At 67.1% G+C, this 224289-nt stretch carries 209 protein-coding genes, 3 tRNA genes, 2 pseudogenes and 1 riboswitch (1 of these 215 cut by a window edge); of the genes and pseudogenes, 88 read left to right on the top strand and 126 right to left on the bottom strand.

Going from position 1 to position 224289, the window contains the following annotated elements:
* The 5 genes from AB4Y68_RS01580 to AB4Y68_RS01560 form a co-directional block, all read left to right on the top strand.
* Nucleotides 1-215, top strand: partial view of a TatD family hydrolase gene (locus AB4Y68_RS01580; protein WP_441453447.1) — the 3' end only. It extends 571 nt beyond the left edge of the window; only the last 215 of its 786 coding nucleotides appear in the window; its start codon lies off the left edge, out of view; the stop codon is at nt 213-215.
* Nucleotides 212-1021, top strand: coding sequence for an MBL fold metallo-hydrolase (locus AB4Y68_RS01575; RefSeq protein ID WP_441453445.1), 810 nt, complete (start codon nt 212-214; stop codon nt 1019-1021). Before AB4Y68_RS01580 ends, AB4Y68_RS01575 begins: the two co-directional genes overlap by 4 nt.
* Before the next feature lie 89 nt (nt 1022-1110).
* Nucleotides 1111-1506, top strand: a complete 396-nt coding sequence (locus tag AB4Y68_RS01570) for a cupredoxin domain-containing protein (RefSeq protein WP_441453443.1) — start codon at nt 1111-1113, stop codon at nt 1504-1506.
* 131 nt (nt 1507-1637) lie between these two features.
* A complete protein-coding gene (locus AB4Y68_RS01565) occupies nt 1638-2555 on the top strand; it encodes a type III polyketide synthase (protein ID WP_441453441.1) in 918 nt (305 codons plus the stop codon).
* Nucleotides 2552-3043 carry an isoprenylcysteine carboxyl methyltransferase family protein gene (locus AB4Y68_RS01560; protein ID WP_441453439.1) on the top strand — a complete coding sequence of 164 codons (492 nt, stop codon included), beginning with the start codon at nt 2552-2554 and terminating at the stop codon, nt 3041-3043. Before AB4Y68_RS01565 ends, AB4Y68_RS01560 begins: the two co-directional genes overlap by 4 nt.
* Nucleotide 3044: 1 nt before the next feature.
* On the opposite strand, the gene AB4Y68_RS01555 is transcribed toward AB4Y68_RS01560, so the two are convergent.
* Both AB4Y68_RS01555 and AB4Y68_RS01550 read right to left on the bottom strand, forming a co-directional pair.
* Nucleotides 3045-3749, bottom strand: coding sequence for a TetR/AcrR family transcriptional regulator (locus AB4Y68_RS01555; RefSeq protein ID WP_441453437.1), 705 nt, complete (start codon nt 3747-3749; stop codon nt 3045-3047).
* A complete protein-coding gene (locus AB4Y68_RS01550; protein WP_441453435.1) occupies nt 3746-5269 on the bottom strand; it encodes a carboxylesterase/lipase family protein in 1524 nt (507 codons plus the stop codon). Before AB4Y68_RS01550 ends, AB4Y68_RS01555 begins: the two co-directional genes overlap by 4 nt.
* A 197-nt stretch (nt 5270-5466) precedes the next feature.
* Between AB4Y68_RS01550 and AB4Y68_RS01545 the strand changes: the two genes are divergently transcribed.
* Entirely contained in the window at nt 5467-7704 is a 2238-nt protein-coding gene (locus AB4Y68_RS01545; protein ID WP_441453433.1) for a TonB-dependent receptor, read from the top strand.
* Nucleotides 7705-7787: 83 nt separating this feature from the next.
* On the opposite strand, the gene AB4Y68_RS01540 is transcribed toward AB4Y68_RS01545, so the two are convergent.
* Nucleotides 7788-8195: a hypothetical protein gene (locus AB4Y68_RS01540; protein WP_441453432.1), complete on the bottom strand. Its 408-nt coding sequence runs from the start codon at nt 8193-8195 to the stop codon at nt 7788-7790.
* Between the two features lie 175 nt (nt 8196-8370).
* On the opposite strand from AB4Y68_RS01540, the gene AB4Y68_RS01535 reads away from it, so the two are divergent.
* The 7 genes from AB4Y68_RS01535 (at nt 8371) to AB4Y68_RS01505 (ending at nt 19869) form a co-directional block, all read left to right on the top strand.
* Nucleotides 8371-8658, top strand: coding sequence for a hypothetical protein (locus AB4Y68_RS01535; protein ID WP_441453430.1), 288 nt, complete (start codon nt 8371-8373; stop codon nt 8656-8658).
* A gap of 730 nt (nt 8659-9388) precedes the next feature.
* Complete coding sequence (locus AB4Y68_RS01530; protein ID WP_441453428.1) at nt 9389-9940, top strand: RNA polymerase sigma factor; 552 nt, start codon at nt 9389-9391, stop codon at nt 9938-9940.
* A complete protein-coding gene (locus tag AB4Y68_RS01525) occupies nt 9937-10962 on the top strand; it encodes a FecR family protein (protein WP_441453426.1) in 1026 nt (341 codons plus the stop codon). The genes AB4Y68_RS01530 and AB4Y68_RS01525 overlap by 4 nt, the downstream gene beginning before the upstream one ends.
* 127 nt (nt 10963-11089) lie before the next feature.
* The gene (locus tag AB4Y68_RS01520; protein ID WP_441453424.1) at nt 11090-13924 is read left to right on the top strand and encodes a TonB-dependent receptor; all 2835 of its coding nucleotides are present in this window, start codon (nt 11090-11092) and stop codon (nt 13922-13924) included.
* A gap of 26 nt (nt 13925-13950) precedes the next feature.
* Nucleotides 13951-15519: an alkaline phosphatase D family protein gene (locus tag AB4Y68_RS01515; protein ID WP_441453422.1), complete on the top strand. Its 1569-nt coding sequence runs from the start codon at nt 13951-13953 to the stop codon at nt 15517-15519.
* Between the two features lie 71 nt (nt 15520-15590).
* Complete coding sequence (locus tag AB4Y68_RS01510) at nt 15591-18314, top strand: TonB-dependent receptor (RefSeq protein WP_441453421.1); 2724 nt, start codon at nt 15591-15593, stop codon at nt 18312-18314.
* Nucleotides 18315-18330: 16 nt separating this feature from the next.
* Nucleotides 18331-19869, top strand: a complete 1539-nt coding sequence (locus AB4Y68_RS01505; protein WP_441453420.1) for an alkaline phosphatase D family protein — start codon at nt 18331-18333, stop codon at nt 19867-19869.
* A 253-nt stretch (nt 19870-20122) separates the two neighbouring features.
* Here AB4Y68_RS01505 and AB4Y68_RS01500 read toward each other — a convergent pair whose 3' ends face one another.
* Both AB4Y68_RS01500 and AB4Y68_RS01495 read right to left on the bottom strand, forming a co-directional pair.
* Entirely contained in the window at nt 20123-22090 is a 1968-nt protein-coding gene (locus tag AB4Y68_RS01500) for a TonB-dependent receptor plug domain-containing protein (RefSeq protein WP_441453418.1), read from the bottom strand.
* A gap of 136 nt (nt 22091-22226) precedes the next feature.
* A riboswitch (cobalamin riboswitch) is annotated at nt 22227-22436 on the bottom strand.
* Between the two features lie 45 nt (nt 22437-22481).
* Nucleotides 22482-23084, bottom strand: a complete 603-nt coding sequence (locus tag AB4Y68_RS01495) for an NAD(P)H-dependent oxidoreductase (RefSeq protein ID WP_441453416.1) — start codon at nt 23082-23084, stop codon at nt 22482-22484.
* Between the two features lie 318 nt (nt 23085-23402).
* On the opposite strand from AB4Y68_RS01495, the gene AB4Y68_RS01490 reads away from it, so the two are divergent.
* From AB4Y68_RS01490 to AB4Y68_RS01480, 3 genes are read left to right on the top strand one after another with little or no spacing between them, the layout of a single operon-like run.
* Nucleotides 23403-24059 carry an ImuA family protein gene (locus tag AB4Y68_RS01490; RefSeq protein ID WP_441453414.1) on the top strand — a complete coding sequence of 219 codons (657 nt, stop codon included), beginning with the start codon at nt 23403-23405 and terminating at the stop codon, nt 24057-24059.
* The gene (locus AB4Y68_RS01485) at nt 23974-25509 is read left to right on the top strand and encodes a Y-family DNA polymerase (protein ID WP_441453806.1); all 1536 of its coding nucleotides are present in this window, start codon (nt 23974-23976) and stop codon (nt 25507-25509) included. Before AB4Y68_RS01490 ends, AB4Y68_RS01485 begins: the two co-directional genes overlap by 86 nt.
* Nucleotides 25506-28895 carry an error-prone DNA polymerase gene (locus tag AB4Y68_RS01480; RefSeq protein WP_441453412.1) on the top strand — a complete coding sequence of 1130 codons (3390 nt, stop codon included), beginning with the start codon at nt 25506-25508 and terminating at the stop codon, nt 28893-28895. Before AB4Y68_RS01485 ends, AB4Y68_RS01480 begins: the two co-directional genes overlap by 4 nt.
* Before the next feature lie 5 nt (nt 28896-28900).
* On the opposite strand, the gene gcvA is transcribed toward AB4Y68_RS01480, so the two are convergent.
* The 16 genes from gcvA to lipA form a co-directional block, all read right to left on the bottom strand.
* Nucleotides 28901-29851, bottom strand: a complete 951-nt coding sequence (gene gcvA / locus AB4Y68_RS01475; protein WP_441453410.1) for a transcriptional regulator GcvA — start codon at nt 29849-29851, stop codon at nt 28901-28903.
* Nucleotides 29848-30852 (bottom strand): cysteine synthase A, encoded by a 1005-nt coding sequence (locus tag AB4Y68_RS01470; protein ID WP_441453408.1) that lies wholly within the window; start codon nt 30850-30852, stop codon nt 29848-29850. The genes gcvA and AB4Y68_RS01470 overlap by 4 nt, the downstream gene beginning before the upstream one ends.
* 67 nt (nt 30853-30919) lie before the next feature.
* The gene (lpdA, locus tag AB4Y68_RS01465) at nt 30920-32326 is read right to left on the bottom strand and encodes a dihydrolipoyl dehydrogenase (RefSeq protein WP_441453407.1); all 1407 of its coding nucleotides are present in this window, start codon (nt 32324-32326) and stop codon (nt 30920-30922) included.
* 2 nt (nt 32327-32328) lie between these two features.
* Complete coding sequence (locus tag AB4Y68_RS01460; protein ID WP_441453405.1) at nt 32329-32808, bottom strand: glutathione peroxidase; 480 nt, start codon at nt 32806-32808, stop codon at nt 32329-32331.
* 15 nt (nt 32809-32823) lie between these two features.
* Complete coding sequence (locus tag AB4Y68_RS01455) at nt 32824-34095, bottom strand: pyruvate dehydrogenase complex dihydrolipoamide acetyltransferase (protein ID WP_441453404.1); 1272 nt, start codon at nt 34093-34095, stop codon at nt 32824-32826.
* Nucleotides 34092-34400: a DUF5076 domain-containing protein gene (locus AB4Y68_RS01450; protein ID WP_441453402.1), complete on the bottom strand. Its 309-nt coding sequence runs from the start codon at nt 34398-34400 to the stop codon at nt 34092-34094. Before AB4Y68_RS01450 ends, AB4Y68_RS01455 begins: the two co-directional genes overlap by 4 nt.
* Nucleotides 34400-34717, bottom strand: coding sequence for a DUF5076 domain-containing protein (locus tag AB4Y68_RS01445; RefSeq protein WP_441453401.1), 318 nt, complete (start codon nt 34715-34717; stop codon nt 34400-34402). Before AB4Y68_RS01445 ends, AB4Y68_RS01450 begins: the two co-directional genes overlap by 1 nt.
* The gene (locus tag AB4Y68_RS01440) at nt 34714-36054 is read right to left on the bottom strand and encodes a pyruvate dehydrogenase complex E1 component subunit beta (RefSeq protein ID WP_441453400.1); all 1341 of its coding nucleotides are present in this window, start codon (nt 36052-36054) and stop codon (nt 34714-34716) included. Before AB4Y68_RS01440 ends, AB4Y68_RS01445 begins: the two co-directional genes overlap by 4 nt.
* A 3-nt stretch (nt 36055-36057) precedes the next feature.
* Nucleotides 36058-37089, bottom strand: coding sequence for a pyruvate dehydrogenase (acetyl-transferring) E1 component subunit alpha (pdhA, locus tag AB4Y68_RS01435; protein ID WP_441453398.1), 1032 nt, complete (start codon nt 37087-37089; stop codon nt 36058-36060).
* 114 nt (nt 37090-37203) lie between these two features.
* The gene (locus AB4Y68_RS01430) at nt 37204-37524 is read right to left on the bottom strand and encodes an FtsB family cell division protein (RefSeq protein ID WP_441453804.1); all 321 of its coding nucleotides are present in this window, start codon (nt 37522-37524) and stop codon (nt 37204-37206) included.
* 149 nt (nt 37525-37673) lie between these two features.
* Nucleotides 37674-38951: a phosphopyruvate hydratase gene (eno, locus tag AB4Y68_RS01425; protein WP_441453396.1), complete on the bottom strand. Its 1278-nt coding sequence runs from the start codon at nt 38949-38951 to the stop codon at nt 37674-37676.
* Between the two features lie 67 nt (nt 38952-39018).
* The gene (locus tag AB4Y68_RS01420) at nt 39019-39585 is read right to left on the bottom strand and encodes a hypothetical protein (protein ID WP_441453394.1); all 567 of its coding nucleotides are present in this window, start codon (nt 39583-39585) and stop codon (nt 39019-39021) included.
* Between the two features lie 112 nt (nt 39586-39697).
* Nucleotides 39698-39880, bottom strand: coding sequence for a 50S ribosomal protein L32 (gene rpmF, locus AB4Y68_RS01415; RefSeq protein ID WP_441453392.1), 183 nt, complete (start codon nt 39878-39880; stop codon nt 39698-39700).
* A gap of 374 nt (nt 39881-40254) precedes the next feature.
* A complete protein-coding gene (locus tag AB4Y68_RS01410) occupies nt 40255-41373 on the bottom strand; it encodes an NAD(P)/FAD-dependent oxidoreductase (RefSeq protein WP_441453391.1) in 1119 nt (372 codons plus the stop codon).
* Between the two features lie 5 nt (nt 41374-41378).
* Nucleotides 41379-41831 carry a type II toxin-antitoxin system RatA family toxin gene (locus AB4Y68_RS01405; RefSeq protein ID WP_441453389.1) on the bottom strand — a complete coding sequence of 151 codons (453 nt, stop codon included), beginning with the start codon at nt 41829-41831 and terminating at the stop codon, nt 41379-41381.
* A 7-nt stretch (nt 41832-41838) separates the two neighbouring features.
* On the bottom strand, nt 41839-42810 hold the full coding sequence (gene lipA, locus AB4Y68_RS01400) for a lipoyl synthase (RefSeq protein WP_441453387.1): 972 nt from the start codon (nt 42808-42810) through the stop codon (nt 41839-41841).
* A 198-nt stretch (nt 42811-43008) separates the two neighbouring features.
* On the opposite strand from lipA, the gene AB4Y68_RS01395 reads away from it, so the two are divergent.
* Both AB4Y68_RS01395 and AB4Y68_RS01390 read left to right on the top strand, forming a co-directional pair.
* Nucleotides 43009-44565: an AMP-binding protein gene (locus tag AB4Y68_RS01395; RefSeq protein WP_441453385.1), complete on the top strand. Its 1557-nt coding sequence runs from the start codon at nt 43009-43011 to the stop codon at nt 44563-44565.
* A 106-nt stretch (nt 44566-44671) separates the two neighbouring features.
* Nucleotides 44672-45082: a DoxX family protein gene (locus tag AB4Y68_RS01390; RefSeq protein ID WP_441453383.1), complete on the top strand. Its 411-nt coding sequence runs from the start codon at nt 44672-44674 to the stop codon at nt 45080-45082.
* Between the two features lie 33 nt (nt 45083-45115).
* On the opposite strand, the gene ygiD is transcribed toward AB4Y68_RS01390, so the two are convergent.
* From ygiD to AB4Y68_RS01375, 3 genes are read right to left on the bottom strand one after another with little or no spacing between them, the layout of a single operon-like run.
* Nucleotides 45116-45871, bottom strand: a complete 756-nt coding sequence (gene ygiD, locus AB4Y68_RS01385) for a 4,5-DOPA dioxygenase extradiol (protein ID WP_441453381.1) — start codon at nt 45869-45871, stop codon at nt 45116-45118.
* 51 nt (nt 45872-45922) lie between these two features.
* Nucleotides 45923-46414, bottom strand: a complete 492-nt coding sequence (locus AB4Y68_RS01380; RefSeq protein ID WP_441453380.1) for a hypothetical protein — start codon at nt 46412-46414, stop codon at nt 45923-45925.
* Nucleotides 46389-47354 (bottom strand): D-alanyl-D-alanine carboxypeptidase family protein, encoded by a 966-nt coding sequence (locus AB4Y68_RS01375; protein ID WP_441453378.1) that lies wholly within the window; start codon nt 47352-47354, stop codon nt 46389-46391. Before AB4Y68_RS01375 ends, AB4Y68_RS01380 begins: the two co-directional genes overlap by 26 nt.
* 13 nt (nt 47355-47367) lie before the next feature.
* On the opposite strand from AB4Y68_RS01375, the gene AB4Y68_RS01370 reads away from it, so the two are divergent.
* From AB4Y68_RS01370 to AB4Y68_RS01360, 3 genes are read left to right on the top strand one after another with little or no spacing between them, the layout of a single operon-like run.
* Nucleotides 47368-48732: an MFS transporter gene (locus AB4Y68_RS01370; protein WP_441453376.1), complete on the top strand. Its 1365-nt coding sequence runs from the start codon at nt 47368-47370 to the stop codon at nt 48730-48732.
* Nucleotides 48733-49521 carry a nucleoside triphosphate pyrophosphohydrolase gene (mazG, locus tag AB4Y68_RS01365; protein ID WP_441453374.1) on the top strand — a complete coding sequence of 263 codons (789 nt, stop codon included), beginning with the start codon at nt 48733-48735 and terminating at the stop codon, nt 49519-49521.
* A gap of 2 nt (nt 49522-49523) precedes the next feature.
* The gene (locus AB4Y68_RS01360; RefSeq protein WP_441453372.1) at nt 49524-50183 is read left to right on the top strand and encodes an HAD family hydrolase; all 660 of its coding nucleotides are present in this window, start codon (nt 49524-49526) and stop codon (nt 50181-50183) included.
* Here AB4Y68_RS01360 and AB4Y68_RS01355 read toward each other — a convergent pair.
* The 7 genes from AB4Y68_RS01355 to dusB all read right to left on the bottom strand — a co-directional run bounded on the left by AB4Y68_RS01355 (nt 50180) and on the right by dusB (nt 59066).
* Nucleotides 50180-51808 carry a Na+/H+ antiporter gene (locus AB4Y68_RS01355; RefSeq protein WP_441453370.1) on the bottom strand — a complete coding sequence of 543 codons (1629 nt, stop codon included), beginning with the start codon at nt 51806-51808 and terminating at the stop codon, nt 50180-50182. The two genes, AB4Y68_RS01360 and AB4Y68_RS01355, sit on opposite strands and share 4 nt — an antisense overlap.
* Nucleotides 51809-51812: 4 nt before the next feature.
* The gene (gene hflX, locus AB4Y68_RS01350) at nt 51813-53126 is read right to left on the bottom strand and encodes a GTPase HflX (RefSeq protein ID WP_441453368.1); all 1314 of its coding nucleotides are present in this window, start codon (nt 53124-53126) and stop codon (nt 51813-51815) included.
* Nucleotides 53127-53372, bottom strand: coding sequence for an RNA chaperone Hfq (gene hfq, locus AB4Y68_RS01345; protein WP_003164861.1), 246 nt, complete (start codon nt 53370-53372; stop codon nt 53127-53129).
* 107 nt (nt 53373-53479) lie between these two features.
* A complete protein-coding gene (locus AB4Y68_RS01340; protein ID WP_441453366.1) occupies nt 53480-54340 on the bottom strand; it encodes a D-amino-acid transaminase in 861 nt (286 codons plus the stop codon).
* The gene (ntrX, locus tag AB4Y68_RS01335) at nt 54340-55749 is read right to left on the bottom strand and encodes a nitrogen assimilation response regulator NtrX (RefSeq protein WP_441453365.1); all 1410 of its coding nucleotides are present in this window, start codon (nt 55747-55749) and stop codon (nt 54340-54342) included. The genes AB4Y68_RS01340 and ntrX overlap by 1 nt, the downstream gene beginning before the upstream one ends.
* Before the next feature lie 9 nt (nt 55750-55758).
* The gene (locus AB4Y68_RS01330; RefSeq protein WP_441453363.1) at nt 55759-58011 is read right to left on the bottom strand and encodes an ATP-binding protein; all 2253 of its coding nucleotides are present in this window, start codon (nt 58009-58011) and stop codon (nt 55759-55761) included.
* Nucleotides 58011-59066, bottom strand: coding sequence for a tRNA dihydrouridine synthase DusB (dusB, locus tag AB4Y68_RS01325; protein ID WP_441453361.1), 1056 nt, complete (start codon nt 59064-59066; stop codon nt 58011-58013). Before dusB ends, AB4Y68_RS01330 begins: the two co-directional genes overlap by 1 nt.
* 64 nt (nt 59067-59130) lie before the next feature.
* On the opposite strand from dusB, the gene AB4Y68_RS01320 reads away from it, so the two are divergent.
* Nucleotides 59131-60267, top strand: a complete 1137-nt coding sequence (locus tag AB4Y68_RS01320) for a bifunctional 2-C-methyl-D-erythritol 4-phosphate cytidylyltransferase/2-C-methyl-D-erythritol 2,4-cyclodiphosphate synthase (RefSeq protein ID WP_441453360.1) — start codon at nt 59131-59133, stop codon at nt 60265-60267.
* On the opposite strand, the gene AB4Y68_RS01315 is transcribed toward AB4Y68_RS01320, so the two are convergent.
* A complete protein-coding gene (locus tag AB4Y68_RS01315; RefSeq protein ID WP_441453358.1) occupies nt 60264-61568 on the bottom strand; it encodes a diguanylate cyclase domain-containing protein in 1305 nt (434 codons plus the stop codon). The genes AB4Y68_RS01320 and AB4Y68_RS01315 overlap by 4 nt on opposite strands.
* 275 nt (nt 61569-61843) lie before the next feature.
* Between AB4Y68_RS01315 and AB4Y68_RS01310 the strand changes: the two genes are divergently transcribed.
* Nucleotides 61844-62674: a YihY/virulence factor BrkB family protein gene (locus AB4Y68_RS01310; RefSeq protein ID WP_441453356.1), complete on the top strand. Its 831-nt coding sequence runs from the start codon at nt 61844-61846 to the stop codon at nt 62672-62674.
* Here the strand turns inward: AB4Y68_RS01310 and AB4Y68_RS01305 are convergent.
* Both AB4Y68_RS01305 and AB4Y68_RS01300 read right to left on the bottom strand, forming a co-directional pair.
* Nucleotides 62640-62882, bottom strand: a complete 243-nt coding sequence (locus AB4Y68_RS01305; protein ID WP_441453355.1) for a sulfurtransferase TusA family protein — start codon at nt 62880-62882, stop codon at nt 62640-62642. The two genes, AB4Y68_RS01310 and AB4Y68_RS01305, sit on opposite strands and share 35 nt — an antisense overlap.
* The gene (locus AB4Y68_RS01300) at nt 62879-63373 is read right to left on the bottom strand and encodes a CinA family protein (RefSeq protein WP_441453353.1); all 495 of its coding nucleotides are present in this window, start codon (nt 63371-63373) and stop codon (nt 62879-62881) included. Before AB4Y68_RS01300 ends, AB4Y68_RS01305 begins: the two co-directional genes overlap by 4 nt.
* A gap of 85 nt (nt 63374-63458) precedes the next feature.
* Between AB4Y68_RS01300 and AB4Y68_RS01295 the strand changes: the two genes are divergently transcribed.
* A complete protein-coding gene (locus AB4Y68_RS01295) occupies nt 63459-65735 on the top strand; it encodes a fused MFS/spermidine synthase (RefSeq protein WP_441453351.1) in 2277 nt (758 codons plus the stop codon).
* Between the two features lie 166 nt (nt 65736-65901).
* Here the strand turns inward: AB4Y68_RS01295 and mfd are convergent, their stop codons facing one another.
* Both mfd and AB4Y68_RS01285 read right to left on the bottom strand, forming a co-directional pair.
* Complete coding sequence (gene mfd / locus AB4Y68_RS01290; RefSeq protein WP_441453349.1) at nt 65902-69363, bottom strand: transcription-repair coupling factor; 3462 nt, start codon at nt 69361-69363, stop codon at nt 65902-65904.
* Nucleotides 69363-69680 (bottom strand): FAD assembly factor SdhE, encoded by a 318-nt coding sequence (locus AB4Y68_RS01285; protein ID WP_441453347.1) that lies wholly within the window; start codon nt 69678-69680, stop codon nt 69363-69365. Before AB4Y68_RS01285 ends, mfd begins: the two co-directional genes overlap by 1 nt.
* Nucleotides 69681-69763: 83 nt before the next feature.
* On the opposite strand from AB4Y68_RS01285, the gene recG reads away from it, so the two are divergent.
* Nucleotides 69764-71854: an ATP-dependent DNA helicase RecG gene (gene recG / locus AB4Y68_RS01280; RefSeq protein WP_441453345.1), complete on the top strand. Its 2091-nt coding sequence runs from the start codon at nt 69764-69766 to the stop codon at nt 71852-71854.
* On the opposite strand, the gene AB4Y68_RS01275 is transcribed toward recG, so the two are convergent.
* Genes AB4Y68_RS01275 through kdsA form a run of 4 tightly spaced genes read right to left on the bottom strand, consistent with a single transcriptional unit; the run spans nt 71851 to nt 76330 of the window.
* Nucleotides 71851-72954 carry a DUF3089 domain-containing protein gene (locus AB4Y68_RS01275; protein WP_441453344.1) on the bottom strand — a complete coding sequence of 368 codons (1104 nt, stop codon included), beginning with the start codon at nt 72952-72954 and terminating at the stop codon, nt 71851-71853. The genes recG and AB4Y68_RS01275 overlap by 4 nt on opposite strands.
* A complete protein-coding gene (rfaD, locus tag AB4Y68_RS01270; protein ID WP_441453342.1) occupies nt 72951-73952 on the bottom strand; it encodes an ADP-glyceromanno-heptose 6-epimerase in 1002 nt (333 codons plus the stop codon). Before rfaD ends, AB4Y68_RS01275 begins: the two co-directional genes overlap by 4 nt.
* Nucleotides 73949-75409 carry a D-glycero-beta-D-manno-heptose 1-phosphate adenylyltransferase gene (gene rfaE2 / locus AB4Y68_RS01265; RefSeq protein ID WP_441453340.1) on the bottom strand — a complete coding sequence of 487 codons (1461 nt, stop codon included), beginning with the start codon at nt 75407-75409 and terminating at the stop codon, nt 73949-73951. Before rfaE2 ends, rfaD begins: the two co-directional genes overlap by 4 nt.
* Before the next feature lie 18 nt (nt 75410-75427).
* A complete protein-coding gene (gene kdsA, locus AB4Y68_RS01260; protein ID WP_441453802.1) occupies nt 75428-76330 on the bottom strand; it encodes a 3-deoxy-8-phosphooctulonate synthase in 903 nt (300 codons plus the stop codon).
* A gap of 127 nt (nt 76331-76457) precedes the next feature.
* On the opposite strand from kdsA, the gene sseA reads away from it, so the two are divergent.
* Nucleotides 76458-77300 carry a 3-mercaptopyruvate sulfurtransferase gene (gene sseA, locus AB4Y68_RS01255; RefSeq protein ID WP_441453338.1) on the top strand — a complete coding sequence of 281 codons (843 nt, stop codon included), beginning with the start codon at nt 76458-76460 and terminating at the stop codon, nt 77298-77300.
* Between the two features lie 90 nt (nt 77301-77390).
* On the opposite strand, the gene AB4Y68_RS01250 is transcribed toward sseA, so the two are convergent.
* Nucleotides 77391-78494, bottom strand: a complete 1104-nt coding sequence (locus AB4Y68_RS01250; protein ID WP_441453337.1) for an amino acid ABC transporter substrate-binding protein — start codon at nt 78492-78494, stop codon at nt 77391-77393.
* A gap of 78 nt (nt 78495-78572) precedes the next feature.
* On the opposite strand from AB4Y68_RS01250, the gene metC reads away from it, so the two are divergent.
* On the top strand, nt 78573-79766 hold the full coding sequence (metC, locus tag AB4Y68_RS01245) for a cystathionine beta-lyase (protein ID WP_441453801.1): 1194 nt from the start codon (nt 78573-78575) through the stop codon (nt 79764-79766).
* On the opposite strand, the gene AB4Y68_RS01240 is transcribed toward metC, so the two are convergent.
* The 4 genes and pseudogenes from AB4Y68_RS01240 to AB4Y68_RS01225 form a co-directional block, all read right to left on the bottom strand.
* Nucleotides 79725-79801, bottom strand: a tRNA-Arg gene (locus AB4Y68_RS01240). The two genes, metC and AB4Y68_RS01240, sit on opposite strands and share 42 nt — an antisense overlap.
* A 31-nt stretch (nt 79802-79832) precedes the next feature.
* Nucleotides 79833-80138: an ETC complex I subunit gene (locus tag AB4Y68_RS01235; RefSeq protein ID WP_441453336.1), complete on the bottom strand. Its 306-nt coding sequence runs from the start codon at nt 80136-80138 to the stop codon at nt 79833-79835.
* Nucleotides 80139-80221: 83 nt separating this feature from the next.
* A complete protein-coding gene (locus AB4Y68_RS01230) occupies nt 80222-80524 on the bottom strand; it encodes a sel1 repeat family protein (RefSeq protein ID WP_441453334.1) in 303 nt (100 codons plus the stop codon).
* A gap of 78 nt (nt 80525-80602) precedes the next feature.
* A pseudogene (locus AB4Y68_RS01225) lies at nt 80603-81323 on the bottom strand (glutathione S-transferase N-terminal domain-containing protein).
* A 178-nt stretch (nt 81324-81501) separates the two neighbouring features.
* Between AB4Y68_RS01225 and AB4Y68_RS01220 the strand changes: the two are divergent.
* Together AB4Y68_RS01220 and AB4Y68_RS01215 are read left to right on the top strand one after the other, a co-directional pair.
* Complete coding sequence (locus tag AB4Y68_RS01220; protein WP_441453332.1) at nt 81502-81978, top strand: RcnB family protein; 477 nt, start codon at nt 81502-81504, stop codon at nt 81976-81978.
* A gap of 159 nt (nt 81979-82137) precedes the next feature.
* On the top strand, nt 82138-83106 hold the full coding sequence (locus AB4Y68_RS01215; protein WP_441453330.1) for an RcnB family protein: 969 nt from the start codon (nt 82138-82140) through the stop codon (nt 83104-83106).
* Nucleotides 83107-83300: 194 nt separating this feature from the next.
* On the opposite strand, the gene gatB is transcribed toward AB4Y68_RS01215, so the two are convergent.
* The 3 genes from gatB to gatC are packed head-to-tail and all read right to left on the bottom strand — an operon-like array spanning nt 83301 to nt 86566.
* Nucleotides 83301-84794 (bottom strand): Asp-tRNA(Asn)/Glu-tRNA(Gln) amidotransferase subunit GatB, encoded by a 1494-nt coding sequence (gene gatB / locus AB4Y68_RS01210; protein WP_441453329.1) that lies wholly within the window; start codon nt 84792-84794, stop codon nt 83301-83303.
* A 2-nt stretch (nt 84795-84796) separates the two neighbouring features.
* Nucleotides 84797-86275, bottom strand: coding sequence for an Asp-tRNA(Asn)/Glu-tRNA(Gln) amidotransferase subunit GatA (gene gatA, locus AB4Y68_RS01205; protein WP_441453327.1), 1479 nt, complete (start codon nt 86273-86275; stop codon nt 84797-84799).
* Nucleotides 86276-86278: 3 nt separating this feature from the next.
* Complete coding sequence (gene gatC, locus AB4Y68_RS01200; protein ID WP_441453325.1) at nt 86279-86566, bottom strand: Asp-tRNA(Asn)/Glu-tRNA(Gln) amidotransferase subunit GatC; 288 nt, start codon at nt 86564-86566, stop codon at nt 86279-86281.
* A 120-nt stretch (nt 86567-86686) separates the two neighbouring features.
* Here gatC and ruvX point away from each other — a divergent pair, with 120 nt between their 5' ends.
* The 7 genes and pseudogenes from ruvX to dprA all read left to right on the top strand — a co-directional run bounded on the left by ruvX (nt 86687) and on the right by dprA (nt 92128).
* On the top strand, nt 86687-87154 hold the full coding sequence (gene ruvX / locus AB4Y68_RS01195) for a Holliday junction resolvase RuvX (protein WP_441453323.1): 468 nt from the start codon (nt 86687-86689) through the stop codon (nt 87152-87154).
* Nucleotides 87154-88077, top strand: coding sequence for an AEC family transporter (locus AB4Y68_RS01190; protein WP_441453321.1), 924 nt, complete (start codon nt 87154-87156; stop codon nt 88075-88077). The genes ruvX and AB4Y68_RS01190 overlap by 1 nt, the downstream gene beginning before the upstream one ends.
* 40 nt (nt 88078-88117) lie before the next feature.
* Nucleotides 88118-89101: an aspartate carbamoyltransferase catalytic subunit gene (locus AB4Y68_RS01185; protein WP_441453320.1), complete on the top strand. Its 984-nt coding sequence runs from the start codon at nt 88118-88120 to the stop codon at nt 89099-89101.
* On the top strand, nt 89098-90396 hold the full coding sequence (gene pyrC, locus AB4Y68_RS01180) for a dihydroorotase (RefSeq protein WP_441453318.1): 1299 nt from the start codon (nt 89098-89100) through the stop codon (nt 90394-90396). Before AB4Y68_RS01185 ends, pyrC begins: the two co-directional genes overlap by 4 nt.
* A gap of 15 nt (nt 90397-90411) precedes the next feature.
* Nucleotides 90412-91047 carry a glycerol-3-phosphate 1-O-acyltransferase PlsY gene (gene plsY, locus AB4Y68_RS01175; RefSeq protein ID WP_441453317.1) on the top strand — a complete coding sequence of 212 codons (636 nt, stop codon included), beginning with the start codon at nt 90412-90414 and terminating at the stop codon, nt 91045-91047.
* Nucleotides 91044-91189, top strand: a pseudogene (locus AB4Y68_RS01170) (DNA-processing protein DprA); the annotation flags it as partial. The gene plsY and the pseudogene AB4Y68_RS01170, both read left to right, overlap by 4 nt.
* A 114-nt stretch (nt 91190-91303) precedes the next feature.
* Nucleotides 91304-92128, top strand: coding sequence for a DNA-processing protein DprA (gene dprA / locus AB4Y68_RS01165; RefSeq protein ID WP_441453799.1), 825 nt, complete (start codon nt 91304-91306; stop codon nt 92126-92128).
* On the opposite strand, the gene AB4Y68_RS01160 is transcribed toward dprA, so the two are convergent.
* Nucleotides 92125-92340 carry a hypothetical protein gene (locus tag AB4Y68_RS01160; protein WP_441453315.1) on the bottom strand — a complete coding sequence of 72 codons (216 nt, stop codon included), beginning with the start codon at nt 92338-92340 and terminating at the stop codon, nt 92125-92127. The genes dprA and AB4Y68_RS01160 overlap by 4 nt on opposite strands.
* 153 nt (nt 92341-92493) lie before the next feature.
* On the opposite strand from AB4Y68_RS01160, the gene topA reads away from it, so the two are divergent.
* Complete coding sequence (gene topA / locus AB4Y68_RS01155) at nt 92494-95154, top strand: type I DNA topoisomerase (protein WP_441453313.1); 2661 nt, start codon at nt 92494-92496, stop codon at nt 95152-95154.
* Nucleotides 95155-95197: 43 nt separating this feature from the next.
* Here the strand turns inward: topA and AB4Y68_RS01150 are convergent, their stop codons facing one another.
* A complete protein-coding gene (locus AB4Y68_RS01150) occupies nt 95198-95554 on the bottom strand; it encodes a hypothetical protein (protein WP_441453312.1) in 357 nt (118 codons plus the stop codon).
* 217 nt (nt 95555-95771) lie between these two features.
* On the opposite strand from AB4Y68_RS01150, the gene AB4Y68_RS01145 reads away from it, so the two are divergent.
* The 3 genes from AB4Y68_RS01145 (at nt 95772) to AB4Y68_RS01135 (ending at nt 99316) form a co-directional block, all read left to right on the top strand.
* A complete protein-coding gene (locus AB4Y68_RS01145; RefSeq protein WP_441453310.1) occupies nt 95772-97340 on the top strand; it encodes a DEAD/DEAH box helicase in 1569 nt (522 codons plus the stop codon).
* Nucleotides 97341-97434: 94 nt separating this feature from the next.
* Nucleotides 97435-98493 (top strand): GGDEF domain-containing protein, encoded by a 1059-nt coding sequence (locus tag AB4Y68_RS01140; protein ID WP_441453308.1) that lies wholly within the window; start codon nt 97435-97437, stop codon nt 98491-98493.
* Nucleotides 98494-98533: 40 nt separating this feature from the next.
* Entirely contained in the window at nt 98534-99316 is a 783-nt protein-coding gene (locus tag AB4Y68_RS01135) for a lysophospholipid acyltransferase family protein (RefSeq protein ID WP_441453306.1), read from the top strand.
* On the opposite strand, the gene AB4Y68_RS01130 is transcribed toward AB4Y68_RS01135, so the two are convergent.
* The 12 genes from AB4Y68_RS01130 to AB4Y68_RS01075 are packed head-to-tail and all read right to left on the bottom strand — an operon-like array spanning nt 99313 to nt 108883.
* On the bottom strand, nt 99313-100116 hold the full coding sequence (locus tag AB4Y68_RS01130; protein ID WP_441453304.1) for a MetQ/NlpA family ABC transporter substrate-binding protein: 804 nt from the start codon (nt 100114-100116) through the stop codon (nt 99313-99315). The genes AB4Y68_RS01135 and AB4Y68_RS01130 overlap by 4 nt on opposite strands.
* A gap of 15 nt (nt 100117-100131) precedes the next feature.
* Nucleotides 100132-100788, bottom strand: coding sequence for a methionine ABC transporter permease (locus AB4Y68_RS01125; protein WP_441453302.1), 657 nt, complete (start codon nt 100786-100788; stop codon nt 100132-100134).
* Nucleotides 100788-101777, bottom strand: coding sequence for a methionine ABC transporter ATP-binding protein (locus AB4Y68_RS01120; protein WP_441453300.1), 990 nt, complete (start codon nt 101775-101777; stop codon nt 100788-100790). Before AB4Y68_RS01120 ends, AB4Y68_RS01125 begins: the two co-directional genes overlap by 1 nt.
* A gap of 1 nt (nt 101778) precedes the next feature.
* Entirely contained in the window at nt 101779-102177 is a 399-nt protein-coding gene (locus tag AB4Y68_RS01115; protein WP_441453298.1) for a HesB/IscA family protein, read from the bottom strand.
* 10 nt (nt 102178-102187) lie between these two features.
* On the bottom strand, nt 102188-102586 hold the full coding sequence (locus AB4Y68_RS01110; RefSeq protein ID WP_114816506.1) for an SUF system Fe-S cluster assembly protein: 399 nt from the start codon (nt 102584-102586) through the stop codon (nt 102188-102190).
* 5 nt (nt 102587-102591) lie between these two features.
* Nucleotides 102592-103830, bottom strand: coding sequence for an aminotransferase class V-fold PLP-dependent enzyme (locus tag AB4Y68_RS01105; RefSeq protein WP_441453295.1), 1239 nt, complete (start codon nt 103828-103830; stop codon nt 102592-102594).
* Nucleotides 103809-104828, bottom strand: a complete 1020-nt coding sequence (gene sufD / locus AB4Y68_RS01100; protein WP_441453294.1) for a Fe-S cluster assembly protein SufD — start codon at nt 104826-104828, stop codon at nt 103809-103811. Before sufD ends, AB4Y68_RS01105 begins: the two co-directional genes overlap by 22 nt.
* Nucleotides 104825-105574, bottom strand: a complete 750-nt coding sequence (sufC, locus tag AB4Y68_RS01095) for a Fe-S cluster assembly ATPase SufC (protein ID WP_441453292.1) — start codon at nt 105572-105574, stop codon at nt 104825-104827. The genes sufD and sufC overlap by 4 nt, the downstream gene beginning before the upstream one ends.
* A gap of 5 nt (nt 105575-105579) precedes the next feature.
* Nucleotides 105580-105813 carry a hypothetical protein gene (locus tag AB4Y68_RS01090; protein WP_441453290.1) on the bottom strand — a complete coding sequence of 78 codons (234 nt, stop codon included), beginning with the start codon at nt 105811-105813 and terminating at the stop codon, nt 105580-105582.
* Nucleotides 105810-107276 carry a Fe-S cluster assembly protein SufB gene (sufB, locus tag AB4Y68_RS01085; RefSeq protein ID WP_441453288.1) on the bottom strand — a complete coding sequence of 489 codons (1467 nt, stop codon included), beginning with the start codon at nt 107274-107276 and terminating at the stop codon, nt 105810-105812. Before sufB ends, AB4Y68_RS01090 begins: the two co-directional genes overlap by 4 nt.
* 3 nt (nt 107277-107279) lie before the next feature.
* Nucleotides 107280-108416, bottom strand: a complete 1137-nt coding sequence (locus tag AB4Y68_RS01080) for a cysteine desulfurase family protein (protein ID WP_441453286.1) — start codon at nt 108414-108416, stop codon at nt 107280-107282.
* A complete protein-coding gene (locus tag AB4Y68_RS01075) occupies nt 108413-108883 on the bottom strand; it encodes an Rrf2 family transcriptional regulator (protein ID WP_441453284.1) in 471 nt (156 codons plus the stop codon). The genes AB4Y68_RS01080 and AB4Y68_RS01075 overlap by 4 nt, the downstream gene beginning before the upstream one ends.
* 161 nt (nt 108884-109044) lie before the next feature.
* Here AB4Y68_RS01075 and AB4Y68_RS01070 point away from each other — a divergent pair, with 161 nt between their 5' ends.
* Complete coding sequence (locus AB4Y68_RS01070) at nt 109045-109695, top strand: alpha/beta hydrolase (protein WP_441453282.1); 651 nt, start codon at nt 109045-109047, stop codon at nt 109693-109695.
* A 69-nt stretch (nt 109696-109764) separates the two neighbouring features.
* Here the strand turns inward: AB4Y68_RS01070 and AB4Y68_RS01065 are convergent, their stop codons facing one another.
* Nucleotides 109765-110724, bottom strand: coding sequence for a DMT family transporter (locus AB4Y68_RS01065; protein ID WP_441453280.1), 960 nt, complete (start codon nt 110722-110724; stop codon nt 109765-109767).
* On the bottom strand, nt 110721-111860 hold the full coding sequence (locus AB4Y68_RS01060) for an anhydro-N-acetylmuramic acid kinase (RefSeq protein WP_441453278.1): 1140 nt from the start codon (nt 111858-111860) through the stop codon (nt 110721-110723). The genes AB4Y68_RS01065 and AB4Y68_RS01060 overlap by 4 nt, the downstream gene beginning before the upstream one ends.
* Before the next feature lie 183 nt (nt 111861-112043).
* Between AB4Y68_RS01060 and tyrS the strand changes: the two genes are divergently transcribed.
* The 3 genes from tyrS (at nt 112044) to AB4Y68_RS01045 (ending at nt 114565) form a co-directional block, all read left to right on the top strand.
* Complete coding sequence (gene tyrS, locus AB4Y68_RS01055; RefSeq protein WP_441453276.1) at nt 112044-113300, top strand: tyrosine--tRNA ligase; 1257 nt, start codon at nt 112044-112046, stop codon at nt 113298-113300.
* A gap of 140 nt (nt 113301-113440) precedes the next feature.
* On the top strand, nt 113441-113902 hold the full coding sequence (locus AB4Y68_RS01050; RefSeq protein ID WP_441453274.1) for a peroxiredoxin: 462 nt from the start codon (nt 113441-113443) through the stop codon (nt 113900-113902).
* Between the two features lie 114 nt (nt 113903-114016).
* A complete protein-coding gene (locus tag AB4Y68_RS01045) occupies nt 114017-114565 on the top strand; it encodes a bactofilin family protein (protein ID WP_441453272.1) in 549 nt (182 codons plus the stop codon).
* Nucleotides 114566-114618: 53 nt separating this feature from the next.
* Here the strand turns inward: AB4Y68_RS01045 and prfB are convergent.
* The 4 genes from prfB to dapA all read right to left on the bottom strand — a co-directional run bounded on the left by prfB (nt 114619) and on the right by dapA (nt 119720).
* Nucleotides 114619-115735, bottom strand: a protein-coding gene (gene prfB, locus AB4Y68_RS01040; protein WP_441453271.1) for a peptide chain release factor 2 whose coding sequence is annotated in 2 segments (ribosomal slippage) — nt 114619-115665 and nt 115667-115735 — 1116 coding nt in all. Because the reading frame shifts where the segments join, the coding sequence is not laid out codon by codon here.
* Nucleotides 115736-115863: 128 nt separating this feature from the next.
* Complete coding sequence (locus tag AB4Y68_RS01035; protein WP_441453797.1) at nt 115864-118248, bottom strand: penicillin-binding protein 1A; 2385 nt, start codon at nt 118246-118248, stop codon at nt 115864-115866.
* Between the two features lie 120 nt (nt 118249-118368).
* Nucleotides 118369-118836 (bottom strand): SsrA-binding protein SmpB, encoded by a 468-nt coding sequence (smpB, locus tag AB4Y68_RS01030; protein ID WP_331033467.1) that lies wholly within the window; start codon nt 118834-118836, stop codon nt 118369-118371.
* Entirely contained in the window at nt 118836-119720 is an 885-nt protein-coding gene (gene dapA, locus AB4Y68_RS01025; protein ID WP_441453269.1) for a 4-hydroxy-tetrahydrodipicolinate synthase, read from the bottom strand. Before dapA ends, smpB begins: the two co-directional genes overlap by 1 nt.
* A 116-nt stretch (nt 119721-119836) precedes the next feature.
* Here dapA and AB4Y68_RS01020 point away from each other — a divergent pair, with 116 nt between their 5' ends.
* The gene (locus tag AB4Y68_RS01020) at nt 119837-121864 is read left to right on the top strand and encodes a transglycosylase SLT domain-containing protein (protein ID WP_441453267.1); all 2028 of its coding nucleotides are present in this window, start codon (nt 119837-119839) and stop codon (nt 121862-121864) included.
* Between the two features lie 446 nt (nt 121865-122310).
* Here AB4Y68_RS01020 and AB4Y68_RS01015 read toward each other — a convergent pair whose 3' ends face one another.
* The 4 genes from AB4Y68_RS01015 to AB4Y68_RS01000 are packed head-to-tail and all read right to left on the bottom strand — an operon-like array spanning nt 122311 to nt 125484.
* Nucleotides 122311-123078 (bottom strand): ABC transporter ATP-binding protein, encoded by a 768-nt coding sequence (locus AB4Y68_RS01015; RefSeq protein ID WP_441453265.1) that lies wholly within the window; start codon nt 123076-123078, stop codon nt 122311-122313.
* On the bottom strand, nt 123075-124064 hold the full coding sequence (locus AB4Y68_RS01010; protein WP_441453263.1) for a FecCD family ABC transporter permease: 990 nt from the start codon (nt 124062-124064) through the stop codon (nt 123075-123077). The genes AB4Y68_RS01015 and AB4Y68_RS01010 overlap by 4 nt, the downstream gene beginning before the upstream one ends.
* Nucleotides 124061-124804, bottom strand: coding sequence for an ABC transporter substrate-binding protein (locus AB4Y68_RS01005; RefSeq protein ID WP_441453261.1), 744 nt, complete (start codon nt 124802-124804; stop codon nt 124061-124063). Before AB4Y68_RS01005 ends, AB4Y68_RS01010 begins: the two co-directional genes overlap by 4 nt.
* A 47-nt stretch (nt 124805-124851) precedes the next feature.
* Nucleotides 124852-125484: a TetR/AcrR family transcriptional regulator gene (locus AB4Y68_RS01000; RefSeq protein ID WP_441453259.1), complete on the bottom strand. Its 633-nt coding sequence runs from the start codon at nt 125482-125484 to the stop codon at nt 124852-124854.
* A 122-nt stretch (nt 125485-125606) separates the two neighbouring features.
* On the opposite strand from AB4Y68_RS01000, the gene AB4Y68_RS00995 reads away from it, so the two are divergent.
* The 3 genes from AB4Y68_RS00995 to AB4Y68_RS00985 are packed head-to-tail and all read left to right on the top strand — an operon-like array spanning nt 125607 to nt 128738.
* On the top strand, nt 125607-127013 hold the full coding sequence (locus tag AB4Y68_RS00995; protein WP_441453258.1) for a glycosyltransferase family 2 protein: 1407 nt from the start codon (nt 125607-125609) through the stop codon (nt 127011-127013).
* Between the two features lie 16 nt (nt 127014-127029).
* Nucleotides 127030-127926 carry a class I SAM-dependent methyltransferase gene (locus tag AB4Y68_RS00990; protein ID WP_441453256.1) on the top strand — a complete coding sequence of 299 codons (897 nt, stop codon included), beginning with the start codon at nt 127030-127032 and terminating at the stop codon, nt 127924-127926.
* Nucleotides 127926-128738 (top strand): TrmH family RNA methyltransferase, encoded by an 813-nt coding sequence (locus tag AB4Y68_RS00985; protein ID WP_441453254.1) that lies wholly within the window; start codon nt 127926-127928, stop codon nt 128736-128738. The genes AB4Y68_RS00990 and AB4Y68_RS00985 overlap by 1 nt, the downstream gene beginning before the upstream one ends.
* A gap of 142 nt (nt 128739-128880) precedes the next feature.
* Here AB4Y68_RS00985 and AB4Y68_RS00980 read toward each other — a convergent pair whose 3' ends face one another.
* Nucleotides 128881-130170 (bottom strand): MFS transporter, encoded by a 1290-nt coding sequence (locus tag AB4Y68_RS00980; RefSeq protein ID WP_441453252.1) that lies wholly within the window; start codon nt 130168-130170, stop codon nt 128881-128883.
* A 63-nt stretch (nt 130171-130233) separates the two neighbouring features.
* The gene (hrpB, locus tag AB4Y68_RS00975) at nt 130234-132684 is read right to left on the bottom strand and encodes an ATP-dependent helicase HrpB (RefSeq protein ID WP_441453250.1); all 2451 of its coding nucleotides are present in this window, start codon (nt 132682-132684) and stop codon (nt 130234-130236) included.
* 159 nt (nt 132685-132843) lie between these two features.
* Here hrpB and AB4Y68_RS00970 point away from each other — a divergent pair, with 159 nt between their 5' ends.
* On the top strand, nt 132844-134502 hold the full coding sequence (locus AB4Y68_RS00970; protein WP_441453248.1) for an amino acid permease: 1659 nt from the start codon (nt 132844-132846) through the stop codon (nt 134500-134502).
* Nucleotides 134503-134659: 157 nt separating this feature from the next.
* Nucleotides 134660-134744 (top strand) — tRNA-Leu (locus AB4Y68_RS00965).
* A 5-nt stretch (nt 134745-134749) separates the two neighbouring features.
* Here AB4Y68_RS00965 and AB4Y68_RS00960 read toward each other — a convergent pair.
* Nucleotides 134750-135574 (bottom strand): NAD(P)H-hydrate dehydratase, encoded by an 825-nt coding sequence (locus tag AB4Y68_RS00960; RefSeq protein ID WP_441453246.1) that lies wholly within the window; start codon nt 135572-135574, stop codon nt 134750-134752.
* Nucleotides 135575-135693: 119 nt separating this feature from the next.
* Here AB4Y68_RS00960 and AB4Y68_RS00955 point away from each other — a divergent pair, with 119 nt between their 5' ends.
* From AB4Y68_RS00955 to AB4Y68_RS00940, 4 genes are all read left to right on the top strand, one after another.
* Nucleotides 135694-136032 carry a P-II family nitrogen regulator gene (locus AB4Y68_RS00955; protein ID WP_184268136.1) on the top strand — a complete coding sequence of 113 codons (339 nt, stop codon included), beginning with the start codon at nt 135694-135696 and terminating at the stop codon, nt 136030-136032.
* Between the two features lie 74 nt (nt 136033-136106).
* A complete protein-coding gene (glnA, locus tag AB4Y68_RS00950; protein ID WP_441453244.1) occupies nt 136107-137516 on the top strand; it encodes a type I glutamate--ammonia ligase in 1410 nt (469 codons plus the stop codon).
* 133 nt (nt 137517-137649) lie between these two features.
* A complete protein-coding gene (locus tag AB4Y68_RS00945; RefSeq protein WP_441453242.1) occupies nt 137650-137895 on the top strand; it encodes a hypothetical protein in 246 nt (81 codons plus the stop codon).
* 51 nt (nt 137896-137946) lie between these two features.
* On the top strand, nt 137947-138348 hold the full coding sequence (locus AB4Y68_RS00940; protein WP_441453240.1) for a hypothetical protein: 402 nt from the start codon (nt 137947-137949) through the stop codon (nt 138346-138348).
* 9 nt (nt 138349-138357) lie between these two features.
* Here AB4Y68_RS00940 and tatC read toward each other — a convergent pair whose 3' ends face one another.
* From tatC to AB4Y68_RS00925, 3 genes are read right to left on the bottom strand one after another with little or no spacing between them, the layout of a single operon-like run.
* Complete coding sequence (tatC, locus tag AB4Y68_RS00935) at nt 138358-139239, bottom strand: twin-arginine translocase subunit TatC (protein ID WP_441453239.1); 882 nt, start codon at nt 139237-139239, stop codon at nt 138358-138360.
* A complete protein-coding gene (gene tatB / locus AB4Y68_RS00930; RefSeq protein ID WP_441453237.1) occupies nt 139236-139793 on the bottom strand; it encodes a Sec-independent protein translocase protein TatB in 558 nt (185 codons plus the stop codon). The genes tatC and tatB overlap by 4 nt, the downstream gene beginning before the upstream one ends.
* 26 nt (nt 139794-139819) lie before the next feature.
* Entirely contained in the window at nt 139820-140038 is a 219-nt protein-coding gene (locus AB4Y68_RS00925; RefSeq protein WP_441453235.1) for a twin-arginine translocase TatA/TatE family subunit, read from the bottom strand.
* Between the two features lie 110 nt (nt 140039-140148).
* Here AB4Y68_RS00925 and rnhA point away from each other — a divergent pair, with 110 nt between their 5' ends.
* The gene (rnhA, locus tag AB4Y68_RS00920) at nt 140149-140601 is read left to right on the top strand and encodes a ribonuclease HI (RefSeq protein WP_441453233.1); all 453 of its coding nucleotides are present in this window, start codon (nt 140149-140151) and stop codon (nt 140599-140601) included.
* A 2-nt stretch (nt 140602-140603) separates the two neighbouring features.
* On the opposite strand, the gene AB4Y68_RS00915 is transcribed toward rnhA, so the two are convergent.
* The 3 genes from AB4Y68_RS00915 to AB4Y68_RS00905 are packed head-to-tail and all read right to left on the bottom strand — an operon-like array spanning nt 140604 to nt 142593.
* On the bottom strand, nt 140604-141062 hold the full coding sequence (locus AB4Y68_RS00915) for an NfeD family protein (protein ID WP_441453231.1): 459 nt from the start codon (nt 141060-141062) through the stop codon (nt 140604-140606).
* A 3-nt stretch (nt 141063-141065) separates the two neighbouring features.
* The gene (locus AB4Y68_RS00910; protein ID WP_441453229.1) at nt 141066-142103 is read right to left on the bottom strand and encodes an SPFH domain-containing protein; all 1038 of its coding nucleotides are present in this window, start codon (nt 142101-142103) and stop codon (nt 141066-141068) included.
* A gap of 25 nt (nt 142104-142128) precedes the next feature.
* Entirely contained in the window at nt 142129-142593 is a 465-nt protein-coding gene (locus AB4Y68_RS00905; protein WP_441453227.1) for an NUDIX hydrolase, read from the bottom strand.
* A 77-nt stretch (nt 142594-142670) separates the two neighbouring features.
* On the opposite strand from AB4Y68_RS00905, the gene AB4Y68_RS00900 reads away from it, so the two are divergent.
* From AB4Y68_RS00900 to AB4Y68_RS00890, 3 genes are all read left to right on the top strand, one after another.
* Nucleotides 142671-144074 carry an FAD-binding oxidoreductase gene (locus AB4Y68_RS00900; RefSeq protein ID WP_441453226.1) on the top strand — a complete coding sequence of 468 codons (1404 nt, stop codon included), beginning with the start codon at nt 142671-142673 and terminating at the stop codon, nt 144072-144074.
* Nucleotides 144075-144166: 92 nt separating this feature from the next.
* Nucleotides 144167-144940: a peroxide stress protein YaaA gene (yaaA, locus tag AB4Y68_RS00895; protein ID WP_441453224.1), complete on the top strand. Its 774-nt coding sequence runs from the start codon at nt 144167-144169 to the stop codon at nt 144938-144940.
* Between the two features lie 64 nt (nt 144941-145004).
* Nucleotides 145005-145802 (top strand): 3-hydroxybutyrate dehydrogenase, encoded by a 798-nt coding sequence (locus tag AB4Y68_RS00890; protein ID WP_441453222.1) that lies wholly within the window; start codon nt 145005-145007, stop codon nt 145800-145802.
* 504 nt (nt 145803-146306) lie between these two features.
* On the opposite strand, the gene AB4Y68_RS00885 is transcribed toward AB4Y68_RS00890, so the two are convergent.
* Nucleotides 146307-147227: an L-threonylcarbamoyladenylate synthase gene (locus AB4Y68_RS00885; RefSeq protein ID WP_441453221.1), complete on the bottom strand. Its 921-nt coding sequence runs from the start codon at nt 147225-147227 to the stop codon at nt 146307-146309.
* Nucleotides 147224-147775: a cytochrome b gene (locus AB4Y68_RS00880; protein WP_441453219.1), complete on the bottom strand. Its 552-nt coding sequence runs from the start codon at nt 147773-147775 to the stop codon at nt 147224-147226. Before AB4Y68_RS00880 ends, AB4Y68_RS00885 begins: the two co-directional genes overlap by 4 nt.
* A 121-nt stretch (nt 147776-147896) precedes the next feature.
* Between AB4Y68_RS00880 and AB4Y68_RS00875 the strand changes: the two genes are divergently transcribed.
* Nucleotides 147897-149681: an acyl-CoA dehydrogenase gene (locus AB4Y68_RS00875; RefSeq protein ID WP_441453218.1), complete on the top strand. Its 1785-nt coding sequence runs from the start codon at nt 147897-147899 to the stop codon at nt 149679-149681.
* An 88-nt stretch (nt 149682-149769) separates the two neighbouring features.
* Here AB4Y68_RS00875 and AB4Y68_RS00870 read toward each other — a convergent pair whose 3' ends face one another.
* Nucleotides 149770-150570 (bottom strand): trypsin-like serine peptidase, encoded by an 801-nt coding sequence (locus tag AB4Y68_RS00870; RefSeq protein ID WP_441453216.1) that lies wholly within the window; start codon nt 150568-150570, stop codon nt 149770-149772.
* Nucleotides 150571-150636: 66 nt separating this feature from the next.
* Here AB4Y68_RS00870 and AB4Y68_RS00865 point away from each other — a divergent pair, with 66 nt between their 5' ends.
* The 3 genes from AB4Y68_RS00865 to AB4Y68_RS00855 all read left to right on the top strand — a co-directional run bounded on the left by AB4Y68_RS00865 (nt 150637) and on the right by AB4Y68_RS00855 (nt 153574).
* Nucleotides 150637-152859, top strand: coding sequence for a S9 family peptidase (locus AB4Y68_RS00865; protein ID WP_441453214.1), 2223 nt, complete (start codon nt 150637-150639; stop codon nt 152857-152859).
* Nucleotides 152856-153398, top strand: coding sequence for a GNAT family N-acetyltransferase (locus AB4Y68_RS00860; protein ID WP_441453212.1), 543 nt, complete (start codon nt 152856-152858; stop codon nt 153396-153398). The genes AB4Y68_RS00865 and AB4Y68_RS00860 overlap by 4 nt, the downstream gene beginning before the upstream one ends.
* Before the next feature lie 99 nt (nt 153399-153497).
* Nucleotides 153498-153574: transfer RNA gene (locus tag AB4Y68_RS00855), tRNA-Asp, on the top strand.
* A 114-nt stretch (nt 153575-153688) separates the two neighbouring features.
* Here the strand turns inward: AB4Y68_RS00855 and AB4Y68_RS00850 are convergent.
* Nucleotides 153689-154939: a glycosyltransferase gene (locus AB4Y68_RS00850; RefSeq protein WP_441453211.1), complete on the bottom strand. Its 1251-nt coding sequence runs from the start codon at nt 154937-154939 to the stop codon at nt 153689-153691.
* Between the two features lie 303 nt (nt 154940-155242).
* Between AB4Y68_RS00850 and AB4Y68_RS00845 the strand changes: the two genes are divergently transcribed.
* Nucleotides 155243-158530, top strand: coding sequence for an autotransporter domain-containing protein (locus AB4Y68_RS00845; RefSeq protein WP_441453210.1), 3288 nt, complete (start codon nt 155243-155245; stop codon nt 158528-158530).
* Between the two features lie 337 nt (nt 158531-158867).
* Here the strand turns inward: AB4Y68_RS00845 and AB4Y68_RS00840 are convergent, their stop codons facing one another.
* Complete coding sequence (locus AB4Y68_RS00840) at nt 158868-159218, bottom strand: RusA family crossover junction endodeoxyribonuclease (protein ID WP_441453208.1); 351 nt, start codon at nt 159216-159218, stop codon at nt 158868-158870.
* Between the two features lie 103 nt (nt 159219-159321).
* Here AB4Y68_RS00840 and fumC point away from each other — a divergent pair, with 103 nt between their 5' ends.
* On the top strand, nt 159322-160713 hold the full coding sequence (fumC, locus tag AB4Y68_RS00835; RefSeq protein ID WP_441453206.1) for a class II fumarate hydratase: 1392 nt from the start codon (nt 159322-159324) through the stop codon (nt 160711-160713).
* A gap of 188 nt (nt 160714-160901) precedes the next feature.
* Here fumC and AB4Y68_RS00830 read toward each other — a convergent pair whose 3' ends face one another.
* Both AB4Y68_RS00830 and AB4Y68_RS00825 read right to left on the bottom strand, forming a co-directional pair.
* Nucleotides 160902-161297, bottom strand: coding sequence for a YccF domain-containing protein (locus AB4Y68_RS00830; RefSeq protein ID WP_441453205.1), 396 nt, complete (start codon nt 161295-161297; stop codon nt 160902-160904).
* A 97-nt stretch (nt 161298-161394) separates the two neighbouring features.
* Entirely contained in the window at nt 161395-161628 is a 234-nt protein-coding gene (locus AB4Y68_RS00825) for a DUF2171 domain-containing protein (RefSeq protein WP_441453204.1), read from the bottom strand.
* Nucleotides 161629-161713: 85 nt separating this feature from the next.
* Between AB4Y68_RS00825 and AB4Y68_RS00820 the strand changes: the two genes are divergently transcribed.
* Together AB4Y68_RS00820 and AB4Y68_RS00815 are read left to right on the top strand one after the other, a co-directional pair.
* On the top strand, nt 161714-162307 hold the full coding sequence (locus AB4Y68_RS00820; protein WP_441453202.1) for a glutathione S-transferase family protein: 594 nt from the start codon (nt 161714-161716) through the stop codon (nt 162305-162307).
* Entirely contained in the window at nt 162307-162492 is a 186-nt protein-coding gene (locus AB4Y68_RS00815) for a DUF4169 family protein (RefSeq protein WP_441453200.1), read from the top strand. The genes AB4Y68_RS00820 and AB4Y68_RS00815 overlap by 1 nt, the downstream gene beginning before the upstream one ends.
* A 128-nt stretch (nt 162493-162620) precedes the next feature.
* Here the strand turns inward: AB4Y68_RS00815 and AB4Y68_RS00810 are convergent, their stop codons facing one another.
* Nucleotides 162621-163517 carry a DMT family transporter gene (locus AB4Y68_RS00810; protein WP_441453198.1) on the bottom strand — a complete coding sequence of 299 codons (897 nt, stop codon included), beginning with the start codon at nt 163515-163517 and terminating at the stop codon, nt 162621-162623.
* A gap of 216 nt (nt 163518-163733) precedes the next feature.
* On the opposite strand from AB4Y68_RS00810, the gene AB4Y68_RS00805 reads away from it, so the two are divergent.
* Nucleotides 163734-163970 carry a ribbon-helix-helix domain-containing protein gene (locus AB4Y68_RS00805; RefSeq protein WP_441453196.1) on the top strand — a complete coding sequence of 79 codons (237 nt, stop codon included), beginning with the start codon at nt 163734-163736 and terminating at the stop codon, nt 163968-163970.
* Entirely contained in the window at nt 163967-164686 is a 720-nt protein-coding gene (locus AB4Y68_RS00800; protein WP_441453194.1) for an SIMPL domain-containing protein, read from the top strand. The genes AB4Y68_RS00805 and AB4Y68_RS00800 overlap by 4 nt, the downstream gene beginning before the upstream one ends.
* A 56-nt stretch (nt 164687-164742) precedes the next feature.
* Here the strand turns inward: AB4Y68_RS00800 and AB4Y68_RS00795 are convergent, their stop codons facing one another.
* The 3 genes from AB4Y68_RS00795 to AB4Y68_RS00785 are packed head-to-tail and all read right to left on the bottom strand — an operon-like array spanning nt 164743 to nt 165632.
* Nucleotides 164743-165084, bottom strand: a complete 342-nt coding sequence (locus tag AB4Y68_RS00795) for a DUF488 domain-containing protein (protein ID WP_441453192.1) — start codon at nt 165082-165084, stop codon at nt 164743-164745.
* A gap of 20 nt (nt 165085-165104) precedes the next feature.
* Nucleotides 165105-165434, bottom strand: a complete 330-nt coding sequence (locus AB4Y68_RS00790; RefSeq protein WP_441453191.1) for a hypothetical protein — start codon at nt 165432-165434, stop codon at nt 165105-165107.
* Between the two features lie 12 nt (nt 165435-165446).
* Nucleotides 165447-165632, bottom strand: coding sequence for a hypothetical protein (locus AB4Y68_RS00785; protein ID WP_441453189.1), 186 nt, complete (start codon nt 165630-165632; stop codon nt 165447-165449).
* Between the two features lie 149 nt (nt 165633-165781).
* Here AB4Y68_RS00785 and AB4Y68_RS00780 point away from each other — a divergent pair, with 149 nt between their 5' ends.
* Nucleotides 165782-168127, top strand: coding sequence for an ATP-dependent helicase (locus tag AB4Y68_RS00780; RefSeq protein ID WP_441453187.1), 2346 nt, complete (start codon nt 165782-165784; stop codon nt 168125-168127).
* 108 nt (nt 168128-168235) lie between these two features.
* Nucleotides 168236-170341 (top strand): DNA topoisomerase IV subunit B, encoded by a 2106-nt coding sequence (locus tag AB4Y68_RS00775; protein ID WP_441453185.1) that lies wholly within the window; start codon nt 168236-168238, stop codon nt 170339-170341.
* Between the two features lie 187 nt (nt 170342-170528).
* On the opposite strand, the gene AB4Y68_RS00770 is transcribed toward AB4Y68_RS00775, so the two are convergent.
* The 10 genes from AB4Y68_RS00770 to AB4Y68_RS00725 all read right to left on the bottom strand — a co-directional run bounded on the left by AB4Y68_RS00770 (nt 170529) and on the right by AB4Y68_RS00725 (nt 178593).
* Nucleotides 170529-170957 (bottom strand): molecular chaperone DnaJ, encoded by a 429-nt coding sequence (locus AB4Y68_RS00770; RefSeq protein ID WP_441453183.1) that lies wholly within the window; start codon nt 170955-170957, stop codon nt 170529-170531.
* A 7-nt stretch (nt 170958-170964) separates the two neighbouring features.
* Complete coding sequence (locus AB4Y68_RS00765) at nt 170965-171810, bottom strand: division plane positioning ATPase MipZ (protein ID WP_441453181.1); 846 nt, start codon at nt 171808-171810, stop codon at nt 170965-170967.
* 96 nt (nt 171811-171906) lie between these two features.
* On the bottom strand, nt 171907-172548 hold the full coding sequence (locus AB4Y68_RS00760; RefSeq protein WP_441453179.1) for an SPOR domain-containing protein: 642 nt from the start codon (nt 172546-172548) through the stop codon (nt 171907-171909).
* Between the two features lie 69 nt (nt 172549-172617).
* Nucleotides 172618-173379, bottom strand: a complete 762-nt coding sequence (locus AB4Y68_RS00755) for a chorismate mutase (protein ID WP_441453178.1) — start codon at nt 173377-173379, stop codon at nt 172618-172620.
* Between the two features lie 283 nt (nt 173380-173662).
* Complete coding sequence (locus AB4Y68_RS00750; RefSeq protein ID WP_441453176.1) at nt 173663-174235, bottom strand: prephenate dehydratase domain-containing protein; 573 nt, start codon at nt 174233-174235, stop codon at nt 173663-173665.
* Entirely contained in the window at nt 174232-175602 is a 1371-nt protein-coding gene (locus AB4Y68_RS00745) for a class II 3-deoxy-7-phosphoheptulonate synthase (RefSeq protein ID WP_441453174.1), read from the bottom strand. The genes AB4Y68_RS00750 and AB4Y68_RS00745 overlap by 4 nt, the downstream gene beginning before the upstream one ends.
* Nucleotides 175603-175661: 59 nt before the next feature.
* On the bottom strand, nt 175662-176714 hold the full coding sequence (locus AB4Y68_RS00740; RefSeq protein ID WP_441453172.1) for an enoyl-CoA hydratase/isomerase family protein: 1053 nt from the start codon (nt 176712-176714) through the stop codon (nt 175662-175664).
* A gap of 13 nt (nt 176715-176727) precedes the next feature.
* The gene (locus tag AB4Y68_RS00735) at nt 176728-177141 is read right to left on the bottom strand and encodes a type II toxin-antitoxin system VapC family toxin (protein WP_441453170.1); all 414 of its coding nucleotides are present in this window, start codon (nt 177139-177141) and stop codon (nt 176728-176730) included.
* On the bottom strand, nt 177122-177400 hold the full coding sequence (locus tag AB4Y68_RS00730; protein WP_441453168.1) for a type II toxin-antitoxin system Phd/YefM family antitoxin: 279 nt from the start codon (nt 177398-177400) through the stop codon (nt 177122-177124). The genes AB4Y68_RS00735 and AB4Y68_RS00730 overlap by 20 nt, the downstream gene beginning before the upstream one ends.
* Before the next feature lie 53 nt (nt 177401-177453).
* Nucleotides 177454-178593 carry an isobutyryl-CoA dehydrogenase gene (locus AB4Y68_RS00725; protein WP_441453166.1) on the bottom strand — a complete coding sequence of 380 codons (1140 nt, stop codon included), beginning with the start codon at nt 178591-178593 and terminating at the stop codon, nt 177454-177456.
* 380 nt (nt 178594-178973) lie between these two features.
* Here AB4Y68_RS00725 and hemB point away from each other — a divergent pair, with 380 nt between their 5' ends.
* Nucleotides 178974-179975, top strand: a complete 1002-nt coding sequence (hemB, locus tag AB4Y68_RS00720; protein ID WP_441453165.1) for a porphobilinogen synthase — start codon at nt 178974-178976, stop codon at nt 179973-179975.
* A gap of 157 nt (nt 179976-180132) precedes the next feature.
* Here hemB and AB4Y68_RS00715 read toward each other — a convergent pair whose 3' ends face one another.
* Nucleotides 180133-180633: a flavin reductase family protein gene (locus tag AB4Y68_RS00715; protein ID WP_441453163.1), complete on the bottom strand. Its 501-nt coding sequence runs from the start codon at nt 180631-180633 to the stop codon at nt 180133-180135.
* 126 nt (nt 180634-180759) lie between these two features.
* Here AB4Y68_RS00715 and AB4Y68_RS00710 point away from each other — a divergent pair, with 126 nt between their 5' ends.
* Together AB4Y68_RS00710 and AB4Y68_RS00705 are read left to right on the top strand one after the other, a co-directional pair.
* Entirely contained in the window at nt 180760-181659 is a 900-nt protein-coding gene (locus tag AB4Y68_RS00710) for a flagellar motor protein MotB (RefSeq protein WP_441453162.1), read from the top strand.
* Between the two features lie 111 nt (nt 181660-181770).
* Entirely contained in the window at nt 181771-182502 is a 732-nt protein-coding gene (locus AB4Y68_RS00705; protein WP_441453161.1) for an arginyltransferase, read from the top strand.
* Nucleotides 182503-182651: 149 nt separating this feature from the next.
* Here the strand turns inward: AB4Y68_RS00705 and AB4Y68_RS00700 are convergent, their stop codons facing one another.
* The 3 genes from AB4Y68_RS00700 to parC all read right to left on the bottom strand — a co-directional run bounded on the left by AB4Y68_RS00700 (nt 182652) and on the right by parC (nt 186535).
* Entirely contained in the window at nt 182652-183680 is a 1029-nt protein-coding gene (locus tag AB4Y68_RS00700) for a M48 family metallopeptidase (RefSeq protein ID WP_441453159.1), read from the bottom strand.
* A 6-nt stretch (nt 183681-183686) separates the two neighbouring features.
* Complete coding sequence (locus AB4Y68_RS00695) at nt 183687-184256, bottom strand: LemA family protein (protein WP_441453157.1); 570 nt, start codon at nt 184254-184256, stop codon at nt 183687-183689.
* A gap of 77 nt (nt 184257-184333) precedes the next feature.
* On the bottom strand, nt 184334-186535 hold the full coding sequence (gene parC / locus AB4Y68_RS00690) for a DNA topoisomerase IV subunit A (RefSeq protein WP_441453155.1): 2202 nt from the start codon (nt 186533-186535) through the stop codon (nt 184334-184336).
* A gap of 148 nt (nt 186536-186683) precedes the next feature.
* Between parC and AB4Y68_RS00685 the strand changes: the two genes are divergently transcribed.
* Complete coding sequence (locus tag AB4Y68_RS00685) at nt 186684-188414, top strand: cytochrome c biogenesis protein DipZ (protein ID WP_441453154.1); 1731 nt, start codon at nt 186684-186686, stop codon at nt 188412-188414.
* A 6-nt stretch (nt 188415-188420) separates the two neighbouring features.
* Here AB4Y68_RS00685 and recO read toward each other — a convergent pair whose 3' ends face one another.
* Nucleotides 188421-189152: a DNA repair protein RecO gene (gene recO / locus AB4Y68_RS00680; RefSeq protein ID WP_441453152.1), complete on the bottom strand. Its 732-nt coding sequence runs from the start codon at nt 189150-189152 to the stop codon at nt 188421-188423.
* Nucleotides 189152-189631, bottom strand: a complete 480-nt coding sequence (locus AB4Y68_RS00675) for a nuclear transport factor 2 family protein (RefSeq protein WP_441453150.1) — start codon at nt 189629-189631, stop codon at nt 189152-189154. The genes recO and AB4Y68_RS00675 overlap by 1 nt, the downstream gene beginning before the upstream one ends.
* Nucleotides 189632-190761: 1130 nt before the next feature.
* Here AB4Y68_RS00675 and AB4Y68_RS00670 point away from each other — a divergent pair.
* Entirely contained in the window at nt 190762-191202 is a 441-nt protein-coding gene (locus tag AB4Y68_RS00670) for a VOC family protein (protein ID WP_441453149.1), read from the top strand.
* A gap of 113 nt (nt 191203-191315) precedes the next feature.
* Entirely contained in the window at nt 191316-192824 is a 1509-nt protein-coding gene (locus AB4Y68_RS00665) for an acetyl-CoA hydrolase/transferase family protein (RefSeq protein ID WP_441453147.1), read from the top strand.
* 147 nt (nt 192825-192971) lie between these two features.
* On the opposite strand, the gene AB4Y68_RS00660 is transcribed toward AB4Y68_RS00665, so the two are convergent.
* From AB4Y68_RS00660 to folK, 11 genes are all read right to left on the bottom strand, one after another.
* The gene (locus AB4Y68_RS00660) at nt 192972-194162 is read right to left on the bottom strand and encodes a serine hydrolase domain-containing protein (RefSeq protein WP_441453145.1); all 1191 of its coding nucleotides are present in this window, start codon (nt 194160-194162) and stop codon (nt 192972-192974) included.
* A gap of 69 nt (nt 194163-194231) precedes the next feature.
* On the bottom strand, nt 194232-195185 hold the full coding sequence (gene era, locus AB4Y68_RS00655) for a GTPase Era (RefSeq protein ID WP_441453144.1): 954 nt from the start codon (nt 195183-195185) through the stop codon (nt 194232-194234).
* Nucleotides 195182-195895 (bottom strand): ribonuclease III, encoded by a 714-nt coding sequence (gene rnc / locus AB4Y68_RS00650; RefSeq protein WP_441453142.1) that lies wholly within the window; start codon nt 195893-195895, stop codon nt 195182-195184. The genes era and rnc overlap by 4 nt, the downstream gene beginning before the upstream one ends.
* Nucleotides 195895-196821: a signal peptidase I gene (gene lepB / locus AB4Y68_RS00645; RefSeq protein ID WP_441453140.1), complete on the bottom strand. Its 927-nt coding sequence runs from the start codon at nt 196819-196821 to the stop codon at nt 195895-195897. Before lepB ends, rnc begins: the two co-directional genes overlap by 1 nt.
* Before the next feature lie 58 nt (nt 196822-196879).
* Nucleotides 196880-197281: a holo-ACP synthase gene (gene acpS / locus AB4Y68_RS00640; protein WP_441453138.1), complete on the bottom strand. Its 402-nt coding sequence runs from the start codon at nt 197279-197281 to the stop codon at nt 196880-196882.
* A complete protein-coding gene (locus tag AB4Y68_RS00635) occupies nt 197278-198036 on the bottom strand; it encodes a pyridoxine 5'-phosphate synthase (protein ID WP_441453136.1) in 759 nt (252 codons plus the stop codon). The genes acpS and AB4Y68_RS00635 overlap by 4 nt, the downstream gene beginning before the upstream one ends.
* Nucleotides 198037-198046: 10 nt before the next feature.
* Entirely contained in the window at nt 198047-198631 is a 585-nt protein-coding gene (gene pyrE / locus AB4Y68_RS00630; RefSeq protein WP_441453134.1) for an orotate phosphoribosyltransferase, read from the bottom strand.
* 43 nt (nt 198632-198674) lie between these two features.
* Entirely contained in the window at nt 198675-199454 is a 780-nt protein-coding gene (locus AB4Y68_RS00625) for a TIGR00730 family Rossman fold protein (RefSeq protein WP_441453133.1), read from the bottom strand.
* 27 nt (nt 199455-199481) lie between these two features.
* Nucleotides 199482-201548, bottom strand: coding sequence for a RelA/SpoT family protein (locus tag AB4Y68_RS00620; protein WP_441453795.1), 2067 nt, complete (start codon nt 201546-201548; stop codon nt 199482-199484).
* 269 nt (nt 201549-201817) lie between these two features.
* Nucleotides 201818-202177: a DNA-directed RNA polymerase subunit omega gene (gene rpoZ, locus AB4Y68_RS00615; protein ID WP_441453131.1), complete on the bottom strand. Its 360-nt coding sequence runs from the start codon at nt 202175-202177 to the stop codon at nt 201818-201820.
* Between the two features lie 93 nt (nt 202178-202270).
* Complete coding sequence (gene folK, locus AB4Y68_RS00610; protein ID WP_441453129.1) at nt 202271-202825, bottom strand: 2-amino-4-hydroxy-6-hydroxymethyldihydropteridine diphosphokinase; 555 nt, start codon at nt 202823-202825, stop codon at nt 202271-202273.
* Between the two features lie 18 nt (nt 202826-202843).
* Between folK and AB4Y68_RS00605 the strand changes: the two genes are divergently transcribed.
* Both AB4Y68_RS00605 and AB4Y68_RS00600 read left to right on the top strand, forming a co-directional pair.
* Complete coding sequence (locus AB4Y68_RS00605) at nt 202844-203425, top strand: LabA-like NYN domain-containing protein (protein WP_441453127.1); 582 nt, start codon at nt 202844-202846, stop codon at nt 203423-203425.
* A complete protein-coding gene (locus tag AB4Y68_RS00600; protein WP_441453125.1) occupies nt 203422-204066 on the top strand; it encodes a uracil-DNA glycosylase in 645 nt (214 codons plus the stop codon). Before AB4Y68_RS00605 ends, AB4Y68_RS00600 begins: the two co-directional genes overlap by 4 nt.
* Nucleotide 204067: 1 nt before the next feature.
* Here the strand turns inward: AB4Y68_RS00600 and AB4Y68_RS00595 are convergent, their stop codons facing one another.
* Nucleotides 204068-205282, bottom strand: a complete 1215-nt coding sequence (locus AB4Y68_RS00595) for an N-acetylmuramoyl-L-alanine amidase family protein (RefSeq protein ID WP_441453123.1) — start codon at nt 205280-205282, stop codon at nt 204068-204070.
* 452 nt (nt 205283-205734) lie between these two features.
* Here AB4Y68_RS00595 and AB4Y68_RS00590 point away from each other — a divergent pair, with 452 nt between their 5' ends.
* From AB4Y68_RS00590 to AB4Y68_RS00580, 3 genes are read left to right on the top strand one after another with little or no spacing between them, the layout of a single operon-like run.
* On the top strand, nt 205735-208464 hold the full coding sequence (locus tag AB4Y68_RS00590) for an Rne/Rng family ribonuclease (RefSeq protein ID WP_441453122.1): 2730 nt from the start codon (nt 205735-205737) through the stop codon (nt 208462-208464).
* A 54-nt stretch (nt 208465-208518) separates the two neighbouring features.
* Entirely contained in the window at nt 208519-209931 is a 1413-nt protein-coding gene (locus AB4Y68_RS00585) for a M48 family metalloprotease (protein WP_441453120.1), read from the top strand.
* 31 nt (nt 209932-209962) lie between these two features.
* Entirely contained in the window at nt 209963-210763 is an 801-nt protein-coding gene (locus tag AB4Y68_RS00580; RefSeq protein ID WP_441453119.1) for a thioredoxin domain-containing protein, read from the top strand.
* Here the strand turns inward: AB4Y68_RS00580 and AB4Y68_RS00575 are convergent.
* From AB4Y68_RS00575 to thiS, 3 genes are all read right to left on the bottom strand, one after another.
* Entirely contained in the window at nt 210760-212454 is a 1695-nt protein-coding gene (locus tag AB4Y68_RS00575) for a tetratricopeptide repeat protein (RefSeq protein ID WP_441453117.1), read from the bottom strand. The genes AB4Y68_RS00580 and AB4Y68_RS00575 overlap by 4 nt on opposite strands.
* Nucleotides 212455-212544: 90 nt before the next feature.
* Nucleotides 212545-213333: a thiazole synthase gene (locus AB4Y68_RS00570; RefSeq protein ID WP_441453115.1), complete on the bottom strand. Its 789-nt coding sequence runs from the start codon at nt 213331-213333 to the stop codon at nt 212545-212547.
* Nucleotides 213334-213560: 227 nt separating this feature from the next.
* Nucleotides 213561-213758, bottom strand: a complete 198-nt coding sequence (gene thiS / locus AB4Y68_RS00565) for a sulfur carrier protein ThiS (protein ID WP_441453113.1) — start codon at nt 213756-213758, stop codon at nt 213561-213563.
* 104 nt (nt 213759-213862) lie between these two features.
* Between thiS and aroQ the strand changes: the two genes are divergently transcribed.
* From aroQ to aat, 4 genes are read left to right on the top strand one after another with little or no spacing between them, the layout of a single operon-like run.
* Nucleotides 213863-214336: a type II 3-dehydroquinate dehydratase gene (gene aroQ / locus AB4Y68_RS00560; protein ID WP_441453111.1), complete on the top strand. Its 474-nt coding sequence runs from the start codon at nt 213863-213865 to the stop codon at nt 214334-214336.
* Between the two features lie 13 nt (nt 214337-214349).
* Nucleotides 214350-214844, top strand: coding sequence for an acetyl-CoA carboxylase biotin carboxyl carrier protein (gene accB / locus AB4Y68_RS00555; RefSeq protein ID WP_441453109.1), 495 nt, complete (start codon nt 214350-214352; stop codon nt 214842-214844).
* An 8-nt stretch (nt 214845-214852) separates the two neighbouring features.
* Nucleotides 214853-216205, top strand: coding sequence for an acetyl-CoA carboxylase biotin carboxylase subunit (accC, locus tag AB4Y68_RS00550; RefSeq protein WP_441453107.1), 1353 nt, complete (start codon nt 214853-214855; stop codon nt 216203-216205).
* Nucleotides 216206-216211: 6 nt separating this feature from the next.
* Nucleotides 216212-216907 (top strand): leucyl/phenylalanyl-tRNA--protein transferase, encoded by a 696-nt coding sequence (gene aat, locus AB4Y68_RS00545; RefSeq protein WP_441453105.1) that lies wholly within the window; start codon nt 216212-216214, stop codon nt 216905-216907.
* Here aat and AB4Y68_RS00540 read toward each other — a convergent pair.
* Both AB4Y68_RS00540 and AB4Y68_RS00535 read right to left on the bottom strand, forming a co-directional pair.
* Nucleotides 216874-217557 (bottom strand): DUF2155 domain-containing protein, encoded by a 684-nt coding sequence (locus AB4Y68_RS00540; RefSeq protein ID WP_441453103.1) that lies wholly within the window; start codon nt 217555-217557, stop codon nt 216874-216876. The genes aat and AB4Y68_RS00540 overlap by 34 nt on opposite strands.
* Nucleotides 217554-217946 carry an NADH:ubiquinone oxidoreductase subunit NDUFA12 gene (locus tag AB4Y68_RS00535; RefSeq protein WP_441453102.1) on the bottom strand — a complete coding sequence of 131 codons (393 nt, stop codon included), beginning with the start codon at nt 217944-217946 and terminating at the stop codon, nt 217554-217556. Before AB4Y68_RS00535 ends, AB4Y68_RS00540 begins: the two co-directional genes overlap by 4 nt.
* Before the next feature lie 207 nt (nt 217947-218153).
* Between AB4Y68_RS00535 and AB4Y68_RS00530 the strand changes: the two genes are divergently transcribed.
* From AB4Y68_RS00530 to AB4Y68_RS00520, 3 genes are all read left to right on the top strand, one after another.
* Nucleotides 218154-220844, top strand: coding sequence for a TSCPD domain-containing protein (locus tag AB4Y68_RS00530; protein WP_441453100.1), 2691 nt, complete (start codon nt 218154-218156; stop codon nt 220842-220844).
* A 57-nt stretch (nt 220845-220901) separates the two neighbouring features.
* Complete coding sequence (locus AB4Y68_RS00525) at nt 220902-221393, top strand: pentapeptide repeat-containing protein (protein ID WP_441453098.1); 492 nt, start codon at nt 220902-220904, stop codon at nt 221391-221393.
* 65 nt (nt 221394-221458) lie between these two features.
* Nucleotides 221459-222358: a pentapeptide repeat-containing protein gene (locus AB4Y68_RS00520; RefSeq protein WP_441453096.1), complete on the top strand. Its 900-nt coding sequence runs from the start codon at nt 221459-221461 to the stop codon at nt 222356-222358.
* Nucleotides 222359-222423: 65 nt separating this feature from the next.
* Here AB4Y68_RS00520 and aspS read toward each other — a convergent pair whose 3' ends face one another.
* A complete protein-coding gene (gene aspS / locus AB4Y68_RS00515; RefSeq protein ID WP_441453094.1) occupies nt 222424-224256 on the bottom strand; it encodes an aspartate--tRNA ligase in 1833 nt (610 codons plus the stop codon).
* Between the last annotated feature and the right edge of the window lie 33 nt (nt 224257-224289).

Raw genomic sequence — 224289 nt, 5'->3', positions numbered from 1 at the left:
TTCGCCGAATGCCAGAAGACCGAATCATCGTCGAAACGGATTGCCCCTATCTGGCGCCGATCCCTCATCGCGGACGGCGCAACGAACCGGCCTATGTCGGTCTGGTCCTGCAAAAGCTGGCCGAGATCCGGGGCTGGACGCCCGAGGAGGCCGAGCAGCGCACGACCGACGCCTTCTTCGCCCTGTTCGACCGCATACCCCGGCCAGCGGAATGACCGAGGCGGGCGAACTGGAGATCGTCATCCTCGGTTGCGGCTCGTCCGGCGGCGTACCGCGCGGCGACGGCGACTGGGGCGACTGCGATCCCAATGTGCCCGAAAACCAGCGCACCCGTTGTTCCATGCTGGCACGCCGTCATGGACCCAATGGGACCACCAACGTCCTGATCGACACCTCGCCCGACTTGCGTCAGCAAGCGCTGGCCGCCGGGATTCGCCACGTCGATGCGGTCCTCTACACCCATGATCATGCGGATCAGACCCACGGCATCGATGATCTTCGCGTCTTCGCCATTCATGCGCGGCGGCGGCTTCAGGCTTGGATGGACCCGGCCACGCACCACGCGCTGACGACGCGGTTCGACTATATCTTCGAGAGCCATCACGGCTATCCGGCCATTCTGGAGGCCCGGCGGATCCCGCCCCATGGTGAGGCCTGGAGCGTCGACGGCGCGGGCGGCCAAATCCCGGTCGTCACCTTCGATCAGGCGCACGGGCCGATCCGCTCGGTCGGCTATCGCCTGGGGCCTGTCGCCTATTCCAGCGACGTGTCCGATCTGAACGAGGCGGCGCTGGAGGCGGTGCGCGGCGCCGACCTGTGGATTCTCGACGCCCTGCGCTACACGCCCCATCCGACCCACGCCCATGTCGACAAGGCGTTGGACTGGATTGCGCGGGCCGACGTCGGCCGAGCCGTTCTGACCAACCTGCATATTGATTTGGATTACAGGAAGTTGTCGGCCTCTCTTCCCGATAATGTCGAGGTCGCATTCGATGGCTGGAGCCGCCGCTTCGGTCTCTGATCGGGCGGCGCGCGCGGCCATCGCACGACGGGATTGAACCGGCATCAGCAAGCGGCGTTGCATTGCTTTCCGGATGAAGGATCGACGCCATGCTCCACACGGGCCTCACGATCGCCGCCGCAGCCACCGCCTTAACCCTGACCGCGGCGTATTCTCCCGCCCCGCAAGCCGGCCCCTCCGTCATCGAGGTTCAGCTCAAGAACTATCAATTCGTCCCGTCGACTCTGCATCTGCAACGCGGCGTTCCCGTCGTGCTGCGACTGATCGACGCCCGCGGCTCCCACAGCTTCTCGGCGCCCGAACTGTTCGCGGCCTCGACGCTGGACCCGGCGACCGCTCAACTGGTTCGCAATGGAAAGGTCGAGGTCGGCGAGGGGGGCGTCGAACTGCGTCTGACGCCGAACACGCCAGGCACCTATGCCTTTCACTGCACCCATTTCATGCATTCAGCGTTCGGCATGAAGGGCACGGCGGTCGTCGATTAGTGCCGCCCCCCGTCGCCTTGCTGGCGCTGTCTACGGCGTCGCCGCCGAACATCCTACGTCAGGATGACGCCGCCGCGGCCGCTCGTTCATTGCTCCAGGACCGCTTCCCAGGTTTCGACCGGATGGCCCCGGTGTTCAGCACGGCAGGCATCGACACGCGCCAATCCGCGATGCCGATTGAATGGTTCTTCGAGGCGCGCGGCTGGCCCGAGCGGACGGAGGTCTATCTGAGGGTTGCTATCGACCTGTTCGTTGAGGCGGCGCATCGGGCGCTGGACGAGGCGGGCCTGACGGGACGCGAGGTCGACACCATCGTTACCGTGTCCTCGACCGGCATCGCCACGCCCAGTCTGGAGGCGTGCGCGATGGAGCGTATGGGGTTTCGCCCCGACGCCGCCCGCATTCCGGTCTTCGGCCTGGGCTGCGCAGGCGGGACGACGGGGCTGGGGCTGGCGAGCAAGCTGGCGCGGGCGACGCCGGGCAGCGTGGTCCTTCTGGTCGTGGTCGAGCTTTGCACCCTGTCGTTCCGGATGGACAACCTCAGCAAGGCCGACATCGTGGCCACCGCCCTGTTCGGCGACGGCGCGGCGGCCTGCGTGCTGCGGACAGGCGAGGGCGGTTTCGCCGGCATCGAGGGCGCGGCGGAACACACCTGGCCGGACACGCTGAACATCATGGGCTGGCGGGTCGGAGACACCGGATTCGGCGTCATTTTCGACCGGGCGATCCCGCCTTTCGCCAAAAACCATCTGCGGCCGGCGATGGATGAAATGCTGGCGGTGCAGGGGCTCAGCGTCGCGGGAGTGGACCGCTTCATCTGTCATCCGGGCGGGATGAAGGTCATCGACGCGCTGGAAAGCGCGCTGTCGCTCGAACCTGGACGGCTGGATCACGAGCGCGCTGTCCTGGCCGAGCATGGGAATATGTCGGCGCCGACCGTCCTCTATGTGCTGGACCGAGCCAGGCGGGCCGGTCTGCCGACGAAATCGGTCCTGGTCGCTCTGGGGCCGGGCTTCACCGCCAGCACCGTGAGCCTGAGCGCGACGTGATCCTGTCCGTCGTCATTCTGAGCCTCGTCACGGCGCAGCGTATCGGCGAACTGGTCCTGGCCCGGGAAAACACGCGGCGGCTGCTGGCGCGCGGGGCAGTCGAGACCGGCGCCGGCCACTATCCCTTCATTGTCGTACTTCACGCCGCCTGGCTGATCGGCCTATGGCTTCTGGCCTGGGATCGATCGCTGAACCTCTGGCTCCTGGCCCTCTTCATCGGCCTTCAGGCCGCGCGGGTCTGGGTCATTGCGACGCTGGGCGATCGCTGGACGACGCGGATCATAACCCTGCCGGGCGAGGCGCTGGTGCGGCGAGGGCCTTACCGCTTCGTGTCGCACCCGAACTATCTGGTGGTAGCGGTTGAAATTCTTGTCCTCCCGCTGGCCTTCGGGTTGGTGTGGTTCGCCCTGATTTTCAGTCTTCTCAACGTCGCGATGATGGCGGTCAGGATCAGCAGCGAGGCGCAGGCGCTGAGGGCTTCACATTAGGCTATCCTCGGCGGATGGCCTCGAACCCGCCGGTGAAGACAGCCTCCATGGCGTCGCAGATGGCCGCCATTTCCGAGGACCTGCACAGGCCGCCGGACAGGACGTCGATGCGACCGGTCTGGGCCAGCGACAGAGTCAGCGACCCCGACAGCAGATGGTAAAACCAGTAGATCTGGCGTTCGGGCGTTTCCGGCGCGATCCGCTTCAGCACGCCGATGAAGCGTTCGATCACCGGGTCGAAATGCTGGTGCATGGTGTCGCCGCCCCAGACCGGGGTGTTGTTCACCTGGGCCACAAGCGCCGCATAGTTCAACCAACTGGCGTCGCCGTTCTCGAACAGGACGAACAGGGGGCGCAGGAAGGCGTCGATGGCGCCGCGCACGGTCATGGCGTCGCCGTGCTCGGCCTCGTAGCGGTCCAGGCTGTCGAGACGCAGCCGGTTCACCACCTCGGCGCGGCGGCCGAAGACCGTCGAGAACAGCCGGTTCTTGTCGTCGAAATAATAGTGCAGCAGGGCCGTATCGACGCCCGCCTCCTTGGCCACGGCCTTCAGGGTAACGCCGTGGAGCCCGTCGCGCGCGAACAGGGCCTCGGCCACGTCGAGGATGCGGGTTGTCGTCTCCTCGCGGCGCTGGGCCTTGGGCTTGGGCGGGGCCTTGGCTTTGGCCGTCGCCTTGGGACGGGGCTTGGTCTCGGTGGCGGTCATCGACGCAGTCTAGCCGAGAACAACTGTTGCAGGCGATCCCGCGCCCGCAGCAGCAGGATCAGCAGCTTGCCCTTGCGCGCGTGGTGGTCCAACGCCGCCTTCCACCAGCCACGCCGCACCTCGCCGCCGGGTCGGTCGCCGAACACCATCCAGGCGTCGTCGGCGGCGACATAGGCGGGCCAGTCGGCGCCGGGCGCGCCGGTCCGGGCGAAATCGACCCAGCGGGCGTGCATGGCGGCGCTGACCGCGCGGTCGTCCTCGGTCGCGGGTGGGGCGTTGTCGGGGCGCTGGTCCAGGGTCTCGAAGACGTGGAAGATTTCGGCGGCGTGGGCGGCGCCCAGCATGGTTTCGCGCCGCGCCTCCTCGACATAGTCGAAGGCGTAGAGCCAGGCCTTAGAGCGGCGCGGCCTGGACGCAACCCAGCGCGCCGGCGCGGCGAAGGCGAAGTCGCGGAAGCCGAGGCGGATCAGTTGTTCCTCGTCGCCGTTCGCCTGCGGATAGAGACGAGCCAGCTTGGCGTTCGGCTTGATCAACTGGCCGAAGCGCTTCAGCCCGCCGCCGTAGTTGAGCAGGGAATCCTCGCCGCTGTTGACCCCGATCATCAACGGCACGTCGGCGAAGTCGCCGCGCGCGAAGGCGTTGATCGGATCACGGTCCAGCAGCCGGCCATCGATGACCGGGCCGAAGGCGCCCTCGATCGCCGTCAACCGCTCGGGCGCGACGGCGCGCAGGGCAGCGGCGTCGGGAGCAGTCAGACCCAGTGCCGTCGCCGCCGCAACGCCGCGTTCCTCGGCCATTTTCAACGGCGTGGCCGGCAGCCAGCCGCCGCCAGACTGGACGACGGCCTTGTGGAACAGGCCGCGCGCGAGCTTGGCCGTCATCAGGGCCAGGATGTCGAGGCCGCCGGCGGATTCTCCGAACAGGGTGACGTTGGCGGGATCGCCGCCGAAGGCCCCCACATGGTCGCGCACCCATTCCAGCGCCGCGATCTGATCCAGCAGGGCCTGGTTGCCCAGCGCCTCGTCGGGCGCGCCCTCGGCGCTCAGCGCCGGGTGGGCGAAGAAGCCGAGTTGGCCCAGGCGATAGTTGACGCTGATCAGCACCACGCCGTCTCGCGCAAAGGTCGCGCCGTCATAGAAGGGCAGGGAGCCGGCTCCCATCCGGTTCGATCCGCCATGCAGCCAGACCATGACTGGCGCCGGACTGGCGGTCTCGGCGGGCGCCCAGATGTTCAGCGTCAGACAGTCTTCGCCGGTCGGCTCGGGCGCGCCGCCGATGGAGACGATGTCGGTCACGTCGGCAGGGCCGGCCTGGGGCGCGGACGGCCCGAAATCCGCCGCTTCACGTATGTCGCTCCACGCGGGGAGGGGCTGCGGCGCGCGCCAGCGCAGGTCGCCTATGGGCGCGGCAGCGTAGGGGACGCCGCGAAACACGTTCGCCGGGCCTTCGCGACGACCGCGCAGGTCGCCACGCAGGGTGTGCGCGACGGGATGCGTCGTGGCTTTGGTGATTTGATCCATGTTTCGTCCCTTCGCCGCGATCTTCGTCGCGCTCGTTCATTCGAGGATGAAGAAGGCTTGGAGCTCTGTCGAGCCGCTTCGTGAAACATCATTCATGCAAGAATGAATGATGTTGACAGCGGGGCCGTTCGCGGACCACCGTCAGGTCAACACAGATCAGCGGCGACCAAACGACCGCGCGTGGAGAGGAAACGAGAATGCGAACGACAGGACAGTTGCGTCTGGCGCTGATGACCAGCGCCTTCATCACGGCCTCGCTCTGCGCGGCTCCGACGCTGGCGCAGCAGGCGACCGCATCCGGCGAACAGGCCTCCAGCGTCGATGACATCGTCGTCACCGCACGCCGTCGTGAAGAGTCGCTGAAGGATGTGCCGGTCGCCGTGTCGGCCATCAGCAGCGAGCGTCTGGAACAGACCGGCGCCGCCGACATCACCAGCCTGCAGCAGCAGACCCCGAACGCGACGGTCCAGGTGGCGCGCGGCACCAACTCGACCCTGACCAGCTTCATTCGCGGCGTCGGCCAGCAGGACCCGCTGTGGGGCTTCGAGCCCGGCGTCGGCCTCTATGTCGACGACGTCTATGTGGCTCGCCCGCAGGGCGCGGTTCTGGATATCTTCGACATCGAGCGGCTGGAAGTCCTGCGCGGACCGCAGGGCACGCTGTATGGCCGCAACACCATCGGCGGCGCGATCAAATACGTCACCAAGCGCCTGAGCCAGGACCCGGAACTGACGCTGAAGGGCGCCTACGGCAGCTACAACCAGATCGACTTGATCGCCTCGGGTTCGGCCCCGGTCACCGACACCCTGCGCGTCGGCGGCGCGGTCGCCCGCTACACCCGCGACGGCTTCGGCACGAACCTGAACACCGGCGCCGAGCACTATAACAAGGATGTCACCGCCGCCCGTCTGAGTGTCGAATGGACGCCGACCGAGGACCTGTTCTTCCGTTTGGCGAGCGATATCACCCAGGACGATTCCAATGCCCGTCACGGCTACCGCCTGAAGGCGCCCAGTCCGGACAGCGTCTATGATACTCGCGCCGGGATCGGCGACGAGGGCGACGTGCGGACGCGCGGCCTGTCCTTCACCGGCGAATGGGCGGCCAACGACACCCTGACCTTCAAGTCGATCACCGCCTGGCGCGACGGCGACACCAAGGGTTCGGGAATCGACTTCGACGGCCTGCCGCAACCGATCCTCGACATCCCCGGCTACTACGCCGACAGCCAGTTCACCCAGGAGTTTCAGGCTCTGTTCGAAGGCGAGCGTTGGCAGGGCGTGGCGGGCGTCTTCTACATGGACGCCTCGGCCGAAGGCGCGTTCGACACCGTCATCGGCCTGTATCCTCTGGTGCCGCCCGGCTTCAAACCCGGCCTGACGACCTTCACCGGCGGCAAGGTGGACACCCAGAGCTTCGCTGTCTTCGCCGACTTCAGCTACGACCTGACCGACCAGCTATCGCTGTCGGTTGGCGGCCGCTGGACTCAGGACAAGAAGAGCGTTCATCAACTGCGTCAGAACTATCTGGGGATCAAGAGCCCCTTCTTCGGCAACAGCTCCGCCATCGCGGCGGGCCCGCCCTCGACCAACTACAGCAACTCGGACACTTATGCCGAGTTCACGCCGCGGGTCAGCGCCAGCTACAAGTTCACGCCTGATCTGACCGGCTACGCCTCCTATGGGCGCGGCTTCAAGTCAGGCGGATTCGACATGCGCGGCGACGCCTCCCTCTATCCCGAGACGATCAACGGCTATCAGCCGGAACTGGTCGACACATATGAGATCGGACTGAAGGGCTCGCTGCTGGACCGCCGGATCAACTTCGCCACGGCGCTGTTCAAGTCGGACTACACCGACCAGCAGATCACCTCGCAGTTCTTCATCCCCCCGGCCTCGGTCGTCAGCTTCGTCGACAACGCCGGGTCCAGCGAGATCTGGGGTTGGGAGCTGGAGGCCAGCGCGCGGGTCACCGACAGCTTTATCCCGCGTCTGACGCTGGGTTACCTGGACGCAAAGTTTAACGACTTCGTCACCTTTAACCCGCTGACCGGCAAGCGCGAAAACCTGGCCGACCAGCGTCATTTCCAGAACACGCCCGACTGGACCGCCAATATCGCGCTGCCCTACAGCGTCGATCTGGGTGATCGCGGCTCGCTGATCTTCACGCCGATGGCCTCGTATCGTGGTGCGACGCAGATGTTCGAGACGCCGATCCCTCTGCTCGATCAGGGCTCTTACTGGCTCTATGACGCCACCCTGATGTGGACGGCGCCGGACGCTCGCTATCGCGTCAGCCTGGCTGGGCGGAATCTGTCGGACGAACGCTATCGCGCTGGCGGTTACAACTTCCCGGGCGCGCTGACGGGAGATTCCGTCATCGGCTTCTATGGCGCGCCGCGCACGGTGACGCTGAGTGTGACGGCGAACTTCTAAGCTGCACTCCAGGTGACTGCCGCCCCTCCCGCAAGAACGCAGGTTCGGGGGGAGGGGACGACAATCGTCTGGTCGAGAAGGATCTAGTCGTCGTCTTCGTCAGACCCATCAACCGCGCTGGCGACCAGGTCGCGCCAGGTCGGATCAGTGTCGTCCACCAGGTCGACATCGTCCATCAGCGCCACTGCCGCGCCGCCGTCGGGCAGGATCAGACCCAGAACCTCCATGGTCTCGCCGTCAGACCCGACGTGCGCTTCCGCCTGCACGGCCACCGCCGCCTGTTCGCCGTCATCCTCCCACCAGATCAGCGGCTGGGGCAGGTCCATGTCGATCGTCTTGGCGTCTTCCGTATCGCCTAGCGCGAAGACCGCCTTGCGGGACTGCACGTCGTCCAGGGTCGCTACCGCGCCGGTAAAGGCCTTCAGCCGCGACCAGTCGTCGACATCGAAGCCGCCGCCGTCTTCCTCGTGGTCGTCACAGTCCTGGCTCATGCGCCGCTCCTCGATGCGAGGGGCGTTCTCTAGCGCCGGCGGCTCCGAAAGTAACGGCCGCTGATCGCAAACCTTGCGAGTGGGGGGGCTAGCCGCAGTGGTTGAAACCTTATTTGAGCGTGAGTTGTTGTCCCGTCATCGGGGCGACGCATCAAGACAAAAAACGGAGCGACCAATGCGCATGCTGTTGAAGGTTCAGATGGAGGTTGAGGCCGCCAATCGTGCGATCAAGGACGGGAGCCTGCCAAAGATAATCCAGGGCTTCACAGAAGCGGCCAAACCCGAAGGGGTCTGGTTCACCGCTCTAGGCGGTAAGCGTACCATGGTCGCCGTGTTCGATCTGGCCTCGTCCGCCCAGATTCCACCGCTGGCTGAACCCTTCTTCACCGGGCTAAACGCTACTTTTGAGCTAAGCCCTGCCATGGATGTGGCCGACCTGCAGGCAGGCCTTTCGAAGCTCTGATCCGAAAGCGACGGATACAGGTTTCATGAATCGCATAAGATATATTATGCGAAGGGAACACCAGTTCGATAGTGTTGCTGTCAAAGTTCCTCATTCCTGAGACTCCGGCCTAAACCGGCCTAAATTGGCTATTTGGTTCCTGATTGATGAGATTCCCGAGCGCGACTTGACGCGTGAAAGGACAATGGCAGGTCTAGCCGCTGCGCGTGCACGAGGCAGAAGGGGCGGGCGTCCCCCTGCCCTATCTCCGAAACAACTGACACAAGCGCGCCATCTGATGCAGCATCGATCAAACAATGGCTGAGATCGCTGCCACCTTGGGCGTATCCCGTAGTACTCTATATCGGTCGCTCCGCTCTACAAGATCATAGAGCCTACGACGGGCTACTGCGCCCTGGACGATGGTTTTGTTTGAAGGCCGTAATCTGGCGCTGAAGCTGGACACGTGCTCGGTGTTCAAATCGTTTTGTGCGACCACCTAGGCGCGGACAAGGTCGTACTGGATCAGTGCGTCTGCCCTGGCAGGCCGCCCAAGCCCCGACGTTCGACTGCCTGATCTTGGCCGCTCACAAATGGTCGCCCTCGCCGCTCTTGATGGTGGCGGAGCAATACTTGCAGCCAGGGGCCTGCGGGAAATGCGCCAACCGGATATGAGGATTTCCAGATCAGCGACGTTCCTGTTCGTAATGGGCGCGTCGTCCGAGTTTGAAGGCCGATTGGAGTGGAAACCTTGGTCGCCATTAAGGAGCCGGACGAGGCGTCGCCTGGCCGGTCCGACCATCACCAGGAACTGGCTGCGCTTGCAAAGCGATCCCGGTCGGCGCTCCTCCGCTATTTCGCGCGTCGAGGCCTGATCCGCGAGGAAGCGGAGGACGCCTTTCAGGAAGTGTTCCTGCGCCTGTCGCGCCATCCCGCCTTCGCGAGTCTGGAGAGCGCCGAGGGATATCTGTTCGAGACGGCAGCCTCTGTCGCGGTCGACCACTTCCGGCGCGCCCGTGCCCGCAGTGCTGATCGGCACGCCCCCTATGACGAAGCGCTGCACGCCCGGCCGGACTTGGCGGCGGACCGGATCGTCGAAGGACGACAGGAACTGGCGCTCGTCATGGCGGCCTTGCGCGAAATGCCCGAGCGCACGCGTCATGTCGTCGTCCTGGCCCGGCTCGAACGGATGCGCCATGCGGAGATCGCCCGGCGTCTGGGCATATCGGTCAGCGCTGTCGAGAAGCATCTCGTCAGGGGGCTTGCCCGCCTAGCCGAACGCATCGGGAGGGCGCACCCATGACGCGCCGCTCTCACATGCAAGGCGCAGAAGCCGCCGCCCAGTGGCTTCTGCTTCAGGAGGCCGGCTCGGGGCCTTCCGACGACCGGCGTCTGGCTGCCTGGCTGGACGAGGACGACGATCACATCCGTGAACTGGCTGCGGTCAGGAACGCCTGTGACGCACTCGACCGGCACGGCGGCGAAGACGAACTGTTGGCCATGCGTCAGGCAGCGCTGGCGGCTCGTGCGGAGCGCCGGCCCTATACCCACGGCTGGGTGCGATTGGCGGCCGGAATCGGCGTTCTGGCCATTGGCGGAGCACTGGCATGGGGAGCCATGACCACCTTCTCGCCTAGCAGGGCGATCTCGTCCGGGAGCATCAGCGCTCAAGCCGTCCGATATGCGACGGCCGTGGGCGAACGCTCGACCGCGACCCTTCCCGACGGCTCCGTCGTCGCCCTGAATACGGCCACTGTGCTTGAAGTGGACTACAGCGACCGTGAACGCGCGGTCCGCCTGTTGGCTGGACAGGCGCAGTTCGATGTGGCGCATGGATCGCCCCTGCCCTTCCGCGTCTACGCCCAGGGACAGGTGATCACCGCCACCGGCACCCTGTTCGATGTTTTCGTAAAGCCCGACGAGGTTCGGGTGGCCCTGATCGAAGGGCGGGTGCTGGTGAAGAACGAACGCCCGCAGGGTCGATCCGCCTCCACGCCGGAGGTTCTGGCGCCAGGAGAGGTCCTTGTGGCGCAGGTCGGCGCACCCGTCAGCGTTCGCCCCGGCGACGTCCGTCAACTCTCGCAATGGCGCGAAGGGTTGGTCGCCTTCAATGACACACCGCTGTCGGAGGCGGTCGCGGAAATCAACCGCTACACGAACCGACCCATCCAGCTGGCCGATCCGGAGGTCGGGCGTCTGCGTGTCAGCGGCTCGTTCCGCGTTGCCGAGCCTGAACGGTTCGCGCACACCATGGCCGAAGTGTTTCTTTTAGATGTAAACAGTTCAGACATCGGACTTGTTTTGTCTTCCAAGACAAAAATGTAGTGAAATCTTCACGTATAAAGAATTGAGGTTTCACCTCTCCTGACCGTTCCTGATCTCGTGTCCGTCCCAAGGTGGGCCGAACAGGGGGTCAAGCGTGAAGATTCTCGGCAGAGTCCGATTCAGAGCCTTGCTGCAAGCGAGCTGCGCCGTCCTGGCCGGCGCGGCTGCGGCGACGCCTGCTTCGGCCCTGGCTGAAGTCGCCCGCCCCGCCGTCATCACCATCGCTCCGCAACCCCTGGGCTCCGCCCTGGTGGAACTGGGACGATTAACCGGACGCGAGATCATCGCGCCTGCCGATCTGGTGCGTCCCTATCGATCACAGGAGGTCAGGGGCACCGCCTCCGTTGAAGCGGGGCTCGCCCTCTTGCTGCGCGGAACTGGTCTGACGTGGCGGATGAATGCGTCCGGCACCTACCTGATCGAGCGCCGAACCGCAGCAGCAGCAGCGCCCCTCCCGTTCGAAGTCTCCGAAGTCGTCGTGACCGGAACCCGCCTTCAGGCGCGTGAGGAAATCGCCAACCGCCGTCAGTCGATCACGGTCGTCGACACCCTCAGCCAGGACGACACAGGCGACCTGGCCGACCAGTCGCTGGCGGAGGCCCTCCGTCGCATCCCCGGCGTCTCGACGCTGTATGATGAGGATGAAGGCTCCCTGGTCACCATTCGCGGCATCCAGCCGGACTGGAACCATGTGACGGTGGACGGCCTGACGCTAGCCTCGGTCGGCACCGGCGGCGGCGGGCGCCGCCAGGTCGATCTGGCGCTGATCCCCAGTTCGTCGTCGCGCAAGTCCGAGGTCTTCAAGACCTTCACCGCCGACCTGGACGCGGCGGCGGTGGGCGGCGTCCTGAACATCGTTCCGCGCAGCGCCTATGATCGAAGGCGCCGCCTCTTCCTGGTCGACGTCTACGCCAACGACTTCACCTACAATGCGGTGCCCGGCGACAACAGTATGGGCGGGTCCAAGGACTCTCCCTGGGGCGGCGGATTCAACTTCACCTATGCGGACCGGTTCGGCGCGAGCGATCAGTTCGGCCTGGTGCTCACCGCCGGCTTTCAGCGCAAGCAGCGCGACCAGACCAATCTCAACGTTCCGCGCCGCGCCTACTATAACGCCGCCGGGCTGGAGACGACGCCCGACAGCCCCGACTGGAACGGCTTTTCCGCCCCCGGTCAGTTCGTCGCCTACAACCTGACCAACGCCATCGAAAACGCCGGCGGCTCGGTTCGCTTCGAGTACCGTCCGACCGATGCCCTCTATGGCGCGCTGACCCTGTTTCAGTACACCCAAGGCGAATCCGAAACCCGCAACACCAACAACTTCTCGGCGCTGGATCGCCCGCTGAACCAGACGGCGGAAACGGGCAACCTGCGCGTCAGGGACTACAGGGTCGCCTACCGCCACCACACCTATGATCGCGCGACGCGCGGTGCCCAGTTCCGCACCAGATGGCGGCCCGATGCCGGGTCCAGCCTGGATTTCGGCATCGGCTATTCACGTTCTTCGTATGAAGACCTGATCCCGGACGTCTCTTACGCCTATGCGCCCAACCTGCGGCTCTACTACACGGGGGGCGCCTATCATCCGAGGTTCACGCTCGACGATCCCGCGAGTTATCGCGACCCGAGCCGGTTCACGCTTCGGGCGGCCAGCCTGGCGCATGAAGACGTCGTAGGCGAATTGACGGACGCTCGGCTGGACTATGCGCGTAACGCAGCGTTCGAGGACCGCGGCTGGGGGTTCAAGGCCGGCGCGAGTTTGCGGCGCTTCGCCCTGCGCCGTGACAACACCTACCTAAACTACTTGAGCGACGGCTCCGCCCTGACGGGACTGGAATACGCACCGGACTTCACGCCTCTCGACTGGCCCTATCCGGTTCTGTGGATGAACGGTCGCCGCTTCTTCGAGATCAAGGTGCCGACCCTAGCCGTCAACTCCGACGTTTCCGCTCGGAACTCCGTCGCCGAAGACTACAAGTATCGCGAGACCATCGGCGCCGGCTACGCCATGGCGACCTTCTCCACCGATCGCCTGAAGCTAGCGGGCGGGGTCCGTTACGATCGTTCCGAGAGCGACGCCTATATTCCGCGCACGGTGAACGGCGTCACCGCCTTCGCCGCCAACGGCAGCGGCTACGATCAACTGCTGCCGTCTGCCAGTCTCGCCTGGCTCCCGCGCGACGATCTGCGCGTCAAGGCCAGCTTCAGCCAGACGATAGGCCGCCCCAACCCTCGCGATCTGGCTCGCCCCGAAACCCGCGACGATCAGGAACTGACGATCACGCGCGGCAATCCGGGCATCCGCCCGCGCCGCGCCGACAACTACGATCTGGCGGTCGAGAAATACTTCAACGGGAGCAGCGGCATGATGGCCCTGACCCTGTTCGACAAGGAGGTGGCCGACGACATCCTCGTGCTGACCACCCAGCAAATGATCGATGGGGTCGCCTATGCGGTCAGGCAGCCGCTGAACGCCGAGCGCTCGTCCGAACGTGGCGTAGAGTTCAGCTTCGTCAACGAACGGATCGCCCTGCCCGGCCCGCTGAAGGACAAGGTCGGCGTCTCGCTTAACGCCACGCGCCTGTGGGGCGAGACGACCTATCCGGTCGACGGCCGGATCGTGACGGCAAACAGGCTTCCGTTTCAATCCGACTGGCTGGCCAATGCGGCCGTCTTCTACGCCTTGCCGCGCGGCGGCGAGGCCCGGATCGCGGTCAACTACCAGAGCGAATATGTCGACGACTTCGGCGCCCAGTCCTGGCTGCGCGAGGGCTGGGCCGACTACCTGACCTGGGACCTGATGATCCGTCATCAGGTCACCGACCGGCTTCTGATCAAGTTCCAGGCGCGCAACATCGGCGACGCCAACCGTATCGGTCTGCTGGGCCGGGATTTCGAGTTCAAGCGACGCGAACTCGAGTTCGGCCGGTCTTTCTACCTCCACCTCATCTGCAAACTCTGATCGCCATGTCCGGCGGGGAGATACCCATGCGTTCCATGCCTCTTGATCGTCGCGACCTGCTGGCCGTCGGCGGAGGTCTTCTCCTGGGGGGCGGCGCGACGCCGTCGCCGCTCTGGGCCCAGGCGCGGCTCGCCGATGATCCCTTCACCCAGGGCGTGGCGTCGGGCGATCCCGCCCCCGACGGCTTCGTCATCTGGACCCGGCTGGCGCCGCGTCCAGCGGAAGAGCACGGCGGCATGCCCATGCGGACCGTCCTGGTTCGCTGGGAAGTGGCCGAAGACGACGCCTTCTCCCGCATCGTCCGCACCGGCGACGCCCCGGCCTATCCCGAGCTGGGCCACAGCGTGCACGTCGAACTGGACGGGCTGAAGCCGAGCCGGCCCTACTGGTATCGTTTCCAGATCGACACGGCCCGAAGCCCCGTCGGCATGGTCCGCACGGCCCCTGCCCTGGACGCCCTGCCTCAACGCCTTCGCATCGGCTTGGCCGGCTGCCAGCAGTACGAAGTCGGCTTCTACGGCGCCTACGGCTATCTGGCGCAGGAGCCGGACCTGGATTTCATCTACCACTACGGCGATTACATCTATGAGGGGCCAGGCGGACGCGGCGGCAAGCTCAGCGGCCGCAACGAGCGGTTCCTGGCGCGACCGCTGACCGGCGACCTTCTCTACAGCCTGGACGACTATCGTCGCCGCTACGCCCAATACAAGACTGACCCCGACCTTCAGGCCGCCCACGCCGCCGCCGCCTTCATCGTCTCCTATGACGACGGCGACGTGGCCAATGACTTCGTCGGCGACCTCGACCCGCGAGGCAGCCCGCCCGAGGTCTTCGCCCTGCGCCGGGCCGCGGCCATGCAGGCCTGGTACGAGAACATGCCCGTTCGCCGCGCCCAGTTCCCCAAGGCCGGCGGGCCGACGGTCTATCGCCGCCTCGAGTTCGGCCAGTTGATGCGGATGCACGTGCTCGACACGCGCGCCTATCGCAGCCACCGTGCCTGCGTTAAGCCGAACGACAAGCTCTGCGGGCCCTCGCCCGACGGCACGGTCAGCATGCTGGGCGGTGCTCAGGAGGCCTGGCTGGACAGCGGCCTGTCCCGGACCCATCGCTGGAACTTCATCGGTCAACAGGTCCTGGTCATGCCGATGAGCGGCGAGGCCGACGGCGAGGGCCTGCTGACCGGATGGAACGCCTATCCCGAGGCGCGCGCTCGTCTGGGGCAGACCATCGCCGAACAGGGCCTGACCAACGTCGTCATCGCCTCGGGCGGCGGTCACCAGCACTTCATAGGCAACGTCCCGCTGGACCCGACGGCGCCCGATCGGAACCCCGTGGCGGCCGAGTTCCACGGCACCTCCATCACCTCCGCCGGCGACGGCGAGCCGCACCGCGCTGAATCCGCAGGGCTGCTGGCCGGGTCCCCCAACCTAGCCTTCATCAACGCCCAGCGCGGCTATCAGGTCTTCGACGTCACGCCGGACGCCTGGAAGACGACCGTCAAGGTCATCGACCGCGTGCAGACGCGAGGCGGCGCCCTGAGCACCGTCGCCGAGTTCCATGTCCGCCCCGACGCCCCTGGCGCGATGAGAGCCTGACGCCCGACCAAGCGGCCGAAGAAGCCGCATCGACCTCCTCCCCAAAACCGGATCATCGAGAGTCCACTGCAATGAACACGACCCCCGTTTGCGGGCGCCGTTCGCGCGCGCATCTGAAAATCACCGCCTCCACGTCCACCCTGGCGCTGTTCGCCGCCATCCTCGGCGCGTCGGGCGCCCATGCTCAAGCCGCCGCCGACGGACCGATCAGCACCACGGAGGTCGATGCCATCGAGGTCGTCGGCTTCCGTCAGTCGCTGAACCAGAGCAGCGCCGACAAGCGGCGCGCCGATCAGGTCGTCGATGTCATCACCGCCGAAGAGTTCGGCAAGTTCCCGGATCAGAACATCGCGGAGGCCATCCAGCGCATCCCCGGCATCTCGATGGAGCGGACCGACGGCGAGGGCGATCGGATCACCATCCGCGGGCTTGAGCCCGATCTGACGCGCGTGGAGATCAACGGCCGCTCCACCCTGGTGATGGGCAATGTCGAGTCTCCCGTCATGGGCTCGTCCCTGGCGATCTTTGGTTCCGACCAGTTCTCCAAGATCGAGGTGGTGAAGACCGCCCAGGCCAAGGACAACGAAGGCGGCGTGGGCGGCATCGTGCGGCTGATCACCGCCAAACCGTTCGACATCGACGGCTTCGCCGCGCGCTTCTCGGCGCAGGGGCGCTACAACGCCTACAGCGGCGAGACCGATCCGGTCATCAGCATCATGGCGTCCAACCGCTTCCTGAACGACACGCTCGGCCTGCTGGTGGCGGCCTCCTATGACGACCGCACCCGCCGCAGCGACCAGACCCGCAGCATCGATGGCTGGCTGCCGGCTCCGACCAGCCAGACCGGCCGTCCTGCGGCCCTGTCGCTCCGCGGCCAGACCTACGCCACCCAATTCGACCAGCAATTCCGCTTCGGCAGCCTGCCGCGCACCAACCTCGACCTGACGGCGCAGTATCGCCCCATCACCGCGTTCGAACTCTACCTGAACGCCAACTACGCCCATGAACAGCGACAGGAGAGCATCAGCCGGGTCGCGATCAACACCGCGCGCAATCGCCCCTTCATCGAAGGGCATGCGAACGAGGCCGGCACGATCGACTACGTCCTGGTCGACCAGGGCCAGTTCACCTTCCAGAACCGAGGCCTCAATCGCGAGACCGACTCCTATGGTCTGACGATCAAGCCGAAGTGGGAAAACGACAACTGGATCGTTTCGGGGCGCCTCGACTACAGCCTCGGCCAGCAGATCGGCTATGACCGCCGCATCCGCAGCCGCATGAATCGTAACATCGGTTACGATCTGCGCTCCGATCCGAAGTCGCCTGTCCTGATCGTTCCGGGTCTGGACCTGACCAATCTGTCGGCCTTCAAGATCGACAAAAACCTGAACGAATACGGCAAGGCGCGCTCTTCGGAGTTCGCCTATCAGGGCGACGTCACGCGCAAGCTAAACGGCTTCTTCACCGAAGTGCGGGCCGGCTTCAAAATCAGGGACAACCGCGTCAGCGCGGCTCAGGGGCCGGCCGAGGGGCCGACGAACTTCACCTTCGCCGACGCCGTCAGCCCGTTCCCGCTGAACGACTTCTTCAAGGGACACGGCAGCGCAGACTTCCTGCGCATCTGGCCCTACGTCGATGCCCAGTCGTTCGTGGACAAGTACGGCCCCAACGAAGCCGACGCCAGGGCCGCCATCGACCCGGCGCTGGCCTATGAAGTGCGCTACGACGTGATCGCGGCCTACGCCCAGACCTCGTTCGAAGGCCAGATGCCGTGGGCCGACGTGCGGGGCAACGCCGGCGTCCGGGTGGTGCAAACGGATCATTCGGGCAGCGGCTGGGAGAATTTCCTCATCAACGGCAAGAAGAGCGTTCGCGCCGTCGAAAGCTCAAACTCCTTCAGCAATGTCCTGCCGAACATCAATGTGGCCTTCGAGCCGACGGCGGTGGACGGCCTGATCGTGCGTCTGGGCGCCGGGCGGGTGATGACCCATCCGCGCTTCACGCAGATCAACCCCACGGCGACGATTTCGGAAGATGACCTGACCCTGGTGCGGGGCAACCCGGACCTGAAACCGTTTGAAGCCAACTACTATGACGCCGGCTTGGAGTATTACTTCGGCAACGGAAACCTGGTCTCGGTGGCGTTCTTCCACAAGGACATCGACAACTTCGTCGAGCCCGTCAGCTACGTCGAGGCCTACCTCTTCCCCGGCGCGACCACGCCGGAAGACGTGCGGACCACCACCTATAGCAACGGCGGCGAGGGCAAGGTCAGCGGCGTCGAGTTCAGCCTGCAGATGCCGTTCACCTTCCTGCCCGCGCCGCTCGACGGCTTCGGCGGCATCTTCAACTACACCCGGCTGGACTCCTCGCGCGCGCTGGCGACAGGCCAGGACGTCGAGATCCCCGGCAACTCGCCGCATACGGCGAACGCCACGCTCTATTACGAGAAGGGCGGCTTCTCGGCGCGGGTGGCCTACAACTACCGCGACACCTTCCTAAAGGAGCAGTTCGGCCCCGCCAACAACCCGGTCTATGTCGAAGGCCAGGGGCGGATCGACCTGTCGGCGGGCTACCGGCTCGAGAACGGCCTGAGCCTGACCGCCACAGTCGCCATCTCACCAAAGAGAACCGCTACGAATACTCGGGCCAGCCGGACCGGGTCATGCTGTACCAACTCGAGGACCGGACGATCACCGTCGGCCTCGGCTACACCTTCTGATGCGGTGAACGCGGCGGCGGCGGGCCCGGCCGCCGCCGCCCTTCCCCCATATTCACGCCACCGGGCCGCCTGACATCCAGGACCATGACATGCTGATCACCGACCGCCGACAACTGCTTCACGGCGCCTCCCTTCTGGCCGGAGCCTCCCTGCTGCCCATCGATCGCGCCTTCGCCGCGCCGCTACGGTTCGGGACCTCGCCCTTCACCCTGGGCGTCGCCTCGGGCGATCCGGACCCGACCAGCGTCGTCCTGTGGACTCGCTTGGCCCCCGATCCGATGGCCATCGACTTCGGCATGCCCCAGGTCCCGGCGACGGTGCGCTGGGAAATGGCCGAGGATGAGGAGTTCCGTCGCATGGTGCAGACGGGCGTGTCGGAGGCTCACCCTGACGCTGCGCATTCGGTGCATGTCGTGGTCGAGGGCCTGGAGCCCGATCGACCCTACTTCTACCGGTTCCATGCGGGGGACGCCTCCAGCCCGGTCGGTCGCACCCGCACCACACCGGCGCGCGACGCCCAGCCCCAGGCCCTGCGCTACATCTTCGCCGCCTGTCAGCGCTACGAGAACGGCTACTACGCCGCCTGGCGCCATGCGGCGGCCGACAACCCCGACCTGATCCTCTTCCTGGGGGACTACATCTATGAGGCCGGGCCCCGCGAGGGACTGCCGCGTCGCCACCCCGACGAGGCGGCCGCCGACCTCGCCTCGTATCGGCGCCGCTACGGCCTCTACAAGATGGACGCCGATCTGCAGGCGGCCCATGCCGCCGCGCCCTGGATGGTGATCTGGGACGACCACGAGGTGGTCAACAACTACAAGGCCGAGCGCTCGCCTTCGATGGAGGATCGCGAGGCGTTCAGGCTCCGACGCGCGGCCGCCTTCCGGGTCTGGTACGAGCATATGCCGGTGCGCATGACGCCGAGCGGCGCCGACATGAAGATCTATCGCGCCCTCGACTGGGGCCGGCTGGCCCGGTTCCACATGCTCGACGCCCGCCAGTACGCCACCTGGACCGACTGGCCCCGGAAGGAAGGCGAGCAAGCCCATATTCTGGACAGCGAGCTGAGACGCGATCACCGCCGCAGTCTTCTCGGCGCTGAACAGGAAGCGTGGCTCCAACAAAGCCTTACGCAAAGCCCCGCGACGTGGAACGTCCTGGCCCAGCAGTTCGCCATGGCCGAGTTACGGCGGCCCGATGAGCAGACGGGCGTCATGGGCTATGGCAATGACGGTTGGGACGGCTTCCCCGCCACGCGCCAGCGCGTCGTCGAAATGCTGAGCCAGGCATCCAATCCCATGGTCGTCGGCGGCGACATGCACAGCTTCGCGGCGTCAAACTTGCGGCAGACGCCCGACGGCCCCGTCGTCGCTCCCGCCTTTGTCGCCGGCGCCATCAGTTCGCCCAGCGCCGGCGGCTATCCCAAGATGCAGCGCCTGATGGCCGACAATCCGGACTTCTACTACGCCGACAATCGCGTGAACGGCTACAGCCGCGCCGACGTGACCTCAGAGGAAACGATCATCACCATGCGCGGTGTCGATGACGTCAGCCGCGCTGCGTCCGGCGCCCACGACCTCGCCCGCTTTGTTCTGGAGGATGGAAAGCCCGGCGCGACGATGGCGTGACCCTTGCGGCCACGCCCCCCCCGACCAGCGGTCACCATCGACTTTTGCAGAACGAAGACATACCGCCCTCAGGTCATGGATTCCGAGAAATCGGGAACCGGTAGCTCTCAAAAATCCAATCACTTAGAGTCCAGGGATCTAGGAGCGCTCACATCATGGATCCGATATAGATGACGGCCCGCCCGATCGGACCTTCGGCGACGCCTTGGGTGGACCGGGCGGGCTGAAGCCCTGGGATCAAAAGGCCTTGGGATCAGAAGCGGACGCGCACGCCGCCGAACACGCCCTGACCGGCAGTTCCGTAGTTCTGGACCGTTTGATAGGTCTCGTCGAAAGCGTTCTCGATCCGACCGTACAGTTCCAGATTATCGTTGATGGGATAGGAGGCCCGGACGTCCACCAAGGTGTAGGCGTCCAGAACCGAGGTGTTGGCTTCATTGCTGAACGCCTCGCCGACATAGCGGACCGATACGCCCGTTTTCAGGCCGAACGGCCAGGCATAGTCCGCCGCCAGATTGCCCATGTGCTCGGGCCGGCGCGTCAACTGCTTGCCGTCGTTGACGCCCGAGGCGTTCTGGGCGTCGGTCCAGGTGTAGTTGCCGCTGAGGTTCAGACGCTTGGTCACGTCGATGCGGCCGACCAGTTCTACGCCCTGCGCCTTGGTTTTCTGGACGTTCTTGTAGTAGCCCCAGCGGCCCACGCCGTTGACGGTGCACAGCGGATCGGTCGTGCCGAAGTCGCAGCCGTTGTAACGGATCTCGTTGTCGGCCTGACGGTTAAAATAGGTCGCCGAAACCACGGCGCGGTTGAACAGGCGCTGCTCGACGCCGACTTCCCAGCTGTTGAACTCTTCCGGTTGAAGCGTCAGATTGCCGTACTCGCTGTAGAGTTCATACAGGCCCGGCGCCCGGAAGCCCTGGCCCCAGCTGGCGCGGATGACGGTGTCGCCTTCGTTCAGCGCCCAGGCCGCCGCGACCTGACCCAGCACCTGATCGCCGTACTGCTGATGGTCGTCGTAGCGCAGACCCCCGGTCAGGGTCAGACCGTTCAGCCCCCGTCCCATCAAGGTCCACTGCGCCTGACCATAGACGCTGTCGATGCCGGCCTCGCCCTTGCCGAAGGCGGGGTTCAGATCCCAGGCCGACGGCGAGCGGGTCTTCATCTCGGCGCGCTCGCTCTCGATGCCAAAGGTCGTGTTCAGCGTCTCGGTGACGGCGAACGTGCCCTGATATTCCCAGCGGCGGTTCTGGCCCTTGGCGTCGAAGGTCAGCGGCTGGACCAGGGTGTCGGGGTTGTAGTTCTGACGGTCGGTGTCGGTCCAGGCGTAGCCGATCCGGTTGCGCAAGCGCCCGGCCAGCAGGTCGAAGTTCAGACCGGCGTAGGCGACCAGTTCGCGGGTGTTGCCATAGTCGCGGCTGTCGCCGTTCCAGGCGTCGAAATCGGCCCGTCCGTCCGACCAGACCGAGCGCAGGTCCAGCGACACCGCGTCCGTCAGCTTGAGGTTCAGACGCCCCGACAGGCCCGTGTTGGCGTAGCCGTCGTCCTCGGTCCCGGTCGCATAGGCCGAGAAGCCGTCGGTCGAATAGCGGCTGGCCGCCAGACGCCAGCTGAGGCGATCACCAGCCCCGCCGATCCCGCCCCGGAAATAGGTCGTGCCGCGCGCGCCAGCTTCGGCGTCGAGCGAGCCTTGCAGGGCTTCGGTCGGCTCGGCGGTGACGATGTTGACCACGCCGCCGATGGCCTGGCTGCCCCACAGGGTCGACTGGGCGCCGCGCAGGACTTCGATCCGGGTCGTGTCGCCGACCAGCAGATTGCCGAAGTTATAGCCGCCCTGGGTCGAGGACGGGTCGTTCAGCTTGACCCCATCGATCAGGACGACGGTGTGATGGCCCTCGGCACCGCGGATGTTCAGGCTGCTGGCGGCGCCGATCCCGCCGTTGCGCGTGTAGCTGACACCCGGCGTCTGGGCCAGAAGCTCGGCCACGGCGGGGTTCTGGCGCGCCTCAATGGCGGCTTGGGTCAGGACGGTAACCGAGGCGCCGACGCGCTGGGCCGGCTGGGCCGAGCGGTTGGCGGTGACGATGACGTCGGCGACCTGACTGGCGGCGGCGCGACCGGCCACGTCAGGGGCGGCAGCCTTCTGATCGACCTCATCGGCGACGGCGGGGAATGCGGCCAGCAGGCTGGCGGCGGCGAGAGAGGCGTAGGCGATCCGGTTCATCCGGGGCTCCATTGACGACGCCGCCCCACGCCTCTCCCAAGCGTCGATCGGACGCGCGGAAGGGGCCGCGGACGCGGCAGGTTTCCACTTGTCGTCACACGAGTCACCTCGACCGCTCGGCACATCCCGACCGCGCGGAGAACGACGGCGACAGGCAGGTCTCCTGGCTCACGGATCAAGGCCGGTGCACGTCGCCTTCCCAGAGGTCTTTCGGGCTTGAGGCCGTCCAGATCGCCAGTGGCTAATGACGCGCGGGCTAGCCGCTTACAGTTGCGGGAACAGCCGGAGCATCAAACTCCGTTCCCTTTTGATCCCCTTGCGGGGAACCTGACGCGACCGTGGCAGTAGGGCCGCGCGCCGGTCAGGTCAACTGGAGAGCCCCCTGCCGCGCTCAAGACTGGAAGGTCCGCATGATCCGCCGCGCCTGTTCCGCTACGCTCGCGGCGTGACGTTCGACAGCGTCTTCCCGCACGCCGCTGTGGACGCCGCCGATATTGTAGTGACCGATCACTTCCAGCCCGGTCACGGCGGCGAAATGGTCGTCGAAATGCTTGCGCATGGCGTCCCAGGCGCCCGAGCGTTCGACCCAGTGCTGCGGGGCGCCTGAACTGGAGAAGCTGGCCAGCTTTCGTCCGCCCAGCAGCGGTCGGTTTCCGTCGCGTCCGAAAGACGAATAGCCGAACCCCATGCCGAACACCCTTTCGACATAGCCCTTGAGCATCGCCGGCGGCGCGTTGAACCAAAGCGGATAGAAGAAGACGAACACATCCGCGTCGCCGATGGCCGAACGCTCGCTGACCACGTCGGCGCGCGGCGCGAATCCGTCGTGATCCGGCATCTCGCCGGGATGCAGCAAGGGATCGAAATCCATCCTGTAGAGATCGCGAAGATCGACTTCGGCACCCTCCTCCCGGGCGGCCGCGCCATAGGCTTCGGCCATGGCCATGGTGAAGCTGTGAACGCGGGGATGGACGACAATCAGCACCTGTTTCATCGCAACCTCTTCAGAGCGAGGATCAGCGTCCGGCTGTGGTCGGCCGCCGCCGCACGTCTTCAGCACTGCCAACAAACGCGCGAGCCGTTTCGTTGCGCGCCGCGTCGCCGGGCGACAGTGCGATTTGTTTTCGGCCGCGCTTGACACCAGAAGGGCTTGTGGCGGCATATAGAACAAATGAAGAACATCAGTTCACGCGATGGTCGTCTGATCGCTCTCAAGGGGCGGTTGCAGACGCTCGACAAATTCTCCGGCCGTAGGCCACGCATGCCCCTCGGCGCTTCTGAGGCATTTCCTGTCGAAGTTGCGCCTCAAGCCTTGCACGACCTTTATGCCGCTACGCCGGCTGACGCCGTGGCGGTCAATGCTTTCGGACTGGGGCTGGCGCTGAAGGCGGCGGCGGGGCGGCCGATCGTCTGGGGGCTGCACGAGATGATGGGACAGGAATCCGGGCGACCGCACGGGCCGGGACTGCACGAGATGGGATTGTCGCCAGGCGATCTTCTGCTGGTGCGGGCGCGCGACGTCCAGACCCTGTTGGCCGTGGGCGAAGAGGCCCTGCGCAGTCCCGCCGTCGGAGCCGTGCTGCTGAGCGCATGGGGCGAGGCCAAGGCCTTCAGCCTGACGGCTAGTCGACGGTTGGCGCTGGCGGCGGAAACCGGCGGCGCGACCCTGTTCCTGGCGCGGGCGGGGGCCGCCCCCTGCCCCAGTGCGGCTGAGACCCGCTGGTCGATCACATCTTGCGCCTCGGAACCTCTGGAAGGCGGGGCGCCGGGCCGACCGTCTTTTTCCGCGACCCTGCTGCGGCGGCGCGGCGGCGGGGCGACCGGAACCTGGATCATGGAGTGGGATCGTGAGCAGCGATCATTCCGCCCGCCGACGCCGCTATCTGGCGGTCTGGTTCCCCTGGCTGCCCAGCGACCGGCTGTGGCGTCAGGAAAGGGGTCAGAAGCAGGACGCCGTCACGCCGCCTGAGGACGCGCCGCCTGTCGTTCTGGTCGAGAAGATCAAGGGCGCGCTGCGCCTGGCGGCCGTCGATCCGGCGGCGGCGCGGGCGGGACTGACGCCCGGCCTGACCCTGGCCGACGCGCGGGCGCGGACGCCAACCTTACGCACCGTCGCCCACCGGCCCGACGTCGACGCCGCCTTGCTGGCGCGCGTGCTTGAGGATTTCGGCCGCTTCACCCCGATGATCGCTCTGGACCCGCCCCATGGCCTGATGCTGGACGTGACCGGCTGCGCCCACCTGTTCGGCGGCGAGGCGGGACTGATGAGGACGGCGCAGGCCCGGGCGAACCGCATCGGCCTGCAGGTCCGCAGCGCCCTGTCTGGAACGCCCCAGAACGCGCGAGCGCTGGCGCGTTTCGGCCCTGGTGGGATCTTCGCGGAAGGCGAGGATCGCGCCGCCGCGCGCCGTCTGCCGGTCGCCGCCCTGGAACTGTCTGACAAAGAGGAACAGGCCCTGCGTCGCGCCGGGCTGAAACGTCTGGCCGATCTGGACGACCGGCCCTGCGCGCCCCTGGCCGCCCGCTTCGGCGCCGACTTTCCCGCCCGGCTGGCGCGCATTCTGGGCGACGAGGACGTGCGCATCACCCCGCATCGCCCGCCCGCCCCCGTGGTCGTCGACCGCGTCTTCTTCGAGCCGGTCTCGGCCCCCGAGGACATCGAGCGCGTCCTGTCCGACCTGCTGGTCGAGACCATGGACCGGCTGGATCTGGCCGGTCAGGGCGGGCGCGCCTTCGAGGCCGGCTTCTATCGCGTGGACGGCGAAGTGCGCCGCATCGTCGTCCGCACCGGCCGCCCGACGCGCGACGCGCCCGCGACCTTGCGGCTGTTTCGCGAGCGGATGGCGGCCCTGTCCAACCCGCTGGACCCCGGCTTCGGCTTCGACCAGATGCGGATGTCGGTCCCCTGGACCCAGACCCTGACGCCGACCCAGCAGGGGCTGGAACGCGAGACGCCCGGCGAGGAGGCCTTCAGCCGCCTGATCGACCGGCTGACGGCCCGTCTGGGACCGGAGGCGGTGCTGCGTTTCGAGCCCTTCGCCTCGCATATCCCTGAGCGCGCGGCGCGGCTGGTCCCCGCGTCGGCGCGACCAGGCGGCGAGACCTGGCCCGACCTCGATCCCGACGATCCGCCCTTACGTCCGCTACAGATGTTCGATCCGCCCCAGCCGGTCGAGGCTCTGGCCGAAGTGCCCGACGGCTCGCCCCTGCGCTTCCGCTGGCGCCGGGTCCTGCATGAAGTCGTGCGCGCCGAGGGGCCGGAACGGATCGGCGGCGAATGGTGGCGGGCGCCGGATCAGCGCACCCGCGACTACTACCGGATCGAGGATCAGGACGGTCGCCGCTTCTGGCTGTTCCGTCAGGGCCTCTATGGCGAGACGTCCGAACCGCGCTGGTTCATCCACGGCCTGTTCGCATGAGCGGCCTGCCTCCCATGGGCGACTACGCCGAGTTGGCCGCGACCAGCAACTTCTCCTTCCTGCGCGGCGCCTCCCACCCCAAGGACTTGGTGCTGACGGGACTCCTGCGCGGCCACGCGGGTCTGGGGCTGGCCGATCGCAACACGGTGGCGGGCGTGGTCCGGGCGTGGAGCGCGCTAAGGGAACTGCGGGCTGTGGGTCTGAACCCGCCGGAGAAGGCGCGCGAGGGCAGCGGTCCCGGCGAGTTCGCCTTCATGGACGATCCGCTGAACGACTTGGCCGTTTCGGAAGAAGTGAAGCGCCGCGCGGCGGACTTCCGCCTGCTGACCGGCGCGCGACTGGTCTTCAACGACGGCACGCCTGACATCATCGCCTATCCCGAAACGCGCGCGGGCTGGGGCCGGCTGACCCGGCTGCTGACCCTGGGCAATCGCCGGGCGAAGAAGGGCGAGTGCGAGATCGGCCTGAGCGACCTGCTGGCTGATCCTGAAGGTCTGCTGCTGATCGTCGTTCCGCCCGATCAGTTGGCTGGATTAGAGACTGTGCTGGCGCGCGGGGCCAAGGCCGCGCCCGGCGCGGTCTGGTTGGCCGCCGCCATGTTGAGACGCGGCGATGATCGTCGGCGGCTGGCTCGGCTGAAGATGCTGGCGGCGAACACGAACACGCCGCTGCTGGCCGTCAACGACGTCCTCTATCATTCCCCGTCAGAGCGCGACCTGCAGGATGTCCTGACCTGTATCCGCGAGGGCGTAACCATCGAGAGCGCCGGCCGCCGTCTGCAGACCAACGCCGAACGCTGGCTGAAATCCCCCGACGAAATGGCCCGCCTGTTCCGCGACGCGCCCGAGGCGATAGCAGAGACGACCGCCTTCCTGTCGCGCGTCGATTTCGACCTGAAGGACCTGAAGTACGAATACCCTGAAGAACCCATTCCGCCCGGCTGGACGCCGCAGGGCTGGCTGAAAGAACTGGTCCGCCGCCGCACGCCGATCCGCTACGAGGACGGCGCGCCGCCCAAGGTCCAAGCCCTGCTTGACAAGGAACTGGCCTTCATCGCCGAGCGCAACCTGGCGCCCTACTTCCTGACCATCCACGACATCGTCCGCACCGCCGAGAACAAGGGCATCCTGTGTCAGGGGCGGGGTTCCGCCGCTAACTCCGCCGTCTGCTACGTGCTGGGCATCACCAGCGTCGACCCGGCCTGCCACGACCTGTTGTTCGAACGCTTCCTGTCGTCCAACCGCGACGAGCCGCCCGACATCGACGTCGATTTCGAGCACGAGCGGCGCGAGGAGATCATCCAGTACATCTATGATCGCTATGGCCGTCAGCGCGCCGGCATCGCCGCCACCGTCATCCGCTATCGTCCCAAGAGCGCCATTCGCGAGGTCGGCAAGGTTCTGGGCCTGACCGAGGACGTCACCGCCCGCCTGGCCTCCAGCCAGTGGGGCAGTTGGGGCGACGAGATCAGCGACGGCCACGTGGCCCAAGCCGGGCTGGACACGACCAATCCGATGATCCGCCGCGCCGTCGGCATGGCGATGCGCCTGCTCAGCTTCCCCCGCCACCTGTCCCAGCACGTCGGCGGCTTCGTCCTGACCCAGGGGCGGCTGGACGAGACGGTCCCCATCGGCAACGCGGCCATGGCCAATCGCACCTTCATCGAATGGGACAAGGACGACATCGACGAACTCGGCCTGATGAAGGTCGATGTCCTGGCGCTGGGCATGCTGACCTGCATCCGAAAGGCGTTCGACCTGCTCAAGACCCATGAAGGCGTCGAACATGACCTCGCCTCCGTCCCGGCGGAACGGCCCGAGGTCTACGACATGCTGTGCCGGGGTCACTCCATCGGTGTCTTTCAGGTCGAGAGCCGCGCCCAGATCAACATGCTGCCGCGCCTGAAGCCCCGGAAATTCTACGACCTAGTCATCCAGGTCGCCATCGTCCGGCCCGGCCCGATCCAGGGCGACATGGTCCATCCCTATCTGCGACGACGCAACGGGATCGAGGCGGTTCATTACCCCCCGCCCTCGCCCGACCACGGCCCGCCCGACGAGCTGAGGCAGGTGCTGCACCGGACCCTCGGCGTCCCCCTGTTTCAGGAACAGGCGATGAAGGTCGCCATGGTCGCCGCCAAGTTCACCGACGCCGAGGCCAACGGACTGCGAAAGGCCATGGGCACATTCCGCGGCGACGGGACCCTGCACACCTATGAAGACCGGATGGTCGGCATGATGATCGCGCGCGGCTACGACCCCGACTTCGCCCAGCGCTGCTTCGAACAGATCAAGGGCTTCGGCTCCTATGGCTTCCCGGAAAGCCACGCGGCTAGCTTCGCCCGGCTGGTCTACGTTTCGTCGTGGATCAAATGCTTCCACCCGGCGGCCTTCGCCTGCGCACTGTTGAACAGCCAGCCTATGGGCTTCTACGCCCCGGCCCAGATCGTGCGCGAGGCGCAGGACATCGGCCGCGTCGAGGTGCGGCCCATCGACGTCTCGCACAGCGATTGGGACAACAGCCTGGAGCCGACGTCGTGCGAACCGGCTCTGCGCCTGGGCCTGCGCCAAATCGACGGCTTCAAGAAGGACTGGGCCGACAGCCTGTCGGCAGCGCGGGCGGAGCAGCCCTTCGCCGACATCGAGACCCTGGCCCGGCGCGCTGAACTGCCCGGTGCAGCGATGCGCAAGCTGGCCGACGCCGACGCCTTCCGTTCGCTGGGCCAGGACCGACGCGAGGCACTGTGGGCGGTGCGGCGCCTGCCCGACGATGATCCCCTGCCCCTGTTCGCCGCCGCCGAGGCGCGCGAGCGCGGCGCCCGCGAGTTGGGCTCCGAGCCGGACGCACAACTCCCCTTGATGCCGCTGGGCGAGCACGTCGCCGCCGACTACCAGACCGTGCGTCTGTCGCTGAAGGCCCACCCGATGAGCATTCTTCGCCCCGTCTTCGCCGCCGACCGGGTGCTGACCTGCGCCGAAACCGAGGCCAAACGCGGCGGCTCGGTTGTGCGGGTCGCGGGGGTAGTTTTGGTGCGTCAGCGGCCGGGCAAGGGCAACGCGGTCTTCATCACCCTGGAGGATGAGACCGGCATCACCAACATCGTCCTGTGGGCGCGGATGCTGGAACAGTTTCGCCGCGAGGTCATGGCCGCCCGGCTGATGCAGGTCGAAGGCGTGGTCGAGAAAAGCCCCGAAGGCGTCGTCCACGTCGTCGCCCGCCGCGTCGTCGATCGCACCGCCGACTTGGCTCGCCTGTCAGAGGACCATGTCGCCGACGTCCAGTTGGCCCGCGTCGACATCGTCGCCCACCCGCAGCCGCCGCGTCAGCCGCCCCATCGTCATCCGCGCGACGTGCGCATCCTGCCCAGTTCGCGGGATTTCCACTGATCCGGCTAGAGGTCGTCCGCGCGCTGTTCAGCAGCTTGAATCTCAGTCTTCATCCATCGCACGAAGGCGCGGGCGGGCTCGGACACGCCGCTACGCCGTGTCAGCACGTGATAGGCCAACTCGGTAGAGAGCGCGCCGTCGGCGAAGGGCGCGACCAGACGGCCCGACGCCAGATCGTCAGCGACGAAGGCGTAGGGCGCCAAGGCGACCCCCTGACCGTGGGCCGCTGCTTCGATCGCCAGCGCGGTCTGATCGAACCGGGGGCCGGCCGAGGCGTCGATCTGATTCAGTTTGCGGGCGGCCAGCCAGGTCGGCCAATCCGGTCGTGGTTCTTCCAGTTCGCCCGGACGCAAATGGATCAGGACATGATGCGCCAGATCCGCCGGCCGCTTCAGCGGATGCGCCCCGGTGAGCAAGGCCGGACTGCAGACGGGGGTCACATCGGCGGACAACAGGCGCTCGGACCGCACGCCGGCATAGTCGCCCCGGCCGTAACGCACCGCCACGTCGACGCGGCCGCCGCCGACGTCGGCCAGACGCATGTCCGCCGACATCCAGACCTCCACCTCGGGGTGAGCCGCCGAGAACCGAGCGATGCGCGGCGCCAGCCATTTGGCGGCGAAGGACGGCGGCACGCTGATCGCCAGGGCGTGACGGCGGTTGGGGCGGTACAGAAGGTCCCCTGCCCGTTTCAGATAGTCGAACCCGTCGTGCAGCAGCGGATAGAGCTCGGTGCCCAGTTCAGTCAGGGCGATCTGGCGTCCCTCGCGGTGGAATAGCGGCGCGCCCGCGTGCTGCTCCAGAATGCGGATCTGCTGACTGATGGCGCCGGGCGTGACCGACAGCTCTTCGGCGGCGCGGGTGATGTTCAGGCGGCGCGCGGCGGCCTCGAACGCCTTCAGAGCGTTCAGCGGCGGAATGCGGCTGTCGACGGGCGCGTCCTTCTTGCGGCTCATCGGCTCAGCCACTCCGGCGTCGGCAGGCCGCGCGCGGTCAGGAAGGCCGGGTCATAGACCTTGCTGGCGTAACGCTGCCCGGCGTCGCACAGAACGGTGACGATGGTTTTGCCCGGCCCCAGGTCGCGCGCCATGCGAATGGCCCCGGCGATATTCACCCCGCTGGACGGCCCCAGCGACAGGCCCTCATGCTTCACCAGATCGAACAGGATGGGCAGGAATTCTGCGTCTTCGATCCGATAGGGATGATCGACCGTCAGCCCCTCCAGATTGCCGGTGATGCGGTTGACGCCGATGCCCTCGGTGATCGAGGAGCCCTCGCCGGTCAGCTTGCCCTCGGTGAACCAGCTGTAGAGCGCAGCCCCCGGCACGTCGGCCAGGCCGATCTGCACGTCCGGCTTCTGTTCGCGCAGATAGGCGGCGCATCCGGCCAGCGTCCCGCCCGAACCGACGGCGCAGATGAAGCCGTCAATCTCGCCGTCCGTCTGTTTCCAGATTTCAGGCGCGGTGCCTTCATAGTGGGCTTGGCGATTGGCCAGGTTGTCGAACTGATCGGCGTAGAAGGCGCCGTTCGGTTCGCTCTCGTTCAGTTCCTCGGCCAGGCGGCGGGAATAGGCGACGAAATGGTTGGGGCTGGCGAAGGGCGCCGGATCGACCTCGATCAGACGGGCGCCGTGCAGACGAACCGCACTCTTCTTCTCGTCCGTCTGGCTGCGCGGCATGACGATGACAACCGGGTGGCCCAGCGCCGCGCCGACCAGGGCCAGGCCGATGCCGGTATTGCCCGCCGTACCCTCGACGATGACGCCGCCGGGCTTGAGCGCGCCCGACGCCCGCGCCTTACGAATGATGCTGAGCGCTGCACGATCCTTGATCGAGCCGCCCACGTTCATGAACTCGGCCTTGCCGAGAATCTCGCAGCCGGTCAGCTCCGACGCGCGCTTCAGGCGCACCATAGGCGTGTTGCCGATCAGGCCGAGAACATCAGGCGCGACGATCATGGAACTTCCGAACCGTGGAGAAGAGGGCGATCCTCTTAGCCACAGTTCAGAAATTCTAACAACCGGATCAGATGTGGATCACGCGGCCATAGGCGTCGAGTGCGGCCTCGTGCATGGCCTCGGACATGGTCGGGTGCGGATAGACGATGCCGTGGATGTCTTCCTCGGTCGCTTCCATGGTGATGGCGGTGACGTAGCCTTGGATCATCTCGGTCACTTCGTGGCCGATCATGTGGGCGCCGATCAGGGCGCCGGTCTTGGCGTCGAAGATGACCTTGACGAAGCCGTCGACCTCGCCCGCCGCCACGGCCTTGCCGTTCACGCGGAACGGGAAGCGGCCGATCTTGACCTCGCGCTTCTCGGCGCGCGCGCCCTGCTCGGTGATCCCAACGGAGGCGACCTGCGGCTGGGCGTAGGTGCAGCCGGCGATGGGCGAATGGACGTTCGGCGTCTTGTAGGCCGCGATGTGCTCGGCGGCGTGGATGCCTTCGTGCGATGCCTTGTGCGCCAGCCAGGGCGCGCCGGCGCAGTCGCCGATGGCGTAGAGGCCCTTGACGTTGGTCTGGCAGTGGCTGTCGGTCTTGATATGGCCGCGGTCCAGTTCGACGCCCAGCGCCTCCAGGCCGATGCCGTCGGTGTTGGCGGTGATGCCGACAGCCGAGATACAGACCTCGGCCTCCAGGGTTTCGGCCTTGCCGTTCACTTCAACAGTGACCTTCACGCCCTTGGAATCCTTGGACACCTTCGTGACCTTGGCGCCGACCTTGAACTTGATGCCGCGCTTCTCGAAGGACTTCTGCGCGGCCTTGGACACTTCCTCGTCCTCGACCGGCATGATGCGGTCGACGGCTTCAACGACCGTCACCTCGGCGCCGAGGGCGCGATAGAAGCTGGCGAACTCGATGCCGATGGCGCCCGAGCCGATGACGACGAAAGTCTTGGGCAGCTTCTTCGGCGCCAGGGCGTCGCGATAGGCCCAGATCTTGTCGCCGTCCGCTTCCAGACCAATCTGCGGCAGGGCGCGGGCGCGGGCGCCGACGGCCAGCATGACGGTTTTGGCCTCGATGGCGCGCGTGCCGCCGGCCTTCAGGGCGACGACGACCTTGGGCGCAGCGGCGCCCTTTTCGAGCGTGGCCGAGCCTTCGATCACCTCGATCTTGTTCTTCTTCATCAGGAAGCCGATGCCCTTGTTCATCGTCGCCGCGACCCCGCGCGAGCGCTGGATGATGGCGTCGAAGTCAAAGGAGGCGCCCGAAGCCGACAGGCCGTATTCCTTCAGGTGCGACAGGCTCTCGAACTTCTCGCCCGACTTGAGCAGGGCCTTGGTCGGGATGCAGCCCCAGTTCAGGCAGATGCCGCCCAGGTTCTCGCGCTCGACGATGGCGACCTTCAGGCCCAGTTGGCTGGCGCGGATCGCCGCGACGTAACCGCCGGGGCCCGAACCGATGACGACGAGATCGAATTCAGCAGCCATGGTCAGATCAACTTCTCGATATCGGCCTTGATGGCCTCGGGTTCAGTCTGGGGCGAATAGCGCGCGACGACGCGGCCTTCGCGGTCGGTCAGGAATTTGGTGAAATTCCACTTGATGGCCTGGGAGCCCAGGAAGCCGCGCTTCTGTTTGGTCAGCCAGGCATAGAGCGGGTGCCGGTTCGGCCCGTTGACCTCCACCTTGTCGAACAGGGGGAAGGTCACGTCGAAGCTGGTGGCGCAGAAGGCGGCGATTTCCGCCGCCCTGCCCGGCTCCTGCGCGCCGAACTGGTTGCAAGGAAAACCCAGAACCTCGAACGGCGCATCGGCGAAGTCCCGGTGCAGCTTCTCCAGCCCGTCATACTGACCGGTGAAGCCGCACTTGGACGCCGTATTGACGATCAGCAGCGCTTTCCCGCGAAAGCGGTCCAGCGCTACGTCCGTGCCGTCGATGGCGCGGGCGGAGAAGTCATAGACCGAGGTCATGACCTCACCCTCCCCTTAGGCCAGCATCGCCACGGGATCTTCGATCAGCGGCTTGAACGCTTGCAGGAAGCGAGCGCCCGTTGCGCCGTCGACCACGCGGTGATCGCAGGTCAGCGTCACGGTCATGACGGTGGCGACCGCCAGTTGCCCGTCCTTGACGACCGGACGTTGCTCGCCGGCGCCCACGCTCATGATGCAGCCCTGCGGCTCATTGATGATCGAGGTGAACTGCTTGATGCCGAACATGCCCAGGTTGGACACCGAGAAGGTGCCGCCCTGGAACTCTTCGGGCTTCAGCTTGCGTTCGCGGGCGCGCTTGGCCAGGTCCTTGGACTCGGTCGCGATCTGCGCCAGACCCTTGGTTTCGGCCTTCTTGATGATCGGCGTGATCAGCCCGCCTTCAATCGCCACCGCCATCGAGACGTCGGCGTTGTGGTGCATGGCGATGCCTTCGGGGGTGTAGGAAGCGTTCGCCTCCGGCACCAGTTTCAGCGCCAGGGCCGCGGCCTTGATGACGAAGTCATTGACCGACACCTTGATGCCTTGCGGCTCCAGCATCTTGTTCACCTTCGCGCGGACGGCCATCAGCTGGTCGATCTCGACGTCGATGAAGAGCGGGAAGTGTGGGACGTTCTGGATGCTGTCGACCATGCGACGCGCGACGGCCTTCTTCATCCCGTCCAGCGGGATCAGGTCGTAGCTGCCGTCCGGGATGCCCATCTGGGCCAGCGACTGAGCCTGACGCGGGGCGATGCCCGAGGTCGCGGCGGCGGTCGCCGTCGAGGCGACCGGTTGAGCCGCGCCCTTCGGCGCGCCCTCGACATCGCGCTTGACGATACGGCCGTGCGGGCCGGTGCCTTTGACGGACTTCAGCTCGATCCCGGCCTGGGCGGCCAGACGACGGGCCAGGGGCGAGGCGAAGATGCGCTCGCCGCTGTCCGACTTCGCTGCAGCCGGAGCCGGCGTTGCAGAAGCAGCAGCCTTGGGCGCTTCGGCCTTGGCCGGGGCGGCTTCAGCCTTGGCGGCGGGCTTGGGCGCAGCAGCGCCGCCCTCGTCCTTGAGGCGGGCGATCGGAGTGTTGACCTTCACGCCCTCCGTGCCTTCGGGGACCAGGATGTCGGTGACTTCGCCCTCGTCCACGGCCTCGACTTCCATCGTGGCCTTGTCGGTTTCGATCTCGGCGATCACGTCGCCGGCGGAGACGACGTCCCCGACCTTGACGTGCCATTTGGCCAGAACGCCCTCTTCCATCGTCGGAGACAGGGCCGGCATCAGGATGTCGGTCATTGTGCGGACTCCGGTTGAGCGACCTCGGCGGCCTTGGCGTGCGCCGCGTCCCAGCTGTCGCAGATGGCCTTGAACGCCGTGGCCTGGTCGAAGCCGTGGTGCTCGGCGTAGGCGTGGGAATAGTGCCAGGCCAGTTCAGCCAGGACGACGCCGATATTGCCCGGCTCGGCCAGAGCCGGACGGATGTTCATGATCGGACCGGCGCCGTTCCACCAGACGCGGGCCAGTTCGATGATCTGGTCCTCGGGGGCGTTCAGGCCTTCAGGGATCGGCAGGGAACGTTGTTCCAGAGCGGCGGCGTCCATCAGGCGTTCCCCTTCGCTTGGACCGCAGGCTCAGCCACGGTCTGCACATTGTCCGCCTTCACGACATCGGTAAGGCCCTGAAGGATGCGGTTGTAGGCTTCACGCTCGTTGTGGCCATGACGTACGGCGTAGCCGTGCGCCATGTGACGCGCGGCATAGGCCAGCAGCTCGCCGAACTTGATCGGATCGTTGAAGGCAGGCTTCACCGACATGACAGGCTCGTTCTTCGACCACCACATCCGCAGGACCTCAATCGCTTGAGGGTCGGCGGCGACGCTGTCCGGCGTCGTCAGTTGGAACTCTGACGCCTCGCTCACGCCATCACCTGCTTCACGGCGGCGATGATCTTGTCCACGCCCGGCAGCGACAGAACTTCCAGGTTGGCGGCGTAAGGCAGCGGCACGTCTTCCTGGTGAACGCGCAGCGGCGGGGCGTCCAGGTAGTCGAAGGCGTGTTCGATCACGCGGGCCACCACCTCGGCGCCGACGCCCATCGGACCCCAGCCTTCTTCGGCCGAGACCAGGCGGCTGGTCTTCTTGACACTTTCGACGATGGTTTCGTGGTCCAGAGGACGCAGGGTGCGCAGGTCGATGACCTCGGCCTCGATGCCTTCCAGGGCCAGCTTCTCAGCGGCCTGCAGGGCGAACCCGACCATGCGGGCGTGCGCCGTGATGGTGATGTCCTTGCCCTCACGACGAATCTTGGCCTTGCCGATCGGCAGGACATAGTCGTCGCCTTCCGGCACGTCGAACTCGGTGCCGTACAGCATTTCGTGTTCGAGGAAGACGACCGGGTTCGGGTCGCGGATGGCGGCTTTCAGCAGGCCCTTGGCGTCAGCCGCGTCGTAAGGCGCGATGACCTTCAAACCCGGGATCTGGGCGTACCAGGCCGAATAGTCCTGGCTGTGCTGGGCGCCGACGCGGCTGGCCGCGCCGTTCGGGCCGCGGAAGACGATGTCGGCGCGGATCTGACCACCCGACATGTACAGGGTCTTGGCGGCCGAGTTGATGATGTGGTCGATCGCCTGCATGGCGAAGTTGAACGTCATGAACTCGACGATCGGCTTCAGGCCCGCCATGGCGGCGCCGACGCCGAGACCGGCGAAACCGTGCTCGGTGATCGGGGTGTCGATGACGCGGCGTTCACCGAACTCCTGCAGCAGGTCCCGGCTGACCTTGTAGGCGCCCTGGTATTGGGCGACTTCCTCGCCGATCAGGAAGACGCGGTCGTCGCGACGCATTTCCTCGGCCATGGCGTCGCGCAGGGCGTCGCGCACGGTCGTCTTGACCATCTTGGCGTCCGCTGGGATTTCCGGGTCGCGCAGTTCGACCTTGGGCGTAGCCGGAGCGGCAGCGGCGACCGGAGCAGCCTCGGCCTTCGGCGCTTCAGCCTTGGGCGCGGGCGCAGGCGCGCTGTCTTCGCCAGCCAGACGCGCGATCGGCGTGTTGACCTTCACGTTCTCGGAGCCTTCCGGCACCAGGATTTCCAGCACTTCGCCTTCATCGACGGCTTCGACTTCCATCGTCGCCTTGTCGGTTTCGATCTCGGCGATCACCTGGCCGGCAGACACGGTGTCGCCTGCCTTGATGTGCCACTTGGTCAGCGTGCCCTCTTCCATCGTGGGGGACAGCGCCGGCATCAGAATGTCGGTCACGGATCAGGCCTCCACGTAGACGTCAGTATAGAGCTCGGACGGGTCCGGCTCAGGGCTTTCCTGTGCGAACTGCACGGCTTCGGCGACGATGGCTTTCACCTCGTTGTCGATGGCCTTCAGCTCTTCCTCGGTCGCCTTGGCGGCGGCGAGCAGCATTTTCAGATGGTCGATCGGGTCGCGGGTCTTCTTGACCTCGTCGACCTCTTCCTTGGTCCGGTACTTGGCCGGGTCCGACATGGAGTGGCCGCGATAGCGGTAGGTCTTCACTTCCAGGATGTAGGGGCCGCCGCCTTCACGGGCGCGCTTCACGGCGCGGGCCGTGGCGTCGCGGACCGCCAGCACGTCCATGCCGTCGACCTGCTCGCCCGGGATGCCGAAGCTGGCGCCGCGCATATAGAGCTCGGTCGTGGACGACGAGCGTTCGATGCTCGTTCCCATGGCGTACTGGTTGTTCTCGATGATGTAGATGGCCGGCAGCTTCCACAGCTGGGCCATGTTGAAGCTCTCGTACACCTGCCCCTGGTTCGAGGCGCCGTCGCCAAAATAGACAAACGAGACGCTGTCATCGCCACGGTACTTGCCAGCGAAAGCCAGGCCGGTGCCCAGCGCCACCTGGGCGCCGACGATGCCGTGACCGCCGTAGAAGCCGGTAGCGGTGTCGAACATGTGCATCGAACCGCCCTTGCCCTTGGACGAGCCGCCGATACGGCCGGTCAGCTCGGCCATGACAGCGTTCGGGTCCATGCCGGCGGCCAGCATATGGCCGTGGTCACGGTAGCCGGTGATGATCTTGTCGTGGCCCTGCCTGACGCTCTCTTGAACGCCCACCGCCACGGCCTCCTGGCCGATGTACAGGTGGCAGAAGCCGCCGATCAGGCCCATGCCGTAAAGCTGGCCCGCGCGCTCCTCGAAGCGGCGGATGAGAACCATCTCGCGGTAGAAGCGCAGCAGGTCTTCCTTGGAAGCCTGAGGCGTGTTCGGAATCTTGGTGTCGTCCGCGCTGGACGAGGATTTCTGAGCGGCGGCTTTCGCCATCCGGCATCTCCCGGCTGCGCCCCCACTTTCAGGGACTCTTATCGTTACGGAAAGGGGCTTTAGCAGCCTTCGTTCCCGAAACGCAAAGCGCGCCAGCCTGGCTGTAACAATAGTTCAGGAGGTTTGCGTCGCGCCAGGGTTGTGCGCGACAGGGGCGCTTAGCCGTACGACGTAGTCGCGCGGATCGGCAAAGCCCAGCACCGCCCTCGCCCGCTCTTCCAGTAGGTCCTTGGAGAGACTCTCGGTCCGCAGATATCGGACACGAACTTCTAGATCTCGGCGCTGTTCCGTCAGGCGCGCCAACTGCGCCTCGCGCTTGGCGAGAAGGGCATCGCGCTCGGCTCCGCTCAACAGGCCGCGCTGCCCGGTCAGGGCCTGAACGCCCAGATAGACGATCAAGAACAACAGGAACACGGACGGCAGGTAGGGCTTCATCTGCTCGGGCACGACTGACGCTCCTTCTGAGCGCAAACACGGTTTCCTATCCCTGACCGAAAATGCCTAACGAACCGTAGCTTGGCCGTAATTGCGAACGCCGCCCCCGAGGTCGGAGGCGGCGTCCTGCACATCTTTGTGAGAGGCGCTTACTTCAGCAGCATACCGTCGCCGAAATAGGCGGCCTGGTCGCCGAGCATCTCTTCAATGCGCAGCAGTTGGTTGTACTTGGCCGTGCGGTCCGAGCGGGCCAGCGAGCCGGTCTTGATCTGTCCGCAGTTGGTGGCGACGGCCAGGTCGGCGATGACCGAATCCTCGGTCTCGCCCGAACGGTGGCTCATCACCGAGGTGTAGCCGGCGCGGTGCGCCATATCCACGGCGTCGAGGGTCTCGGACAGGGTGCCGATCTGGTTGACCTTGATCAGGATGGAGTTGGCCAGACCTTCGCCGATGCCTGCGGCCAGACGGCGCGGGTTGGTCACGAACAAGTCATCGCCGACCAGCTGAACGCGGTCGCCCAGACGGTCCGTCAGCAGCTTCCAGCCGTCGAAATCGTCCTCGGCGCAACCGTCTTCGATCGAAACGATCGGGAAGCGTTCGACCAGATCGGCCAGATAGCCGACCATGCCATCGGCATCGAAGCTCTTGCCCTCGCCCGTCAGGTTGTACTTGCCGTTCTTGAAGAACTCGGTCGAGGCGACATCGAGGCCGAGGTGGAAGTCCTCGCCCGCCAGATAGCCGGCCGCCTGACCCGCCTTGGTGATGAAGGCCAGGGCCTCTTCGGCCGAGGCCAGGTTTGGAGCGAAGCCGCCCTCGTCGCCGACGTTGGTGTTGTGACCGGCGTCCTTCAGCGCCTTCTTCAGGGCATGGAAGATCTCGGCGCCCATGCGCAAGGCGTCCGAGAAGGTGTCGGCGCCGGTCGGCAGGATCATGAACTCCTGAATGTCGATCGGATTGTCGGCGTGGGCGCCGCCGTTGATGATGTTCATCATCGGGGTCGGCAGGACGCGGGCCGAGACGCCGCCGATGTAGCGGTGCAGAGGCAGGTTCGAACTGATGGCGCTGGCCTTGGCCGCCGCCAGCGACACGCCCAAGATGGCGTTGGCGCCCAGGCGGGCCTTATTCTCGGTGCCGTCCAGCTCGATCAGGGCTTCGTCCAGACGGCGCTGGTCCTCGGCGTCCATGCCCGACAGGGCGTCAAAAATCTCGCCGTTGACGGCGTCGACCGCCTTCTGGACGCCCTTGCCGCCCCACATGTCCATGTCGCCGTCACGCAGCTCGACAGCTTCGTGTGCGCCGGTCGAGGCGCCCGACGGCACGGAGGCGCGGCCAAAGCTGCCGTCCTCCAGGGTGACGTCCACCTCGACCGTCGGATTGCCCCGGCTGTCGAGAATCTGGCGGGCGACGATGTCGGCGATGTCGGTCATGGAAGGCGCTCTATCAGGAGAGTGAGATCAAGCCTCCGGTTTAGACCGCGCCTGCCGAATCGCCAACCTAGCCGCAGCTTTCAACCAGTTGGATCGACGGGCCGCCGCCGTGGACGGCCTTCACCTTTCCGTTCGCACCGACGTCATAGCGAACCCCGCGCGCCGCCGCCTCGGTGACATAGGCCTCGCCCCTCGGGCCGCCGCTCCAGACGGTGATGTATTCCGATGGCGCTGATTCGTATTTGTGCGGGGAAAGCTGCGCGGCGGCGCCGTAAACGCGCTTCACCTCGGCGGCGGGGGCTCCCAGGCCTAGGGCGCGGTCGGTCGTGACCGACGCGCCGTCGCGCAGAGTCACGCGGCTGACCTTGCCCTCTTCGGTCATAACCCAGACGCCTTCCGGCGCGCGAGCGGGGTGGAAAACGTTGCACCCGTTGGGATCAACGATGGGTTTGGCCGGCGCGCCATAGGCCTGCTCGACCTCGGCCAGGGTCTGACCAACGCGAATGGCGCCGAACCCTTCGGTCGTCAGTTGATCCGCCGCCGGAGCTTCGGCCGCTGCAGGTTTTTCGGCGGGCCCCTTGCATCCCGCCAGGGCGAGGACTGCGACAGAGCCAAGGACGGCGAAACGGGTCATGCGGATCGCTCCAGGTTCAGCTTCGCAGTACAAAACGCACGAAAACGGCGCGCGATGACATCGCGCGCCGCTAAAATCTATCGTCCGACCGAAGCCGGAGCCTTAGTGAAGACTACTCTTCCTTCGGCGTAATGACCTGACGGCCACGATACGTGCCGGTCTTCAGGTCGATGTGGTGCGGGCGCTTCAGCTCGCCCGTGTCCTTGTCCTCGACATAGGCGTTGGTGCCCAGGGCGTCGTGGGCGCGGCGCATGTTGCGACGCGAGGGTGATACTTTGCGCTTCGGAACGGCCATGTCCGTCTCAATCTCTAAGTCGGTGCGCCGTAAAGACGCGAAAACATACAGCAGCGGCCCCCCGATAAGAGCCGCCACGCGAGGGCGGGCTTATGCATGAAGATGCTACCGATTTCAAGGGCGTCAGTCGGATGACAGCCGCTTGATGATCTTGGCCCGGTTCTGACACCCACGACAGCGGCGCTTTCCACGCCGAAACGCCGCTTCTTCGCGTCCAGCGGGTGTTCAATCATCGGCCGCCGGAACCATTTCATTGATCAGGCGAGGCGTTTCTCGCGACCTGGCTCCCGATTGATTCGCCTACCGCTCGCGCTCGCGGCGAATCGCCCGGGTCGTACTTCAGGCCGCGAGCATCTCCGCGCATTCGGCCCTCCTCATGGCCTGGTCAGCGCCTCCGCCACGGCCTCGCCGATGGCCAGTGAACTGGTCAGGCCCGGGCTCTCGATCCCGAACAGGGCCATCAGGCCGTCCATGCCGTGATGCTCGCGGCCATGCAGTTGGAAGTCCGGCTGCGGTTCGCCCGGCCCGTGCAGCTTGGGCCGGATACCGGCGTAGTCGGGCGTCAGCCGCTCGACCGTCACGCCCTGCCAGAAGCGGCGGATATAGAGCGCGAACTCCTCGGCCTTGGCCGGATTGACCGAATAGTCCTCGACCTCGACATAGGCCAGATCGGGACCGAACACCCCCTGCCCGCCCAGATCCTTGCGGTAGTGGGTGCCGAGCGCGCCCGCGATGGGCGGCGGGTAGATCAGTCGATTGAACGGCGCTGGCCCCTTCAGACGGAAATAGACGCCCTTGCCCAGATGCCGTGTCGGGATGTCGCTGGCGGGATAGGTGTCGATGCGAGCGGCCACAGCCTGGGCCGACAGGCCGGGCGCCGTGACCAGCAGCCGGGTCGTCAGCACCGCCCCGCCCTCTCCACCCGCCGTAATACGGAAGCCGCCGCCCGGCAGGGGCTCGGCGCGCTCGAACGGCGTGGAGACCACGACTGAGCCGCCCGCATCCTCAATCTCGCCTTCCAGGGCCAGCATATAGCCATGACTGTCGAACAGGCCGCTCTCGGGCGACAGGATGGCGGCGTGGGCGTTCAACTGGGGCTCCAGCGCCCGCGCCTGGGCCCCGGTCAGATGCGCCAGCCCCTCGACGCCGTTGGCCGTCGCCTGTTCGAAGATGGCCTCGATGCGTGAGACCTCGGCCTCCTCAGTCGCCACGACCAGCTTGCCGCATTTCCAGTGATCGATCTTGTGGCTGGTCAGGAAGTCATAGAGCGCCCGCCGGCCCTCGACGCAGAACCGGGCCTTCAGCGAGCCGGTCGGGTAATAGAGGCCGCCGTGAATGACCTCGGAGTTGCGCGAGGAGACGCCCTGGCCGATGTAGGCCTCTTTTTCCAGCACCAACACCGACTGGCCGCGCTTCGCCAGCGCCCGCCCGCAGGCCAGCCCCACAGCCCCCGCGCCCACGACCGTCGCATCGAAGTCGAAAGGCGCGCCCATGGGTCCTACCTCTTGCCGTAGAGGGCCTTGGCGCGGCCCTCGAAACACTGGATCAGCTTGTCGACCGCGCGGTCGAAGTTCGCCTGGAGCATCATGTCCAGCATGCGCGACTTGAAGGCGAAGTCGATAAAGAACTCCAGCCGCGTGCCCTCGGGATGGGGATGGAACTCCCAGCGGTTCTTCAGGTGCTTGAACGGACCCCGGATCAGGCCGACCTCGACCTTGGGCGCGTGAATGTCATGTCGCACCCAGGTCGAAAACTTCTCGGACAGGAAGGCGAAGCCCACGCCCGCCTCGGCGTCCAGCAGACGGACGCCCGCCGCCTCATCGCGCTGGTTCCAGACGCGCATCGAGGTGATCCACGGCACGAAGGCCGGATAGGACTCTACGTCCGCGATCAGGCTCGCCAATTGCTCGGGCGCATACGGAAGGATGCGTGTAACGCGATGAACCGCCATTTGGGGCTTAGCGGGCCGAGCGGCCTGCCTGCGCCAGACGCGCGGCCTTCAGACGAGCGAAGTCGTCCCCGGCATGGTGCGACGACCGCGTCAGCGGCGACGACGACACCATCAGGAAGCCCTTGGCGCGAGCGATGGCTTCATAGGCCTTGAACTCTTCCGGGGTCACGAAGCGGTCGATGGCGGCGTGCTTGCGCGTCGGCTGCAGGTACTGGCCGATGGTGATGAAATCCACGCCAGCGGACCGCATGTCGTCCATCACCTGCATGACCTCTTCCTTGGTCTCGCCCAGACCGACCATGATGCCGGACTTGGTGAACTGGTTCGGGTCGCGCTCCTTGACCATCTGCAGCAGGCGCAAGCTGTGGAAGTAGCGGGCGCCGGGGCGGATCTTCAGATAGAGGCGCGGAACGGTCTCGAGGTTGTGATTGAAGACGTCGGGCGTGGCGTCGATCATCACCTCTGCCGCGCCGTCCTTGCGCAGGAAGTCGGGCGTCAGAATCTCGATGGTGGTGTTCGGCGCCTGCAGGCGGATCTGGCGCACCACTTCGGCGAAGTGGGCGGCGCCGCCGTCCGACACGTCATCGCGGTCCACCGAAGTGATGACGACGTGGTTCAGGCCCATCTGTTGGACGGCCATACCGACCTTGGCCGGCTCTTCCGGGTCCAGGGCCTGCGGCAGACCGGTCTTGACGTTGCAGAACGCGCAGGCGCGCGTGCAGGTGTCGCCCATGATCATCAGGGTGGCGTGCTTCTGGCTCCAGCACTCGCCGATGTTCGGGCAGGCTGCCTCTTCGCAGACGGTGACCAGACCCTTAGAGCGAACAATCTCCTTGGTCGCATTATACTGGCCCGAGCCGGGCGCCTTGACGCGCAGCCAGTCAGGCTTCTTCAGCACCGCCGATTCCGGGCGGTTCTGTTTTTCCGGGTGACGCAGCTCAGCTGGCTTCTTCGTCAGGGTATCGATCAGCGTGACCATAGCCGGCGGTCTGGCTCCTGTGCAGAAGGGCGGTATGTCGGCTTTCCGACCGGCAATGGCAAGCCACAGTCGGCTTCAGATGCGTCGGTGCGACGCTCACGCCACGTTACGCATCTTTTCAAGCTGACCTTGGGTCACTAGGTTCCGGCCTCTTGTAACCGAGAGGGCCGCGTCAGAGCTCTCCGAAGGAGGACGTGCTTGCGGGCTGCCCTGGACCCTAAGGTCTATGATGAATCCCTGTTCGACGCGCTGATCGATGCGCGCGCCCGCTATGGCGACAAGGAGATCCTGGAAGACCAGGATCGTCATCCCCTGACCTACACCGGCCTGATCCGCGCCGCCTTCGTTCTAGGCCGCAAGATCGCGAAGATGACGAAGCCCGGCGAGCGCGTCGGCGTCCTGCTGCCGTCCAGCGCGGGCGTGGTCGTGACCTTCTTTGGGCTGCACGCCTTCGGTCGCGTGCCGGTCATGCTGAACTTCACCTCGGGCGAGGCCAATCTGAAGGCGGCGCTAAAGACGGCGGGCGTCACCAAGATTCTGTCGGCCAAGCGGTTCGTCACCCAGGCCAAGCTGGACGACCTGATGACCGCTCTCGGCGATGTGGCCGAGATCGTCTGGCTGGACGACGTGCGCAAAACCATCGGCCTGGCCGACAAGCTCTACGGCCTGAGCGCCGGCCTGGCCCCGCGTCGTTTCCGCGTGAAGACCGATCCGGATTCGCCGGGCGTGGTCCTGTTCACCTCGGGCAGTTTCGGCGCGCCCAAGGGCGTGGTCCTGAGCCAGAGAAACCTGGTCGCCAATGCCCGACAGGTCGCGGCCCATATCGACCTGGATCCCGACTGGGTCATGTTCAACCCGCTGCCGACCTTCCATTGCTTCGGCCTGACCGGCGGGGTCATCCTGCCGCTGCTGCAGGGGCTGAAGGCATTTGAGTATCCCTCGCCGCTTCACGCGAAGCAGATCACCGACCTGCTGCCAAAGGTGAAGGCGTCGATCCTGTTCGCCACCGACACCTTCCTGAACCAGTACGCCCGCGTGGCCGCGCCGGGCGACTTCGCCACACTGAAATTCGCGGTGGCCGGGGCAGAAAAGGTGCGCGAGGAAACGCGTGCCGCCTTCGACGCCAAGTTCGGCGGCTTGACCCTGCTGGAAGGCTACGGCGCGACCGAGGCCGCGCCCGTCGTGGCCGTGAACCACCCGGACCGCAACCGCCCAGGAACCGTGGGCCAGATCTTGCCGGGCATGGATTACCGGATCGAGCCGGTCGAGGGCATCGACTTCGGCGGCCGCCTGTTCCTGCGCGGGCCGAACGTCATGGAAGGCTACATCTCGCCGAACGACCCGGCCGGCCTGGAGCCTCTGGACGATGACTGGCTCGACACCGGCGATATCGTCGACATCGACGCCGAGGGCTACATCACCATTCTCGGGCGGGCCAAGCGCTTCGCCAAGATCGGCGGCGAGATGGTCTCCCTTACGGCGGTCGAGGGCATGGCCGGCGCGGTCTGGCCGACCGGCCACCACGCCGTCGTCGCCGTGCCCGACAGCAAGAAGGGCGAGCGCCTGGTGCTGGTCACCGATTACGAGGCCGCCGAAACGGCGCGACTGTCGGAATGGGCGCGCGGCAACGGCGCACCGGAACTGGCTGTCCCGAAGAAGATTTTCAAGATCGCCGCGATCCCGGTTCTCGGCACAGGCAAGACCGACTACGTCGCCATTCAGAATCTGGTCGAGGATCTATTGAGGGCAGCCTAACAGGATGGCTTGCGGCGGCCGCGACTTCGCCTAACCTCCTCTGCTGCGCCTTGCGTCGATCCGGCCCTCCGGACCCGGCGGTCGCGCGTCATCGGGAGGAAAATGAATGGCGAGTTCAACGACTCTTTCGGGCTGGGCCCCGCGCGTCCAAAGCATTCTGAGGATCGTGGCCGGTCTGCTGATCCTGCAGCACGGCTGCCAGAAGATTCTGGGCTTCCCGCCCGGCGGTAACGGCGGCGGCCTCGACCTGACGAGCGCCGCGGGCTGGTCCGGCCCGATCGAACTGGTCGGCGGCGCCTTGATGGTGCTGGGCCTGTTCAGCCGCCCGACCGCGTTCATCCTGTCGGGCTTCACCGCCGTGGCCTACTGGATGGTGCATGCGCCGCAGAGCCCCTATCCGATCAACAACGGCGGCGAGCTCGCGGTGCTCTACTGCTTCGTCTTCCTGTACCTGTTCTTCGCCGGTCCTGGCCCGTGGGCGCTGGACAGCATGATACGCGGCGGTCGCCGCCGCTAACCAACCAGAACAGACCCTAGAGCGGCGCCTGGATCAGCCGATCCGGGCGCCGGTCATCGAGATAGAACCGCCCTCGATGGCGTCAGTGAAGAAGCGCACCGCCTCGCCCGGCGCCTGCTGGGCCGCGACGTAGAGCAGGGGCAGATAGTGCTCGTCGGTCGGCACGCTGAGTTGCGCCTGTTCCGCCAGATGAACCCAGTCGATCAGGGCGTCGTGGTCGCCGGTCGACAGGGCGTGTTTCACCGCCTCGTTGAAATGAATGGCCCAGTCGTAAGGCTCGCCGCCGGCGCGCTTCCACGTCCGCAGATTGTGCACGAAGTCGCCCGAACCGGCGATCAGGACGCCTTCGTCCCGCAGCGGCTGAAGACGCTTGGCCAACTCATAGTGGCCGCGCGCATCAATGGTGCGGTCTAGCGACAGTTGCACGACCGGCACGTCGGCGTCGGGCCAGACGTGGGCCAGCACCGACCATGTACCGTGATCCAGCCCCCATTGCGTCGTCTGATGCGCGCCCGTCAGCTCCGCCACTCGGGTCGCCAGCGAAGGCGAGCCGGGCGCAGGATACTGCATAGCGTGAAGTTCCGGCGGGAAACCTCCGAAATCATGGATGGTTTCCGGCCTTTCCTGCGCCGTTACGCCCAACCCGCGGGTTTCCCAATGGGCCGAGACCATGACGACGCCCTTGGGCTTGCCGATCTCCTCTCCCAACGCGCGCCAAGCGTCCGCATAGGGACTACCTAGAGCGTTCATCGGAGAACCGTGTCCGAAGAAGATGGCGGGCTGTCTCATGGCTTGACCGTTCCTGCGACGCTGACTGCGCCAATGACTGTTACAGATGATCTAGTGCAGTCCGTCGTTCCCGCAAGGGGCTACCATACGCCCGTCCAGCGGGCAGACGCGATCATAGAAGGCCTGATCGGCAGGAACCCGCCCGCCGCGCGACAGGACGAAACGATGTTCGACCACCATGGCCTGCTGCTCGATGTTCAGAACGCTCCAGTCGCAACGATCGTCCAGCGGATAGGCATAGGCGGCGGGGCTGTCCCCCGCCCGCAGCTTTTCCGTCAGCAGGTTCACCCCGTTTTGCGCCTGCCAGACGTGGGCCAGTTCGTGAATAAAGACGGCCTGGGTCCGTAGCGGCGCGCGCGACAGATCCAGCTCCAGCGTCTTCTTCGGCCAGACGATCCAGTCCCGTCCGAACCAGCTTCCCGCTACGAAGGCCCGATCGAACGGCCAGGGCGAGGCGAGGAAGCGAACCGCGTCCAGCCTCAGCGCCGCGCCGAACACCTCGCGCGCCAGCGCTGCCTCACCGTCCGCCAGCGGCCGTATCATCGCCTATCCACTCCCAGTGCCAAGGCTCGAAGACATAGGGCGTGAACCCGAAACGGGAAGCATTGGCGACCAGCCAGCGATAAGCCGGCCCCTGCGCCATATGGCGGCGGCTCATCGGATCGGTCGAGTCCACGCCCATCCCGGCGACGTGGCCAACGTGGATGTCGATGGCGGTTCCGGTCCGGTGCGGCGAACAGGCGGCGCGCCGCACACCGTCGCAGTTGCCCAGGGCGGCGCAGCGCGCGGCGTCCGCCTCCGGGTCACGGAAGCCCGAGAAGATCTGCATCAGTTCGGGATCGGCGGCGATGGCCGGGACCTCGGCGCGGGCGGCGGCGGCCATGCGGCGATAGGCGTCCAGCACGTCGCGGCGCAGCAGGCGTGTCATCCGCTCGGCGTGCTCCTCCTGCGGAGACAAATAACCCAGCAGGCTGATCGGCGGCGGCTCGGGACATTCCCCCCTCACCCGCGCCATGACGAAGGGGCGCCGCTCCTGCCACAGGCCGCGAAACACCTGAAACGTCGCCTGATCGAACTGGCCCGTTCCGACCAGTCCATAGCGCGCCTGAAACCCGGCCAAGGCCTCGGCGAAGGCGGGTGACGCCGGATCGCAGGGCGAACCGATCTCGCGCTGGATCAGCGGGGTATAGGTCTCCCATCCCCATTCCGCCGATCCGAACGGCGACCATTCCAGAGTGTAGAGCGAAATCCCGTTGGCCTGAGCCGCGTTGTCCCAGGCGTTGGTCGGCCGGTCGCAGATCTGGGCGTCCTGGGCCTGGACCGCTCCGGCGGCGCCGAGAACTGCGGCAAAGGCTGTGGCGAGGATCGCAAATCGCACTGACATGGGATCAGCAGGCCCCAGCTTGCCCGGAACCGCAAGGCCGTCTTCGCCTGTTCGTAGAAAACCGGCATGGTGAAGCTGCGGCCGACTCAGGCCGACCATGTTCGGACGCCTGATGTCATCGACTGTCGCCGCAGACGCTCCCCGCCGCTCCAACGCCGTTCTGGCCGCCTTTTCCGGCCCCTGCCTGCCGCTGGCGGCCTTCGGCGTCGCCCTGCCCGTCACCCTGCCCGAGTTCTACGCCACCCATGTCGGGATGGAGTTGGGCGTCGTGGCCGGGGTCTTCATGGCCGTGCGGCTGATCGATATCCTGTTCGACCCCTTCATCGGCTGGGGCATGGACAAGACCAAGACCAAGTTCGGCCGCTATCGCCCATGGATGGTGCTGTCGACGCCCATCCTGATGCTGTCGGCGCTGATGATGTTCGTGGTGGTCCAGCCCGGCGCCGGTCCCGCCTATCTGTTCGCCTGGCTGCTGGTCCTCTACCTCGGCTTCTCGATCGGCACCCTGAGCCAACTGGGCTGGGCGGCGGTTCTGGCGCCTCAGTACGACCAGCGCAGCCGGGTCTATGGCTGGTGGCAGGTGTTCAACATCATCGGCGTCATCCTGATCCTGATCCTGCCGACCGTGGTAGTGAAGACGGGCATCGGGACCTATGCCGACGGCGTGCGGATCATGGGCTGGGCCATCCTGATCGCCCTGCCCCTCACCATCGGCCTGGCCATGGTCGCCGTGCCGGAACCGATGACCGTCGGCGCCCCGCCCCACGGCGGACCTAAGGCCTATCTAGCCCTGTTCGGCATGAAGACGGTGCGCAAGCTGCTGATCGCCGACCTGCTGCTGGGCGTGGCGCCCGGCATCACCGGCGCGCTGCTGTTCTTCTTCTTCGGCCAGATCAAGGGCTACGACCACACCCAGGCGTCGCTCTTCATGCTGTTCTATTTCGTGGCGGGACTGGTCGGGGCGCCCATCTGGGCCTGGCTGGCCACCAAGATCGGCAAGGACAGGGCCCTGGCGGTCGCCAGCCTGATCTTTGCGGGTCTCTATATCGCCGCGACCCTGGTTCCCGGCGGCAACTTCGCCCTGACCGCCGTGGTCATGTTCATCGCCGGCCTGCCCTATGCGGCGGGTCTGTTCCTGCTGCGGGCCATGATGGCCGACGCAGGCGACGAGGTGCGGCTGGAGACGGGCGTGGACCGCACAGGCCTGATGTTCTCCATCCTGTCGGCCACGACCAAGATCGGTCACGTCGTGGCGCTGATCCCCTACCTCATCCTGCAATGGGTGGGCTTCAAGGCGCTGCCGGGCCCTGAGGGCAACAGCGAGTTTTCGCTGCTGGCGCTGCAAATCCTGTTCATCGCCGTGCCGGGCCTGCTACTGGCGGCGGCCGCCTGGGTGCTGAAGGGCTATCCTCTGACGCCCCAGCGCCATGATGAAATCCGCGAGGCGCTTGCGCTGCGCGACGCCGGGACCGCCTGAATGACCCACTCCGTCGACCGCCTGAAAGAGATCATGGTTCGCCTGCGCGATCCGGACGGCGGCTGCCCCTGGGACGTCGAGCAGACCTTCGCCAGCATCGCTCCCTATACGATCGAGGAGGCCTACGAGGTCGCCGACGCCATCGAGCGCGCCGACATGGAGGAGTTGAAGGTCGAACTGGGCGACCTGCTGTTCCAGGTCGTCTTCCACGCCCGCATGGCCGAGGAGGCCGGGCATTTCGTCTTCGACGACGTGGCCGACGCCATGGCCGACAAGCTGATCCGTCGCCATCCGCACGTCTTCGGCGAGGAAGCCGCCAAGGTCAGCGGCTCGGCCCAGAAGGTGCGCTGGGAGGACATCAAGGCCGCAGAGCGCAAGGCCAAGGCACAGCACGGCGTGCTGGACGACGTGCCGGTCGGCCTGCCCGCCCTGACCCGCGCCGCCAAACTGACCAAGCGCGCCGGCCGCGTCGGCTTCGACTGGCCCTCGACCGACGAGGTCTTCGACAAGCTGGCCGAGGAGGTCGAGGAACTGCGCGTCGAGATCGCCGCCGGCGACAAGGAAAAGGCCCGCGAGGAACTGGGCGACCTGCTGTTCGTCGTCGCCAACCTGGCCCGCAAGCTGGAGGTCGAACCCGAAGACGCCCTGCGCGCCGCCAACGCCAAATTCATCCGCCGCTTCGGCTTCATCGAAGCCGAACTGGCCAAGGACGGCCGCACGCCGGAGCAGTCGAACCTGGCCGAAATGGACGCACTGTGGAACGCGGCCAAGGCGGCAGAACGGACCTGACGTTGGCGGCCTATGACCTGATCATTTTTGATTTTGACGGGGTTGTCGCCGACAGCGAGGTGTTGAACAACGCCATCCTCGCGGACCTTCTGAGCGAAGCCGGGATGCCCACGACGCTGGACGAGGCTCTGGCGGCCTATGTGGGCCGGCGCTGGTTGGATTGCCGCACCCTGATCGAGGCGCGATTCGGGTCCTGCCCCGAAGATCTCCACGACCAATGGACCGGGCGATGTCACGCCCGGGCGCCGACCGAGCTCAAGCCTGTCACGGGCGCGCTCGACTTTATAGCCTCGCGAGGCGAGCGTCGCTGCATCGCCTCGTCCAGCCCGCTGGACTGGATTCACATGGGCCTGAACCGCTTCGGTCTAACCTCGACCTTCGGCGGGCCGATCTTCAGCGCGACCGTTCATGTCACGCGCGGCAAGCCTCACCCCGACTTGTTCCTGCACGCCGCGGCCGAGATGCAGGTCGATCCCGCCAGAACCCTGGTGATCGAGGACAGCACCAGCGGCGTGGCGGCAGGACGCGCCGCTGGGATGACCGTCGTGGGGCTCTGTGCGGGTGGCCACATGCGCGATGGCGACGGTGATCGTCTGCAGGATGCCGGCGCCCATTATGTCGTCGACGACTATGCAGCGATCGGCGCGATACTCACGGTCTAGATGTAGCGGAGTTCCTGCAGGTCGACTTCGCGGATCAGGCGGCGCGCCGTCTCGTTATCGACCAGGCGCTGCCGACTAAGACGGATCAGTTCCTCGCGTTCCGCTGCCAGACCGGCCAGCCGCAACTGACGCTCGATCTCGTCGCCGCGTCGGGTGCGCGACAGGTCGTCGCCCTCGCCATGGCTGCGGCTTTCGATGCGACGACGATAGACCTCCATCAACCGGGCGGCGGTCTCGGCGTAGAGGTCGGGATCCGCCTTGCCCTCGGCCATGGCGTGCTGGCGATCTTCAATGGCGCGCATGGCCGCCGACGCGGCCGCGACGCGCGAGCGATCCGCATCCTCGAGGTGAGACGGCTCGGGCGGCAGTTCGACGCCCTTCAGCAGGCGCGGCAAGGCGATGGTCGCCAACAACAGCGAAACGATGATCACCCCCGCCGCCAGGAAGATGGCCAGGTTGCGCGCCGGCATGGGCGAACCGTCGCCCAGAACGAACGGCAGGGTCAGGATGCCGGCCAGAGTGATGGCGCCGCGCACGCCCGCCAGGGACATGACGGCCACCAGCCGCAGCCCCACTTTCGGCGGCGCGCGGCGTCCTCGCTTACGGAACAGGGTGAGCTTCAGCGACGTCCACACCCAGACAAAGCGCAGCGTCGCCAACGCCGCTACGATGGCGAGGACATAGACCCCCAGCCACCAGACCTCGCGGTGCTGTGTCGTTTGGATGACCTCGGCCGCGCGCGCCATGATCGACGGCATCTGTTCGCCCAGAATGACGAAGATCAGGCCATTGGCGACGAACTGGACCGTGTCCCAGACGACGGCGCGTCGGATTCGCGTCGCCGCCAGGGCCGAGCCCTGACGCTCGGTGAAGCTCATGGTCACGCCCGCCGCGACGGCGGCCAGAATGCCCGAGCCGTGCACCGCTTCGGCCGCCAGATAGGCGGCGAAGGGGATCAGCAGGCTGATCAGGATCTGCCCGCCCACGTCCTCGCCCCAGCGCCGGCTGATCCAGCCCTTGATCACGCCGATGGCCAGGGTCACGACGATCCCGACCGCGATCCCTGAGACGGCCAGCCAGGCGAAGGTCCCGATCGCGTTCGTCAGCGAGAACACGCCCGTCGTCGCCGCGATCACCGCGATCCGCATGCAGGTCAGGCCGGTCGCATCGTTGAGCAACGACTCGCCTTCCAGGATGTGCATCAGCCGCTTGGGGATCGGCGCGCGAGCAGCCACCGCCGACACCGCGATAGGATCGGTCGGCGACAGGATGGCCGCCAGGGCGAAGGCCACCGCCAGGGGCATGGCCGGGATCATCCAGTGGATCAGGAAGCCCAGCCCCACGACGGTGAAGACTACCAGCCCCAGCGCCAGCTCCAGGATCACCACCCGGTCGCGATAGAGAGCCTCGTTGGGAATGCGCCAGCCGTCCACGAACAGCAGCGGCGGCAGGAACAGTAGGAAAAAGATGTCCGGCTTCAGATCGACCGCTTCGCCTGTGATCAACACCACTGCCGCGCCGAGACCGATCTGCACCAGCGGCAGGGCTATCCGCGTGATCCGCGCCACCCAGCCGGACAGCACCACGGCCAGAAGCAGGAACAGAATGGTCTCGATCAGGTGCATGGGACTAGTCGATGATGTCGGGGTACAGCCGCTCCAGCCGCCCCAGCGCGGAAGGATGCAGCCGCACGACCAGATGGGTCCGGCCATCGGAATCCGTGTCGCGGAAGGTCACCCGTCCGTTCTCATACAGCCAGGCCAGGGCCTCGCCCTGGTGGGCCTGCAGCGTCAGGTGGGTTTCGGGGTCGTCGTCGATCAGGGCGGCGATGGTCTCGCGCAGAGGTTCGATCCCCTCGCCCGTCCAGGCCGACACCGCGACCGCCTTGCCCTCGCGCGCCAGACGTTCGGCCTGACCCAGAACGCCTTCGCGCACGTCGGCGTCCAGCAGGTCGATCTTGTTCCAGACTTCCAGGATGCGGCGCGTCTTGCCTTCCGGTGTCGGGATCTGCTCCAGCACCGCCTCGACGTCCTTGGCCTGGGCGTCGCTGTCTGTGGAGGCGATGTCGCGGACGTGCAGGATCAGGTCGGCCTCGCCCACCTCTTCCAGCGTGGCGCGGAAGCTCTCGACCAGTTCGTGCGGCAGGTCCGAGATGAAGCCCACGGTGTCGGCGATGATGGCCGGACGGCCCTGCGGCAGGCGGATGGTGCGCTGGGTCGTGTCCAGGGTGGCGAACAGCAGGTCCTTGGCGAAGACCTCAGACCCCGTCAGCCGGTTGAACAGCGTCGACTTGCCCGCATTGGTGTAGCCGACCAGGGCCACTGATGGGAAAGGCACCTTCTTGCGGGCCTTACGGTGCAGACCGCGCGTGCGGCGCACCTCTTCCAGTTCCACTTTCAGGCGAACGATCCGGTCGGCGATCAGACGCCGGTCCAGTTCGATCTGGGTTTCGCCCGGACCGCCCGTCGAGCCGGTGCCCCCGCGCTGACGCTCCAGGTGGGTCCAGGTGCGGACCAGACGCGAGCGCTCGTATTCCAGCCGCGCCAGTTCGACCTGCAGTCGGCCTTCCTTGGTCCGCGCGCGGCGGCCGAAAATTTCGAGGATCAGGCCGGTGCGGTCGATGACCTTCACCTCCCACGCCTTCTCCAGATTGCGCTGCTGGACCGGAGACAAGTCGTCGTCGATGACCACGGCCTCGACGTCGGCGGCGCGGATGAGGGCGGCCAATTCCTCGACCTTGCCCGAACCGAACAGGGTGGCGGGCGTGGTTCCGCGCAGGCGCACGATCTCTTCGGCGCGCACGTCGAGGTCCAGCGCACGGGCCAGGCCCGCGGCTTCCTCAAGACGTTCGGACGCCAGCCGCGGGCTGTCCGAGCGGCGGTCGGGGTGGATGACGACCGCCCGGATCAGCGGGACGGTGTGGTCTATGTGTTTGGAGGTCAATCAGTCTTCTTCGGCATCCGGCTCGTACAGTTGCACGGGCGCGGACGGCATGATGGTCGAGATGGCGTGCTTGTAGACGAGCTGCGACTGGCCATCGCGACGCAGCAGCACACAGAAGTTGTCGAACCAGGTCACGATTCCCTGCAGCTTGACGCCATTTACCAGGAAGATGGTCAGCGGGGTCTTGGTCTTGCGAACGCTGTTGAGGAAGGTGTCTTGAAGGTTTTGTCGTTTGTCTTGCGACATGGCAGGTTGGTCCTGTTCTTGGTTCTTTTTCGCCGGCCGGTTCAGCCAGTGCGGACTCGTCGGTCCGCACCTGACTTTAGACGCGCCTTCGCAGTCGCGGCAACGCCCTAAATGGCCTCGCGGCGCGCCTGTTCCAGATAAACCTCGCGCAGCCGAGTCGCGATAGGACCGGGCTTGCCGTCCGCGATCTTCGATCCATCCAGCGACACGATAGGCATGACGAAGGAACTGGCGGCGGTGACGAAAATCTCTTTGGCCCGCTTGGCTTCGTCCACGCTGAACGGGCGTTCGTCCAGTTCGATGCCCTCGACCTCGGCCAGTTTCAGGATGGCCGTGCGGGTGATGCCGCGCAGGATATTGGCCTGGGCGTCGCGGGTGCGCAGCTTGCCGTCTTCGTCGACGATCCAGGCGTTGGTGGACGACCCTTCGGTCACCAGCCCCATGTCGTCGACCATCAGACACTCATAGGCGCCCTTCTCGCGCGCCGCCTGCTTCGCCAGGACGTTGGGCAGAAGCCCCACGGTCTTGATGTCGCAACGGCCCCAGCGGATGTCGGGCATGGTCACGCCCGCCGCGCCCTTGGCGGCCAGGGCCTCGCCCTTGGCCAGGTCGATCGTCTTGGAGGTGACGATCACGCTTGGCGGCGTGTCCTTCGGGAAGGCGTGATCGCGCGGCGACGTTCCCCGCGTGACTTGCAGATAGACGATGCCGTTGCGGACCCGGTTGCGCCGGATGGTTTCCTTGAGCACGCGCTCCAAAGCCTGAGCGGTCATCGGGATGGGGATGCGAAGCTCAGTCAGGCTGCGGGCCAGACGCGTCATGTGGCCTTGGAAGTCGGCCAGCTTGCCGTCGAACACCGACCAGACCTCATAGACCCCGTCAGCGAACTGGAAGCCGCGATCCTCGATATGAACCGTCGCGCCGCTATGCGGCTGATAGGTCCCGTTGACATAGGCGATCCTGGACATCAGGCGCCCTCTCCTTCTTCGTCTTCGCCGCCGCGAGCGGGCGAAACGCCCAGCGACTTCAGTTTGCGATGCAGTGCGGATCGTTCCATGCCGATGAAGGCGGCCGTGCGCGAGATGTTTCCACCGAAACGCATGATCTGGGCCGCCAGATAATCGCGCTCGAACACCTCGCGCGCCTCGCGCAGCGGCAAGGCGATGATACGGTCAGAGCCCAACGAGGAGCCGCCGCTGGAGGAGGCCACCTCCTGCGGCAGCATGTCGGCGGTGATCGGTTCATCGGCCGCCCCGGTGGCGAGGATCAGCAGGCGCTCCACGTTGTTGCGCAGCTGGCGCACGTTGCCCGGCCACGGATGGACCTGCAGGACGGCCAGGGCGTCCTCGGCGATGCGACGGCGCGGAAGGCCTTGAGACGCCGCCAGGCTCTCGACGAAATATTCGATCAGTTCGCTGATGTCCTCGCGACGCTCGGACAGCGGCGGGACGCGGATCGGCACCACGTTCAGGCGGTGGAACAGATCCTCGCGGAAGCGGCCTTCGGTGATCTCGACCCTCAGGTCGCGGGCGGTGGAGGTGACGACGCGGACATCGACCTGAACATCCTGTTCGCCGCCGACTCGACGGAAACGCTGCTCCACCAGCACCCGCAGGATGCGACTCTGGCTCTCGCGAGGCATGTCGCCGACGTCGTCCAGGTAGAGGGTGCCGTTATGGGCGCGCTCGAAGACGCCGATCTTGCGGGGCCGTCCGTCGCCGCCCTCCTCGCCGAACAGTTCGACGTCCAGCCGCTCCGGCGTCATGCCTGCGGCCGAAATGGCGACGAACTCGGACTTGGCGCGCGGGCTGGCGTCGTGGATCTGGCGCGCGACCAGTTCCTTGCCCGAGCCCGGAGGACCGGAGATCAGCACACGGCTGTTGGCGGGGGCCACCTTGGCGATCGTCCCGCGCAGCAGCTGCGCCGCCGCCGACTTCCCGATCAATCCGGTCAGCGCCATGGTCTGCGTCCGCAGACGACGGTTCTCGCGCTTCAGCGACGCCGCTTCCAGAGCGCGCTCGACCACCACCACCAGACGGTCGGACTTGAACGGCTTTTCGATGAAGTCATAGGCGCCGCGCTTCAGGGCGCTGACGGCGGTTTCGATATTGCCGTGCCCGGAGATCATGACGACCGGCAGGTCCTCGTCCAGCCCCTTGACCACGTCCAGCAGCTCCAGTCCGTCCAGACCGCCGCCCTGCATCCAGATATCCAGCACCGCCAGCGACGGCTTGCGCGCCCGGATCGCGGCCAGGGCCTCGTCCGAGTTGGCGGCCACGCGAACGGAATGGCCCTCGTCCTCGAGCAGGCCTGAGACCAGTTCGCGGATGTCGGCCTCGTCGTCGACGACCAGAATGTCGGCACCGGTATTGCGCATGACGCCTCTCTACTCCGCCGCTCGCGCCGCGCCGGGGGCACGGTGAGCGACCTTGCTGTCTTGGGTCAGGGGGAAGATCAGGCACACGCGAGCGCCTGATAATGTCTCGGCGTCGGCCAGCTTCAGCTCTCCGCCATGGTCTTCACAGATACGCTTGACGATGGCCAGGCCCAGGCCCGTCCCCTTCTCGCGCGTCGTGACATAGGGTTCTGTCAGCCGGTCGCGATTCTTGGCGGGCAGGCCGATGCCGTCGTCCTCGATGACGAAGGTGGCGATCCCGCCCTCGACCGCCAGGCGAGAGATGATGCCCGTGGTTCCCGACGGAACCGAGCCGTCGGCGCGGCGTGCGGCCACGGCTTCGCCGGCGTTCTTCAGGATGTTGGCCAGCGCCTGCCCGACCATTCGGCCATCGCACTGCAGGACCACGTCAGGTAACGGCTCGACCAGGTCGATGCCGATGTCGGCCGCCGCGACGCGCTGGGCGAAGACCGCCTCGCGCAGCATCTCGGCTGGATTCTCGCGGGTGAAGCGCGGCGCCGGCATGCGGGCGAAGGACGAGAACTCGTCCACCATCCGGCCGATGTCGCCCACCTGGCGAATGATAGTCTCGGTGCAACGATCGAACACCTCGACGTCGTCGCCGACTTGAGAGCGGTACTTGCGCCGCAGCCGCTCGGCCGACAGCTGGATCGGCGTCAGGGGGTTCTTGATCTCATGGGCGATGCGGCGCGCCACGTCGCGCCAGGCGGCGTTGCGCTGGGCCGTGACCAGCCGGGTGATGTCGTCGAAGGTCAGAACCATCTCACCGCCCTGCCCGCCCTCGATGCGGACCCGCAGACGCCGCGTCTCGCCATGACGGCTGACGTCTATGTCTTCCTCGATGTGGGCTTCCGCCCGTTCGGACAGTTCGCTCAGTTCGGGCGCGACTTCGGCCAGCAGACGCCCCTGAACATCGGTTTCGCTGATCGCCAGAAGCTGGCTGGCGCTGTCGTTGATGGCCGAGATGCGCCCCCGCCGATCCAGGCCGATCACCCCCGCGCTGACGCCGGACAGCACCGTTTCGATGAATCGGCTGCGGCCCTGGGCGTCGTCGCTGGCGGTCTTCAGCGCCGCCTGTTGGGTCATGATGTCCCCGGTCATCCGGTTAAAGGCCTCGGACAGGACGACCAGTTCGGCCGGCGCTCCGGCATTGTCGACCCGCGCGCTCAGGTCCCCCCCCGCCACCTGATCCGCCGCCTTCACCAGCCGCCCGATAGGCGCAGAGATCGAACTGGCCGCCGACATGGCCAGCCAGACCGCGCCGACCAGCACGAGCAAGGCCGTTTCAAGGTAGCTGAGGGCGAAGGCCGCCTGGATGCGCGCCCGGCTTTCCTCGGCGGAGCGATAGGCGGCGATGGACTCCTCGCCGTTGCGCATCCTCTGGATCAGACCCGGCGCCAGCGGCCGCACGACATAGAGATAGGCGTGGCCATAGTCGGGCAGCGGATAGAGGGCCCGCACCATGTCGGGGTTCTCGGTCACGGTCGTCGGTGCGACTTCGCCCGCCGCCACCGTCTCGAACGCCTCGCGCGGAGGGGCGACATAGGGCGGCGCGCCCGGCTGTTCGCCGCTGGCCAGCACCTCGCCGTCGCTGTCCAGGATGTAGAGCGCCGGATAGCCGAAGAACTCGCCGATCTGAGCCAGGGCGCGCGAAAACTGGATGCGATTGTCGAACAGGCTGCGTACGCCGCCCAGTTCGGTGCTCATGGTCTCCAGGTCCCTCTCGAGCCCGGCGCCGATGTCGGCGACATAGGCCCGGCCGATCTCGGCGCCGTTCTCGACCGCCGAGCGGACGTTGGTGCTGAACCACTGATCCACGCCCCGGTTGACCAGCACGCCGAACACCAGGGCGATCAACACCGCCGGCACCACGGCCACCAGCGAGAACAGGGTCACGAACCGCAGATGAAGCCGCGCGCCGGGATTGTCGCGATTCCGCATCAAGCGCAGCACCCGTCCGCCGATCACCGCCGCCAGGCCGCCGATCAGGATCAGATTGGCGAGAAGGATATACAGGACCGCACGACTGGCCGCCGTGCGCGCATCGCCGCCCGCCGTCGCGCCGGGCGCGATCGCCACCAGCCAGATCGCTGCCGCCGTGATCAGGAAGGCGATGGCGTAGGCCGTGCCGAACAAGGCCCTCACCCGGCTGCCGGAAAGGCGCCCCCAGAGCGATCGCTCGGAGCCGTGACCTTCAACCTGCGCAGCGGGGGAGTCCGTCATCACCGCGCAGCTTCGACCAGCTGTGGCAGGTTTTCAACACCAGAGTTGCTGAATTGATCCACCGGACGCGACCAAAGCGCGGAAAGCGCCTGTTCGACCTCGTTCGGGGTCTCCAATCGGCAGAGCCGCGCCTTGGCGACGCGCCGCTCGGCCGGGTCTTCCGGCCATGGCGCCTGTTCAACATACCAGCCCAGATGTTTGCGGAACATCTTCAGCCCCAAGGGCAGGCCATAGAAGGCAACCGAGCCGCGCAAATGCTCGATGACGATGGCCAGCCGTTCTTCCCGGCCCGGCTCCTGCAGCCGGGTTCCATCGGCCAGCGCCCGCTCCAGATGCGCCGCCAGCCAGGGGCGGCCATAGACGCCGCGCCCCAGCATGAGGGCGTCCGCGCCGGATTGGGCCAGAGCCTCGCGCGCCTGTTCCGCCGTGATGATGTCGCCGTTGACGATGACTGGGATGCTGGACACCGCCGCCTTGACCTCGCCCACCGCGCTCCAGTCCGCCTGGCCGGTGTAGAACTGTTTGCGGGTGCGACCGTGAACCGTAACGGCCTGGACGCCCAAGCCCTCGGCGCGACGCGCCAGTTCGGCGGCGTTGCGGTTGTCGTCGTCCCAGCCCAGGCGCATCTTGACCGTCACCGGGCGGCTTACGGCCTTGACTGCCGCCTCCATCAGACGACAGGCTAGATCTGGCGTCCGCATTAGCGCCGAGCCGCAGGCCGAGCCGGTTACTTCCTTGGCCGGACAGCCGAAATTCAGATCGATGATGTCCGCGCCCGCCGCCTCGGCCATGCGCGCGCCCTCGGCCATGATCTCGGGATCACGCCCGACCAACTGGATCACGGTTAGCGGCAGACCGCCCCCGACCGCCGCCCGGCGCACCACGTCAGGCCGCCCGCGCGCCAGTTCGGCCGAAGCCACCATCTCGGTCGCCACATAGGCCGCGCCCAGCTTCGAGGCGAGCAGCCGAAACGGCAGGTCGGTGATCCCGGTCATCGGGGCCATCAGCACCCGCCCGGCGATCCGCACGTCTCCGATTTGCAATCCTGCGCTCATGCCGCCCTTACCGCCGACTGTTGAGCCTCTCGTCAAGCGCAACTGGGGCGCTTAGAAGGCCGACATGGCATTCTCAGCAATCGTGGTGGCCGCCGGTTCAGGGTCCAGGGCCGGTGGAGACAAGCAGTGGCGGGCTGTCGGCGGCCGGCCGATGGTCCGCTGGTCCGTCGAAGCGTTGCTTGCGGCGGGGGCCGATTCGGTCGTTGTCGTGGTCGCGCCCGGCGCCGAGCCGCGCGCCGAAGAGGCCCTGGCCGGTCTGACAGGCTGGCGCGCGGTCGCGGGCGGCGCCACGCGGGCCGCCTCGGTGCGCGCCGGCCTCGCAGCGCTCGACTGCGCCGACGATTCGCCGGTTTTGATCCACGACGCCGCTCGGCCCTTCCTGAGCCCGGCCGTGATCGACCGCCTGCTGGAGGCGCTGAAAGACGCCGACGGCGCCCTGCCCGCCCTGCCCGTGGCCGACAGCTTGCGTCGCGGGCTGGACGGTCTGGTTGTCGGCGGGGTCGAGCGCGACGGCCTGTGGCGCGCCCAGACGCCGCAAGCCTTCCGCCTCAGGACGATCCGCGGCGCCTACGCCGCCTGGACCGCCCCTGACGCCCCCACGGACGAAGCCGCCGTGCTCGAACGCGCCGGCGGACGCGTGCGTCTGGTCGAAGGCGAGGCCCGCCTGATGAAGCTCACCTATCCCGAGGATTTCGCCATGGCCGAGGCCCTGTCTCCCAAGACCATTCGCATCGGCCAAGGCTATGACGTGCATCGCTGGGGACCGGGAACCTCGGTCTGGCTGTGCGGCGTCGAGATTCCGCACGATCAGACCCTGATCGGTCATTCCGACGCGGACGCGGGCCTTCACGCCCTGACCGACGCCATCCTGGGAGCCCTCGCCGACGGCGATATCGGCGACCACTTCCCGCCCAGCGATCCGCAGTGGAAGGGGGCCTCGTCCGACCGTTTCCTGGTCTATGCGGCCGAACGCGTGGCCGCGCGCGGAGGCCGGATCGTCAACGTCGATGTGACCCTGATCTGCGAGCAGCCCAAGGTGAAGCCGCATCGCCAGGCCATGCGCGAGCGTCTCGCCGACCTGCTGAGCCTTCCGCTCGACGCGGTCAGCGTCAAGGCGACGACGACCGAGGGCCTGGGCTTCACCGGTCGCGGCGAAGGCCTGGCGGCTCAGGCCGTCGCCCTGGTGGAACTGCCCGCCTAGGCGTTCGCCAGATCGGCCGACGCTCGTTCCAGAACCGCGGCGGGCGTTTCGCCGTCCTGCATCTCGGCCACGCCGACGTCGAACTCGACCACGAAGGGCGAGCGGTCCTGACCGGCGTCGAAAGCGGTGCAGGCGATCACCGCCGCGATACGTTCAGCAGCCCTCCTCGCCTCCGATTCCGCCGTCGCGGGCAGGACCAGGGCGAATATCTCCGGCCCTAGGCGCGCCGCAGTATCCTCGACCCGCACCAACCGCGACACCATGGCGCCGATCTGCGGCATGGCGCGATCCAGCCAGCCGCCGCTCCGCGCCTGAACGACCGGTTCGTGCTCCGCCACCCGCAGGACACAGACCGACAGCGCCCGGTCACGCAGGCGCGCGCCCTCCGCCACCCGCGCCAGATGGGCGGCGAACAGGTCGCGCGTGAACAGGCCCGTCGCCGCGTCCATCAGGTCGGAACCGCGCACCGAATCAAGCGCGCGACGGATAGCCTGACGACGGCGGTGGTTACGAGCCAAGGCCAGGACCCGCTCCGCAGTTTCATCCTCGGGGGTGTCGGCCGCCGCCACGTCGGCGAAGCCCCGGCTGAAGAGCTCGGCCAATTCAACGTCGGCCGAGCCCCGCAAATAGAGTGTCAGCGGGATATGATAGAGGCGCGTGTTCCGCTTCATGCCCGAGGCGATGGACAGCGCTGGTGCATGACCCTGCCCGCCCCAAAGCACGGCGGCGTCAAAGGCGCGCTCATGCAGATAATCGAAGGCGGTATAGGGCGTCGGCGCAGCCACGACTTCGGCGCCCGCTTCCGACAGCGCATTGGACATGGCGAGGAAACGACGGTCGGCCGCCCCCGCGGTCAAAATCTGCAGCGGAGTCTCGCCGACCTCGGGCGCGTTCAGCGTCACGCCATGCGCGGCGAAGGTCGCCTGGCGCAGTGCGAACTCCTCTTCGGCGATCCCGGCGCGTGTCAGTTGATCCAGCCGCAAGGCGGCCTGCGCCGGATGCGGCGGCGATGACATCGTCAGGTCGACGCCCTCACGATCAGCAGGTCCCGGTGCGCCGATCGCCAGGATCGGCAGATAGCGAGGCGCCGCGGCCTGGCGCAATCGGGCGACAAATCCCTCGGCTTCCGCCCGAGCATCGACGATGGCTGCATCCAGCGAAAGGTCGTGCAGCGTGAGGATTGCGGCGTCCAGCGTGCGCGCCGTCACCGTGGGCCAGCCCAGTTGGTCCAGTCCCTCGCACAGGGGGCCGATCAGGGCGTCATCAGCGGCGACGACCAGTAAACGCGGATCGGAATCCAAACAGTTCTCTCCATGAGCCTGAGCGGCTCGCCCCCGACGCCGACACCTCAAGCCATCGGATGATACCGAGCCGCCCCCCTGTGTAGCAATGGACGGATCAGCAAAATCCGTCCCGCGCCCCTAAGGGTTTCGTCGCAAGCCAAATGAGGTTAATCGGTCGCTTTGACGACTGCCCGAGGTCAGGCTTGAACCCTCCTATTCGTTTGATAGCCCAACCCCTGCTCTGGGGAAGGTTGGCAGTCCGCGCCTTCGCCCGAAGCTGGGGGCGCGACGTCATGCTTTACACCGGGGGCGTGTCCTTCTTCGCCCTGCTGGCGGTGTTTCCGGCCATCGCCATCCTTATCGGTTTCTACAAGGTCGTCCTGTCCATCGGACAGGTCAGCGAACAGGCCGCAGCACTGGCGGATGTCGTGCCGCACGCCGCGCGCGCCATCTTCCTAAACGAGATTGACCGGCTGGCGAACGCCTCCGCGCGCACGGTTTCGGCCCAGAGCGCGCTTGCGTTGCTGATCGGCGCCTATGCCGCGCACCGTGGGTTCAAAGCCTTGCTGGCGGGTCTTAACCTGATCCACGACGAAACCGAGCCGCACGGCTTCTTCAAATTCAACATGCTGGCCTTCCTCGTCGCCCTCGCCGCCTTCGTCCTGTTCACCATCGTGTCGGGCGCGGTCGTGACTTCGCGGCTGATGGAGCACGCCCACGCCCAGGACCCTGTGGCCTGGCTGGTTCAGCCGCTCGACGGCCTGTGGCCAGCCCTGGGCCTATGGCTAGGCCTGACCATGCTCTACCGCTACGCCATGTCCCATGCGACGCGCGTGGCGTGGAAGGCTGCGGTCATGGGCGGACTGATCGCCACGGTCATGTCCAGCTTCTTCTCATGGTTGTGCGCCATCTATGTCGAACAGATCGCCCAACTCGGCGCCACCTACGGCTCGGTCGGCGCGGTGGTGGTGCTGCTGATCTGGCTGTCGTGGAACGTCAACGCCATCTTCTACGGCGGCGCCTTCGCCACCGAACTGGAGATCGCCTGGAAGCCGGAAGAGCCGGAAATCGAAACCAGGGGCTCGGTCGTCAACCTGTCGGAGCGGCGCCAGTCTCGACAGTGATGCGCAGGACGCCGTCCTGTTCCTCCACCCCGCACACGGTCCCGCTCAAATCGGTCATCAGATAGGGCACGTCGATCCGGGCCATGGGGTCGGTCGCCAGCAGGATCAGCCGGACGCCTGGCGCCAGCCCCTCCATCGCCTTGCGCAGCCGCAAACTGGGCACCGGGCAGCGGTGGCCCCGCGCGTCGACCAGAATCGGCTCGCTCACGCCGTCACCGCATCCAGCAGCAGACCCAGCGCCACGCGGACGCTTTCCAGCCGAACCCCCTCGCGCCCGATGTCGCCGAAGCGGCGCTCGACATGAACCACGCCGCCGCGCGGGCCGACGGCGGCGAAATGCACCAAGCCGACGGGTTTGTCCGCTGAACCGCCTCCAGGCCCGGCGACGCCGGTGATGGAAACCGTCGCCGAGGCGCGCGACCGTTCGACTGCACCCAAAGCCATCGCCCGCGCCACGGGCTCCGACACCGCGCCAAACTGCGCCAGCAGGTCGTCCGAGACGCCCAGCATCTCGCCCTTGGCCTCATTGCTGTAGGTGACGAAGCTCCGGTCCAGCACCGCGGACGACCCCGCCACCGCTGTCAGCACGCCTGACACCAGGCCGCCGGTGCAACTCTCCGCCGTGGCGACCATGACGTTTGCCTTGATCGCCGCCTGGATCACGGCGGCGGCCGAGGCCTCAATATCTTGCGGGAACATGGCTATGCGCTCCGTCTGCGAGTCGGTCTAAACCTGCTGAACAGGGGGCGGGTCAGACGACCACGCCGAAGCCAGCGGATCGCGAATGACCGATTCCACCATGACCACGGCCTTTCGCAAGGCCGATGCGATAACACCCGCATTGTTCGCCGTCGCCATCTTCACGTCGGCGTCGCTGGTTTTTGTCGTCCAGCCCATGGTGACCAAGCTGGTCCTGCCCATGCTGGGGGGATCGCCGTCGGTGTGGAACACCTCGATGGTCTTCTTCCAGACGGCGCTGCTGGTCGGCTACGGCTACGCCCACCTGCTGCAACGGGTTCGGTCGCTGAAGTGGCAGGCGGCGATACATCTCAGCCTGTTGCTGGCGGCGGCGCTCTTCCTGCCGCTGCAGATCAACGGTCTGCTGGGCGAGCCGAACCCTTCCGCGCCCACCGCCTGGCTGCTGGCGACCCTGGCCTTGTCGGTCGGGGCGCCGTTCGCCGTCCTGTCGGCCACCGCGCCCCTGCTGCAAGCTTGGTACGCAAGGGTGCGCGCCGGCCATGCCGACGGCCAGAACCCTTATGTCCTCTATGCCGCCTCCAACCTCGGCAGTTTCCTGGCCCTGCTCGCCTACCCCGCCCTGATCGAGCCGCTGATGTCCCTGTCAGGGCAGAGAACGGGATGGACCGGGGGTTACGGCCTGTTCGTCGTGCTGGTGGTCGGTCTGGCCGCCCTGGTCTGGCGGCGGCGAATTCAGGATGCGCCCGAGCCGGCGCCCCTGGCCGTCAGCGCGCTGATCCCCTGGCGCGAGAAAGGCGTTCTGGTCCTGCTGGCCGCCGCCCCGTCCAGCCTGATGCTGGGCGTCACGGCCCACCTGTCGACCGACGTGGCCTCAGCCCCCTTCCTCTGGGTCGCGCCCCTGGCGCTCTACCTGCTGACCTTCGTCATCGCCTTCCAGGCCAAACCCTTGGTCAGACTGTCCACGACCCTGGTGCTACAGGCGGCCCTGGGCGTCATCGTCGTCAGCATGGTCGGCATGAACACTGGCCAATGGGTGATGCTGCTGCTGGCGCACTTGGGCGCCTTCTTCATTACCGCTCTGATGTGCCACCAGAGACTGGCCGCGCGGCGGCCGGCGCCTGACCGGCTGACGGAGTTCTACCTGCTGCTGTCGCTGGGCGGCGTCGTCGGCGGGGCATTCAACGCCCTCATCGCCCCCACGATTTTCAACGTGGTGTGGGAATATCCTCTAGTCATGGTGCTGGTCGGCCTGGCGCGGCCCTGGGGCGAAGGCGCGCTGTCGCGCCGCGAGATCATTATCCTCCTGCTGGGCGTCGGCATCGCCATCGCTCCGCCGGTAATCCTGGAGTTCATGCGCTACAACCCCGACTTCAGGGCGCTGCTCAGCGATCAGGCGCGGCTTCAGGTGGTGCAGTTCATTCTGGGCGGCGCCGCCATATGCGCCTTCCTGGTGCGGGACCGCGCCGTGCTGTTCACGATCATCATCGCCGTCATCACCCTGTCGGCGCACCACGTCGGCCGCGGCTATGACTGGAGCCTGAGCGAGCGCAGCTTCTTCGGCGTCATGCGGATCGCCATCACCCAGGATCCGGGCATGGGCGGCGACGTCCATGTGCTGATGCATGGCACCACCCTGCACGGCGCCCAGGCTCGCGCGCCCGACTTCGCCTGTGGCCCGACGATGTATTACGCGACCGCCACGCCTCTGGGCCAGGCGGCGCAGCGTATTCAGGCGCGCAGCCCGGCGGTAAAGATCGGCGTTGTGGGCCAGGGCTCGGGCGCCATGGCGGCCTATAAGCGGGCCGAGGACGAACTGACCTTCTTCGAGATCGACCCCATGGTGAACCGTGTGTCGCGCGATCCGTCCTGGTTCACCTATATCTCGAACTGCGCCCACGGCCCGATCCGCACGGTTCTGGGCGACGCCCGGCTGACCATGGCCAAGGAAGCGCCCGGCACCTACGACCTGCTGGTCATCGATGCCTTCTCGTCGGACGCCGTGCCGACCCACCTGCTGACGGTCGAGGCCATCCAAGGCTATCTGCACCTGCTCAAGCCTGACGGCGTGGTGGTGCTGCACCTGTCCAACCGCAACCTCGAGATCACCATGCCGGCGGTCGCCGCCGCCCGCCAGCTAGGCGCAGCGGACCTGCATCAGATCTACATCGAACAGCCCAACGCCCCGGAAATGGCCGAGGCCTCGACCGAGGCCCTCGCCCTCTCGCCTACCGCCGAAGGCCTGGCCGACTTCAAGGGCGACGGGCGCTGGCGCAAGCTGGCCCCGACCGATGTGCGGCCGTGGACCGACGACTACGTCAACCTGTTCGGCGCCCTGATCCGCCAGATGAAGGGGCGCGGCTAGGAAGGTTTCGCTTGCATTTACGGCGTCATCCCGGAAGCGGCGCAGCCGCTATCCGGGACCGCAAGAGACGCGGCGCTCAGGTCGTTGCAACCCAAACCGTCGCGCCCAGGGCGGTCCCGGCCTAGGGCGGTCCCGGCTCTTCGGCCGGGATGACGGTCACAGATGACTAGGCCGCCCCCACCACCCGCGCCAGGTCGGTCGTGATCCGCTCGGCGACCTTCAGGCGGTCGCTGGGGGTGGGCCAGTCGCCCTTGACCACGATCTTCTGATCCGGCCGAAGCTTCCAGAAGGCCTGGTTCTTCTGGATCAGGCCGACCAGCCCCATTGGATTGGGGAAGCTGTTGTTGCGCAGGGTCAGCACCGCCCCCTTGGGCCCGATGTCGATGCGTTCGATCGAGGCCGTGCGGCAATTCGCCTTGATGCCCACGATCCGCAGAAGCTGCTGCGCCTCGTCCGGCAACGGGCCGAACCGGTCGATCAGTTCGGCGGCCAGGGCTTCGCGGTCCTCGCTGCGTTCGGCGTCGGACAAACGGCGATAGAGGCTGAGGCGGACATTCAGATCTGGGACGTAGACCTCTGGAATCAGGACCGCAGCGCCGACGTTGATCGCCGGCGACCAGCCCCGGTCGGCCACGCCTTCGCCCTGCTCGCGCAGTTCGGCGACGGCGTCTTCCAGCATCTGCTGATACAGCTCGACCCCGACCTCGCGGATATGGCCCGATTGCTCGTCGCCCAGCAGGTTGCCGCCGCCGCGCTGATCCAGATCGTGACTGGCCAGTTGGAAGCCGGCGCCCAGATTGTCCAGCGACTGCAGCACCTGCAGACGCTTCTCCGCCGACAGGCTCAGCGGCCGCTTGGGATCGGTCGTCAGATAGGCGAAGGCTCGCGCCTTGGACCGGCCGATGCGGCCTCTGATCTGGTGCAGTTGCGCCAAACCGAACATATCCGCGCGGTGGACGATCAGGGTGTTGGCCGTCGGAATGTCGATGCCGCTCTCGACGATGGTGGTCGAGACCAGGACGTCATAGCTGCCGTCGTAGAAGGCGCTCATCACGTCTTCCAACTGGGTCGGGGTCATCTGGCCGTGGCCGACGACGAACTTCACCTCGGGCACCTGCTCGCGCAGGAACTTCTCGATTTCCGGCAGTTCCTTCAGGCGCGGCGCGACATAGAAGGCCTGACCGCCCCGGTATTTCTCGCGCAGCAGGGCCTCGCGCACCAGCACCGGGTCCCATGGGGTGACATAGGTCCGCACCGCCAGGCGGTCGACTGGCGGCGTGGCGATGATCGACATCTCGCGGATGCCCGACAGCGCCATCTGCAAGGTGCGCGGAATGGGCGTGGCGGTCAGGGTCAGCAGGTGAACATCGGCCCGCAGGGACTTCAGCTTCTCCTTGTGCTTGACGCCGAAGTGCTGCTCCTCGTCGACGATCACCAGGCCCAGATCGCGGAAACCGACCTGTTCGGCCAGCACGGCGTGGGTGCCGACGACGATCTCGAACGTGCCGTCTTTCAGGCCCGCGCGCGTCTCGTTGGCGTCCTTGGCGGTGACCATGCGCGACAGGTGCCGCACCGTGATCGGCCAGCCGGCGAAGCGCTCGCTGAAGGTCTTGTAGTGCTGGCGCGCCAGCAGGGTCGTCGGGCAGACGATGGCCACCTGCTGACCCGTCATGGCCACGACGAAGGCGGCGCGCAGGGCCACTTCCGTCTTGCCGAAACCGACGTCGCCGCAGATCAGGCGATCCATCGGGGTACCCTTGCCCAGGTCCTCCAGTACGTCGCCGATGGCGTTCAACTGGTCGTCCGTCTCCTCATAGGGGAAGCGGGCGCAGAACTCGTCGAACAGGCCCGACGGCGGCACGATGGCGTCGGAGACGCGCAGCGCCCGCTTGGCGGCCAGGGCGATCAGCCCCTCGGCCATGGCGCGCAGACGCTCCTTGGCCTTGGCCTTGCGGCCCTGCCAGCCCGCGCCGCCCAGACGGTCCAGTTGCACCCCGTCGGCGTCGGTGCCGTAGCGGGTCAGCAGATCGATGTTCTCAACCGGCAAGTACAGCTTGCTGTCGCCGGCGTAGAGCAGTTCCAGACAGTCGTGCGGCGCCTCCTGGATCTCCAGCGTCTTCAGGCCCTCATAGCGCCCGATGCCGTGATCCAGGTGGACGACCAGATCGCCCGCCGTCAGAGCCGAGGCCTCAGCCAGGAAGTTGGAGGCCCGACGCTTGCGACGCGGCCGCGCCAGACGGTCGCCCAGGATGTCGGTCTCGGAAATCACCGCCACGTCGTCGGTGACGAAGCCGTGTTCGACCGGCAGAACGGCCCGCAAATAGATGTCCTTGGGCGCGTCTAGGACATCGTCCCAGTCGCGCACTGGCAGGACGTGTTCCAGCCCGTGGTCCGACAGCATGGCCGCCAGACGCTCGGACGAGCCCTCGCTCCACGAGGCGAACAGAACCTGCTTGCCCGCTGATTTCAGGGTCTCGGCGTGTTTGGCCACGGCCGCGAACAGGTTGACGCTGTCCTGGGTGCGCTCGGCCGCGAAGCTGTGGCCCAGACGCCCGCCGGCGTCCTCGCCGCCCAGGGCCGGATCGGCGGCCAGCGGCGACAGGCGGCGCACGGCGCGACCGGCCAGGGCGCTGTTCCAGTCGCCTTCGTCCAGGTAGAGGCTGCGCGGCGCTGGCGCGCGATAGGCTGCACCGCCCTTGCCCTTGGCCGCCTCGCGCCGCGCCTCATAGGCGTCGGTGGTCAGGCTCCAGCGTTCGGCGCGCGCCTGCTCGACCTGGCTGTCGAGGAAGACCGGGGCGCTGTCGGGCAGGAAGTCGAACAGGGTGTCCAGCCGGTCGTAAAAGAGGGGCAGCCAGTGCTCCAGCCCCTGACGACGCGCGCCCTCGCTGACGGCGGCGTACATGGGCTCGTCGCCCGCCGCGCCGAACAGGTTCAGATAGCCGGTGCGGAACCGCGAGATCGACTCGGCGTCCAGCAGGATTTCGGACACGGGCAGCAGGGCGACCTGCTTCAGTTGCCTGGTCGAGCGCTGGGTCTCGGGATCAAAGGCGCGGATCGATTCCAGCTCGGTCCCGAACAGGTCCAGACGCACAGGCTCGTCAAAGCCGGGCGGAAAGACGTCAATGACGCCGCCGCGAATGGCGTATTCGCCGCGCTCCGACACCGTCGAGGCGCGCATATAGCCGTTGGCCGAGACGTAGCGTTCCAGCGCCGCCGTATCCAGATCGCGGCCGACGCGGGCCTCGAACCCGGCCCCGGTGACGGCCTGACGCGGCGGCGTGCGCTGGGTCACGGCGGCGATGGTGGCGACGACCAGCAGCGGCTTGGCGTCCGAGGGATCGCGCTGAGCCAGCCGGGTCAGGGTCGCCATGCGCTGCGCGGCGACCGACGCGGTCGGGCTCAACCGGTCATAGGGTAGGCAGTCCCAGGCCGGATATTCAAGAACTTCAATGTCCTTGGCGAAGAAACTAAGCGCCTGGGTGAAATTGCCCGACCGCTGATAGTCGCGCGCCACCAGCAAGCCCGCCCCGCCGTGCGCCCTCAGCCGTTCGGCGACGACCAGCGCGTCCAGCCCCTCGGGCGCGCCGCCCAGTTCGACGTCGCGCCGTGCCATCGCCTTGGAACTCATCAACCGATACCCTTGGCCACTTCCGCCGCTACATGTTCACGCATGAAGACCCGGATGCGCGCCAGCATAGGTCCGTCAAACTCGGGAGGCGTCGGCTCCTTCTCGATGATCCAGGCGTAGAGGTACTGGTCCTCTTCGTTCAGAAGGAACTCCAGTTCATCAAGCTCCTCGTCGCTCAGTGTCGGCCCGACCTGATCGGTGAACGGCCCCAGCACCATGTCGGCCTCGCGGAAGCCGCGTCGCCAGGCGCGATAGGAAATCCGGCCCAGGCGTTGGTGCTTCAGAGTGTCCTCTGGACGTGCGTCAATTTCGGCCACGCGGTTCCTTGCCCGGTCCGTTCATGTGAAGAGTTCGATCAGATAGCGTTCCCGTTCCGTTTTCGCCAGCTATGCTGAGGCTAATGCGGCCCGAGATTCTCTTTCCCCTGTTTGCTGACGTCTCCACCCTGAAGGGCGTGGGGCCTCGAAGCGCGCCTCTGGTGCATAAGCTGGCGGGTCCGCTGGTGCGCGACGTGCTGTTCCTGTCGCCGTCGGGGATCATCCAGCGCCGCCGCACGACCGCCGCCGCCGCCGTCGAGGGCGAGATCGGCATCTTCGACGTCCTGATCGACCGGCTGATCCCGCCGCACAAGATCGGCGCGCCGCTGAAGATGCGGGCGTCCGACGACACCGGCTTCGTCCACCTGATCTGGTTTGCTGGTTCCCCCCGCCATATCGAAAGCCTGGCCCCACGCGGGGAGCGTCGCCTGGTGACCGGCAAGGTCGAACGCTTCAACAACGAGGTGCAGGTCGCGCACCCCGACTACATCCTGCCGCTGGACAAGGCGGACGAGATTCCGCTGTCCGAACCCGTCTATCCGGCGACCCAAGGCCTGACCTCGCGCGTGGTGAAGAAGCTGGCGCAGGGCGCGCTGGCGGCGGCGCCGGAACTGGCCGAGTGGCAGGACGCCGCCTGGCTGTCGGCGCGGCGCTGGCCCGGCTGGCGTGCGGCGCTGGAGACGCTGCACGCCCCGACCTCGGAAATGGACCTGACGCCCGAGGCCCCCGCACGTCAGCGGCTGGCCTATGACGAGTTGTTCGCGCATCAGTTGGCCCTGGCCCGTCGCCGCCGGGCGCGTCAGATCACGCCCGGAGCGCGCATCACGGCGGGCGAAGCCTCGCAGCGGATGCTGGCCGCCCTGCCCTTCACCCTGACCGGCGCCCAGACCCGCGCCGTCGAGGAAATCCGCACCGACCTGGCCTCGGGCGAGCAGATGGGCCGGCTGCTGCAAGGCGACGTGGGCTCAGGCAAGACAGCGGTTGCAGCCCTGGCCCTGGCCGACGCGGCTTCCAGCGGCTTCCAGTCCGCCCTGATGGCCCCGACTGAAATCCTGGCCCGCCAGCATTATCAACGGCTGGCCCCCATGTTTGAAGCGGCCGGCGTCTCGACCGTCCTGCTGACCGGCCGCGACACCCAGGCCGAGCGGCGGCAGCGATTGGCGGCGCTGGCCTCGGGCGAAGCCCAGGTCGCCATCGGCACCCACGCCCTGTTCCAGGACGCAGTCCAGTTCAAACGGCTGGCCCTGGCTGTCATCGACGAACAGCACCGTTTCGGCGTCAACGAGCGTCAGCGGCTTCAGGCCAAGGGCGATCCGCGCTTCGGCGGGGTCCACCTGCTGACCATGTCGGCCACGCCCATCCCGCGCACGCTGGAACTGACCCAGTACGGTGAACTGGAAGTCAGCCGCCTGATGGAAAAGCCGCCGGGTCGCACGCCCGTCGCCACCGCCGTCCTGCCACTGGTCCGCATCGGCGAGGTCGCCAAGCGGCTGAAGGCCGCGATCGACAGCGGCGCGCAGGCCTACTGGATATGCCCCCTCGTGGCCGAGTCCGAAGCCATCGATCTAGCCGCCGCCGAGGAGCGCGCCAACGACCTGCGCCGCATTCTTCAGGTCGAGGTCGGCCTTGCCCACGGCCAGATGCCCGGGGCCGAACGCGAGGCGGTGATGGCCGAGTTCGCCGAAGGCCGCATCCCGCTTCTGGTCGCCACCACGGTCGTCGAAGTCGGGGTCGATGTGCCCAACGCCTCGATCATGGTCATCGAACACGCCGACCGCTTCGGCCTGGCCCAGCTCCACCAGTTGCGCGGCCGCGTCGGGCGCGGGGCCAAGTCCAGTTCCTGCATCCTGCTCTACGGCGGCCAAGACGGCGCCCTCGGCGAGACCGCCCGCGAGCGGCTAGAGACCCTGCGCCGCACCGAGGACGGGTTCGAGATCGCCGAGGAGGACTTCCGCCTGCGCGGCGGCGGCGACCCGCTGGGCCTGAAACAGAGCGGCTTCCCCGCCTATCGCTTCGCCGATCCGATCAAGCATCGCTTGTTGATGTTGGCGGCGTCCGACGACGCGCGCCTGATCCTGGGCCGCGATCCCGACCTGACCAGTCCGCGCGGTGAGGCCGTTAGGGTGTTGGAATCCCTGTTCGACTGGCGCAACGACCGGCCGGGGGTCGACTAGGAGGCCGGCTTCGCGTTCCAGGTTGCCAACCGCGCCACCGCATCGGCCTCGATGTCGGCGTAGAACAGGTTATAGGGCCGCGCCTTGCGGCGGTCGGCCCAGCCGCTGAACTCGCGGAAGGATTCCGACTTCAGCACCGTGTGGCGCAGCAAGCCGTCGCGGCATTGGGTGGCGATCTGGCGGTCGAGGAAGGCGGGGCGAACCCCCCACTCCAGTCCCGTGGCGTTGGCCGCGCCCAGATGCCGACGCGCGGGAACCGCAGCGCCATCGTCGCTGCCGGACACCGGATTTACGCACAGGGCCGGGCGATCCCCCAGTTCGACCAGTCGCCCCCGATCATCCCAGACCAGGGCGCGCCGAAGCCGCCGACGGGCGGCGCCTTCATCGCCCTCGCCCACCTGCGACCAGCCGACGACGCAATCCGTCTGGTCCCGCGCATGACAGGCGATGATCGGCGCGGTCTGGTCCAAACTGACGATGGCGTCCATCAGATAGACCGCGACCAGCCGTTGGCGCAGCCCAGCATCCCTGGCGACGCGCTCATGCACCAGACGCGCGATCAGATCCGCCCCCTGCTCCACGCCGGCCAGGATGATCGGCCCGCGAGGGTGATCGATGAGCCATTGATCGAAGGCCTTCTCCACGTCGCCATAGGCGAAGGCCCGGGCTTCGCGCGCGTCTTCGCGCATCGTCAGGCGGGTGTAGAGGCTGGCCTGCCGATAGCGCGGCGCGCTGATGGCCCCGGCGCGCGCGAAGGGGCCGGCGTAGTTGGGGATGACGACCCGTTTCAGATAGGTGTCAGCCTGGCGGTCGCCGATCGGGCCGTTCCACCCGGCCCCGCCGTCGTAGGTCGTCGAATGAAGAAAGAAGATCGCGGCGTTTTCGGCGCCGGGCGCCCGCGCGTCCAGCAGGGCCCAGGCTGCGGGCTGACGATAATCAGGCGCGGGGGGCGGCTCATAGGTCTGGAACGGAATCTGGGGATCCAGAGCGGCCTTTAGAATATCGCCGCGCCAGACCACGACGGCAGCCACCAGAATGAAGACGAGCGCAAAGCCCGTGTAGCCGACCCATTGGCGAAAGGTCAGGCCGGGCTTTTTCATCGATAGGAATCCGGCTGGGACAGGAAGTCCTGAACGTAACGACGGACGCCTTCTTCCAGCGGGGTCGACTGGCCGTTGAAGCCGACCGCGCGGATGCGGTCCATGCTGGCCTCGGTGAAATACTGATACCGATCGCGGATCGCCTCGGGCATGTCGATGTAGGCGATGGACGCCTCTTTGCCCGCCGCCGCGAAGGTCGCGCGCGCCAGATCGGCGAAGGACCGCGCCTGGCCCGAACCGGCGTTGAACACGCCCGACACGTCCGGCGTCTGCAGCAGCCAGTCGATGATGTTCACCACATCATCGACATAGACGAAGTCGCGCAGTTGGCCCCCGTCGGGATAGTTGGGGTTGTGCGAGCGGAACAGGCTGACGGTCTCGCCCGCCTGAACCTTGGGCCAGATCTGGGCCACGACCGACTTCATGCCGCCCTTATGGCCCTCGTTCGGGCCATAGACGTTGAAGAATTTCAGTCCTGCCCACTGGCGCGGCGCCTGACCGCGATCCGCTTGCCGCACGGCATACTGGTCGAACAGGTATTTCGAATAACCATAGGCGTTTAGAGGGCGAAGCGCATTCAGGCTCTCAGGATCGTCGCGATCCTCGAACCCCGTCTCGCCGTCGCCGTAGGTCGCCGCCGACGAGGCGTAGATCATCCGCACGTCGCGAATGGCGCACCAGTCCCAGATGTCGCGCGACAGGCTGAAATTGGTGCGCAGGATCAGGTCCGCGTCCGGCTCGGTCGTCGAGGAGATGGCGCCCATATGCACCACGGCCTCGATGCGCTCGGCGTGGCGCTCCAGTTGCTCGAACAGCTCTTCCGGCGCCCACAGATCGGCGATGGGGTGCTTGGCGATGTTCTTCCACTTGGCGAGATCGGCAGTCTCCAGCCGGTCGCAGACGACCACGTCCCAGGCGTCGCTCTCGCACAGGCGAGCGACAATGTTGGAACCGATGAAGCCAGCCCCGCCCGTCACCACGATTATGCGCGGGGTCATGCCTTGTCTCCGGTCATCTTCTCGATCGTCTTGGTGGTGGAATAGCCATCGGCGAAATCGGCCAGACGGACGACGCCGCCCCAGCTCTCGACCTCGGTCGCGCCGACCACCTTGTCCTTGGTGTAGTCCGCGCCCTTGATCAGGACGTCGGGCCGCAGCCGCTCGATCAGGGCCATCGGCGTCGGATCATCGAAGGCCGTCACCCGGTCCACGCTGGCCAGACCGCCGATGACGACGGCGCGGCTGTCCAGATCATTGACCGGCCGCCCCTCGCCCTTGAGACGACGCACCGAGGCGTCCGTGTTCAGCGCCACCACCAGTCGGTCGCACCAGTTGCGCGCCTGAGCCAGATAGGCCACGTGGCCGCGGTGCAGGATATCGAAACAGCCGTTGGTGAAGCCGACCTTCAGGCCCTGACGCTTCCACGCCTCGACCTGATCCGACAGTTCGTCCAGCGGCGTGACCTTGGACTGGGCCAGGGCCGCGTGCTGGCTCATCTCGGCCTCGATCAGCTCGGCGGGCGACACGACCGCCGTGCCGCTCTTGCCGACCACGACGCCCGACGCCAGGATGGCGAACTGCACCGCGGTTTCCAGCGACGCGCCCGCGCCGAGGGCCAGACCCAGCGCCGCCAGCGAGGTGTCGCCCGCGCCGGAGACGTCAAAGACTTCGCGCGCGCGACCGGGGAAATGCACCACGTCCCCGCCGCGTCGGGCCAGGGTCATTCCCTTGCCGGCGCGGGTGACGACGACCGCCTTGGCCGTGGTGGAGGCCAGCAGGGCCGCCAGCGCCGCCTCGACCTCGACGTCCGCCTCGACCGGCAGGCCCGTGGCGCCGGCCAGTTCGCTGGCGTTCGGCTTGATCAGATCGACCGCGCCATAGCGGGCGAAGTCACGGCCCTTGGGGTCCACGATGACCGGCGCACCGTATTCACGCGCAGCCCACAACGCCGCCTCGATCAGGGCGTCGTCCACCACGCCCTTGGCGTAGTCCGACAGCAGGATCGCCTTGGCGCCCATGAAAACCGATTTGTCGCCATAGGCGCTGGTCGCCTGCTGTTCATCGTCCAGCCGCAAAAGTTGCTGACCGGCCGCGACGAAGCGCGTCTTGACGATAGTGGCCGCGCCCTCGGGGCGGACCAGCGCGTCTTCGACCCGGTCCTCGGCGGCGATCAGGTCGGTCAGTTCTGCGCCCGCCGCATCCTGTCCCGCCACAGCGCCCAATCGCGCGTGACCGCCCAGCGCCGCGACGTTGCGCGCCACATTGCCCACGCCCCCGGGCATGGCCACGGTGCGGCGCGCGCGCAGAACCGGGATCGGCGCCTCGGGTGAAATCCGGCTGACCTCGCCATAGACATAGCGGTCCAGCATCAGGTCGCCCACGCAGGCGACCTTCAGCTCATGCACCTGCGCCAGCAAACCCTGCAGCGCGCCCAAATCCAGTGATCGTTCAGCCATGACGCCGAACTACCGGATTCAGGCCAGGTTCGCCATCGGCGCCTTGACGCCAACCTTGATAGCCAGGTCGTCGAAGGCGATCAGTTCGGCGGCCAGGGCCTCGAACTGGTCCAGCGGCACCATGTTGGGACCGTCCGACGGGGCGTTGTCGGGGTCTTCGTGCGTTTCCAGGAAGACGGCGTCCACGCCCACGGCCACGGCGGCGCGCGCCAGAACCGGCACAAACTCGCGCTGACCGCCCGAGGACGTGCCCTGCCCGCCGGGCTGCTGCACGCTGTGGGTGGCGTCGAAGACAATGGGGCAGCCGATCTCGCGCATGATCGGCAGGGACCGCATGTCGCTGACCAGGGTGTTGTAGCCAAAGCTGGCGCCGCGCTCGCAGGCCATGACGTTGGGGTTTCCAGCGTTCACCACCTTGGCGATGACGTTCTTCATGTCCCACGGGGCCAGGAACTGACCCTTCTTGATGTTGATCGCCTTACCCGTGGCGGCGGCGGCCAGCAGCAGGTCGGTCTGACGCGACAGGAAGGCCGGGATTTGCAGCACATCGACGGCCTCGGCCACGCCTTCGCACTGCGCCTCGGAATGAACGTCGGTCAGGGTCGGCAGGCCGGTGACTTCGCGGATCTCGGCGAAGATCGGCAGGGCGTCCTTCAGGCCGATGCCGCGCGCTGCGGTCGCGCTGGTGCGGTTCGCCTTGTCGAAGCTGGTCTTGTAGATGATGCCGACGTTCAGCCGGTCGCCGATTTCCTTCAGCCGATGCGCCGTCTCCAGCGCGTGCTGGCGGCTTTCCATCTGGCAGGGACCGGCGATGAAGACGATACGGCGGCCGCCGCCGATCACGACGGGCTTCTTGAGGCCAGCGGACAGTTCGATGACGGCGTTGGGACGGTTCACGGCGGCGCTTTCGTCTGTTTGAATCAATCAGGTCGCGAGCCTGTGCCGCAACTTTGCGTCCGACAGGTGGCGTCGAACCCTCAGTTTCGCAACCTACAGGGCGACTCAGCGCCTGACCACATAGGTCGACAGCCTGTGTTATCCTGCCGCCATGTCTAGCCTCTCGAACAGCCCCCTGATCTCCACGCAAGCGTTGGCGGATAGCCTCGGCGCTCCCGACCTGCGGATCATCGACGCCAGCTGGTGGTTGGACGGCCGGGACGCGCGCGCGAGTTTCGAGACTGAGCGTCTGCCGGGGGCGGTGTTCTTCGATCTGGAGGAGACCTCCAACCACGCAAGCCCCTATCCGCACATGCTGCCTACGCCGACGGCCCTTGCCGAGGCCATCGGCGCCTTGGGCGTTTCCGAGAGCGACGACATCGTCGTTTATGACGCTCAGGGCCTGTTTTCGGCGGCGCGGGTCTGGTGGACGCTGCAGATCATGGGCGCGAAACGGGTGCGCGTACTGGACGGCGGCCTGCCCAAATGGCGGGCAGAGGGACGGCCTGTGGAACAGGGCGCCGTCGCCCCCGGAAAGGCGTCGCCTTTCCATCCCGCCTTGGACGCTAACCGCGTTGTCGATCTGGAACAGGTTCGGCAGGCGCTGGGCGGCGAGGTTCAGGTCGTGGACGCCCGAGGAGCGCCCCGGTTTCGCGGCGAGGCCGCCGAACCGCGCGCGGGCGTACGCTCTGGCCATATGCCGGGCGCGCTCAACCTGCCCTTCGGCCAACTCCTGAACGCGGACGGCAGCCTGAAACGCGGCGCGGCGCTGGAAGCCGCCTTCCGCGACGCCGGGGTCGATCTGGACCGTCCCGTCATCACCAGTTGCGGCTCCGGCGTGACCGCCGCCATCATCAGCCTCGGCCTGGCCGAACTGGGCCGGTCGTCGCGGCTCTATGACGGTTCATGGGCCGAATGGGGCGCGCGTGAAGACGCCCCAATCGAGGTCGGCTGATGTTGGAGGTCAGCTAAGGAACCCCGAGGGCGTCGCCGCCGATGGTCAGGGTGACGATCAAGCCGCCCTCGCTACCTGTCGTCGGCGCGCCTAGCGGATGGGCAGACCATAAACCAAGCCTCCCGACCGTGCGCTCCATTGCGCATTCAGGCCCCGCGCGAGGTTCAACGGAGATTGCGCGCCCAAATTCCGTTCAAAGATCTCGCCGTAATTTCCGCCTGCGGCGATGGCGTCGCGCGCCCAGGTCCGGGGAAGACCCAGCGACGGACCGAATTCCCCTTCCTGGCCCAGCAGGCGGCGAATGCGCGGATCCTGGCTGTCACGCTCCAGCGCCGCGACATTGGCTTTCGTCACGCCCAGTTCCTCGCCCAGGATCAAGGCGTTCAAGGTCCAGCGGATCACCGCCGTCCACTGATCGTCGCCCCCGCGAACGACCGGCCCCAACGGCTCCTTGGAGATCACGTCCGGCAGGATGACGTGCTGCTGCGGGTTCGGCAGCGTCGTGCGCGCGGCCGCCAGGGCCGAGATGTCCGCGGTGAAGGCGTCGCACGCCTCACGCGCATAGGCCTGCCGCGCCTCCTCCTCCGTTTTCACCACGACCGGGCGATATTCGATGCCCCGCGTCCTGAAATAATCCTCGACGTTCAGTTCGGTGGTCGATCCTGCCTGGACGCAGACCCGTGCCCCGTTCAGTTCGGCCGCGCTGCTGAGGTTGAGCGCGCGACGCACCAGGAAGCCTTGCCCGTCGTAATAGTTGACGCCGGCGAAGCTGAGCTCACCGCCAGTGTCGCGGCTCATGGTCCAGGAGGTGTTGCGCCACAGCACGTCGATGCGCCCGTCCCGCAGAGCCTCGAATCGCTGCTCGGCCGTCAGAGGCACGAAGCGCACGGCATCGGGATCGCCGAAAATGGCCGCCGCCGTGGCCCGGCAGAAATCCACGTCAAAGCCGCGCCAGGCGCCGCGATTGTCGGTGTAGGCGAAACCGACCAGGCCCTGATGCACGCCGCAGTTCAGCCGGCCGCGCTGCTTGATCGCCGCCAGGGTCGGGCTTTCGGTATTCGTCGGCAGAGCGACGGGCCTTGCAGGAAGGGCCTCGCTCGCGTCGGGTTTATGAGTCTCGGCGCGCCGTTCGCAACCGCCCGTCGCCACCGCGAAGGCTACCGCCGCTCCCGTCGCTATCCTTGACGCCCGCATTCCATCACCCTCGCCAGCTTGCGCCCCCGAAGACTTTAGAGCCCTCTAGGCGCGGAACCGCAACCCGCTGGAGATTTCATGCCTCGTCTTTCCGACCGCACCCGCTTGATCGCGTCGGCCACGCGTCGAGGCCAGGGACGGCGGCCGGTCAGTCCGCCGCTCGAGCGCGCCTCGACCATGCTCAGCGACGATCCGGCGACCATGCAGGATGCGACGGACGGCCCCGTCTATGGGTTGGAGGGGACCAGCGCGGCGAGAGAGTTGCGGGCGGCTCTGGCCGACCTGGAAGGCGGGGACGAGGCTTTCCTGCTGCCTTCGGGTCTGGCCGCCGTCACCGTGCCGCTGAGCGCCCTGCTACGGCCTGGCGACGAGGTTCTGGTCACCGACGCCGTCTATGGTCCCACACGACGGTTTCTGACCCGGCACATGGCGGCGCGCGGCGTAACGGCTCGTTTTCACCCAGCCGAGGCCTCGACAGCAGACATTCTCGGGGCTCTGAGCGAACGCACCCGTCTGCTGCTGATCGAAGCGCCAGCGTCGCTGACGTTCGAGATCGTCGATGCCCCGGCCCTGGCGACCGCCTGTCGCGAGCGCGGCGTGCTGACCGTCATGGACAGCACCTGGGCCGCCGGACTGTCGTTCCGGCCGCTCGAACACGGCGTCGACGTCAGCGTTCAGGCCCTGACGAAATACGCCGCAGGCCATTCGGACCTGTTCATGGGCGGCGTCGCCGTTCGGGACCGGGAGATCGGCCGCGCCATAGCGGACACCATCGACGACATGGGCTGGCACGTCTCGCCCGACGACGCCTGGCTGGCCTTGCGCGGCCTGCGGACCTTGCCGCTGCGCTACGCCGAACAGGCGCGCTCGGCGCTTGCGGTCGCCCAATGGCTGCAACAACGGCCAGAGGTGGCGCGCATCCTCTATCCGCCCCTGCCCGGCTCGGTCAGCCATGACCTGTGGCGACGCGACTATTCAGGGGCGGCGTCGCTGATGGGCGTGGTCATGAAGGGCGGCGACAAGGCCGCCGCCCATGCCCTGATGCGCGCCCTGTCCCTGTTCGGCATGGGTTATTCCTGGGGCGGGTTCGAAAGCCTGATCACCCACGAGACCCCGCAACTGGCCTATCGCCGCCACGCGCCGTCGCTGGAGGGCCAGCTTCTGCGCCTGCATATAGGGCTGGAGGATCCGGCCGATCTGATCGCGGACCTGGAAATGGGTCTGGAGGCGTGGCGCGCCCTGCAGGACTCGAACCTGCAACCGTCCGCTTAGAAGGCGGGTGCTCTATCCGGTTGAGCTAAGGGCGCGTTCAGCCAGGGCCGCAGCGAGAAGCCGGACTTAGTGCGTCCAGGACTGCTTGCGGTTGGTGGCGAAATTGTCGGCATAGGCCTTGAGGATGACCGGCGCTTCGTTCGGTTCATGCAGGCGGAAGGCGATGCCGTGACGCTCGGCGTATTCGACCGCTTCTTCCTTGGTCTCGAAGGTCAGGCGGACCTGACCGTTCATGTCGGACGAACTGGTCCAGCCGGTCAGCGGGTCCTGCGTCCGCGCCGAGGCGGGTTCGAACTCAAGGCGCCAGTCGTTGGTCTTGGCCTTGCCCGACTGCATCGCGGTCTTGGCCGGGCGATAGATGCGAGCGAGCATGAGCAGGAATCCTTCGGCGACTTGTCTTGGCCGGGTCAATAGCCCGCCGTCGCCGTCCGGTCCAGAGTCCGCCGCTACAAGCTTCAGGCAGCCAGAGTGGTCGAGCCCGCGTCGATCCAGCGGCGCGCGGCGCGCTGGGCCTCGGCGATCTCGTCGTGCTCCATCTCCTGGCTCATCTCCCGGCGATAGATGCGCGCCTCGATCGACCCCTTCATGGCCGCCAGGTTGAAGATCATGTGCGCCGAGACCCGGTCGATGGGACAGCCGTCCAGCCCGGCTGAATAGGCCAGCCCCAACCGGAACAGGGCGTCGCCGTCCATTTCGACGGTCGGCAGCGGCAGGGCCGCGGGGTCGATAGCTTCAGGCGCTCTGTCTTGCGCGGTCATAGCCAAATCCTCCAGGCGTCGGTCGTTCTGACCCTGCCTTTCGAACCTCATTCAAATACCGGCGGTTTGAAATTAGAGTTAACGGGCGCGTTGGCCGAACAGGACGCTCCGCGCGGCCTCCGCCGCCTTGCCCGAGGCGGCCAGATTGGCGCGCCATTCCTCGCCCACCGCCCTGCCCGCCTTCACAGCCGGCCGCGCCCCGACCCGCTCCATCCAGGCGGCGAGATGCGGAAACTCGATCAGGCTTTGTCCCTGATGCGTCGGCAAGATCCAGGGCCAGATCGCCATGTCGGCGATGGAGTAGTCGCCCGCGACATAGTCCCGATCCGCCAGTCGCCGGTTAAGCACGCCATACAGCCGGTGCGTCTCATTGGTGTAGCGCCGGACGCCATAGGCGAGCTGGCGCTGATCCTTGATGAGGGTCGGCGCGTACTGTCGGAAATGATGCGTCTGGCCCGCCATCGGCCCCAGGCCGCCGACCTGCCAAAAGAGCCACTGATCGACCTCGGCCTTGGAGCGCGCATCGGTCGGATAGAAACGCCCCGACTTCACTCCCAGATTATTGCAGGATGGCGCCGGACTCGAAGATCGACAGCAGCTGGCCATCAGGCCCGTCAGGATCGACGATGGCGGGCATCCGGCCATTCGGACTGATCGCCTGGAACGTCGGCGCGAACTGTTCGCCTGCGCCGATATTCACCGGCTTGACGACATAGGGCAGCCCCATCTCCTCCAGCGCAATGGAAATTTTCCAACCGTTGGGCGTGGGCCAATACCAGAGCTCTATGGGCTGGGTCATGGTCGCCTGGTCCTTCGTGTTTCAGCGATCAGAGATGGCGCGCGCGACATGAACAGACAAGGCTGAAACCTGACATCTCCGTTCAGGACGAGTTCATGCTCCAGGGCCGACTTTGGCCTCCTGTTTCAACGGGCCGTCCGCAGCTTACCTTCGGCGCCCAGACCAAGGAGACGTACAGATGAACCGCCTGACCAAGGCTGCCCTCGTCGCCCTGGCGCTGACCACTACGGCCGCGCCGCTGGCGGCCCAGGCCCAGAACCGCCAAGATCATCGCGAATGGCGTCAGGACCGACGCGACGACCGCAATGATCGTCGCGACTATCGCCAGGACCAACGCAATGACCGTTGGGACCGCAACAACCGCGACTGGTGGCGGGGGCGCTCCGACTTCCGCGACTATCGCGGCGCCCGCAACGGCTACTGGTATGCGCCGGGCCACGGTTATTACCGGGTTGATCCACGCTACGCCGGCTATCGCTGGCGTCAGGGCGGTTATCTGCCCTCGGCCTACCGCGGCTACTATGTGAATGACCCTTACTACTACGGTCTGCCTCCCGCGCCGCGCGGCTATCGCTACGTCTACGCCGGCAACGACATCCTTCTCATCGCCGTCGCCAGCGGCCTGATCGCCAGCGTTTTGAGCAACATCTACTAGGTTCGATCACAGTCTGCTGAAGCCCCGCAAAGCCTCGCTTTGCGGGGCTTTTTCTATGCAAGCTGTCAGTTTCCAACGACCGATGTTCAGCCGCGGTTCATGGCCATGGCGCCAGATTACCCTTCAAGCCGCCGTTCTTGGCGCGCAAGGAACAAGACCATGAAACGTTCCCTGATGGTGTTCACGGCCATCGCCAGCTTCGTCCTTCCGGCCGCCGCCCCCTTGGCGGTCATGGCTCAGGACCAGCAGGCGCAGGCGGAAAACTCACCACGCCCTGCCCGCGCCCAGCGGAGGGCCGAAAGCGGCGATCAGGCTGTATCGCCTCAACAGCGCCAGAATGCCCCCCGCGCGAATGATCCCCGGCCTGATCGGGCTCAATGGTCGGGCGGAGAAGGTCGCCCGGACAGCCAGCCGCGCCCGGACAGACCCAGCCGTCCGGAACCTGCCGGTGACCAAGGCCGCCCCGACGGACAGGGGCGTCCCGAGGGTCAGTGGCGTCCCCAGACCCCGCAACCGGATCAACCGAACAGCCGCCCTGGCCGTCCCGGCAGCCAAGAGCCGGGACGTCCGGATCAGATGGGAAGTCCGGATCGATCGAACCGAGCCGACCGACCTGGCCGACCCGACCAATCGAACCGCCCTGATCGTCCCGGTTCGCAGCAATCTGGCCGCCCGAACCAACCGGATTGGAACCGGCCAGGGCGCCCGGGAGCGCAACAACCGGGGCGCCCGAACCGGCCCGGCTGGAACCAGAACCGCGACTATCGTGATTTCCACAATCGCTGGAACCAGGATCAGTGGCGGCGCGACTGGAACCAGCGCCACCGCAGCGACTGGTGGCGCAACGACCAGCGCTTCCGCGGCTGGAACGGCGTGCGGCTCGGCTTCTATTTCGCGCCAGGCTACGGCTACTATAGCGTCCCCCGCGCCTACTGGAACCGTCAGTATTATGTCGGCCAGTATCTGCCGGACATTTTCTGGCGCTATCAGGTCAACGACTGGCGGACCTACGGCCTTGGCTACCCGCCTCCGGGGACGCGCTGGGTCTATGTCGACAACACGATCTATCTGATCGACGACTACGACGGCTACATCATCGACGTCGTCCGCGACGCCTGGAACTGGTAGCCGGCGTCGCAACGAAAGAGGCCCCGGAGAGCAATCTCCGGCGCCATTTTTGTGGGCCGCGGTCAAAAGGCTCTGCCTTTTCGACCCGACGCGGCCTGGCGCTTCGCGCGCGCTCAAACAGCGAGCGACCGCGTCGCGAGCGTTAGCGACCAACGGGGGTTTGGGCGCGCAAGCCCCCAAGCGAATGCCTTAAATCAAAGCCCAAGCTTTGATTTAAGGATGTCATTCACCGCGGCCGGGTTGGCCTTCCCGCCCGTCGCCTTCATCACCTGACCCACGAACCAGCCCAGCGCTTGCGGCTTCTCGGCCACGGCTGCGGCCTTGTCCGGGTTGGCGGCGATGATGTCGTCGACGGCTTTCTCGATGGCCCCGGTGTCGGTCACCTGCTTCAGGCCGTGCTTCTCGACCACCTCGGCGGGGCTGCCCTCGCCGTTCCAGACGTGGTCGAACACCTCCTTGGCGATCTTGGACGAAATGACGTTCGTCTCAATCAGTTCAACCAGCTGGGCGACGTGAGCCGCCGGCAGCGGGTTCTCGCTGAAGTCCTTGCCGTCGGCAGCCAGACGCGCCGAGACCTCGTTGGTGACCCAGTTGGACACCAGCTTGGCGTCGCGGCCCTTGGCGGCGGCTTCGAAATAGTCGGCCTTGGCCTGTTCCGAGATCAGCACCACGGCGTCGTATTGCGACAGGCCGTAGTCGGCCATCAGGCGACGGCGCTTCTCGTCCGGCAGTTCCGGCAGCTTGGCCTTAATGCCGTCGATCCAGGCCTGTTCCAGCTCCAGCGGCAGCAGGTCGGGGTCGGGGAAGTAGCGATAGTCCATCGCCTCTTCCTTGGAGCGCATCGAGCGCGTTTCGCCCGCCGTCGGATCGTACAGGCGGGTTTCCTGCGTGATCGAGCCGCCGTCTTCGAGGATCTCGATCTGGCGGCGCGCCTCGTAGTTGATGGCCTGGCTGATGAAGCGGAACGAGTTGACGTTCTTGATCTCGCAGCGCGTGCCGAGGTGGCTGAAGTCGCCCGTCGCCTTGAACTTGGCGTAGTTGCCGACGCGGCAGACCGAGACGTTGACGTCGGCGCGCAGGTTGCCCTTGTCCATGTCGCCGTCGCAGGTGCCGAGATAGATCAGGATGGTGCGGATCTTCTTGACGTAGGCGACCGCCTCTTCCGGCGAGCGGATGTCCGGACGCGAGACGATCTCCATCAGCGCCGTGCCGGCCCGGTTCAGGTCGACGTAGCTTTCGGTCGGCGACAGGTCGTGGATCAGCTTGCCCGCGTCCTGTTCCAGGTGCAGGCGCTCGATGCCGACGTTGAAGAAGCTGCCGTCTTCGGCCTCGACCTCGACCACGCCCTCGCCCACGATCGGGAAATACAGCTGGCTGATCTGATAGCCGGTCGGCAGGTCGGGATAGAAGTAGTTCTTGCGGTCGAACTGGCTGCGCTTGTTGATCTGGGCGTTCAGGCCCAGGCCGGTCTTCACCGCCTGCTCGACGCAATAGCCGTTCAGGGTCGGCAGCATGCCGGGGAAGCCGGCGTCGACCAGCGACACCTGCTCGTTCGGCCCCGCGCCAAAGCCCACGGCCGCGCCCGAGAACAGCTTGGCCTTCGACGCCACCTGGGCGTGGATTTCCAGCCCCATGACGATTTCCCAGTCGCCCGTGCGACCTTTGATCAGTTTCGAGTTCTCAGTCATGCTCACCACCAACGATCCGGCTTGGCCACAAAGCCGGCAGACTCTTCCAGCGCGCTCGCGACCTGGAAGACGGTCGCTTCATCCAGCGCCTTGCCGATGACCTGCAGACCCAGCGGCAGGCCGTTGGCGTCGACGCCCGCGGGCACCGAGATGCCCGGCAGGCCGGCCAGGTTCGTCGTCACCGTGAAGATGTCGTTCAGATACATCTGCAGCGGGTCGATCTGCTTGTCGCCCAGGGCGAAGGCGGCCGACGGCGTCGACGGGGTCAGGATGGCGTCCACCTTGCCCCAGACGTTGTCGAAGTCCTCGGCGATGCGGCGACGCACCTTCAGCGCCTTGACGTAGTAGGCGTCATAGAAGCCCGCCGACAGCACATAGGCGCCGATGATCAGGCGACGCTTGACCTCGGCCCCGAAGCCCTCGGCGCGCGAGGTTTCGTAGAGGTCGGTCAGCGAGGTCGGGCCTTCGGCGCGATGGCCGAAACGCATCCCGTCATAGCGGGCCAGGTTCGACGACGCCTCGGCCGGGGCCACGATGTAATAGGTCGGCAGGGCGTATTTGGTGTGCGGCAGACTGATCTCGACGATCTCGCAGCCGGCGGCCTTCAGCCACTCGACGCCCTGCTCCCACAGCTTCTGGATCTCGGCGGGCATCCCGTCGATGACGTATTCAGCAGGCACCCCGATGCGCAGCCCCTTGACCGACTTGCCGACCGACTGGGTCCAGTCGGGCGTCGGAATGTCGAGGCTGGTCGAGTCCTTGGCGTCGAACGAGCACATGGACTTCAGCAGGATGGCGGCGTCGGCCACCGTCTTGGTGATCGGCCCGGCCTGATCCAGCGAACTGGCGAAGGCCACCATGCCGAAACGGCTGGCGCGGCCATAGGTCGGCTTGATGCCCACGGTGCCGGTGAAGGCGGCGGGCTGGCGGATCGAGCCGCCGGTGTCCGACGCGGTCGCGGCAAGGCAGAGGTCAGCCGCCACGGCCGAGGCCGAACCGCCCGACGAACCGCCCGGCGTCAGCTCGGCGTTCGAGGTCTTGGACTTCCACGGGTTCTTCACCGGACCAAAGGCCGAGGTCTCGTTGGACGAGCCCATGGCGAACTCGTCCATGTTCAGCTTACCCAGCATGACCGCCCCGTCGCGCCACAGATTGGCGGTGACGGTCGATTCATACGGGGGCTTGAACCCGCGCAGCATGTTGGAGCCGGCGGTCGTCTGCACGCCCTCGGTGCAGAACAGGTCCTTGATGCCCAGCGGCGCGCCTTCCAGCGCGCCAGCGGTCCCGGCGGCGATCCGGGCGTCAGAGGCCCGCGCCTGTTCCAGCGCCTTGTCCGTCGTCACCTCGACAAAGGCGTTCAGCGCCGGGTTCGAGGCTTCGATATTGGTCAGGAAGGCCTTGGTCAGTTCCTCGGAGGAGAAGGTCTTGGCCTTAAGCCCGTCCAGGGCGTCCTTCAGGTTCAGTTTGGTCAGATCAGTCATGGCTTACTCGACCACCTTGGGCACGACGAAGAAGCCGTCGGCCGACTTCGGGGCGTTCGACAGGACGGCGTCCACCTTACCGCCGTCGGTGACGACGTCTTCGCGCAGGCGCAGGGGCTGGGCGACGTTGGAGGTCATCGGCTCGACACCCTGCACGTCGACCTCGTTGAGCTGCTCGATCCAATTCAGGATGCCGTTCAGCTCCTGGGCCAGCGGCTCCAGGCGGTCCTCGGGGGTCTTGATGCGGGCGAGGTGGGCGACACGCCTCACCGTCGCGGCGTCGATAGCCATGGAAATCTCCGAAATTCCTCCAGCCGCAACGAAAGGGAGTCGTCGCAGACTGATGATTGTCGTGGGTTAACCGCCCGATGCGGCTTCGACAAGCGTTCCGCATTGCAATATGGGACGTCCGTGCCCGTATTTGACCTTGCCGACCTGCCCGCCGCCTGCCCGCCCGACACCCCCTGGATGGGGCTGGATCTGGGCGAGAACACCATTGGCGTGGCGGTGTCCGACACCAGCCGCATGATCGCCAGCCCGCTGCAACTGATCCGCAAGGTGAAATTCAGCCAGGACGCCGAACAGCTGATCAAGCTGATGAACGGCCGCAACGTCTCGGCCCTGGTCATCGGCCTGCCGCTGAACATGGACGGCTCCGAAGGGCCGCGCGCCCAGTCGTGCCGCGCCTTCGCCCGCAATCTGGAGCGCCTGCGCCCCGTCAATGTCGCCTTCCAGGACGAGCGCCTGTCGACCAGCGCCGTCGAACGCTTCCTGATCGAAGAGCTGGACCTGAACCGCAAGCGCCGCGCCAATGTCGTGGACCGCACCGCCGCCGCCTGGATCCTGCAAGGCGCGCTGGACCGTCTGCGCGACTACTGATGCTGGCCTTGCTCGCGGGCATCGTGCCCGTCTTCCTGCTGATCGCGCTCGGCTACGGGCTGAGGAAATCCGACTTCCTGCCGGACGCCGCCTGGCGGCCAATCGAGAAGCTGTCGATCCACATCCTCTATCCGGGGTTTCTGATCCCGGCGATCTGGCACGCCGATCTTTCCGGCGGCGGCGCAGGCGCGGCTGGCGCGGCGGCTGTCAGTTCGGTCGTCGTCATCGCGGCCTTCACCCTGGCGATGAAGCCGCTGCTGAAGATCGAGGGGCCCGCCTACACCAGCGTGTTTCAGGGCGCGATCCGCTGGAACAGCTTCGTCTTCCTGCCGGTGATTCAGGCGACCTTCGGACAGGACGGACTGGCCCTGGCCGCGGTGGTCATCGCCGCCATGATCCCCGTGACCAACATCCTGTGCGTCATCGTCCTGGCCAAGTGGGGCGCGGACCAGCGCGGCACCTCGCCGCTGGCCCTGACGAAAGCCATCCTGGCCAACCCCATCCTGCTGGCCTGCATCATCGGCCTGGCGCTGAACGTAATGGGCGTGCCGCAACTGCCGGGCATCTCCAACACGCTGAAGCTTCTGGGCGCCAGCGCCCTGCCCCTGGGTCTGATCGTGGCCGGCGCGGGCCTCAGCTTCCGCGCGGTGGCGCGCACGCGCCTGACCATCGGAGCCGTGACCTTCGTCAAGCTGATCATCACCCCGCCGCTGATGTGGGGCCTGTGCGTCCTCTATGGCGGCGACGAGATGGCTCAGGGCGTCGCCCTGATGTGCGGCGCCGCTCCGGGCGCCGCCGCCTCCTATGTCCTGGCGCGTCAGATGGGCGGCGACGCCCCGCTGATGGCCGGGATCATCGCCCTGACGACGGTGCTGTCGGCGCTGGGGATTCCGCTGGCCTTGACCCTGTTCGGCTACGCCTGACCTTCCCCTGAAGCAGACTCGGCTCTATAGCGGCGTCTCGATGACCCATGCCGCTTCCGTCACCGAAACCATTGAGGAACGGCTGCTGCCGTTTCCCCGTAATCATTTCCTCGCCGCCGGCGATCTGAACCCGCCCGCCGCCCTGGCGCTGCTGGATCTCGCCGACGCCTTCGTCGACTTCAATCGGCAGTCGGCCAAGGGGATCGATCTGATGCGCGGCCAGACGGTCGTGAACCTGTTCTTCGAGAACTCGACCCGCACCAGTTCCTCGTTCGAGATCGCGGCCAAGCGTCTGGGCGCCGACGTGGTGACCATGCCGGTCTCGGCCTCCTCGGTCGCCAAGGGCGAGACCCTGATCGATACGGCGGTGACGCTGAACGCCATGAAGCCGGAAATCCTGGTGGTCCGCCACGCCTCCTCGGGCGCTGTGGACCTGCTGTCGCAAAAGGTCGGCTGCGCCGTCGTCAACGCCGGCGATGGTCGCCACGAACACCCGACCCAGGCCCTGCTGGACCTGCTGAGCCTGCGCCGCGCCTTTGGCGACGTGGGCGGCCTGACGGTCGCCATCTGCGGCGACATCGCCCACAGCCGCGTGGCCCGCTCCAACGTCGCCCTGTTGTCGATGATGGGGGCGCGGGTGCGCCTCATCGGCCCGCCGACCCTGGTGCCCGGCGACGCCGACCGCTGGGGCTGCGAGGTCTTCCACGACATGAAGGAAGGTCTGGCCGGCTGCGACGTGGTCATGATGCTGCGCCTTCAGCTGGAGCGGATGACCGGCGCCCTGATCCCCTCGACCCGCGAGTATTTCCGCTTCTGGGGTCTGGATCGCGAAAAACTGGCCTGGGCCGCGCCCAACGCCAAGGTGATGCACCCCGGCCCCATGAACCGGGGGGTCGAGATCGATTCCGATGTGGCCGACGACCTGAGCGTCTCCCTGATCCAGGATCAGGTCGAGATGGGCGTCGCCGCCCGCATGGCCGTTCTGGCCGCCCTCGCCCACCGCCGCGCGGGAGCCGCCGCATGAACGCTGCCTCTACCCCGCTGGCCATCGTCAACGCCCGCCTGCTCGACCCGGCCAGCGACTATGACGGCCCTGGCGCGGTCCTGATTCAGGGGGGGCGGATCGTCGAGGTCGTCCACGGCCAGGCGACCCAGCGCCCTGACGGCGTCACCGTCATCGACGCGCAAGGCCGCTGCCTGGCGCCCGGCCTGATCGACATCCGGGTCAAGACCGGCGAGCCGGGCAACGAGCCCAAGGAAACGCTGAAGTCGGCCAGTCTATCGGCGGCGGCGGGCGGCGTCACCACCATCGTCATTCAGCCCGACACCGATCCGGCCATCGACGATCCGGCCCGGATCGACCACATCCAGCGGCGCGGCGCGGCGCTCGATCTGGTCAACGTCCGCGCGGCGGGCGCGGCGACCCAGGGCCGCGACGGCCAGCGCATGGCCGAGATCGGCCTGATGCACGAAGCGGGGGCCCTCTATTTCACGGACGGCGACCGGGTCATCGTCAACACCCGCACCCTGCAACGGGTGATGAGCTACGCCGCCGCCTTCAACGCCCTGATCGCCTGCCGCCCGGCCGAGCCCTGGCTGTCGGAGGGCGCCGTCGCCACTGCGGGCGAACTGGCCACCCGGCTGGGCCTGTCGGGCTCCCCCGCCATCGCCGAACGTATCCAGCTGGAGCGCGACCTGGCCCTGGTCGAACAGACCGGCGCCCGCTTCCTGGTCGACCAGATCTCGACCGAGGGCGCGCTGGAGACCCTGGCCCGCGCCCGCGCTCGCGGGCTGGAAGTCTCGGCCTCGGTGTCGATCAACCACCTCTGCTTCAACGAGATCGACATCGGCGACTACCGGACCTTCTACCGGCTGGACCCGCCGCTGCGCGCCGAGAGCGACCGTCAGGCCCTGGTCGAGGCCCTCCGCGACGGCCTGATCGACGCCATCACCTCGGCCCACGCGCCTGAGCCTGCCGAGAACAAGCGCCGTCCCTTCGCCGAGGCCGCGCCCGGCGCCGTCGGTCTGGAAACCCTGCTGCCCGCCGCCCTGATGTTGCACCACGAGCACGGGCTGGACCTTCTGGACGTCCTGCGCCCCCTGACCCAGGGTCCCGCCGGCCTGCTGGGTCTGGACGCCGGGGTTCTGGCCCAAGGCGCACCCGCCGACCTCGTCCTGTTCGACGCGGGCGCTCCGGTTGTCATCGACGCGGCCACACTTCGTTCGAAATCGAAGAATTCGCCCTTCGACGGCCGTCGTCTGCAAGGGAAGGTCTTGCTCACGGTCGTCGGGGGACGCATCGTCCACGACGCACGCTAAACGGGAGCGAATCACTTGCAGGATCTGGCGGGGCCGGCGCTCCTTACGCTCGGGCTTGTGGCTATGGGCGGATACCTGCTGGGCTCGATTCCGTTCGGGGTCATCCTGACGCGCGCCGCAGGCGCCGGGGACGTGCGCAACATCGGCTCGGGCAATATCGGCGCGACCAACGTCCTTCGCACCGGGCGCAAGGATCTGGCCATCGCCACCCTGATCCTCGATGCGGGCAAGGGCGCGGTCGCCCTGCTGATCGCGCGGCACCTGTTCGGCGAAGCGGCCGGCGCCATCGCCGGCGGCGCGGCCTTTATGGGGCACCTCTTCCCCGTCTGGCTGGGCTTCAAGGGCGGCAAAGGCGTCGCGACCTTCTTCGGCCTGATCCTGGCCGCCTGCTGGCCTCTGGGCCTGATGGCGGCGGCGACCTGGCTGATCGTCGCCTTCGCCCTGCGTTATTCGTCGCTAGCGGCCCTGGTCGCGGCGGCGGCGACGCCCTTCTATGCGCTTCTGCCCCTGGCGATGCTGGGCCTTCCCGCCCCCGCGCCCATCCTGATCCTGGCCATCTTCACCGCCGTCCTGATCTATATCCGCCACCATGAGAACATCGCCCGGCTGCTGAAAGGCGTTGAGCCGCGCATCGGGGCCAAGAAGGCTTGACCCCCCTGTCCGACGCCGAGCGCTTCGCCCGGCTTCGGCTGGCCCGCACCGACCGCGTCGGTCCCGGGCCTTTTCCCAACTGCTGCAACGCTTCGGTTCCGCCGTCCGCGCGGTCGAGGCCCTGCCTGATCTGCTGCGGCGCAACGGCCGCGACGGCTACGCCCTGCCCGCCGTCGAGCGGGTCGAGGCCGAACTGACGGCGGGCGAGCGCGCGGGCGCGAAGCTGATCCTGCTGGGCGACGCCGCTTATTCGGCCATGTTGGCCGCCGTCGACCCGCCGCCGCCCCTGCTCTGGACGCGCGGCGATGTAGCCTTGCTGTCGCGCCCCTGCGTCGGCGTCGTCGGCGCGCGCATCGCCTCGGCAGGCGGTCAGCGCATCGCGCGCGGCCTGTCGCAGCAGTTGGGCGAAGCCGGCCACGTCGTCGTGTCCGGTCTGGCGCGCGGCATCGACGCCGCCGCCCATCTGGGCGCCTTGCCGACCGGCACGGTCGCGGTGCTCGGCGGCGGCGTGGACGACGTCTATCCCGCCGACAACACCGACCTCTATCGCCAGATCGCCGAACAGGGCTGCATCGTCTCGGAAAGCCCCATGGGCGCCCGCGCCCAGGCGCGCGACTTCCCCCGTCGCAACCGTATCATCTCGGGCCTGTCGCGCGGCGTGATCGTGGTCGAGGCGGAAATTCGTTCCGGCTCCCTGATCACCGCCCGCCTGGCCAATGAACAGGGCCGCGACGTTTTCGCCGTGCCGGGGTCGCCGCTGGACCCCCGCTCCAAGGGCCCCAACGAACTGCTGCGTCAGGGCGCCATCCTGTGCGAGGGTCTGGAAGACGTGGAGCGCGCCTTCAACACCCTGCGCACCCTGGGCGAACCGCCTGCCGGTTCTCCCTTCGACGGCGCGCCCGACGATCTGGACGACGCCGTGATCGAACAGATCGCGGCCTTGCTGTCGCCCACGCCAACGCCGCGGGACGAACTGGCGCGGGCGGTCGGGCTCCCGATCGGCGTCGTCGCCTCGGCGCTGCTGGAGCTTAACCTCACGGGCCGCGCCAACCTTCTGCCCGGCGGGCTGGTCTCGTCCTAGACGGCTGTCGCCTCATGCCTGGCCAGATCCGCCGCGACATCCAGCGCGCTCGCCAGTTGTTCGTCCCCGTCCCAGCGCGCCATGGTCGCCAGTTCCCTCGCCATGGCGGCGACGTATTCACGAACAGGATAGTCCGCCATATCCGGCGGCGACACAGGCTCTTCCTGTCGCCGACCCGCCTCGAGATCATGGGATCGCGCCGCTTCAGCCATATCCAACCCTCCTGACAGAGCAGCAGTAAGACACAACTTATAGTCGAATAACAGAGAGATGTTACACCCTTACCGCGCACCCCTTCAACGTCGTGATTGACTTCCCTCGCGACGCCAACCACGTTCGCGCCCCGATTTCCCGAACAGAGCGCCATGAATCTCGTCATCGTCGAGAGCCCCGCCAAGGCCAAGACCATCAATAAATACCTGGGCTCCGGCTACGAGGTGCTGGCTTCCTACGGCCATATCCGCGACCTGCCGTCCAAGGACGGCTCCGTCCTGCCTGACGACGATTTCGCCATGGTGTGGGAGGTCGACGCCAAGGCGTCCAAACGTCTCGCCGAGATCGCGGAGGCGGCCAAGCGCGCCGACCGCGTTATTCTCGCGACCGACCCCGACCGCGAGGGAGAGGCGATCAGCTGGCACGTTCTGGAAGTTCTGAACAAGAAGAAGGCGCTGAAGGACACCGAGGTCCAGCGCGTCACCTTCAACGCCATCACCAAGGCCGCCGTGCTGGAGGCCATGGCCAATCCGCGTCAGCTGGATATGGAGCTGGTCGAGGCCTATCTGGCCCGCCGCGCGCTGGACTATCTGGTGGGCTTCAACCTGTCGCCCGTCCTGTGGCGCAAGCTGCCCGGCGCCCGCTCGGCGGGGCGGGTGCAGTCGGTCGCCCTGCGCATCGTCGTCGATCGCGAGATGGAGATCGAGAAGTTCAAGGCCCAGGAATACTGGTCGGTCGAGGCCGATCTGGTCGCCGACAGCCCGCCCTTCACCACCCGTCTGGTCAAGCACGCCGGCAAGCGAATCCAGCGCCTGGACATCCCGACCGAGGAAATGGCCTTCGCCGCCCGCGACGCCATCAAGGCCGGCGACTTCACCATCAAGTCGGTCGAGAAGAAGCCGGCCAAGCGTTCGCCCGCGCCGCCCTTCACCACCTCGACCCTGCAGCAGGAAGCCTCGCGCAAGCTGGGCTTCACCGCCCAGCGCACCATGCAGGCGGCCCAGAAGCTGTATGAGGGCGTCGACGACACCGGCGGCCTGATCACCTACATGCGTACCGACGGCCTGTTCGTCAGCCCCGAGGGCATCGCCCAGGCGCGTGAGGTCATCGCCGACCGCTTCGGCCCCGCCTACGTCCCGGCCGAGCCGCGCTACTACAAGACTAAGGCCAAGAACGCCCAGGAAGCGCACGAGGCGATCCGCCCGACCAACCTGGCGCGTCATCCCGACAGCCTGCGCATCGATTCCGACCTGCAGCGGCTCTACGAGCTGATCTGGAAGCGGATGATCGCCTCGCAGATGGAGAGCGCGCGTCTGGACCGCACCTCGGTCGAGATCGAGACGCCGGACGGCCAGACCGGCCTGCGCGCCACCGGGCAGGTCGTCGCCTTCGACGGCTTCATCGCCGCCTATGAAGAAGGCCGTGATGAGAAGCAGAAAGGGTCCGAGGACGAAGAGGACGAAGGCGGCCGCCTGCCCGCGCTGAAGGAAGGCGCCAAGGCCAAGGTCGAAGCCGTCCGCGCGGACCAGCACTTCACCGAGCCGCCGCCGCGCTTCTCGGAAGCCACCCTGGTCAAGAAGCTGGAAGAGCTGGGCATCGGTCGCCCCTCGACCTACGCCTCGATCCTGACGACCCTGCGCGACCGCGAATACGTCCGCATGGACAAGAACCGCTTCTATCCCGAGGACAAGGGACGGCTGGTCACGGCCTTCCTGGAGCAGTTCTTCAGCCGCTGGGTGGAATACGACTTCACCGCCGCGCTTGAGAGCCAGCTGGATGAGGTCTCCGCGGGCGAACTGGACTGGAAGGCGCTGCTGCGCAGCTTCTGGACCGACTTCCACGCCGCGACGCAAGCCGCCGGCGAACTGCGCACCACGGCCATCCTGGATCACCTCAACGACGCCCTGGGCGCGCACATCTTCCCGGACAAGGGCGATGGCTCTGACCCACGCGAATGCCCCCTGTGCCATCAGGGCCAGCTCAGCCTGAAGACCAGCCGTTTCGGCGCCTTCATCGGCTGCTCGCGCTATCCCGACTGCAAATACACACGCCCCGTGGCCTCGCCTGACGGCGCCGAAGGCGGCGCGGACGGCGGCGATCGCGAACTGGGCGTCGATCCGGCGACCGGCCAGCCGGTGCAGCTCAAGATCGGCCGCTTCGGCCCCTATGTCGAAACCACCCCGCCGGGTGAGGAGAAGCCGAAACGCTCGTCCCTGCCCAAGGGCTGGGGCCCGGCGTCCCTGACGCTGGACCAAGCCCTGCGCCTGCTGGCCCTGCCGCGCGAGGTCGGGGTTCACCCCGAGGACGGCAAGATGATCACGTCGGGCCTGGGCCGTTACGGCCCGTTCGTCCTGCACGCCGGCACCTACGCCAACGTCTCGGACATCGACGAAGTGTTCGAGGTCGGCATCAACCGCGCGGTCGCCCTGCTGGCGGAAAAGCGCGCGGGTCGTCCGGGTCGCGGCTCGGCCACGGCGCCGCTCAAGGAACTGGGCGCCCACCCGGAAGACGCAGCCCCGGTTCAGGTCATGGCTGGTCGCTTCGGCCCCTATGTCAAATGGGGCAAGGTCAACGCCACCCTGCCCAAGGGCATGGCGCCCGAAGATCTGACGCTGGAAGAGGCCCTGCCCCTGCTGGCCGCCAAGGCCGGCGCCGCCCCGAAAAAGAAGGTGGCTGCAGCCAAGAAACCCGCCGCGAAGAAGGCTCCGGCTAAGGCCGCTGCGGACAAGAAGCCTGCGGCAGCGAAAAAGCCTGCGGCCAAGAAACCCGCCGCTAAAAAGGCCGCGTCCAAGAAGGCCGCCGACGCCGAGTAACGTGATGACGCCTCCCGGTTCGCCCAGCGGATCGGGAGGTCGCCTAGCGCCCGGCCACCAGTTCGTTGCGAACCCGACGCCCCAGCGGATCCCGCCCGGCCCAGGTCTGGCCCACCGACGCTTCGACCATGGCCGTGCAGAACCGCGACAGCAGCATGCGGGGCCTGATCCCGTTCAGGCAGACCCGTTCGCCCTCGACGGCCCAGCGCGCCGAAAGTCTCCGCCCATCCGAAAACTGCGCCTGATAGCTGCCGTCACGGTTGAACCAGTGCTTGACCCAGGCGCCGTCGGGATAATGCGACACGACGGTATTGCCAAAAGCGGCATCCATTTCCGCCTGGGCCGGCAGCGCCGTCGCGCAGCAGGCAGCCAAGGCGAACGCAAGCGTTTTCATACGCATACGACAACCCTTCCCTTCCCCGAGGCGACCTTACAGACCTCAAAGCCATTGCCAACCGTCTGGTTCCCGAACAGAAATACTTGACTGCGACGTAGGGCTTTCCATATACCGCCGCAGGCTCGGGACAGGACTGGCGATGCGCGCCGCCCACTCGCCCACGAGGGGCGGTTCCGCAAGGCCGAAGACGTTACGACGTTTCCTCCGTTCCTAAGGTTTCATGACAGAATTCACTAAGCTGGGCCTTTCGGCCACGACCCTGCAAGCGGTCGCCGATACAGGCTATACTGTGGCGACGCCGATCCAGGCCGCCGCCATTCCCGTGGCCCTCGCCGGCCGCGACGTCCTGGGCATCGCCCAGACCGGCACCGGCAAGACCGCCGCCTTCACCCTGCCGATGATCGACCGCCTCGGCTCCGGCCGCGCTCGCGCCCGTATGCCGCGCGCCCTGGTGCTGGCCCCGACCCGCGAACTGGCCGACCAGGTCGCCGAGAATTTCGCCAAGTACGCCAAGGGCACCAAGCTCAGCTGGGCGCTGCTGATCGGCGGCGTGTCGATGGGCGACCAGGTGGCGCTGCTGAACAAGGGCGTCGACGTCCTGATCGCCACGCCCGGCCGTCTGCTGGACCTGTTCGAACGCGGCAAGATCCTGCTGACCGGCGTCGAGATGATGGTGGTCGACGAGGCGGACCGCATGCTCGACATGGGCTTCATCCCCGACATCGAGCGCATCTTCAAACTGACGCCGCCGCGCCGTCAGACCCTGTTCTTCTCGGCCACCATGCCGCCCGAGATAACCCGCCTGACCACGCAGTTCCTCAAGGATCCGACGCGGATCGAGGCCTCGCGTCCCGCGATGACCGCCGACACCATCACCCAGTATGTCGTCCGCATCCCGACCTCGGACCCCAAGGCCAAGCGCACCGCTCTGCGCGCCCTGGTCGGCCGTGATGACGTCAAGAACGGCATCGTCTTCTGCAATCGCAAGTCGGAAGTCGACATCGTCGCCAAGTCGCTGAAGACCCACGGTTTCGACGCCGCGCCGATCCACGGCGACCTGGACCAGTCCCTGCGCATGAAGACCCTGGCGGACTTCCGCTCGGGCGCGCTGAAGATTCTGGTGGCCTCCGACGTCGCCGCGCGCGGCCTGGACATCCCGGACGTCAGCCACGTCTTCAACTACGACGTCTCGCACCACGCCGACGACTATGTGCACCGCATCGGCCGCACCGGCCGCGCCGGCAAGCTGGGTCAGGCCTTCATGATCGTCACCCCGTCCGACGACAAGTCGCTGGATAAGGTGCTGAAGCTGATCAAGATGGATCCGCAGGAGCTGACGCTGGAAGGCATCGACTTCGCGTCCATCAAGGACCGTCCCCGCACCGACGACAGCCGTTCCAGCGGCCGTGGTCGCGCCCGCAGCGACCGTCCCCGCCCGATCCCCAAGAGCGACAACGTCGCCTCGATGGAGCCCATCACGGCCCCTCTCCCCAAGGCCGAAAAGGCTGAGGAAGCTCCGCGTCGTTCGCGCAGCCGTCGTTCGACCCGGCCAGAAGCCGCGCCCGAAGGCGTTGAAGCCGTCGTCGTCGCGGCCCCGGAATCGACGCCCCAAGCCGAGGCCGCTCCCGCCAAGGCCGCGACTCAGCGTCGCGAACGCACCCGCGACCACGCCCCGCGGGAGGCCAAGAAGCCCGAGCCGGCCAAGGAGCAGCCCGTCCAGGCTGCTCGCGGCGGCTTCGGCGACGACGTCCCCGCCTTCCTGCGTCGCCCGGTGATCTTCTCGGACTGACGACCGTTCGACGGGCGTGGCCTCGCACTTAACCGCTCATTACGGATCGCTGTCCTAGGGTTCTCACACTGGAACTAGGGGCGCGAGAATCAGAATGACGGCGCAGGTCGAGACCACGCTTCGAGGCCCGGACGCTTATTCACTGGCGCACCGTGTGGTGGATGCGATGCAGGAGGCCTCGGTTTGGCCGACGCCTCTGAATTTTGAGCTGTGGCTGCACTATGTCAGCGACCCCGAGGGGCCGTTGGGCCGCGAGATGCATCGCCTGCTGACCGGCGACACGCCTTTCACCGACGCCACCGCCGAAATGCTGGCCGCCGAGTTCCTGCCGCGCGGCCGCTTGTCCGAAGAGATTCGCGACGTCGGCGCCGTGCTGAACCGCGAACTCGCGGCCGTGGCGGAAGCCATCGACAATGCGCGCAAGACCCAGGCGTCCTATGGCGAAACCCTGACCAACGCCTCTGCGAAGATGGCCGCGGCCGAGGACGCGACGGTCCTGACCGCCATCGTCACCACCCTCTCGACCGCCACCCGCAAGGTCCAGCGGCATACATCCGCGCTGGAAAAGCGCCTTGAATCCTCGAACCGCGAAGTGGTCCGTCTACGCGAACACCTGGAACAGGTCCGGCGCGACGCCATGACCGACGCCCTGACCAATCTGGCCAATCGCAAAGCATTTGATGAGCAGTTAGCCCGCATCTGCGATGAAGCGGAAGACGGCGGCAAGGGCGTCACCCTGGCGATCGTCGACATCGATCATTTCAAGCGCTTCAACGACACCTGGGGCCACCAGACCGGCGATCAGGTGCTGCGCTACGTCGCCAGCGTCCTGGGCCGCATCTCCCGCTCGCCCCGCGTCGCCGCCCGCTACGGCGGCGAGGAGTTCGCGGTTATCTTCCCCGGGGAAACGCCTGGAACAGTCGAGGCGGCCCTGAACGCCATTCGCGAAGAGATCGCCTCGCGCTCGCTACGCCGTCGCTCGACCAACGACGATCTGGGCGCGGTGACCATTTCGGTCGGGTTCGCCGAACGACAGGCCGGCGAGACCGCCCTGGCTCTGCTCGAGCGCGCGGACGAGGCCCTCTACGCCTCCAAGCGCGGCGGCAGAAACCGCGTCACCAACGCTGAAACCATCGCTCGCGCCGCCGCCTGACGGTTGTCGCCGGGCCAATATTCCATGTCATAGCGCCACCATGAGAAGCTTGGCCTTCCGTCTCGCCTATTGGGCGCTATCCATCACCTACGGCCTGGCCGCCGCCTTCGCCGCCCTGGCGCCGGGCCGGCGCGCGACCAGTTGGATGATCCGCCGCTATGTCCGTCGCATGGTGCAGGCCATGGCGCTGTTTGCGGGTATCAAGATCCAGACGCGCGGCAAGGAATGTCTGCCGACCGGCGCCTTTATCATCGCCTCCAAGCACCAGAGCTGGGGCGACGGATTCGCTGCGTATGATCAGTTCGACGACCTGGCCTTCGTCACCGGCGACCACCTGGAGAAATTCCCGCTGCTCGGCACGGTGCTGAGGAAGCTCGGCGCCATCGTAGTCAACAGCTGCGGCGGCCACACGGCCCGCGCCGCGCTCAAGGAACGCGCCGCCGACGCCCATCGCGAAGGCCGCAAGATCCTGATCTATCCTGAGGGCCACCTGGCCAAGGTGGGCGAGAAGTTCCGCTATCGCTCGGGCGTCTGGCACATGTACCGCGACTTCGACATGCCGGTCGTGCCGCTGGCCACCAACCTGGGCCTGTTCTGGCCGCAGAAAGAGGCGCGCACCACACCAGGGACCGCCACCCTGGAGTTCCTCGACCCCATCCCCACCGGCCTGACGAAGGACGAGTTCCTGGCCCGGCTGGAGGCTGCCATCGAAGGTCGGACCGCCGAACTAATCGCCGAGGCCACCGGCCAGCCGATCACCCACGCCGTCCAGGTCCCGACGCCGAACGAAGCGGCGCTGGCGATGGAAGCAGCGGCGGCTTAAGCCGCCGGGATCACCGCGCCGTCGTACTTCTTGGCGATGAAGTCCTTGACCGCCTGGCTGCGCAGCGCCGCCGCCAGGGCCTGGACGCGCGGGTCGTTCTGGTTGTCGGGACGCGCCACCAGATAGTTGACATAGGGGCTGTCGGCGCCTTCCAGCGACAGGGCGTCGGTCTTGGGCTTCAGCCCGGCGTCCAGCGCATAGTTAGTGTTGATCACCGCCGCATCGACCTGGGGCAGGATGCGCGGAATGGTGGCGGCCTCAACCTCCTGGAACTTCAGTCCCTTGGGGTTGGTCGCGATGTCGCGCACCGTCTGCAGCGGATTGGCCGGATCGCGCAGGGTGATGAGGCCGGCGCCTTGCAGCAGCAGCAGCGCCCGTCCGGTGTTCGACGCATCGTTTGGCAGAACCACCTGCGCCCCGTTCGGGATCGCCGCCAGCGTCGTGTGCTTCTTCGAATAAATGCCCAGCGGCTCGACGTGGACGCCCGCCACCGTCACCAGATCGGCGCCGCGCGCTTTGTTGAACTCATCCAGATAGGGCTTGGTCTGGAAGTAGTTCACATCCAGCCGTTTTTCAGACAGTTGCACGTTGGGCTGAACGTAGTCGTTGAAGACCTTGATCTCGATCGGCACGCCCTCGGCGGCCAGGATCGGCTTCACCACCTCCAGGATCTCGGCGTGCGGCACGGCCGTCGCGCCGACCAGCAGCGGCGCGGGGCCCGCCTTCTTTTCCGCGCCCTGCCCGCAGGCGGCGAGCATCAGGACAGCGGCGGCGGACAGCAGAAGCGAACGGCGGATCATGGTGGGCTCTCTAACTCAGCGGTGCGAGACCTTAGCAACCAGCCGGTCGCCGATCATCTGCAGAATTTGTACGAGGATCAGCAGCAGAACTACGGTCACGACCATGACGTCGGTCTGGAACCGCTGATAGCCAAAGCGCACGGCCAGGTCGCCCAGACCGCCCGCGCCGACCACGCCCGCCATGGCGGTGTAGCTGACCAGGGCGATGGCCGTGACCGTGGCCCCGGCGACGATGCCCGGCATGGCCTCGGGCAACAGCGCCCGCGTCACGATCTGGAAGGTCGATCCGCCCATGGCCTGGGTCGCCTCGACCACGCCCTTGTCCACTTCGCGCAGCGCCGTCTCGACCAGACGCGCATAGAAGGGCGCGGCCCCCACGACCAGCGGCGGAATGGCCCCGGCCACGCCCAGCGAGGTCCCGACCAGCAGCACCGTCACCGGCAGCATGACGATCAGCAGGATGATGAAGGGCACGGAGCGCAGCACGTTGACGATCAGCGACAACACGGCGTTCAGCACCGGGTTCGAGGCCAGCCGCCCCTTGCCCGACAAATAGAGCAACACGCCCAGCGGCACGCCCAGGATCACCGTCAGCACCAGCGACCCGCCCAGCATCAGCAGGGTGTCCACGGTCGCGCGGCCAATCTCGGCCCAATCGACATTATCGAACATCAGGCCGCCTCTACCGTCACGCCGCGCGCGGTCAGTTGCGCGACGGCCGCCTCGGCGTCGCCGCCGGTGAAGGCCACGACCAACTGGCCATAGGGCTCGCCCCGGATGCGGCTGATGCGGCCCGACAGGATCGAATAGTCAACGCCGACCGAGCGCGCGACGCGGCTCAGTTCCGGCTCATAGGTCGAGCCGCCGCGGAAAGTCAGTTTCGCCAGACGCGCCCCGGCCGGCACGACCGAGGCGTCGAACGCCTCCTCGCCCTCGGCCAGCATGGCGCGGGTCACGGCGTGTTGCGGGTGCAGGAAGACGTCGGCCGTTGCGCCCTGCTCGACGATCTTGCCGTCCTTCAGCACCGCCACCCGGTCACAGACGCGGCGCACCACCTCCATCTGGTGGGTGATCAGGACGATGGTCAGACCCAGATCGCGGTTCAGCCCGTCCAGCAGGGTCAGGATGTCCTCGGTCGTCTCCGGGTCCAGGGCGCTGGTCGCCTCGTCGCACAAAAGGACGCTGGGCCCGCAGGCCAGGGCGCGGGCGATACCGACGCGCTGCTTCTGGCCGCCCGACAGCTGGGCCGGATGCTTCTTGGCGTGCTCCGCCAGACCCAGCTGTTCCAGCAGTTCCGCCGTGCGCGCCTTGACCTCGGCCTCGGGCCGCCCTTCCAGCCGCAGGGGAAAGGCGACATTGTCCTCAATGGTCTTGGCGTTCAGCAGATTGAAATGCTGGAAGATCATGCCGATCCGACGGCGCGCCGCACGCAGCTCGGCGGGCTTCAGCGCCGTGATTTCCTGGTCATCGACAAAGATGCGCCCCGCGTCGGGCGTCTCCAGCCGGTTGATGGCGCGGATCAGGGTCGACTTGCCGGCCCCCGAACGCCCGACCACGCCGAACACCTCGCCGCGCCCGATGGTCAGGTCAACGGCGTCCAGCGCCGTGCGCTCGCCCGCCGCGCTGCGATAGCGGCGGGTCACACCCTCCAGTCGGATCATGTCAGTCGGCGTCCAGAGCGGCAGCAGGGATGATGGTCACGCTCTCACCGCAGCCGCAGGCGTCGGTCTCGTTCGGATTACGGAACACGAATTTCGAGGCCAGCTTGGTCGTCTCATAGTCGATCTCGCTGCCGATCAGGAACAGCACGGCCTTGGGCTCGATCAGGATGGTGACGCCCTTGTCCTCGACCACCTCGTCCAGCGGCTCGATCTGCTCGGCATAGGCGAAGGTGTATTCCTGCCCGGCGCAGCCGCCGTTCTTCACCCCCACCCGCAAGCCGACGTAGTTCTTCTCTGCATTGGCCATGATCTCGCGCACGCGCTCGGCGGCAGCGTCCGTCAGGGTCAAGGCCTTGGGCCGGGGCCGGCGCGGTCGGACGGCGGTCTGAAGCTCGGTCATCGACGCATCCCTAGAACATGTTGAGGGCCAGCTTGGCCTCGTCGCTCATCTTGGAGGAATCCCACGGCGGGTCGAACACCAGATTGGCCCGCGCGGACTTCACACCCTCGACCTTCTTCACCGCATCCTCGACCCAGCCCGGCATCTCGCCGGCCACGGGACAGCCCGGCGCCGTCAGCGTCATCTCGATCAGGACATCGCGGTCGTCGGACACGTCCACCTTGTAGATCAGGCCCAGCTCATAGATGTCGACCGGGATTTCCGGGTCGTACACCGTCTTCAGCGCCTCGATCAGGTCGTCGGTCAGCTTGTCCAGCTCAGCCTGCGACAAGGCGCTTTTCTGCGGCTCGTCCCAGGTCGCGGCGAAGGCGTCGCTGTCGCTGATGGCGTTGTCGGTCTTGGCGTCCATACTCATCACACGAAGAAGTTCCGCGCCTTGATCAGCGCATCCACGAAGGCGTCTGTATCCTCCATGGTGTTATATAGGGCGAAGGAGGCGCGCGTGCTCGAGGTCACGCCCAGTCTTTTCGCCAGCGGTTCGGCGCAGTGCAGACCGGCCCGCACGGCCACGCCGTAACGGTCCATGATCTGCGCCACGTCATGAGCGTGCGCGCCCTCGACGGCGAAGGTCAGCAGCGCGCCCTTGCCCTCGACCTCGCCCAGAACCCGCAGCCAGCCAGCGTCGGCCAGCCGCGCGCGAGCGTGGTCATAGAGCGCCATCTCATGCGCCGCGACGGCCTGACGGTCAAAGCCCGACAGCCATTCCAGCGCCGCCCCCAGACCAATGGCCTCCAGGATCGGCGGCGTGCCGGCCTCAAACCGATGCGGAGGCTTGGCGTAGGTCACGCGATCCTTCGTGACCGTCTCGATCATCTCGCCCCCGCCCTGATAGGGCGGCAGGCTCTCCAGAGCCTCGGTCGTGCCGTACAGGGCGCCGACGCCCGTGGGGCCATACAGCTTGTGGCCGGTGATGACATACCAGTCGCAGCCGACCGCCTGAACGTCCGGCGTCGCATGAACCGCACCCTGGCAGCCGTCGATCAGCACCCGTGCGCCAGCGGCGTGGGCCAGACGGGTGATCTCGGCGATCGGGTTGATGGTCCCCAGCACGTTCGACATGTGGGTGACGGCCACGACCTTGGTCCTCGGCCCCAGCAGTTCGGCAAAGGCCGCCATGTCCAGCGAGCCCTCGTCGTTGATCGGCGCCCATTTCAGCACCGCGCCCTTGCGCTCGCGTAGCAGGTGCCACGGCACGATGTTGGAGTGGTGCTCCATCTCGCTGACGATGATCTCGTCGCCCGGCTCGATGCTCAGCCCGATGCCGTTGGCGACCAGATTGATCGCCTCGGTCCCGCCCTTGGTCCAGACGATGTTTTCGCCCGACGGCGCGTTCAGGAAGCGGGCGACGATCTCGCGCGCCGCCTCGAACGCCTCGGTCGCCTCGTTCGACAGGGTGTGCAAGCCACGGTGGACGTTGGCGTAGCTGCCCTCCATCGACGCGACCAGGGCGTCGATCACCGCGCGCGGCTTCTGCGCCGAGGCGGCATTGTCCAGATAGACCAGCGGCTTGCCGTTCACCTGTCGCGACAGGATCGGGAACTGCGCCCGCGCGGCATAGGGATCAAAGGTCTTCACAGGCGAGCCGTCAGCCATTCGCGCACAACCTCCCTCGCCGCCTCGTCCTCGATGCGGTCGACGACCTCGATCAGGAAGGCCTGGGTCAGCAGGGCGCGGGCCTCGTCGGCCGGAATGCCGCGCTGCTGGATGTAGAACAGGGCGCTTTCGTCCAGCGTCCCGACCGTATTGCCGTGCGCGCACTGCACGTCGTCGGCATAGATGATCAACTCGGGCTTGGCGTCGACCTCGCCGCGCTCGCCGGCGATCAGGGCGTGGTGGCCCATGCGGGCGTCGGTGCCGTCGGCCCCGCGCTCGACGATGATCTTGCCCTGGAACACGCCGCGCGCCGTGTCGTGAACGACGCCCTTGGTCAGTTGGCTGGTGGTGCCGTCGGCGGCCAGGTGGTCAACCACTGTCGTCAGGTCGGCGTGACGCGACCCCTTCAACAGATAGAGGCCGTCCAGCCGCACGTCGGCGCCCTCGGCCCCGTGGCTCACCTGGGTCTCCAGCCGCTGCAGCTTGGCGCCCGTCGTGACGATGGTCTGGCGATACAGGCCGCCGGCCTCGACCCGCACCACGGCGTTGGTAACGGAAATGGCGTCTTCCGGCTCGTCCATCAGCACGATGCGCGTGACCTCGGCGCCCGCCGGCACGTCCAGTTCGACGCGGTTGTGGGCCACATAGGCCGAGCCCGCGCCCTCATGGCTTTCCAGCAGCAGCAACTTGGCGCCCGCCCGCGCCGCGATCCGCACCGAGGCCGTGTGGCCGGTGTTCACCGCGTCCGAGACAAAGCGCAGACGCAGCGTCTGCACCCCAGCAGCGACAAAGGCGTCCGCCCCCGTCGCCCGCCCGTTGGCGAAGGCTAGGCCCTCGCCGCCCAGCGTCTCGAAAGGCCCCTCGCCGCTGACGGTGATTGGCCCCGAAGGTTCAGGCGCTTCACGAAGCCAACGCTTCAGGTCGCTGTATTTCCACGTTTCCGTGCGTCGAGAAGGAAAGGTCTCGGCGTTCTTCAGGTCGATCTGGACGGCGTTCACGCGGCGGTCGGCAGGAACTTGTCGTACCCTTCCGCCTCCAGCTCATGCGCCAGTTCGGGGCCGCCCGAGGCGACGATGCGGCCGGCGGCCAGCACATGCACCTTGTCCGGTTTGATGTAGTCCAGCAGGCGCTGATAGTGGGTGATGACCAGCATCGACCGGTCGGCGCGACGCAGGACGTTCACCCCCTCCGACACGATGCGCAGGGCGTCGATGTCCAGACCCGAGTCCGTCTCGTCCAGGATCAGCAGCGACGGCTCCAGCAGTGCCATCTGCAGGATCTCCATCCGCTTCTTCTCGCCGCCCGAGAAGCCGACGTTCAGCGGCCGCTTCAGCATGTCAAAGTCCATCTTTAGCGCCTGCGACGCCGCCTTGACCTGCTTCAGGAAGGCGGGGGCCGAGACCTCCTCCTCGCCGCGCGCACGCTTCTGGGCGTTCAGCGCCGTGCGGATGAAGGTCATGGCCGGCACGCCGGGGATCTCCATCGGATACTGGAAGGACAGGAAGACGCCCGCCGCCGCGCGCTCGGCCGGGGCCAGACCCAGCAGGTCCTGACCGTTCCACGACGCCGAACCAGCCGTGACCTCATAGCCGGGACGCCCCGACAGGCTGTAGCCCAGCGTCGACTTGCCGGCCCCGTTCGGCCCCATGACGGCGTGCACCTCGCCCGCCGGCACTTCGAGCGTCAGGCCCTTGAGGATCGGCTTGTCAGCGACCGAGACGTGGAGGTTGTTGATAGAAAGCATGGTTCTCACAGGTCCGAACGAGTGGACACAAAGCCGTTGTAAGCGATGATCAAAATGACCAGTCCGCCGAGGACGATCTGGCCGAAGGTCTTCTGCCCATTGAAAAGCAAGGCGAGGCCGGTCGCGCCGAGAGCAAGAAAGACGCCGAGGCCGATAAGACCAAAACGCCGCGCCTTTGGCCCTTTGGGATAGAAGCCGGTCAGCCGACGATTGAAGAAGCGCTCGTGGAAGCTCGTCACCCCACGCTCCCCTCAAGGCTGATCGCCACCAGCTTCTGCGCTTCGACGGCGAACTCCATCGGCAGCTTCTGCATCACGTCGCGGACGAAGCCGTTGACCAGCAGGGCCACCGCCTCTTCCTGCGACAGGCCGCGCTGCTGGGCGTAGAAGAGCTGGTCTTCCGACAGACGGGTCGTCGTCGCCTCGTGCTCCAGCTGGGCCGAGCCGTTGCGGGCCTCGATATAGGGGATGGTGTGCGAGCCGCACTCCTTGCCGATCAGCAGGCTGTCGCACTGGGTGAAGTTGCGCACGCCCGTCGCCTTGGGATGCACCGAGACCAGGCCGCGATAGGTCGAGTCCGACTTGCCCGCCGACACCGCCTTGGCGATGATCCGCGACTTCGAGTTCTTGCCCAGGTGGATCATCTTGGTGCCGGTGTCGGCCTGCTGATGCCCGTTGGTGATGGCGATCGAGTAGAACTCGCCCGAGCTTTCCTCGCCCTTCAGGATGCAGGACGGGTATTTCCAGGTGACGGCCGAGCCGGTCTCGACCTGGGTCCAACTGACTTTCGAGCGATCACCGCGGCAGTCCGCGCGCTTGGTCACGAAGTTATAGATGCCGCCCTTGCCCTCGGCGTCGCCGGGGTACCAGTTCTGAACCGTCGAGTATTTCACCTCGGCGTCGTCCAGCGCCACGATCTCCACGACCGCTGCGTGCAACTGGTTCTCGTCGCGCATCGGCGCGGTGCAGCCTTCCAGATAGGAAACGTAGCTGCCCTTGTCGGCGATGATCAGGGTGCGCTCGAACTGGCCCGTCTGGCTGGCGTTGATGCGGAAATAGGTCGACAGCTCCATCGGGCAGCGCACGCCCGGTGGGATATAGACGAACGACCCGTCCGAAAAGACCGCGCTGTTCAGCGCCGCGAAATAGTTGTCTGACACCGGCACGACCGATCCCAGATACTGACGCACCAGATCAGGATATTCGCGCAAGGCCTCGGAAATCGGCATGAAAATCACACCAACCTTGGCCAGTTCGGCCTTGAAGGTCGTGACCACGCTGACGCTGTCGAACACGGCGTCCACGGCATAGCGCGGCGCGCCTTCGACCCCGGCCAACACCGCCTGCTCGCCCAGCGGAATGCCCAGCTTGGCATAGACGGCCAGCAGTTCCGGATCGACTTCGTCCAGCGACTTGGGGCCTTCCTTCTGCTTGGGCGCGGCGTAGTAGAAGAGCGACTGATAATCGACCGGCTCGTACTTCACCGAGGCCCAGGTCGGCTCTTCCATCGCCAGCCAGCGCTCATAGGCGGCCAGACGCCATTCCAGCATCCACTCCGGCTCGCCCTTCTTCTCGGAGATGAAGCGGATGATGTCGGCGTTCAGGCCGCGCGGCGCATATTCCGTTTCGATGTCCGAGGTGAAACCGTGCTCATACTTCTCGAGAGCGGCGACAGCTTCGACAGTTTCCTTAACAGCAGCCATGACTTACGCGACTTCCTTCACGCGCTCAGACACGCGCGCTTGATGCTTGTTCCAGGCGGAGACCCAGGCGTCGGCGAACCGATCCCAGTCCGCCTCGGTCGTGCCCCAGCCGCCGGAAACGCGCACGCCCCCAGTCGCCAGATGATCCAGGCCCATGGCGCTGATCGCCTTGGACGGCTTGACCTTGCCCGACGAACAGGCCGAGCCGGCCGAGACCATGACCCCGACCAGATCCAGCGTGATCAGCTGCTGCGGGCTGTCCCAGCCCTCGACGGCCATGAACAGGGTGTTGGGCAGACGCGGAACAGCGCCGCCGATGATGGTCGCGCCCGCCGCCTTGACCTTGGCCTCGGCCGCATCGCGCCAGGCGACGTGCGCCATGGCCGCGTCCAGATCGCGCGCGGCGCAATCGGCGGCCGCGCCAAATCCGGTAATGCCCGGCACGTTCTCGGTTCCGGCGCGCAGGCCGCGTTCCTGCCCCGCCCCATGCAGAATCCGCACGGCGGCGACGCCTTCCTTGAGCACCAGAGCGCCCACGCCCTGCGGCCCGCCCAGCTTGTGCGCCGACAGGGTCAGGCTGTCCGCGTCCAGCGCGCGCATGTCGACCGGAACCTTGCCCGCCGACTGGATGGCGTCGACGTGCAGCCAGCCGCCCGCCGCGCGAACCAGAGCCGCCGCCTCGACGATCGGCTGGATCACGCCGCTTTCGTTGTTCGCATGGTGGATGGCCACGACCGCCCGTCCCGGACGCGCAAGCGTCTCGGCCAGCCAGGCCAGATCGACCACGCCGTTCGCATCGACCGGCAGAACCTCGACCGGCGCGCCGGACGCCGTCGCCGCCTCAGCCACGCAAGGGTGTTCGGTCGCGCCGACGATCAGCCGCTCGCAAGCCGCCGCCAGAGCGCTGACGATGGCCTGGGCGTTGGATTCCGTGCCGCCCGAGGAAAAGACCACGGCGGTCGGATCAGCCCCGACCAGTTCGGCCACCTGCGCCCGCGCCGTCTCGACCCGCGCCCTCGCCCGGCGTCCGGCCGCGTGAACCGCCGACGGATTGCCGTTGTCGGCCAGAGCCTTGGCCATGATGTCCTGCACCTCAGGACGAACCAGACCCGAGGCGTTGTAATCCAGGTAAACGCTCACGCCGCAGCCTCCATGCGCCCATCAGTTGTCACCGCGCCCATGCGGGCCTTGCCCGTGCGGTTCTGGATCACGTCCTCCAGACTGACGCTGGCGAGATAGCGGTGGATCTCTTGGCCCAGGTCTTCCCAGAGGTGGTGGGTGATGCAACGCTCGCCCTTGATCATGCAGCCCTTGGGCGAGCCGGCGCCGACGCAACGCGTGGCGCGGATCGGTTCATCGACCGCCAGGACGATCTCGGCCACGGCGGTTTCACAGGCCTTGCGCGCCAGTCGATAGCCGCCGCCAGGGCCGCGCACGCTCTTGACCAGACCGCCCTTGCGGAGCCTTGCAAACAGCTGTTCCAGATAGCTCAGAGAGATTTCCTGACGCGTCGCGATCTCGGCCAGCGACACCGCCCGGTCCGCGCCGTTGCGCGCCAAATCGGCCATCGCCATCACGGCGTAACGTCCCTTTGTCGACAGGCGCATAGAAAGCCCTCAAAAATTTCGCGCTTTTCGGGGCTCATGTGCTAGAACCCGCGCCCTCGCAGACAAGTGCGCCGCGCAGGGCCGACTTAGAAAGTCCTACTGCGTTGGTCAAGTATTGTCCGCCCGCGAAACGACAGTTGAAGACAGGATTCCGCTGATCCATGCCTGAAGTCATTCTTCCCGGCGCCTCGGGCCGTATCGAAGGCCGCTATTCGCCCGGCAAGCGCCCCAACGCGCCGATCGCCCTGATCCTGCACCCGCACCCCAAGGCGGGCGGGCATATGAACAACCCGGTGACGGTCACCCTGCACCAGTTGTTCGTGCAGCGCGGCTTCGCCACCCTGCGCTACAACTCGCGCGGCGTCGGCAAGTCCCAGGGCGAGTTCGACAGCGGTATCGGCGAACTGGCCGACGCGGCGACGGCCCTGGACTGGCTCCAAGCCAACAACCCCGCCGCGACCCAGACCTGGGTCGCCGGCTATCAGTTCGGCGCCTATATCGGCATGCAACTGCTGATGCGCCGCCCCGAGACGGACGGCTTCATTTCGGTGTCGCCGCCCTCGAACATGTACGATTTCAGCTTCCTGGCCCCCTGCCCGGCCTCGGGCCTGTTCCTGCACGGCACCGCCGACACCGTCGTGCCGCCGGTCGAGGTCGAGCGCGTGGTCAACAAGCTGCGTACCCAGAAGGGCATCGTCATCGACTATGAACTGGAAGAAGGCGCGAGCCACTTCTGGCAGGACCACATCGGCGCGGTCGAGCGTCGCGTCGGCGCCTATCTGGATAAGCGTCTGGAAGAAAACCCGGCCTGATCGGGTCTTCGGCTCAGGACTTCAAACGCCGCCGTCGGTCATCGACGGCGGCGTTTTCGTATCCGGACCCTAGTGATCGCCTTCCGCCGCCGCGACGGCCGCCGGACGGTGCGCGCGGACGCACCAGACCACGCTGACGACCATCAGGATCATGGCGACGACCTCGATCACCGTCGGCCCGCGGCCCTCCCACAGGAAGCCGTAGAGGAAGGCGAACAGGGTCTCGGACACGATCATCTGGCCCAGCATGGTCAGGGGCAGCAGGCGGCTGGCCTGGTTCCAGAAGGCGTTGCCGATGATGGAGGCGAAGATGGCGACGCCGATGCTGACCCCGATCAGCCGCATCCAAGCCTCGCCCGACCAGACGCCCATGGTCAGGACCGCAGGGACCGCCAGCAGCAGGGCGAACCCGCCCGTCACCACCCCGGTCAACAGGGACCAGTCGTGCGGTGAAACCTCGGGCAGCCGCCCCATCCAGCGGCTGTTGCCGACCGCGAAGGCCGACCAGGACAGCAGGGCCGCCAAGGCGCAGGCCAGGCCGATCAGGGTCTGAACGCCGTCATGGCCCGCGCCCCCGCCCTGGCTCAGCGATTCCCAGCCGATCAGGCCGACCGCCAAGGCCGCGACCCCAATGGGCGGCGCCACGCGCGACAGCGGCGGCGAGTCCTTGTCCTTCAGGCCCCACAGGGCGACCACGACCGGCACCATGCCGACGATCAGGGCCGAGGCCCCGACGCCCGCGAAATGGACGCCGACCACCAGGAAGACGAAATAGACGATGTTCCCGGTCAGGCTCAGCCAGGCCAGCGCCCGCCAGGCCTTCCAGTCCAGCGCCGCCGTCACGCGGCGCCAGCGCGGCGCGATCAGCAGGGCCGCGATCAGGCCATAGGCCAGGTAGCGCCCCGCCGTCAGCATCATCGGCGAGGCCTCGGGCGCGACCTTGGGCGCCAGGAAGACCAGCCCCCACAGGGCCCCGGCCGCCACGCCGCTGGCGACGCCCCAGAACCGCTGGGATTGGGCCAGACTCACTGTTCGCCGGGCTCTACGATACGGCCGCCGGTCATCGGCTCGGCCACGCCCGTCGTGCCGGGGAAGCTGATCGGCAGGCCCAGCAGGCAGCGCGCGGCCAGGAAGGCGAAGGCCTCGGCCTCGATCGAGTCGCCGCGCCAGCCCTCGTCCTCGGCGGTCGTGACCGGCACGCCCGCGCGCTCGCGGATCGCCGCCAGCAGGACCGGATTATGCCTCCCGCCGCCGCAGGCCACGACCTTGGTCGGTCGTTCCGAGCAGCGCGCCACGCCCAGCGCCGCCGCCTCGGCCGCAAACGCCGTCAGCGTCGCCGCCGCATCTTCCAGGGACAGGCCCGCGACCGGGTCCAGCGAGAAGTCGAACCGGTCCAGCGACTTCGGCCCGGTCGCCGCGAAATAGGGATGCGCCAGATAGGTGCTCAGCACCGCCTGATCGACGGTCCCCGCCGCCGCCAGCTTGCCGCCCTCATCCATGCGCTTCTTGCCGCGCGACTGAACCAGCAGGTCGACCATGCCGTTGGCCGGGCCGGTGTCGAAGGCCTCCAACCCGCCGTCGGCGCGGATCAATGTGATGTTGCCGACCCCGCCCAGGTTCAGCACGGCGACAGGACCGCTCAGGCCCGACTTGCGCACCAAAGCGGCATGATAGACCGGGGCCAGCGGCGCCCCCTGCCCGCCCGCCGCCACGTCGGCGCTGCGGAAATCATAGGCCGTGCGCACCCCCAGCCCCTCGGCCACGCTCAGGGCGTCGATCAGTTGCACCGTGCGGCCCGGCAGCTCCGCCGTCGGCGCCTCGTGCAGCACCGTCTGGCCATGCACGCCGACCAGATCCAGCCCGCTGGCCTTGACCCCGTTCACCGCCATGAAGCTGAGCGCCGCCGCCAGATGGGCGTCCGCCACCGCCATGCGGGCGTCCTCGAAGCTGTCGGGCTCTTCCTCGTCACGCTCCCAGTCCAGGGCGTCCTCGATGGCGTCCTCGACGATGGCGCGCGTCTCGGCGTCCAGCTTCATCTCGCTGGCGGGGCCGACGCTGATGATGTTCTCACCATCGGTTTCGATCACCGCCATGTCCACGGCGTCGAGCGAGGTGCCGGTCATGAAGCCGAGCACGCGGAGGGTCTTTGTCGGAGAGGTCGTCATGGGCGGGTTGACTGCCACGTCAGGCGCGCCGTAGCTAGCGCCCATGATCGCCGTCCGCGCCCTTTCCGGCCTGTATTACCGCCCGCTGAGCTAGCGAGCGGCCGCGATCTCGTGCCGCCCTCGCTGGCGGTACGGCTTTCCGAAAGGAAGACGGCCGCCGGCATCCCTGCTACGGAGCCGTCCATGACCGACCAAGCTTTCAAGTCCGACTTCCTCAAGACCCTGCAATCGCGCGGCTATATCCACCAGGTGACCCACCCCGTGGAGTTGGACGAGGCCGCCTCGACGGGAATCGTGACGGCCTATATCGGCTTCGACGCCACGGCCCCGTCCCTGCATGTCGGCAGCCTGATCCAGATCATGATGCTGCGCCGTCTGCAGCAGGCCGGGCACAAGCCCATCGTCCTGATGGGCGGCGGCACCACCAAGGTCGGCGACCCGACCGGCAAGGACGCCTCGCGCCCGCAACTCACCGACGAGACGATCCAGGCCAACATCGCCTCGATCAAGACCGTGTTCGAGAAGTTCCTGAGCTTCGGCGACGGCCCGTCCGACGCCGTCATGGTCGACAACGACGTCTGGCTGTCCAAGTTCGGCTACGTCGAGTTCCTGCGCGACTTCGGCACGCATTTCACCATCAATCGGATGCTGAGCTTCGACTCGGTCAAGCTGCGCCTCGAGCGCGAGCAGCCGATGACCTTCCTCGAATTCAACTACATGCTGATGCAGTCGGTGGACTTCCTGGAACTCAACCGCTCGCTGAACGTGACGCTGCAGATGGGCGGCTCGGACCAGTGGGGCAACATCACCTCGGGCGTCGATCTGGTGCGCCGCGTGGACCAGAAGGCCTCGTTCGGCCTGACCACGCCGCTGCTGACCACGGCCTCGGGCGGAAAGATGGGCAAGACGGCCCAGGGCGCGGTCTGGCTGAACGCCGAGCAACTCAGCCCCTATGACTACTGGCAGTTCTGGCGCAACGCCGAGGACGCCGACGTCGGCCGTTTCATGCGCCTGTTCACCGACCTGCCGCTGGACCAGATCGCGCTTTACGAAGCCATGGAAGGCGCGGGCATCAACGAGGCCAAGAAGGCCCTGGCCGACGCCGCGACCTCGATGCTGCACGGCTCGGACGCCGCCCACGCCGCCCGCGCCGCCGCCGAGGCCGCCTTCGAGAAGGGCCAGTTGTCGGCCGACCTGCCGACGGTCGAACTGCCGCGCGACGAGGTGATCGGCGCCATGATCGCCGCCGTCGTCACCAAGGCCGGTCTCAGCACCTCCAACGGCGAGGCCCGTCGCCTGGCCCAGGGCGGCGGTCTGCGCCTGAACGACGAAGCCATCGCTGACGGCGCCCGCCTGATCGAGGCCTCGGACGTCAACGCCGATGGCGTGCTGAAACTGGCCGCCGGCAAGAAGAAGATCGTGCTGGTCCGCCCCATCTAACCCGCTCATCCCGGCGGACGCCGGGATCCAGCTCTTTGGCTTCAAACCCAGCAGCTAAGTCTTGGCTGCAACCACTTTCAACCGGCGCCGCCGGGGCTCTCACTGGGTCCCGGCGTCCGCCGGGATGAGCGGAGATTGAGATGACCGACATCACCGAAGGCCAAGCCGCCCCCGCGTTCGACCTGTCCACCGACGGCCGCGTCACGCTCGACGGGCTGAAAGGCAAGTCGGTCGTCCTCTACTTCTACCCCAAGGCCGACACCCCCGGCTGCACGACCGAGGGCCTGGACTTCTCGGCCCTGGCCGATCCGTTCGCCGCCGCCAACGCCGTCGTCATCGGCGTCTCGCGCGACGCGGTGAAGAAGCTGGATCGCTTCAAGGCCAAGCACGACCTCAAGGTGGTGCTGGGCTCGGACGAGGACGGCGTGGTCTGCGAGACTTACGGCACGTGGATCATGAAGAAGCTCTACGGCCGCGAATATATGGGCGTCGAACGCGCCACCTTCCTGATCGACGGGGCCGGCGTGGTTCGCCGCGTCTGGCGCAGCGTCAAGGTCAAGGGCCACGCCGAACAGGTTCTGGAAGCGGTCAAGGCGCTCTGATCAACGAATGCTCTGTGGCCAAGCTTGCCTCTCTCGCCAACCTGACCCTAACTGCCGCCCAAGGGGCTATGAGTAGGATTAGGCCGGCCTTGCTGGCGAGATGCGGAGAGCACCATGTTCAACAAGAGCAAGCCTTTCGACAATAACCCGTCCAGCGGATTGGGCATCCCGCCTGCGCCGGAGCCCACGCCTTCGGCGGCCCCCGCTGCGGCGCCGCGCCCGCCTGAAGCCGCCCGTCCGGCGTCGCGGTCGTCCAGCCTGTCGACCCTGTCGGCCGGCGTGAAATACGAAGGCAATATCTCGGGGGCCGGCGAACTTCAGGTCGACGGCTCGTTGAAGGGCGACATCCGCGTCGTCCGCGTCACCATCGGCGAAGGCGGCTCGGTCGAGGGCACGGTCCACGCCGACGTGCTGGACGTGCGCGGCCGTGTCTCGGGCGCCATCGTCGCCAAACAGGTCAAGCTGTTCGCCACCGCCCGCATCGAGGGCGACATCACCCAGGAGCAGCTGTCGATCGAACAGGGCGCCTGGTTCCAGGGCCGCTGCACCCAGGCCAAGCGCGACACGCCCGGCGCCAACATGCTGGAAACGCCGACGACAGCTGAAAAGCCCGGCGCCGCTAACGCCAAGACCGACAAGGTCGAGACCAAACCCGCCGCCTGATCCGGGCGGCACGCCAAATGAAAAGGGGCGGCCCGCCTGGGCCGCCCCTTTTTTTAGGTCGCGTCGCGGGTCTCGCCGACCCGGGCCGCCAGGGCCGCGCCCATGAACGGATCAAGGTCGCCGTCCAGGACCCCTTGCGTATCCGAGGTCTCGACCTCGGTGCGCAGGTCCTTGACCATCTGATACGGCTGCAGGACGTAGGATCGGATCTGGTGGCCCCAGCCGATGTCGGTCTTGGCGTCGGCCAAAGCCTGAGCCGCCGCTTCACGCTTCTGCAGTTCCAGTTCGTACAGACGCGCCCGCAGCATCTTCCACGCCTGTTCGCGGTTCTGGTGCTGCGAACGACCGGCCTGGCAGGCCACGACCGTGTTGGTCGGAACGTGCGTCAGGCGAACGGCCGAGTCCGTCTTGTTGATGTGCTGACCGCCCGCGCCGGACGCGCGATAGGTGTCGGTGCGCACGTCGGACGGGTTGATGTCGATCTCGATCGTATCGTCCACGACCGGCGAGACGCCGATGGAGGCGAACGAGGTGTGCCGCTTGGCCGCCGCGTCATAGGGGCTGATGCGGACCAGACGGTGCACGCCCGATTCCGACTTCAGCCAGCCGTAGGCGTTGGGACCCGAAATCAGGATGGTGGCCGACTTGACCCCCGCCTGTTCGCCCTCTTCGTAGGCCTCGATCGTGACTTCGTAGCCGTGGGCCTTGGCCCAGCGTGAATACATGCGCAGCAACATGCCGGCCCAGTCGTTGGACTCGGTGCCGCCGGCGCCGGAGTTCACTTCCAGATAGGCGTCGTTGCCGTCGGCCTCGCCGGACAGCAGGGCCTCCAGTTCGGCGCGGGCCGCACGATCCTTGACGCCGCGCAATTGCTCGCGGGCCTCCTCAAGGGTGGCGTCGTCGCCTTCCTCGTCGGCCATCTCGGCCAGCATGACGCCGTCTTCCAGACCGCTCTCCAGCGCACGAACGCTGTTGATCTGAGCTTCAAGACGCGAGCGATCGCGGCTGACAGCCTGGGCCTGTTCCGGGTTGTCCCACAGGGTCGGATCTTCGACCCGAGCGTTCAGCTCATCCAGTTTTCGAAGCGCGACATCCCAGTCAAAGACGCCTCCTGAGCAGAGCGACGCTCTGCTCGATGTCGGCCTTCATGGCCTCGACATCCGGTCTCATCGCAATCTCCTGCGAATAACGACTCTCCCCTCAAGCAGGCCCGCGCCGCGCGCGGGTCGATAGGGGAAAGACAATGGAAACGGCGCGCCTGCGGACAGGCGCGCCGAATGATGGGCCTAACTAGAGCCTCAGTAGAGTCCGCTCAAGTCCTCGGCCGGCGGCTTCTTCGGCGGCGGAGGCGCGACGGCTGCGGGCGCGGCGGCTGACGGGGCCTGTGCAGCCTCCTGCTCGCGGCGGACCACGTCATTATAACTCTGCGGTCCTTCCGGCTGGACGGGACGCGGCGCTTCCTCGCGGATCTGACGCTCGGTGCCCGGACGGAAGGCCTCCTCGATGCCGTTGACCGTGCGGAAGACGGCGTTCTTGGGCCGCACGAAGGGCCGCGCCGGGCGCTCCTTCAACGCGACCTGCATGAAGTCGGTGAAGATAGGCACGGCGGTCGCCGCCCCGGCCTCGCCGCCGCCCAGAGAGCGGTTGTCATCAAAGCCGACGAAGACGCCAACCACGATGTCGCTGGAGAAGCCGACGAACCAGGCCGAGCGATACTCGTTGGTCGTGCCGGTCTTGCCGCCGACCCACGGCCCCAGGCTGCGCGCCCCGGCGCCGGTGCCGCGCTGGATCACGCCCTCCAATATGGAGCTCATCTGATAGGCGGTGATCGGGTCGATGACCTGCACGCCGCGCTCCGGCAGGCGCGGCGATTCCTGGCCGCTGAAGCCCCGGCTGCAGTCGCGGCACTGGCGACGGTCGGCCCGGTGGATGGTCTGGCCGTTCCGGTCCTGCACCATCTCGATCAGATAGGGATCGATCCGGCGCCCGCCGTTGACGAAGGCGGCATAGGCGGCGGTGATGCGATAAGGCGTCGTCTCCCCTGCCCCCAGCGACATGGCCAGGTTCGGCGACATATCGTCGACCACGCCCATCTTCTTGGACAGATCGACGACGTTCTTCATGCCGACCGCCTGGGCCAGACGCACGGTCATGACGTTGCGCGACAACTCCAGTCCGCGACGCAGGGTCTGCGGACCATAATACTGGCGGCTGTAGTTCTCGGGCGTCCACCGGCCGCCGTTGGCGCCGCCGGCGAAGCTGATCGGCGCATCCAGCACGATCGACGCTGGGGTGAAATCGCCCTCCAGCGCCGCGGCATAGACGAAGGGCTTGTAGGCCGAACCCGGTTGCCGCTTGGCCTGGGTCGCGCGGTTGAAGCTCGACAGGGCGTAGGAATAACCGCCGACCATCGCCAGCACCCGACCCGACTGCGGCTCGATGGCCACCAGGGCGCCGTTCACGGCCGGCACCTGTTTCAGGGCGAACTGGCCGCCCTGCGGCTCGACGAAGATCAGGTCGCCGCGCTTCAGCGGGCGGTTGGCGTTGGCCCAGGCGGCGTCGGAGACGATCAGCGAACCCGTGCGGCTGTCCCTGGCCGCGCGGACGCGGACATTGTTGCCGCTGACGCTCTCGACGGCGGCCGCCTGCCAGGTGCGCCGCTCGGGCGGGGTGTTTTTCCTCAAGGCAGCCGCCTGCCAGCCCTCGGCGAAATCGGTCGTGCCCCAGGCGCCGCGCCAGCCGTGACGGCGGTCATAGCGTTCGAGGCCGTTCATCAGGGCGTCGCGCGCGGCGGACTGCAGCTTGGGGTCCAGCGTCGTGCGCATATAGTAGCCGCCGCGGTTGACCTCTTCCTGACCGAACAGAACGATGGCGCGACGGCGGGCCTCCTCGACGAAGAAGTCGGCGTCGGCGTATTCGGCGCGACGCGGGGCCGAGCGGGTGTTCAGCGGACGGGCCAGAGCGGTCGCCAGCTCTTCGTGCGACAGCCACTTGTTGTCGGCCATCTCGCCCAGAACCCAGTCACGTCGGCCCTTGGCGGCGTCGGGATAGCGTTTCGGATTGTAGTTGTTCGGCCCCTTGGGCAGGGCCGCCAAGAAGGCCGCCTCGTCCGGCGTCAGTTGGTTCAGCGACTTGCCGAAATAGTTGTAGGCCGCCGAAGCCACGCCATAGGAGCGATAGCCCAGGTAGATTTCGTTCAGATACAGCTCAAGGATCTGTTCCTTGGTCAGGGTCGCTTCCAGACGGCTGGAAAGGATCGCCTCCTTCAGCTTGCGGTTCAAGCTGGATTCGTTGGTCAGCAGGACGTTCTTCGCCACCTGCTGGGTGATGGTCGAGCCCCCCTCCAGGCGTCGTCCCGACAGGACGTTGAACACGTTCTTGAACATGGCCCGGCCGATGCCGGACACGTCGATGCCGCCGTGCTGGAAGAAATGGCTGTCCTCGGCCGCCAGGAAGGCGTGGATCACCTGCTCCGGCACCTGGTCATAGGTGACATAGATGCGGCGCTCGTCCGAGAACTCGCCGATCAGCGTGCCGTCGCCAGCGAAGACGCGCGTGGCCGTCGCCGGACGGTAGTCGGCCAGCTCGGACGCGTCCGGCATGTCATGCAGCACCCAGGCCGCATAGATGGCCACGACCAGCCCGGCCACGGCGATGGCGCCAAGCAAGGCGACGCCCGCCATCACGAACCAGCGTTCGGCTATCTTCACCGTGAACTCCGCAAGACGCGCCCCATGAATTGTCGTTTATCGCGCGTCGGTCCCGCCGCAAAGCGGAACCGTCCTTGATGTCCGCCCCCGGCCCTAGCCCTTGTCGCGCATCAGGCGAGCCTTGTCGCGCTGCCAATCGCGTTCGGCCGAGGCCTCGCGCTTGTCGTGCAGCTTCTTGCCCTTGGCCAGGGCGATCTCGAGCTTGGCCTTGCCCTTTTCGTTCAGATACAGCCGCACCGGGATAATCGTGCGTCCGTCGCGCTGGACGGCGCCGATCAGCTTGTCGATCTGCTTGCGGTGCAGCAGCAGCTTCCGGTGACGACGCGGCTCGTGGTTGAACCGGTTGGCCTGTTTGTAGGGCGGGATGTCCGAGTTGATCAGAACGATCTCGCGCCCCTCCACCGCCGCGTAGCTTTCGGCGATATTGGCCCGCCCGTCGCGCAGCGCCTTGATCTCGGTGCCCAGCAACTGGATCCCGGCCTCGATATAGTCCTCGAGGAAATAGTCGAAGCGCGCGCGCCGGTTCTCGGCGATCACCTTCTTGGGCGCGTCAGCAGCCATCAGGCGACCCCGGCCTCCACCATGGCCCGATCGATGTGCGGTTTGACCGCATCGCGGGTCAACGACAGCGGCAGGCGGACTTCCTCGCTGCACAGGCCCAGCTTGGCCAGGGCGTACTTGGCCGGCGACGGCGAGTTGTCGAGGAAGAGCGCCTTGTGCAGGTTGATCAGACGGTCCTGCCAGGTCCGCGCCGTGGCGAAGTCGCCGGCGGCGACCGCCTCATACATGGCGACCATGGCTTCGGGCGCGACGTTCGAGGTGACCGAGATCACGCCCACGCCGCCGCTGGCGGCATAGCCCAGCCAGCTGGCGTCATCCCCGCTGATCAGGTCAAAGCGCCCGCTGATGTTGGCGCGCATCCAGCTGACCCGCGAGATGTCGCTGGTGGCGTCCTTGATGCCGACGATATTCGGATTGTTCGCCAGGTGCGCAACCGCTTCGTTCGACAGATCGACGCCGCAACGGCTGGGGACGTTGTACAGCAGCATGGGGATCTGCACGGCGTCAGAGATCGCCTCGAAGTGGGCGATCATGCCTTCCTGAGAAGGCTTGTTGTAATAGGGCGTCACCACCAGGGTCGCATCCGCGCCGACCTGCTTGGCGAAGGCTGACAGCTCGATCGCCTCATGCGTGGCGTTCGATCCGGCGCCGGCGATCACACGAACGCGACCCGCAGCGATGTTCACGCACCGCTCGATGACGCGCTTGTGTTCATCCATATGCAGGGTGGCGCTTTCCCCGGTCGTGCCGACCGGGACGACACCATGGACGCCAGCAGCGATCTGACGTTCCAGGAGTTTTTCAAAAGCCCCTTCGTCCACGTTTCCGTCACGAAGAGGTGTGATCAAGGCGGTGATCACGCCCTTGAACAAGGGGGCGGTCATTGAAACAAGTTACCTGCGCGGTGTTTCGGGCGGCGTGCCGCCCTTTTGAAGAGGCAGGGAGCGTAGGTTGCTCGCCGCTCGGCCGCAACCAGTGATGAATGAGGATCGGACATCTGATGATCGCGACGACCGTGGCCGCCGCCCTGGCGATTCTGACTCCGCCCGCCCAGGACGTGCTGAACAGCGCGCCTGCGCCCTATGCCTCCAGCCAGAACGGGATCCTCAGCAGCCAGGACATGACCCTGTTCCAGCAAGGTCTGACGTCGGCCCGGGCGCGCGACGTGATCGGCACGCAATCCATCATGAGCCGCATTTCCGACCCCACGGCCCGGAAATTGGTCGAATGGGCGCTGGTCGACACCTCGGACCGACAGCTTTCCTTCACCGATCTGGCCCGGGCCCAGACCGACCTCGCCAACTGGCCCCGCGGCGATTCGCGGCGGGCGGCGGGCGAACGGGCGCTGGGCGCAGCCAACGCCTCGCCTGACACGGTCATCGCCTTCTTCAGCGGCTCCGCCCCGACGACGGCCGACGGCGCCATAGCCCTGGCCGCCGCTCTGGAGCAGAAGGGCCAGCGTCGCGAGGCCCAGGACTTGATCCGCGACTGGTGGCGCAATCGCTCCTTCGAGGAAGCCCAGCAGTCCCGCATCGCCAATCGCTGGAGCGGCTGGCTGACGACCGAGGACCACGTCGCCCGCCTGAACATGCTGCTGCTTGGCCCGCACGGCCCGGCGACGAAAGCCATGATCGCTATGGTTCCCGCCGACCGTCAGGCCGTGGCCAACGCCGTCATAACCCTGCGCACCGCCTTTTCGCCCGACGCCATCGTCGCCGGCATGACCCCGGCCCAGGCCAACGACCCTGCCGTGGTGCTGGAGCGCGTGCGCCTGCTGCGCTCCGCCGGTCGCCAGTCTGAGGCCTTCCCCCTGCTGGCCGCCCTGCCCGCCGCGCCAGCGCACAAGGAAGGCCAGGACACGCTGTGGAGCGAGCGCCGCAACTACTTCCTCGACGCCCTGCAACAGGGCGACCCGCGCGCCGCCTACGCCGCCATGAACGGCCACGGCTTCCCCTCGGGCGAACGCAAGGTCGACGCCGAATTCTTCGCCGGCTGGGTCGCCCTGACCAAGCTGAACGATCCGGCCGCCGCCGCCCAACACTTCGAGGTCCTGCGCAACAGCTCCTCGACCCCGATCACGCAAGGGCGCGCCCTTTACTGGCTGGGTCGCGCCGCCGAGGCGCGCGGCGACCGCGTCGGAGCCCAGCGCTGGTACAAGGCCGGCGCCGAACACTGGCAGACCTTCTATGGCCAGTTGGCCGCCGAAAAGGCCGGGGTCACCACCCTGACGCTGCCCGGCGAACCCGCCCCGACGCCCGAGGACGTCAACCGCTTCGAGGGCAACGAGGTCGTGCGCGCTGCGCGCATCCTGGGCGCGGCGGGCGAAAAGACCTTGCTGCGGGTCTTCGCCTATCACCTCGACGACACCCTGCCCGCCTACGACCTGACCCAGGTGTTCGACCTGATGCAGGGCTATGGCGACCAGTTCGGCTCCATGATGGTCGGCCGCGCCGCCAGCCAGCGCGGCTTCGTCATGCCCGAGCGCATGTATCCGCTACGGATGCCGCCCGCGGTTTCGGGCGCCGCCCCGCCGGAGTTCACCCTGGCCATCACCCGTCAGGAATCCAGCTTCGACCCTCTGGCTCGCTCAGGGGCCGACGCGCGCGGCATGATGCAGCTTCTGCCGGCGACGGGTCAGGGCGTGGCGCGCCGCATGGGCCTCGGCTTCTCGGCCGAGCAACTGTGGGACCCGGACGCCAACATGAAGCTGGGCAGCTATCACCTGGGCGAACTGATCAACAACTTCGGCGGTTCGCCTCTGCTGGCGACGGTCGGTTACAACGCCGGTCCGGCGCGTCCGCCGCAATGGGTAGCGCGCTGCGGCGATCCGCGCAGCCAGCAGGTCGACCCCATCGACTTCATCGAATGCGCCCCCTTCACGGAGACGCGCAACTACATGATGCGGGTGATGGAAAACATGCAGGTCTATCGCGCCCGGCTGAACGGCGGCTCGGCGCCCCTCACCCCTTCGGCCGACCTGGCGCGCGGCACGCCGCCCTCCAGCGGCCCCCGCGCCTATCAGCCGTAAACGCGCGCGCGTCGCCCTTCCCGAATTCCGGGAGGGGCGACAGCCATGTTTTTATCTTCAGCAGACCCGACCCAACCCCGACGGGCGTTCCAGCGCCGTTTCCAGCCTTCAGCGCGCCGCGCTCCAAAACCGGACTAGGATCGCCTTCCCGGTCTTTGACATCACTGCGCACGCCTCATGACGTTGCCCTCATCCCCCACGCTGGCGTCACCCCCAAGCCGAGCGATGCCGTCATCTCCCTCAACGCCGTCACGTTCCCCTTCATGCCGTCATCCTCGGGCTTGACCCGAGGATCCAGCGCAGCGGCGCGCTCGTCCTAAAAAAGGTCGCGCAGGCAGAGGACCCGATCCTCGGGTCAAGCCCGAGGATGACGGCGGAACGAAACCGCCCGCCCATTGCACCAATTGCACTGTTTTTTTCGCTGCACCGTGCAATCCGGCCGCTTCTCAACCGCCGGTCGAAAGCCTCCGCGCCGCCAGCAACGGCCCGTCCATCCCCTCGACCCAGACCCCGTCCAGGTGGAAGGCCGACCGCAGCACACCCGACGACAGAGCCTCGACCGGCGCCGCGTCGGCGACCACCCGCCCGGCGTCCAGCACCACCACCCGGTCCGCAATTCGCGCCGCCAGCGTCAGGTCATGCAGGCTGACCAGCACCCCGCCGCCCGCATCGGCCCGCGCCCGCAACCGTTCCAGCACCAGCAGTTGCGCATCCGGATCCAGCCCGGCGATGGGCTCATCCGCCAGCAACAGCGGCGCCTGAACCACCAGCGCTCGCGCCAGCAGCACCCGCGCCCGCTCGCCGCCCGACATCTCGGCCACGCCGCGCTCTGCCAGATAACCGGCCCCGACCTCGTTCAGCGCCGTCCGCGCGCGCTCCAGCGCCGCATCCCCCGCCAGGAAGGGCGCGCCCAGCGCCGCCACCTCGACGGCCGGCAGGTTCCAGGCGATATGCCGTTCCTGCGGCAGATAGGCGACCCGCGCACCGCGTTCCCGCTCGGAGAGACGGTGCACGTCTTCCCCGCCCAGCTTTGCGGCGCCGCCGTGCAGAGGCATCAACCCCAGCGCCGCGCGAATGGCGCTCGACTTGCCGGCTCCGTTCGGCCCGCACAGCGCCACCAGTTCGCCCGACGCGACCGACAGGCTGACCCCGTCCAGCACGGTGGCCGCGCCCATGCGCGCAAGGACGCCGTCCAGTTCCAGCAAGACGCTCACAGCCGCCACTCCCGCGCCGCGCGCCAGGCGATCAGGGCGAACAGAGGTGCCCCGACCAGGGCCGTGAACACGCCCAGCTTCAACTCCTGATCGGTCGGGACCAGCCGCGCCGCCAGATCGGCCAGCACCAGCATCAGCCCGCCCGCCAGCGCCGAGGGCAGCAGCAGCCGCCCCGGATCGCCGCGCACGGCGGCTCGCACCAGATGCGGCGCCGCCAGGCCGACGAAGCCGATCACGCCCGCGACGGCCACCGCCGCCCCCGCCGCCACCGCCGAGGCGATCAGGGCCAGCACCCGCATCCGCCCCATCGACAGGCCCGACGCCCGCGCCGCCTCCTCGCCCAGGGTCAGCATCCGCAAGCCCGGCGATGCGCCCGCCGCCAGTACGGCAGCGACCGCCAAGGCCGGAGCCACCCAGGCCACGTCGATCCAGCTCCGGTTCTGCACCGAACCCAGCAGCCAGTTCATCACCTCGGCCGAGGCGATCGGCGACGGCGACAGGTTGAAGATCAGGGCCGTCAGCGCCCCGGCAAAGCTCGACAGCGCCACCCCGAACAGGATCAGCGCCTCGGGCGCCCGCACCCTGGCCGCGATGGCTGTCAGCAGCACGCCTGCCAGCGCCGCCCCGATCAGGGCCGCGCTTTCCACCAGTCCCGGAATGGCCGCCGCGCCCAGCACGATGGCCCCCGCCGCGCCCAGCGCCGCCGTCGCCGACACGCCCAGCACGCCGGGGTCAGCCAGCGGGTTCCTCAGCAGACCTTGCAGCACCGCCCCCGCCAGACCCAGCGCCGCCCCGACCATCAGGGCGCAGACCGCGCGCGGCGCCCGCACCTGCCACAGCACCTCGCCGGGCCCCGACGCTGGATCGGCCAGCGCCTGCCCATACTGGGCCGACGACAGGGCCGTCTCGCCGAACACCACCGCCCCGACCAGGGCCAGCAGGATCGCCGCCGCCAACCCTAGGTTCAGGCTCATATGTCTGGTCATCGCGCCGCCTCCGCCAGCAGGGCCGCGGCGTCGGCGGCGAACCAGGCCGGGCAGCTCAGCGCCGAGGCCGGCAAATCCGCCACCGTCCGCCCCTGCGCCGCGCGCTGCACCACCGGATGCCGCCCCGGCCCGCGCCAATCCGCTCGCCATTGCTGGAAAAAGCCGCGGACGAACAGGGCCGGCGGCGTCAGTGCGATCTTCTCGATCCCCAGCGGCTGATAGCCCGGCCCGCTGACGCCGTTGCGGAACCCCGCCGCCTTCAGGATGGAATCGATCAGAGACCCCGAGCCGGTCGTATAGCCGCCCGGCGTGACATAGACGGCCTCCCGGCCCCGTCCCGCGCCCGCCGCCTGGGCCAGCCGACGGTCCATGTGGGCGATCAGCGCCGCGCCGCGCGCGTCCTGCCCCAGTCCGCGCGACACGTTGGCCAGGTTCTCGCGGACCCCGGCCATGTCGGTCGCGTCATTGATGGCCAGCACCCGCGTCCCGCGCTTCTCCAGCCCAGCCAGCAGGCGCGGCTCGCCGCCCCAGTAGCGCACCACCACATCGGGCTGAAAGCCGATGGCCGCCTCCAGCGTCGGCCGAACCCGAGGCCGTCCTCGCGCCGCCTGGCGCATCCATGAATCCGGATCATCCGCCCGCGACGACAGGGCCAGCTCGGCTTCCGGGGCAAGCGCCAGCACATACTGATCCGCGCACTGATCCAGCGACAGCACCCTCAGCGGACGCGCCTCGGCCATGCCTGGCCATAGAAGGACAAGCGCCAGAAGGGCGCCGCACGCGCGCGTCACGGTCGGAGCAGCCCCGCGAACAGGGCGTCCAACTGGATGCGGACCAGTTCGTCCCGGTCCACCCAGTCGAAATAGGGCTTGGTGATCATCAGCGACACGATCCCATGCCCGCTGGCCCAGAACACCTGAGCGATGGCCCGCGGGTCGCCCTGCATCCGTCCCGAGGCCACCGCCTCCTCGACCACGGACATGAAGGATCGGAACAGTTCGAACCCTGTCCCCTGCGCCACCGTTTCCGCGCCTTCGCGCGCCTCGACCGGTCGGGTCAGATAGGTCAGCCGATAGGCGTTCGGATTGTCGAAGCCGAAGCGGACATAGCCTTCGATCATCCGCCGCAACCGCACCTCGGCGGGCGCCGGCTCCGTCATGATCCCCTCATGGGTCGCAATCAGCGTCTCGAAAGCGCCGCGGCAAATCTCATGCAGAATCGCGGCCTTGTCGGAGAAATGCATATAGAGGGCGGTCGACGACAGGCCGACTTCATCCGCGATCTTGCGGATCGTCGCCCCCTCATAGCCATGCTCGACAAAGATGCGTTCCGCCACGGCCAGGATCTCCGCACGACGCGCATGGCCTTCGCCCTTGGGCTTGCGAGCGGATCGAGGCGTGGGGAGCGATGAACCGGGCAATCCAGACTCCATGGCTAGGACCGAGCCTGAATAGCCGCAATGCCTGTGTCCGCCAATCACTTGCCCTCAAAGAACAACGATCTTAGAGAACAGGGTTTGCAACGGGCCGGGGGGCTTCTCGTATGCACGGCGCACTGCCCAGGAAGAAGCGCGACCAGACGGCGTGCACCGCGCGGATCACCGTCAGTAGCTTGCAGTTCCTTGTCCTGGCCGGACTGGCGTCGGCGCTTGCCATCAGCCTCCTTCTGCCGCTCCATGTCGCGCCTCTGGCCCTGACGGGCGTCCAACTCGGCTTTCTGACGGTCTCCGGGTGGCGGCTTGTGACTCTGGTGACGCGCCGTCCGCCGGCACGCGACGATCCTGAACCGACCGCATGGCCGCGCTACACTGTCATAGCGGCCCTCTATGACGAAGCCGCCGTCCTGCCCCAACTGATCGAGCGGCTGGGCCAGCTCGACTATCCCGCCGACCGGCTGGAAGGCTTTCTCGCGCTGGAAGCCGACGACAGCGCCACCATCGCCGCCGCCCTGAACACGGATCGCCCGGATTGGCTGAAGGTCCTGATCGTCCCGCCCGGCTCGCCGAAGACCAAGCCCCGCGCGCTGAACTACGCCCTGTCCCTGGCCCAGGGTGACCTGGTGACCATCTACGACGCCGAGGACGACCCCGATCCCCTCCAGCTCAAGGAGGCGGCCGCCCGCTTTGTCGCCGAGGGGGAGGACTTGGTCTGTCTGCAGGCGCCGCTCCGCATCCGGCGGCGGGACAAGCGAAACGACGCATCCCCCTTCCTCGACGCGCAGTTCGCGGCGGAATATGCGGCGCTCTTTGAGGTCACCCTGCCGGCCATGGCGGCGCTGGGTCTTCCATTTCCGCTGGGCGGTACAAGCAACCACTTCCGCGCCGGCGCTCTCCGCGCGCTGGGCGGCTGGGACGCGTGGAACGTGACGGAGGACGCCGACCTCGGCTTCCGGATCTGGCGGACGGGAGGGCGTCTCGGGGTGCTGGAACGCCCCACATACGAAACACCGCCCGGCGCCCTGCGGCTTTGGCTGCCTCAACGCACCCGCTGGCTCAAAGGCCATCTTCAGACCCTGGCCGTTCATACCCGCAGTCTTGGCGGCATGGGATGGCGCGGCTGGTCGGCCTTGGCTCTGACCCTGGGCGCCGGCGTCGCATCCGCCGCGATTCACGCGGCGTGCATCGCCTGGATCGGCGCCGTCGCGCTGACCTCCATCGTTTGCGGCAAGTTGCCGCCAGCGCCGCCTCTGGGAATGAGCGTCCTCGTCGCCGGCGTCGCCACGGCCTGGCTGGCCAAGCTGGCGGGGGCGCGACGTGCGGGCGTCCGCTTCGGACTGAAGGAGATGGCGGCGGCTCCCGCCTACTGGTGCCTGCTCAGCCTGGCCTTCGTGCACGCCCTGTTCCGACTGGTGATAGAGCCGCACCGATGGGACAAGACCCCGCACACGCCCGACCTTGCGTCGGATCGCGACATGGAACCCGTCGCCGACGCTGGACGAGCAGCCGCCTGAGCGCCTATCAGCCCACATGGCTCCGGTTCTCTCTTCTTCGCCCGAAACCCTCATCACCCGAGGATGGTCCGACTATGCGCTGCTGGACAGCGGTCATGGTCGCAAGCTGGAGCGGTATGGCCGCTACACCGTCGTCCGGCCCGAGCCGCAGTGCTTCTGGGCGCCGCGCGATCCGGCAGCGTTCGAGCGCGCCAACGCCGTCTTCGATCCGCAGCAGGAAGAAGAGGACGCCGGCCGCTGGCGCTTTGACGCCCACGGTCCCATCGACGCCTTCCCGCTGAAATGGCGCGACGTGCGCTTCACCGGCCGTTTCACCCCCTTCCGCCACCTGGCCTTCTTCCCCGAGCAGGCGGCGAACTGGGAGTGGATGGATGCGCGCATCCGCACCCTGAAGCAGCCCAAGATCCTGAACCTGTTCGGCTACACCGGCGTGGCCAGCCTGGCCGCCGCCGCCGCCGGCGCTCACGTGACCCACGTCGACGCCTCCAAGAAGTCCGTGGCTTATGCGCGCGAGAACGCCGAAGCGTCAGGCCTTGCAGATCAGCCTATCCGCTGGATCGTCGAAGACGCCCGCAAGTTCGTGGCCCGCGAAGTTCGTCGTGGCTCGAAGTACGACGGCATCATTCTGGACCCTCCCAAATACGGTCGCGGCGCCAACGGCGAAGTCTGGCGCCTGTTCGAGGACATGCCGGCCCTGCTCAAGGACTGCGCCGCCCTTCTATCGGATGACGCCTCCTTCCTGCTGCTGAACGCCTACGCCGCACGGGTATCGGGCCTGTCGCTGGCGCACATGATGGCCGAGGCGACGCATGATCGCGGCGGGCGCATCGACTGGGGCGAACTGGCCCTGTCGGAAGACGGCCCGGACGCTCGCGCTATCGGCCTGTCGTTCTTCGCCCGCTGGAGCGCCTGATGTACGAGCGCGTCATCACCTCCCTGACCAACGACACGATCAAGTCGGTCCGCGCCCTGCACATGCGCAAGGAACGCGACCTGACCGGTCGTTTTCTGGCCGAGGGTCTCAAGTTCATCGGTGAAGCCCTGGATCAGGGCCGCGCCCCGGTCATGCTGCTGGTCGGCGAAGAGGCCCGGCCTCACCCCCTGCTGGACCGCGCCAAGGCCGAGACCATCAAGGCCGGCGGCCAGATCATCGTCGTCACCCACGCCATCCTCGAAAAGATCAGCCGTCGCGACAATCCGCAGACGGTGCTGGGCGTGTTCGAGCAGGTCTATACGCCGCTGGACGCCATCCAGCCCGACGCCAAGCCCTGCTGGGTGGCGCTGGAGCAGGTGCGCGACCCGGGCAACCTCGGCACCATCATCCGCACGGCGGATTCCGCCGGCTGCGGCGGCGTCATTCTTATAGGCGACTGCGTCGATCCCTTCTCGGTCGAGGCCGTGCGCGCCACCATGGGCTCGGTCTTCGCCGTCACCATCAGCCGCGCGACCAAGGAAGAGTTCCTGGCCTGGCGCGCCAAGTGGCCGGGCAGCGTCATCGGCACGCGCCTGGACGCCCAGCACGGCTATCGCGACAGCCCCGTGCGCCATCCGGCTCTGATCATGATGGGCAACGAACAGGCCGGGCTGACCGACGACCTGGCCGCCGCCTGCGACCTGAACGTCAAGATCCCCATGCGCGGCCGGGCCGACAGCCTGAACCTGGCCATCGCCACCGGCATCATGGTCTATGCCGTGACCGACGCGGCCTACGGCACGGACATCTGAGCGACCATTGCCGGTCGTCATCCTCGACCTTGTGCCGAGGATCCAGAAACACATCGCTTTATGGTGAACCTCGACGCCTGACATCGCCGACGTCGAGGTTATGGACCCTCGGCACAGGGCCGAGGGTGACGGCCAGAGGTTCTTACGCCTCGCCTTCCGTCCTGATCCGCCTCATGCCCAGCAGGGCCAGAATGGTCAGGCCAGCGGCGACGGCCAGGTAGGCGCCCACGGCCTGCAAGCCGTAGTGACCGGCCAGCCAGGTCGCCGCAAACGGCGCCAGCGACGCGCCCAGAATGCCCGCCAGATTGAAGGTCATCGACGCGCCGGTGTAGCGCACCGCCGTCGGGAAGGGCCGCGCCAAGGCCGCGCCCAGCGGTCCATAGGTGCAGCCCATCAGGCTGAAACCGATGATGAAGAAGGCCACGACGCCCGCCAGCCCGCCGCTCCCGAACAGGGGCGCCAGCACCAGACCGAACAGGGCGATGCCGACAGAGGTCACGAGCAGGGTCCGCCCCTGGCCCCAGCGATCCGCCGCCAGCGCCGACAGCGGGATGAACAGGCCGAAGAAGCAGACCCCCAGCAACTGGATCGGCAGGAACTGCTCGCGGCTATAGCCCATCGCCGTCGTGCCCCAGCCCAGGGCGAAGACCGTCATCAGATAGAACAGGACGAAGGTGGCCAACCCGGCCAGCGTCCCCGTCAGCAGGGCGAACTTGTGCCGCGCCAGCAGGGTCAGGATCGGCGTCTCGACCCGCTCGGACTTGTCGATGGCCTTCTTGAACTCGGGCGTCTCGGTGATGCGCAACCGCACCCACAGGCCGACGAAGACCAGCAACGAACTGGCGATAAAGGGAATGCGCCAGCCCCAGCCCAGGAACTGTTCGTTCGACAGCGTCGCCGTCAGGATGATGAAGGACAGGGTCGCTAGGATGAAGCCGATCGGCGCGCCCAGTTGCGGGAACATGCCGAACCAGGCCTTCTTGCCCGGAGGCGCGTTCTCGGTCGCCAGCAGCACCGCTCCGCCCCATTCGCCGCCCAGACCCAGACCCTGCCCGAACCGGCACAGAGCCAGCAGCAGAGGCGCGATCACACCGACGGAATGCCAGGTCGGCAGCACGCCGATCGCCACCGTCGACAGCCCCATAGTCATCAGGGCCGCGACCAGCGTCGCCTTGCGCCCCACCTTGTCGCCGAAATGGCCGAACACGACCGCCCCGACCGGCCGCGCGAAGAAGGCGATGGAGAAGGTGGCGAAGGAGGCCAGCATCGCCGTCGTCGCATCCTGCCCCGGAAAAAACAGGGCCGGAAACACCAGCACCGCCGCCGTGGCGTAGATGTAAAAGTCAAAGAACTCGATCGTGGTGCCGATCAGGCTGGCGAACAGAATTCTCCGCTTGGAGGCGGAAGGCGGTAAGAGTGCAGCGTCGGCCACGCGAAATCCTTGCATTAATGCAAGGTCCTTGCGGTGCGCCGCCGCCCGCCGTCAAGCTGAGCCTTAGGTCCCGCGCGGTTTGACCCGGCTGGTGGCCTGGGCGTTGGCAGGGTCTTCCGGCCAGGGATGGCGAGGATAGCGGCCGCGCATCTCGCTGCGCACCGCCGCCCAGGACCCTGTCCAGAAGCCCGGCAGGTCCTTCGTCACCTGCACCGGCCGCCGCGCGGGGGACAACAGGCTGAGCGTCAGCGGAATCCGCCCGCCGCCGACCGTCGGATGCGCCTTCACCCCGAACAGTTCCTGCACCCGAATTTCGACCCGCGGCCCGCCCTCGGCGGCGTAGTCGATGGAGGCCGATCCCAGCGGCGTGGTCAGACGCGGCGGGGCCAGGTCGTCCAGCTTGCGCTGCAAATCCCAGGGGATCAGGCCGCGCAGGGCCTCGGCCAGCTTGCTGTCGCCGATATCGCCCAGCGACCGCGCCCCATCCAGCAGCGGCCACAGCCAGTCCTCGCGCAGCGCCAGCAGGCCGTCGTCCGACACATCCGGCCACGTCGCATCCAGCCCCCGCAGGAAGGCCAGCCGCGCCCGCAGCGCGCCCGCCTGCTCGCCCCAGTTCAGGGCCTTCAGACCGCCCGCCTCGACTTCTGATTTCAGCGCTGCCGTCATGGTGGCCCGATCCGGCGCGCCGACGACCTTCTCGTCCAGCACCAGAGCGCCGATGCGTCGGATGCGGCGGATCACCGGCTTGCCCGAAGGCTCGCGTGCTAAGCGGTCCTCGACCTCGATTCGGTGCGCCAGATCGACCTCCAGCGTCGCGGCGTCCAGCGCCGCCGCCAGCCGGATGCGGTCGCGCGCCTCGCCGCCGCCCAGTTCCGCCACCGCCACCCAGGGCTCGCGCGCCATATGTTCGGTCGGGTCCACAAAAGCCCCGCGCCCCGAGGCCAGCAGCACCTCGCCCGGCTTGCCGCGCGCCCGCGCGATCCGCTCGGGGAAGGCCTCGGCCAGCAACAGCCCCACGTCCGCCTCGCCGCCGTGACCGCCGCCCGCCGCCCGCGCCCAGCGCTCGGCCAACTTCATGGCGTCGCGCGCGCGCGGCGAGCGGTCCCGTTCCAATCCCTTCAATCGGTCATGCAGATCGACGGCGTTCCCGCCCAGCCCCGGCTCGCTCAACACCGCCGCGATCCGCGCGCCGGTCAGAGCGTCGTCCTGATCCGAGGCCACGGCGACCATGTGCGCCAGTCGCGGCGGCAGGGGTATCCGCGTCAGCCGCCGCCCGTGCGCCGTCAGATCGCCCTTGGCGTCCAGCGCCCCCAACCGGGTCAGCACCTTCCGCGCCTCGGCCAGCGCCCCGGCGGGCGGCGGGTCCAGCAGGGCCAGGCCCTCGACCGATTTCGCCCCCCAACGCGCCAGATCGAGCGCGAAGCCGGTCAGGTCGGCTTCCTGAATTTCGGGCCGCTGATGCGGGACCAGACCCCGCGTCTGTTCCTCGTCCCACAGGCGGTAGCAGACGCCCGGCTCGACGCGCCCGGCGCGCCCCCGTCGCTGCTCGGCCGACGACCGGCTGACCTTGACCGTCGCCAGCCGGGTCAGGCCGCTGGACGGCTCGAAACGCGGCACGCGCGACAGGCCGCCGTCGATCACGACCCGCACGCCCTCAATCGTCAGACTGGTTTCCGCCACCGAAGTCGCCAGCACCACCTTGCGCCGCCCGGGCGGCGCCGGTTCGATGGCCCGGTCCTGCTCGCCCTTGTCCAGTGCGCCATAGAGGGCGACCACGTCGACCTTGGGATCGCGCAGCCGTTCGTTCAGTCGCTGCACCGTCCGGTGGATCTCGCCCTGCCCCGGCAGGAAGACCAGCACCGATCCGGTCTGGTCACCTAGCGCCAGCATCACGGCGCGAGCGACGGCGTCCTCGAATCGCTCGGCGGCGTTGCGGCCCAGATAGAGGGTCTCGACCGGGAACATCCGTCCCTCGGCCTCGATCACCGGCGCCCATTCTCCAGATGGATTGGCCAAGAGCTTCGACATCCCCGCGATGTCGAGCGTGGCCGACATGACCAGCAGCCGCAGATCGTCGCGCAGCACCGACTGGCTCTCGCGCGCCAGGGCCAGCCCCAGATCGGCGTCCAGACTGCGTTCGTGGAATTCGTCGAACAGGACCGCGCCGACGCCTTCCAGCCCTGGATCGTCGAGAATCATCCGGGTGAAGACGCCCTCGGTGATGACTTCGATGCGCGTCTCGGGGCCGACGCGGCTTTGCAGCCGGGTGCGATAGCCGACCGTTCCGCCCGCCTTTTGGCCCAGGGTCGTCGCCATCCGGTCCGCCGCCGCCCGCGCCGCCAGTCGGCGCGGCTCCAGCACCAGGATTTTGCGGTCCCCCAGCCAGGGCTGATCCAGCAGGGCCAAAGGCACGACCGTGGTCTTGCCCGCCCCAGGCGGGGCGGCCAGCACGACCGCGTTGGTCGCGGCCAGGGCCGCTTTCAGCGGCTCCAGTACGGCGTGAATCGGCAGCATCGCATGGGCCTTAGCCGCAACGCCCCGGGTCACGAAAGCGTCGTCTTCGCTTCATCGTTCGGAAACCGCGTTGCGCGCGGCCTCATCCATGGGTAGCGTCCGCGCCCAAGAAGGCAGCCCGGGGAGGGCCTGCCGAGTATCAATGGGGGGCGCGACTTCATGTCCGCAGACGGCGTAAAGCCAGCCGGCAACCGGCTATTTCTCAAAAAATCGATCGGCCAGATTCAGAAGGAAGCCGCCAAGAGCGAGCTGAAGCGGACTCTCGGCCCGCTCAACCTGATGAGCCTGGGCATCGGCGCCATCATCGGCGCCGGTATCTTCGTCCTGACGGGTCAGGTGGCCTCGGCCAACGCCGGCCCGGCCATCATGCTGTCCTTCGTGGTCGCGGGCATCGCCTGCGGTCTCGCCGGCCTCTGCTACGCTGAGCTGGCCTCGACCATGCCGGTGTCCGGCTCGGCCTACACCTACGCCTATGGCACGCTGGGCGAAGTCTTCGCCTGGATCATGGGCTGGCTGCTGGTGCTGGAATACGGCGTCGCCGCCTCGACCGTCGCGGTCGGTTGGTCCGGCTATGTCGTCTCGATCCTCAGCGACTTCGGGATAAGTCAGCAGATATTCCCAACCATACAGTATATGGGCGGCGAAGGTCCCCAGTGGGCGACCCCGCTGGTCCAGGCCGTGCAGGGCGCCGCCGGCGCCAGCTTCCCGATGACGGGCACCTTCAACCTGGTCGCCGCCATCGGCATCGCCTCGGTCTGCGGCCTGCTGGTGCTGGGCGTGTCGGAATCGGCGAACATCAACAACGCCATCGTGGTCATCAAGATCATCGTGCTGCTGACGTTCATCGCCGTGGGCATCCAGTATATCAACCCGGCCAACTGGCACCCCTTCATTCCAGAACCGACCGGCCAGCCGGGTCAGTTCGGCGTGGGCGGCATCTTCCGCGGCGCGGCCATCATCTTCTTCGCCTACGTCGGCTTCGAAGCCGTCTCGACCGCCGCCGCCGAAGCCAAGAACCCGTCCAAGGACGTGCCGATCGGCATCCTGGGCGCCCTGTTTGTCTGCACCCTGATCTACATGGCCGTCGCGGCCGTCATGACCGGCGTGGTTCCCTATCTAAAACTGGCTTCGCCGGCTCCGATCGCCGTCGCCATTGACGCGATGAAGCTGGAATGGGCCAACGTGCCCCTGGCCGTCGCGCCTAGCGGCCAACTGAACCTGATCGCCTTCCTGATCAAGATCGGCGCCGTCACCGGCCTGTCCTCGGTCATGCTGGTGCTGTGCTACGGCCAGACGCGCATCTTCTACACGATGGCGCGCGACGGCCTGCTGCCCAAGGCCTTCGCCGTGGTGCACCCGAAATTCCGCACCCCGTGGATCGGCACCATCGTTCTGGGCATCCTGATCGCCATCGCGGCGGCCTTCCTGCCCATCTCGATCCTGGGCGACCTGGTGTCGCTGGGGACCGCCACGGCCTTCGCCATCGTCTGCCTCAGCGTCATCTACCTGCGCGTCAAACACCCTGAACTGCCGCGGCCGTTCAAGGTGCCCGGCGGGGTGATCACCGCCGGTCTGGGCATCGTGGCCTGCCTCTTCCTGGCCAGCCAGAACCTGATCCCGATGTTCCAGCATGCGGCGACTGACAACCCGCTGCCGCTGATGCTGCTGGGCGGTTACGCCCTGATCGGCGCCATCATCTACGCCGCCTACGGCTTCTGGAACTCCAAGCTGGCCAAGGGCATCGACATCACCGAGGACATGACGCTGGAAACGGCCGTCGAAGCTCTCGGCCACGGCGTCGACAACAAGAAGGACTGATCTCCGGATCAGCCTTCAACGGTCTCAAGCAGCGCAAGCGCGATAGGCCACAAGAAATGAAAAGGCCCCGGAGCGATCCGGGGCCTTTTTTGATGCGGCCCAGGTTATCCCGGTTGCCCAATCCCGCCCCCTCGCCTACAGGCTGCGGCCTACCTATGCGGATGTGGCGGAACTGGTAGACGCACCAGATTTAGGTTCTGGCGCCGAGAGGCGTGGAGGTTCGAGTCCTCTCATCCGCACCATGGGTTCAGCCGCGATACAGGTCGGCCAGCACCCCCGGGATCAGTCCTGGCAGATCCTCGGCGATCAATCCCGGCCCGAACCGCCCCGCCGCGTCAGCGTGCATCCAGACCGCCGCGCACGCTGCGTCGAAACTGTCCATATGCTGGGCCAGCAGGCCGCCGATCATGCCCGCCAGGACGTCGCCGCTGCCCGCCGTCGCCAGCCAGGGCGAGCCGTTGGCGTTGACGACGCAGCGCCCGTCCGGTGCGGCGACGACGGTGGCGCTGCCCTTCAGCACCACGACCGCCCCCGCGCGCTTGGCGGCCTCGACCGCCGCCGCCTCGCGCCCCTTGGCCAGCAGGCTCGGGAACAGCCGCTCGAACTCGCCCTCATGCGGCGTCAGCACGTCCCTGCGATCCAGACAGGCGAACAGGTCGCTGGGCCGGTCGCGGAACAGGGTCAGGGCGTCGGCGTCGATCACCAGGGCCGCCCCGCTCCGCGCCAAGGCCGCCACATTGGCCGCCGTCGCCTCCGTGAGGCCCGCTGCGGGACCGATCACCACGGCGTCCATCAGTTGGGCCAGCGCCGCCAACTGCTCGCCCGTAGAGAAGCTGGCCAGCATGACCGCCTCCAACGTCGGCGCCAGCACAGGCGCGGCGTCAGGCGGACAGAAGACCTTCACCAGCCCCGCGCCGATCCTCAGCCCCGCCCGCGCCGCCAACCGTGCCGCGCCGGTCGACAGGGCGCCGCCGGACACCACGCCCAGACGCCCTCGCTTGTGCTTGTACGCCTCGGCGTCGGGCCAGGGCAGCAGGCTCTGCCATGTCATGGGGTCGTTGATCGGGTTCATGATCGAATTCCGTTCACGGATGGCCTCTAAGCACGAAAATTGCTTGCCTTATTGTGCGATGCAATGTCCCTTTACACCCCGAGCGTCGGACCAACCAAGGAGCCGCCTCGGGACTCGCCATGAAGAAGATTGAAGCCGTCATCAAGCCGTTCAAGCTGGATGAAGTGAAGGATGCGCTCCAGGACATCGGGGTGCAGGGGATGACCGTGCTGGAGGCCAAGGGATATGGCCGTCAGAAGGGCCATTCCGAGCTTTACCGCGGCGCCGAGTACGTCATCGACTTCCTGCCCAAGATCAAGATCGAGGTCGTCGTCGCCGACGACCTGGCTCCGGCCGTGATCGACGCCATCCAGACCGCAGCCCGCACCGGCAAGATCGGCGACGGCAAGATCTTCGTCTCCACCCTTGAAGACGTGATCCGTATCCGCACGGGCGAGACCGGCGCCCAGGCTATCTGACCACGCTACGGCCGTCCCTCGGGGCGGCCGCTTTTCGTTCCTCCTCTCCTCCCCGAACCAACAGGACTTCGAGCATGAGCGCCGCCCAAAAGATCCTTCAAGAGATCAAGGACAAGGACGTCCAGTACGTCGACGTCCGCTTCACCGACACCCGTGGTCGGCTGCAGCACGTCACCTTCGACATCGATCTGGTCGACGAAGAGTTTTTGGAAGAAGGCACCATGTTCGACGGTTCGTCGATCGCCGGCTGGAAGGCGATCAACGAAAGCGACATGCTGCTGAAGCCGGACCTGACGCGCGCCTATATCGACCCCTTCTACCAGCAGACCACGCTGTTCCTGTTCTGCGACGTTGTCAGCCCCGACACGGGCGAGCCCTACAACCGCGACAGCCGCTCGATGGCCAAGAAGGCCCTGGCCTATGTCCAGTCCTCGGGCGTGGGCGACGTGGTCTATTTCGGCCCGGAAGCCGAGTTCTTCATCTTCGACGACGTGCGCTGGAACACTGCCCCGCACAACACCGGCTACAGCTTCGATTCGATCGAACTGCCGTCCAACACCGGCGCTGAATACGCCGAGGGCAACCTGGGCCACCGTCCGGGCCACAAGGGCGGCTATTTCCCGGTCAACCCGGTCGACTCCGCCCAGGACCTGCGCGGCGAGATGCTGGGCGTGATGAAGGATCTGGGCATGGAGCCCGAGAAGCATCACCACGAGGTCGCCCCGGCGCAGCACGAACTGGGCCTGAAGTTCAGCGACCTGCTGACCATGGCCGACCGTCTGCAGCTCTACAAATACGTGATCCACAACGTGGCCGCGGCCTACGGCAAGTCGGCGACCTTCATGGCCAAGCCCATGTTCGCCGACAACGGCTCGGGCATGCACGTCCACATGTCGATCTGGAAGGACGGCAAGCCCCAGTTCGCCGGCGACAAGTACGCCGGCCTGTCGCAGGAATGCCTGTGGTACATCGGCGGCGTCATCAAGCACGCCAAGGCCATCAACGCCTTCGCCAACTCCACCACCAACTCCTACAAGCGTCTGGTGCCCGGCTATGAAGCCCCGGTGAAACTGGCCTATTCGGCCAGCAACCGTTCGGCCTCGATCCGCATCCCGCACGTCTCCTCGCCCAAGGCCAAGCGTCTGGAAGCCCGCTTCCCCGACCCGATGGGCAACCCCTATCTGACCTTCGTGGCCCTGCTGATGGCCGGTCTGGACGGCATCGAGAACCGCATCGATCCGGGCGCGCCCGCGGACAAGAACCTCTACGACCTGCCGCCGGAAGAGCGCGGCTCGATCCCCGAGGTGGCCGGCAGCCTGAAGGAAGCCCTGGACGCCCTCGACGCCGACCGCGCCTTCCTCAAGAAGGGCGGCGTCATGGATGACGACTTCATCGACAGCTACATCACGCTGAAAATGGAAGAGGTCGCCCGTCTGCAACTGCACCCGCACCCGGTCGAGTTCGACATGTACTACAGCTGCTGATCCCCGGATCAGTCTGACGATCAAGGCACCGGGCGGCAACGTCCGGCGCTTTTTTCATGGCGCGAGGGGCCGGACGACAACCCGGGAACATCCGTCCCCCTACGCGGTTGCCTCCTCAAAGGAGAGCGTCGCCATGCCACACAAACACGCCGACACCGATCGCTGGGGCGGTCCCGGGGCCAGTCAGGAAAATCGGAACAAACCCAAGCCTGACCCCAAGGTGAAGGACGCCGACGCACCGGATCACCTGTCGCCGCGCAGTCAGGTGTCGGGCGGCGGCGGCGAGAACGACATCCACAAGGGCCACTCAGCCAAGGCCAAGCACGGAAAGCACTCGACCTCGCAGGAAAAGAAGCACGAGCGGGACGGTCGGCACTAAACACCGCCGTCGCTTGTCGCAGGTCCCGTTTGCGGTGATGATCGCCCGGTCATGAGGGGGCTGGCGATGAGGCGATCGGCGACAATCCTGCTGGTTCTCGCCGCGACGGCGACATCCTCGAGTGCATCAAGCCAAACCGATGTCGGCTCGAACCACCACGGCGGACTTCACTGGTCCGTGGCGGCGCCGCCTGATGTGTCCTGGTCGCTGTCCTGCGGCTTCAGCCCTGTCACGCTGCATATGAGCCAATACGACCGCAAGCACTGGGCGAACCGCCTGGCTCTCTCGGGACGCGGGGCGCAGCGCGGACGTCTACCGGGGGACAATGGCAGTTGCACCCTCACCAAGACAGGCGGCGAAGGCCCCATCGGCATCGCCATCGTGAAGAACGGTCAGGTCGCAGCCGCCGGGACGAACGATCCGGTCAGGCCGGCTCAGATCAACGTCTTCTAGAAGACGTCCTTAGGCCGCCTCGGCTGCATCGGCCTTCTTGCGGCGCAGTTCGATGATGCGGACGCACCAGATCGAGACCTCATAGAGTAGCACCATCGGCACCGCGAGCATCAGTTGGCTGATGGGGTCAGGCGGTGTGACGACGGCGGCGACCACGACCACGGCGACGATGGCGTAGCGTCGCCCCTTGGCCATGACCTGCGAACTGATCATGCCGGCAAGGCCCAGCAGGGTCATGACGACCGGCAACTGGAAGCACAGGCCAAAGGCCAGGATCAGCGCCGTCACCAGGTTCAGATAATCCGACACCTTGGGCAGCAGTTCAGCCGAGACGCCCTCGCCGATGATCTGCTGGCTCAGCGAGAACCACATGACGAAGGGCAGCATGACGAAATAGACCAGCGCTGCGCCCAGCAGGAACAGCAGGGGCGCCGCGATCAGGAACGGCAGGAAGGCGCCCTTCTCGTTGCGATAAAGCCCCGGGGCGACGAAACGATACAACTGCCAGGCGAGAACCGGGAAGGCGATGATCACCGCGCCCAGCCCGGCCAGCTTCATCTTGGTGAACAGGATTTCCAGCGGCGCCGTGTAGATCAGCTTGACGGTCTGGTGATCCACGTCGGGCACCGGGATCAGGCGCGCCGTGCCCAGGATCAGATCGAAGGGCGAAACATGCCCGTGCGCCCCCACCGTCTGGTGGAAGGCGGCCGACACCACGTAGGGCTGGACCAGGAACAGGTAGAGTTTTTCGGAGAAGGCGAAACAGCCGATAAAGGCGACGATGAAGGCGATGACGCAGATCAGCAGCCGCCCGCGCAACTCGATCAGGTGATCCATCAGGGGCGCGCGTGACGCCTCGATCTCGGCCTCGTCGCGGTCGAGCGAACTCATTGGTCGACCTTCTTCTTGCGCACCGCTTTAGGCTTGGCGACCGCAGGCGCGGTCGAGGCGGCCTTGGCCGGGCTGGCCTTGGATGCGGTCTTGGCGGCGGTTTTGGCCGACGCACGCTCCGCCCTGGGCTTCGAAGCCCCCTTGGACTTGGGGGCAGCGACGACAGCCGCTGGCGGTTCAACCTCGGCCCCAACCTCGTCCGGCCATTCGTCGACGCCTGTGGCGACGGGTGCAGCCAAAGCCGGGGCGTCCAGCGGCGCCTCCAGATCCTTGCGGATGTCCTTGAAGGCCGCTTCGGCGTCGGCGCCGAGCGGATACATGCCCTGCCCCGTCCGCAGCGCCTCGACCTCCTTGCGAAGGTCGTCCAGCTCGGACTGGCGCGCCATTTCGTCGAAGCTGGCGCGGAATTCGTTGGCCATGCCGCGCGCCTTGGCGACGAACTGACCGACCTTGCGCATCAGCACCGGCAAATCCTTCGGCCCCACGACAAGCAGGGCCACCAGACCGATGACAAGGATTTCGAACCCGCCGACCCCAGGGCCAAGACCACCCATGATTCAGCGTCTTTCCGCGAGAGCGATCAGCGGTTCAGGTCTTCTTTTTCGGCCTCGGTGCGCGGCAGCGAGCTGACGCCTTCCTTCGGCCCCTTGGAATCGGTGTCGTCTTTCAGGCCGTCCTTGAAGGCGCGAATGCCCTTGGCCGCGTCGCCCATGATGCCGGACAGCTTGCCGCGTCCGCCGAACAGCAGGGCGACGACGACGATGACGATGGCCCAATGCCAGATGCTCATCGAGCCCATGGCGATACCTCCTCAAAGGGACCAGCAAAGCGGTCCCGTCCGACTGATTGTTGTGCGTCATATAGGCTGACTGATGGCGGCGCGCCAAGGGACGCTGTAGGCATCCCGCCATGAGTCTCGTCGATCACGTCATCATTCACACCGACGGCGCCTGCAAGGGCAATCCGGGCCCTGGCGGCTGGGGCGCTATCCTGCAGACCGGCGGCGGTCACGAAAAGGAAATCTGGGGCGGCGAGCCCAACACGACCAACAACCGCATGGAGCTGATGGCCGCCATCGCCGCGCTGGAGGTCCTGAAGCGCCCCTGCCGCGTCGACCTGCATACCGACAGCAAATACGTCATGCAGGGCATCACCGAGTGGATCAGAGGCTGGAAGGCGCGCGGCTGGAAGACCGCCGACAAGAAGCCGGTCAAGAACGACGACCTGTGGCGCCGCCTGGACGAGGCCCGCAGCCGCCACGACGTCAAATGGCATTGGGTCAAGGGCCACGCCGGCCACGTCCTGAACGAACGGGCCGACGGACTGGCGAATCGCGGCGTCGACGACATGCGACGCCGCTAACCTCAGAGCGAACGCACCCGCAGGCGCGGGCCGGCGACGGATTCGACCACCACGCTCTCACCCGCCAGCGGCGCCGCGCCCTCGATCTCGGCCGGCCATTCGGCGCCCGAGACGAAGACCCGGCCGCGACCGTCCACAAAGGCCTCGACCACCCGCGCCCGCTCGCCCACCAGACGCAGGTCGCGGTCGTTGATGTCGGGCTCGTCGGTCGGATTGACCCGTTTGATCAGGGTCCGCGACGCCAGGGTGGCGACGACCGTCAGGGTGGCGAAGATTCCGCCCTCGACCGGCAGTCCCATATTGGGCGCGATCGCTGTGATCAGGGCGACGACGCCCGCTGCGACCGCCGGCCAAAGAAGCCATTCGGTCGACGCAGCGGCCTCGATGCCCAGCAGGACCACGCCGATCACCAGCCAGAGCCAGAAGGGTTGCGCGGCGTAGAGGTTCAGAATGAACTCCATGACCTACTCCGTGGTCGGCACGGCGCCGCCGGGGCGGCGAGGCGTGACAGCGCGGGCGGGCGGCGCCGAGGCAGGCGAAGGCGCGGCGGCGGGACGGGGCTCGCGGCGAACGTCCGTGCGGCTCTGCTGCTGCTCCTTGGCCAGACCGACCAGTTCGCCCAGACCGGCGATGGTGCCGACCAGGCCGCTCATTTCGGCGGGGACGATGACCGTCTTCGCCGTCGGGTTGCGGGCCAGTTCGGCGAAGGCCTCGACGTATTTCTGAGCCACGAAATAGTTGATGGCGTTGACGTCGCCGCGGGCGATGGCTTCGGACACCATGGCCGTCGCCTTGGCCTCGGCCTCGGCTTCGCGCTCACGCGCCTCGGCGTCGCGGAAGGCGGCTTCGCGGCGGCCCTCGGCCTGCAGGATGGCCGACTGCTTGGCGCCCTCGGCGCGGGCGATGGCGGCCTGTTTCTCGCCCTCGGCTTCGGTGATGACGGCGCGTTTTTCGCGCTCGGCCTTCATCTGACGCGCCATGGCGTTGGTGATGTCGGCAGGCGGGGTCAGGTCCTTGATCTCGATCCGGTTGACCTTGACGCCCCACGGCTCGGTCGCCGCGTCGATGACGGTCAGCAGACGCGAGTTGATGCTGTCGCGCTGGAACAGCACCTCGTCCAGCTCCATCGAACCGACCACGGTGCGCAGGTTGGTCATGCACAGCTGGGTGATGGCGTACGGCAGGTTCTCGACGCGATAGGCGGCGGCGGAGGCCTCCATCACCTGGATGAAGACGATGGCGTCGACCTTCACCATGGCGTTGTCCTTGGTGATGACCTCCTGCTGAGGCACGTCCAGGACCTGCTCCATCATGTTCATGCGCCGGCCGACCCGCTCGACGAAGGGGGTCAGGATGCTGATGCCGGGCTTCAGCGTCTTGGTGTACTTGCCGAACCGTTCCACCGTGAATTCACGGCCTTGCGGCACGATCTTGACGACGCTGAACAGGAAGATGATCGCGAAGGCCGCGAACACCACAAAGAAAAGAATCGAGAAATCCATAGGCCCCTCCGGTTGAGAGCCAAGCTTATCGGTCGCCCCGCCCCGACGCCACCGAATCCGGTTCAGCGGGAATGACAGGCGCGTCAGCGCGACAATCCGCCATCGCCCGGGCCTGTCGAATGATCCGCCGCGTCTCGGACCAGTCGACCCGGCGCAGCGCCTCATCGAACGTCACGAAGGCCGCCTCAGCCGCATCATCGCCCGCCACCGGCTCGCCGCCGGTCCAGAGCGCGGCGTAGTCGATCAGGACGTAGTGACGCCCCGCCTCGGGAAACAGGCCGTCGACTACGTCGATCAGGCCGATCAGCTCCGCCTCCACGCCCGTCTCCTCGCGCAGTTCGCGAAGCGCCGCCTCCGCCAGCCGCTCGCCCGGCTCGATGCGCCCGCCGGGCAGGCTCCATTCGCCCTGACGCGGCGGCGTGCCGCGCCGGATCAGCAGGACTTCGTCGCCTTTCAGGCAGACCACGCCGACGGCCGGGACCGGAATCATGTTTTCTCCGCGAATTGACCGCCTGGAGGCAGGGTTTTGCGCTTCCACCACGCCACGCCTTTTGCCACAAGGCGGATATGACCCTCCCCACGCCCGCCGCCCTCGACGAGCTCAAGGCCGCCCTGCCCGGCGCCTGGACCACGGACGCCAATGAAATGGCGCCCTGGCTGACCGAATGGCGCGGCCGCTGGACGGGCGAGACGCCGATTCTGCTGCAGCCGCGCACGACCGAGGAGGTGGCCAAGGCCATCGAGATTTGCGCCCGCCACGGCGTGGCTGTCGTGACCCAGGGGGGCGGCACCGGCCTGGTCGGCGGCCAGATCCCCTTCGGCGAAGTGCTGTTGTCGACGCGCAAGCTGCGCGCCGTGCGCGACGTGACGCCGCTGGACGACGCCATGACGCTGGAGGCCGGCGTAACCCTGCTTGAGGCCCAGCAACTGGCCAGGGAGAAGGACCGCTTCTTTCCCCTCAGCCTCGCCGCCGAGGGCTCGGCCACCATCGGCGGGGTGATCTCGACCAACGCCGGCGGCACGGCGGTGCTGCGCTACGGCATGATGCGCGATCTGGTGCTGGGCATTGAGGCCGTCATGCCGGACGGACAGGTGTTCAACGGCCTGAAGCGCCTGCGCAAGGACAACACCGGCTATGACCTGAAGCAGTTGTTCATCGGCGCCGAGGGCACACTGGGCGTCGTCACGGCTGCGACGCTGAAGCTCTTCCCGATCATGCGCAGCCGCGCCACGGCCATTGTCGGGCTGGACAGCCACCACGCCGCCGTCGCCCTGCTGGCCCGCGCCAAGGCCGAGACCGGCGGCGGGGTCGAGGCCTTCGAGCTGATGAAGCGCCTGGGCATGGCCCTGGTGCTCAAGAACATTCCCGACACGCGCGAGCCGCTGGAAACCACCCCGCCCTGGTACGTCCTGATCGAGCTGACCTCGGGCGAGCCCGGCGCCGCCGATTCGGCCATGGAGCGGCTGCTGACCAACGCCTTCGAGGAAGGCCTGATCGTCGACGCCGCCATCGCCCAGAACGACGCCCAGAAGGCCGCCTTCTGGCGTCTGCGCGAGGAACACTCGGCGGGCCTCAAGCCCGAGGGCGGCGGCTGGAAGCACGATGTCTCCGTGCCGGTGTCGCAAATCGCCGACTTCATCGACGAGGCCACGGCGGCGGTCGAGAAATTCCATCCCGGCTGCCGCGTCTCGGTCTTCGGCCACGTCGGCGACGGCAACCTTCACTATGACGTGATCCCCGGCGTCGGCGAAGACGTGCCCGCCTTCATCGCCCGCTGGATGGAAGGGTCCGAGATCGTCCACGACATCGTCGCCCGCTACAACGGCTCCATCTCGGCCGAACACGGTCTGGGGCGGCTGAAAACGGACGAAGCCCGCCGCTACAAGTCGCCGCTAGAGATCGCGACCATGCAAGCGGTCCGGCACGCCATTGATCCCCAGCGGATCATGAACCCGGCGGTTCTCTTCTAGGCGTCACGACCGCATGTGACGCCGCAGGCGGTTCAAATCGTCATGGAAGGGGCCTATGAGGCCCGCTTCCCGATGTTTCGGAGCCTGTCGCCTTGCTGATCGTCCTGTCCCCGGCCAAACGGCTGGACTTCACGCCCCCTGCTCTCGACGTGCCCTCGACCCCGCGTCGCTGCGCCGACGAAACGGCCGAACTGGCCAAGGTCACGCGCAAGCTGAGCCGCGCCGATCTGCGTCGCCTGATGTCGATCTCGGACGCCCTGGCCGACCTCAACTACGAACGCTTCCAGGCCTTCGACAACGAGACGACCGAAGGCGCGCTGCAGGCCGTCTTCGCCTTCGCCGGCGACGTCTATGACGGGCTGGACGCGCGCTCGCTGGCGCCCGCCGATCTGAACTGGGCCCAGGATCACCTGCGTATCCTGTCGGGATTCTATGGCCTGCTGCGTCCGCTGGACGCCATCCAGCCCTATCGGCTGGAGATGGGCACGCGGCTGAAGACCCCGCGCGGCGCCAATCTCTATGATTTCTGGGGCGAACGCATCTCGCAGCGGCTGAACGCCGACGCCGAGCCTCTGGCCGACCGCACCCTGGTCAATCTGGCCAGCCAGGAATATTTCGGCGCCGTCGACGCCAAGGCGCTGAAGCTGCCGGTCATCACGCCGCACTTCAAGGAGCGCAAGGACGGCGAGGCGCGCATCATCTCCTTCTTCGCCAAGAAGGCGCGCGGCGCCATGGCCCGCTACGCCATCGAGAACCGCATCGAAAAGGCCGCCGATCTGAAGGCGTTCGATCGCGACGGCTATCGCTTCGACAAGGCGCTTTCGACCGAGGCGGACTGGATATTCATCAGAGAGGGAAATTCCTGATCGCCAGAACGAACGACTGCGGTTAGGCTGTGTAGCAGCATACTAAACCACGGGTTTTCACCGCATGTTCGCCATGAACGATCTCAAGGGCCAGGTCGCCGTCGTCTCCGGCTCGACCTCCGGCATCGGCCTGGCGCTGGCGCGCGCCGTCGCTCAATGCGGCGGCGACGTGGTGCTGAACGGCCTGGGCGATCCCGCTGTCATCGAACAGACCCGCGCCGATCTGGCGGCCGAGACCGGCGTGCGCGTCCTCTATCACCCTGCCGACATGACCCAGCCGGATCAGATCGCCGACATGGTCGCCACCGCGCACCGCGAGCTGGGCCGTCTCGACATCCTGGTCAACAACGCCGGCATCCAGCACGTCGAGGCCGTCGAGAATTTCCCCGCCGACCAGTGGGAGAAGATCATCGCGATCAACCTGTCCTCGACCTTCTACGCCACCAAGGCGGCGATCCCGATCATGAAGACCCAGGGGCGCGGCCGCATCGTCAACATCGCCTCGGCCCACGGCCTGGTCGCCAGTCCGTTCAAGTCGGCCTATGTCGCCGCCAAGCACGGCGTGATCGGCTTCACCAAGACGGTGGCGCTGGAACTGGCGCAGGACAACATCACCTGCAACGCCATCTGTCCCGGCTTTGTCGAGACCCCCATCGTCGCCAAACAGATCGAGGATCAGGCCCGCACGCGCGGCATGACGCCAGAGGACGTGATGAAGAACGTCATCCTCGGCTCGCAGCCGACCAAGCGGTTCGTCACGACCGACGAACTGGCGGGGATCTTCCTCTATCTGGTGTCGGACCTGGGCGCCTCGGCCAACGGCTCGCACTTCTCGGTCGACGGCGGCTGGACCGCGCAATAGGCCGCTGACACCCCCCAGAATTAAAGCCCTCCCCCTCGATGGGGGAGGGTTGGGTGGGGGTGGAGGCAGGCCGTATCCGATAGGTCTTCGGAGGCGCGGACTCGCCTCATCCGCTTCATCGGCAATGTTACGCTCGACACCCCCATCCCCGCCCCTTCCCCCATCGAGGGGGAAGGGAGACTGTTGAAGGTTGTTCTCCGCGCCCCGGAATGACGGCAAAAGAGACAGGAATCGCTGTCCAACCATCGCAACCTGGCGCGCCAATCCCTTGCAAAACAAGGGATCGCCAGACCGCCGCGCCCATTCGCTCGCCTGAGCGACTGGGTGAGCCAGACTGCAGACCTACAGACGGTCTTTGAAATCCCCGCTCGCCGCCGTCCGTGTCAGGACTCCGGCTCTCGCCCAGGCTCCAGCGTCGTCATCCGCCCAATGACGAGCGACGCGAACCACCCTCCGCCGATTGCACGAATTGCACTGTTTTTTCGTCGCACCGTACAAGTGCAATCAGCCGACGAAGCCCGCCGCGCGCCGAAGCCGGTCGTTGATCGCCTCGCCCAGCCCCTTGGCGGGGATGGGCGACACGGCGATGCCAGCGGGCCTGGTGCGGTCCGCCTCGCGCAACAGGCGGAACAGATTGGCCGCCGCCTCGCGCAGGTCGCCCGTCGGGCTCAGGCTCCAGCGCGGTTCGCCTATGCCGGGACCGAAGCCCAGCAGGATTTCGCCCTCGTTCGCCGTCTCCGCCTCGATCCGCACCGGGGCGTCGGGGGCGTAGTGCAGCGCCAGGCGACCCGGCGAGCGATGCCCCTGCCCGCTCTCGGCCAACGGCCCGACCATGGCCTCGATCTCTTCGCGCGTCACCGAGCCGGGGCGCAGCAGCGCCACCCGTCCCTCCAGCACGGACACGACCGTGCTCTCGACGCCAACCGCGCAAGGTCCGCCGTCGACGGCGGCGCCGACGGCATGGCCGGTTTCCTCCAGCGCGTCTTCAAAGGTCGTCGGACTAGGCCGTCCCGAACGGTTGGCCGAAGGCGCGACCACGGCCCCGCCGAAAGCCGCGATCACGGCTCGCGCCCGGGGATGTCCCGGCACGCGCACGGCAACGCTGTCCAGACCGGCGCGCGCCAAATCGCAGACTCGCTCGCGGTCCCGCACCGGGGCCACGATGGTCAGGGGACCCGGCCAGAAGGCCTCGGCCAGCGCCCGTGCGCGCTCGTCAAACACGGCGATCGTCTCGGCGTCCAGGGCATTGGAGACGTGCGCAATCAAGGGGTTGAAGCGTGGTCTTCCCTTAGCCTCGAAGATGCGCGCCACCGCCTGCGGGTTCGAAGCGTCGGCCGCCAGCCCATAGACGGTCTCGGTCGGCAGGATGACCAGCCGGCCGGTCTTCAGCGCTTCGGCGGCGATCTCGGGAGTGTCGCCGCTCATGGCCGACGCGGGATCGTCGGGATCATCCGGTGCAGGACATTGTCGCGGTTGATGAACTGGTGCTTCAGCGCGCCCGCAACGTGCAGGAAGATCAGCAGCAACAGCAGCGCCGCAGTCGCCTCATGAACATCCATGAAACGACCCACGGCTTCGCGCCCGCCGCCGATCGGCAGCAGGGGCCATTGGAACAGGCCGAACCAACTGATGGCCCGCCCGCCCGCCGACGAGGCCAGCCATCCGCTCAGCGGCATGACCAGCAAGACCACGTAGAACAGGATCTGCGTCGTCCGCGCCAACAGCCGCTCCCATTTCGGCATCTCGACCGGCAGGGCGATCAGCGGATTGGCCAGCCGCCAGCCGATACGCACCAGGGTCAGCACCAGAATGGTCAGGCCGACCGCCTTGTGGTCCTGTATCAACTCGCGGGACAACGGCCCTTCGGTCGCGTCATGGCCTATGATCAGCGCCACCTGGACGACCACGGCCAGGGCGATCACCCAATGCAGGATCAGCGAGACGGTCGAATATCGATTGCGGGGTTCGGCCAAGGTCTTTCCTTCCGCGACGGCACTGGGCCACAGAGTGGCGGAATCTCGACCAAAGTCCAAGCGCCCTTGCATCACCAGCCGCTCGGGCGTCAGAAGCGTTTTGAAGATTCTGGAGACCGCCATGAGCTACCGCGCCCCCGTCCGTGACCTCGCCTTCGCCCTGGAAGCCGTCGCCGGCATCGATCAGGTCGCCGCCACGGGCGCGTATCCCGACTACGACGCCGACGTCATGGGCGCGGTGCTGGAGGCCGCGGGTCAGTTCTCGGAACAGGTCCTGGCCCCACTGAATCGCCCCGGCGACCTGGCGGGCGCCAAGTACGCCAACGGCGCCGTCACCGCCGCCCCCGGCTTCGTCGACGCCTACAAGCAGTTCGCCGAAGGCGGCTGGACCAGCCTGACCGCCTCGGTCGAGGCCGGCGGCCAGGCCCTGCCGAAGGCGCTGGAACTGGCGGCCTATGAGACCGTCCACGCCGCCAATATGGCCTTCGGCCTCTGCCCCATGCTGTCGCTGGCCTCCATCGAGGCGCTGGAACAGGTCGGCACCGAACACCAGAAGGCGACCTATCTGACCAAGCTGGTCAGCGGCGAATGGACCGGCGCCATGGTGCTGACCGAACCCCACGCCGGTTCGGACCTGGGCGCCCTGACCACCACCGCCACGCCGAACGGCGACGGCACCTATGCGCTGAACGGCCAGAAGATCTTCATCACCTGGGGCGACCACGACGCCGCGGACAACATCATCCACCTGGTGCTGGCCCGCCTGCCTGACGCCCCTGCGGGCCCCAAGGGCATCAGCCTGTTCCTGACGCCCAAGTTCGCGGTCAACCCCGACGGGTCGCTGGGCGAACGGAACGCCTTCCATCCGGTCGGGCTCGAGCACAAGCTGGGCATCCACGCCTCGCCCACCTGCGTCATGTCCTATGAAGGCGCCCGCGCCGAACTGGTCGGCCGTCCGAACGAGGGCCTGGCCCATATGTTCGTGATGATGAACGCCGCGCGTCTGGCCGTCGGCGTCGAGGGCGTCGGCATCGCCGAGCGCGCCTATCAGCACGCCCTGACCTATGCGCTGGAACGCCGTCAGGGCCGCAGCGTCTGGACCGGCGAGAAGAACGCCCCGATCTTCGACCACCCCGACGTGCGCCGCACTCTGGGCGTCATGAAGGCCAAGATCGCCGCCGCCCGCGCCATCTGCCTGTCCACCGGCGTGGCCGCCGACCTGGCCAAGCACGCCGCCACCGAGGCCGACCGCAAGCTGTGGAAGGGCCGCGAGGACCTGTTCACCCCCGTCGCCAAGGCCTGGTCCACCGATGTCGGCTGCGAGGTCGCCTCCCTGGGCATTCAGGTCCACGGCGGCATGGGCTTCATCGAGGAAACCGGCGCGGCGCAATACTATCGCGACGCCCGCATCACTCCGATCTATGAAGGCACCAACGGCATCCAGGCCATGGATCTGGTCGGGCGCAAACTGTCCATGGACGGCGGTGACTCGGCCCACGCCCTGATCGCCGACATGAAGAAGACCCTCGTCCAGATCGACCGTCTCTATACGGGCAAGCCGGTCGAGCGCTTCGCCACCGCCATCGAGGCCGTCGAGGACGCCACCCTGTGGCTGCTGGACCGCAAGGCCGCCGCTGAAGGCGCCGCCGACGTTCTGGCCGGCGCCGACGCCTATCTGAAGCTGATGGGCGACGTGGTCGGCGGCTGGATGCTGGCCAAGGGCGCGCTGGCCGCCAAGGCCCGCCTGGACGCCGGCAACGGCGATCCCGTCTGGCTGCAGGGCAAGCTGGACCTCTACGAATTCTACGCCGCCAACATCCTCGGCCATGCCTCCAGCCGCCTGGCCGCCGTGGGTCAGGGCGGGGAACTGCTGCAAGGTCTGAGCGTCGAAGCCCTCGCGGGTTAAGGACAACCGTCACCCCGGAAGGCGCGCAGCACCTATCCGGGGCCGCAGCAAGCGCCGACGCCTGAAACGGTCCCGGTGCTTCGCTTCGCTACGGCCGGGATGACGCAGCGGACTGATCCAGCAGTTCGATCGCCTCGCGCACATATTGAGCATGAGCGACGACGCCCAGTTCCAGCCCCTCGCCGCCGCCCTGGACCTCCTGCACCAGAACGCCTGCGATGTAGGGATGGTCCGGCGTCGGCGCCCCGGGCAGGCGGTCGACGGCGGGGGTCCAGAAAACCGGCCCGCCCGAGTTGCCTTGCGACACGGCGAAATCCAGCAGGAAGATCGGGAAGTGCCGGATCGGCGTCAGCGGCCAGGAGCTGATCCGGCCCAGCCGCAGGATCGGGAACCCCGCCTTGTTCGCCGACAGGCCATGCGGATAGCCCAGCGCCATCAGTTCGTCGCCCGGCCCCACCCGCCATTGGTCGAAGGTCGTCTCGTCCGCCAGCCAGCCCAGAGGGATGGCGGCCCGGGTAAAGGCGTCCGGCGCCTTGATCTCCATCACCGCCACGTCGCGCTCGGGGTGCTGGGTCCACAGCGGTGCCCCGGCGGCGTCCCGGATGGTCAGACGACCCGGCGTGAACTTCCACGCGCCGTCGGCCTCGGCGGTGCGCCAGCCGATGCGAGCATCCGCCCCCGGCATGACGTTCAGCACATGGGCCGCCGTGACCAGCACGACACGCGGCGCGCCGTCCGGCTTTGGCGCTGAAATCAGGAAACCGGTGCCAACCTTGCGCTGGCTGTCGTTCAACGGCTGGTCGATCTGCACCGTGGCGTTGATCATACCCACGGTCAGATCCCATTCGACGGGGGCGACGACGGCGGGCGGGGTGTCCTGAATGAGCATCAGGACATTTGACGCCGCTGGCCGGCAGGCACAAGGTCCGCCCGAAACACAGGGGAGCCTCACGCCATGAATCGCCGCGAACTGATCGCCTCGACCGCCGCCGTCGGTCTGGCCGCCGCCTCCCCCGCCCTAGCCCGTTCGACTACCGGAGCCTCGATGTCCCTGCCTGTCCCGCCCGTCGCCAAGAAGATCCCCGTCCGCATCGAACAACTGGGCCGCGTCCGCACCGACGACTATCAGTGGATGAAGGACGACAACTGGCAGGCCGTGCTGCGCGATCCGTCGCTGATCAAGGCCGACGTCAAGGAACACCTGACCGCCGAAAACGCCTATCGCGAAGCCATGATGGCCTCGACCCTGCCGCTGCAGGCCGCGATGTTCGAAGAGATGAAGGGCCGCATCAAGGAGGATGATTCCTCTGTGCCCCAGGCCGACGGCGCCTGGGAATATTTCACAGAGTACCGCACCGGCGAGCAGCACCCGCGCTATATGCGGGTCGAGCGCCAGGGGACCTGGATGGTCGACGGCCAGCCCGTGACCAAGAACTTCATCAAGGCCCCGACGCCTCAGCTCCTGCTGGACTGCAACAAGCTGGCCGAGGGCAAGGCCTATTCGGAGGTCTCGGCTGTCGAGCACAGCCCCGACCACGCCCTGTTCGCCTATGCCGAGGACGCGCAGGGCTCCGAGGTCTTCAAGATCTACGTCAAGGATCTGGCGACCGGCGAGGTCCTGCCCCACACCATCGAGTCGGCGACCGAGAACTTCACCTTCTCGCCGGACAGCCAGTGGATTTTCTGGACCAACCGCGACGACAACGGCCGCCCGGACAAGATCTTCCGTCGTCCCGCGCGCGGCGGCGAGACAACCCTGGTCTATGAAGAAACCGACGACGGCATGTTCCAGAGCGTCCACCGGACCTCGGACGACGCCTTCATCGTCATCGGCATCGGCAATCAGGAGACCTCGGAAGGCCGTATCATTCCCGGCGCGAACCCGACCGCGACGCCCGTCGTGGCCGAACCGCGCCACGTCGGCCGCCTGTATGAGCTGGACCACTGGGGCGATCGCTGGGTGATACGCACCAACGCCGACGAGGCCATCGACTTCAAGGTGGTCGAGGCTCCGACCGACGCCCCGGCCAAGGCCGCCTGGAAAGATCTGGTCCCCCACACGCCCGGCCGTTTCATCGAGGGCGTGGCCCTTGTGAAGGACTATCTGGGCCGTCAGGAGCGCGCCGACGCCAATACGAAGATCGTCATCCGCGACCGTTCGGGCGCCGAGCATGAGATCGCCGTGGACGAGCCCGCCTACGCCCTGTCGCTGGGCGGTGCGTCGGAGTTCGACACCACGGTCATGCGCTATGGCTACAACTCGCCGTCGACGCCGACCTCGACCTATGACTACGATCTGAAATCGCGCGAACGCACCCTGCGCAAGGTTCAGGAGGTCCCTTCGGGCCACAACCCCGCCGACTATGTGGTCGAGCGGCTCAACGCCCCGGCGTCCGACGGCCAGCTGGTGCCGGTGACCGTGCTGCGCAAAAAGTCCACCCCCGTCGACGGCTCGGCGCCCCTGCTGCTCTACGGCTACGGCTCCTACGGCATCCCGATGGGGGCCAGCTTCTCGACCAACCGGCTGTCGCTGGTGGATCGCGGCTTCATCTACGCCATCGCCCATATCCGCGGCGGCTCGGACAAGGGCTGGGGCTGGTTCCTGGACGCCCGGCGGATGACCAAGAAGAACACCTTCACCGATTTCATCGCCGCCGCCGAACATCTGATCGGCCAGGACTACGCCACGGCCGGCAAGATCGTCGCCCAGGGCGGATCGGCTGGCGGCCTGCTGATGGGCGCGGTCACCAATATGCGGCCCGACCTGTGGGCCGGCGTGATCGGCAGCGTGCCTTTTGTCGACGTCATCAACACCATGAGCGACACCTCCCTGCCGCTGACGCCCCCCGAATGGCCTGAGTGGGGCAATCCCATCGAGGACGCCGCCGCCTACGACTACATGTACAGCTACAGCCCCTATGATCAGGTGGAGGCCAAGCCCTACCCGGCGGTGCTGGCGACGGGCGGCCTGTCCGATCCGCGCGTCACCTATTGGGAGCCGGAGAAATGGGTCGCCAAGCTGCGGCCCGCGACCACCTCGGGCAATCCCGTGCTGCTGAAGATCAACATGACAGCGGGCCACTTCAGTTCGTCGGGCCGGTTCGACTATCTGAAGGACGTCGCCCACGACTACGCCTTCGCCGTCTGGGCAGTCGAAAAGGGCTGGCAAAAGGCGTGATCATCCGGCCGACCACGGACGCCGATCTGGAGGCCGTCACGGCCATCTACGCGGACAGCGTACTGAACGGCACGGGGACGTTCGAACTGGACGTCCCCTCGACGGACGAGATGCGGGTGCGCCTGGCCGCGCCCGCCGCGCTCGGCCTTCCCGTCCTCACCGCCGAGATCGACGGCGCAGTGGCGGGCTACGCCTATGCCGGCCCTTACCGCCTGCGCGCCGCCTATCGCTACATGGTCGAGGACTCGATCTATGTGGCCGAGGCGTTTCGCGGGCGCGGCGTCGGCAAGGCCCTGCTGGACGCCCTTCTGAGCGCCTGCGAAGCCTTGGGGATGCGTCAGATGGTGGCGGTGATCGGCGACAGCGCCAACGCCGGATCCATCGCCCTGCACGCCGCCGCCGGCTTCGAACACGTCGGCATATTCCACGCCGCCGGGTGGAAGTTCGACGCCTGGCGCGACGTGGTCTTCATGCAGAAGGCGCTTGGCTCCGGCGCGACCGCGGCGCCGGATGCTCCAGGCCTCGACTGCGGGCGCTAAAAGCTGAATTCGCAGCTTTTTTCAGCCTCTTCGCACATTGCGCTTGACCCCATCGTGAGTCGCCCTTAATCGGCGCTTCTCCTCCTCGCGGAGGGGAACGCGGGTGTAGCTCAGTTGGTTAGAGTGCCGGCCTGTCACGCCGGAGGTCGCGGGTTCGAGTCCCGTCACTCGCGCCATTCTCTTCAGCGAAGAGAATGGCGCGCCCCGCCCCCGACGGGCGCCGCCTCTCTTCTCATTACATCGTCAGCACGATGCGCCGCCGCACATGACCGCGTGCGGATTCCGCGCGGCTAGTTCAGCGGCGCGACATCTTGCGGCATGACGAACTCGGAGCGACCGCTCAGTTCGCCGTAAAGCATCGACAGGTCCTCGAAGACCCGGTTCCAGGCGAATTGCTCGACCGTCTTGACCCGCGCCGCCTGACCCAGGGCCTCCACATCCCGCGCGAACAGCGCCTCGATCGCTTCGGCGTAGTCGGCGGGGTCGGCCGAGCGCGCCAACTGGCCCACGTTCAGGTCGACTGTTTCGGCCACCCCGCCTGCATCGACGCCCACGACCGGGCGACCGCAGGCCATGGCCTCCAGCACGATCAAGCCGAACGGCTCCTTGTCGTTGGCGTGCACGAAGGCGTCGCAGCTGGCGATGATCCGCGCCACGGCCCGGGGGTCCTTTTCATAGGGCAGCGAGATCACCCGATCCTCGGGCGGCATCCCGGCCCCGGCCCCGACCAGCACAAGATGATAGGGCGCGCCCAGGCGCTGCACCGCGTCGATCAGGACGTCGACATTCTTTTCCTTGGCCGGACGGCCCGCGAAGCACAGCAGGCGCGCCTCCGCGCCCAGGCCCAGCTTCTTCAGCAGCCAGTCGCGGTCCCGCCGATCGGGATGGAAGGTCTCGACCTCGACCCCGAGCGGCCGAATCACGATCCCGTCGACGCCCGCCTCCTCCAGCCGGCGCGCGATGAAGCGGCTGGGCGAAACAACGCGGTCGAACTGCGAAAACAGCTTGGCCCAGCGTTTCTCGACCGGCTTCTTGGCCCACTCGCCGAAATGCAGCGCCGCCAGACCCGCCGGATCCGAATGACAGAAGCCGACGACCGGACACCCCGCCCGCTGACCGGCCTCAAGCGCGCCCTGCCCCGGCGTATAAGGGTCGCCGGCCTCGATCACGGCCGGGTTCATCGACGCCACCCAGGCCCCCCAGCGCCGCACCGAACTGGGCCAGCGATAGCCATCGCCGAACGGCAGCTTTGCGGCGTGAAGCTGGACGATGCCGTCCGCCCCCGCCTTATGCTTGGCCCCCGGCACCACCAGAGTGTGAGCCACCGAAGGCCGATTCGCCTCAAGCCAGGCCTTTTTGGACAGGAGATAACGTTTCACCCCGCCCGAGCGGGGCGCGAACAGCATGGTCGTGTCCACCAATCGCGGACGCGGGTCGGCCGTCGAAGCCTTCAGCGTCCGCAGAGTCTCGGCGACTTCCTCGTCCAGCCCAGGAAACAGGCGAAGCTCGCTCTCCTGGACGTCGATATCGCTCATGCTCATTGCGGCGGCCTCTCCCGAGTTCAACGCCGTAAGGCGGCTGGCTCGACTTTGGATGCGACGCGCGCGTTTGGAACTCACCATGAATCGCCCGTAGCGCCGGAAACTGCTCCGCTCAAGCATCCATTTTCAGAACCCCCGTCCGTCGGCGCAGAATGGGGGCCTTCATCTCCCGTTCAGCTTCGTCGGCCTAACCCCGGCCTTGCATTCGCCTCAAATTCGAGAAACTTGGGGCATGGCGGCGGCGAGCCTGTTAAACGGGCGTTCGGCGTCCTTGCGCGTGTGTCCACGAGGGGTTTCTAACTAATGCGTATTCTGCTCGCGACCGCGGTGGCGATCGCCCCCCTGATGGCTGCCGCCGGGGCTCAGGCCGAGGTGGTGATCTCGACCGCTCGCACAACCCCGATCTCGACCTCCAACGCCACCGGTACGGCCCCGGACAGCATCCGCCTGGCCAATGGCGGTTCGGTCGCCGTGACCAGCGGCGCCGCCGTCACCATTGATTCCAACCACGGCGTGGACCTCGACAGCGGCTCCTCGATCACGATGGCCAAGGCCGCCGACGGCGCGACCGGCATCCTGGCCCAGGGCGGAACGACCGGCCCGATCACGATCGGTGGGACGATCTCGATCACCGACGACATCGAAGAATACAAGGATACAGACAAGGACGGCGACGCGGACGGTCCCTTCGCCTCCGGCACGGGCCGCTACGGCCTGCGGGTCACTGGACCTGCCGCCAAGACCGGCGACATCATGATCGAGTCGACGGGCACGATTCTGGTCGAGGGCAACAACTCGTACGGCATTTCGGTCGAAGCCCCCCTGGTCGGCAACCTGACCAGCTTCGGCAACGTCGACGTCACAGGCAATAATACGCGCGGCGTCAGCCTCAGCGGACCTGTGACGGGCAACGTCAATATCCTGGGTTCCGTAACGGCCCGAGGCGAGAACGCCGTCGGCGTAGCGGTGGACGGCGCTGTCAATGGCCGCGTCGCCATTCAGGGGACGATCACGTCAACGGGCTACCGCTACACGACCCGGCCGAACAACAAGCCCACCAGCGGCTCTGTGCCGTCCGAAACCCTCTTCCTCGAAAATCTCGACGCTGACGATCTGCTCCAGGGCGGGTCGGCCGTGCGCATCGCTGGCGACGTCTCCAAGGGCGTGCTGTTCGACGCCGCCCCCGCCTACAGCGCCGCAGGAATCGACGGCGATGACAACGGCAACGGCGTCAAGAACGGCGACGAGGACGATGACGGCGACGGCATCAAGAACCGCGATGATCCGGATCGTGACGGCGACGGTCTGCCCGACGCCAGCGAAACCACAGCCAAGATCACGACCAATGGGGCGGCGCCCGCAGTGCTCGTCGGCTCCACGGCCAACAGCGTGACGCTGGGCGTCGCGGGCACAGGAAACAACGCCTACGGCTTCGTCAATCGCGGCGAGATCTTCGGCATCGGCGTCTATGACGACGTCGCTCCGACCGCCGTTCAGTTCGGGGTCGCCGGCGGTCAGGCGGTGACGATCCAGGGCGGCGTACGGAACGAAGGCTCCATCGCGGTGCTCGCGAACAACGCTGACGCCACCGCCATCCGCTTCGCGGCGGGCGCCACCACGCCGACGGTGATCAATACCGGCGCCATCAGCGCCGCCTCGGCCTCCGATGGCGCAAATCAGGTCACGGCGATCCGTATCGAAGCCGGCGCGAACGTGTCGTCGATCAACAATGACGGAATGATCGCCGCAACGACGGGCGGCGGCGCCGCCAATACGACCGCGATCGCCGACCTCAGCGGCAGCCTGACCTCGATCACCAACACCCGCTCGATCCAGGCCAACGTCTCTCCCAATGACAAGGGCGACCCGATCACCGGCAAGGCGACCGCGATCGACGTCAGCGCCAATACATCCGGTGTCACCTTCACCCAGAAGGGCATCCCAGGAACCGCTACCGCAGGGGATCCCGACACCGACGGCGACGGGGTCACCGATTCTCGCGAGCCCTCGACGTACGGAGACATCCGTCTCGGGTCCGGCGCCGACTTCCTCGATATCCAGAACGGCCTGGTCCAGGGCGACATCTCGTTCGGCGCGGGCGCCGACCGACTGTCCATCTCGGGCGGCGCCGTGGTTCGCGGCGCGATCACCAACTCGGACGGCCAACTGGACATCGACATTTCCAAAGGCACGCTCGACGCCCGGCAGAGCGGCGTCACGGCGATCAGCAACCTGAATGTCGGCGCAGACGGCGATCTGATCGTGACGCTGGATCCGGGGAACGGCTCGAACAGCGGTTTCAAGGTAAGCGGAACCGCCAATATCGCCACCGGCGCTGGCTTGGGCGTGCGGTTCAACTCCCTTCTGCAAGCCCCCACTCGCTTCACGATCATTGACGCGAACACGCTCAATGTCGGCGCCATCGACGCCGGCGCGGTTCAGGCCAACTCGCCCTACGCCTTCGTCGTCAAGGCGGGAACCGACGCCGCCGCAGGTCAGGTCTATGTCGACGCCCGCCGCCGCTCGGCGGAAGAAGCCGGCATGATCAAGGTCGAGGCCGCGGCCTATGATTCGATCTACGGCGCGCTCGGCCAGAACGAGGCGATCCGCAACGCTGTCCTGAGCCAGACCGGCCGCGACGGCTTCTTCGACATCTATGAGCAGATGCTGCCCGACCACTCGGGCGGTCCCCTGCTCTCCCTGGCCAGCGGCGTCGACGCCGTGACCCGCGCCCTGACCGGCCGCAACGCCTCGGCCGCGCAGGGCGAAACCAGCGCCTGGGTTCAGGAAATCAACTTCTACGCCGACAAGGACAAGACCGAATCCTACGGCTTCCGCTCCGAGGGCTTCGGCGTGGCGGGCGGCGTCGAACGCGGCACCGGCATGGGCGCGGTCGGCATTTCCGCCGCCTTCACCTCTTCCGATCTGCAAGACCCCGAGGCCGCGGCCGAGGAAGTTCTATCCGCCAATCTGCTGGAACTGGGTCTCTACTGGCGCGCCCAGGGCCAGTACTGGACGACCTGGGCTCGCGCAGCGGGAGGCTATGCCTCGTTCAACGCGACCCGGAAACTGGTCGCCGACGGCCTGAACCTGAAGAATGAATCCGACTGGCATGGCTTCACCCTGGCCGCCGCCGGCGGTGCCTCTTACGAGCGCACCTTCGGTCGGGTGAACGTCCGTCCTGAAATTTACGGCGAATATTTCTCGCTGAGCGAAGGCGCACGCACCGAAAAGGGCGGCGGCGACGGCTTCGACCTCAAGATCGAAGATCGCGACGGCCACATGTTCTCCGGCGTCGCGGCCGTGAACATCGGCTACGGCTTCGGCCAGAACGGCTGGATTCGCCCAGAGGTTCGCCTCGGCTGGCGCCAGAATTTCTCGGTCGACGCCGGCACGACCATCGCCCGCTTCGCCTCGGGCGGCGACGCCTTCACCCTGGATCCCGCCAGCATCGAAGGCGGCGGCCCCATCCTCGGCTTCCGCCTGAACGTGGGCAACGAACTGGGCATGCTGGCCATCACTGGCGATGCAGAACTTCTGGAAGACTACGTCCGCTACACCCTGCTGCTGCGGGCCAGCTTCAAATTCTGATCGGATAACCTCGAACAGCAAAAAGGCCGCCGGTTCGCCCGGCGGCCTTTTTTAGTGCTGGCAAAGGGCGACGGCTTACCCCCCGCGACGCAGCCACATCATGAAGAGGCGGAAGAACACGCCTCCCGAGGCGGCTCGCAGCCGGCGCGCGCGTCGGCCCTTGCCGCGATAGACCTCAAATCCCGCCCGGTTGACCATATGGCCTGTCACTTCCACGCGCTCCCCAAGCTTGATTCTGTTGCTTCAGTCTGACCGATAGAGCCTGGCAAGAAAACCGCGACGGCGCCGAGCGGCTCATAGCGACGATCCGGTCCGCTCAAAAGCGGACACGCCCGTCTCACTCTCTCGGCAACACCCGGATCGTGATCCGCTCGCGCTCGCCCTCGCGGCGCTCGACCAGCAGGCGGGCGACCTGGCTGTCGTCATGGAACAGATAGCCCTTGATGGAATCCAACAGGGCTTTGGCCAGGTTGTCGAGGTCCATCCACGGCGCGTCGCCGACGTGCTCCATCAGGATCTCGACCGTGTAGTCGCCCCAGGCAGGACGGGACGTCCATTCCTTGCGGAAGAACTCATAGGCCAGCGGCTTGTAGTATTTGGCCTGGGTGGTCAGGCCGTCGATGGTGATCTCGACCGTGTCGCCGACCTCGCGTCCGCGCACCTTGCCTGTGCCGATCCAGCCTTCCACGCGCGCCTTGCTCCCTTAGCCAATGGTCGGGCCGCCTTGCCCCGCCGTGTCTGCGTGCTACACCGCCGGGCATCTTCCCGCCACGTCTGAGAACGAGCCTGCGATGAGCAACGTCCGCATTGAAACCGACACCTTCGGCCCCATCGAGGTCGCCGCTGACCGCTACTGGGGCGCGCAGGCGCAGCGCTCGCTCGGCAACTTCAAGATCGGCTGGGAAAAGATGCCTCTGCCGGTCGTGCGCGCCCTTGGCATCGTCAAGCGCGCCGCCGCCGAGACCAACCGCGATCTGGGCAAGCTGGACGCCAAGCTGGCCGACGCCATCATCGCCGCCGCCAATGAAGTGATCGAAGGCAAGCTGAACGACCACTTCCCGCTGGTCGTCTGGCAGACGGGTTCGGGCACCCAGTCCAATATGAACGCCAACGAGGTGATCTCGAACCGCGCCATCGAGATGCTGGGCGGCGAGATGGGCTCCAAGAAGCCGGTCCACCCCAACGACCACGTCAACATGAGCCAGTCGTCGAACGACACCTATCCCACGGCCATGCACGTCGCCTGCGCCGAACAGGTGGTCAACGACCTGCTGCCCGCGCTGAAGCACCTGCACGCCGCGCTGGACGCCAAGGCCAAGGCCTGGGCCCACATCATCAAGATCGGCCGCACCCACACCCAGGACGCCACGCCTCTGACCCTGGGTCAGGAGTTCGGCGGCTATGCGCATCAGGTCGCCATGGGCATCGAGCGCATCGAGCAGACCCTGCCCCGCCTGATGGAACTGGCCCAGGGCGGCACCGCCGTCGGCACCGGCCTGAACGCGCCGATCGGCTTTGCTGAAAAGGTCGCCGAGAACATCGCCGCCATCACCGGCCTGGCCTTCACCACCGCCCCGAACAAGTTCGAGGCCCTGGCCGCCCACGACGCCATGGTCTTCAGCCACGGCGCGATCAACACGGTCGCCGCCTCGCTGTTCAAGATCGCCAACGACATCCGCTTCCTCGGCTCCGGCCCGCGTTCGGGTCTGGGCGAACTGGCCCTGCCGGAAAACGAGCCCGGCTCGTCGATCATGCCGGGCAAGGTCAACCCGACCCAGTGTGAAGCCCTGACCCAGGTCTGCGCCCAGGTGTTCGGCAACAACGCCGCCCTGTCGTTCGCCGGCTCGCAAGGCCACTTCGAGCTGAACGTCTACAACCCCGTGATGGCCTACAACTTCCTGCAGTCGGTGCGTCTGGTCGCCGACGCGGCCATCAGCTTCACCGACAACTGCGTCGTCGGCATCGAGGCCCGCGAGGACAACATCGCGCGCGGCCTGAACAACTCGCTGATGCTGGTCACGGCCCTGAACGGCCGCCTCGGCTACGACACCTGCGCCAAGATCGCCAAGACCGCGCACAAGAACGGCACCACCCTGCGCCAGGAAACCGTCGGCGGCGGCTACCTGACCGACGCCGAGTTCGACGAAGCCGTCCGTCCCGAGAAGATGATCTCGCCGGGCTGAGATTAAGCGACACAGCTAGACAGAAGCGCCGGTCAGGTTCGCCCTGGCCGGCGCTTTTATTTGTTCCGCTCACCCCGGCGGACGCCGGGGTCCAGTCCTTTGGCTTCAGACCTGTCGGTCAGAGGCCTGATGTCGGCGACAAGTTTCTCACTGGATCCCGGCGTCCGCCGGGATGAGCGGAACAGAGGTCAGCGTCTCTCCCGGATCGTCCGCCCCACTGGCGCCAGCGACAGCTTGGCCAGTTCGACGTTCTTCAGCGCGAACGGGATGCCGATGATCGAGACGAACTGCGGCACGGCAATCAGGATGTGCGCCAAGGCGATATACCAGCCGGCCAGCACCAGCCAGATCACGTTCAGGCCCAAGCCGAGACAACCCGCGCCCAGGTCGGCCGGGTTCGGATCGCGCCAAACGATCTCTCGCCCGAACGGCCAAAAGGAATAGCTGGCGATCCGCCACGCTGAAAACGCCCACGGCAGGCCCACCACCGTCAGCGCCAGCAACAGCCCGCCGAACAGCCAGGCCAGGCCCGAGGCGAAACCGCCCAGGAAGAACCACAGCAGGTTCAGGATCAGTCGAATCAAGGCCGTCTCCCCTGCGCGATCTGCGCGCCGCCCCTGATATGGCGAAAGGCCCCGCCTGTTACAGCGGGGCCCGGATGAATTCGCGGTAAGCCTGTCCTCAGTGTTTCACGGCCCAACGCGACTTGGCTTCGTCCTTGGTCATGCTCAGGTGGACGTGGTCGTCCACACGATCGACCCAACTGACCGGGATCATGTGGTGTTTCATGCCCGAGCCGATGTCCATCTTGGCCAGCTCGATCTGATCGCCCATCACATGGTCCACTCGACCGACATGGCCGCCGTCCGAGCCGACGACTTCAAGATGTTCCTTGATCATCGAGGCGCTTATCATGGCATTCTCCGTTCCTGCTGCGGGTGATGGGATAACCCCCACGACCGCGTTCGGGTCCATGGCAGGGCCGTTCAGGGAGTTCACGATGTCGCTGCTGGTTCACCACGCGCCCCAGTCCCGCTCCACCCGCCTGCTGTGGCTGCTGGAGGAACTGGGGGCCGACTACGAGATCCACTACGTCGAGATCGAGCGGCAGGGCGGTCAGGGCCGCGCGGACCCGACCAATCCGCACCCCTTGAAACAGGCCCCCTCGGTCAGCGTCGACGGCCAACTCTTGATCGAGTCGGTGCTGATCTTCCTCTTCCTGACCGACCGCTATCCCGAGGCGAAGATGGCGCCCGGCCCGAACGATCCGCGCCGGGCCGAGTATCTGTCGTGGCTGGGTCTCTACAACAATGTGCTGGAAAGCGTCCTGACCTCGGGTCCGCCCGACAGCTGGAACGATCTGCGCAAGGCCGGCTACGCCGCGCTGGACCAGCGCTGGCGCGCGGCCATCAAGGACGGCGGCTACATCCTGGGCGAGTTCTCAGCCCTCGACATCCTGTTCGGCAGCCTGCTGCAATGGTTCCGGGGCGCCATGCCGCCGGGCGAGCCCTACGATTCATACGCCCAGCGCATCGGCGGTCGTCCGGCCCTGAAACGCGCCTGGGCCAAGGACAGCCCCGAGGGTCACGTCTGATGGGCGAAGTCGTCAATCTGAACAAGGCGAGGAAGGCCCGCGACAAGGTCGAGGGCAGACGCGCCGCCGACGCCAATCGGCTGACCTTCGGCCGCACCAAGGCGGAACGCCAGACGACGCAACAGGAGCGCGACCGCGCCGCCGCGAAGCTGGATGGTCACAAGCTGGACGAGCCGGAGACTTAACCTACCTATCCGCTCACCCCGGCGACGCCGGGGTCCAGTTATTTGGCTACAAACGTCGCGCGTGGGGCTCTCACTGGATCCCGGCGTCCGCCGGGATGAGCGGTTTGTTATTGCGCTTAAAGACGGGGCTAGGCCGCCGACCGCTTCGGCGCGCGGATCAGGAACAACTGCCCGGCCAGCACCAGCGCCAGTCCCAGCAGGGCGATGACCCCGAACGTCGCCCCCTCGAACATCACCGACACCAGCATGGCGATGGGCGGCGTCAGGGCCGAGATATAGCTGGCCAGGGCATAGCCGCGCGCCCGGGCGATGGTGAAGTACAGGCCAAAGGCGATCACCGACCCGAACAGCGACAGATACAGCAGCGAGATGACATAGGCCGGGCTCCACGCCACCGACCACGACACCCCCGTCACCAGGCCGTACAGCGCCAGAGCGCCGGTGCCGTAGGCCATGGCCCAGGCCGTGCCCGGCAGGACCTGCGCGCCCGCCTGCTGGCCCTTCCAGGCGAACCAGTTGCCGAAGGCCGAGGCGACCACCGCGATCAGGGCGAAGGTCACGCCCTCGACGGCATGAAGCCCCAGGCCGGCGCCCATGACCTCGCCGCCCGACAGGACCGCCACCCCGACCACCCCCATGCCGGCGCCCAGCCAGGCCGCCGGCGCCGCCTTCTGCTTGGAGGCCACGCGGAACAGGATCAGGTTGAGAAAGGCCAGAGCCGCAAAGATCACCGCCACTACGGCCGAAGCGATCTTCTCCTCGGACGCATAGACAAAGGCGTAGCTGATCGCGAAGGAGAACAGTCCCTGGCCCATGGCCATCAGGTGCTGCGGCCGCGTCATGGCCAATCGTCCGCCGGTCGCCTTGACCACCAGGGCCAACACCGCCGCCGCGATGGCGAAGCGCATCACCACCGACACCACCGGATCGACGGCGCCCAGCTGGAAGGTGATGGCGTACCAGGTCGTGCCCCAGATCAGGGCGCAGACGCCGATCCCGCCCAGCGCCAGCGCGGCTGGAGACATCGGGGACTTCACAGGCTGGGTCACAGGCAGGGCCTCAAGGCGACTCACGGAAACGAAACCGGGACCTCCGTTAGCATCTGATCGTGGCTGCCGCGCCTCACGTCTTGCAGCCTTATGTGACGCTCGCACGTTCTGCTAAGCTCGCCCGTGAACAGGATCTCTCCGATGCGCTTCCTTCCGCTGATCGCCCCGCTCGCCCTCGGCGTCCGCTAAACCGTGAGCAGCCTCGCCAAGCGTTCCGTCCTCCTGTCCGGCCACGCCACCTCTGTGGCGCTGGAACCGGAATTCTGGGCGGTGCTGGACGCCATCGGGGCTGAACTGAACCTCGGCCGCGCCGCTCTGTTGATCCGTATCGACGAATGGCGCGGCCGCCGCCCCCTCGCCTCGGCCTGCCGGGTTTTGGCCCTGCAATGGACCGGCGGCGACCGCAGCTTCGCAGGAACAGACATATGACCAATGACAACCGCCTGATCCCCGCCGCCGTCATCGGCGGTCTGCTGGCCGTGGGCCTGATCGGCGGGGGCGCGCTGATCGGCCAGGGCGTGGTCAACGCCCGCGTGGGCGACCGCTCCGTCACCGTGCGCGGCTTGGCCGAGCGCGACGTGAAGGCCGATCTGGCCGTCCTGCCGATCCGCTTCACCGCCTCTGGCGAGGTCCTGTCCGAGGTTCAGGCCCGCATCGACGGCGATCTGGTCATCGTGCGCCAGTTCCTCAAGGCTCAGGGCTATCCCGACACCGCGGTTGACCTGGGTCAGTTGGGCGTCGTCGACACCCGCTCGCGCGAATACGCCAGCCAGACCGGCGGGCCGCGCTTCATCCTGACCCAGACGGTGAATGTGCGCACCAACGACGTCGATCGGGTCCAGACCACCACCCGCAACCTGAACGACCTGGTCCGTCAGGGCGTGGTGCTGCAGGACTTCCAGGGACCGTCCTACATCTTCACCAAGCTCAACGACGTCCGCCCCGCCATGATCGCCGAGGCCACCGCCGCCGCCCGCACCGGCGCCGTCCAGTTCGCCAAGGACTCCGGCGCCCCGCTGGGGCCGATCAAGTCAGCGGGTCAGGGCTCATTCGAAATCCTGCCCCGCGACGGGACTGGCGACGAAGCCACGTCCCTGAACAAGAAGGTCCGCGTCGTCACCACCATCAGCTACCGGCTGAAGTAGGCCTCCAAACCGCGCTCATCCGGCGAAGGCGGGGATGAGCGGTGGGATATGACTGCTCACTTCCCTTCCAGATAGGCCGCCAGCACGACGGCGTCGTTGTGGGCCTCGTCCTTCGCGCCATAGATCAGCGTCGTTTTCCCCGCGCGGATCGCCTGGGTCAATTGCGCCACGATCTCGGTGTTGGCGTCCAGTTCGGCCCGGTAGCGACGCTGGAACTCGTCCCATCGCGCGGGATCATGGCCGAACCACTGGCGCAGGCCGGTGCTGGGCGCGATCTCCTTGAGCCACAGATCGATCGCCGCCTTGTCCTTGCTCACGCCGCGCGGCCACAGCCGGTCGACCAGAACGCGCTGACCGTCATCAGAGGCGGCGGGTTCATAGGCGCGCTTTAGGGCCACCTTGACCGGTCCCCGTCCCATCATCGGCCCTGAGGCTCGGGCGTCGGCGCCGAAACGGTCGGCGGCTCGGCAGGGCGGGGCACGTCGGGCAAGACCGGCCGGTCAGGCAATCTCGGCGCCTCCGGCAGCTTGGGCCTCGGAACATTGATGTTCAGATTGACGTCCGGCGCCTCGGGCGCGGCGGGACGTCCGCCCGAATAGAGGAACCAGCCGATCACCGCGACCGCGACGATCAGCCCGCCAACGATGAGGGCCAGCAAGCCGCCGCCGCCCTTTCGTTCAGGGGTCGTGGTGTTGATCGTCGTCTGATGCACGACGCGATCAGGCGGCGGGATATTGGGATCCGTCATTCCAGCGCTCCTTTATTGACCGCCCGGCGCGGCCGGCGCCGACACCTCTGGCAGCTTCACATCGACGTCGACCTTCTTGGTCTCCGGCACGCCGCCCCTGCCAAACAGGAACCAGGCCAAGACCGCCACCACGACCACCAGGCCGCCAACGATAAAAGCCAGTCCGGCGTTGCCGCCTCCGCTTGAGCTCTCAGCCATTCGTTTCCCTTCCATCGCTTCCCCTGAGGTCGAGAGAACGGGGGTCAGGCTTGGCGGTTCCCGCCGGCCATTTTTCGCAAGGGCCTGACTTTGGTCTCTGTGCTGCTTATGTTCTCCTCCGAATCCGCCTTGCGTGAGCCGCTTATCCTGTGACCGACCTGCCCGCCCCCCGCATTTCCGACCTCGCGCGCGCCCAGTCGCCCGACGGCGCCGCCGGCGTTCGCGACTACCTGTCCGGCCTGAACCCCGAACAGAGGCTGGCGGTCGAGACGACCGAGGGGCCGGTTCTGGTCCTGGCCGGCGCCGGCACCGGCAAGACCCGCGTCCTGACCACCCGTCTGGCCCACATCCTGGCCACCGGCCGGGCCAAGCCGTGGGAACTGCTGGTCGTCACCTTCACCAACAAGGCCGCGCGCGAGATGCGCGAGCGGATCACCCACCTGATCGGCCCCTCGGCCGAGGGCCTGCGCTGGCTCGGCACCTTCCACTCGGTCGCGGCCCAGATCCTGCGACGCCATTCGGAACTGGTCGGACTGAAATCCAGCTTCACCATCCTGGACACCGACGATCAGGAACGGCTGCTGAAACAGCTGCTCGAAGCCGCCAATATTGACACCAAGAAGCACACGCCCAAGTCGCTGGCCCACCTGATCGACCACTGGAAGAACCGCGGCTGGACGCCCGAGAAGCTGCCGCCGGGCGAGGACTTCGCCAACGGCAAGGGCCACGCCCTCTACGCCGCCTATCAGAAGCGGCTGGCCACGCTGAACGCCTGCGACTTCGGCGACCTGCTGCTGCACAACCTGACCATCCTGTCGAAACACGCTGATCTGGCTGAGGAATATCGCCGCCGGTTCCGCTACATCCTGGTGGACGAGTATCAGGACACCAACGTCGCCCAGTATCTGTGGCTGCGGCTGCTGACCGCCTCGACCGGCAATGTCTGCTGCGTCGGCGACGACGATCAGTCGATCTACGGCTGGCGCGGGGCCGAGGTGGACAACATCCTGCGCTTCGAACGCGACTTCCCCGGCGCCAAGATCGTCAAGCTGGAGCGCAACTACCGCTCAACCAAGCACATCCTCGGCGCCGCCTCGGCCCTGATCGCGACCAATCAGGACCGTCTGGGCAAGACCCTGTGGACCGAGGACGACAGCGGCGACAAGGTCCGCGTGCGCGGCGTCTGGGACGGCGAGGCCGAGGCCCGCCTGATCGCCGACGAGATCGAGACCGCCCGCAAGACCGGTCTGAAGTACAAGGACATGGCCGTCCTGGTGCGCGCCTCCTTCCAGATGCGGGCGTTCGAAGAACGCTTCGTCATGCTGGCCGTCCCCTATCAGGTCATCGGCGGCCCCCGCTTCTTCGAGCGCGCCGAAATCCGCGACGCCCACGCCTACCTCCGCCTGATCCAGTCCGAGGACGACGATCTGGCCTTCGAGCGCATCGTCAATGTGCCCAAGCGCGGCATCGGCGAGACCAGCGTCCAGAAAATCCTGCATATCGCGCGAGAGAACGGCGTCTCGGCCATGCAGGCCGTCCGCCACCTGATCACCACGGACGAGCTTCAGGCCCGCACCCGCACGCCCCTGGCCAACTTCGTGCGCGACCTCGACCGCTGGCGCGACCTGGCGACCATGGGCACGCCCCACTGGCAGGTGACCGAGACCCTGCTGGACGAGAGCGGCTACACCGACATGCAGAAGGCCGACCGCACCAGCGGCCAGACGCGCCTGGACAACCTCAAGGAACTGACCCAGGCCATGCAGGCGTTCGAGACGCTGCAGGCCTATCTGGAGCACGTCTCCCTGGTCATGGACCTGGACCGGGCCGCGCCCGAGTCCGAGACGGGCGCGGTCCAGATCATGACCCTGCACGGCGCCAAGGGGCTGGAGTTCCCGCTGGTCTTCCTGCCCGGCTGGGAGGAAGGCGTCTTTCCCTCGCAGCGCAGCATCGACGAGAAGGGCGTTAAGGGCCTCGAGGAGGAACGCCGCCTCGCCTACGTCGGCGTCACCCGCGCCAAGCAGGACGCGCGCATCAGCTTCGCCGCCAACCGTCTGGTCTATGGCCGCTGGACCTCGCAACTGCCCAGCCGCTTCGTCGACGAACTGCCCCTTGCCCACGTCGAGCCGCAGTCCGACACCGGCTACTACGGCGCCTCAACCGGCATGAAAGAGGCCAAGAGCCGCTGGGACGAGGCCCCCTCCTTCGGCAGCGGCTATTCCAGCCCCGGCTGGAAACGCGCCCAGAGCTTCACCTCGGGCCAACCGGCGCGTTCCGCCTCAACGCCCGCTCGCAAGGCCGTCATCGAGGGCGAAGGCCGCCTGATCGCCACCGCCGTCCCCAAGGCCGGTTCCAGTTGGTCGCGCGGCGACCGCGTCTTCCACCAGAAATTCGGCTACGGCGCCGTCCGCGCGGTCGAGGGCAACAAGCTGGTCGTCGCCTTCGAAAAGGCCGGCGAGAAGAAGGTCATCGACAGCTTCGTGGAGAAGGCGTGAATCGCCGCACAGGCTTCTCCACAACAACCTGCCGCCCCGGCGTCGCGCTTGCGTCGAACCGGCGCGGGGCCTACCAGATCGAACCCCGAATCGCCCCAGACTGCGTAGATGGCTGACCTTTTCTCCACGCTCGACGACCCTGAACCCACCCAACCGAGCGTTCCGGAAAAAGCGCCCGCACCCGCACTAGCGCCTGTCCCGGCGCCCATCCCGGCTCCGGCCCCCGTCGCGCACGAGCCCAAGGTCGAACTGACGTCGCACGCCAGTGCGGCGACGGCGGCCGCCACCGGCTATTCGGCCTCCTCGATCGAAGTGCTGGAGGGGCTGGAGCCCGTCCGCAAGCGCCCCGGCATGTATATCGGCGGCACCGACGAGCGCGCCCTGCACCACCTGTTCGCCGAAGTCCTCGACAACGCGATGGACGAGGCCGTGGCCCGCCACGCCAAGCTGATCACCGTCGATCTGGACGCCGACGGCTTCCTGTCGGTTCGCGACGACGGGCGCGGCATCCCGGTCGACCCCCACCCCAAACACCCGGGCAAGTCGGCGCTGGAAGTCGTCATGACCGTGCTGCACTCGGGCGGCAAGTTCTCGGGCAAGGCCTATGAGACCTCGGGCGGCCTGCACGGCGTCGGCGTCTCGGTGGTCAACGCCCTGTCGGACCATCTGAACGTCACGGTCTGGCGCGACGGCTTCGAGTGGCGGCAGTCCTTCAGCCGCGGCCTTGTGCAAGGCCCCATCCAGCAGATCGGCCCCTCGAAGAAGAAGGGCACCCTGATCCGCTTCCATCCGGACGAGCAAATCTTCGGCGTCGGCGCGGCCTTTAAACCCGCCCGTCTCTACCGCATGGCCCGCGCCAAGGCCTATCTGTTCCGCGGCGTCGAGATCAGATGGACCTGCGCCCCGGAACGCATCACCGACGCCACCCCGGCCGAGGCGACCCTGCACTTCCCCGGCGGTCTGGCCGACGCCCTGGCCGAGCGCGTGGGCGAGTTGGAAACCGTCACCCCCGTCTTCGCCGGCCGCGCGGAGAAAAAGGGCGAGGCAGGCGCGCTGGAATGGGCCGTCACCTGGTCGCCCATCGGCTTCGGCGACGTCGACAGCTTCATCGGCTCCTACTGCAACACCGTCTCGACCCCCGACGGCGGCACGCATGAGGCGGGCTTCCGCTCCGCCCTGGTCAAGGGCCTGAAATCCTATGGCGAACTGATCAACGAGAAGCGCGCCGCCCAGATCACGGCCGAGGACGTCATCGCCAACGCCGGCGCCCTGATCTCGGTCTTCATCCGCAACCCGGAATTCCAGGGCCAGACCAAGGACCGCCTGTCGTCGCCCGAGGGCCAGCGGCTGACCGAACAGCTTCTGCGCGACCCGTTCGACCACTGGCTGACCGAAAGTCCGAAACAGGCCAACGCCCTGCTCGGCTTCGTCATCGACCGCGCCGAGGACCGCCTGCGCCGCCGCAAGGACAAGGAAGTCCAGCGCGCCGCCGCCACCCGCAAGCTGCGTCTGCCGGGCAAGCTGTCCGACTGTTCGCGGCAATCGGCCCAGGGCACCGAACTCTTCATCGTCGAGGGCGACTCGGCTGGCGGCTCGGCCAAGCAGGCGCGCGACCGCACCACCCAGGCTATCCTGCCCCTGCGCGGCAAGATCCTGAACGTCGCCTCGGCCACCGCAGACAAGCTGCGCGCCAACGTCGAACTGTCCGACCTGGCCCTGGCCCTCGGCGTCCAGCCGGGCGCCCGGTTCAACATCGAAGACCTCCGCTACGAGCGTATCGTCATCATGACCGACGCCGACGTGGACGGGGCGCACATCGCGGCGCTGCTGATCACCTTCTTCTATCGCTCCATGCCCGAGACCATCCGCCAGGGCCGCCTCTTCATGGCCCTGCCGCCGCTCTATCGCATCAGCGCCGGCCCCTTGAGCGAATACGCCCGCGACGAGGCCCACCGCGACGAGCTGATGGCCACGGTCTTCAAGGGCAAGAAGGTCGAGATCGGGCGCTTCAAGGGCCTGGGCGAGATGATGGCCTCCCAGCTGAAGGAGACCACCATGGATCCGAAGAAGCGGACCCTGGCCCGCGTCTCCCTGCCCGACAGCGAAGAAGAAATCGAAGATCTGGTCGAACGCCTGATGGGCCGCAAGGCCGAGGCCCGCTACCAGTTCATCCAGGACAACGCCCGCTTCGCCGTCGCGGATCTGGACGTCTAATCGAGGCGATCCTCCCCCGTTTACGGGGGAGGGGGACCGCCGCAGGCGGTGGAGGGGGCGGAAGCAAACGCTGCCCTCGTCCCTTCGAACCACCCGAAACTCACTTCAAAATCGAGCGCCCCTCGCTCGCCCTCTCCACCATGCTCCGCATGGTCCCCCTCCCCCGCTTCGCAGGGGAGGATCGAGTTCACCCCTTCAGCAACCGATCCCGCGCGGCGTTGACGCGCGCGGCCAGCCCTTCGGTGCCGCCCTGATCAGGATGTGCCCGCGCCATAAGACGACGCCAGGCGGACTGGATGGCTTCAGGCGTGGCGTCTGCCGGGACGCCCAGGATAGCCCGCGCTTCAGCCTCAGACAGACGCTCAGTCCGCGGGGCGCGCGGCGGCACGATGCGAATGCGCGACTGAACCGCCAGCCACAGGCCTGCCCCCGCCAGCCCCACCGCCGCCAGCCAGACCCCGCGGGAGGCGGCCAGAACCGCTCCCGCGAACAGGGCCGTGCTGAGGATGGTCGCGGAAATGCGCCAGTGGCCGCGCCGCGCGCGCTCGGTCTGGCGGCCCAACCGGACCAGCGCCCAGACCGCCACGGCGGCGAGCGCCAGCCAGATCAGGCCCATGGGACGATCAGGCCGCCGCGTCCAGCGGAGACAACGAGCCCCCTTTGGCGTCGTCCAGACCCAGGGCCTGCATCAGATTGCGCAACTCCTGACGCGCCGCGACGTGGGCCAGGGACACCGATACCGGGCGGATGTCGTTCGACAAGTCGGCGACCGTCAGGCCGAAGGGGAACAACTCGCGATAGATGACCCGGTCGCGCAGGCCCGGCCCGACGCGGAAGCCGACGCGCTTGGCCAGCTTCATCATCCGCTCTTCCAGACGGCGACGGTTGCGGGCCTCGGCCACGGCCAGGCGGTTGGTGACGACGATCCAGTCGATCGTCACCTGACGGCCCTCGGTGATGGCGCGGTGCTTGCGCGCCTCCCAGACGCTCTCGGAATAGATGGAGGGCTTTTTCAGATCCAGCGTCACCGGATCGACCTCGCCCAGCAGGTCGAAGTCGACGAAACTGTCGTTCATCGGCGTGACGATCTGGTCGGCGCGGGCATGGGCGGCGCGCGACAGGGCGGTGTCGCCGCCGGGCGTGTCGATCAGGATGATGTCGGCGGACCCTTGCGCCTCCGCGTAGGCAGCCTCGAACCGGGCCAACTGCTCGGCTTCGTCGGCCTTGGCCAGCGCCTTGCCGTCGCCCATGTCGGGCACGATCGGCATGGGCAGGGGCTGCGCATTGGCCGCCGTCCACGCCCCACGGTTCGAGAAGAACTTCTCCATCGACCGCTGGCGCAGGTCCAGATCGATGATGGCGACCTTCTTGCCCGCGTGCAGCAGGCCGGTGACGATGTGAATGGCCAGGGTGGACTTGCCCGCCCCGCCCTTTTCATTGCCGATGACGATGACCTGAGGCTGCGCCATTTTGGATTCCGTTGCTTCGACAGACGCGACTCAATCGTTCGCAGCCCGCCCCTAGACCCCTAGATCGGGCCAAGGGCGTCAGTCGTCAACGAAACCTTAAGCTGCGCCTGTGGACGATGCGCCAGCTGCGGCCCGAACGCACCATGGATCGGCCGCTGCGGCCTTGGCGCAAAGGGCCTTGGCCTGAGCCGATCCGGCGCGAACCTTCAGCCGGATCAGACGCCGACCGTTGACCTCGACCGGCTCGAAGACGGGGTTCAGACCGCTGGTCCCCTGCCCCAACCGCTCCCACGCCGCCTGGGCCGAGGCCTGACTGGCATAGGCGCCCAGTTGGATCAGGGCGCTGGACGAGGACGCGGCGACCACGGCGGGCCGTGACGGCTTGGCAGCCGATTGCTGCGCCGCCTGCACGGCGGGCGGCGCCTCAGGATCAAGAAACACCGGCGGCATGGCCGGCAGGACAGCCGCAGCCTTGCTCGTCAGCCCGTCGCGGGCGTCCCACAACTGATGCGGCGTCAGAAGCTCGACCTTGAGCGGACGCAGGCCCGCCTCCCGAGCGTTGCGCGGCCCGGCGGGCTCACGCGCGGGTTCAGCGCTGCGGCTCGACAGCGGAATGGCCGCAATCTGATCCGCCACGCTTTCGAAACGATGAGGATCAGCCTCAGTCATGCCGCAGCCGGCCAGCAGCGCCGCGAGGGCGCCGACCGAACCAAGCCGCAGAATGACAGAAGCGTTCATAGCGCCACAGTGGACGCCGCTCTTTGAGACAGGGTTGAGGAACAGGCTTAACGCCCGTTCACTCTTTAATCAGCCGATGGCCCCGACGCAGCCTTCCGCCTCGCCCGGCGCCACGTCGGCGTCGGTCAGGGCCAGGGTCCAGCCGTGGTGGGTGTTCAGGCCCCAACGGCGCGAGCCGGAACCGTCGCCGGCGTCGCCGCCGACCGTCACCACCACGCGGCGGCCCGTCGGCAGGGCCGGCGGATCAATCTTGCCCACGGCCAGCGAGGTCGGGGTTTCGCCGCCGTAGCCGTCGAAGACGCTCAGCATCGACCATTCGCGACGCAGACCCATCCACCAGGCGTCCTCGGTGTTGATCGACAGGACCGCCACGCCATGACCTTCGGCGGCATGCGCCAGCGCGGCCTGCGGATCGCGGACCAGCTTGATGTCGGCGGCGGCGCCGAAGCGCAGGCGGGCGCCGTCCACGGCCTTGGCCGGGTCGATGGGGGCCCAGACGTGGACCTGCAGCCGGCCCTGACGCGCCAGACCCCAGCCCACGATCTCGCGCCACAGGTGCTCGACCGCCTCCCGGTTTTCGGGTTCGCACTGCTTCAGGACGCGGGCCTGAACGGCCTGTTCGCGGTCGGGGCGCAGCTTGGTGTGGGGGCCGGTCGGCGCGTCCTTGGCCTTGCCGACCTGGGCGGCGATGGCGAGGCGGCGCTCGAACAGGTTCAGGATCTGGTCGTCCAGGCTGTCGATCTCGGCGCGCAGGGCGGCCAGCGCCTTCTGCTCGGGCGACAGTTCGGCTTGGTCAGCGGGCCAGACTTGCTGGAGATTGGAATTGGGCATGGGATTGGGCTTTCAGCATTCGAATTTCGATGGGGGATGCGTGTGATCGCGTCGCCGCCCTGGGTCAGAGCGGTCGCCGGTGAGACAGTCAGAGCTTGAAAAAACTCGACGCCTCAGCCGGCGTATCGAAAGCCGTAATAGCCGTAGCCAAAATAGAAGCCGGCCACCGCGCGCGTGGTGGTTTCAAGGGTCATTTGTGCGCGCAGCGAGGACATGGGTCCGGTCCGATTTCAGGATCAGGGTCGATCCGATCCCCTCTTAAGCGCGCAAAGTCCGTGCGCGGTCAAGCCCCGGGAGCACTGAGCAGGACAAATCGCGTCCGATTGTCGCTGAAATCCTGCAGATCATTGCGCAGAACCGTCAGTCCGTAAACCTCGGCGGCACGTGCAGGGGCCACGGCGGCGCGGGTCAGGTCGCCGGCTTCGGCCACGGCGGCGGCGGCCCCGCCGGTGTCGAACACCTCGACCGGCGCGATCTTCAACTCATCCAGAGCCTTGGAACATTGCTGCAAGGCGACGGGATGGCTCTCGGCCGTCCTGATGTCCGACAGCCGCGCCTCGGGCAGCCCCATCAAAGCCAGGCGGATCGGCCGCCAAGCTTCGCTGACCACGACCAGACCGGCCTCGCGCACCAGGCTGGCGGCGGGCTCGACCGTGCCGATCGTCGAATTCTCGACCGGGATCAGCGCGAACTGGCAGTCCCCGGACAGCAGGGCCTGGATGGCCCCGTTAAAGGTCTCGAACCCGACCGCCTCGTCCCACGGGCGCAGGTCGAGGCAGGCTTCATGGCTGAAAGCGCCGGGCGCGCCCTGATAGGCGACGCGCCCCGGCCCTTCGTTTTCGGCCGACGAGGTCACGCCGCCTCGGCGCGCGCCTGACGGCCGACCTTGAGGCGTTCCGCCACCAGGAAGGCCAGTTCCAGCGCCTGATCCGCGTTCAGACGCGGATCGCAGTGGGTGTGATAGCGGCTCGACAGCTCGTCCTCGGTCACCGCCTGGGCGCCGCCCAGACATTCGGTGACGTTCTGACCGGTCATCTCCAGGTGGACGCCGCCGGGATGGACGCCTTCGGCCTCCGCCACGTCGATGAAGGTGCGGACCTCGCCCATGACCCGGTCGAAGGGCCGGGTCTTGTAGCCGTTGGCGGCCTTGAGCGTATTGCCGTGCATCGGGTCGATCGACCAGATGACGCGCCTGCCCTCGGCCTTCACCGCCCGCATCAGGCCCGGCAGGCGATCCCCGACCTTGTCGTGACCGAAGCGGCCGATCAGGGTCAGGCGGCCTGGGATATTGTCCGGGTTCAGGGCGTCGATCAGCGGCAGGATGTCCTCCGCCGTCATGGTCGGCCCGCACTTGACGCCGATCGGGTTCGAGATGCCGCGCATGAACTCGATGTGCGCGCCGTCCAGCTGACGGGTGCGCTCGCCGATCCACAGCATATGGGCCGAGGTGTCGAACCATTCGCCCGACGAGCCTTCCAGGCGCGTCAGGGCGCTCTCGACGTTCAACAGCAGGGCTTCGTGGCTGGTGAAGACCTCGACGCGCGACAGATCGGGATGGGTCTCGGGCGTAACGCCGACCGCTTCCATGAAGGCCAGGGCCTCGGTGATCTTCTCGGCCAGCTCGCGGTAGGCCGCGCCCGCGCCGTTGTCGGCAAAGCCCAGGGTCCAGCGGTGGATATTGTACAGGTCGGCATAGCCGCCGCCGGCAAAGGCGCGCAGCAGGTTCAGCGTCGAGGCCGACTGGTTATAGGCCTTCATCAGGCGCTGCGGATCAGGCACGCGCTCTTCGGGCGTGAAGCCCATGCCGTTGATGATGTCGCCGCGGTAGGACGGCAGCTCGACGCCGCCGATCTCTTCCACCGCCGACGAGCGCGGCTTGGCGAACTGACCGGCGATGCGGCCGACCTTCACCACCGGCTTGCGGCCGGCGAAGGTCAGCACCACCGCCATCTGCAGGATCAGGCGGAAGGTGTCGCGGATGTTGTCGGTCGAGAACTCCTTGAAGCTCTCGGCGCAGTCGCCGCCCTGGAGGAGGAAGGCGTTGCCCGCCTCCACCTGCGCCAGATGCTGGGTCAGTTTGCGGGCCTCGCCCGCAAAGACCAGGGGCGGCATGGCCCGCAGCTCGTCTTCGACACGCGCCAGTTCGGCCATGTCAGGATAGTCCGTCGGCATATGCACGACGGGCTTGTTTCTCCAGGATTCAGGGGTCCAGCGCTTACTCATGCCGCCTAGATAGCCCTACGGGCCGTTCGGAACAACAAATGTTGCGCCGCAACGACGATTCAGAGCGGCGACCAGGCCTCGTCGGCGGGCAGAGGCGCGAACAGTTCGTCCAGGGCATCAATGCTGACGCCCGACAGGTCCTTGGGCGACCACCGCGGGGCGTTGTCCTTGTCGACGATGACGGCGCGGACGCCTTCCTGGAAATCGTGGGTGCGCACCACCCGGCCGCCCAGCGCATATTCCATCGCCATGTTCTCGGCGAAGGAGGCCAACGTCGCCCCGGTGCGGATCTGGCGCAGCGAAACCTTCAGCGACTGCGGCGACTTGGTCTTCAGCGTCTTTAGCTGCGCCAGCGCCCAGTCCGAGCCGTCAGCCTCCAGCGCGGCGAAGATGTCCTCGACCGTGTCAAAGCCGAACAGCCGGTCGATGGCCTCGCGGTGGGCGTCCAGCGGCGCCTCTTCCGGCTCGGTCGGACAGGCGTAGCGATCCGCCTCCTCGCGCGGATCAGCCGGGTTCGACAGCAGCGCGGCCTTGAAGGCCGCCAGGTCGATGCTCGGCACGAAATGGGTGTGGATGCCCAGCGCCACCGTATCCGCCGCCTTCAGCCGCGCCCCCGTCAGCGCCAACCAGACGCCCGTCTGCCCCGGCAGACGCGACAGGAACCAACCCCCGCCCACGTCAGGGAACAGACCGATCCCCGTCTCCGGCATGGCGTAGGTCGTGCGCTCGGTGGCGATGCGGATGTCGGCCGGCTCGCTGATCCCCACGCCGCCGCCCATGACGATGCCGTCGACGATGGCCGTCACCGGTTTGGGATAATCGAACAGCAGATGGTTCAACTGATACTCGGTCTTGAAGAAGGCCTTGGCCTCCGACGCATCCCCCGCCCCGCTCTCGGCGATCATGCGGATGTCGCCCCCGGCGCAAAAGCCGCGCTCGCCCGCATGGTCGATCAGCACCGAACCCACGGCTTCATCGCCGCGCCAGGCCAGCAGCGCCTCGATCATCGCCTCGCACATGGCCCGGTTCAGCGCATGGATCGCCTTGGGCCGGTTCAGGGTGATACGGCCCACGCCGTTCTCGATGCGGGTCAGGACTTCGGGTTCGGTCATCGAGGGGCGGCCTTTAATCACGCAGGTCGAAGATTTCCACGCCAAGCACGACGGCGGCTTGGAGCAGATCGGCATCGCGGCTGGCCAAGGCGGCGTCCTGGTCGATGCACAGTTGAAGATAGGCGTTGTCAAAAAGGTTCAGCCGTCGCGACAGGGCCGAGTCCACCGACGCGAGAACGGCGTCGGCAGCGGGGGGAACCGCGACCTCCACCTCAAGCACCTGAAGGTCGCCCAGCATATCGGCGGCGGACGCCCCGCTCTTCCGGGCGCGATTGAGAATCTGGTTTCCCAACTCCCAGGCGAAAATGCTCGGAGCAATGAAACGTCGCGGCTCCTCGGCCATGAGGAAAGCGTCCGCGGCGCGCGTCGCCTGACCGGGAAATATCCAACTGGCGGCGGCCGAGGCGTCAACCGTGACGGTCTTCATCACGCCCTATCCGCTTGAGCGCCGGCCAGTCCAGGTCATCGAAACCCTCGACGACAGGACGGGCGTCGCGCCGCCTCAACAGTTCCCGAATGGCCGCCGCCCGTTGCCCGGGCGCACGCCCCGAAGGCGTCTGCACCGGCACGATACGCACCGCCGCCCTGCCGTGTCGCGTCACAGTCACAACCTCCCCGGTGCGCTCCACCTCGGCGATCAGCCGGGTGAACGACGTCTTGGCTTCCAGAACTCCGATTTCGCGCATGACGATTTCCTGACTACAATGGTCAGAATATCCGAATTCAGCGGAGTCCGCCACTACCCCCGCGCCAACTCCCGCGCGATGATCACCCGCATGATCTCATTCGTCCCTTCCAGGATGCGGTGCACCCGCAGGTCGCGCACGATCCGCTCCAGCGGATAGTCCTTCAGATAGCCATAGCCGCCGTGGATCTGCAGCGCCTCGTCAGCAATCTGGAAACAGGCGTCGGTGGCCAGCCGCTTGGCCATGGCGCACCACTTGGTCTTCTCCGGATGGTCGTTGTCGATGGCCCAGGCCCCGCGCAGCACCATCAGGCGCGCCGCCTCCAGGTCCGTCGCCATGTCGGCCAGCCGGAATTGCAGGGCCTGGAACTGGCCGATGGCCTGTCCGAACTGCTTGCGCGTGGCGACGTAGTCCTGCGCCGTCTCCAGCGCCAGCCGCGCCCCGCCCAGCGAACAGGCGGCGATGTTCAGGCGTCCGCCGTCCAGACCGGCCATGGCGTATTTGAAGCCCGCGCCCTCTTCGCCCAGCAGGTTGGCCACCGGAATACGGCAGTCGTCGAACTGGACAATGGCCGTCGGCTGGGCGTTCCAGCCCATCTTCTTTTCCTGCGCGCCGAACGAAAGGCCGGGCGTCCCCGCCTCGACCACCACGGCGCTGATCCCCTTGGCGCCCTCTCCGCCCGTGCGGACCATGACGACATAGACGTCGGATGTCCCCGCGCCCGAGATGAAGGCCTTGGACCCGTTCAGGACGAAATGATCGCCGTCGCGCACCGCCGTGGTCCGCAGCGCCGCCGCGTCCGACCCCGAGCCCGGTTCGGTCAAGCAATAGCTGGCGATCTTGTCCATCGTCACCAGCGACGGCACGAAGCGCGACCGCAGATCGGCCGAGCCGAACTTGTCGATCATCCACGTCGCCATGTTGTGGATCGAGATGAAGGCCGCCGTCGCCACGTCCCCGCGCGACAGCTCCTCAAAGATCAGCGCCGCCTCGACCCGCCCCAGCGCCATCCCGCCGTGCTCTTCACCCGTATAGATGCCGCAGAAGCCCATCTCGGCCGCCGACTTCATCACGTCGACCGGGAAATGCTTGTCCTCATCCCAGCGCGCCGAATGCGGCGCCAGCTCGGCGTCGGCGAAGGCCCGCGCTGCGTCCTGAATCGCGCGCTGGTCGTCGTTGAGGGCGAAGTCCATGATCTATACTCCCGACTCTGGCCTGCCCTCTGACGGGGCGTTCTTGCTGCTTCTATCCAAGCGCCCGCGAAACGTCACCCTGTCGAAAACGTCACTCTGTGTCCGCGCATGACGCATGCGCGTGCTAGCGCTCCCCTATCCGTCATCCCCGGGCCTGTCCCGGGGATCCAGACACTCCACCTCGAGAGAAGGTTGCGCCGCGATCGCACATCAACCGTCGTGGTTCTGGATTCTCGGCACAAGGCCGAGAATGACGAGTCTTTGCCGGCGCCGATTTCAGACTATTCAGACGAATTGGACTCTGTTTTTTCGCGGCCGAGGTCCGATATGCGACCCCCAAGGCCGTTTCCCTGCTCCGCCTACCGGACTATGAGCCCTGCATGACCCTGCCCTTTGCTCCTGCCGCCTTCCCCTACGCCCGTCCGCGCCGCCTGCGCTCGCAGCCCTGGGTGCGCCGTCTCGTCGCCGAGACAACCCTGACGCCGGCCGACCTGATCTGGCCGATCATCGTCCATGACGGGTCCGAGGACCGGCAGGCCGTCGCCTCCATGCCGGGCGTCTTCCGCCTGTCACCCAAGGAAGCCGCCAAGGCCGCCGTCGAGGCCCGCGATCTGGGCATCCCCATGATCGCCCTGTTCCCGAACGTGGACGGCGCCATCAAGGACAGCATCGGCACCGCCGCCAGCGACCCCGACGGCCTGATCCCCGACTGCATCAAGGCCATCAAGGACGCCGCGCCCGAGATCGGCGTCATGACCGACGTCGCTCTGGACTGCTACACCGACCACGGCCACGACGGCGTCGTGGAGAACGGCTGTATCCTCAACGACGCCAGCATCGAACGTCTGGTGGAACAGGCCTTCATCCACGCCCACGCGGGCGCCGACGCCGTCGCCCCGTCCGACATGATGGACGGCCGGGTCCAGGCCATCCGCGAAGCCTTGGAAGCCAACGGCCTGCCGGACACGCTGATCATCAGCTACGCCGCCAAATACGCCTCGAGCTTCTACGGCCCCTATCGCGACGCCGTGGGCTCGTCCAAGTCGCTGACCGGCGACAAGAAGACCTATCAGATGGACTACGCCAACGCCGACGAGGCGCTGCGCGAGGTGGCGATGGACATTTCCGAAGGCGCCGACGCCCTGATCGTCAAGCCGGGCCTGCCCTATCTCGACATTGTCCGGCTGGTTTCCGACACCTTCAAGATTCCGACCTTCGCCTATCAGGTGTCCGGCGAATACGCGATGATGCAAGCCTCCATCGCCAACGGCTGGCTGGAGGAAGACCGCGCCATCCTGGAAACCCTCCACGCCTTCAAGCGCGCCGGCGCCTCCGGCGTGCTCAGCTACTTTGCGCCGAAAGCCGCGCGGCTGCTGGGCTAGATCTTCCTTCTCCCCTTGAGGGAGAAGGTGGGCCCGAAGGGCTCGGATGAGGGGTGTCAGCGCGACGCAAAACATGAGGGCGTGTGCGAATTTCCTGGCACCCCTCATCCGTCAGGCTTCGCCTGCCACCTTCTCCCTCATATGGAGAAGGCTCAGGTCACGCCGTCGGATCGACCGCCTGCCCATACTTCCCCCGGAAATAGGTCAGGGCGTCGCCGGGATGGGTGTCAAACGCCTCGACCCGCCCGACAATGACCAGGTGGTCGCCCATGACGATGCGGTCGTGGGTCAGGCAGTCCAGCCGCGTCACGGCGTTGCGCAGGCGCGGCGGGGCGGGATCGCCGACCTCGAACTCGTCGTCCGACAGGGTGCAGACGCCCCAGGCGAAGCGGTCCGACATGGCCTGATCCTCGACTGGCAGCATGTGAACGGCGAAGCGCTCGGCCCCGGCGAAGGCGTCATGGCGGTCCGACTTGATGTCCATGCACCACAGCACCAGCGGCGGGTCCAGCGACACCGAGGTGAAGCTGTTGACCGTAATGCCCAGCGGCCCCTCGGCCGTATGGGCCGTCACCACGCAGACGCCGGTGGCGAAACCGCCCAGCGCCTTGCGATAGGCCTTGGCGTCGAATTCGGAAGGAGATGAGGACCCGGACACAGGCCTGACCTAAGCCGTGGGCCGCCGCCGGGCAAGACCGAGTCCCGGAAACGACCGCGCCGCAACCGCTTCTTAACGGCCACGTGGGATTCACGACTAACGAACGACGTTAAGATTGGCCTGCCCATGTCCGCGAGCGATCGCCCGATCCTCATCAAGAAGGTGAAGAAGGTGGTCGCCGGCGGCCACCACGGCGGCGCGTGGAAGGTCGCCTATGCAGACTTCGTGACCGCCATGATGGCCTTCTTCCTGCTGATGTGGCTGATCAACACGACCGACCCCGAGCAGAAGCGCGGCATCGCCGAGTACTTCGCCCCGGCCAACGTCTCGGCCTCGACCTCCGGTTCCGGCGGCATCCTCGGCGGCACCGCCCTGGGCGACGACGGAGCCAAGGGCTCAGGCTCCATGTCCGTCATCGAACAACTGGCTCCCGAAGCGCCCGATTCGCCGGAGCAAGCCGGCCAGAGTTCAAACCTGGCCGCCGCCAGCGAGGCCGCCCTGCGCGCCGAAATCGCCAAGCGCGAGGCCGCCGACTTCGCCAGCGCCGCCGAGAGCTTGCGTCAGGCCATGCAGGCCATGCCCGAACTGGCCGAACTGTCGAAACAGCTGATCATCGACCAGACGCCGGAAGGTCTGCGCATCCAACTGGTCGATCAGGAAGGCCGCTCGATGTTCGAGAACGGTTCCGCCCGCCCCAACCCGCGCGCCCAACTGCTGCTGCGCGCCATCGCCAAGGTCATCAATCAGCTTCCCAACCGCATCTCGATCACCGGCCACACCAGCGCCGTCGCCGGCTCCAGCCGCGCCAGCGGCGCGGGCGACTGGACCCTGTCGTCCGAGCGCGCCAACGCCTCGCGCCTGACGCTCCAGGGCGCAGGCGTTAACGCCGACCGGGTCTATTCGGTCGCGGGCAAGGCGGGGTCGGACCCTCTCTATCCCGACGATCCTTCGCTGGCCGGCAACCGTCGTATCGCCATCGTCCTGCTGCGCGAAGCGCCGGTCCTGCCCACGGACACCAGCCTGTGACGACGGGCGCCGCTCTCACGGTACTTGCGAAATCGACGGCTTGCGCGCCAAATCGGAACATGGTGAACCCCGCGCGATACAGCCGACGAGTATGGAAGCGGACCTGAGGCCGTGACGCAGCATTTTCCGACCCGGCAGCTTCGGTTCTTCATGACCTCGAACGCGCCCTGCCCCTACCTGCCGGGCCAGTTCGAGCGGAAGGTCTTCGCCAACCTGCCCTTCTCGGACGGCGCCGACGTCAACGACGCTCTGACCCAGGCCGGGTTCCGCCGCAGCCAGAACATCGCCTATCGCCCCGCCTGCGAGGCCTGCGCCGCCTGCGTATCCGTGCGCATCCCGGTCGGCGAGTTCGTCTTCTCACGCTCGCAGCGCAAGATCCTGAACCGCAACGCCGACCTGTCGCGTGATCTGGTCGAGGCCGAGGCGACGATGGAGCAGTTCGACCTGCTGCGACGCTACCTCAGCGCCCGCCACCCCGGCGGCGGCATGAGCGACATGGGCTGGTCCGACTATGTCTCCATGGTCGAGGACACGGCGGTCCGCACCCACCTGATCGAATACCGCCTGCCCGCGACCGAAGACGGCCCGGGCGATCTGGTCGGAGTCTGCCTGACCGACCTGCTGCATGACGGCCTGTCGATGGTCTACAGCTTCTTCGACCCGGAACTGGAGCGCCGCAGCCTGGGCCAGTTCGCCATCATGGATCACCTGCGGCAGGCGACGCTGGTCGGCCTGCCCTATGTCTATCTAGGCTACTGGGTCCAGGGCTCGCCCAAGATGGACTACAAGGCCAAGTTCAGGCCGATGGAAGCGCTGCGGCCCTTGGGGTGGGAACGCCTCTAGCTTCCTTCTCCCCTTGCGGGAGAAGGTGGCAGGCGAAGCCTGACGGATGAGGGGTTGCGCGCCGTTCAACGCGCAGCCGTCATCCGATGTTGAGAGACCCCTCATCCGGCCCTGACGGGCCACCTTCTCCCGCAAGGGGAGAAGGGTTCTCACGTTGTCGGAACCGCCGTGCCGCCGCGCGCGGTCATCGGTCCCCACGGCCCCTCGTCCCGTCCGCCCGCGAACTTCACCAGCGCGGCGATCCGCTTCTCGATCGGCGGGTGGGTGGCGAACAGGCCGGCGAAGTCCGACTTGTCGGCGGTGTTGTCCAGGAACATGCTGCGCAGCTCATCGGGGGCCTCGACCTTCGAATGCCCCGACACCTTCCGCAGCGCCGAGATCATGGCGTCGGGGTTCTTGGTCAACTCGACTGCCCCGGCATCGGCCACATACTCGCGCGTCCGCGACAGGGTCATGCGGATGATCGCCGCCAGGCCGAAGCCGATCACCCCGATGGCCAGTCCGATCAGGATCAGGGGCATGGCGTTCTTGTTGTCCCGACCGCGTCCGCCGCGCATGTAGAACAGGCTGCGGAACACCAGTTCGGCGATCACGCTGATGATCCCCGCGAAGATCGAGGCGATCACCATGGTCCGCACGTCCTTGTTGATGACGTGGGTCAGTTCGTGGGCCAGGACGCATTCCATCTCGTCCCGGCTCAGGGTCTGCATCAGGCCGCGCGTCACGGTGACGCTATAGTTCCCCTCATGCAGGCCCGAGGCATAGGCGTTCAGCGACGGACTCTCGATGATCCGCAGCGTCGGCGTCCGCAGGCCGCGCGAGATGGCGAGGTTTTCCAGCAGATTGTAGAGCTCAGGCTCGACCCGACGCTCGACCTTCCTCGCGCCGGTCATGGCGTCGATCATCACCTGATTGCCGAAATAGGCGATGACGAACCAGATGGCGGCGACGACCAGCGCCGTCGGCACGGTCCAACCCAGCATGGAGGCGGCCAAAGCCAGATCCTGCGACAGGGTCCCGCCCGAGTTGGGCAACAGGCCGAAGCCCATCATCAGCACCTGAATGCCGAACAGGATGCCCACCAGCAAAACCGGGAACCCGGCCAGCAGGATCGCCGACCGGGTATTGTTCTTCCAGATATGGGTCTTGAGGCCGACGGCCTGACCGAAGACAGTCATGAACGCTTAGAACTTCACCGTCGGCGGAGCCGCCGTCATGGATGCGCGGTCGCCCTCGCCCACGTCGAAGAAGGGCTTGTCGGAGGCAAAGCCGAACATCCCGGCGATCAGCACCGTCGGGAACTGGCGGCGCACGGCGTTGAACTCGCTGACCGCATTGTTGAAGAAGCGACGGGCGGCGGCCAGCTTGTTCTCGATGTCCGACAGGTCCATCTGCAACTGCTGGAAGTTGGCGTTGGCCTTCAGGTCCGGATAGGCCTCGGACACGGCGAACAGGCGGCCCAGGGCGCCGGTCAGCATGTTTTCAGCCTGCACCTTGTCGTTGACCGTGGTGGCCCCCGCGGCGGCGGCGCGGGCCTGGGTCACGGCGTCCAGCGTGCCGCGCTCATGCGTGGCGTAGCCCTTCACCGTCTCGACCAGATTGGGGATCAGGTCCTGACGCTGCTTCAGCTGCACGTCGATGTCGGCGAACGACTGGTTCGCGGACTGATCCAGCGCCACCAGCTTGTTGTAGGCGCCGACGACGACGAACAGCAGAACGACGACGATGACGGCGATGATGATCAGAGCGATCATTGGGCCTCCTCCAGAGTTTCGGGCGAAATATGGGGGGCCGCAGCCCCCCTGCCTAATGACAATCCTGACAGGTCAGGTCAGCGGAACTTGCGCATCCCGCGCGGACCCTGGCGACCGGCGCCGGCGCGTTTGCCCAGCCAGTCCTTCCAGTCGGGCCAGTTGCGGCGGCGGCCGCCGCCGTCGGCCCATTCCGGCCCCGCCTCGGCGTTGAACACCGTCACGTCGGCCAAACCGCCCTGCTTGTAGCTCTGCAGCTTCACGCCCTTGCCACGGCCCATTTCGGGCAGTTCAGCGATGGGGAAGATCAGCGCCTTGATGTTCTCGCCGATCGTCGCGACGTGGTCGCCGGTGACGCGCAGCATGGCCAGCATGTCGCCGTTCAGTACCTGCTTGCCGCCGCGCTTCTGGGCCAAAAGCTCGTTCTCGGGCGCGACAAAGCCGTAACCGGCCTTGGACGCCACCAGAAGCTTCGCATTCGGTTCGTGCGACAGCACATTGATAATCTCGGCCTTTTCGTCGAGATCGATCATCAGACGCAGCGGCTCGCCGTGGCCGCGACCGGAGGCCAGCTTGTCGGCGCCGACGGTGAAAATGCGCCCGTCTGAGGCCCCGATCAGCAGCTTGTCGGTCGTGAAGGTCGGCACCAGGAAGGCCAGGCTGTCGCCTTCCTTGAACTTCAGCTCCGACGGGTCCTCCACCTTGCCCTTGGCGGCGCGGATCCAGCCGCGTTCCGACAGAATGACGGTGATGGCTTCGCGCGGGATGAAGGCCTCCGGCGCCACAAAGGCCGAGGCGTCCACCGCCTCGCCGATGGTCGTGCGCCGCGGCGAGATCAACGCCTTACGGACGACCTCCAACTCCTTGGAAATGGCCTTCCACTGCTTGCCTTCCGAGGAGGTCAACGCCTTCAGCGCCGCAAGTTCCTCGGACAGGGTATTGAATTCCTTCTCGATCGCCATTTCCTCGATCCGCGCCAACTGACGCAGACGGGTGTCGAGGATGTAGTCGGCTTGAGGCTCGGTCAGGCCGAAGCGCGCGATCAGGACAGCCTTGGGCTGCTCCTCCTCGCGGACGATGCGGATCACCTCGTCCAGGTTGAGGAAGACGATACGCAGGCCTTCCAGCAGGTGCAGCCGCTTCTCGACCCGCTCGATCCGCCACTGGCTGCGGCGGTTCAGCACCACGCGACGGTGATCCAGGAAGGCCCGCAGACATTCCTTGAGCCCCATGACGCGCGGCGTGCCGCCGGCGTCCAGCACGTTCATGTTGATGGGGAAGCGAACCTCCAGATCGGACAGCTTGAACAGGCTCTCCATCAGCATCTCAGGCTCGATGGTGCGGTTCTTGGGCTCGAGGATCAGGCGGATGTCTTCCGCCGACTCGTCGCGGACGTCGCCCAGAAGCGGCGCCTTCTTGTTCTCGATCAAATCGGCCAGGGCCTCGATCAGGCGGCTCTTCTGCACCTGATAGGGCATCTCGGTGACGATGATGCGCCAGACGCCGCGCCCCAGGTCCTCGGTCTCCCAGCGCGCACGCAGGCGCACCCCGCCGCGGCCAGTCTCATAGGCGTCCAGGATGGAGGCGTGCCCCTCGACCGAGACCCCGCCGGTCGGGAAGTCCGGTCCCGGCACGATCTGGACCAGTTCCGAGGTCGTCGCCTCGGGCCGTTCCAGCAGCAACTGGCAGGCGTCGATCAGTTCACCGACATTGTGGGGCGGGATCGAGGTCGCCATGCCCACGGCGATGCCCGACGAGCCATTGGCCAGCAGGTTGGGGAAGCCGGCCGGCAGGACTACCGGCTCTTCGTCCTGATCGTCATAGGTGGCGCGGAAATCGACCGAGTCCTGATCGATGCCGTCCAGCAGCAGGACGGCGGCGGGCGTCAGCTTGCACTCGGTGTAGCGCATGGCCGCGGCGCTATCGCCGTCGATGTTGCCGAAATTGCCCTGCCCGTCCACCAGCGGATAACGCTGGGCGAAATCCTGGGCCAGGCGGACCAGGGCTTCATAGATGGAGGCGTCGCCGTGCGGGTGATAACCGCCCATGACCTCGCCGACGACCTTGGCGCATTTGCGCGCCGCCGCCTGCGGGTTCAGCCGCATCTGGTGCATGGCGTACATGATGCGGCGGTGCACCGGCTTGAACCCGTCGCGCACGTCGGGCAGCGCCCGGTTGGTGATCGTGGACAGGGCGTAGGCGAGATAGCGCTTGGACAGCGCCTCGCTCATCGGCTCTTCAACGATGCGGCCGCCTTCGGGCGTCGGAGTGTGGATGGTCATGTGTTTTCGAATCGGAGATCGGACGCCGGAAGTCTAGCCCACTGACGGAATCAGAAGGGGGTAAAGTCGGGGAAACCTGAGACCCTGCATCCAGATGGCCTGTTGAGGCGTATCTTTACCCGAGGCGACAACGCCCGAGGACGACGCCATGCTCCTGATCCTCCTGTCCTATCTGGCCGGGGCGCTGACCATTCTCAGCCCCTGCATCCTGCCGGTCCTGCCTTTCGTCTTCGCGCGAGCGGGGCAGCCCTTCATGAAAAGCGGCCTGCCCCTGCTGCTGGGCATGGCGCTGACCTTTGCGGGGGTGGCGACGCTGGCGGCGGTCGGCGGCGGCTGGGCGGTGCAGGCCAATCAGGTCGGGCGCTGGATCGCCCTGGCGGTCATGGCGGTGCTGGGGCTGACGCTGGTGTTTCCGTCGCTGGCGGATCGGCTGACCCGGCCTCTGGTGGCGCTCGGCTCGCGCCTGACCGAAAGGGCCAGCGCGGAACAGCAATCCGGCGGCGGCGTCTGGCCCTCCTTCCTGCTGGGCGTGGCGACCGGCCTGCTGTGGGCGCCCTGCGCCGGGCCGATCCTGGGGCTGATCCTGACGGGCGCGGCGCTTCAGGGAGCCAGCGTCGGCACGACCCTGCTGCTGGTCGCCTACGCCGCCGGGGCCGCGACCTCGCTGGCCCTGGCCCTGCTGATCGGCGGCAAGGTGTTCCAGACCATGAAGAAGTCGCTGGGCGTCGGCGAATGGGTGCGAAAGGGTCTGGGCGTTCTGGTCCTGATGGGCGTCGCCGCCATCGCCCTGGGTCTCGACACCGGCCTGCTCACGCGGCTGTCCAGCGGCGGCACCAACCGGATCGAACAGAGCCTGCTCAGCCGCTTCGGCGCCGCCCAGCCGATGAACGCCCCTACCGCGCCACTGAATGCCCTGCCTATCGAAGGGGCCATGCCGCCCCTGACCGGCGCGACCGAATGGATCAACAGCCCGCCCCTGACGACCGAACAGCTGCGCGGCAAGGTCGTGGTGGTCGATTTCTGGACCTACTCCTGCATCAACTGCGTGCGCAGCATTCCCTATGTCCGCGCCTGGGCCGAGAAGTATCGCGATCAGGGCCTGGTGGTGATCGGGGTCCACACGCCCGAGTTCGCCTTCGAGAAATCGCCCGCCAATGTCCGCGACGCCGTGCGCCGCTTCGGCATCGCCTATCCCGTGGCCATGGACAACGACTTCGCCATCTGGCGCGCGTTCAAGAACAACTACTGGCCGGCCCACTACTTCATCGATGCCAGGGGGAACATCCGCTACCATCACTTTGGCGAGGGCGACTATGAGCAGTCCGAGCGGGTCATCCAGCAACTGCTGAAGGAGGCCGGGGCCGCCAACGTCGATCAGGCCGTGGTTCAGGTACAGGGCCAGGGCGCCGAGGCCGCCGCCGACATGGCCGAGGTCGCCTCGCCTGAAACCTATGTCGGCTATGCCCGGGCCCAGCATTTCGTCTCGTCCGGCGGGTTCGGCTTCGATGTGCGCAAGACCTATGAGGCCGCGCCGCTGCAACTGAACGACTGGAGCCTGTCGGGCGACTGGATCGTGCGCGCCGAACACGCCGATCTGCAGACGGCGGGCGGACGGCTGGCCTTCCGCTTCAAGGCCCGCGACCTGCATCTGGTCATGGGGCCCAGCAGCATGGGCAAGGCCGTGCGCTTCCGCGTTCGCATCGACGGCCAGGCGCCGGGCGCCGACGCGGGCGTGGATATCGACGCCCAAGGTATGGGCCGGATCGACAGTCAGCGCCTGTATCAACTGGTGCGCCAGTCGGGACCCGTGCGCTCGCGGACGTTCGACATCGAGTTCCTCGACCCCGGCGCTCAGGTCTTCGCCTTCACCTTCGGCTGAATGATCCTAGAGCCGTCCGGCCTCGGCCAGCCGTTCGATCATCCACACCCGCGCGGGCGGCAGCGGCTTGTTCAAGGCGTGGAAGACGAACTGTTCCAGGAAATGCCCAGTCAGCTCCAACCCCGCCTTCACGTCGCCTTCGCCCAACCCCGCCTGCGCCCCCAGCATGAAGGGCGGCAGGTTTAGCAGCTTGTCGGCATAGGGCGCGCCCGCCTCGCGGCTGACGGCGCGGCCGGTGCGCGGGCTGACGTAGATCAGGTCCTCCATCGAACCCGTGGCGGCGCAGCGCGACAGGTCCAGCCCGAAGCCCAGGTCTTCCAGCAGCCCCGCCTCGAACCGCACGAAGATAGCGGGCCAGACCTCGGGCAGCGCGAACGCCCCCATCATCGCCTCGAAGGCCAGAAACGCCCCCGGATGCGGCTCGCGCTCGGGCAGAGCGCCTTGCGCCACGGCGGCCGCGGCGTTCAGCCCGACCAGGGCCAGGGGATCGTCGAACAGGGCCGCGGGCCCCTCGCCCACCGGCTCCAGTCTTGCAGACCCCAGTTGGTCCGACGTCCGCGCTCGCAAGTCCGCCACGACCCGCGCCCCCGCCTGCAGGAAGGGCCGCATCTTGCGCGACGCCCCGCCGGCGACGTAGGCCGCACGACGACCGTGCCGCTCGGTCAGCAGTTCGACCACCGCCCCGGTGTCGCCATGCGCCCGAGCCGACAGGACGAAGGCGTCGTCCTGAACCTCCATCAGTCGGCCTTGATCACATCGACGACCGCGCGCGCCTTGTCGTTCGGCACGGCGAAGCTGAGGACGTATTGCTCGATCTTCCAGCCGCCCTCGGTCAGGCGCAGCACGCCCGAGCCGCGCGTGGTCCCATAGGCGTCATTGTCCAGCACCTCGTCGAACCAGGCGACGCAGCGGCAGTCGATCGGGGCGATGGTCACGGTCCGCGTCACCGGGCGATAGGTCCAGCCCCGCCCTTGCGAGAAGTAGGGCATGGCGTAGGCGCGGAACTCCGGCAGGCTCCAGCGCTCAGCCGCGTCGGTGCCGATGAAACGGCCGTCCGGCGTGAAGGTCGCGAAATAGGCCTCGCCGTCGGCCCGCGACGCGGCGGCGTGCATGGCGTCCAGCACGCGGTTCACGGGGGAGACTTCGGCCTCTAGCGCAGGCGCGGCCTGAACCGGGGCGGCGGACACTTGGAGCATCATCAGGGCGGCGGTGATCATGCCGATGTTCTAGTCCTGTTCTCGTACAGGTGAAAGCGCCGGCTTCTACATCCTGAAAACCCTTCTCCCCTTGCGGGAGAAGGTGGCGGCCGAAGGCCGACGGATGAGGGGTTCCCCACCATTTTCCCGTTCATCCCGGCGGACGCCGGGATCCAGTGCGAGCCCCACGCGCCCCGCTTATCACCCCAGGACTGGACCCCGGCGTCCGCCGGGGTGAGCGGTATTAAGGTGCAGCCATCACAATCCCCCCGCCCAATCCCTGACCCCGCAAGCGATCGCGTCAACGCCAGCCCCCATCACCTCGCCTCACCCCCAACCTGCGCCATGCTTTCCCTGTCCCGTCGCAAGGGGGGGCTCGCTCGGCCGGCGAACCGAAGCGGCGGCGGGAGCGGAGAGAACGGGGGTCTTGTCGGACCGTCAGCCTCTCGGCGCGCGCGCCGGGCAAGGGAGCACCCAGCGGAAGGCGGCGATGGATCAGGCGGGTGGTTCAGGATGCCTTGCGGGCGAGGGAACGAGGCGGGCGCCTCTACTGTCGTTCCGTGGCCTCAAGTAGCGCGCAAGCGCGATAGGCCACAGCATCAAGACAAGACGCCGCTGGGGCCTAGCGACGGGGCGTTCGACCCGTCCGCCATAGAGGCTCCGGTCAGGGTCGAGGGGGTTACTCGGACCGTTCCAGGACCGCGTCGTCGCGCGGCCTGCCCGTCATGGGCGCCGGGGGTAGCCGCAAACAGCGGCGCCTGCCCCGAGCTCATGTTCAACTCTTCGCGCGGGGCGCAGCGTCTTCGTCGAAACGGTAAAACTACAACCTCTCCGGGCGAAGGCCCGGCGCCCCGCCCAGCCCTCCGCCGCCCGCGATTTCGCGAGGCGGGCGTCCGCGCTCAAGCAGCCCGAAGGGCGATAGCGCACCCAAGATGTTTCCTTCTCCCCTTGCGGGAGAAGGTGGCCCGTCAGGGTCGGATGAGGGGTCTCGCGACATTGAAAGAAAGGAAGTCCAGACCTTCTGTTCAGCAACCCCTCATCCGACCTCGCTCTGCTCGGCCACCTTCTCCCGCAAGGGGAGAAGGACAACTTCGGCGCCCTTCACCGCTCTCGCGCGTTCAGACCTCCAACCCGCCAACAGGAGAGGTCCCATGAAGATCGTCACTAGTCTCAGCTTCCAGGGCCAGTGCCGCGAGGCGCTGGAGTTCTACGCCCGCGTTCTGGGCGGCAAGGTCACCGCCGCCTTTCCCTTCGGCGACGGACCGCCCGACATGCCGGTCGATCCCAAATACAAGGACTGGCTGATGCACGGCTGGCTGGAGGTCGAAGATCAGGCGATCATGGGCGCCGACATGCCGCCCGAGTTCGCGCCGAACATCGGCAAGCCCAAGAACGGCTTCGACGTCGCCTATCACACCGACGACGCCGCCAAGGCCAAGACGGTGTTCGACGCCCTGTCCGAAGGCGGCAAGGTGGGCATGGCCTTCGCCCCGACCTTCTGGTCCCCCGGCTTCGGCACTCTGACAGACAAGTTCGGCATCCCGTGGATGATCAACACCAACCCGGCGGCGGACTGGAAACCCGGCGGCTGACGCCTTTGTGATCACGGATCGTTACGACCAAAGCCGTATTGGAATCAGGGTGATGCGGCGCCTATGTCCGTCTCTCTCCCCGAGCCCTCAGGGCCGCCGTCGTCAGGTTTCCGATGTCCCGCGTCCGCAACGCCGCCCTGCAGTCGAAGATCATGTCCGCCCAGGACGCCGCCGCTCTGATTCCGGCCAACTCGACCGTGGGCATGAGCGGCTTCACCGGCTCGGGCTATCCCAAGGTCGTGCCGATGGCGCTGGCCGCCCGGATCGAAGCCGAGCACGCGGCGGGCCATCCGTTCCGGCTGAAGGTCTGGACCGGCGCCTCGACGGGGCCGGAACTGGACGGCGCGTTGGCGAAAGCCGACGGTATCGAGTTCCGCCTGCCCTACAACTCCGACCCCATCGCCCGCGAGAAGATCAACAGGGGCGAGATGGAATATCTCGACATGCACCTGTCGCAGGTGGCGCCCGTCGCCTGGCAGGGCTTCCTTGGCCCGCTGGAAACGGCGGTGGTCGAGGTCTCGGGCATCCGCGAGGACGGCGCGCTGATCCCCTCGTCCTCCATCGGCAACAACAAGACCTGGCTAGACCGCGCCGACCGCATCATCCTGGAGGTCAACAACTGGCAGAACCCGGCGCTGGAGGGGATGCACGACATCTATTACGGCACGGCGCTGCCGCCGAACCGGGTGCCGATCCCGCTGACCCGGCCGACCGACCGGATCGGCGAGACGGTCTTCCGCGTCGATCCGGCCAAGATCGCCGCCATCGTCGAGACCGATGCGCCCGACCGCAACCTGCCCTTCGCCGCGCCGGACGCCAGCGCCACGGCCATCGCGGGCCACTTGATCGAGTTCCTGCAGCACGAAGTGAAGCTGGGCCGCCTGCCCGCCCATCTGCTGCCGCTGCAATCGGGTGTCGGCAACGTCGCCAACGCCGTTTTGGCCGGTCTGGCCGACAGCCCGTTCGAGAACCTGACCGCCTATACCGAGGTGCTTCAGGACGGGATGCTGGACCTGCTGGACTCGGGCAAGCTGACCGTCGCCTCGGCCACCGCCTTCTCGCTCAGCCCCGAGGCCGCCGCCGACCTGAACAGCCGGATGGAGCAGTTCCGCGGCAAGATCATCCTGCGCCCGCAGGAGATCTCGAACCACCCGGAGATCATCCGCCGCCTGGGCTGCATCGCCATGAACGGCCTGATCGAGGCCGACATCTACGGCAACGTCAACTCGACCCATATCATGGGCTCGCGCATCCAGAACGGCATCGGCGGGTCGGGCGACTTTGCCCGCAACGCCTACATTTCCTGCTTCGTCACCCCCTCGACGGCCAAGGGCGGCAAGATCTCGGCCATCGTGCCCATGGCCAGCCACGTCGACCACATCACCCAGGACGTGCAGGTCATCGTCACGGAACAGGGGCTGGCCGACCTGCGCGGCCTGTCGCCCAAGCAGCGCGCTCAGGTCATCATCGCCAACTGCGCCCACCCGGATTATCGCGACGCGCTGAAGGACTATTACGCCCGCGCGCTGAAGGGGGCCTACGGCCTGCAGACGCCGCACCTGCTCAGCGAGGCGCTGTCGTGGCACCAGCGCTTCATCGAAACGGGGTCGATGAAGGGGTAAAGCGTGCTCTTTTCCTCCCCACTCTGTGGGGAGGGGACCGCGTAGCGGTGGAGGGGCCCGGTCGCGCCTGGCACGTGGCGGCCCCTCCGTCACGCCAGCTTCGCCGCCGCGCCACCTCCCCATTTCATGGGGAGGAAATCATGACCTCTAGCGGTGCAGACCTGTCGGGAACGGCCGGCCGAGGGCCTCAGCCATGGCCTGCTGGCTCAGCATGAAGACCAGGTCGCGCTGGTGGTAGTTGTTGGACAGGACCACCACGGTCACGTCGGCCTCGGGCTGGTACAGGACCAGGTTGCGGAACCCGGCCCAGCTGCCCGTGTGATAGATCTGCTTGTCGTCGAACGACGGCGAAACCTGCCGGCCCAGGCTGTTGACGTAGATGCCATAGCCATAGGCGCGGTGCGCGCGGCCTCGCTCCTTGGGCGTGTCCTCCGGCGCATGATCCGCCACCATGTCGGCATAGGACTTCTGGCTCAGGACGTGGCCCTTATGCAGGGCCCGGTTCCACACCAGCATGTCGTCCAGCGTCGAATAGAGGGCGCCGGCGCCGAAGACGACGCTGACGTTGGCGATTGGCTGGGCCGCTAGTCCGCCGGGGAAGTTGGCGTAGCCCATGGCCAGGCCCTTCGCGTCGGCGTGGGCGTCCGAGCCCGTGTCCTTCATCCCCAGTGGCTTGAGGACGGCGTCGTTCAGATAGGTCTCGAACGGCTTGCCGCTGGCCTTGGCCACCACGACCGCCAGCAGGTTGAAGGCGGCGTTGTCGTAGCGAATCTTGGTCCCCGGCTGGAACTGCAGACCATAGCGGGCCGAGGCCTGGGTCAGTTCGTCCGGCGTGTGCGGGGTGACGCGGACACGCCCCCACTCGGCCTGGGCCATCAGGTCGGGAATGCCCGAGGTGTGCGACATCAGATGGTGCAGCTTGATCGGCTTCCACGCATCCGGGCACGGCTCGATCCATTTGCAGATCGGATCGTCGACCGACAGCTTGCCCTCGTCCTGCAGCTTCAGGATGGCGGCGGCGGTGAACTGTTTCGACACCGAGGCCAGGCGGAAGCGGGTGTCCAGCTTCAACGGCTGGTCGTTCTCATAGTTCGCCTTGCCATAGACCTGGCGGAACAGGACCTGATCGCCCTTGGCCACCAGGATGGCCCCCATGAACTGCTTGCGCTCGGCCAGATAATCCAGCCGCGTCTTCAGTTGCGGCAGGGCCTCGACCACCTCGACCGGCGGCCGTTCCGGCAGCCGAGCCTTGGTCGCAACCGCCGCCTGAGTTTCCGGGGCGACGGCGTGCACGATCCAGGCGCCGGCGCCGGCGCAAACCAGGGCGACGGCGACCAAGGATCCGAGGAACCAGGGCCGCCCGCCTGCGGACGTGGGAACTTCAAACACGGTACTTAACTACGTTTTTTAGACGTCGAAATCCAACCCGAACTGAGCGTACAGGGCGCGGCTGTCCTGCCATTTGGGGTCGACCTTGACGGTCAGGAACAGGTGGACGGGGCGGTCGAGCAGTTCGATCAATTCTTCGCGCGACTTCTGGCCGATCCATTTCAGGGTCTGGCCGCCCTTGCCCAGAACGATGGGACGCTGGCTCTCACGCTCGACATAGATGGTCTGTTCGATGCGGGCCGAACCATCGGCCCTTTCCTCGAACGAGGTCGTCTCGACCGCCGCCGAATAGGGCAGTTCCTCGTGGACGCGCAGATAGACCTTCTCGCGAGTGATCTCGGCGGCCAGGACGCGCACCGGCACGTCGGCCGACTGGTCTTCGGGATAGAGCCAGTGACCGGCGGGCATGGAACGCGCCAGGCGCTGCTTCAGGTCTTCCACGCCGTCGCCGCTGAGGGCCGAGATCATATAGACCTCGCTATAGACGCCAGTTTCGAACAGCCGCTGCGACAGGGCCAGAAGGGTGTCGCGGCGCATCCCGTCGATCTTATTCAGCGCCAGGATGACCTTGGTCCCTGTCGACTGCAGATTGGCGATGATGGTTTCGGTGTCCTCGGCCGAGCGACGGTCAGCGGCCGTGCCTTCCTTGCCTTCGGAGTCGATATGCGACTGGGCGTCGATCAAGTGGACCACCACGTCGGCGTCCTGGGCCCCGCCCCAGGCCGAGGCGACCATGGCCCGGTCCAAACGGCGCCGCGGCGTGAAGATGCCGGGCGTGTCCACCAGAACGATCTGGGCGTCGCCCTCCATGGCGATGCCACGCACGGGGAAGCGCGTGGTCTGGACCTTTTGCGTGACGATCGAGACCTTGGATCCCGTCAGCCGGTTCACCAGCGTCGACTTGCCGGCGTTGGGCGCGCCAATGATGGCGGCGAAGCCCGCGTGCTGGTTGGGGTTCGGAATCTCGGTCAAATTTGGCCTTCTCGTTTCAACAGCGCCATGGCGGCGGCTTTTTCCGCCTCCTGACGCGAACGTCCTGTTTGTTTCTCGGGGTCGAAGCCGACCACCGCCGCTTCGACCACGAAGGTCGGAGCATGATCTGATCCGGTGCGCTCCACCACCCGATAGGTCGGTAGAGGACGCCCCTGCGCCTGAGCCCACTCCTGCAGAGCGGACTTAGGATTGGTCACGGCCGCAGCCGGCGGAGATGCGAACTCCTCGGCCCAGGCGATGTCGAACATGGCCTTAGCCGCCGTCAGGCCGCCGTCGCGATAGACGGCCGCCAGAATAGCCTCGACAGCATCGGCGATGACTCCGGCCTTTCTGCGGCCGCCCGTCTTGGTCTCGCCCGGCGACAGGCGCAGGGCCGCGCCGACATCCAGCCGCTCGCCCACACGAGCGCAAGCGCTCTTGTCCACTAGGGCGTGCAACCGCGCCGACAACTGGCCTTCGTCCGCCGAGGGGAAGTCCCGCGTCAGCCGATCGGCGACCAGCAGACCGAGAACCCGGTCGCCCAGGAACTCCAGCCGCTCGTTGTCGGCGGGGCGCCGGCCGTCGGCCTGTCCCGCGCCCTCGCCCACACTGGCGTGGGTCAGGGCGCGCTCCAGCAGCGACGGATCGGCGAAATCATGGCCCAGCCGGCGCCTGAGCGCGGCGACTGCCTCGGCCCGAACATTCGCCATCAATCGAGGATCTTGAAGAACCGGCTGGGACGCAGGTTGGCGACCCAGCTGACCGGATTGAACAGCGAAGCACCCGGCGACCAGGAGAACATGATGATCTCGGCCTTGCCCACCAGGTTCTCGGCCGGGACCATGCCCACGCCGGCCGACATGTCGACGCGGCTGTCGATCGAGTTGTCGCGGTTGTCGCCCATCATGAAGAAGTGACCGGCCGGCACCTCATAGACCGGGGTGTCGTCCAGATCGCCGCCGGGACCGAAGTCCTGGGTCATGAAGCTCTTGCCGTTCGGCAGGGTCTCGCGCAGCTGGGTCACCGGACGCGGGCCGAACATATCGGCCATCTCGGCGCGGCTGACTACGACGTCCTTCACCGGAGCGCCGTTGATGTAGAGCTGATTGGCGATCATCTGCACCTTGTCGCCCGGCAGGCCGATCACGCGCTTGATGTAGTCCGTCTTGTTGTCGCGGGGCAGCTTGAACACCACGATGTCGCCGCGCGTCGGGTCCTTGCCCAGGACGCGGCCGTCGAACAGCGGCGGGCTCCACGGGATCGAGTGTTTCGAATAGCCGTAGGACCACTTCGAGACAACGATGTAGTCGCCCTCATAGAGATTGGGCTCCATCGAGGCCGAGGGAATGGTGAAGGGCTGGAACAGCAGCACCCGCAGCACGAAGGCGATCAGCAGTGCGAAGACGACGGTCTTGATGATCTCAACCGTCTCGTTGCTCGCGGACTTCTCTTTTTTCACACGTTTGGCTTTCTTGGGACGCGGCGTGGCGTAAATCGGCTTGTCGCTGTCGAGGGCTTCGGGATCGTCGCCCATGTCGAAGGGAGCGTCGCCGTCGTCGCTCCAGATCGGTCGCTGCTCGGCAGGGTCTATGGCAGGATTGCCGGCGCCGCCGTTCGCCTTGGGGTCGTCGCTCATGGTCTGCTCGAATCCCCCGCCGAACGCGGGGTTGGAATAGTCGAGGCGTAATCGCTGATTACGCCTCGGGCAAGGCTTCGATCACCACGAAAGCGAGAGCATACGGGTGTTCGTCGCTGAGGGTCAGATGGATGCGTGGCTCATGCCCCGGCGGGACCAGTCGCGCCAGGTGTTCGGCGGCATGGCCGGTCAGGGCCAGGGTCGGCTGACCGGACTTCAGGTTCACCACCCCCATGTCGCGCCAATAGACGTCGGATCGCATGCCGGTACCCAGGGCCTTGGCGCAGGCCTCCTTGGCCGCGAACCGCTTGGCATAGCTCCAGGCCGGGTCCGGCTTGCGGTCCGAACGGGTGCGTTCCAATTCGGTGAAGCAGCGCTGCTTGAAGCGTTCGCCGAACCGATCCAGCGACTTCTGGATGCGGCGAATGTCCGACAGGTCGGCGCCGACGCCGATGATCACCGACCAACTCCGTTGACGGCTTCGTCCATCGCCGCCCGCATCCGGCGGATGGCGGCGTCCAGACCGACAAACACCGCCTCTCCGATCAGGAAGTGGCCGATGTTGAGTTCCTTGATCTCGGGGATGGCCAGAACGACGCTGGCGGTGGCGTAGTCCAGGCCATGTCCGGCGTGGATCTCCAGCCCCAGGATGTCGGCCTGGGCGGCGGCGGCGGCAAGGCGGTCCAGCTCGAACGCACGTTCCGCCGGATCGGTCAGGTGGCAATAGCGGCCGGTGTGGAACTCGACCACCTGTGCGCCCACGGCGGCAGCGGCCTCGACCTGGACTTCAGACGGCTCGATGAAGAGGGATACGCGGATTCCGGCGTCCGTCAGCGCCTTCACCACGGGGGCGATGCGCGCCTCATGACCGGCCACGGCCAGACCGCCCTCGGTCGTGACCTCCTCGCGCCGCTCAGGCACCAGGCAGGCGGCGTGCGGACGGTGACGCAGGGCGATGGCCAGCATCTCGTCGGTGACGGCCATCTCGAAGTTCAGTGGCTTGTTCGCGCGACGGCACAGGGCCGTCAGCACGTCGATGTCGGCGTCGGTGATGTGGCGGCGATCCTCGCGCAGGTGGGCGGTGATGCCGTCCGCCCCTGCCGCCAGCGCCGCCTCAGCCGCGCGGGCCGGATCGGGATGAGCGCCGCCGCGCGCGTTGCGAACCGTGGCGACGTGGTCGATGTTGACGCCCAGACGAACCCGCTCGCGCTTCATCCCGCCTCTCCTACTTGGCCAGCCGGCGGCTGCCCGGATCCTCGACCGGCAGTGCGGCCAGTTCGGGCGGCAGGGCGTCGGCCGGATAGGCCGGCACGTCCAGGGTCGCCAACGCGATCAGCGGCACGCCCACGTCGGCGCGTCCGCCCGAGCGGTCGACGATGCAGGCGGCGGCGACGACTTCGCCCCCCGCCTTCTGGATGGCGGCGATGCACTCGCGCGACGACAGGCCCGTCGTGACGATGTCCTCGACCATGACGACCTTCTCGCCCGGCTCTACGGTGAAGCCGCGGCGCAGCTTGAACTCGCCGCCTTCGCGCTCGACGTAGAGCGAGCGCACGTTCAAGTGCCGCGCCGTCTCATAGCCGGGGATGATGCCGCCGACGGCGGGCGAGATGGCCACGTCCACCGGGCCGACCGTGGCGACGATCTTCTCGGCCAGGGCCTTGCACAGACGCTCGCAGCGGCGACCGTCCATGAAGACCAGGTTCTTTTGCAGGAAGACCGGGCTGTGCAGGCCCGACGACAGGACGAAATGGCCTTCGCGCAGGGCGCCGGCGTCGCGGAATTCGTTGAGGACGTCTTCAGTGTTCATGCCCGCGTCCTTAAACCTTGGGGGTCCCCCCCTCAAGCCGCCGCTACTTCAGATCCTGCCCCGGCTTCAACCCGCCCTTCAGCAGGCAGGACCAGACCGTCTCGGCGTCGTCGGCGAACGAGAACAGGGCCATGTCCGCCGCCTTGACCATGCCGTGCTCGATCAGGACGTCGAAATTGATCACCGAGCGCCAAAAAGCCTCGTCGAACAAGACGATGGGAATGGGCGGCGACTTGTTTGTCTGGCGCAGGGTCAGGATTTCAAACAGTTCGTCCAGCGTGCCGAATCCGCCGGGGAAGACCACCAGGGCGTTGGCCCGCATCGCCAGATGCATCTTGCGCATAGCGAAATAGTGGAACTGAAAGGTCAGTTCCGGCGTGGTCCAGGGATTGGGCTCCTGCTCATGCGGCAGGGTGATGTTGAAGCCGATGGACGGCGCCCCGGCCTCATGCGCGCCCTGATTGGCCGCCTGCATGATGCCTGGGCCGCCTCCGGTGGCGATGACGTTGTCGCGCACCTCGCCCGGCGCGCCGTGCAGGGCGCCGCCCCGTTCCGAGGCGATATGGCCGAACCGACGGGCCTGCTCGTACCAGTGGCTGTGCCGACCGTCGCCGTTCCTGCCCACGCGGGCGCTGCCGAACACCACGATGGTCGAGCGTACGCCCCAGGCCAGCAAGGCCTCTTCGGCCTTTTCATACTCCATCAGGAAACGCACGCCGCGCATCCCGTCACTGAGCAGAAAATCCCGGTCCAGCGCGGCCAGACGATAGGAGGGCGACGCTTTTTGCGACGCGTTTGACGGATCTTGCTGTTCAGAACTCATGTCGTCCCCCCTCGCCAACCTTGGCGATCAGCCGCGCGCCCGGTCCACGGTGTCGACGGATGGATTGGCGCGCAGGGCGGCGATGATCATGGTCGCGTGACGGGCGTCCTCGACCTCGACGTCGATGTCCACGTCGAAGAAGTCCTGCTGTCGATGGGCCATCGACAGGTTGAGGATATTGCCGCCGGCCTCGCCGATGATGGTCGCCACCTGCCCCAGCACGCCGGGCGCATTGCGGATGGTGGCGCGCAGACGGGCCGCAGCCACCGCATCCTGTTCAGCCTGAGGCGTCCATTGCAGATCCTGCCAGACGGAGTCGTCGTCGGCGAAGTCGGCCAGGGTCTGGCAGTCGATGGTGTGGACCGTCAGCCCCTTGTCGGGCTCCAGAATACCGACGATGCGGTCGCCCGGCACCGGCGAGCAGCAGGCGCCGAAATGGATGCTGACGCCGGGCGTCAGGCCGCTGCCGCGCACGAACAGGCGGGCGTGTTCATTGCCGATCCGCTTGCGCTCGGGCCCGGCCTTCAGTTGGCCCTTCAGCGCCGGGAACATGGTCTCGGCGATCTTGGTCGCGGCCAAGCGGCCCCGACCGATGGCGTCGAACATGTCCTCTTCCGAGGCGATGGCGTGGGTTTCCAGCACGGGCTTCAGTGAAACCTCGGCCAGAGACTTGCCGGCCCGCTCCAGCGTCTGTTCCAGCGTCGCCTTGCCCAGACGCACGAACTCATCGCGCTCCGACGTGCGGATGTGGCGGCGGATGGCCGAGCGGGCGCGGCCGGTGACCGTCAGGCTGCGCCAGTCGGTCGGCACCTCGCGCTTGGTCCCGCGAATGATCTCGACCACGTCGCCGTTCTGCAGCGCCGTGCGCATCGGCTTCAGTTCGCCATTGATCTTGACGCCCACCGCCGTGTCGCCGACCTCGGTGTGGACGGCATAGGCGAAGTCCAGCGCCATGCCGCCGCGCGGCAGGGTGATCAGCGCGCCCTTGGGCGTGAAGACGAAGACCTGATCCAGATACATTTCGAGCTTGGCGTGCTCGACCCAGTCCTCGCCGCCCTCGCCGTGCTCGATGACCTGAACCAGATGGCGCAGGTTCAGCAGCGGGTCGCGCCCGCCGTCCGCCTCCATCGCCTCGCGATCGAAGCCGTAGGAATGGTTCTTGTAGGCCCAGTGCGCCGCCACGCCGTCCTCGGCCACGCGGTCCATGGTTTCGGTGCGGATCTGCATCTCGATGCGCAGGCCGCCCGGGCCGACGACCGTGGTGTGCAGCGAGCGATAGTTGTTCGACTTGGGCGTCGAGATGAAGTCCTTGAACCGCTCCGGCACCATGGGCCAGGCGCGGTGGATGACGCCCAGGGCGCGATAGCAGTCGTCCTCGGCCTCGACGATCACCCGGAAGCCGTAGATGTCCGACAGCGACGAGAAGCCCACCGACTTGCGCTGCAGCTTGCGCCAGATCGAATACGGCGTCTTTTCCCGTCCCTTGACGTGGGCCGTGATGCCGGCCTCGCTCAGCACAGTCTCGATCTCGCGAGACACGCCCTCGATGGCGCGGCCGTGCTCCAGTTTCAGCGCCTCCAGACGGCGCTGAATGGCGACGCGGGCCGTGGCGTTCAGGTGCTCGAACGCCAGTTCCTCCAGTTCGGAAGCGATGGAGTGGATGCCGATGGAGCGGCCCAGGGGCGCATAGACTTCCAGCGTCTCGCGGCTGATGCGCTCGCGCTTCTCCGGCTTGACGTACTGGAGGGTGCGCATGTTGTGCAGGCGGTCGGCCAGCTTGACCAGCAGCACCCGCACATCCTTGGAAATGGCCAGGATAAATTTGCGCAGGTTCTCGGCCTGGCGGGTGTGCTCGGCCTGAAGCTCCAGTCGCGACAGCTTGGTCACGCCCTCGACTAGGACCGCGACCTCTTCGCCGAACATGGCGGCGATGTCGTCGCGGGTGGCCGACGTGTCCTCGACCACGTCGTGCAGCAGGGCCGTAACGATGGTCGCGGTGTCCAGCTTGTAGTCGGTCAGGATGCCCGCAACCTGGATGGGGTGGGCGAAATAGGGATCGCCCGAGGCCCGCAACTGCGAGCCGTGCATCTTCATCGCATAGACGTAGGCGCGGTTCAGCAACGCCTCGTCGGCGGTCGGGTCATAGGCCTTGACCGCCTCGATCAGCTCGAACTGGCGCATGATCGGCGCGCGCTTGGTTTCGGACACGTGGGACTCGGACTGAGAGGGGGCTTCAGACGACTTCGGCGCCGCCCCGGAGAGGAGCGACGCCGACTGGTCTTGCTGATTCGCAGCTAGGTCCGGCGACGTGTCCGCGGGGGACCGCGCCGGAAGGATGGTTACGCCGTTGACAGGCTCAGCCGTCAGTAGCGTTCCTCCTGGCCGCCGTCCCGGTCGCTTTGCAGCGCGCGGATCAGTTCGGCCTCGGCCATGTTCATGTGCTGCGGCTCAGCCAGCAGCGCCACGACTTCGGCTTCGTCCTCGGCTTCGGTGCGCTCATCGACGCGTTGCAGCGTGGTGATGATGTTCTCGCGCAGTTCGTCCGGCACGACGGTTTCGTCGGCCAGTTCGCGCAGGGCCACAACGGGATTCTTGTCGTTGTCGCGGTCGATGGTCAGCGCGGCGCCGTTGGCGATGTTGCGGGCGCGGTGGCCGGCCAGCAGAACCAGACCAAAGCGGTTCGGCACCTTCTCGATGCAGTCTTCGACAGTGACGCGGGCCATGAAATTCCTCTGGCGGCAGGGAGAACCGCACAAAATATAGGGTTAGGCGTGATTGTGCAACGCCGCGAAGGCCGGAATGCGGCGCAAAGCCCCCTATAGACGCCGTTGCGGCCTAGCGTCGACCCCGACAGTGCACATCGCCGTCAATAGCTGCGCTGCAACATCAGCCGTTGGATGACGCCACTCCGGCGCGATCTCGGCCAGCGGCCCCATGACGAACAGCCGCTCGGCCGCGCGCGGATGCGGCAGGATAAGCCCGTCGAGATCGCCGCTTACCCGCCCATAGGCGATCAAATCCAGATCCAGGGTGCGGGGCGCGTTGCGGACACTGCGCCTCCGGCCGAAGACGTCCTCGATCCGGGCCAGCTTCCCCATCAGCGCCTGCGGGTCATGCTCCGTCCGAACGATCACGACTCCGTTCAAAAAGGGCGGATCGGTCGGATCGGGCCAGGCTTGCGACGACCACCACGACGAACGCGCCAAAACATCGATGCCCTCTGCCCTGAAACGCGCCAACGCCGCCTCCAGCGACTCTGCGCAGGACGCCCAGACGCCCTTGTCATTGCAGCCCAGCGCGACGATGACTGCCCCTTCCAGATCGAGGTCGCCTTCGGGGATTTCGGTCGGGACGCTCATATTCTCGACCATTTCCTCGGACTCATATTCATGACCGGCCACTCGGGCGACCGCATTGCCTTGTTCATCGACGGCGCCAACCTCTATTCGGCGGCTCGCGCACTCAACGTCGATCTCGACTTCAAAAAGCTGTCCGACTGGTTCGGCCAGAAGGGCCAACTGGTGCGCGCCTATTATTACACGGCGGTGGTCGAGGGCGAAGAGTTCTCGCCCATCCGCCCGCTGGTCGACTGGCTCGACTACAACGGCTTCACGGTCGTCACCAAGCCGGTCAAACGCTTCACCGACGCCCACGGCCATTCGCGCATCAAGGGCAATATGGATATCGAGATCGCGGTCGACATGCTGGAATTGGCGCCGCATCTGGATCACATGATCCTGTTCTCGGGCGACGGCGATTTCCGCCGGGTGGTGCAGGCGGTTCAGGCCAGGGGCGTGCGCGTCACCGTGGTCTCGACCACCAGGACCCAGCCGCCCCAGATCGCCGACGAACTGCGCCGTCAGGCCGACGCCTTCATTGATCTGGCGGACGTGATGATCCAGTTCAGCAAGCCCAAGAACGCAGGGCCCCAGGCCACGATGCGCACTTTTGAACGAGACGACCGCCCATGAGCCGCCCCCTGAACCCCGAGCCGCCGCGCGACTGCCCCCTGTGCCCGCGCCTAGTCGCCTATCGGCAAGAGAACATCCGTCAAAACCCCGACTGGTGGAACGGCCCCGCCCCCTCCTTCGGCGATCCCAACGCGCGGCTGCTGGTGGCGGGCCTGGCGCCGGGCCGCACTGGCGCGAACCGCACAGGCCGCCCCTTCACCGGCGACCACGCCGGCTGGCTGCTGTTCGAAACCTTGAGGAAGACGGGTTTCGCCAAGGGCGAGTTCCAGGCCAATCCCGACGACGGGCTGGAACTGGTCGACTGCATGATCACCAACGCCGTGCGCTGCGCCCCGCCGCAGAACAAGCCGACCCCAGCGGAGGAAAACACCTGTCGCCCCTTCCTGATCGACCGTCTGGCCGCCCTGCCCCGGCTGAAGGTGATCGTGACCCTGGGCGACGTGTCGCGGCGCAACATCCTGCGCACGCTCGGCTATCCCGGCACGGCCATCCCCGCCGGACACGGCGTCGAGGGCAAGGTCGGGAACTATACGATCATCAACAGCTATCACTGCTCGCGGCTGAACACGAACACAGGCCGTCTGACGCCGCAGATGTTCGAAGAAATCTTCCACCGCGCCAAACTGGCGCTGGAGGAATAGGTCAGGCGCCGCCGGCGACCTCGCCGGCCACCATCACCGGCGTCGAGGGTTCGCGGAAATAGCGGTCGATGCCCTCGGCGACCGAGCGCATCAGGCGACGACGCGCGCGTTCGTCGGTCAGGACCTGCTCGTCCTCGGGATTGGTGATAAAGCCCATCTCGAACAGGATAGCCGGAACGTCGGGCGCCAGCAGCACGGCCAGACCGGCGTCGCGGTGGCTGCGGCGCAGCAGCGGGTGGTCCGCACCTTCCAGATGAGTCAGCAGAACGCGCGCGAACTGTGCCGAGCGGTTCTGGGTGGCGCGCTGGGTCATGTCCAACAGGATACGGTCGACCGAGGGGTCGCGGCCCGGAAGGCGCAATTCACGCTGCCAGTCCTCGCCGCGCGTGAACTCGCGCACCGCGCGGCCCGCGCCCTGCTCCGACAGTGTATAGACGCTGGCCCCGCGCAGCGCCGGATCAGTCCCGGCGTCGGCGTGCAGCGAGATGAACAGATCGGCCCCGGCGTCGCGGGCGACCTGCACCCGCCGGCCGTGGATAACATAGACGTCGCTGTCGCGCGTCAGACGCACGCGATAGCGGCCCGTACGCTCCAGCGCGGCCTTCAGCTCTTGCGCGGCGGCCAGGGTGACGGCCTTTTCCTGCACGTGCTGGCCCTGTGCGCCCGGATCGCGACCGCCGTGCCCGGCGTCGATGACGATCAGCGGCTTTTCCTTACGCGCCTGTTCGCGACGCGGCGGAGCCAACGGAGCAGCAGCCGCCGCGCCCGTCGCCTTCAGATCAATGACATAACGATAGTGCTGCACCCCGTCGCCGGGCGGAAGCAGGAAGCGGCGCTCGATCTCGGCGCCCCGCGCCAGGTCCAGCCGCACGCGCGACGAGCCGCCCGAGGCGCTGACGTCGTAGCCGCGCACCAGGCCCGAGCCGCTTCCGTCCAGTCCGCGTCCAGGCGCGACATCCGACAGGGCGACGATCACGCGCCCGGCCGATCCATCCTCTATGACCTGACCGCGTGTGGTTTTTCCCAGATCCAGCACGACCCGCGTGCGCTCGGCGTCCCCGCCGAAGCGGATGGCGGAGATCTGATCATCGGCGACGAACGCCAGACCGCGCCCAGCCGTCAGCACGACGCCGCAAATGACGACCAGGGCCAAGCCTGTCATCGCCCATTCGCGCACGCCCCAACGGGCCAGATTGTCACGCCACCGACCATACATGGACGGACTTCACCCTTCTGGTTCAGCCGACAGGGTGACCTAACGTGCTAAGGATTTCGTTAAGTCACGTAACGGCGGCGGTTCTTTTATTTTCCATAAGTTAGGCCTATGGTGTGATCCGCTAGCGAACGATCGCGCCCTCTGCACATTCTCCGCAGGGCGGGCGCGGTCTCCTCGCGGCGCTGACTTTCACCTATTCCGAGGATCGCCCGGCCTGGCCGCCGATCCGACGAACGGGTCCGGGACGCGGCCTTGAACGGCGCGTTCGGATCCAGGACCGACAGACCTCATGGGCCGACCCGCCTGCGCTCCCGACCGGCAGACCTTTGCCGCTCTCGCATTCCGCGAGGGGATGACGCGCGCCCTGGCCCCCATTTCCATTCGGCGAGCCGCCCCCTTGTCCGCGGATGTATCCGCAGGGCCCGGCCTGGCGCGCCAGAGAGAGACCACCCATGTCAAAAACCATGCTGATCGATGCGGCGCACGCGGAAGAAACGCGCGTCGCAATCGTGGACGGACGTCAGGTTGAGGAATTCGATTTCGAATCCACGGCCCGCCGTCAGCTTCGCGGCAACATCTATCTCGCCAAGGTCACCCGCGTAGAGCCTAGCCTTCAGGCGGCTTTCATCGAGTACGGCGGCAATCGTCACGGCTTCCTGGCCTTCAACGAAATCCACCCGGACTATTATCAGATCCCGGTCGCCGACCGTGAAGCCATCATGGCCGAGGCGCACTCGGACGATGACGATCACGACGACCTGGGCCGTGACAGCGACGACGGCGAATCCGAAGGCGGCCTGGCCGACGAGGAGCGCCTGAAGCGTCGCCTGATGCGTCGCTACAAGATCCAGGACGTCATCAAGCGCCGCCAGATCCTGCTGGTGCAGGTTGTCAAGGACGAGCGCGGCGCCAAGGGCGCGGCTCTGACCACCTGGCTGTCTCTGGCCGGCCGCTACTGCGTCCTGATGCCGAACACCGGCAAGGGCGGCGGCATTTCGCGCAAGATCACCAACACCTCGGACCGTCGTCGCCTGAAAGCCGCCGCCTCGGCGCTGAAGGTGCCCAAGGGCATGGGCCTGATCATCCGCACGGCCGGCGCCAAGCGCACCAAGGCCGAGATCAAGCGCGACTACGAATACCTGCTGCGCCTGTGGGAGACGATCCGCGAGACCACCCTGCGCTCGAACGCGCCAGCCGTGATCTATGAGGAAGAAAACCTGGTCCGCCGCGCCGTGCGCGACATGTACGACAAGGATTTCGACGGCATTCAGGTCGAGGGTCTCGAGGGCTTCAAGGAAGCCCGCGACTTCATGCGCGTGCTGATGCCGTCGCAGGCGAAGAAGATTCACCTGTATCAGGGCTCCAAGCCCCTGTTCGCCGCCCACGGCATCGAGGAACTGCTGACGCAGATTCACCAGCCGGTCGTGCCGCTGAAGTCAGGCGGCTATCTGGTCATCAACCAGACCGAAGCCCTGGTCGCCATCGACGTGAACTCGGGCCGTTCCACCAAGGAACGCAATGTCGAGGCCACCGCCACCAAGACCAATCTGGAAGCGGCCGTCGAAGCCGCCCGCCAGTTGCGTCTGCGTGACCTCGCCGGCCTGATCGTCATCGACTTCATCGACATGGATGAAGGCAAGAACAACCGCGCCGTAGAGAAGGTGCTGAAGGACGCGCTGGCCAAGGATCGCGCCCGCATCCAAATGGGCCGCATCTCGGGATTCGGCCTGATGGAAATCAGCCGCCAGCGTCGTCGCCTGGGCGTGATCGAAGGCGCCACCGAGGTCTGCCCGCACTGCCAGGGCGCCGGTCGTATCCGCTCGGCGGAATCGGCGGCTCTGGTGACCCTGCGCGCCGTGGACATCGAAGCGGGCCGCAACGGCGCCGGTTCGGTCAACCTGCGCGTCTCGACCGCCGTCGCCCTCTACATCCTGAACCACAAGCGCGGCTATCTGCAGCGCCTGCTGGAACAGCGCGGCCTGAACGTCGTCATTCTGATCGACGATACCCTGGCCCAGGGCGAGCACGCCATCGAGCGCACCGACACCAACGAAGACTTCGTCCCCACCGTCACCCACATCTCGGCGGCGGAACTGGACGACGGCTTCGACGACAGCGCCTTCGACCACGAGGATGAGGACGAAGACGAGGAAATCATCAGCGGCGACGACGAGGACGACGCCGATCTCGACCGCGAAGACAACGACGACGACGAGCCGCGCGAGCGTGCCGAAGCTCAAGACGGCGAAGGCCGCGGCCGTGGCCGCCGTCGCCGCCGTCGTGGCGGTCGTCACGAGGAAGGCGCCGAAACCGAAGCTGCTTCGACCGACATCGTCGCCGTCGCCGCTGACGACGAGGACGATGACAGCGAGGCCGGCCGTCGCCGTCGTCGCGGCCGTCGTGGTGGTCGCCGCATGCGCGAAGACGGCGAACGCGACGCCTTCACCTGGGTGCGCGGCCGCACGCCGTCGCTGGACGACCCTTACGTCTGGTTCGACCCGATCAACCCCGCCCCGCGCAACGAACGCGCCCCGGTCGATGCCTCGGAAGCCCGTGACGTCGAGGAAATCGTCGGCGAACGTCCTGAAGGCGAACGCCATGAGGGCGAACGTTCTGAACGCGAAGGCGGCCGCTCGCGCCGTCGTCGGGGTCGCGGCCGGGGTCGTGATCGCGGCCAGGACAGCCTGACCCACGAGGCCAAGGTCGAGGCTCGCGCCGTCAACGAGGGCCTGCCCCCCGTCGGCTCGCCGGACACGCCCATGGCCACGATCATCCCTGCGGATGACGCCGTCGAAGACGTCCCTGCAGCGGTGGCCGAAGCCGTCGAGGCGCCCAAGCGTCGCCGCGTGCGCCGCAAGGTCGGCGCTGACATCGCCGCCGAAGCAGTGATCGAAGCTCCGGCCGAGGCTGAAGCTGAAGTAGAAGCAGAACCTGCCATGATCCCCGCCCAGCTGGACGTGGAACCCGTGGTCGCCGCCAAGATCGAGGCCGCCATCGAACAGGCTACGGCTCCCGAGCCTGAACCCGCTCCGGCGCCGGAGTCCGCACCTGAGCCGGTCGTCGTCCCCGAGCCGACGCCTGCGCCGACTCCCGAAGTCGACGTGGCCGCCATCATCGCCGAAGACCCGAACCAGATCGGCGCACCGCCCGCCAAGCCGAAGCGCGGCTGGTGGCGCCGTTGATCGGACACGATTAGGCTTGAAGACACGGGGAAGACTGTCGCTCTGGAGCACGCCATGACCAGGCTTCCCCGTGTCGCATCCCGCATCCTCGTCTCCGCCACGGCCATCGTGGCGGTGCTGGCGGCGGCTGGATCAGCCTCGGCGCAGAGTCTGATTCGCGACACCGAGGTCGAGGGCATCATCCACGACTGGTCCGACCCGGTCTTCACGGCCATGGGGCTGGAGCCGTCCGAGATCGAGGTGCTGCTGGTCAATGATCAGGATTTGAACGCCTTCGCCACGCGCGGGCGGATCATGGGGCTGAACACCGGCCTGATCCTGCAGACCAAGACCCCCAACCAGCTTCTGGGCGTGATCGCCCACGAGGCCGGCCATATCAAGAGCCGCCACACCCTGCGCGACGGCGCCCAGAACGCCGGCATGCAGCCTATGATCATGACCATGGCGCTGGGCGCCCTGGCCGCGATCGCCGGCGCGCCGGACGCGGGCGCCGCGCTTCTGGCCTCCAGCCAGTATTTCGGCACGCTGGGCGCCCTGCGCTACATGCAGAGCCAGGAAGGCGAGGCCGACATCACCGGCGCCCGCGCGCTGGAACGCGCCGGTGAATCCGGCAAGGGCATGGTCGATTTCTTCGAGAACTTCCGCGCGCAGGAAATCTTCTCGGATCAGCGCCGCTACCCCTATTTCCGCAGCCACCCTCTGTCCTCGCAACGCATCGAGGCCCTGCGTCGTCCGGTCGAGGCCGCGCCCCACTACAATCACCAGGACAGCCCCGAGCGTATGGCCCAGCACGCGCTGGTCCTGGCCAAGATCCATGCCTTCATGGACGCGCCGAACGCGACCCTGCGCGACTATCCGTCGTCTGACACCTCCCTGCCCGCCCGATACGCCCGGGCCATCGCCTGGTATCGCGACGGCCAGACGGAGAAGTCGCTGTCGGCGGTCGACGTCCTGCTGAGCGAACAACCGGCCAATCCCTACTTCTGGGAATTGAAGGGCCAGATCCTGTTCGAGGAAGGCCGCCCGGCCGAAGCCATCGGCGCTCACCAAAAGGCGGTCGAACTGAAGCCCGACGCGCCCCTGCTGCGCATCAACCTGGCCCACGCCCTGATCGAAACCAACGACGCCGCCAATCTGGACGCCGCGATCGACCAGTTGAAGCGCGCCATCGTTCTGGAAAAGGACAACACCCTGGCCTGGCGTCTGCTGTCCCAGGCCTACGCTAGCCAGAGCAAGGAGGGCGACGCCCGCCTGGCATCGGCCGAATACTGGTTCGCCCTGGGCCGCACTGAACAGGCCGCCCAGTTCGCCATGCGCGCCCGGGACATGCTGGACCGCAATTCCATCGAATGGCGCCGCGCCACGGACATCGTCTTCGCGTCCGGCGCCTCGCAGAAAGACATCGACGACGCCGTGCGCCGCAACGAGCAGCGCAACAGCCGAGGCGTCATCCTGCCCAACGGCTGACGCCGCCCAACTTCCCGATACTGAGACCTTCATGACCGACAACGCCCGCCCCGACGCCACCCCGCCCTCGCCCGCCCCGCGCAAGGTTGCGCCTTCGTGGCTGACTGGTAAGGCGCTGGGCGGTGCGGCTCTGGCTGTCTCGGTCGTGGCTCTGGGCGTGTCGGTCGCCCCCTATCTGACCGGCGGCGACTTCGGCGGACGGGTCCGGGCCTATCTGATCCAGAACCCCCAGGTGCTGGACGAGGTGCTGGCCGCGCGCCAGACGCATGAGGAGCAATCCCGCGTCCAGGCGATCAACGCCGTCGCCGCCACCAATCCGGCCCTGCTGGCCCCCGACGCGCGCGATCCCAGCTTCGGTCCCGCCGACGCCAAGGTGACGGTGATCGAGTTCTTCGACTTCCGCTGCCCGGGCTGCAAGGCCGTGGCCCACGACTACCGCGCCCTGATGGCCGCCCACCCTGAGGTCCGCTTTGTCTTCAAGGACTGGCCGATCCTGGACCGGGGCGACGACGTCACGTCGCAATACGCCGCCCGCGCCGCCCTGGCCGCGCATCAGCAGGGCAAGTATCTGGCCGTCTATGATGCCCTGATGAACGAGCGCGCGCTGGACCGCGCCGCCATCGACCGTATCCTGGCCGAGCACGGCGTCGACATGACCAAGGCCCAGGCGGCCATCGCCTCGCCCGAGATGACGCGCCACGTCACGGACATCCACACCACGGCCGCGACCCTGGGCCTGCAAGGCACGCCGACCTTCTTCATCAACGGCAAGGCCAGCCCCAGCATCGAGCCGGGCGAAGTCGCCAAGCTGATCGAAGCCGCGAAGCGCTAAGCTGCCGCTAGGCTCCGCTCGCCGCCGATCCACTCGACGTTCGCGCGTCGGGTCGCATTAGTCACGGCTTCGGTGTTGCCCAGTTTCCGCTCGGCTTCGGCCAGCACGAAGTAGCTGTAGGGATCGCTGGGCCAGTCGCTGAGCAGGTCCTCGATCTTGGCCTTGGCCCCGGCTGCGTCGCCGCTGGCCAGCAGGGCCGCCGCCAGACTGCGGCGCGTCGGGTACCAGATGACCGGCGGATCGCCGCCCTCGTCGTCCATGGCCTGAATCTGGGCGGCGCGGGTGAAGGCGGCCACGGCGGCCGTGGCATTGCCCTCGATCATGGCCGCGCGGCCTTCCAGAATGCGCTGGGACAGTTCGGCGAAGACTGCCCGCTGCTCGGCCATCGGCCCGGCGAAGGTCGTCGCCTCGCGCACCGTCTTGATCGCCTCGGCCTCGGCCCGAACGGCGGCGGCGTCGCCCGCTCTAGCTGCGGCCTCGCCCCGGGCATAGCGCCAGCTGATGCGTAGCAGCGGATGGGTCTCCGGCGGCTCCTTCAGCGCCGCGACCTGCTCGGACGAGCCGAAGCGGCCGTAGATGGCGTAGGCGTTGTTGCCCATGATCTGACGCCGGAAATCCTGAACGCCGACGTTGGGATAGGTGGTCAGGAACCAGTCGGCGAGCTTCAGCCCCTCCTTGCCGCCCCCGGCCATCAGAGCGCCGCCCATGCCGAAGTGAATGTTGTGGCCGTGCAGCCGCATCGCCGGCACGCCGCCCGGCGGTTTGGCCAGGGTGTCATAGCGGCGGTCCAGCGCCACCGCGTTGACGTTGGCCATCATGGCGTCGCGATAACGGCCGACGCGGTAATAGGTATGCGACGGCATATGCACCAGATGGCTGGCCGCCGGGGCCAGCAGCGCCAGCTTCTCGCCGTAGGGAATAGCCTTGTGCGGGTCGTCCGACCACTCGGTCAGGTGGATATAGAGGTGGATCGCGCCCGGATCGTTCGGATTCCTGGCCAGCGCCTGCTCCAGCAGGCCCATGGCGCGGGGGATGCCCGGATCGGCGGCCTTGCCGTCGTTGTCCCACCATTCGTGGGCGGCCAGCAGCCAGGCGTCGGCGGTGATGTTGGCGATGGCCCCGTCGTCGGGGTTCTGGCGCGCGATCCTGTCCATGCGAACGGCGAAGCGGTCGGCGCGGCTCTTTTCCGAGCCGGAATAGCGCTGGATCAGGGCGTCGATCATCTGCCGCTGCACCGGCGTGGCGTCGCGGGCCAGACGGCGGGCGTCGCGGGCGGCGCGACGGGCCGCCTCGATCGAGGCCTTGTCCTGACCGCCGCCGTTCAGATTGGGGCCGATGGCCCAGGCCTCGCCCCAGGCGCACATCCCGCAGGTCGGGTCCAGCGCCCGCGCCTTGCGGAAGGCCCGCACCGATTCGGTGTGCTCGAACGCCCAGCGCAGCCGCACGCCGTGGTCGAACCAGGCCTGGGCCTCGGGGTTGACGGTATCGACCCTGAAGCCACCCTTGCCGAAACCCTCGACCATGACGATGTCGCTGGTGGGGATGGCCTCGATGGCCGAGCCGCCGGGACCGCAGACCTGCGGCTGATCCAGCAGGTCGCGCACGGCCCGGTCCGCCGTCGCGTCGGCCACCGCCATCGGCCCGATCATGCACGCCGCCAAAGCCGTGCAGGCCATCAATCCGAAACGCATGGACCCCCTCTCCCCAGAGCAGGCCGGAGAGTGCGGCGCCGACGACGGCCCGGCAAGCCGCCCCAGAGTCGCGGCCTGTCGTCGCGGTTTCTAGATCAGGCCCGCCAGCGGCGACGACGGATCGGCATAAAGCCGCTTCTTCATCCGTCCGGCCAGATAGGCTTCACGCCCGGCGATCACCGCGTGCTTCATGGCGCTGGCCATCAGGATCGGGTCGCGCGCCTCGGCGATGGCGGTGTTCATCAGCACGCCGTCGCAACCCAGTTCCATCGCCACAGCAGCGTCCGAGGCCGTGCCGACGCCCGCGTCGACCAGGACCGGCACCTTGGACTGCTCGACGATCAGGCGGATGTTGATGGGGTTCTGCACCCCCAAGCCCGAGCCGATCGGCGCGCCCAGCGGCATGATGGCCACGGCGCCCGCGTCCTCCAGCTTGCGCGCATAGACCGGATCGTCGGTGCAATAGACCATGACTTCAAAACCCTCGGCGGTCAGCAGCTTGAGCGACCGCAGGGTCTCTTCCATGTCGGGGTAGAGGGTGCGCGCATCCGCCAGGACCTCCAGCTTGACCAGGGTCCAACCGCCGGCCTCGCGCGCCAGACGCAGGGTCCGCACCGCGTCCTCGCCCGTGAAGCAGCCCGCCGTGTTCGGCAGATAGGTATAGCGCTTGGGATCGAGGAAGTCGGTCAGAACCGGCTGGCTGGGATCGGTCAGATTCACCCGGCGCACGGCCACGGTGACCATCTCGGCGCCCGAGGCCTCGGCGGCGGCGGCGTTCTGGGCGTAGTCCCGGTACTTGCCGGTGCCCACGATCAGGCGCGAGTTGAAGGTGCGGCCGGCGACGGTCCAGCTGTCGGTGCGGGGGGCGGTATCGGTCATGATCCTGACCTAGCGCCGTGCGGCTCGGGGGGAAAGCGTCGTCATGGGATTTGATGCTGTCCGACACGCTTCGCTAACGGCGCGCCGTCTTCCCCTACGCGTCATCCTCGGCCTTGTGCCGAGGATCCAGAGACTCAAGGCTCGAAAATCGGAACAAAGCGCTTCATCCGGCGACGAGCGCGTTTCTGGATCCTCGGCACAAGGCCGAGGATGACGGAAGAGTAGTGTCAGCCGCCCCCGACGAACTGCACCAGCTCGATCCTGTCGCCCTCAGCCAGCGCCGTTTCGCCGTGCAGCGAACGCGGCACGATCTCCAGGTTGCGCTCGACCGCCACCTTCTTCGGGTCCAGCGACAGCTCCTGAACCAGACCCAGAATCGTGGTGGCGACAGTATCCCGAACCTCGCCGTTGACTTCGATACGCATGACGTTAGGTCAACCTCTTCATCGACGCGCTTTGCGTCGCGCCTTACCTGAGCTACAACGCCCGACCGAATCCGCGCGGTCGTGAGCGCCAGTTTTCCGAGCGAATGCCCGAAGCCCCTGTCCTCTACGTCCTGAACGGTCCCAATCTCAACCTCCTCGGGGTTAGAGAGCCGGACATCTATGGCTACGAGACCCTGGCCGACGTCCAGGCGTTGTGCGAGGCCGCCGCTGGCGACGTGCGCGTGGTCTTCCGCCAATCGAACCACGAAGGCCAGTTGGTCGACTGGATCCACGAGGCGCGCAATGAGGCCTGCGCCCTGGTGATCAATCCCGCCGCCTTCACCCATACCTCGGTCGCCCTGCTGGACGCGTTGAAGACGCTCAGCGTGCCCGTCGTCGAATGTCACCTGTCGAACCCCGCCGCGCGCGAGGATTTCCGGCGTCATTCCTATGTTTCGCTGGTTGCGACCGGCGTAATTTCGGGCTTCGGCCCCCACAGCTACGAACTGGCCGTCAAGGCCGCCCTTCGGCTTGCGCGGGAACGCGCAGACGCCGGGGCCCGTTCGCCCAAGACCTGAAGAGAGCACCGCCATGTCTGACGACAAACACAAGAACGAAGGCATCGACGCCGGCCTGATCCGCAGCCTGGCCGACATCCTCAACGAAACCGACCTGACCGAGATCGAGGTCGAGCGCGGCGAACTGCGTATCCGTGTCGCCCGCGAGATCACCATGACCGCCGCCGCACCGATGCATTATGCCGCCGCCCCGGCCGCCCACGCTGCGCCCGCCGCTGCCGCCGCCCCGGCCTCCATGCCGTCGGACCCGGCCACCATCCTTTCCCGCAAGGGCGAAGAGGTGAAGTCGCCGATGGTCGGCACCGCCTATCTGCAGGCCTCGCCGGAGGCTCCGGCCTTCGTCAAGCCGGGCGACAAGGTCAAGAAGGGCCAGACCCTGCTGATCGTCGAAGCCATGAAGACCATGAACCCGATCCAGGCCCCGCGCGACGGCGTCGTGTCGGAAATCCTGGTCGGCGACGCCCAGCCCGTCGAATACGGCGAAGCTCTGGTCATGCTGGAAGCCTGAGACCCGTCATGTTCACCAAGGTCCTGATCGCCAACCGGGGCGAAATCGCTCTGCGTATCCACCGCGCGTGCAAGGAGATGGGGATCTCCACCGTCGCCGTACACTCCGAAGCCGACCGCGGCGCCATGTGGGTGCGGCTGGCGGACGAAAGCGTCTGCATCGGCCCCGCGCCGGCGGCCAAGTCCTATCTGAACATCCCGTCGATCATCGCGGCCGCCGAAATCACCGGCGCCCAGGCGATCCACCCGGGCTATGGCTTCCTGTCCGAGAACGCCCGCTTCGCCGAGATCGTTGAAGCCCACGGCATGACCTTCATCGGTCCCAAGCCCGAGCACATCCGGGTCATGGGCGACAAGATCAGCGCCAAGCAGACCGTTCTGGACGCCGGCATCCCCTGCGTTCCCGGCTCGGCCGGCGAAGTCGAGACCATCGAGGCCGCCATCGAGGCGTCCAAGGCCATCGGCTTCCCCCTTATCGTCAAGGCCGCCGCCGGCGGCGGCGGTCGCGGCATGAAGGTCGCCCTGACCGCCGATGATCTGGTCGAGGCCGTGCAGACGGCCCAAACCGAAGCCAAGGCCGCCTTCGGCAACGGCGCCGTCTATATGGAACGCTACCTCCAGAAGCCGCGCCACATCGAGATCCAGGTCATCGCCGACAGCCACGGCAACGTCGTCCACCTGGGCGAACGCGACTGCTCGCTGCAACGCCGCCACCAGAAGGTGCTGGAAGAGGCCCCCTCGCCCGCCCTGTCGGCAGAAGGCCGCAAGGCTATCGGCGAGACGGTCAACAAGGCCATCGCCGCCATCGGCTATCTGGGCGTCGGCACGATCGAATTCCTGTGGGAGGACGGCGAGTTCTTCTTCATCGAGATGAACACCCGCCTGCAGGTCGAACACCCGGTCACGGAAATGATCACGGGCGTCGATCTGGTCCGCGAACAGATCCGCATCGCCGCCGGCCTGCCCCTGTCCTTCACCCAGGAGGACATCCACTTCGACGGCCACGCCATTGAAGTGCGGATCAACGCCGAGAACGCCGAGACCTTCACCCCGTCGCCGGGCACGATCACGGACTTCCACGCCCCGGGCGGCCTGGGCGTGCGTCTGGATAGCGCCATCTACGCCGGCTATTCGATCCCACCCTATTACGACAGCCTGATCGGCAAGCTGATCGTCCACGGCCGCGACCGCGAGGAGGCCCTGGCCCGCCTCAAGCGCAGCCTGGGCGAAGTCGTCATCGGCGGCATCGACACCACCATTCCCCTGTTCCAGAAGCTGCTGCAGGAGCCGGACATCTTGTCGGGCGACTACGACATCCACTGGCTGGAAAAATGGGCCGCCCGTCAGAAGGCTCAGGCCTAAGGCGTCTTGGAAGACCCCGAGTTCAGCGCCAGCAGCCCCTCCAGCGCCTTCGGGCCTGAAGAACTTCTGGCCTGCTACGCTCGGGGCGTCTTTCCCATGGCTGAGGCGCGCGACGATCCGCGCGTCTTCCTGGTCGAGCCCGACCAGCGGGGCGTCGTACCGCTGGATCGTTTCCACATCCCCACGCGCCTGCGCCGCACCGTCCGGCGCGAGCCGTTCCAGGTGCGGGTCGACACGGCCTTCGCCGCCGTGCTGGACGCCTGCGCGGCCTCCACGCCGGGGCGCGAGGACACCTGGATCAATGATCCGATCCGCCGCCTCTATCTAGAGCTCCACGCGCGCGGCCACGCCCACAGCATCGAGTGCTGGCAGGACGAGGTTCTGGTCGGCGGCCTCTACGGCGTGACCCTGGGCGGCGCCTTCTTCGGCGAGAGCATGTTCAGCCGGGCGCGCGATGCGTCCAAGGTCGCCCTGGTGCATCTGGTGGCGCGCCTGCGGCGGGGCGGCTGGAGTCTGCTGGACGCCCAGTTCCTGACCGAGCACCTCAGCCAGTTCGGGGCGGTGGAGACGCCACAGGCGGCTTACTTGCGGCTGCTCAAGCCCGCCCTGCGCCTGACGCCCGACAAGTTGGCCCTGACCGTGCCCCTAACGGGCGCGGAGGCCGTGACCTATGCCTTACAGCCAACCACCCAGGCGTCGTAGATCGGGTGTTGCAGGCCGCTGACGGCCGGCGACGACGCAAACATCCAGCCCTTGAAGATCTGGCGCGCCTCGGTCGGCACGGCGATGCCGCGCGGCTGAACCCCGACTTCCAGATAGGCGATGGCGTCCTCGGTCTGCTCGTCCGGCGCCGAGACCTCGCAGGCGCGAGCGCTGAAGATCAGGGTCTTGTTGAAGCGGACCGGACGACCTCCGACCTCGACCTCGAACCGCATCGTTTCGGCCGTGACCTTGTCGATGGCCTGGATGATGGCGACCGGGCGGCGCTGGCGACGACCGGGCGCGGCCTCGGGCGCCGCTTCGGGCCTGGGCGCTTCAGTTGCAGCCTCGGGCGGCGCCTCCTCCTGAACGGCGGCGACTTCGGTCCCGGGCACGATGACGGGCACGCCCGAATCCGGAGCCAGAACGCCGGCGGGGGCCGTCGGGGTCGGCGCAGGCTGAACGGCGGACGACGTCGATGTCGACGGCGCAGCCTGATTCGCCGCGCGGTTGGCGTCGCGCAGCACGTCGCCGACCGGGTCCTTGGCCGGCACCGCATCCTGCGGCAGGTCCATCAGGGCGCCGGCCATGCCTACGCCCGCGACCGCCAGTCCCGCCACGGCCACGCCGATCAGCAGGACGCGTCGTTTCATTCCGGGCTCCAGGCCTGGTAGTCGCCAGTAGCGGCGGGGCGCTTGCCTTCGTTGGCCAGCGAACCCTGCGGGCGCCACGCCATCGGCGTGCCCGTCATGTTCGGCAGGTGATCCTTTTCCCACGACCGACGCGGCAGCGGCTTCTCGCTGGGCGCCTCATCATAGGTGTAGCGCATCCAGCCCTGCCATTCCGGCGGGACCTTGGACGCCTCGGCATAGCCGTCATAGATGACCCAGCGGCGCTTGCGCCCGTCATAGCTGACATTGTCGCGCGACTGGTAATAGCGGTTGCCGAACTCGTCCGTGCCGACCAGTTGGCCGCGGCGGGCCACGGTGAACAGGGTGCCGATCGTGGCGCCGTTCCACCATGCGAAAATCTTGTTCAGCACGTCGTCGAACTCACTTGAATTCCACCGCCCAGGGAGGTCCGGCGGCGCAAAGCGATCATAGAAACCGCAGCCGCCCGCGTCCAGCGCCTAGCGTGACGGCCGAACATCAACATCTTGGGGGTAACCCGCACTCGAGACCCAAGATTTATTGAAACGCCTCACAGGGCGTCGTTAATGTCGCGATCAGGACACGCGCGGAGACGTCTGATGCGCATCAAGCCCCGATTTGCCCTCCTCGCCGCGACCGTGACGCTGGAGCCCCGCCTGATCGAACGCCCCGGCGTCATGGCGCCAACGCTGGCGCCCGCCGACTGGTCCGACGCCCGTGTCGAGGCCTGGCTGGACTGGGCCGAAGCCCTGCCTACCGACCTGCCAGACGGCGCCGCCGGCCTGAGCGAAGATCACGAAACCTGGCTGGAGGGCGCCGCCGACCGCTGGGCGCATCGTCTCGCCGCCTGGGGCCGCGTGCGGGGCCTGTTCACTATCGCCGCCGACGCCGCCGCCTTCGCCGAAGAACTGTCAGCCGCCCTGTTGCTGGGCGCCGCCGCACCCAGCGCGGTGCTGCGTGACGGGATCCGACCGGCCTCGACGAGCGAGCAGACGCCCAGCGCCGCCGCCTTCATTTCGCTGAACGAGCCCGGCGCGACGCGACGTCTAGCCGACCTGACCGCCGCCCGACGCGGTGAACGGTTGGCGGGACGCGCGGCCGAGGCCCTGTCCGACGCCCTGCAGGCCGTCGCCGACGCCGTGGACCGCTGCGAGGGCCCGCGCGAGGCCTGCGCCGATCCCGGCCGCAACCCGGCCCTGGCCCGCGCCGCCCTGACCGCCCGACGCTGCGGCGCGACTGACGCCGACATCATCCGCGCCGCCGAGGGCGAAAGCCCCGCCATCGCCCTGCCAGGCCTTCCTGTCCGGGCCGTGAAGCCGGTGCTGGCCCCGCGCGACAGCATCGCCTCGGGCGGGCCCGAAGCCCGGGCCGTGGGCGAGGCGGCGCTGGAAGGCGATCTGGCCCTGACCTTCACGCCGCGCGACGGCGAAGCCCTCGCCGACGCCCAGTTGGAGGCGCGCGCCGCCCTGCACCTACCCGTGCTGGCGGCCTTGACGGGCGACACCTTCGACGAAGCGCTGGACGATCTGGTCCGCCTCTGGGTCCTCGCGCTGGAGATCGAGACCGCCATCGGCTTCTGCGCCGACGCCGCCTCCGCCCGCCGACGCGAAGCCGCCCGGCCCATCGCACTCGGCCTGTCCGGTCTGGCCGACTGGGCCGTCGCGACCAAGGCCGAGGACGCAACCACCCTCGCCGCCTCGGTCGGCGCGCGCGTCTCAGCGGCCGCCGGCGCGGCCTCCAGCGAAATCGCCGCCCGCCTCGGCCCCTGCGCCGAATGGGACACGGCCAAGGACGAGGCTGTCGACATCGCTCTCCAGCGTGGTCAGGACGCGTCGGCCCTGACGCGCCACGGCCGTCGCCATGCGGCGATCAGCCTGTTCGTGGCCGACGCCGAGATCGACCTGCGCCTCGGCGCCTCTCCCTTCGCCCCCACCGACCTGTTCCAGACCGACGACGGCGAGACCGAACGCCGCCTGCGCCCCGCCCTGGCCCGCGCCATCGCCCGCGCCGGCGGGGACGTGGAAGACGCCGAGCGCCGCCTGTTCGGTCGCCGCACGCTGATGGGCGCGCCGGGCGTGAACCATTCAGCCCTGCGCGAACTGGGCTTCACCGATGTGGAACTTGAGGCCGTCGAAGACGCGCTGGCGCAAACGGATCGGTTGTCTGCGGTCTTCGCGCCGCCCGTGCTGGACGCCGGCTTCGTCGGCGACGTCTTGGGTCTCTCGGTCGAGGGCGGCGACGACCTGCTGCCCCGACTCGGATTCGACGCCGCCGCCATCGAAGCCGCCCGCGCCGCCGCCTTCGGCCACCCCAACCTGTCCGGCTGGGAGGCCGCGCCCGAGGCCCTGCGCGCCCTGTTGTCCTGCGATCCTGCGGTGTTCGAGGCGGGACTTCGCCGCGCCATCGAGCCGTTCAGCGACGCCCCCGACGCCACGCCCGACCTGATCGGCTGGCGCGCCGGCGCGCTGCAGGCCGCCCGCGCCCTGGGTCAGGCCGCGAGAGACGGCCGCCGCGCCGTCGTCCTGCGCCGCGCCTCGCCGCCTGCCGATTTCCGCCTCGACCTGATCGAATCCGACGCACCGATCCAGCGCCGCGCCGAGCCGGAAGCCAAGCCCGTCGAGCGCGTCGTCGAGAAGGTCATCGAGCGCGACCGAACCCGCCGCAAACTGCCTGACCGGCGCAAGGGCTATATCCAGAAGGCGGCTGTCGGCGGCCACAAGGTCTATATCCACACCGGCGAATACGAAGACGGCGAACTGGGCGAGATCTTCATCGACATGCACAAGGAAGGCGCCGCCTTCCGCAGCCTGATGAACAACTTCGCCATCGCCATCTCGATCGGCCTGCAATACGGCGTGCCGCTGGACGAGTTCGTCGACGCCTTCGTCTTCACCCGGTTCGAGCCCGCCGGGCGCGTGACCGGCAATGACTCGATCCGCTCGGCGACCTCGATCCTCGACTACATCTTCCGCGAACTGGGCGTCTCCTATCTGGAGCGACAAGAACTGGCCAATGCCGAGCCTGAGGGAAACCCCGATGGTCTGGGGGCCGTCACCACGAACGACGCCGAGCCGGTGCCGGCGGCTCGGTTCATTTCCAAGGGCTTCGCGCGCGGCGCGGCGCCCGACAACCTCGTCGTCGTCCCCTTCGGCCGCAAGGCCGAGGCCCCGCGTCCCACGACGCCGACCGAAGCCGTCGCTTGTCCCGAATGCGGCGACTTCACCCTGCAGAATCGCGGCGGCGGCTGGGTCTGCAACACCTGCGGGGCCGCGCCGCAAATGCAGGGCTGATCGCGAAACGTTCCGGCCCGCTTCTTGCTTGGAGACCTCAAAGCCCGGAGCCTTCGCATGAACCGTCTCGCTATCGCACTCGCCGCGACGATGATCGCCGTCACGACCCTGCCTGCGGCCGCCCAGAACGCCTCTCAGATCAGCCGCGTGCGCGGCGGCGGCGCCTGCCCCGGCTGCAACCTGTTCCAGAGCGACTTCTCGGGAATGGAGGTCCGCGGCCTCAATCTGGCCGGCGCCCGCCTGCGCCAGGCGGACCTGAGCCTGACGGTGATGAACCGCACCCGTTTCTCGCGCGCCGACATGCGCGACGTCGACGCCTACGGCGGCGTCTTCTCGGGTTCGAATTTCGCCGGGGCCGACCTGACCAACGCCAGCTTCGTCGGTGCCTACCTGGATGGCGCAACCTTCGCCGGGGCCCGCCTGAGCGGAACCAATCTGTCGGGCGCCCACCTGGCTCGAGCCATCGGCTTGACCCAGAGCCAGCTCAATCAGGCCTGCGGCGACGATGCAACCGTCCTGCCGTCCGGCCTGCGCATTCCGGCCTGCTGAAGGCCGGCTTCGTTACCACGATTTAAGTAGGGTTTTTCGGGAGGTGAGAGCATCTAGGTGACGTGATGAAAAGCACGCGTCCCCTCCTCCGTCGCCTGGCCACCGCAGCCGCCGCCCTGTCGGGGGCCCTGATCGCCGCCCCCGCTTTTGCCGGAGCAGCGGACATGGCCGAGATGCAGGATCGCGACGTCGCCCGCATGGTCTCCTTGGGCGGCAGTTGCAATCGTTGCGAACTGTCGGGCCGCGATCTATCGGGCGCCACCTTCACAGGCGCCAGCTTCACCAACGCCACCCTGGTCGGCGCCATCCTGCGCGGCGCCGAGTTGATCGGCTCGAACTTCTCGGGCAGCGATTTCAGCCGCGCCGATCTGCGCGGCGCCGAGATGGTCGGGGCCAACTTCACCGATGCTGTGTTCGCCAGCGCCAACCTGACCGGTGCCGAAGCGACGGGCGCGACCCTGATCCAGACCAATTTTCAAGGCGCTAACCTGTCTTCCGCAGAGTTGAACGGCGCGAACTTCAACCGCGCCGTCCTGATCCGCGCCAAGTTCAACAGCAGCGAGATGTTCGCCGCCACCCTGGCCAATGTGCGGGCCGAGGGCGCCGATTTCTCGAACGCCGAGGTCAACGCCTCGAACCTGACCAACGGCGATTTCGCCGGGGCCTCGTTCCGCAACGCCTCGCTCGACAGTGCCCGCCTGACCGGCGGAAACTTCGACCGCGCCAATTTCTCGGGCGCCTCCATGGACCGCACCGACATTCGCGGCGCCGACCTGTCGGGCGCGCGGGGCCTGCGTCAGGAACAGATCCAGGAAGCCTGCGGCGACGGCGCCACGCGCCTGCCCAGCGGCCTCTCGGTGCGCTCCTGCGGCGGCAGCGTCCGCATCGTCCGCGCCCACCCTGCGGCGCCCGCGCCCCCCGTTCCGCCGCGCCAGCGCAATCTGGTCATCGCCTCCGGCAACTGACCACGAGACAAAAAAGGGGCGGCCCGCGAAGGCCGCCCCTTTCCATGTCAGCGGACCGCCGCCGCTCAGATCTTGAGCGGCAGGGCCGTGCGGATCGACAGTTCCTTGAGCTGCTTCTCGGCGGCCTCGGCGGGCGCGCTCATCAGCAGGTCCTGGCCCTGCTGGTTCAGCGGGAAGGCGATGACTTCGCGGATGGCCGTCTGGTTGGCCAGCAGCATGACGATGCGGTCGATGCCGGGGGCCAGACCGCCGTGCGGCGGCGCGCCGAAGCGGAAGGCGTTCAGCATGCCGCCGAACTGCTCCTCGACCACCGAGGCGTCATAGCCGGCGATCTCGAAGGCCTTGAGCATGATCTCGGCCTTGTGGTTCCGGATCGCGCCCGAGCACAGCTCATAGCCGTTGCAGACGATGTCGTACTGATAGGCGCGGATGGTCAGCGGGTCCTGGGTCTCCAGGGCCTCCATCCCGCCCTGCGGCATCGAGAAGGGGTTGTGGCTGAAGTCGACCTTCTTCTCTTCTTCCGACCATTCGAACATCGGGAAGTCGACGATCCAGCAGAACTTGAACTGCTCCTCGTCGACCAGCTTCAGCTCCGTGCCCACGCGGGTGCGGGCCAGACCGGCGAACTTGGCGAAGACGGCGGGGTCGCCGGCGGTGAAGAAGGCGGCGTCGCCCTTGCCCAGGCCCAAGCTCGCCATCAGGGCCTCGGTCGGCTCCTGACCCAGATTCTTGGCGATGGGGCCGCCCCAGGCCTGCTGATCGTCCGACCAGAAGATGTAGCCCAGACCCGGCTGGCCTTCGCCTTGGGCCCACGAGTTCATACGGTCGCAGAAGGCGCGCGAACCGCCGGTCGGGGCCGGAATGGCCCAGACGGCGTTCTTGGCGTCCGCGCCCAGAATCTTGGCGAACAGGCCGAAACCACCGTCGCGGAAGTGTTCCGACACGTCCTGCATCTTGATCGGGTTACGCAGGTCCGGCTTGTCCGAGCCGTACCACTTCATCGACTGAGCATAGGTCAGGCGTTCGAAGCCCTTGTGCTCGAACGTATCGCCGAAATCGTTGGTGAAGGTGTGGACGCCGTCGATGGGCGAAACCGGCTTGCCGTCGCCGAACTCGTTGAACACGCCATTCATCAGCGGCTCAATGGCGGCAAAGACGTCTTCCTGGGTGACGAAGCTCATCTCGACGTCGAGCTGGTAGAATTCCAGCGAACGGTCGGCGCGCAGGTCTTCGTCGCGGAAGCAGGGCGCGATCTGGAAGTAGCGGTCAAAGCCCGAGACCATCAGCAGTTGCTTGAACTGCTGCGGGGCCTGCGGCAGGGCGTAGAACTTGCCCGGGTGCATCCGGCTCGGCACCAGGAAGTCGCGCGCGCCTTCCGGCGACGAGGCCGTCAGGATCGGGGTCTGATACTCAAGGAAGCCCTGCTCGACCATGCGCTGGCGGATCGAGTGGATCACCTTGGAGCGCAGGACGATGTTCTTGTGTAGGGTCTCGCGACGCAGGTCGAGGAAGCGGTTCTTGAGGCGGATTTCCTCAGGATATTCCGGCTCTCCAAAGACGGGCAGCGGCAGTTCGGCGGCTTCCGACAGGACCTCGACCGACAGCACGCGCACTTCGACGGCGCCGGTCGGCAGGTTGGCGTTGGTGGTCTCGGCCGAGCGGCTGACCACTTCGCCGTCGATCTTGATGACGCTTTCGGCGCGCAGGCGCTCGACCGCTTCGAAGCCCGGCGTCTCGGGGTGAAGCACCAGCTGCGTCAAGCCGTAGTGGTCGCGCAGGTCGATGAACAGCAGGCCGCCGTGGTCGCGCTTGCGGTGAACCCAGCCCGACAGACGAACATTCGAGCCCGCATCCGTCGAACGGAGGGCGCCGCAGGTATGGGTGCGATAGGCGTGCATGATCGGATTTCGTCTGAAAACGGCTGGAGAACA

This window comes from Brevundimonas sp. 2YAF1 (assembly GCF_052114745.1).
GTDB lineage: Bacteria > Pseudomonadota > Alphaproteobacteria > Caulobacterales > Caulobacteraceae > Brevundimonas.
Note: the sequence above shows the minus strand (reverse complement) of the source record. Positions and strands in the feature narration are given on the sequence as shown.

Coding starts and splice junctions, on each gene's coding strand:
- AB4Y68_RS01575 (WP_441453445.1), top strand. CDS start 212: ATGACCGAGGCGGGCGAACTGGAGATCGTCATCCTCGGTTGCGGCTCG.
- AB4Y68_RS01570 (WP_441453443.1), top strand. CDS start 1,111: ATGCTCCACACGGGCCTCACGATCGCCGCCGCAGCCACCGCCTTAACC.
- AB4Y68_RS01555 (WP_441453437.1), bottom strand. CDS start 3,749: ATGACCGCCACCGAGACCAAGCCCCGTCCCAAGGCGACGGCCAAAGCC.
- AB4Y68_RS01550 (WP_441453435.1), bottom strand. CDS start 5,269: ATGGATCAAATCACCAAAGCCACGACGCATCCCGTCGCGCACACCCTG.
- AB4Y68_RS01545 (WP_441453433.1), top strand. CDS start 5,467: ATGCGAACGACAGGACAGTTGCGTCTGGCGCTGATGACCAGCGCCTTC.
- AB4Y68_RS01540 (WP_441453432.1), bottom strand. CDS start 8,195: ATGAGCCAGGACTGTGACGACCACGAGGAAGACGGCGGCGGCTTCGAT.
- AB4Y68_RS01535 (WP_441453430.1), top strand. CDS start 8,371: ATGCGCATGCTGTTGAAGGTTCAGATGGAGGTTGAGGCCGCCAATCGT.
- AB4Y68_RS01525 (WP_441453426.1), top strand. CDS start 9,937: ATGACGCGCCGCTCTCACATGCAAGGCGCAGAAGCCGCCGCCCAGTGG.
- AB4Y68_RS01515 (WP_441453422.1), top strand. CDS start 13,951: ATGCGTTCCATGCCTCTTGATCGTCGCGACCTGCTGGCCGTCGGCGGA.
- AB4Y68_RS01510 (WP_441453421.1), top strand. CDS start 15,591: ATGAACACGACCCCCGTTTGCGGGCGCCGTTCGCGCGCGCATCTGAAA.
- AB4Y68_RS01505 (WP_441453420.1), top strand. CDS start 18,331: ATGCTGATCACCGACCGCCGACAACTGCTTCACGGCGCCTCCCTTCTG.
- AB4Y68_RS01500 (WP_441453418.1), bottom strand. CDS start 22,090: ATGAACCGGATCGCCTACGCCTCTCTCGCCGCCGCCAGCCTGCTGGCC.
- AB4Y68_RS01495 (WP_441453416.1), bottom strand. CDS start 23,084: ATGAAACAGGTGCTGATTGTCGTCCATCCCCGCGTTCACAGCTTCACC.
- AB4Y68_RS01480 (WP_441453412.1), top strand. CDS start 25,506: ATGAGCGGCCTGCCTCCCATGGGCGACTACGCCGAGTTGGCCGCGACC.
- gcvA (WP_441453410.1), bottom strand. CDS start 29,851: ATGAGCCGCAAGAAGGACGCGCCCGTCGACAGCCGCATTCCGCCGCTG.
- AB4Y68_RS01470 (WP_441453408.1), bottom strand. CDS start 30,852: ATGATCGTCGCGCCTGATGTTCTCGGCCTGATCGGCAACACGCCTATG.
- lpdA (WP_441453407.1), bottom strand. CDS start 32,326: ATGGCTGCTGAATTCGATCTCGTCGTCATCGGTTCGGGCCCCGGCGGT.
- AB4Y68_RS01460 (WP_441453405.1), bottom strand. CDS start 32,808: ATGACCTCGGTCTATGACTTCTCCGCCCGCGCCATCGACGGCACGGAC.
- AB4Y68_RS01455 (WP_441453404.1), bottom strand. CDS start 34,095: ATGACCGACATCCTGATGCCGGCCCTGTCTCCGACGATGGAAGAGGGC.
- AB4Y68_RS01450 (WP_441453402.1), bottom strand. CDS start 34,400: ATGGACGCCGCCGCTCTGGAACAACGTTCCCTGCCGATCCCTGAAGGC.
- pdhA (WP_441453398.1), bottom strand. CDS start 37,089: ATGGCGAAAGCCGCCGCTCAGAAATCCTCGTCCAGCGCGGACGACACC.
- AB4Y68_RS01430 (WP_441453804.1), bottom strand. CDS start 37,524: ATGAAGCCCTACCTGCCGTCCGTGTTCCTGTTGTTCTTGATCGTCTAT.
- eno (WP_441453396.1), bottom strand. CDS start 38,951: ATGACCGACATCGCCGACATCGTCGCCCGCCAGATTCTCGACAGCCGG.
- AB4Y68_RS01420 (WP_441453394.1), bottom strand. CDS start 39,585: ATGACCCGTTTCGCCGTCCTTGGCTCTGTCGCAGTCCTCGCCCTGGCG.
- rpmF (WP_441453392.1), bottom strand. CDS start 39,880: ATGGCCGTTCCGAAGCGCAAAGTATCACCCTCGCGTCGCAACATGCGC.
- AB4Y68_RS01410 (WP_441453391.1), bottom strand. CDS start 41,373: ATGGGCGCGCCTTTCGACTTCGATGCGACGGTCGTGGGCGCGGGGGCT.
- AB4Y68_RS01405 (WP_441453389.1), bottom strand. CDS start 41,831: ATGGCGGTTCATCGCGTTACACGCATCCTTCCGTATGCGCCCGAGCAA.
- lipA (WP_441453387.1), bottom strand. CDS start 42,810: ATGGTCACGCTGATCGATACCCTGACGAAGAAGCCAGCTGAGCTGCGT.
- AB4Y68_RS01390 (WP_441453383.1), top strand. CDS start 44,672: ATGGCGAGTTCAACGACTCTTTCGGGCTGGGCCCCGCGCGTCCAAAGC.
- ygiD (WP_441453381.1), bottom strand. CDS start 45,871: ATGAGACAGCCCGCCATCTTCTTCGGACACGGTTCTCCGATGAACGCT.
- AB4Y68_RS01380 (WP_441453380.1), bottom strand. CDS start 46,414: ATGATACGGCCGCTGGCGGACGGTGAGGCAGCGCTGGCGCGCGAGGTG.
- AB4Y68_RS01375 (WP_441453378.1), bottom strand. CDS start 47,354: ATGGTCGGCCTGAGTCGGCCGCAGCTTCACCATGCCGGTTTTCTACGA.
- AB4Y68_RS01370 (WP_441453376.1), top strand. CDS start 47,368: ATGTCATCGACTGTCGCCGCAGACGCTCCCCGCCGCTCCAACGCCGTT.
- mazG (WP_441453374.1), top strand. CDS start 48,733: ATGACCCACTCCGTCGACCGCCTGAAAGAGATCATGGTTCGCCTGCGC.
- AB4Y68_RS01355 (WP_441453370.1), bottom strand. CDS start 51,808: ATGCACCTGATCGAGACCATTCTGTTCCTGCTTCTGGCCGTGGTGCTG.
- hfq (WP_003164861.1), bottom strand. CDS start 53,372: ATGTCGCAAGACAAACGACAAAACCTTCAAGACACCTTCCTCAACAGC.
- AB4Y68_RS01340 (WP_441453366.1), bottom strand. CDS start 54,340: ATGTCCAGGATCGCCTATGTCAACGGGACCTATCAGCCGCATAGCGGC.
- ntrX (WP_441453365.1), bottom strand. CDS start 55,749: ATGCGCAATACCGGTGCCGACATTCTGGTCGTCGACGACGAGGCCGAC.
- AB4Y68_RS01330 (WP_441453363.1), bottom strand. CDS start 58,011: ATGACGGACTCCCCCGCTGCGCAGGTTGAAGGTCACGGCTCCGAGCGA.
- dusB (WP_441453361.1), bottom strand. CDS start 59,066: ATGAGCGCAGGATTGCAAATCGGAGACGTGCGGATCGCCGGGCGGGTG.
- AB4Y68_RS01320 (WP_441453360.1), top strand. CDS start 59,131: ATGGCATTCTCAGCAATCGTGGTGGCCGCCGGTTCAGGGTCCAGGGCC.
- AB4Y68_RS01310 (WP_441453356.1), top strand. CDS start 61,844: ATGCTTTACACCGGGGGCGTGTCCTTCTTCGCCCTGCTGGCGGTGTTT.
- AB4Y68_RS01300 (WP_441453353.1), bottom strand. CDS start 63,373: ATGTTCCCGCAAGATATTGAGGCCTCGGCCGCCGCCGTGATCCAGGCG.
- AB4Y68_RS01295 (WP_441453351.1), top strand. CDS start 63,459: ATGACCGATTCCACCATGACCACGGCCTTTCGCAAGGCCGATGCGATA.
- mfd (WP_441453349.1), bottom strand. CDS start 69,363: ATGAGTTCCAAGGCGATGGCACGGCGCGACGTCGAACTGGGCGGCGCG.
- recG (WP_441453345.1), top strand. CDS start 69,764: ATGCGGCCCGAGATTCTCTTTCCCCTGTTTGCTGACGTCTCCACCCTG.
- AB4Y68_RS01275 (WP_441453344.1), bottom strand. CDS start 72,954: ATGAAAAAGCCCGGCCTGACCTTTCGCCAATGGGTCGGCTACACGGGC.
- rfaD (WP_441453342.1), bottom strand. CDS start 73,952: ATGACCCCGCGCATAATCGTGGTGACGGGCGGGGCTGGCTTCATCGGT.
- rfaE2 (WP_441453340.1), bottom strand. CDS start 75,409: ATGGCTGAACGATCACTGGATTTGGGCGCGCTGCAGGGTTTGCTGGCG.
- sseA (WP_441453338.1), top strand. CDS start 76,458: ATGTCTAGCCTCTCGAACAGCCCCCTGATCTCCACGCAAGCGTTGGCG.
- AB4Y68_RS01250 (WP_441453337.1), bottom strand. CDS start 78,494: ATGCGGGCGTCAAGGATAGCGACGGGAGCGGCGGTAGCCTTCGCGGTG.
- metC (WP_441453801.1), top strand. CDS start 78,573: ATGCCTCGTCTTTCCGACCGCACCCGCTTGATCGCGTCGGCCACGCGT.
- AB4Y68_RS01235 (WP_441453336.1), bottom strand. CDS start 80,138: ATGCTCGCTCGCATCTATCGCCCGGCCAAGACCGCGATGCAGTCGGGC.
- AB4Y68_RS01230 (WP_441453334.1), bottom strand. CDS start 80,524: ATGACCGCGCAAGACAGAGCGCCTGAAGCTATCGACCCCGCGGCCCTG.
- AB4Y68_RS01220 (WP_441453332.1), top strand. CDS start 81,502: ATGAACCGCCTGACCAAGGCTGCCCTCGTCGCCCTGGCGCTGACCACT.
- AB4Y68_RS01215 (WP_441453330.1), top strand. CDS start 82,138: ATGAAACGTTCCCTGATGGTGTTCACGGCCATCGCCAGCTTCGTCCTT.
- gatB (WP_441453329.1), bottom strand. CDS start 84,794: ATGACTGAGAACTCGAAACTGATCAAAGGTCGCACGGGCGACTGGGAA.
- gatA (WP_441453327.1), bottom strand. CDS start 86,275: ATGACTGATCTGACCAAACTGAACCTGAAGGACGCCCTGGACGGGCTT.
- gatC (WP_441453325.1), bottom strand. CDS start 86,566: ATGGCTATCGACGCCGCGACGGTGAGGCGTGTCGCCCACCTCGCCCGC.
- AB4Y68_RS01190 (WP_441453321.1), top strand. CDS start 87,154: ATGCTGGCCTTGCTCGCGGGCATCGTGCCCGTCTTCCTGCTGATCGCG.
- AB4Y68_RS01185 (WP_441453320.1), top strand. CDS start 88,118: ATGACCCATGCCGCTTCCGTCACCGAAACCATTGAGGAACGGCTGCTG.
- pyrC (WP_441453318.1), top strand. CDS start 89,098: ATGAACGCTGCCTCTACCCCGCTGGCCATCGTCAACGCCCGCCTGCTC.
- dprA (WP_441453799.1), top strand. CDS start 91,304: ATGTTGGCCGCCGTCGACCCGCCGCCGCCCCTGCTCTGGACGCGCGGC.
- AB4Y68_RS01160 (WP_441453315.1), bottom strand. CDS start 92,340: ATGGCTGAAGCGGCGCGATCCCATGATCTCGAGGCGGGTCGGCGACAG.
- topA (WP_441453313.1), top strand. CDS start 92,494: ATGAATCTCGTCATCGTCGAGAGCCCCGCCAAGGCCAAGACCATCAAT.
- AB4Y68_RS01150 (WP_441453312.1), bottom strand. CDS start 95,554: ATGCGTATGAAAACGCTTGCGTTCGCCTTGGCTGCCTGCTGCGCGACG.
- AB4Y68_RS01145 (WP_441453310.1), top strand. CDS start 95,772: ATGACAGAATTCACTAAGCTGGGCCTTTCGGCCACGACCCTGCAAGCG.
- AB4Y68_RS01140 (WP_441453308.1), top strand. CDS start 97,435: ATGACGGCGCAGGTCGAGACCACGCTTCGAGGCCCGGACGCTTATTCA.
- AB4Y68_RS01135 (WP_441453306.1), top strand. CDS start 98,534: ATGAGAAGCTTGGCCTTCCGTCTCGCCTATTGGGCGCTATCCATCACC.
- AB4Y68_RS01130 (WP_441453304.1), bottom strand. CDS start 100,116: ATGATCCGCCGTTCGCTTCTGCTGTCCGCCGCCGCTGTCCTGATGCTC.
- AB4Y68_RS01125 (WP_441453302.1), bottom strand. CDS start 100,788: ATGTTCGATAATGTCGATTGGGCCGAGATTGGCCGCGCGACCGTGGAC.
- AB4Y68_RS01120 (WP_441453300.1), bottom strand. CDS start 101,777: ATGATCCGACTGGAGGGTGTGACCCGCCGCTATCGCAGCGCGGCGGGC.
- AB4Y68_RS01115 (WP_441453298.1), bottom strand. CDS start 102,177: ATGACCGAGCTTCAGACCGCCGTCCGACCGCGCCGGCCCCGGCCCAAG.
- AB4Y68_RS01110 (WP_114816506.1), bottom strand. CDS start 102,586: ATGGACGCCAAGACCGACAACGCCATCAGCGACAGCGACGCCTTCGCC.
- AB4Y68_RS01105 (WP_441453295.1), bottom strand. CDS start 103,830: ATGGCTGACGGCTCGCCTGTGAAGACCTTTGATCCCTATGCCGCGCGG.
- sufC (WP_441453292.1), bottom strand. CDS start 105,574: ATGCTTTCTATCAACAACCTCCACGTCTCGGTCGCTGACAAGCCGATC.
- sufB (WP_441453288.1), bottom strand. CDS start 107,276: ATGGCTGCTGTTAAGGAAACTGTCGAAGCTGTCGCCGCTCTCGAGAAG.
- AB4Y68_RS01075 (WP_441453284.1), bottom strand. CDS start 108,883: ATGCGCCTGTCGACAAAGGGACGTTACGCCGTGATGGCGATGGCCGAT.
- AB4Y68_RS01070 (WP_441453282.1), top strand. CDS start 109,045: ATGCCTGAAGTCATTCTTCCCGGCGCCTCGGGCCGTATCGAAGGCCGC.
- AB4Y68_RS01060 (WP_441453278.1), bottom strand. CDS start 111,860: ATGACGACCTCTCCGACAAAGACCCTCCGCGTGCTCGGCTTCATGACC.
- tyrS (WP_441453276.1), top strand. CDS start 112,044: ATGACCGACCAAGCTTTCAAGTCCGACTTCCTCAAGACCCTGCAATCG.
- AB4Y68_RS01050 (WP_441453274.1), top strand. CDS start 113,441: ATGACCGACATCACCGAAGGCCAAGCCGCCCCCGCGTTCGACCTGTCC.
- AB4Y68_RS01045 (WP_441453272.1), top strand. CDS start 114,017: ATGTTCAACAAGAGCAAGCCTTTCGACAATAACCCGTCCAGCGGATTG.
- AB4Y68_RS01035 (WP_441453797.1), bottom strand. CDS start 118,248: ATGGCGGGCGTCGCCTTGCTTGGCGCCATCGCCGTGGCCGGGCTGGTC.
- smpB (WP_331033467.1), bottom strand. CDS start 118,836: ATGGCTGCTGACGCGCCCAAGAAGGTGATCGCCGAGAACCGGCGCGCG.
- dapA (WP_441453269.1), bottom strand. CDS start 119,720: ATGACCGCCCCCTTGTTCAAGGGCGTGATCACCGCCTTGATCACACCT.
- AB4Y68_RS01020 (WP_441453267.1), top strand. CDS start 119,837: ATGATCGCGACGACCGTGGCCGCCGCCCTGGCGATTCTGACTCCGCCC.
- AB4Y68_RS01010 (WP_441453263.1), bottom strand. CDS start 124,064: ATGACCAGACATATGAGCCTGAACCTAGGGTTGGCGGCGGCGATCCTG.
- AB4Y68_RS01005 (WP_441453261.1), bottom strand. CDS start 124,804: ATGGCCGAGGCGCGTCCGCTGAGGGTGCTGTCGCTGGATCAGTGCGCG.
- AB4Y68_RS00995 (WP_441453258.1), top strand. CDS start 125,607: ATGCACGGCGCACTGCCCAGGAAGAAGCGCGACCAGACGGCGTGCACC.
- AB4Y68_RS00990 (WP_441453256.1), top strand. CDS start 127,030: ATGGCTCCGGTTCTCTCTTCTTCGCCCGAAACCCTCATCACCCGAGGA.
- AB4Y68_RS00985 (WP_441453254.1), top strand. CDS start 127,926: ATGTACGAGCGCGTCATCACCTCCCTGACCAACGACACGATCAAGTCG.
- hrpB (WP_441453250.1), bottom strand. CDS start 132,684: ATGCTGCCGATTCACGCCGTACTGGAGCCGCTGAAAGCGGCCCTGGCC.
- AB4Y68_RS00970 (WP_441453248.1), top strand. CDS start 132,844: ATGTCCGCAGACGGCGTAAAGCCAGCCGGCAACCGGCTATTTCTCAAA.
- AB4Y68_RS00960 (WP_441453246.1), bottom strand. CDS start 135,574: ATGAACCCGATCAACGACCCCATGACATGGCAGAGCCTGCTGCCCTGG.
- AB4Y68_RS00955 (WP_184268136.1), top strand. CDS start 135,694: ATGAAGAAGATTGAAGCCGTCATCAAGCCGTTCAAGCTGGATGAAGTG.
- glnA (WP_441453244.1), top strand. CDS start 136,107: ATGAGCGCCGCCCAAAAGATCCTTCAAGAGATCAAGGACAAGGACGTC.
- AB4Y68_RS00945 (WP_441453242.1), top strand. CDS start 137,650: ATGCCACACAAACACGCCGACACCGATCGCTGGGGCGGTCCCGGGGCC.
- AB4Y68_RS00940 (WP_441453240.1), top strand. CDS start 137,947: ATGAGGGGGCTGGCGATGAGGCGATCGGCGACAATCCTGCTGGTTCTC.
- tatC (WP_441453239.1), bottom strand. CDS start 139,239: ATGAGTTCGCTCGACCGCGACGAGGCCGAGATCGAGGCGTCACGCGCG.
- tatB (WP_441453237.1), bottom strand. CDS start 139,793: ATGGGTGGTCTTGGCCCTGGGGTCGGCGGGTTCGAAATCCTTGTCATC.
- AB4Y68_RS00925 (WP_441453235.1), bottom strand. CDS start 140,038: ATGGGCTCGATGAGCATCTGGCATTGGGCCATCGTCATCGTCGTCGTC.
- rnhA (WP_441453233.1), top strand. CDS start 140,149: ATGAGTCTCGTCGATCACGTCATCATTCACACCGACGGCGCCTGCAAG.
- AB4Y68_RS00915 (WP_441453231.1), bottom strand. CDS start 141,062: ATGGAGTTCATTCTGAACCTCTACGCCGCGCAACCCTTCTGGCTCTGG.
- AB4Y68_RS00910 (WP_441453229.1), bottom strand. CDS start 142,103: ATGGATTTCTCGATTCTTTTCTTTGTGGTGTTCGCGGCCTTCGCGATC.
- AB4Y68_RS00905 (WP_441453227.1), bottom strand. CDS start 142,593: ATGATTCCGGTCCCGGCCGTCGGCGTGGTCTGCCTGAAAGGCGACGAA.
- AB4Y68_RS00900 (WP_441453226.1), top strand. CDS start 142,671: ATGACCCTCCCCACGCCCGCCGCCCTCGACGAGCTCAAGGCCGCCCTG.
- AB4Y68_RS00890 (WP_441453222.1), top strand. CDS start 145,005: ATGTTCGCCATGAACGATCTCAAGGGCCAGGTCGCCGTCGTCTCCGGC.
- AB4Y68_RS00885 (WP_441453221.1), bottom strand. CDS start 147,227: ATGAGCGGCGACACTCCCGAGATCGCCGCCGAAGCGCTGAAGACCGGC.
- AB4Y68_RS00875 (WP_441453218.1), top strand. CDS start 147,897: ATGAGCTACCGCGCCCCCGTCCGTGACCTCGCCTTCGCCCTGGAAGCC.
- AB4Y68_RS00870 (WP_441453216.1), bottom strand. CDS start 150,570: ATGCTCATTCAGGACACCCCGCCCGCCGTCGTCGCCCCCGTCGAATGG.
- AB4Y68_RS00865 (WP_441453214.1), top strand. CDS start 150,637: ATGAATCGCCGCGAACTGATCGCCTCGACCGCCGCCGTCGGTCTGGCC.
- AB4Y68_RS00850 (WP_441453211.1), bottom strand. CDS start 154,939: ATGAGCATGAGCGATATCGACGTCCAGGAGAGCGAGCTTCGCCTGTTT.
- AB4Y68_RS00845 (WP_441453210.1), top strand. CDS start 155,243: ATGCGTATTCTGCTCGCGACCGCGGTGGCGATCGCCCCCCTGATGGCT.
- fumC (WP_441453206.1), top strand. CDS start 159,322: ATGAGCAACGTCCGCATTGAAACCGACACCTTCGGCCCCATCGAGGTC.
- AB4Y68_RS00825 (WP_441453204.1), bottom strand. CDS start 161,628: ATGATAAGCGCCTCGATGATCAAGGAACATCTTGAAGTCGTCGGCTCG.
- AB4Y68_RS00820 (WP_441453202.1), top strand. CDS start 161,714: ATGTCGCTGCTGGTTCACCACGCGCCCCAGTCCCGCTCCACCCGCCTG.
- AB4Y68_RS00815 (WP_441453200.1), top strand. CDS start 162,307: ATGGGCGAAGTCGTCAATCTGAACAAGGCGAGGAAGGCCCGCGACAAG.
- AB4Y68_RS00810 (WP_441453198.1), bottom strand. CDS start 163,517: ATGTCTCCAGCCGCGCTGGCGCTGGGCGGGATCGGCGTCTGCGCCCTG.
- AB4Y68_RS00800 (WP_441453194.1), top strand. CDS start 163,967: ATGACCAATGACAACCGCCTGATCCCCGCCGCCGTCATCGGCGGTCTG.
- AB4Y68_RS00790 (WP_441453191.1), bottom strand. CDS start 165,434: ATGACGGATCCCAATATCCCGCCGCCTGATCGCGTCGTGCATCAGACG.
- AB4Y68_RS00785 (WP_441453189.1), bottom strand. CDS start 165,632: ATGGCTGAGAGCTCAAGCGGAGGCGGCAACGCCGGACTGGCTTTTATC.
- AB4Y68_RS00775 (WP_441453185.1), top strand. CDS start 168,236: ATGGCTGACCTTTTCTCCACGCTCGACGACCCTGAACCCACCCAACCG.
- AB4Y68_RS00770 (WP_441453183.1), bottom strand. CDS start 170,957: ATGGGCCTGATCTGGCTGGCGCTCGCCGCCGTGGCGGTCTGGGCGCTG.
- AB4Y68_RS00765 (WP_441453181.1), bottom strand. CDS start 171,810: ATGGCGCAGCCTCAGGTCATCGTCATCGGCAATGAAAAGGGCGGGGCG.
- AB4Y68_RS00760 (WP_441453179.1), bottom strand. CDS start 172,548: ATGAACGCTTCTGTCATTCTGCGGCTTGGTTCGGTCGGCGCCCTCGCG.
- AB4Y68_RS00755 (WP_441453178.1), bottom strand. CDS start 173,379: ATGCCCAATTCCAATCTCCAGCAAGTCTGGCCCGCTGACCAAGCCGAA.
- AB4Y68_RS00745 (WP_441453174.1), bottom strand. CDS start 175,602: ATGAGTAAGCGCTGGACCCCTGAATCCTGGAGAAACAAGCCCGTCGTG.
- AB4Y68_RS00740 (WP_441453172.1), bottom strand. CDS start 176,714: ATGACCGAACCCGAAGTCCTGACCCGCATCGAGAACGGCGTGGGCCGT.
- AB4Y68_RS00735 (WP_441453170.1), bottom strand. CDS start 177,141: ATGAAGACCGTCACGGTTGACGCCTCGGCCGCCGCCAGTTGGATATTT.
- AB4Y68_RS00730 (WP_441453168.1), bottom strand. CDS start 177,400: ATGCGCGAAATCGGAGTTCTGGAAGCCAAGACGTCGTTCACCCGGCTG.
- AB4Y68_RS00725 (WP_441453166.1), bottom strand. CDS start 178,593: ATGGACTTCGCCCTCAACGACGACCAGCGCGCGATTCAGGACGCAGCG.
- hemB (WP_441453165.1), top strand. CDS start 178,974: ATGACCCTGCCCTTTGCTCCTGCCGCCTTCCCCTACGCCCGTCCGCGC.
- AB4Y68_RS00710 (WP_441453162.1), top strand. CDS start 180,760: ATGTCCGCGAGCGATCGCCCGATCCTCATCAAGAAGGTGAAGAAGGTG.
- AB4Y68_RS00700 (WP_441453159.1), bottom strand. CDS start 183,680: ATGACTGTCTTCGGTCAGGCCGTCGGCCTCAAGACCCATATCTGGAAG.
- AB4Y68_RS00695 (WP_441453157.1), bottom strand. CDS start 184,256: ATGATCGCTCTGATCATCATCGCCGTCATCGTCGTCGTTCTGCTGTTC.
- parC (WP_441453155.1), bottom strand. CDS start 186,535: ATGACCATCCACACTCCGACGCCCGAAGGCGGCCGCATCGTTGAAGAG.
- AB4Y68_RS00685 (WP_441453154.1), top strand. CDS start 186,684: ATGCTCCTGATCCTCCTGTCCTATCTGGCCGGGGCGCTGACCATTCTC.
- recO (WP_441453152.1), bottom strand. CDS start 189,152: ATGGAGGTTCAGGACGACGCCTTCGTCCTGTCGGCTCGGGCGCATGGC.
- AB4Y68_RS00675 (WP_441453150.1), bottom strand. CDS start 189,631: ATGATCACCGCCGCCCTGATGATGCTCCAAGTGTCCGCCGCCCCGGTT.
- AB4Y68_RS00670 (WP_441453149.1), top strand. CDS start 190,762: ATGAAGATCGTCACTAGTCTCAGCTTCCAGGGCCAGTGCCGCGAGGCG.
- AB4Y68_RS00665 (WP_441453147.1), top strand. CDS start 191,316: ATGTCCCGCGTCCGCAACGCCGCCCTGCAGTCGAAGATCATGTCCGCC.
- rnc (WP_441453142.1), bottom strand. CDS start 195,895: ATGGCGAATGTTCGGGCCGAGGCAGTCGCCGCGCTCAGGCGCCGGCTG.
- lepB (WP_441453140.1), bottom strand. CDS start 196,821: ATGAGCGACGACCCCAAGGCGAACGGCGGCGCCGGCAATCCTGCCATA.
- AB4Y68_RS00635 (WP_441453136.1), bottom strand. CDS start 198,036: ATGAAGCGCGAGCGGGTTCGTCTGGGCGTCAACATCGACCACGTCGCC.
- pyrE (WP_441453134.1), bottom strand. CDS start 198,631: ATGAACACTGAAGACGTCCTCAACGAATTCCGCGACGCCGGCGCCCTG.
- AB4Y68_RS00625 (WP_441453133.1), bottom strand. CDS start 199,454: ATGAGTTCTGAACAGCAAGATCCGTCAAACGCGTCGCAAAAAGCGTCG.
- AB4Y68_RS00620 (WP_441453795.1), bottom strand. CDS start 201,548: ATGAAGATGCACGGCTCGCAGTTGCGGGCCTCGGGCGATCCCTATTTC.
- rpoZ (WP_441453131.1), bottom strand. CDS start 202,177: ATGGCCCGCGTCACTGTCGAAGACTGCATCGAGAAGGTGCCGAACCGC.
- folK (WP_441453129.1), bottom strand. CDS start 202,825: ATGGTCGAGAATATGAGCGTCCCGACCGAAATCCCCGAAGGCGACCTC.
- AB4Y68_RS00605 (WP_441453127.1), top strand. CDS start 202,844: ATGACCGGCCACTCGGGCGACCGCATTGCCTTGTTCATCGACGGCGCC.
- AB4Y68_RS00600 (WP_441453125.1), top strand. CDS start 203,422: ATGAGCCGCCCCCTGAACCCCGAGCCGCCGCGCGACTGCCCCCTGTGC.
- AB4Y68_RS00595 (WP_441453123.1), bottom strand. CDS start 205,282: ATGTATGGTCGGTGGCGTGACAATCTGGCCCGTTGGGGCGTGCGCGAA.
- AB4Y68_RS00590 (WP_441453122.1), top strand. CDS start 205,735: ATGTCAAAAACCATGCTGATCGATGCGGCGCACGCGGAAGAAACGCGC.
- AB4Y68_RS00585 (WP_441453120.1), top strand. CDS start 208,519: ATGACCAGGCTTCCCCGTGTCGCATCCCGCATCCTCGTCTCCGCCACG.
- AB4Y68_RS00580 (WP_441453119.1), top strand. CDS start 209,963: ATGACCGACAACGCCCGCCCCGACGCCACCCCGCCCTCGCCCGCCCCG.
- AB4Y68_RS00575 (WP_441453117.1), bottom strand. CDS start 212,454: ATGCGTTTCGGATTGATGGCCTGCACGGCTTTGGCGGCGTGCATGATC.
- AB4Y68_RS00570 (WP_441453115.1), bottom strand. CDS start 213,333: ATGACCGATACCGCCCCCCGCACCGACAGCTGGACCGTCGCCGGCCGC.
- thiS (WP_441453113.1), bottom strand. CDS start 213,758: ATGCGTATCGAAGTCAACGGCGAGGTTCGGGATACTGTCGCCACCACG.
- aroQ (WP_441453111.1), top strand. CDS start 213,863: ATGCCCGAAGCCCCTGTCCTCTACGTCCTGAACGGTCCCAATCTCAAC.
- accB (WP_441453109.1), top strand. CDS start 214,350: ATGTCTGACGACAAACACAAGAACGAAGGCATCGACGCCGGCCTGATC.
- accC (WP_441453107.1), top strand. CDS start 214,853: ATGTTCACCAAGGTCCTGATCGCCAACCGGGGCGAAATCGCTCTGCGT.
- AB4Y68_RS00540 (WP_441453103.1), bottom strand. CDS start 217,557: ATGAAACGACGCGTCCTGCTGATCGGCGTGGCCGTGGCGGGACTGGCG.
- AB4Y68_RS00530 (WP_441453100.1), top strand. CDS start 218,154: ATGCGCATCAAGCCCCGATTTGCCCTCCTCGCCGCGACCGTGACGCTG.
- AB4Y68_RS00525 (WP_441453098.1), top strand. CDS start 220,902: ATGAACCGTCTCGCTATCGCACTCGCCGCGACGATGATCGCCGTCACG.
- AB4Y68_RS00520 (WP_441453096.1), top strand. CDS start 221,459: ATGAAAAGCACGCGTCCCCTCCTCCGTCGCCTGGCCACCGCAGCCGCC.
- aspS (WP_441453094.1), bottom strand. CDS start 224,256: ATGCACGCCTATCGCACCCATACCTGCGGCGCCCTCCGTTCGACGGAT.